General features: G+C 40.7%; 200 protein-coding genes, 1 tRNA gene and 1 pseudogene (1 of these 202 cut by a window edge). 80 read left to right on the plus strand and 122 right to left on the minus strand.

Annotated features, from left to right (window positions below):
* Window positions 1-2: 2 nt before the first annotated feature.
* The 3 genes from AAEY94_RS06100 to dnaQ all read right to left on the minus strand — a co-directional run bounded on the left by AAEY94_RS06100 (window position 3) and on the right by dnaQ (window position 2,280).
* Window positions 3-76 (minus strand) — tRNA-Asp (locus AAEY94_RS06100).
* Window positions 77-203: 127 nt separating this feature from the next.
* Window positions 204-1,541, minus strand: coding sequence for a TIGR03503 family protein (locus AAEY94_RS06105; RefSeq protein WP_182743765.1), 1,338 nt, complete (start codon window positions 1,539-1,541; stop codon window positions 204-206).
* A gap of 10 nt (window positions 1,542-1,551) precedes the next feature.
* Window positions 1,552-2,280, minus strand: a complete 729-nt coding sequence (dnaQ, locus tag AAEY94_RS06110; RefSeq protein WP_101087004.1) for a DNA polymerase III subunit epsilon — start codon at window positions 2,278-2,280, stop codon at window positions 1,552-1,554.
* Window positions 2,281-2,357: 77 nt separating this feature from the next.
* Between dnaQ and rnhA the strand changes: the two genes are divergently transcribed.
* Window positions 2,358-2,831 carry a ribonuclease HI gene (rnhA, locus tag AAEY94_RS06115; RefSeq protein ID WP_101087003.1) on the plus strand — a complete coding sequence of 158 codons (474 nt, stop codon included), beginning with the start codon at window positions 2,358-2,360 and terminating at the stop codon, window positions 2,829-2,831.
* A 212-nt stretch (window positions 2,832-3,043) separates the two neighbouring features.
* Here rnhA and AAEY94_RS06120 read toward each other — a convergent pair whose 3' ends face one another.
* On the minus strand, window positions 3,044-3,823 hold the full coding sequence (locus AAEY94_RS06120; RefSeq protein ID WP_350977987.1) for a class I SAM-dependent methyltransferase: 780 nt from the start codon (window positions 3,821-3,823) through the stop codon (window positions 3,044-3,046).
* Between the two features lie 176 nt (window positions 3,824-3,999).
* Here AAEY94_RS06120 and gloB point away from each other — a divergent pair, with 176 nt between their 5' ends.
* Complete coding sequence (gloB, locus tag AAEY94_RS06125) at window positions 4,000-4,779, plus strand: hydroxyacylglutathione hydrolase (protein ID WP_350977990.1); 780 nt, start codon at window positions 4,000-4,002, stop codon at window positions 4,777-4,779.
* A 150-nt stretch (window positions 4,780-4,929) separates the two neighbouring features.
* Window positions 4,930-6,483: a lytic transglycosylase gene (locus tag AAEY94_RS06130; protein ID WP_350977992.1), complete on the plus strand. Its 1,554-nt coding sequence runs from the start codon at window positions 4,930-4,932 to the stop codon at window positions 6,481-6,483.
* A gap of 524 nt (window positions 6,484-7,007) precedes the next feature.
* Here the strand turns inward: AAEY94_RS06130 and AAEY94_RS06135 are convergent.
* Both AAEY94_RS06135 and AAEY94_RS06140 read right to left on the minus strand, forming a co-directional pair.
* On the minus strand, window positions 7,008-8,828 hold the full coding sequence (locus AAEY94_RS06135) for an AsmA family protein (protein ID WP_350977995.1): 1,821 nt from the start codon (window positions 8,826-8,828) through the stop codon (window positions 7,008-7,010).
* 25 nt (window positions 8,829-8,853) lie between these two features.
* Window positions 8,854-9,348 (minus strand): putative 4-hydroxy-4-methyl-2-oxoglutarate aldolase, encoded by a 495-nt coding sequence (locus tag AAEY94_RS06140; RefSeq protein ID WP_101086998.1) that lies wholly within the window; start codon window positions 9,346-9,348, stop codon window positions 8,854-8,856.
* 193 nt (window positions 9,349-9,541) lie between these two features.
* Between AAEY94_RS06140 and AAEY94_RS06145 the strand changes: the two genes are divergently transcribed.
* The gene (locus AAEY94_RS06145) at window positions 9,542-9,856 is read left to right on the plus strand and encodes a hypothetical protein (RefSeq protein ID WP_101086997.1); all 315 of its coding nucleotides are present in this window, start codon (window positions 9,542-9,544) and stop codon (window positions 9,854-9,856) included.
* A gap of 299 nt (window positions 9,857-10,155) precedes the next feature.
* Here AAEY94_RS06145 and AAEY94_RS06150 read toward each other — a convergent pair whose 3' ends face one another.
* Window positions 10,156-11,805 carry a methyl-accepting chemotaxis protein gene (locus AAEY94_RS06150; protein ID WP_192115034.1) on the minus strand — a complete coding sequence of 550 codons (1,650 nt, stop codon included), beginning with the start codon at window positions 11,803-11,805 and terminating at the stop codon, window positions 10,156-10,158.
* 309 nt (window positions 11,806-12,114) lie between these two features.
* Window positions 12,115-13,041: a LysR family transcriptional regulator gene (locus tag AAEY94_RS06155; RefSeq protein WP_174839640.1), complete on the minus strand. Its 927-nt coding sequence runs from the start codon at window positions 13,039-13,041 to the stop codon at window positions 12,115-12,117.
* 173 nt (window positions 13,042-13,214) lie between these two features.
* Between AAEY94_RS06155 and AAEY94_RS06160 the strand changes: the two genes are divergently transcribed.
* The 5 genes from AAEY94_RS06160 to AAEY94_RS06180 all read left to right on the plus strand — a co-directional run bounded on the left by AAEY94_RS06160 (window position 13,215) and on the right by AAEY94_RS06180 (window position 17,891).
* Window positions 13,215-14,435 carry an acyl-CoA dehydrogenase family protein gene (locus tag AAEY94_RS06160; protein WP_101086994.1) on the plus strand — a complete coding sequence of 407 codons (1,221 nt, stop codon included), beginning with the start codon at window positions 13,215-13,217 and terminating at the stop codon, window positions 14,433-14,435.
* An 11-nt stretch (window positions 14,436-14,446) separates the two neighbouring features.
* The gene (locus AAEY94_RS06165; RefSeq protein ID WP_101086993.1) at window positions 14,447-15,280 is read left to right on the plus strand and encodes an SDR family oxidoreductase; all 834 of its coding nucleotides are present in this window, start codon (window positions 14,447-14,449) and stop codon (window positions 15,278-15,280) included.
* Entirely contained in the window at window positions 15,280-16,347 is a 1,068-nt protein-coding gene (locus AAEY94_RS06170; RefSeq protein WP_350978001.1) for a phosphotransferase family protein, read from the plus strand. The genes AAEY94_RS06165 and AAEY94_RS06170 overlap by 1 nt, the downstream gene beginning before the upstream one ends.
* A gap of 2 nt (window positions 16,348-16,349) precedes the next feature.
* Window positions 16,350-17,057: a histidine phosphatase family protein gene (locus AAEY94_RS06175; protein ID WP_350978004.1), complete on the plus strand. Its 708-nt coding sequence runs from the start codon at window positions 16,350-16,352 to the stop codon at window positions 17,055-17,057.
* 84 nt (window positions 17,058-17,141) lie between these two features.
* On the plus strand, window positions 17,142-17,891 hold the full coding sequence (locus AAEY94_RS06180; RefSeq protein WP_182743771.1) for an SDR family oxidoreductase: 750 nt from the start codon (window positions 17,142-17,144) through the stop codon (window positions 17,889-17,891).
* Window positions 17,892-17,970: 79 nt separating this feature from the next.
* Here AAEY94_RS06180 and AAEY94_RS06185 read toward each other — a convergent pair whose 3' ends face one another.
* The 13 genes from AAEY94_RS06185 to AAEY94_RS06245 form a co-directional block, all read right to left on the minus strand.
* A complete protein-coding gene (locus AAEY94_RS06185; protein ID WP_350978006.1) occupies window positions 17,971-18,504 on the minus strand; it encodes a cell division protein ZapC in 534 nt (177 codons plus the stop codon).
* Between the two features lie 168 nt (window positions 18,505-18,672).
* Window positions 18,673-19,692: a quinone-dependent dihydroorotate dehydrogenase gene (gene pyrD / locus AAEY94_RS06190; RefSeq protein ID WP_350978009.1), complete on the minus strand. Its 1,020-nt coding sequence runs from the start codon at window positions 19,690-19,692 to the stop codon at window positions 18,673-18,675.
* A gap of 61 nt (window positions 19,693-19,753) precedes the next feature.
* On the minus strand, window positions 19,754-24,601 hold the full coding sequence (locus AAEY94_RS06195; RefSeq protein ID WP_350978011.1) for an NAD-glutamate dehydrogenase: 4,848 nt from the start codon (window positions 24,599-24,601) through the stop codon (window positions 19,754-19,756).
* 328 nt (window positions 24,602-24,929) lie between these two features.
* Window positions 24,930-27,236 (minus strand): efflux RND transporter permease subunit, encoded by a 2,307-nt coding sequence (locus tag AAEY94_RS06200; RefSeq protein WP_192115042.1) that lies wholly within the window; start codon window positions 27,234-27,236, stop codon window positions 24,930-24,932.
* Between the two features lie 49 nt (window positions 27,237-27,285).
* The gene (locus AAEY94_RS06205) at window positions 27,286-28,296 is read right to left on the minus strand and encodes a WD40/YVTN/BNR-like repeat-containing protein (protein ID WP_101086986.1); all 1,011 of its coding nucleotides are present in this window, start codon (window positions 28,294-28,296) and stop codon (window positions 27,286-27,288) included.
* Window positions 28,297-28,354: 58 nt separating this feature from the next.
* A complete protein-coding gene (locus tag AAEY94_RS06210) occupies window positions 28,355-29,719 on the minus strand; it encodes a DUF1329 domain-containing protein (RefSeq protein WP_101086985.1) in 1,365 nt (454 codons plus the stop codon).
* A 13-nt stretch (window positions 29,720-29,732) separates the two neighbouring features.
* Complete coding sequence (locus AAEY94_RS06215; protein ID WP_101086984.1) at window positions 29,733-31,781, minus strand: DUF1302 domain-containing protein; 2,049 nt, start codon at window positions 31,779-31,781, stop codon at window positions 29,733-29,735.
* A 315-nt stretch (window positions 31,782-32,096) separates the two neighbouring features.
* The gene (locus AAEY94_RS06220) at window positions 32,097-32,312 is read right to left on the minus strand and encodes a DUF2835 domain-containing protein (RefSeq protein WP_162023284.1); all 216 of its coding nucleotides are present in this window, start codon (window positions 32,310-32,312) and stop codon (window positions 32,097-32,099) included.
* Between the two features lie 89 nt (window positions 32,313-32,401).
* Window positions 32,402-34,963, minus strand: coding sequence for an aminopeptidase N (gene pepN / locus AAEY94_RS06225; protein ID WP_350978017.1), 2,562 nt, complete (start codon window positions 34,961-34,963; stop codon window positions 32,402-32,404).
* Between the two features lie 132 nt (window positions 34,964-35,095).
* Entirely contained in the window at window positions 35,096-37,147 is a 2,052-nt protein-coding gene (gene prc, locus AAEY94_RS06230; protein ID WP_182743775.1) for a carboxy terminal-processing peptidase, read from the minus strand.
* A gap of 21 nt (window positions 37,148-37,168) precedes the next feature.
* Complete coding sequence (proQ, locus tag AAEY94_RS06235) at window positions 37,169-37,780, minus strand: RNA chaperone ProQ (protein ID WP_011637685.1); 612 nt, start codon at window positions 37,778-37,780, stop codon at window positions 37,169-37,171.
* A gap of 277 nt (window positions 37,781-38,057) precedes the next feature.
* Window positions 38,058-38,516, minus strand: coding sequence for a free L-methionine (R)-S-oxide reductase MsrC (gene msrC, locus AAEY94_RS06240; RefSeq protein WP_101086980.1), 459 nt, complete (start codon window positions 38,514-38,516; stop codon window positions 38,058-38,060).
* A 49-nt stretch (window positions 38,517-38,565) separates the two neighbouring features.
* A complete protein-coding gene (locus AAEY94_RS06245; RefSeq protein WP_101086979.1) occupies window positions 38,566-38,859 on the minus strand; it encodes a YebG family protein in 294 nt (97 codons plus the stop codon).
* Between the two features lie 213 nt (window positions 38,860-39,072).
* Between AAEY94_RS06245 and AAEY94_RS06250 the strand changes: the two genes are divergently transcribed.
* From AAEY94_RS06250 to AAEY94_RS06260, 3 genes are all read left to right on the plus strand, one after another.
* Window positions 39,073-39,699, plus strand: coding sequence for a paraquat-inducible protein A (locus AAEY94_RS06250; RefSeq protein WP_011637688.1), 627 nt, complete (start codon window positions 39,073-39,075; stop codon window positions 39,697-39,699).
* 109 nt (window positions 39,700-39,808) lie between these two features.
* The gene (locus AAEY94_RS06255) at window positions 39,809-40,405 is read left to right on the plus strand and encodes a paraquat-inducible protein A (protein ID WP_162024350.1); all 597 of its coding nucleotides are present in this window, start codon (window positions 39,809-39,811) and stop codon (window positions 40,403-40,405) included.
* Window positions 40,392-43,037: a PqiB family protein gene (locus AAEY94_RS06260; RefSeq protein ID WP_350978022.1), complete on the plus strand. Its 2,646-nt coding sequence runs from the start codon at window positions 40,392-40,394 to the stop codon at window positions 43,035-43,037. The genes AAEY94_RS06255 and AAEY94_RS06260 overlap by 14 nt, the downstream gene beginning before the upstream one ends.
* Window positions 43,038-43,141: 104 nt before the next feature.
* Here AAEY94_RS06260 and AAEY94_RS06265 read toward each other — a convergent pair whose 3' ends face one another.
* On the minus strand, window positions 43,142-44,368 hold the full coding sequence (locus AAEY94_RS06265; protein ID WP_182743895.1) for a spore maturation protein: 1,227 nt from the start codon (window positions 44,366-44,368) through the stop codon (window positions 43,142-43,144).
* Window positions 44,369-44,492: 124 nt separating this feature from the next.
* Here AAEY94_RS06265 and rsmF point away from each other — a divergent pair, with 124 nt between their 5' ends.
* Complete coding sequence (rsmF, locus tag AAEY94_RS06270) at window positions 44,493-45,947, plus strand: 16S rRNA (cytosine(1407)-C(5))-methyltransferase RsmF (protein ID WP_350978027.1); 1,455 nt, start codon at window positions 44,493-44,495, stop codon at window positions 45,945-45,947.
* A gap of 500 nt (window positions 45,948-46,447) precedes the next feature.
* On the opposite strand, the gene AAEY94_RS06275 is transcribed toward rsmF, so the two are convergent.
* From AAEY94_RS06275 to apbC, 9 genes are read right to left on the minus strand one after another with little or no spacing between them, the layout of a single operon-like run.
* Entirely contained in the window at window positions 46,448-47,236 is a 789-nt protein-coding gene (locus AAEY94_RS06275; RefSeq protein WP_350978030.1) for a TatD family hydrolase, read from the minus strand.
* A gap of 55 nt (window positions 47,237-47,291) precedes the next feature.
* Window positions 47,292-47,618 carry a PilZ domain-containing protein gene (locus AAEY94_RS06280; RefSeq protein WP_059743855.1) on the minus strand — a complete coding sequence of 109 codons (327 nt, stop codon included), beginning with the start codon at window positions 47,616-47,618 and terminating at the stop codon, window positions 47,292-47,294.
* Window positions 47,619-47,669: 51 nt separating this feature from the next.
* On the minus strand, window positions 47,670-48,653 hold the full coding sequence (gene holB / locus AAEY94_RS06285) for a DNA polymerase III subunit delta' (RefSeq protein WP_059743857.1): 984 nt from the start codon (window positions 48,651-48,653) through the stop codon (window positions 47,670-47,672).
* A gap of 28 nt (window positions 48,654-48,681) precedes the next feature.
* The gene (gene tmk, locus AAEY94_RS06290) at window positions 48,682-49,329 is read right to left on the minus strand and encodes a dTMP kinase (RefSeq protein ID WP_162023291.1); all 648 of its coding nucleotides are present in this window, start codon (window positions 49,327-49,329) and stop codon (window positions 48,682-48,684) included.
* Entirely contained in the window at window positions 49,326-50,336 is a 1,011-nt protein-coding gene (mltG, locus tag AAEY94_RS06295; RefSeq protein ID WP_502959386.1) for an endolytic transglycosylase MltG, read from the minus strand. Before mltG ends, tmk begins: the two co-directional genes overlap by 4 nt.
* Entirely contained in the window at window positions 50,336-51,169 is an 834-nt protein-coding gene (gene pabC / locus AAEY94_RS06300) for an aminodeoxychorismate lyase (RefSeq protein WP_350978036.1), read from the minus strand. Before pabC ends, mltG begins: the two co-directional genes overlap by 1 nt.
* Window positions 51,169-51,753, minus strand: coding sequence for a dCTP deaminase (gene dcd / locus AAEY94_RS06305; RefSeq protein ID WP_101086970.1), 585 nt, complete (start codon window positions 51,751-51,753; stop codon window positions 51,169-51,171). The genes pabC and dcd overlap by 1 nt, the downstream gene beginning before the upstream one ends.
* A 23-nt stretch (window positions 51,754-51,776) precedes the next feature.
* Window positions 51,777-52,415 carry a uridine kinase gene (gene udk / locus AAEY94_RS06310; protein WP_101086969.1) on the minus strand — a complete coding sequence of 213 codons (639 nt, stop codon included), beginning with the start codon at window positions 52,413-52,415 and terminating at the stop codon, window positions 51,777-51,779.
* Between the two features lie 9 nt (window positions 52,416-52,424).
* Window positions 52,425-53,540: an iron-sulfur cluster carrier protein ApbC gene (gene apbC, locus AAEY94_RS06315; RefSeq protein ID WP_101086968.1), complete on the minus strand. Its 1,116-nt coding sequence runs from the start codon at window positions 53,538-53,540 to the stop codon at window positions 52,425-52,427.
* A 156-nt stretch (window positions 53,541-53,696) separates the two neighbouring features.
* On the opposite strand from apbC, the gene metG reads away from it, so the two are divergent.
* A complete protein-coding gene (gene metG / locus AAEY94_RS06320) occupies window positions 53,697-55,748 on the plus strand; it encodes a methionine--tRNA ligase (protein WP_101086967.1) in 2,052 nt (683 codons plus the stop codon).
* A 110-nt stretch (window positions 55,749-55,858) separates the two neighbouring features.
* Here the strand turns inward: metG and AAEY94_RS06325 are convergent, their stop codons facing one another.
* Together AAEY94_RS06325 and AAEY94_RS06330 are read right to left on the minus strand one after the other, a co-directional pair.
* Window positions 55,859-57,784 (minus strand): monovalent cation:proton antiporter-2 (CPA2) family protein, encoded by a 1,926-nt coding sequence (locus AAEY94_RS06325; protein ID WP_162023294.1) that lies wholly within the window; start codon window positions 57,782-57,784, stop codon window positions 55,859-55,861.
* 101 nt (window positions 57,785-57,885) lie between these two features.
* Window positions 57,886-58,638 carry a Nif3-like dinuclear metal center hexameric protein gene (locus tag AAEY94_RS06330; RefSeq protein WP_162024351.1) on the minus strand — a complete coding sequence of 251 codons (753 nt, stop codon included), beginning with the start codon at window positions 58,636-58,638 and terminating at the stop codon, window positions 57,886-57,888.
* A 424-nt stretch (window positions 58,639-59,062) separates the two neighbouring features.
* Between AAEY94_RS06330 and AAEY94_RS06335 the strand changes: the two genes are divergently transcribed.
* Window positions 59,063-59,425: a hypothetical protein gene (locus AAEY94_RS06335; RefSeq protein ID WP_350978042.1), complete on the plus strand. Its 363-nt coding sequence runs from the start codon at window positions 59,063-59,065 to the stop codon at window positions 59,423-59,425.
* Window positions 59,426-59,599: 174 nt separating this feature from the next.
* Here the strand turns inward: AAEY94_RS06335 and AAEY94_RS06340 are convergent, their stop codons facing one another.
* Window positions 59,600-60,088, minus strand: a complete 489-nt coding sequence (locus tag AAEY94_RS06340) for an outer membrane lipoprotein (protein ID WP_502959385.1) — start codon at window positions 60,086-60,088, stop codon at window positions 59,600-59,602.
* Window positions 60,089-60,140: 52 nt separating this feature from the next.
* On the opposite strand from AAEY94_RS06340, the gene aat reads away from it, so the two are divergent.
* The 3 genes from aat (at window position 60,141) to infA (ending at window position 61,855) form a co-directional block, all read left to right on the plus strand.
* Entirely contained in the window at window positions 60,141-60,848 is a 708-nt protein-coding gene (gene aat / locus AAEY94_RS06345; protein ID WP_350978045.1) for a leucyl/phenylalanyl-tRNA--protein transferase, read from the plus strand.
* Complete coding sequence (locus tag AAEY94_RS06350) at window positions 60,838-61,557, plus strand: arginyltransferase (RefSeq protein WP_350978047.1); 720 nt, start codon at window positions 60,838-60,840, stop codon at window positions 61,555-61,557. The genes aat and AAEY94_RS06350 overlap by 11 nt, the downstream gene beginning before the upstream one ends.
* Window positions 61,558-61,636: 79 nt before the next feature.
* Window positions 61,637-61,855 (plus strand): translation initiation factor IF-1, encoded by a 219-nt coding sequence (gene infA / locus AAEY94_RS06355; RefSeq protein ID WP_011496276.1) that lies wholly within the window; start codon window positions 61,637-61,639, stop codon window positions 61,853-61,855.
* Between the two features lie 398 nt (window positions 61,856-62,253).
* On the opposite strand, the gene clpA is transcribed toward infA, so the two are convergent.
* Window positions 62,254-64,512: an ATP-dependent Clp protease ATP-binding subunit ClpA gene (gene clpA, locus AAEY94_RS06360; RefSeq protein ID WP_101086960.1), complete on the minus strand. Its 2,259-nt coding sequence runs from the start codon at window positions 64,510-64,512 to the stop codon at window positions 62,254-62,256.
* A 42-nt stretch (window positions 64,513-64,554) separates the two neighbouring features.
* A complete protein-coding gene (gene clpS / locus AAEY94_RS06365; RefSeq protein ID WP_101086959.1) occupies window positions 64,555-64,863 on the minus strand; it encodes an ATP-dependent Clp protease adapter ClpS in 309 nt (102 codons plus the stop codon).
* A 196-nt stretch (window positions 64,864-65,059) separates the two neighbouring features.
* Between clpS and cspD the strand changes: the two genes are divergently transcribed.
* Complete coding sequence (gene cspD / locus AAEY94_RS06370; RefSeq protein ID WP_011637711.1) at window positions 65,060-65,266, plus strand: cold shock domain-containing protein CspD; 207 nt, start codon at window positions 65,060-65,062, stop codon at window positions 65,264-65,266.
* A gap of 155 nt (window positions 65,267-65,421) precedes the next feature.
* Here the strand turns inward: cspD and AAEY94_RS06375 are convergent, their stop codons facing one another.
* Window positions 65,422-67,647, minus strand: a complete 2,226-nt coding sequence (locus tag AAEY94_RS06375) for an NADP-dependent isocitrate dehydrogenase (protein ID WP_350978053.1) — start codon at window positions 67,645-67,647, stop codon at window positions 65,422-65,424.
* 380 nt (window positions 67,648-68,027) lie between these two features.
* On the opposite strand from AAEY94_RS06375, the gene AAEY94_RS06380 reads away from it, so the two are divergent.
* The 6 genes from AAEY94_RS06380 (at window position 68,028) to AAEY94_RS06405 (ending at window position 73,888) form a co-directional block, all read left to right on the plus strand.
* The gene (locus AAEY94_RS06380; protein WP_101086957.1) at window positions 68,028-68,723 is read left to right on the plus strand and encodes a pseudouridine synthase; all 696 of its coding nucleotides are present in this window, start codon (window positions 68,028-68,030) and stop codon (window positions 68,721-68,723) included.
* A 32-nt stretch (window positions 68,724-68,755) separates the two neighbouring features.
* A complete protein-coding gene (locus tag AAEY94_RS06385; protein WP_350978055.1) occupies window positions 68,756-69,229 on the plus strand; it encodes an NUDIX hydrolase in 474 nt (157 codons plus the stop codon).
* A 258-nt stretch (window positions 69,230-69,487) separates the two neighbouring features.
* Window positions 69,488-70,606: a tRNA 2-thiouridine(34) synthase MnmA gene (gene mnmA, locus AAEY94_RS06390; protein ID WP_101086955.1), complete on the plus strand. Its 1,119-nt coding sequence runs from the start codon at window positions 69,488-69,490 to the stop codon at window positions 70,604-70,606.
* Between the two features lie 3 nt (window positions 70,607-70,609).
* Window positions 70,610-71,242 carry a high frequency lysogenization protein HflD gene (gene hflD, locus AAEY94_RS06395; RefSeq protein ID WP_281047853.1) on the plus strand — a complete coding sequence of 211 codons (633 nt, stop codon included), beginning with the start codon at window positions 70,610-70,612 and terminating at the stop codon, window positions 71,240-71,242.
* A gap of 39 nt (window positions 71,243-71,281) precedes the next feature.
* The gene (gene purB / locus AAEY94_RS06400) at window positions 71,282-72,652 is read left to right on the plus strand and encodes an adenylosuccinate lyase (protein WP_101086954.1); all 1,371 of its coding nucleotides are present in this window, start codon (window positions 71,282-71,284) and stop codon (window positions 72,650-72,652) included.
* 93 nt (window positions 72,653-72,745) lie between these two features.
* A complete protein-coding gene (locus tag AAEY94_RS06405) occupies window positions 72,746-73,888 on the plus strand; it encodes a ribosomal protein uL16 3-hydroxylase (RefSeq protein ID WP_162024353.1) in 1,143 nt (380 codons plus the stop codon).
* A 144-nt stretch (window positions 73,889-74,032) separates the two neighbouring features.
* Here the strand turns inward: AAEY94_RS06405 and AAEY94_RS06410 are convergent, their stop codons facing one another.
* Complete coding sequence (locus tag AAEY94_RS06410; protein WP_101086952.1) at window positions 74,033-74,473, minus strand: DUF4826 family protein; 441 nt, start codon at window positions 74,471-74,473, stop codon at window positions 74,033-74,035.
* 284 nt (window positions 74,474-74,757) lie between these two features.
* On the opposite strand from AAEY94_RS06410, the gene AAEY94_RS06415 reads away from it, so the two are divergent.
* The 5 genes from AAEY94_RS06415 to AAEY94_RS06435 all read left to right on the plus strand — a co-directional run bounded on the left by AAEY94_RS06415 (window position 74,758) and on the right by AAEY94_RS06435 (window position 79,956).
* Window positions 74,758-75,789: a Glu/Leu/Phe/Val dehydrogenase dimerization domain-containing protein gene (locus AAEY94_RS06415; protein WP_101086951.1), complete on the plus strand. Its 1,032-nt coding sequence runs from the start codon at window positions 74,758-74,760 to the stop codon at window positions 75,787-75,789.
* A gap of 260 nt (window positions 75,790-76,049) precedes the next feature.
* Complete coding sequence (locus AAEY94_RS06420) at window positions 76,050-76,952, plus strand: UDP-2,3-diacylglucosamine diphosphatase (protein WP_350978059.1); 903 nt, start codon at window positions 76,050-76,052, stop codon at window positions 76,950-76,952.
* A 13-nt stretch (window positions 76,953-76,965) separates the two neighbouring features.
* The gene (gene olsF / locus AAEY94_RS06425) at window positions 76,966-78,705 is read left to right on the plus strand and encodes a bifunctional ornithine lipid synthase OlsF (RefSeq protein WP_101086949.1); all 1,740 of its coding nucleotides are present in this window, start codon (window positions 76,966-76,968) and stop codon (window positions 78,703-78,705) included.
* A gap of 106 nt (window positions 78,706-78,811) precedes the next feature.
* A complete protein-coding gene (locus AAEY94_RS06430) occupies window positions 78,812-79,270 on the plus strand; it encodes a CBS domain-containing protein (protein ID WP_101086948.1) in 459 nt (152 codons plus the stop codon).
* A gap of 341 nt (window positions 79,271-79,611) precedes the next feature.
* The gene (locus AAEY94_RS06435) at window positions 79,612-79,956 is read left to right on the plus strand and encodes a hypothetical protein (RefSeq protein ID WP_101086947.1); all 345 of its coding nucleotides are present in this window, start codon (window positions 79,612-79,614) and stop codon (window positions 79,954-79,956) included.
* 47 nt (window positions 79,957-80,003) lie between these two features.
* Here the strand turns inward: AAEY94_RS06435 and AAEY94_RS06440 are convergent, their stop codons facing one another.
* Window positions 80,004-81,110, minus strand: coding sequence for an energy transducer TonB (locus AAEY94_RS06440; protein WP_350978062.1), 1,107 nt, complete (start codon window positions 81,108-81,110; stop codon window positions 80,004-80,006).
* A gap of 225 nt (window positions 81,111-81,335) precedes the next feature.
* Here AAEY94_RS06440 and AAEY94_RS06445 point away from each other — a divergent pair, with 225 nt between their 5' ends.
* From AAEY94_RS06445 to AAEY94_RS06460, 4 genes are read left to right on the plus strand one after another with little or no spacing between them, the layout of a single operon-like run.
* Window positions 81,336-82,073: a DUF1538 family protein gene (locus tag AAEY94_RS06445; protein WP_350978064.1), complete on the plus strand. Its 738-nt coding sequence runs from the start codon at window positions 81,336-81,338 to the stop codon at window positions 82,071-82,073.
* A gap of 24 nt (window positions 82,074-82,097) precedes the next feature.
* Complete coding sequence (locus AAEY94_RS06450) at window positions 82,098-82,871, plus strand: DUF1538 domain-containing protein (RefSeq protein ID WP_101086944.1); 774 nt, start codon at window positions 82,098-82,100, stop codon at window positions 82,869-82,871.
* Between the two features lie 3 nt (window positions 82,872-82,874).
* A complete protein-coding gene (locus AAEY94_RS06455; protein ID WP_011637728.1) occupies window positions 82,875-83,225 on the plus strand; it encodes a P-II family nitrogen regulator in 351 nt (116 codons plus the stop codon).
* Window positions 83,222-83,623 carry a CBS domain-containing protein gene (locus tag AAEY94_RS06460; RefSeq protein ID WP_101086943.1) on the plus strand — a complete coding sequence of 134 codons (402 nt, stop codon included), beginning with the start codon at window positions 83,222-83,224 and terminating at the stop codon, window positions 83,621-83,623. Before AAEY94_RS06455 ends, AAEY94_RS06460 begins: the two co-directional genes overlap by 4 nt.
* A gap of 76 nt (window positions 83,624-83,699) precedes the next feature.
* Here AAEY94_RS06460 and AAEY94_RS06465 read toward each other — a convergent pair whose 3' ends face one another.
* Together AAEY94_RS06465 and AAEY94_RS06470 are read right to left on the minus strand one after the other, a co-directional pair.
* Complete coding sequence (locus tag AAEY94_RS06465; protein WP_350978067.1) at window positions 83,700-85,421, minus strand: sensor domain-containing diguanylate cyclase; 1,722 nt, start codon at window positions 85,419-85,421, stop codon at window positions 83,700-83,702.
* A 166-nt stretch (window positions 85,422-85,587) separates the two neighbouring features.
* Window positions 85,588-86,457, minus strand: a complete 870-nt coding sequence (locus AAEY94_RS06470; protein WP_101086941.1) for a LysR family transcriptional regulator — start codon at window positions 86,455-86,457, stop codon at window positions 85,588-85,590.
* A 129-nt stretch (window positions 86,458-86,586) separates the two neighbouring features.
* On the opposite strand from AAEY94_RS06470, the gene AAEY94_RS06475 reads away from it, so the two are divergent.
* Both AAEY94_RS06475 and AAEY94_RS06480 read left to right on the plus strand, forming a co-directional pair.
* Window positions 86,587-86,901 (plus strand): putative quinol monooxygenase, encoded by a 315-nt coding sequence (locus AAEY94_RS06475; RefSeq protein WP_242445139.1) that lies wholly within the window; start codon window positions 86,587-86,589, stop codon window positions 86,899-86,901.
* Window positions 86,902-86,904: 3 nt separating this feature from the next.
* The gene (locus AAEY94_RS06480) at window positions 86,905-87,927 is read left to right on the plus strand and encodes a Gfo/Idh/MocA family protein (protein ID WP_350978069.1); all 1,023 of its coding nucleotides are present in this window, start codon (window positions 86,905-86,907) and stop codon (window positions 87,925-87,927) included.
* Here AAEY94_RS06480 and AAEY94_RS06485 read toward each other — a convergent pair.
* Complete coding sequence (locus tag AAEY94_RS06485; protein ID WP_335692480.1) at window positions 87,889-88,293, minus strand: NUDIX hydrolase; 405 nt, start codon at window positions 88,291-88,293, stop codon at window positions 87,889-87,891. The two genes, AAEY94_RS06480 and AAEY94_RS06485, sit on opposite strands and share 39 nt — an antisense overlap.
* 412 nt (window positions 88,294-88,705) lie before the next feature.
* On the opposite strand from AAEY94_RS06485, the gene AAEY94_RS06490 reads away from it, so the two are divergent.
* Window positions 88,706-89,143, plus strand: coding sequence for a SirB2 family protein (locus tag AAEY94_RS06490; RefSeq protein ID WP_243756170.1), 438 nt, complete (start codon window positions 88,706-88,708; stop codon window positions 89,141-89,143).
* Between the two features lie 689 nt (window positions 89,144-89,832).
* On the opposite strand, the gene AAEY94_RS06495 is transcribed toward AAEY94_RS06490, so the two are convergent.
* The 6 genes from AAEY94_RS06495 to ppsA form a co-directional block, all read right to left on the minus strand.
* Entirely contained in the window at window positions 89,833-90,318 is a 486-nt protein-coding gene (locus AAEY94_RS06495) for a VOC family protein (protein ID WP_101086938.1), read from the minus strand.
* A 375-nt stretch (window positions 90,319-90,693) separates the two neighbouring features.
* On the minus strand, window positions 90,694-91,326 hold the full coding sequence (locus AAEY94_RS06500; protein WP_350978071.1) for a 3'-5' exonuclease: 633 nt from the start codon (window positions 91,324-91,326) through the stop codon (window positions 90,694-90,696).
* A 145-nt stretch (window positions 91,327-91,471) separates the two neighbouring features.
* Window positions 91,472-91,891 (minus strand): MarR family winged helix-turn-helix transcriptional regulator, encoded by a 420-nt coding sequence (locus tag AAEY94_RS06505; RefSeq protein WP_192115060.1) that lies wholly within the window; start codon window positions 91,889-91,891, stop codon window positions 91,472-91,474.
* A 128-nt stretch (window positions 91,892-92,019) separates the two neighbouring features.
* Window positions 92,020-92,475, minus strand: a complete 456-nt coding sequence (locus AAEY94_RS06510) for a DUF1285 domain-containing protein (protein WP_101086935.1) — start codon at window positions 92,473-92,475, stop codon at window positions 92,020-92,022.
* Window positions 92,476-92,484: 9 nt separating this feature from the next.
* Entirely contained in the window at window positions 92,485-95,532 is a 3,048-nt protein-coding gene (gene ydiJ, locus AAEY94_RS06515) for a D-2-hydroxyglutarate dehydrogenase YdiJ (RefSeq protein ID WP_192115176.1), read from the minus strand.
* Between the two features lie 130 nt (window positions 95,533-95,662).
* A complete protein-coding gene (gene ppsA / locus AAEY94_RS06520) occupies window positions 95,663-98,032 on the minus strand; it encodes a phosphoenolpyruvate synthase (protein ID WP_101087220.1) in 2,370 nt (789 codons plus the stop codon).
* A gap of 126 nt (window positions 98,033-98,158) precedes the next feature.
* On the opposite strand from ppsA, the gene ppsR reads away from it, so the two are divergent.
* Together ppsR and AAEY94_RS06530 are read left to right on the plus strand one after the other, a co-directional pair.
* Window positions 98,159-98,971, plus strand: coding sequence for a posphoenolpyruvate synthetase regulatory kinase/phosphorylase PpsR (gene ppsR / locus AAEY94_RS06525; protein ID WP_101086934.1), 813 nt, complete (start codon window positions 98,159-98,161; stop codon window positions 98,969-98,971).
* A gap of 206 nt (window positions 98,972-99,177) precedes the next feature.
* The gene (locus AAEY94_RS06530) at window positions 99,178-100,242 is read left to right on the plus strand and encodes a 3-deoxy-7-phosphoheptulonate synthase (protein WP_192115061.1); all 1,065 of its coding nucleotides are present in this window, start codon (window positions 99,178-99,180) and stop codon (window positions 100,240-100,242) included.
* A gap of 153 nt (window positions 100,243-100,395) precedes the next feature.
* Here AAEY94_RS06530 and AAEY94_RS06535 read toward each other — a convergent pair whose 3' ends face one another.
* Complete coding sequence (locus tag AAEY94_RS06535) at window positions 100,396-101,619, minus strand: HD-GYP domain-containing protein (RefSeq protein ID WP_101086932.1); 1,224 nt, start codon at window positions 101,617-101,619, stop codon at window positions 100,396-100,398.
* 400 nt (window positions 101,620-102,019) lie between these two features.
* Between AAEY94_RS06535 and AAEY94_RS06540 the strand changes: the two genes are divergently transcribed.
* The 7 genes from AAEY94_RS06540 to AAEY94_RS06570 all read left to right on the plus strand — a co-directional run bounded on the left by AAEY94_RS06540 (window position 102,020) and on the right by AAEY94_RS06570 (window position 106,845).
* Window positions 102,020-102,736: an SIMPL domain-containing protein gene (locus AAEY94_RS06540; RefSeq protein WP_162023308.1), complete on the plus strand. Its 717-nt coding sequence runs from the start codon at window positions 102,020-102,022 to the stop codon at window positions 102,734-102,736.
* Window positions 102,737-102,740: 4 nt separating this feature from the next.
* A complete protein-coding gene (locus AAEY94_RS06545) occupies window positions 102,741-103,292 on the plus strand; it encodes a SixA phosphatase family protein (protein WP_192115062.1) in 552 nt (183 codons plus the stop codon).
* Between the two features lie 96 nt (window positions 103,293-103,388).
* Window positions 103,389-103,655, plus strand: a complete 267-nt coding sequence (locus AAEY94_RS06550) for a Rho-binding antiterminator (protein WP_162023310.1) — start codon at window positions 103,389-103,391, stop codon at window positions 103,653-103,655.
* 167 nt (window positions 103,656-103,822) lie between these two features.
* Window positions 103,823-104,260: an acyl-CoA thioesterase gene (locus tag AAEY94_RS06555; protein ID WP_101086928.1), complete on the plus strand. Its 438-nt coding sequence runs from the start codon at window positions 103,823-103,825 to the stop codon at window positions 104,258-104,260.
* Between the two features lie 182 nt (window positions 104,261-104,442).
* Window positions 104,443-105,105 carry a response regulator transcription factor gene (locus AAEY94_RS06560; protein WP_101086927.1) on the plus strand — a complete coding sequence of 221 codons (663 nt, stop codon included), beginning with the start codon at window positions 104,443-104,445 and terminating at the stop codon, window positions 105,103-105,105.
* Window positions 105,105-105,719: a DUF938 domain-containing protein gene (locus AAEY94_RS06565; protein WP_192115063.1), complete on the plus strand. Its 615-nt coding sequence runs from the start codon at window positions 105,105-105,107 to the stop codon at window positions 105,717-105,719. Before AAEY94_RS06560 ends, AAEY94_RS06565 begins: the two co-directional genes overlap by 1 nt.
* A 280-nt stretch (window positions 105,720-105,999) precedes the next feature.
* On the plus strand, window positions 106,000-106,845 hold the full coding sequence (locus AAEY94_RS06570) for a D-hexose-6-phosphate mutarotase (protein ID WP_192115064.1): 846 nt from the start codon (window positions 106,000-106,002) through the stop codon (window positions 106,843-106,845).
* Window positions 106,846-107,027: 182 nt separating this feature from the next.
* Here the strand turns inward: AAEY94_RS06570 and AAEY94_RS06575 are convergent, their stop codons facing one another.
* The 6 genes from AAEY94_RS06575 to AAEY94_RS06600 all read right to left on the minus strand — a co-directional run bounded on the left by AAEY94_RS06575 (window position 107,028) and on the right by AAEY94_RS06600 (window position 112,371).
* Window positions 107,028-107,201: a hypothetical protein gene (locus tag AAEY94_RS06575; protein WP_174839642.1), complete on the minus strand. Its 174-nt coding sequence runs from the start codon at window positions 107,199-107,201 to the stop codon at window positions 107,028-107,030.
* Window positions 107,202-107,399: 198 nt separating this feature from the next.
* Window positions 107,400-109,118 carry a bifunctional UDP-sugar hydrolase/5'-nucleotidase UshA gene (gene ushA, locus AAEY94_RS06580; protein WP_101086924.1) on the minus strand — a complete coding sequence of 573 codons (1,719 nt, stop codon included), beginning with the start codon at window positions 109,116-109,118 and terminating at the stop codon, window positions 107,400-107,402.
* 312 nt (window positions 109,119-109,430) lie between these two features.
* The gene (locus AAEY94_RS06585) at window positions 109,431-110,099 is read right to left on the minus strand and encodes an alpha/beta hydrolase (RefSeq protein ID WP_350978077.1); all 669 of its coding nucleotides are present in this window, start codon (window positions 110,097-110,099) and stop codon (window positions 109,431-109,433) included.
* A gap of 130 nt (window positions 110,100-110,229) precedes the next feature.
* A complete protein-coding gene (locus AAEY94_RS06590) occupies window positions 110,230-110,457 on the minus strand; it encodes a DUF3389 domain-containing protein (RefSeq protein WP_101086922.1) in 228 nt (75 codons plus the stop codon).
* 99 nt (window positions 110,458-110,556) lie between these two features.
* Window positions 110,557-111,039 (minus strand): FKBP-type peptidyl-prolyl cis-trans isomerase, encoded by a 483-nt coding sequence (locus AAEY94_RS06595; protein ID WP_101086921.1) that lies wholly within the window; start codon window positions 111,037-111,039, stop codon window positions 110,557-110,559.
* Window positions 111,040-111,123: 84 nt separating this feature from the next.
* Window positions 111,124-112,371: a lytic murein transglycosylase gene (locus tag AAEY94_RS06600; RefSeq protein ID WP_162023312.1), complete on the minus strand. Its 1,248-nt coding sequence runs from the start codon at window positions 112,369-112,371 to the stop codon at window positions 111,124-111,126.
* Between the two features lie 485 nt (window positions 112,372-112,856).
* Here AAEY94_RS06600 and AAEY94_RS06605 point away from each other — a divergent pair, with 485 nt between their 5' ends.
* A complete protein-coding gene (locus tag AAEY94_RS06605) occupies window positions 112,857-113,216 on the plus strand; it encodes a DUF2750 domain-containing protein (protein ID WP_041413601.1) in 360 nt (119 codons plus the stop codon).
* 64 nt (window positions 113,217-113,280) lie between these two features.
* Window positions 113,281-113,940 carry a hypothetical protein gene (locus tag AAEY94_RS06610; RefSeq protein WP_350978080.1) on the plus strand — a complete coding sequence of 220 codons (660 nt, stop codon included), beginning with the start codon at window positions 113,281-113,283 and terminating at the stop codon, window positions 113,938-113,940.
* Between the two features lie 25 nt (window positions 113,941-113,965).
* Here the strand turns inward: AAEY94_RS06610 and AAEY94_RS06615 are convergent, their stop codons facing one another.
* Entirely contained in the window at window positions 113,966-114,907 is a 942-nt protein-coding gene (locus tag AAEY94_RS06615) for a chemotaxis protein CheV (protein ID WP_162023314.1), read from the minus strand.
* A gap of 516 nt (window positions 114,908-115,423) precedes the next feature.
* On the opposite strand from AAEY94_RS06615, the gene AAEY94_RS06620 reads away from it, so the two are divergent.
* From AAEY94_RS06620 to AAEY94_RS06635, 4 genes are all read left to right on the plus strand, one after another.
* Window positions 115,424-116,014, plus strand: a complete 591-nt coding sequence (locus tag AAEY94_RS06620; protein WP_350978083.1) for an LON peptidase substrate-binding domain-containing protein — start codon at window positions 115,424-115,426, stop codon at window positions 116,012-116,014.
* Between the two features lie 137 nt (window positions 116,015-116,151).
* Window positions 116,152-116,814, plus strand: coding sequence for a sigma-70 family RNA polymerase sigma factor (locus tag AAEY94_RS06625; RefSeq protein ID WP_101087219.1), 663 nt, complete (start codon window positions 116,152-116,154; stop codon window positions 116,812-116,814).
* A complete protein-coding gene (locus AAEY94_RS06630; RefSeq protein WP_350978084.1) occupies window positions 116,807-117,490 on the plus strand; it encodes a ChrR family anti-sigma-E factor in 684 nt (227 codons plus the stop codon). Before AAEY94_RS06625 ends, AAEY94_RS06630 begins: the two co-directional genes overlap by 8 nt.
* Window positions 117,491-118,173: 683 nt before the next feature.
* Window positions 118,174-118,347, plus strand: a complete 174-nt coding sequence (locus AAEY94_RS06635; RefSeq protein WP_011637775.1) for a hypothetical protein — start codon at window positions 118,174-118,176, stop codon at window positions 118,345-118,347.
* Between the two features lie 223 nt (window positions 118,348-118,570).
* On the opposite strand, the gene AAEY94_RS06640 is transcribed toward AAEY94_RS06635, so the two are convergent.
* Window positions 118,571-119,542: a 1-aminocyclopropane-1-carboxylate deaminase/D-cysteine desulfhydrase gene (locus AAEY94_RS06640; protein WP_350978086.1), complete on the minus strand. Its 972-nt coding sequence runs from the start codon at window positions 119,540-119,542 to the stop codon at window positions 118,571-118,573.
* A gap of 195 nt (window positions 119,543-119,737) precedes the next feature.
* Between AAEY94_RS06640 and AAEY94_RS06645 the strand changes: the two genes are divergently transcribed.
* Entirely contained in the window at window positions 119,738-120,151 is a 414-nt protein-coding gene (locus tag AAEY94_RS06645) for a YccF domain-containing protein (protein WP_101086914.1), read from the plus strand.
* A gap of 156 nt (window positions 120,152-120,307) precedes the next feature.
* Window positions 120,308-120,775, plus strand: coding sequence for an EVE domain-containing protein (locus tag AAEY94_RS06650; protein WP_350978087.1), 468 nt, complete (start codon window positions 120,308-120,310; stop codon window positions 120,773-120,775).
* A gap of 187 nt (window positions 120,776-120,962) precedes the next feature.
* Here the strand turns inward: AAEY94_RS06650 and AAEY94_RS06655 are convergent, their stop codons facing one another.
* Both AAEY94_RS06655 and AAEY94_RS06660 read right to left on the minus strand, forming a co-directional pair.
* Window positions 120,963-121,751 carry a TIGR00266 family protein gene (locus tag AAEY94_RS06655; RefSeq protein WP_059743964.1) on the minus strand — a complete coding sequence of 263 codons (789 nt, stop codon included), beginning with the start codon at window positions 121,749-121,751 and terminating at the stop codon, window positions 120,963-120,965.
* 173 nt (window positions 121,752-121,924) lie between these two features.
* Window positions 121,925-122,854, minus strand: coding sequence for a LysR family transcriptional regulator (locus tag AAEY94_RS06660; protein WP_350978089.1), 930 nt, complete (start codon window positions 122,852-122,854; stop codon window positions 121,925-121,927).
* A 219-nt stretch (window positions 122,855-123,073) separates the two neighbouring features.
* On the opposite strand from AAEY94_RS06660, the gene AAEY94_RS06665 reads away from it, so the two are divergent.
* From AAEY94_RS06665 to AAEY94_RS06675, 3 genes are all read left to right on the plus strand, one after another.
* A complete protein-coding gene (locus tag AAEY94_RS06665) occupies window positions 123,074-124,234 on the plus strand; it encodes a homogentisate 1,2-dioxygenase (protein WP_192115070.1) in 1,161 nt (386 codons plus the stop codon).
* Between the two features lie 70 nt (window positions 124,235-124,304).
* A complete protein-coding gene (gene hppD / locus AAEY94_RS06670) occupies window positions 124,305-125,345 on the plus strand; it encodes a 4-hydroxyphenylpyruvate dioxygenase (RefSeq protein ID WP_162023320.1) in 1,041 nt (346 codons plus the stop codon).
* A 103-nt stretch (window positions 125,346-125,448) separates the two neighbouring features.
* Window positions 125,449-126,066 carry a LysE family translocator gene (locus AAEY94_RS06675; RefSeq protein WP_101086908.1) on the plus strand — a complete coding sequence of 206 codons (618 nt, stop codon included), beginning with the start codon at window positions 125,449-125,451 and terminating at the stop codon, window positions 126,064-126,066.
* A 41-nt stretch (window positions 126,067-126,107) separates the two neighbouring features.
* On the opposite strand, the gene AAEY94_RS06680 is transcribed toward AAEY94_RS06675, so the two are convergent.
* The gene (locus AAEY94_RS06680) at window positions 126,108-127,286 is read right to left on the minus strand and encodes a GNAT family N-acetyltransferase (RefSeq protein WP_182743919.1); all 1,179 of its coding nucleotides are present in this window, start codon (window positions 127,284-127,286) and stop codon (window positions 126,108-126,110) included.
* Between the two features lie 112 nt (window positions 127,287-127,398).
* Here AAEY94_RS06680 and ggt point away from each other — a divergent pair, with 112 nt between their 5' ends.
* The 5 genes from ggt to AAEY94_RS06705 all read left to right on the plus strand — a co-directional run bounded on the left by ggt (window position 127,399) and on the right by AAEY94_RS06705 (window position 135,626).
* Window positions 127,399-129,150: a gamma-glutamyltransferase gene (ggt, locus tag AAEY94_RS06685; protein ID WP_182743920.1), complete on the plus strand. Its 1,752-nt coding sequence runs from the start codon at window positions 127,399-127,401 to the stop codon at window positions 129,148-129,150.
* 457 nt (window positions 129,151-129,607) lie between these two features.
* Window positions 129,608-131,224 carry a methyl-accepting chemotaxis protein gene (locus AAEY94_RS06690; protein WP_350978090.1) on the plus strand — a complete coding sequence of 539 codons (1,617 nt, stop codon included), beginning with the start codon at window positions 129,608-129,610 and terminating at the stop codon, window positions 131,222-131,224.
* Window positions 131,225-131,304: 80 nt separating this feature from the next.
* A complete protein-coding gene (locus AAEY94_RS06695) occupies window positions 131,305-132,528 on the plus strand; it encodes a porin family protein (protein ID WP_350978091.1) in 1,224 nt (407 codons plus the stop codon).
* Window positions 132,529-132,539: 11 nt separating this feature from the next.
* On the plus strand, window positions 132,540-132,935 hold the full coding sequence (locus tag AAEY94_RS06700; protein ID WP_192115073.1) for a type 2 periplasmic-binding domain-containing protein: 396 nt from the start codon (window positions 132,540-132,542) through the stop codon (window positions 132,933-132,935).
* A 591-nt stretch (window positions 132,936-133,526) separates the two neighbouring features.
* The gene (locus AAEY94_RS06705) at window positions 133,527-135,626 is read left to right on the plus strand and encodes a bifunctional 2',3'-cyclic-nucleotide 2'-phosphodiesterase/3'-nucleotidase (protein WP_182743923.1); all 2,100 of its coding nucleotides are present in this window, start codon (window positions 133,527-133,529) and stop codon (window positions 135,624-135,626) included.
* A 126-nt stretch (window positions 135,627-135,752) separates the two neighbouring features.
* Here AAEY94_RS06705 and AAEY94_RS06710 read toward each other — a convergent pair whose 3' ends face one another.
* Window positions 135,753-136,199 (minus strand): ATP-binding protein, encoded by a 447-nt coding sequence (locus AAEY94_RS06710; protein ID WP_162024356.1) that lies wholly within the window; start codon window positions 136,197-136,199, stop codon window positions 135,753-135,755.
* Window positions 136,200-136,230: 31 nt separating this feature from the next.
* Window positions 136,231-136,953 carry a Sir2 family NAD+-dependent deacetylase gene (gene cobB, locus AAEY94_RS06715; protein WP_182743924.1) on the minus strand — a complete coding sequence of 241 codons (723 nt, stop codon included), beginning with the start codon at window positions 136,951-136,953 and terminating at the stop codon, window positions 136,231-136,233.
* Window positions 136,954-137,311: 358 nt separating this feature from the next.
* Here cobB and fur point away from each other — a divergent pair, with 358 nt between their 5' ends.
* On the plus strand, window positions 137,312-137,743 hold the full coding sequence (fur, locus tag AAEY94_RS06720; RefSeq protein ID WP_101086900.1) for a ferric iron uptake transcriptional regulator: 432 nt from the start codon (window positions 137,312-137,314) through the stop codon (window positions 137,741-137,743).
* 158 nt (window positions 137,744-137,901) lie between these two features.
* On the opposite strand, the gene AAEY94_RS06725 is transcribed toward fur, so the two are convergent.
* The 9 genes from AAEY94_RS06725 to sdhC form a co-directional block, all read right to left on the minus strand.
* Window positions 137,902-138,828 (minus strand): AEC family transporter, encoded by a 927-nt coding sequence (locus tag AAEY94_RS06725; protein WP_192115074.1) that lies wholly within the window; start codon window positions 138,826-138,828, stop codon window positions 137,902-137,904.
* 137 nt (window positions 138,829-138,965) lie between these two features.
* Window positions 138,966-139,838: a succinate--CoA ligase subunit alpha gene (gene sucD, locus AAEY94_RS06730; protein WP_101086898.1), complete on the minus strand. Its 873-nt coding sequence runs from the start codon at window positions 139,836-139,838 to the stop codon at window positions 138,966-138,968.
* A complete protein-coding gene (gene sucC, locus AAEY94_RS06735) occupies window positions 139,838-141,004 on the minus strand; it encodes an ADP-forming succinate--CoA ligase subunit beta (RefSeq protein ID WP_101086897.1) in 1,167 nt (388 codons plus the stop codon). The genes sucD and sucC overlap by 1 nt, the downstream gene beginning before the upstream one ends.
* A 76-nt stretch (window positions 141,005-141,080) precedes the next feature.
* Window positions 141,081-142,277 carry a 2-oxoglutarate dehydrogenase complex dihydrolipoyllysine-residue succinyltransferase gene (odhB, locus tag AAEY94_RS06740; protein ID WP_182743925.1) on the minus strand — a complete coding sequence of 399 codons (1,197 nt, stop codon included), beginning with the start codon at window positions 142,275-142,277 and terminating at the stop codon, window positions 141,081-141,083.
* A gap of 28 nt (window positions 142,278-142,305) precedes the next feature.
* Window positions 142,306-145,128: a 2-oxoglutarate dehydrogenase E1 component gene (gene sucA / locus AAEY94_RS06745; RefSeq protein WP_101086895.1), complete on the minus strand. Its 2,823-nt coding sequence runs from the start codon at window positions 145,126-145,128 to the stop codon at window positions 142,306-142,308.
* 202 nt (window positions 145,129-145,330) lie between these two features.
* Window positions 145,331-146,038 (minus strand): succinate dehydrogenase iron-sulfur subunit, encoded by a 708-nt coding sequence (locus AAEY94_RS06750; protein WP_101086894.1) that lies wholly within the window; start codon window positions 146,036-146,038, stop codon window positions 145,331-145,333.
* Window positions 146,039-146,054: 16 nt separating this feature from the next.
* Window positions 146,055-147,821: a succinate dehydrogenase flavoprotein subunit gene (gene sdhA / locus AAEY94_RS06755; protein ID WP_101086893.1), complete on the minus strand. Its 1,767-nt coding sequence runs from the start codon at window positions 147,819-147,821 to the stop codon at window positions 146,055-146,057.
* Window positions 147,822-148,169 (minus strand): succinate dehydrogenase, hydrophobic membrane anchor protein, encoded by a 348-nt coding sequence (gene sdhD, locus AAEY94_RS06760; RefSeq protein WP_101086892.1) that lies wholly within the window; start codon window positions 148,167-148,169, stop codon window positions 147,822-147,824. It abuts the gene before it with no gap.
* Window positions 148,163-148,537: a succinate dehydrogenase cytochrome b556 subunit gene (gene sdhC, locus AAEY94_RS06765; protein WP_101086891.1), complete on the minus strand. Its 375-nt coding sequence runs from the start codon at window positions 148,535-148,537 to the stop codon at window positions 148,163-148,165. Before sdhC ends, sdhD begins: the two co-directional genes overlap by 7 nt.
* A gap of 429 nt (window positions 148,538-148,966) precedes the next feature.
* Between sdhC and AAEY94_RS06770 the strand changes: the two genes are divergently transcribed.
* The 4 genes and pseudogenes from AAEY94_RS06770 (at window position 148,967) to tnpC (ending at window position 152,698) form a co-directional block, all read left to right on the plus strand.
* Window positions 148,967-150,253 (plus strand): citrate synthase, encoded by a 1,287-nt coding sequence (locus AAEY94_RS06770; protein ID WP_101086890.1) that lies wholly within the window; start codon window positions 148,967-148,969, stop codon window positions 150,251-150,253.
* A gap of 184 nt (window positions 150,254-150,437) precedes the next feature.
* Entirely contained in the window at window positions 150,438-150,782 is a 345-nt protein-coding gene (locus AAEY94_RS06775) for an IS66 family insertion sequence element accessory protein TnpB (RefSeq protein ID WP_162023329.1), read from the plus strand.
* Window positions 150,779-151,129, plus strand: a complete 351-nt coding sequence (gene tnpB, locus AAEY94_RS06780; protein ID WP_162023330.1) for an IS66 family insertion sequence element accessory protein TnpB — start codon at window positions 150,779-150,781, stop codon at window positions 151,127-151,129. The genes AAEY94_RS06775 and tnpB overlap by 4 nt, the downstream gene beginning before the upstream one ends.
* 91 nt (window positions 151,130-151,220) lie before the next feature.
* Window positions 151,221-152,698 (plus strand): annotated as a pseudogene (gene tnpC / locus AAEY94_RS06785) (IS66 family transposase).
* A gap of 404 nt (window positions 152,699-153,102) precedes the next feature.
* Here the strand turns inward: tnpC and AAEY94_RS06790 are convergent.
* The 28 genes from AAEY94_RS06790 to AAEY94_RS06925 all read right to left on the minus strand — a co-directional run bounded on the left by AAEY94_RS06790 (window position 153,103) and on the right by AAEY94_RS06925 (window position 188,671).
* A complete protein-coding gene (locus AAEY94_RS06790; protein ID WP_162023331.1) occupies window positions 153,103-153,555 on the minus strand; it encodes a hypothetical protein in 453 nt (150 codons plus the stop codon).
* Window positions 153,549-154,340: a glycoside hydrolase family protein gene (locus AAEY94_RS06795; protein WP_217351053.1), complete on the minus strand. Its 792-nt coding sequence runs from the start codon at window positions 154,338-154,340 to the stop codon at window positions 153,549-153,551. The genes AAEY94_RS06790 and AAEY94_RS06795 overlap by 7 nt, the downstream gene beginning before the upstream one ends.
* Before the next feature lie 94 nt (window positions 154,341-154,434).
* Window positions 154,435-154,617, minus strand: a complete 183-nt coding sequence (locus tag AAEY94_RS06800; RefSeq protein WP_162023332.1) for a hypothetical protein — start codon at window positions 154,615-154,617, stop codon at window positions 154,435-154,437.
* A gap of 235 nt (window positions 154,618-154,852) precedes the next feature.
* Window positions 154,853-155,113, minus strand: coding sequence for a hypothetical protein (locus AAEY94_RS06805; RefSeq protein ID WP_162023333.1), 261 nt, complete (start codon window positions 155,111-155,113; stop codon window positions 154,853-154,855).
* Window positions 155,106-159,776 (minus strand): RHS repeat-associated core domain-containing protein, encoded by a 4,671-nt coding sequence (locus AAEY94_RS06810; protein WP_350978097.1) that lies wholly within the window; start codon window positions 159,774-159,776, stop codon window positions 155,106-155,108. The genes AAEY94_RS06805 and AAEY94_RS06810 overlap by 8 nt, the downstream gene beginning before the upstream one ends.
* A gap of 6 nt (window positions 159,777-159,782) precedes the next feature.
* The gene (locus AAEY94_RS06815) at window positions 159,783-160,727 is read right to left on the minus strand and encodes a hypothetical protein (protein ID WP_182744360.1); all 945 of its coding nucleotides are present in this window, start codon (window positions 160,725-160,727) and stop codon (window positions 159,783-159,785) included.
* Window positions 160,724-161,824, minus strand: a complete 1,101-nt coding sequence (locus tag AAEY94_RS06820; protein ID WP_350978099.1) for a hypothetical protein — start codon at window positions 161,822-161,824, stop codon at window positions 160,724-160,726. The genes AAEY94_RS06815 and AAEY94_RS06820 overlap by 4 nt, the downstream gene beginning before the upstream one ends.
* Window positions 161,825-161,845: 21 nt before the next feature.
* The gene (locus AAEY94_RS06825; RefSeq protein ID WP_011637812.1) at window positions 161,846-162,136 is read right to left on the minus strand and encodes a PAAR domain-containing protein; all 291 of its coding nucleotides are present in this window, start codon (window positions 162,134-162,136) and stop codon (window positions 161,846-161,848) included.
* A gap of 42 nt (window positions 162,137-162,178) precedes the next feature.
* Entirely contained in the window at window positions 162,179-162,532 is a 354-nt protein-coding gene (locus tag AAEY94_RS06830; RefSeq protein WP_101086882.1) for a hypothetical protein, read from the minus strand.
* A 2-nt stretch (window positions 162,533-162,534) separates the two neighbouring features.
* Complete coding sequence (gene tssI / locus AAEY94_RS06835) at window positions 162,535-164,391, minus strand: type VI secretion system tip protein TssI/VgrG (RefSeq protein ID WP_335691620.1); 1,857 nt, start codon at window positions 164,389-164,391, stop codon at window positions 162,535-162,537.
* 70 nt (window positions 164,392-164,461) lie between these two features.
* On the minus strand, window positions 164,462-164,941 hold the full coding sequence (locus AAEY94_RS06840) for an Hcp family type VI secretion system effector (RefSeq protein ID WP_101086880.1): 480 nt from the start codon (window positions 164,939-164,941) through the stop codon (window positions 164,462-164,464).
* Window positions 164,942-165,307: 366 nt separating this feature from the next.
* Complete coding sequence (gene tssH, locus AAEY94_RS06845) at window positions 165,308-167,914, minus strand: type VI secretion system ATPase TssH (RefSeq protein WP_350978102.1); 2,607 nt, start codon at window positions 167,912-167,914, stop codon at window positions 165,308-165,310.
* 19 nt (window positions 167,915-167,933) lie between these two features.
* Window positions 167,934-168,941, minus strand: a complete 1,008-nt coding sequence (gene tssG, locus AAEY94_RS06850) for a type VI secretion system baseplate subunit TssG (protein WP_350978104.1) — start codon at window positions 168,939-168,941, stop codon at window positions 167,934-167,936.
* Window positions 168,938-170,767: a type VI secretion system baseplate subunit TssF gene (tssF, locus tag AAEY94_RS06855; RefSeq protein WP_350978106.1), complete on the minus strand. Its 1,830-nt coding sequence runs from the start codon at window positions 170,765-170,767 to the stop codon at window positions 168,938-168,940. Before tssF ends, tssG begins: the two co-directional genes overlap by 4 nt.
* Window positions 170,764-171,252 carry a type VI secretion system baseplate subunit TssE gene (gene tssE / locus AAEY94_RS06860; RefSeq protein WP_242445137.1) on the minus strand — a complete coding sequence of 163 codons (489 nt, stop codon included), beginning with the start codon at window positions 171,250-171,252 and terminating at the stop codon, window positions 170,764-170,766. Before tssE ends, tssF begins: the two co-directional genes overlap by 4 nt.
* Window positions 171,253-171,260: 8 nt before the next feature.
* On the minus strand, window positions 171,261-172,049 hold the full coding sequence (locus tag AAEY94_RS06865; protein ID WP_101086876.1) for a type VI secretion system accessory protein TagJ: 789 nt from the start codon (window positions 172,047-172,049) through the stop codon (window positions 171,261-171,263).
* Between the two features lie 14 nt (window positions 172,050-172,063).
* A complete protein-coding gene (gene tssC, locus AAEY94_RS06870) occupies window positions 172,064-173,599 on the minus strand; it encodes a type VI secretion system contractile sheath large subunit (protein ID WP_350978109.1) in 1,536 nt (511 codons plus the stop codon).
* Window positions 173,600-173,650: 51 nt separating this feature from the next.
* The gene (tssC, locus tag AAEY94_RS06875; RefSeq protein WP_011637822.1) at window positions 173,651-175,144 is read right to left on the minus strand and encodes a type VI secretion system contractile sheath large subunit; all 1,494 of its coding nucleotides are present in this window, start codon (window positions 175,142-175,144) and stop codon (window positions 173,651-173,653) included.
* Complete coding sequence (gene tssB / locus AAEY94_RS06880; RefSeq protein ID WP_101086874.1) at window positions 175,144-175,644, minus strand: type VI secretion system contractile sheath small subunit; 501 nt, start codon at window positions 175,642-175,644, stop codon at window positions 175,144-175,146. The genes tssC (AAEY94_RS06875) and tssB overlap by 1 nt, the downstream gene beginning before the upstream one ends.
* Before the next feature lie 41 nt (window positions 175,645-175,685).
* Complete coding sequence (gene tssA, locus AAEY94_RS06885) at window positions 175,686-176,792, minus strand: type VI secretion system protein TssA (RefSeq protein WP_101086873.1); 1,107 nt, start codon at window positions 176,790-176,792, stop codon at window positions 175,686-175,688.
* Window positions 176,793-177,080: 288 nt separating this feature from the next.
* The gene (locus AAEY94_RS06890; RefSeq protein ID WP_350978111.1) at window positions 177,081-177,848 is read right to left on the minus strand and encodes a PP2C family protein-serine/threonine phosphatase; all 768 of its coding nucleotides are present in this window, start codon (window positions 177,846-177,848) and stop codon (window positions 177,081-177,083) included.
* Complete coding sequence (tagF, locus tag AAEY94_RS06895) at window positions 177,839-178,570, minus strand: type VI secretion system-associated protein TagF (protein WP_182744354.1); 732 nt, start codon at window positions 178,568-178,570, stop codon at window positions 177,839-177,841. The genes AAEY94_RS06890 and tagF overlap by 10 nt, the downstream gene beginning before the upstream one ends.
* Window positions 178,552-182,100, minus strand: a complete 3,549-nt coding sequence (tssM, locus tag AAEY94_RS06900; RefSeq protein ID WP_182744353.1) for a type VI secretion system membrane subunit TssM — start codon at window positions 182,098-182,100, stop codon at window positions 178,552-178,554. The genes tagF and tssM overlap by 19 nt, the downstream gene beginning before the upstream one ends.
* A gap of 23 nt (window positions 182,101-182,123) precedes the next feature.
* A complete protein-coding gene (gene tssL / locus AAEY94_RS06905) occupies window positions 182,124-183,413 on the minus strand; it encodes a type VI secretion system protein TssL, long form (protein ID WP_101086869.1) in 1,290 nt (429 codons plus the stop codon).
* Window positions 183,414-183,437: 24 nt separating this feature from the next.
* Window positions 183,438-184,766 carry a type VI secretion system baseplate subunit TssK gene (tssK, locus tag AAEY94_RS06910; protein WP_101086868.1) on the minus strand — a complete coding sequence of 443 codons (1,329 nt, stop codon included), beginning with the start codon at window positions 184,764-184,766 and terminating at the stop codon, window positions 183,438-183,440.
* Window positions 184,767-184,790: 24 nt separating this feature from the next.
* A complete protein-coding gene (tssJ, locus tag AAEY94_RS06915; RefSeq protein WP_182744352.1) occupies window positions 184,791-185,261 on the minus strand; it encodes a type VI secretion system lipoprotein TssJ in 471 nt (156 codons plus the stop codon).
* 18 nt (window positions 185,262-185,279) lie between these two features.
* Window positions 185,280-186,632 carry a type VI secretion system-associated FHA domain protein TagH gene (gene tagH, locus AAEY94_RS06920; RefSeq protein WP_350978115.1) on the minus strand — a complete coding sequence of 451 codons (1,353 nt, stop codon included), beginning with the start codon at window positions 186,630-186,632 and terminating at the stop codon, window positions 185,280-185,282.
* 53 nt (window positions 186,633-186,685) lie between these two features.
* A complete protein-coding gene (locus AAEY94_RS06925) occupies window positions 186,686-188,671 on the minus strand; it encodes a serine/threonine-protein kinase (RefSeq protein WP_350978117.1) in 1,986 nt (661 codons plus the stop codon).
* Between the two features lie 319 nt (window positions 188,672-188,990).
* Between AAEY94_RS06925 and AAEY94_RS06930 the strand changes: the two genes are divergently transcribed.
* Window positions 188,991-189,482, plus strand: a complete 492-nt coding sequence (locus AAEY94_RS06930; protein WP_011637833.1) for an OmpA family protein — start codon at window positions 188,991-188,993, stop codon at window positions 189,480-189,482.
* A gap of 395 nt (window positions 189,483-189,877) precedes the next feature.
* On the opposite strand, the gene rhlP is transcribed toward AAEY94_RS06930, so the two are convergent.
* The gene (rhlP, locus tag AAEY94_RS06935; protein WP_182744349.1) at window positions 189,878-190,720 is read right to left on the minus strand and encodes a rhombotarget lipoprotein; all 843 of its coding nucleotides are present in this window, start codon (window positions 190,718-190,720) and stop codon (window positions 189,878-189,880) included.
* A gap of 320 nt (window positions 190,721-191,040) precedes the next feature.
* Here rhlP and AAEY94_RS06940 point away from each other — a divergent pair, with 320 nt between their 5' ends.
* From AAEY94_RS06940 to AAEY94_RS06955, 4 genes are all read left to right on the plus strand, one after another.
* Window positions 191,041-192,114: an efflux RND transporter periplasmic adaptor subunit gene (locus tag AAEY94_RS06940; RefSeq protein ID WP_350978119.1), complete on the plus strand. Its 1,074-nt coding sequence runs from the start codon at window positions 191,041-191,043 to the stop codon at window positions 192,112-192,114.
* Between the two features lie 12 nt (window positions 192,115-192,126).
* Window positions 192,127-195,378, plus strand: coding sequence for an efflux RND transporter permease subunit (locus AAEY94_RS06945; protein WP_350978120.1), 3,252 nt, complete (start codon window positions 192,127-192,129; stop codon window positions 195,376-195,378).
* Window positions 195,375-198,440: an efflux RND transporter permease subunit gene (locus tag AAEY94_RS06950; protein ID WP_162023352.1), complete on the plus strand. Its 3,066-nt coding sequence runs from the start codon at window positions 195,375-195,377 to the stop codon at window positions 198,438-198,440. Before AAEY94_RS06945 ends, AAEY94_RS06950 begins: the two co-directional genes overlap by 4 nt.
* A gap of 229 nt (window positions 198,441-198,669) precedes the next feature.
* Window positions 198,670-199,554: an MBL fold metallo-hydrolase gene (locus AAEY94_RS06955; protein WP_101086860.1), complete on the plus strand. Its 885-nt coding sequence runs from the start codon at window positions 198,670-198,672 to the stop codon at window positions 199,552-199,554.
* 116 nt (window positions 199,555-199,670) lie between these two features.
* Here AAEY94_RS06955 and AAEY94_RS06960 read toward each other — a convergent pair whose 3' ends face one another.
* The 5 genes from AAEY94_RS06960 to AAEY94_RS06980 form a co-directional block, all read right to left on the minus strand.
* A complete protein-coding gene (locus AAEY94_RS06960) occupies window positions 199,671-200,402 on the minus strand; it encodes a BUD32 family EKC/KEOPS complex subunit (protein WP_123884430.1) in 732 nt (243 codons plus the stop codon).
* A 394-nt stretch (window positions 200,403-200,796) separates the two neighbouring features.
* A complete protein-coding gene (locus tag AAEY94_RS06965) occupies window positions 200,797-200,973 on the minus strand; it encodes a Trm112 family protein (protein ID WP_011637840.1) in 177 nt (58 codons plus the stop codon).
* Window positions 200,963-201,970, minus strand: coding sequence for a tetraacyldisaccharide 4'-kinase (gene lpxK, locus AAEY94_RS06970; protein WP_192115104.1), 1,008 nt, complete (start codon window positions 201,968-201,970; stop codon window positions 200,963-200,965). The genes AAEY94_RS06965 and lpxK overlap by 11 nt, the downstream gene beginning before the upstream one ends.
* Before the next feature lie 16 nt (window positions 201,971-201,986).
* Window positions 201,987-203,789, minus strand: coding sequence for a lipid A export permease/ATP-binding protein MsbA (msbA, locus tag AAEY94_RS06975; RefSeq protein ID WP_101086856.1), 1,803 nt, complete (start codon window positions 203,787-203,789; stop codon window positions 201,987-201,989).
* Between the two features lie 37 nt (window positions 203,790-203,826).
* Window positions 203,827-206,316 (minus strand): DNA internalization-related competence protein ComEC/Rec2, encoded by a 2,490-nt coding sequence (locus tag AAEY94_RS06980; protein WP_350978124.1) that lies wholly within the window; start codon window positions 206,314-206,316, stop codon window positions 203,827-203,829.
* 31 nt (window positions 206,317-206,347) lie between these two features.
* Here AAEY94_RS06980 and AAEY94_RS06985 point away from each other — a divergent pair, with 31 nt between their 5' ends.
* Entirely contained in the window at window positions 206,348-206,854 is a 507-nt protein-coding gene (locus AAEY94_RS06985) for a DUF2062 domain-containing protein (RefSeq protein WP_101086854.1), read from the plus strand.
* A gap of 72 nt (window positions 206,855-206,926) precedes the next feature.
* On the opposite strand, the gene AAEY94_RS06990 is transcribed toward AAEY94_RS06985, so the two are convergent.
* Entirely contained in the window at window positions 206,927-207,358 is a 432-nt protein-coding gene (locus AAEY94_RS06990) for a MarR family winged helix-turn-helix transcriptional regulator (protein ID WP_101086853.1), read from the minus strand.
* Between the two features lie 199 nt (window positions 207,359-207,557).
* On the opposite strand from AAEY94_RS06990, the gene AAEY94_RS06995 reads away from it, so the two are divergent.
* The gene (locus AAEY94_RS06995) at window positions 207,558-208,352 is read left to right on the plus strand and encodes a siderophore-interacting protein (RefSeq protein ID WP_350978127.1); all 795 of its coding nucleotides are present in this window, start codon (window positions 207,558-207,560) and stop codon (window positions 208,350-208,352) included.
* A 212-nt stretch (window positions 208,353-208,564) separates the two neighbouring features.
* Here the strand turns inward: AAEY94_RS06995 and AAEY94_RS07000 are convergent, their stop codons facing one another.
* From AAEY94_RS07000 to AAEY94_RS07020, 5 genes are read right to left on the minus strand one after another with little or no spacing between them, the layout of a single operon-like run.
* Window positions 208,565-208,807, minus strand: a complete 243-nt coding sequence (locus AAEY94_RS07000; protein WP_350978128.1) for a DUF3624 domain-containing protein — start codon at window positions 208,805-208,807, stop codon at window positions 208,565-208,567.
* A 14-nt stretch (window positions 208,808-208,821) separates the two neighbouring features.
* Window positions 208,822-209,403: a GNAT family N-acetyltransferase gene (locus tag AAEY94_RS07005; protein WP_192115109.1), complete on the minus strand. Its 582-nt coding sequence runs from the start codon at window positions 209,401-209,403 to the stop codon at window positions 208,822-208,824.
* Window positions 209,404-209,427: 24 nt separating this feature from the next.
* A complete protein-coding gene (gene lolE, locus AAEY94_RS07010; protein WP_350978129.1) occupies window positions 209,428-210,669 on the minus strand; it encodes a lipoprotein-releasing ABC transporter permease subunit LolE in 1,242 nt (413 codons plus the stop codon).
* A complete protein-coding gene (gene lolD, locus AAEY94_RS07015; protein WP_350978130.1) occupies window positions 210,666-211,385 on the minus strand; it encodes a lipoprotein-releasing ABC transporter ATP-binding protein LolD in 720 nt (239 codons plus the stop codon). Before lolD ends, lolE begins: the two co-directional genes overlap by 4 nt.
* On the minus strand, window positions 211,385-212,629 hold the full coding sequence (locus tag AAEY94_RS07020) for a lipoprotein-releasing ABC transporter permease subunit (RefSeq protein WP_350978132.1): 1,245 nt from the start codon (window positions 212,627-212,629) through the stop codon (window positions 211,385-211,387). The genes lolD and AAEY94_RS07020 overlap by 1 nt, the downstream gene beginning before the upstream one ends.
* Before the next feature lie 157 nt (window positions 212,630-212,786).
* Here AAEY94_RS07020 and AAEY94_RS07025 point away from each other — a divergent pair, with 157 nt between their 5' ends.
* The 3 genes from AAEY94_RS07025 to AAEY94_RS07035 are packed head-to-tail and all read left to right on the plus strand — an operon-like array spanning window position 212,787 to window position 217,959.
* Window positions 212,787-213,386, plus strand: coding sequence for a hypothetical protein (locus AAEY94_RS07025; protein ID WP_350978133.1), 600 nt, complete (start codon window positions 212,787-212,789; stop codon window positions 213,384-213,386).
* 54 nt (window positions 213,387-213,440) lie between these two features.
* On the plus strand, window positions 213,441-216,977 hold the full coding sequence (gene mfd, locus AAEY94_RS07030) for a transcription-repair coupling factor (protein WP_350978135.1): 3,537 nt from the start codon (window positions 213,441-213,443) through the stop codon (window positions 216,975-216,977).
* Window positions 216,967-217,959: a CsiV family protein gene (locus tag AAEY94_RS07035; RefSeq protein ID WP_192115114.1), complete on the plus strand. Its 993-nt coding sequence runs from the start codon at window positions 216,967-216,969 to the stop codon at window positions 217,957-217,959. Before mfd ends, AAEY94_RS07035 begins: the two co-directional genes overlap by 11 nt.
* Before the next feature lie 138 nt (window positions 217,960-218,097).
* Here the strand turns inward: AAEY94_RS07035 and nagZ are convergent, their stop codons facing one another.
* Entirely contained in the window at window positions 218,098-219,123 is a 1,026-nt protein-coding gene (nagZ, locus tag AAEY94_RS07040; protein ID WP_162023361.1) for a beta-N-acetylhexosaminidase, read from the minus strand.
* A 233-nt stretch (window positions 219,124-219,356) separates the two neighbouring features.
* Here nagZ and AAEY94_RS07045 point away from each other — a divergent pair, with 233 nt between their 5' ends.
* Window positions 219,357-220,733 carry an L-serine ammonia-lyase gene (locus tag AAEY94_RS07045; protein ID WP_101086843.1) on the plus strand — a complete coding sequence of 459 codons (1,377 nt, stop codon included), beginning with the start codon at window positions 219,357-219,359 and terminating at the stop codon, window positions 220,731-220,733.
* Between the two features lie 225 nt (window positions 220,734-220,958).
* On the opposite strand, the gene AAEY94_RS07050 is transcribed toward AAEY94_RS07045, so the two are convergent.
* From AAEY94_RS07050 to trhO, 3 genes are all read right to left on the minus strand, one after another.
* The gene (locus tag AAEY94_RS07050) at window positions 220,959-221,426 is read right to left on the minus strand and encodes a CreA family protein (protein ID WP_101086842.1); all 468 of its coding nucleotides are present in this window, start codon (window positions 221,424-221,426) and stop codon (window positions 220,959-220,961) included.
* Between the two features lie 306 nt (window positions 221,427-221,732).
* On the minus strand, window positions 221,733-223,139 hold the full coding sequence (gene yegD / locus AAEY94_RS07055) for a molecular chaperone (RefSeq protein WP_350978138.1): 1,407 nt from the start codon (window positions 223,137-223,139) through the stop codon (window positions 221,733-221,735).
* Window positions 223,140-223,393: 254 nt separating this feature from the next.
* On the minus strand, window positions 223,394-224,458 hold the full coding sequence (gene trhO, locus AAEY94_RS07060; protein ID WP_194956093.1) for an oxygen-dependent tRNA uridine(34) hydroxylase TrhO: 1,065 nt from the start codon (window positions 224,456-224,458) through the stop codon (window positions 223,394-223,396).
* A 237-nt stretch (window positions 224,459-224,695) separates the two neighbouring features.
* Here trhO and AAEY94_RS07065 point away from each other — a divergent pair, with 237 nt between their 5' ends.
* Entirely contained in the window at window positions 224,696-225,412 is a 717-nt protein-coding gene (locus AAEY94_RS07065) for a glutathione S-transferase (RefSeq protein ID WP_350978140.1), read from the plus strand.
* Window positions 225,413-225,588: 176 nt separating this feature from the next.
* Complete coding sequence (locus AAEY94_RS07070) at window positions 225,589-225,789, plus strand: hypothetical protein (RefSeq protein WP_101086839.1); 201 nt, start codon at window positions 225,589-225,591, stop codon at window positions 225,787-225,789.
* Window positions 225,790-225,994: 205 nt separating this feature from the next.
* On the opposite strand, the gene AAEY94_RS07075 is transcribed toward AAEY94_RS07070, so the two are convergent.
* The 7 genes from AAEY94_RS07075 to AAEY94_RS07105 form a co-directional block, all read right to left on the minus strand.
* Window positions 225,995-226,543, minus strand: coding sequence for an NAD(P)H nitroreductase (locus AAEY94_RS07075; protein ID WP_101086838.1), 549 nt, complete (start codon window positions 226,541-226,543; stop codon window positions 225,995-225,997).
* Window positions 226,544-226,701: 158 nt separating this feature from the next.
* On the minus strand, window positions 226,702-227,295 hold the full coding sequence (locus AAEY94_RS07080) for an HvfX family Cu-binding RiPP maturation protein (protein ID WP_162023365.1): 594 nt from the start codon (window positions 227,293-227,295) through the stop codon (window positions 226,702-226,704).
* Between the two features lie 92 nt (window positions 227,296-227,387).
* A complete protein-coding gene (locus AAEY94_RS07085) occupies window positions 227,388-228,233 on the minus strand; it encodes a DUF6279 family lipoprotein (protein WP_162023366.1) in 846 nt (281 codons plus the stop codon).
* 339 nt (window positions 228,234-228,572) lie between these two features.
* Entirely contained in the window at window positions 228,573-229,571 is a 999-nt protein-coding gene (locus AAEY94_RS07090) for a phosphotransferase (protein WP_350978143.1), read from the minus strand.
* Between the two features lie 36 nt (window positions 229,572-229,607).
* On the minus strand, window positions 229,608-230,318 hold the full coding sequence (gene pnuC, locus AAEY94_RS07095) for a nicotinamide riboside transporter PnuC (RefSeq protein ID WP_350978145.1): 711 nt from the start codon (window positions 230,316-230,318) through the stop codon (window positions 229,608-229,610).
* A gap of 5 nt (window positions 230,319-230,323) precedes the next feature.
* Window positions 230,324-230,584, minus strand: a complete 261-nt coding sequence (locus AAEY94_RS07100) for a hypothetical protein (protein ID WP_101086833.1) — start codon at window positions 230,582-230,584, stop codon at window positions 230,324-230,326.
* 53 nt (window positions 230,585-230,637) lie between these two features.
* Window positions 230,638-230,686, minus strand: partial view of a TonB-dependent receptor gene (locus AAEY94_RS07105; RefSeq protein WP_350978147.1) — the final stretch only. 2,153 nt of this gene lie beyond the right edge of the window; only the last 49 of its 2,202 coding nucleotides appear in the window; the start codon falls outside the window, past its right edge — the gene reads right to left on this strand; it ends in the stop codon at window positions 230,638-230,640.

Below are 230,686 nucleotides of genomic sequence, written 5' to 3' on the forward strand. Positions count from 1 at the left end.
GGCGGAGCGGACGGGACTCGAACCCGCGACCCCCGGCGTGACAGGCCGGTATTCTAACCAACTGAACTACCGCTCCACACAAGTGCGATGAATAATAAAGTTGTGATAATTAATCGTCAACAGTTTTTTAATTGTTTTCGCTCATTTAGTTAAAAAATGTACAATTATCAAGTTTTAGTACAAAAACCACTCACTTCAGTGGCTTAGTTTTTATCATCTGGCATACTCAAATCAATATCATCTAAGTCGACGCTTTCTAGAATACTGTCTTTAGGTTTATCTTCATTTACTGGATTTTGCTTTAACCTTTCTTCCGCCGCAGCCATCGCCTTTGCCAGCGTTTGTTTTTTACGCCATATAACCAAACCAATAATACCAACGAAAAAAAGTATGCCATTAATGGTAATAATCCAGAACATCGCATCGTCTTTAGCGACTTTCTCTTCAATTTCTGCTTGAATGGCCGCTTTTTCAGCAAGTTCTTCAACTGTTGGGACTGGAGCTGGGGGCTCTACTAAATTAAAAAACATTTCAGGTAAATTGAGCACAATTTCTCGGCCATCAACCGTAGTAGAAACCACACTGCCTTTAACACGATAACTGCCAAACTCAGTCACTTTAGGTAAGTATAGAATTTGATCTGCACTGGTCATGGTTTGCAAGGTAATAGGCAGCAACAACCCAGCAGGGCCGACTAAGTCAAACTCAAAATGAGTTTCTGCTAATTTCACCACAGATTCATCAACCGTTAACTGTATCTGCCATATGCCTTTTAATGGATCGCTATTGGGTACCATTTTGACTTTGATTGGTTGTGGCAAGAGCTCAAACGGCATCACATATTCACGCTCAAAGACATTATTTCGTGCAGTGACATTGAGTACATAATGACCGGTAGGTTGTTGTAAATTATGGCTTCCGGTAAAGATGCCATCGTCAGGTGTTTCGTCCAACAATTCACCATTGTCTTTATAAGCACCAACAATAATGGTACCCGTTGCGAAATTGTCGTCAGTTGGAAGATGCGCACTGGTAAAACGTGCAGTCCATTCGACCATATACTCCAAACCCGGCATTCTCATGGTTAAATTATCACCCAAGAGTCTTGCTGTAACTTTTAACCTTTCACCCTGATAAAGTGGTTGCGGTAATGGTTGCACAGCAATGTCTAATGCAGAGATTTTTTGTATTGTCGATCCTTCAACCACACTGCCTAATAACTGCCAAGGCCCTGGCATCGGTTTTTCGATATAAATCATATCGGCAGCAATACCATCTACCCATTTTACCGTTTGAGGATGACGATTTGAGTACCATTTGCTGCCATCAGGTAAAATCACCACGACAGGCGCAGAACCATAGCTTCGTTGGATAACTAACGTTAAATGATCAACCATATAATCGATTCGAAAACGATTTTTAAGTTCTGCTGCTTGCGATGCATTGACCATTGCAGCTTGGGCATTAGGTTGCCAAGCAAAGATAAGACTCAGCAACAATAAACATGAAATAGCAAGATAACCGGCGCGAGTGGCACTCATAAAGGTTGGTTTACCCTCTCCAGAGACATTTACCTGACTTCGCAATGAGATCAAGTCGTTGTTCGTGTAATAGTATTTCATCGGCTGATGCACCAACGACTTTAAGATTAAACGCCGCCGGATCGATATTTTTAATTCCGCCACCTTCTTGACCCGCTTTTTCATTGGACAAATTAAACTTAATTTGTCCACCTGTCATGATTAAGTAAACATCAGCAAGAATTTCCGCATCGAGTAATGCGCCGTGATAAGTACGGCGGCCATTATCGATACCATAACGTCGACACAATGCATCTAGATTGTTTTTTTGGCCTGGATGCAGACGTTTTGCAATGGCTAAACTGTCGAGGATACTGCAAATCTCTTTGGTTTTAGGCCCAATTGGATTGAGTTTTGAAAACTCATGGTCCATAAAGCTCACGTCGAAGTTGGCGTTATGAGCGACAATTTCAGCGCCATCGATAAAATCGATAAAATCTTTGGCTATTTGATGAAAACGCGGTTCGTTGGCAACACGGTCATTGGTAATACCGTGAACTTGAATTGCCTCTTCATCAATCGCTTGACCAGGATTAATATATTGGTGATACGTTCGACCTGTTAAGCGACGATTAATCACTTCAACACAACCAATTTCAATAATGCGATGGCCCACATAAATCGGTCCACCCGCTTGGTTCATACCGGTAGTTTCGGTATCGAGGATCACTTGACGACTTGCACTAGAAATAATGTTCATATTTTTTACTCATTCAGCCCTCGCCTTTGTATAAATTGAGTATACTGGCGCGAATATTTCGCTATGGTAACAACTTGATGGCCGAACTCAAACAGCTGTATATTTTTACTGATGGCTCTTGCTTAGGAAATCCAGGACCTGGCGGTTATGGCGTGGTAATGAAATATAAACATCAGCAACATGAAATCGCCGATGGATTCTCATTAACAACCAATAATCGTATGGAACTTTTAGCCCCAATTATCGCGTTAGAAACCTTATACGAACCCTGTAATATTATTTTAACCAGCGATAGCCAGTATATGCGCCAAGGTATTATGACTTGGATCCATGGTTGGAAGAAAAAGGGCTGGATAACCTCAACTAAACAACCAGTTAAAAATGTCGATTTATGGAAGCGTCTAGATGCGGTAAGTCAATTACACAAGATCGACTGGCACTGGGTAAAAGGCCATGCCGGCCACATTGAAAATGAACGTTGTGATGTATTAGCACGCAAAGCGGCTGAAGCTAAGCCTCGACAAGCTGATACAGGTTATAACCCAGAATAGTGAGGTCATCGCTATTTAACTCTAGCTCGGGATAATCACTGGTTATCAAAAAGTCCTTTGCTACGCTAACGGGGTGCATTGACTTGCAATAAGCTAGATATTACCGCTTCAATCAGCCCTGGTAGCAAAAGTAATATTTTGCTATGAAATAGCTCAACTCTTCTGATTTTGGCTTACGGACCTCATCTCTTAAAACGAGTTGAGGTTACTTTTTATGATTTTGAATTGTTTAATGTCTGGGTCTCAATACTCGGAGTGTGAGTTAACCCGGTACGACCTGCCGATGGCGCCGTTGACCAGTTAGGCGCTTTGACCTTCGACTTATCTTTAATCGGTGTAAGTGGCGTCGTCATTTTTCGAGCCACGATTAAGTAAACACTGCCAGTACTAGGTAGCCAGTTGGCGATACTTTTTTGCCACAATGGTGCTTGTTGAGGTTTGCTCGGTTGATTAGGCGTGTTGACTCCGCGGTGCCCTAATAACGAATGGTACATTAACCGTTCATCTGCTAGTACTTTATATCCCAGTAACCCAAGCCAATCTTTAACTCTTGATGGCATAAAAAACTGCCCGTTCCAAGGTAACTGAGTTTGATATTTAGGCAATATTTTGCCTATAAAAGCCGGACTGATGGGATTAAAACCAACAATAAAAATATAACCACTGCTAATGAGCACTCTGTCGAACTCTCGTAAAATTTGATAAGGGTCTGATTCAAATTCTAAAGGAAAACAACTTAACACCGCATCAATTGCACTTTGCTGTACAGGTAAATGATGCGGATCGGCTTGAATACTCGCATCTGCACCATCATAAACAGAAAAATGCCGTGCTATGCTGCAATGTAAACTGTTTAACTGGCTACTTAACGCCCCTGCTTTAAGTAAATGATAGCCAAATATTCGCGGCCACCATGGGGCTAATTTTGCTTCAATCTCAGCTTGCAATAATTCACCAAAAGGTAAATCTTGCCAAATAAGGGGTTTTAACATGGAGCCCGCCAACGATTACTTTGCAAAAATGTCATATTCTCTCAACCCATCAACTTTACCATAGCTCATTTAATGTTCAGCTAACCATCATTGATACTTTTAGGATAACTTCACTTGAAGTTATTTAACGATATCCGTTACCCTAACAGATAGTCAATCATCACTCGAGTCAGATTATGCTTAACGTTCATACCATTCCAGCTTTTAATGACAACTACCTCTGGTTAATTCATCAAACAAGTAGCCTTGATGCTTATGTAGTTGACCCTGGCTGCGGCCAAAGTGTTATCGATTACCTAGCTACAACAGAACTTAATTTAGTCGGCATACTCATTACTCATCATCACAGCGACCATACCGGCGGTATAAAACAACTGCAACAGCACTTCAACAACCGTCTTATTGTTTATGGTCCGAGTAACGAACCTATCGATGGTTTAACCCATCCTTTAACCGTTTCATCGGATATAAATATTGAGATACCTCATTTAGGGCTTACCCAAGTGATGGCAGTTCCTGGGCATACTTTAGGTCATATTGCCTATTATATTGATGATAAATTATTTTGTGGCGATACCTTATTCAGTAGCGGATGTGGACGTTTATTCGAAGGCACACCGACACAAATGCTGCAATCGTTAACTATGCTGGCAAACTTACCCGACCAAACCCAAGTCTTTTGTGCTCATGAATACACACAATCCAATGTCGATTTCGCCTTACATGTCACACCAAATAATTCACAGTTGATTGATTATGCCCACAAAGTTGGCCAATTACGCTCACAAAACATACCAACGATACCTAGCACAATCGCGACAGAAAAAGCCATAAACCCGTTCCTACGTTGTCATCTAAATGAGACTCAAGTCGCAATATCAACAGAATACAAAATAACAAATATAGATGATATTCAGACATTTACATTGTTAAGGGAATGGAAAAATCAATTTTAGATTAACATGAAAACACTTTAATAAGACATGCCAAATAATTTAATCTACAATGCCAAACTGAACTAAAGCATGACCAAAAGAGTCTCATAGGCATTTGGTATGTTCGCCCTTTTTTTAACGCCCTGAGAACTTGAGGAAGTGTATCTTCAAATGAAAGCAAACTTGATTATTATAGCTGGCAGTATGCTGGCTATAACGGGGTGCCAGACACTCCATACTGCAGAGCCAAGTTCTGATAGTACAACCCACGCTGTTACAGCTAACGCTAAAAACAAAAAATCAGCGACCGTAACCCTTGATCAAATTGAAGAACAAGTTGCTCAAGTTAACGATTTATGGCTCATGATCGGCAATCAAATGCGCTTTCCTGTTGTCGATAATGCTTTAGTGGCTCAATACCGCCAATGGTACATCGAGAATCCTACGCATTTAGAAATCGTGACTCAACGTGCTCAGCCATATCTGTATTACATTGTCGAACAGTTAAAAAAGCGTAATTTACCTTTAGAGCTAGCATTGTTACCTATTGTTGAAAGTGGCTTTGATCCACTCGCCTATTCACCAAGTGATGCCTCGGGATTATGGCAATTAACCGCGCCAACGGCCATGTCGTTCGGTGTAAAGACAAATTGGTGGTATGACGGACGCCGTGATGTTGCCTCATCGACAAAAGCTGCTTTAGATTTAATGGAATACCTCTACGCCAAAATGGATCACAATTGGTTATATACCATTGCCGCTTATAACTCAGGTGAAGGTCGAATATTCAATGCAATAAAACATAACCAGGCCCGTGGAAAATCGACAGATTTCTGGTCACTATCGCTGCCTCGGGAAACAGCTCATTATGTGCCTCAGTTATTAGCATTGGCCGATGTCATTAAACATGCAGACAAGTACGGTATCAATTTAATCCCTATTGATAATTCACCTCAGATAGAGGTAGTCAATATTGAAAGCCAACTCGACATTAACTTAGCTGCTGATTTGGCTCAAATTGACATAAATGATTTAAAAGCGATTAATCCAGGTTTAAAGCGCTGGGCAACAGCCCCACAAGGTCCACATCAATTGATTGTACCTAGTGAAAAAGCGGCTTCCTTTAAACGAGCATTAGCCACTATTGAACCAAACTCCCGTATTAACTGGGTTCGGTATAAAATTAAATCTGGTGACAGCATCAGTGAAATTGCCGACCAATTTGAAACCACTGCAACATTAATAAGAAGCAGTAACGGTATTAAAGGCAATAATATTGTTGCTGGTCGTTTTTTAATTATTCCTGTTGCGGCAAAAGATCCCGATCTCGTCACCATGACCGCAGACCAAGTACTCGCGCGTAGAACCGTGGTTAAATCAAGCTCGAACAAGCAAGCTTATACCATTAAATCTGGTGATTCATTATGGAAGATAGCGCAGTCACAGCAAGTGACCGTCGCACAATTAATGAAGTGGAATAATCTTAAAAAACAATCCACGTTAGCCATCGGTAAATCATTAGTTATTTTTCCTAATGAAGTCGCCACTCTCACTGCAAGCAATGATAAAACGGTTAGCTATCGCGTACAATCAGGTGACTCTTTAGCGCGTATAGCACTTAAATATAAGGTTACCGTTGCAGAGTTAATCGAATGGAACAGTTTACAAAACAGTAAATTGATCCAACCAGGACAGATACTGAAATTGATTATGACCAATAGCTAGTTAGCTTTGCCAATAAGGCACAATTAATGAACAAAAGCTAAAATAGCTATTGGTATGAGTTAAACACTGAGTTAATTTCAATCATAAAAAAACGGACAAGTGAACACTTGTCCGTTTTTTTATGGCATAACATTCGCACTAATAAATCCACTGGTTCACAGTGTTCAATAATTTGATTAGGCTACCCATACTGTTATTACTGCACATTACTATCCACTTTTAGCCTAGATAACCTCGACTCGGGATAATAAACGGTTATCAAACAGTCCTTTGTCTCGCTAACTGTGTTGCATTGACTTGCAATAGGCTAGCTATTGCAAGTCAATGCGCCTTGTTAGCAAAACAAATGACAAGTTTGATATAAAATAAGCTAAATATTGTCATTTCGACTCACATATCCCACTTCTTACACCGAGTTGAGGTTAGTTAACGGCAAACCGTATAGCAGTAACAAAGCCGCTTTGAATAAGGCTGTAGTATTATTCATATAGAAGCACCTACAGCCCTTGTCATTAGTGGATGATTTAAATTCCAAGCTTCTTAAACAATCCTTCTTTTAGCTTTTCTTTAGCTTTATCAGCCTCATCTTTAAATTGGCCTTCCAATAATGCTTTGGTATCAATGCCAAACTTAGGCTCTTGGAATGTACCTTTGATAGTTAACGGAATGTCGATACCTTTCAGTGACTCATCAGCAGCTTCGCCTTGTCCTGATAATGACCCAACGACACTGGTTGTTAAGGTGTAATCCAACGCTTCGGTGGCAATGTTTGCTGTGCCTTTACCATTTAAGCGAATTAACGGTGAAGCCATCGCTAAATCAGGGTTAGTCACAACAGCATCTTTCATCGTGAAACTACCGGTCAAACTGGTAAAATCGGTTTTCAGCTCTTCTTTCTTATCTGCCGATAAATCACCTTTCAATTTTTGCTGCGCGCTACGGATCATCTGTGGAATGTTAACCCCATACAACGAGCCATCTGCTACTTCAAACTGACCCACTGCATTAAGATTGTTTTTTAGATTATCAGCAATCAAACTGGCACCGCTGCCTTTAACTTCAAAACTCGCTGTTCCAGAAAGTAAATCCACTTCAGCAGCATCGATTAATAACGGACGAATTTGCACACCAGTTAACTTTTTATCAAACACATAAGTTGGTACCGCTTTACGACCATCAAGCTTAGCGCTAAGTGCTAGCTTACCTTCATATAAATCGGCAGTCAGCGACGATAACGTTAATACACCTTTATTTATGGCCATTTTCATTTGCCAATTTTGCGTTAACATATTACTGACTTTAATTGATTTAGCGGTTAAGTTTAGAGTTAAATCTATACTCTTTAATGCCGATAAATCAGGTTCTTGAGTTGACGAAGTTTCAGATGTTGCCTCAGTCTCTTTCGCATCGCCTTCTTGCTTTGGCAGTAATGCATCGACATCAATATCGCCAACATCAAGATTCATCGCAATTTTAGGAATGCTATTACCATAATTAATCTTAATATCGCCAGTGGCAGCTAAGTCCATAGCTGACATTTTAGTCAATTGCAGCTCAATGGTTTTGGCATCTAATGCCATCGTCATTTGTGTACTCAGCTCTGCGGTAATCGCTTTGCCTGGCAAGCTATCGCCTTGGGCTTTATGCACCATGTCAAAATCATTAATCGTGACATTCTGCAATGCTTGGTCGACTTTAACGTTGCCTTGCCCAGATGACGCTAACTGCATATCAGGCAGTGTCGCTGAAAACTCGTAAGCAAAATCAGCGAATTGTCCTAGGCTGAACTGTCCTAAAGTAAAACTTTTTAGACTGAAGGTTTGAGTCGTATTGCTGGCCATATCAATAATATTGATATTCGTATTGGTAAGTTCAATGCCGCCAATATCTAAGGTCTGTAAAGACATCGCTTCTGAATTGCTTGAAGTTGATTGTGGTTTTTCTGCCGATGTTTCAGCAGTCAAACCATCAAAACTGGTCTTGCCGTCTTTTTGAGTGACTAAGTTGAGTGTTAAGCCATCAAGCTTTAATAAATCAACTTCAATTTGTTGGCTAAATAATGGCATCAACGCCACATTAGCCACTGCCTCATTAACATCAAGCATCGAAGCTGGGGTAAACCCATTTGGGTTCGATAACGAAATGCCCCCAAGCTTGATGCCTAAAGATGGAAACACGCTCCAACTTAAATCTTGGCTGATTTGTAAATCACGGCCAGTTTGATTTTTTACCGCATCGACAATTTGCGGTTTAAAATTATTTAAATCGAAAAACATTGTGAGGTAGACAGTTACACCTATCACTAACGTTAGCACTATTGCTAACAACCACTTTATTAGTTTCATTTTTGCTTCCTTGTCTGTCGCTATTTTAAGTTAAAATAGCTAAATCCAGTGCCTGCCTACTGACAGCAACACCATTTAAATCTGCGTAGATCATCATTCCAGGAGAAATACTGATGCCAGCAATCTCAATTGTGACATTGACCTCTCCTACGCCTTTTTTGTCAGTTTTAATGGGATTAGCGCCTAAAGCTTGCACACCAATTAACATGGTGTTAATGGTTCCAGCGTCACGAATACAACCATTAATGATAATACCTTCCCAACCATTGTCACATGCACTTAAGGCTATCATGTCGCCAAGCAATGCACGTCTTGTTGAGCCACCTCCGTCAACAACCAATACTTTACCGTGACCCTTTTTAGCTAATTCAGATTTTACTTTTGAATTGTCTTCAAAACATTTAACGGTCACGACTTCACCATAGAATATCGATTTTGCGCCGAATGCTTTCCATGGATTTGACAACAACGTCAATTGTTCAGGGTAGTGATCAAATAAGTCTGGCAATAGATCTAACATGACTCCTCCTTGTAGATCAAAATCTTAGGTTACCGAGAATGAGTATATTCAACAAGTATTGTTAACGATATATTATTACACTCAAAAAGTACCGTTAACTTAGTATATCAACATACCCACAAATCAAGTTAAAGAGTGACTTATTCAATAAAAATGAATATAATTTATAAAAATAACGTAAAAAATCATACTTATGAGTGAAGATTTAAATTTACAGAAAATGATGGATGCGTTTGATGAGTTAGACTTCGAACAACGCACTACCACAAACCTTGAAAATGCCCGTAATAAGCAGCAAATGACAGCGTATATTGACTCGTTGGATTTCAGTTTGCGCCGTTTATTAATCTTGCAAGACACGGTCAATACTATTGTTGAGCAGAAACAAGTAAACCTGCTTAAACAAGAGCATATTCAAACTTATAAAACTAAGATAATTAACCTCTCACGCCAGTACAATATCTCATATCAAGATGTCATCAACATTATGGTGCAAATATCACACTAGTACTGCTGAAATAATTGAATCTATTTCTGAGAGAATAAGTAACCTCAACTTGAGTGAACAGGTGAAATAAATCGCTAAAATGGATTTATTTCAAGTCCGCTATCGCAAACTTGCGATGTATTTAACTCATAATGATTTTTTCATCAGTCAGTTACTATATCAATGACATGGCTATTTCAAGTGAAAACACCATCGATAGTAAGTTATAGAGTCTGTGAGATAAAGAGCTGTTTGGGCATCATTCATTATCTCGAACGGAAGCTAGTCAGGCTAATAGAACCAACCTGACTAACGGCGGGTTATTTTACTTTAAATTGGTCTACAAGCTGATGTAACTGAATAGCACCTTGTTCTATATCCATACTGCCTTTGTTAATGAGCTCATTCTGAGTTCGATTTTCTAACGACATGTCATTGATGCGAGTAATATTCATATTCAGTTCGCCAATAACAGTGCTTTGCTCTTCTGTGGCTGCTGCTATTTGAACATTCATTTGCGATATTTGCTCAATTGAAGACTTAATATTTTCAAGCGCAACTACAACTTGTTGAGTTTCATTGACCGTTTCAGATGATTTGACTTTAGCCCTAGCAACAGAAGCATTAACACTGTCAATGGCACTTCTGATTGCGTCGATGATAAGATTAATTTCACTTGTTGAAGCTTGAGTTCGGCTAGCAAGCGTTCGAACTTCATCAGCAACAACAGCAAAACCTCGACCAGCTTCTCCCGCTCTAGCGGCTTCGATGGCAGCATTCAACGCTAACAAATTAGTTTGATCTGCTATTCCCACAATCACATCCAGAATTTGACCAATCTTACTTGAACTTACTTGTAAGCCTTTAGCAACCTCTTCTGTCGCGGCTAATTCACTGGATAATTCAGATATTTTTTTCATCGCATTATCAACAACGTTAGCAGATTTGTCTGCCTCTTTATCAGCATGGTGGGTACTGTCTGCTGCCAGTTGCGCATTAGAAGCCACTTCTGATGCGGTCATCGACATTTCATTTATCGCGGTTGCCACATTCTCAGTTTCGGCTTGTACGTTAGATGAGATTTGATTGGCCTGCTGTGCAATCGTCGACATATTTTGTGCTAAGCGACTCGACTCATCAACCGAGTGGCTGACAGATATAATGACTTTCTGGATTTTATCAATAAAAGCATTGAAATGATGTGCGATTTGTTTGAGTTCATCATTACCCTCTTCAGACAAACGTAAGGTCAAGTCCCCCTCGCCCTTGGCAATATTTTTAAACGCGCTAATGGTTTCAATCATCGGCCCTGAAATACTGCGAATGATAAAAAACAGCAATAAGATGACAGGCAGCCAAACCAGAGCCAATAACAATAAGTATTGCGTAATAAATTGATTTTTATCATTTTGAATATCATCGACATAGATACCCGTCCCGATAATCCATCCCCAGGGCCTAAAACGCTTGACCACTGACATTTTTGGACTAGGTTGTTCCTGTTGTGGTTTGTTCCACATGTAATCTACTCGTGCTGAATCCTGCTGTTCGGTACGTTGGATCATTTGTTCAAACAGCTTAACGCCATTTGGATCTTGCATTGCTAATACCTTGGTATTGACTAATTGCTTAGCAAAAGCATGTTGGATCATCGTCCCTTGAGTATCAATACTGAAATAATACTCATTGCCTGAATAGCGTAATTTATCAATTGCCGCCAAAGCCATGACTTTGGCCTCATCTTCGCTCAGGCTTCCAGACTGAGCATCTTGATAATATTTATCCGCGATGGTGGTAGCGATGTCTACCAGAGCATTCAGTTTGGCTTCTTTTTCATTAATTAACACGTTTTCAACTCGTGTTAATGAAAACCAAAAAACGATAACAGTAGCAATGATCGCTAAGGCCAACATTCCTAATAAACGGTTTGCAATCGTCGTTTTACGAAAAAGCATATTAATTGGGTTCATACAGGCACCATGACATTATGATTATTATTAAAATGGTTATGAGATGAAAACTGACACGAACTCAGCAATGTTAGTTATAGTATAAAATAGACTCAGTAACAGGACTGTTTTATCACTGCTGTGTTTTGTTGATGAGTTGTTCACGATAGTGCTTCGCAACCGACAAATATAGTAGACTTTATTATAATGGCTAAAAAGGGCCCCTTAATTATTCCATGCTGCATCTATCGTAATAATGCAGCTTGATCTGGTTCGATATGCCAATCGATATTTCTGCTCAATAGCGTTTCTATTCCGCAATAAAGATGATTACTTCGCAACAATAACCATCTCAATTTGTGCTCTTAACCACACAAAAGCGGGATCGGTCTCAGTATTCATGTGCCAATATAAATGGGTATCAATGTCCGGTAGTTCAAATGGCATTGTGCACACATGTAAATCTGGATGTGTAAATTGCTCCGCTAAAGAGCGCGGTAAGGTCAACATAAAAGGCGACCCTATGACAATTTTCGCGGCTGTTTGGTAACTCTGGCATCGGTATTTAATGTGCCGATTAATACCTTGTTGTTGTAACAAAATATCTTCCATTACTCGGCCAGTGGGCCTACTCGATACTGCTACATGCTCAGCATTGGCATAGTCGGTTGGAGTCAGCTTCGTACTAGGCTCTAAATACATTGCATGTTGTCGACGGTCTATCAACACACAAAATGGATCTGACAATAGGGTTTTGTGAGCTAAAGGGGCATTCACCGCTCGCGCAACATCAATGGCTAAATCCACCTCCCCATTGGCTAATTGACGCGCTATATTTTCCCGAGATAATGACATACTGGCTATTTTCGCATGCGGAATTAACTGCGAAACTTGCTTAATCAGCGTCGGCATTATTTGGCTTTCTAGGGCCTCATGAATGGCTATTTTAAAAGTTTGCTCCGTAGTAAGCGGGTCAAACTCCCCACATTGCTGCAGTATTTGCCTTATTCGATTTAGCGCACTTATAAGTTGCGGAGCCATACGTTGACAAGCAGCTGTCGGTTGCATTTGCAGGCCTTGGCGTACAAATAGCGGGTCGTTTAACACTAAACGTAATCGTTTTATCGCATGGCTTACTGCTGATGGCGTTATAAACAACGACTTTGACGCTAAAGTCATGTTTTGTTCAGAATAAAGCGCTTCAAATATTTTCAACAAATTAAGGTCAAGCTGCTGAATTGCTTTAGTATCTGCCATCTTGACCTCTATTGTTAAATGAATTTGCCACACACATCTATGAATAGCATTCATTACAAACTAGCATGTTATTTCATTTCATTCACTCAAAATACTGCGATATGCTGAACTCTTAACAATAGCTTGGTCACATACTGACAATAACTGAGGCTTACGTCACACAGGATGCTTAAATGAATATCTACGCTACAGAAAAATCACAACAATATTTAGCGAAAGTAACGTTGTTTATTAATCAATATATCCTCCCAATTGAAGCTGAATTACTCGCAGAAAATAGACGAATCAATCACAGTTGCGATTGGACACGTTGGCAACTGTTACCGCAAATAGAAGCACTTAAAGCTCAAGCAAAAGCACTAGGATTATGGAATTTATTTCTACCTGATGCCACATTAGGTAAAGGGCTGACTTGTGTTGAATACGCCCCCTTAGCTGAAGCAATGGGGCGATCGCTTCTGGCCCCAGAAATCTTCAATTGTAATGCACCAGATACCGGTAACATGGAAGTGCTTTATCACTTTGGTGATAAGCAACAACAGCAACAATGGTTAACACCTCTACTAGCTGGCGAAATCCGATCAGTATTTGCGATGACAGAACCTGACGTGGCTTCGTCGGATGCCACCAATATGCAAGCCACTATTATTGAAGACGGTGATGATGTTGTCATCAATGGCCGCAAATGGTGGTCAACGGGTTTGGGCCATCCAAATAGTAAGATCATGATCTTTATGGGACTGTCTCATAGCGACGCACCAAAACACCAACGTCATAGCATGGTATTGGTGCCGATGGACACGCCTGGGGTCAGCATCACACGTATGTTAACCGCCTATGGTGATTATGATGCCCCTTATGGCCATGGAGAAATGGAACTCGTTAATGTACGTGTGCCCAAAAGTAATGTCATTATGGGTTTAGGTAAAGGCTTTGAAATAGCTCAAGGTCGATTAGGCCCCGGTCGTATTCATCACTGTATGCGCGCGATTGGCGCAGCAGAACGAGCCTTATCATTAGCGATTGAGCGCGGTAAATCTCGAATAGCCTTTGGTCAGCCTATTATCAAATTAGGCGGTAATCTTGAACGTATAGCCCAAGCGCGCATGGCAATAGAGCAAGCTCGATTATTGACACTTAATGCCGCGTGGAAAATTGATAACTTAGGCGTCAAGCACGCCATGACCGATATTTCTGCAATTAAAGTGGTTGTCCCGAATATGCTGACCCAAGTCGTCGATATGGCGATTCAAATATATGGTGGTGCAGGCATGAACCATGACACACCATTAGCAGGTTTTGCAGCAATGGCCCGCAGTTTACGTTTAGCCGATGGACCGGATGAAGTGCATATGGCCATGGTGTCGCGTCTTGAGTTAGCAAAGTACCAATAATGGTGATAACAATGAAACCAATAGAACAACAACATGTTGTGATCACCGGCGCGGCATCGGGCTTAGGTAAAGCTCTTGCGCTTAAATGGGCGAGTCAGCATGCCGAAGTGTGCGTTGCAGATATTAATCAACCAGCTGGCGAACAGGTGTGCCAAGAAATCGAAGCGTTAGGAGGCAAGGCTTTTTTCGTGCCTTGCGATATCACCAACACAGACAGCATTACAGCCCTCGTAAAAGTACTGAATGAGCGTTGGCAACATATCGATGTATTAATCAATAATGCCGGCGTGGCTTCTGCAGATAAAATAGAAGCTGAACCTATGTTGCAATGGCGTTGGATTATGGAAATCAACTTATTTGGTATCGTTAACATGTGTCAGCAATTTGTACCGCTTTTTAAACAACAAGGTGTTGGCAGTATTGTGAATGTGGCATCACAAGCGGGTTTAACCCCAATCCCATTTATGTCCAGTTATAATGCATCAAAAGCGGCTGTGGTATCGTTGTCAGAAACGTTGCGCTTAGAACTTGCCGATGACAATATTAATGTTAGCGTGTTATGCCCTGGCTTTTTTAAAACAAATCTTGGTACTAGCTTACGCACCCAATTACCAACCATGGAAAAACTCATGGGTAAGCTATTTGATAAGTCACCTATCAATGCAACACAAGTGGCAGACATCGCCTATCAAGGCGAAAAGAACAAACAATTTCTATTACTGACACATCAACAAGGCAAACGGCTTTATCAGTTAAAACGTTTATTGCCTTTACACTGGTATTTTAAACTAGTGTTAAAACAAACACAGCGTCTTAGGCAATTGTTAAGGGAGGAACAAGCTTAATGAACCAACAATATCTTGATAAAGCTAAAACGGTTCGTACCGGCGAGGAGCTTGACGCAGCGGTTATCGACCCGTGGTTAAAACAGCACATTAATGGGCTTGAAGGTGAGTTAACTATAACCCAGTACACTGGCGGTGCATCCAATTGGACTTACTGTTTAAGCTACGCTAATCGCGATCTTATTTTACGCCGTGCACCTAAAGGCACCAAAGCCAAAGGTGCTCACGACATGGGGCGCGAGTATCGATTACAGCAAGCACTTAAACCCGTGTACCCTTATGTGCCTGCAATGCTGGTACATTGCGATGATGACAATGTCTTAGGGACTGAGTTTTATGTCATGGAAAAGCTCAATGGCATTATCCCAAGACAAAATCTTCCTAAAGGCTTAAACGTCGATAAACAACAAGCCAGAACCCTTTGCACCAATGTGATTGATTGTTTAATCGAGTTACACAAAGTGGATATTGATGCCGCTAACCTTAACCACATCGGCAAAGGCGAAGGTTATACTCAGCGTCAGATTGATGGCTGGAGCCAGCGCTACACTCAAGCTAAAACTTGGAATGTGCCCTCTGGTAAAAGTGTGATGACTTGGCTACAACAACATAAACCAGCACAAGAAACCATTTGCCTAACCCACAATGACTTTCGGTTTGATAACGTGGTGTTAGATCCAGATGACATCAGTAAGGTCAATGGAATACTTGACTGGGAACTGGCAACACTCGGTAATCCATTGATGGATTTGGGCAATACCCTCGCCTATTGGGTTGAAGCCGATGATGACTTTTTAGCTCAAATGACTCGCCGCCAACCCACACACCTTGATGGCATGCTCACTCGCGAGCAAGTGGTGAAATATTACTGTGACAAAATGGACATCACTATTGAAGATTTTCGCTTTTATGAAGTATTTGGTTTATTCCGTTTAGCAGGCATAGTGCAGCAAATTTATTATCGCTATCACCATAAACAAACACACAACCCTGCATTCAAACAATTTTGGATTTTTTCACATTATTTATTGTGGCGCTGTAAACGTGCAATGAAGCAAAAAGGATAACCGTGGCGAATATTTATTTAATCCGCCATGGGCAAGCAAGCTTTGGCGCTAATAACTATGACAACTTATCAAGTTTAGGCCATAGCCAAGCAAGGCATTTGGGTGAGTATTTTAACCAACGCTTAATTCAACCTAAGCATGTTATTTGCGGCAACATGACTCGTCATCAACAAACTCGTGATGCTTGTTTATCGACGTTGTCACCACTTTTATTGAATGAGTCATTACAGATAAGTACTCTTTGGAATGAGTTTGACCATGAGAATGTGATTGCGGTTTATCGACCAGACTTAGCCAATCCAGAAGCGATGAAGCATTACCTCCAACAACAAGCTTCACCCACCAGGGCCTTTATCGAATTATTTAGTCAAGCCATTGAGCAATGGCAACAACAATCAAATTACGCTAACGATAACTATAACGAATCTTGGCAACACTTTACTCAACGTGTAAGCCAAGGATTACAACAACTGATCGAGCAGACAAATGACAATGACACTGTGTTTGTATTCACCTCTGGTGGCGTAATTAGTGCCGCGATAATGCAAATATTATCAGTACCAGAAGGTCAATTTTTTAATATCAATAAACAGCTAGTTAATTGCGGTGTGAGCCAATTACAGTTAAAACGACAACGACTGAGTTTAATTACCTTAAATGAGCATAGCTTTTTTGATGGGGAGCAACGCCATTTATGCAGCTTGATTTAAGTTATATTTACTTTGTGAGTATCGTTAAGTGACGATGCTCAACACATTTAGCAAAACAATTAAAACAAAAATAAAGAGCACATTATGAAACGGACAAACATATTAATCACTGGGGCGAGTTCAGGTTTAGGCCGCGGTATGGCAATTGAATTTGCTAAGCAAAACCATAATCTAGCCTTGTGTGCTAGACGAATAGACCGCCTCGAAGAATTAAAGCAAGAATTATTGGTGATTAATCCCAATATACAGGTGTTAATTAAATCACTTGATGTGAACGACCACCCACAAGTATTTGAAGTATTTAGTCAATTTAAACAAGAATTAGGCCAACTAGATCGCGTCATTGTTAATGCTGGAATGGGCAAAGGTGCTGCAATTGGTAGCGGTTTTTTTGAAGCTAACTTACAAACTGCGCAAACTAACTTTATTGCTGCAATAGCCCAGTGTGAAGCTGCGATGGCCATTTTTCGTGAGCAAAACAATGGCCATCTTGTCACTATTTCATCGATTAGTGCAGTGCGTGGATTTAGACGTGCCATGACCGTTTATGCGGCTACAAAAGCAGCCTTAACGTCGTTATCAGAAGGTATCCGTATCGATGTGATGAACACACCAATAAAAGTGACGTGTATACACCCTGGCTTTATTCGCAGTGAGATTAATGAAAAAGTTAAAACGGTTCCGTTTATTGTCGACACCGAGACAGGTTGTAAAGCTATGGTGAAAGCGATTCAAAAAGAGAAAGCTAATGCTTATGTACCGAGTTATCCATGGGCTATTTTGCATTGGGTATTACGTATTGCGCCGCTTAGTGTGCTGCGTAAAATGAGTTAAATTTTTTTAAGAAAATGAGCTAAAAAAAATGCTAAACTCTATGTTTGGCATTATTTTATTACACACATTAACTTCAATATTAAGCTGCCACGACTTGTCTGGCTTTACGCAATGGGTGCAAACGATTATGCATCACTTTAATGGTGTCGAATTGTACTAGCGATTTGCTGTCTGATAACTGACAGTATTGCGATAGAATCATCACTGTTGCGGCTTGTAAGCCATTATCAACCACTAATGCTAATACTTTTGAATAGCCACAATTAAGTTGAAATAACTTACCAACTTCGCAATAAACACACTCATCACTCACATCGAAAAACCAAGACTTGGGCATTTGCGATTGTAATAAAAAATGGGCAGCGGTGGCATTTAAAGCGGTTTGTACAATACCTGCATCAGAGATGTGTAGCACTTTAGGAAGTGTTTCGAGCATTTTAATGTAGAATTTTGCGTGTTCAAGATTAAATTCAGTTGCGGTTAACGCATCTGGAATTAATAGTTTTGTCTTGTATGGGGTTAAGAACTCCATCTCGGAACCCAATGAAATACTTAGCTTCTTGCAAGTTTCATTGTATTCCCAATGCCAGTCCTTGTTTGGCATTAATAACATGGCAATCTGCACCTAAATGTTGAACACTTGTGCATAATAGTTTATTTTTCACCCAATATCAAAATTTAATTATAAATTATAACATAAATTTCATAGTGTTAGCGCGATCGAATGATCTAAAATTCGATCGCGGCATGATTTTTGATCAATAACGTTATATTTTAGTCACTATTTTTTACAATAAGCTCTAGCGATCTGATCAACCAATTTAGGACCTTGATAGATAAAACCAGAGTATATCTGCACCATAGTTGAGCCAGCGTCAAATTTAGCTAAAGCATCTGCTGCACTATTGATCCCACCAACACCAATGATCGGGATCTTACCTTGTAAACAGATCGCTAATTGTTTGATCACTTGTGTTGATAAATCCGTCAACGGTTTGCCACTTAAGCCACCCATTTCTTCAGCATTTTTTAATCCAACCACATTATCGCGGCTTAAGGTGGTGTTGGTAGCGATAACACCATCAAACTGATTACTCATCAATGAATCAGCTATAGCACTAATTTCTTCTGAGCTTAAATCAGGCGCAATTTTTAGCGCCACTGGCACATATTTACCGTGTTTAGCGGCTAATTCAGTTTGTTTGGCTTTAATTGAGCTAAGTAAGTCATCTAATAACTCACCGTATTGCATTGAACGTAAACCAGGAGTGTTAGGAGAGGAAATATTAACTGCAATATAGCTCGCATATTGATAAACCTTTTCCATACAAATTAGGTAGTCATCTTTACCCTGCTCTACTGGAGTGTCTTTATTTTTACCTATGTTCACGCCAACCATAATGTCAGACTTTTTGGCCATTAAATTACGTACCAGATTATCGACACCTTTATTATTAAAACCCATGCGATTAATAATGCCTTTGGCAGGTTTTAATCGAAATAAACGCGGTTGATCGTTACCGGCTTGTGGCCGTGGTGTTACTGTCCCGACTTCAATATGGCCAAAACCCATTGCATGAAAAGCATCAATTGACTCGCCGTCTTTATCTAATCCTGCAGCTAAGCCGACAGGATTTGGGAACGTCAGTCCCATACAGGTTACAGGAGCAGATTTAACCTGTTGACGATAGAAACAATTTAACAGATTGTTTCCGGTCATTTTCAAACTGCCAATCGCGATATTGTGGGCTAACTCAGGGTCCATCTGAAACATTACTTTTTGCGCGAGTTTGTAAAACATGTTTTCTCCTAGACCTAAAAAAAACCCCGGCAATCGCCAGGGCTTATTCACATTATAAAAACTACTTCTGACCTTCGCAATGCAAAATCAGCAAGTTCAGTTCTCTTAAGGCGACTGAGAACTTAGCAAATTCATGGGTTTGAGAAACCTTGAAGTCGGCTAGCATGTGATACCATCTTTCAAGCAATGGTTTGTTTAATGTAATCCATTGATTAATAACACTATCTGCATCACAAGTATCTGTACAAGTACGTAATACTGCAGAACTTAATGCTCGTTGTTGCCAATCAAGTTCTTCTCTGAATGCCGCACGAGCAAGTGCTTGCCAATGGTTTGCTACAGGTTGAGCATTGATTTGTTCTAAGAACCAATGTAATTCAACTTTTGCACCGAGTTTGAAGTAAGTTTCTGATACCAGATCAACTGACTTATTCTCGATTTGAGCAATTTGTGCAATGTCTAACGCAGAGAATAATGTACTCATTTTAGCGACAATTAGTGCAACTGCTTTAGGGACATTTTCTTTTACTAGAGTAGTAATTTCAGCAGAAATCACTTTAACTTCAGCTTCAATCATATACTGGTCAACGTTAGCTTTAAGCTGTTCAAATACAGGCTTAAAGAATGCCACTGTTTGATCAATATCATGAGCACGATTGCGATGACGAATAAACCAACGACATGCTCGACGCATATTACGACGTAACAGATGTAGCATTTCACCCTGCACATGTGCCGGAATAACACCATTTAACTCAGTAATAGAAGCGGTTAACTCATCAAGACCAAAGATCTCTCGGGCCATAGTATAACTAATAGCCGCTTCAGCAACTGTTGCACCGGTCTCATCTTGCATACGTTGTACAAAATTAAAGCCCATATCATTAACTAATTCATTAGCTAATGATGTAGCAATAATTTCACCACGTAGAGGATGTGCGGTCATTTTATCAGCGTATTTTGCTTGTAACTTTTTAGGGAAATAAGCCACTAATAACTTGCTTAAAAATGCATCTTCAGTGATTTCAGGTGTCACGAGCTGTTCTTTAAGTACCATTTTAGCGTAAGCAACTAATACCGATAACTCAGGACGAGTTAAAGCACGGCCATTGGCTAAACGTTCGGCAAGATCGTCATCAGTTGGTAAGAACTCAAGTGCGCGGTCAAGTTTACCGTCTTTTTCAAGATACTGAATAAAACGAATTTGCTCTTTAAGCTGTGACACACCATGTACTTGGGTAACCGAAATCGTACGGGTTTGATCTTTACAATCTTTAATCACAATTTCACTGACTTCGTCAGTCATGTCTTCAAGTAAACGGTTACGCTGTTTAACGGTTAACTCACCTTCTGCCACTAACGTGTTTAAGAAGATTTTGATGTTAACTTCGTTATCTGAACAATCTACACCGCCAACGTTATCGACGAAGTCGGTATTCATACGGCCGCCATTAGCGCAGTATTCAATACGGCCTAATTGAGTGCAACCTAAGTTACCGCCTTCACCGATGATTTTTGCACGTACTTCTTTACCATTAACACGTAAGGTGTCGTTGGCACGGTCGCCTACTTCAGCATGCGATTCTTTGCTCGACTTAACGTAGGTACCAATACCACCATTCCAAATCAAGTCTACTGGCATTTTCAGTAGTTCTTTCATCAGTTCAGTTGGGTTCATGGTGTCTTTGTCAGTGTCCAACATTTTCTTGATTTCTGGTGTCAATTTAATTGACTTAGCAGAGCGTAAGAATATCCCGCCGCCTTTAGAAATCAGTTTAGCGTTATAGTCTTCCCAGCTTGAGCGTGGCAGTACAAATAAACGCTGACGCTCAGCATAGCTTTCTGCAATTTTGGGCGTAGGGTCAATAAAGATGTGCATATGGTTAAATGCAGCGACCAATTGAGTTTGCTCAGATAACAGCATACCGTTACCAAATACGTCACCAGCCATGTCGCCAATCGCAACACAACTAAATGGAGTCGTTTGGCAATCTACACCAATTTCACGGAAATGGCGTTTAACCGACTCCCATGCACCGCGTGCAGTAATTCCCATTTTCTTGTGGTCATAACCGTTACTACCACCAGAAGCAAACGCATCGCCTAACCAGAAGTTATATTCAATCGCAATCGCATTAGCAATATCTGAGAATGTTGCCGTGCCTTTGTCAGCAGCAACAACCAAATATGGATCGTCTTCATCGTGACGTACAACATCTGCGGGTGGAACCACTTCACCATTAACAATGTTGTCTGAAATATCTAATAACGCACGGATAAAGATACGGTAACATTCTTGCCCTTCAGTGAATAATGCTTCGCGGCCACCTTCTGTCGGCAGTTGCTTACACACAAAACCACCTTTTGCGCCTACAGGCACAATCACGGTGTTTTTAACTTGTTGTGCTTTTACTAAACCGAGTACTTCGGTACGGAAGTCTTCACGACGATCAGACCAACGTAAACCACCACGGGCCACTTTACCACCGCGTAAATGCACACCTTCAACACGAGGCGAATACACGAAAATCTCAAACTTAGGCATCGGCTTAGGCATTTCTGGGATTAAGCTCGGTGCAAATTTAAACGAGATATAGTCTTTCGCTTTGCCGCTGACTGCAGTTTGATAGAAGTTAGTTCGTAATGTGGCGTTTATTAAATCTAAGTAACGACGAATAATCCGGTCATCATCTAAGCTTGAAACGTCATCAAGTTGTATGTTCACCTGTTCAAGGAACTTACTTAAGGTGCGCGTTTTTAGTTTAGGGTTAAACTTACGGATGAACATTTTCACCAATAAGTCCGCTAATTTAGGATAACGGCTAAACGTTTCTTCGATGTACGACTGACTGAATGTTGCATCAATTTGACGCATATACTTAGCATAAGCACGCAAAATAGACACTTCACGACCACTGAGGCCTGTTGACAGTACCATGCGGTTAAAGCCGTCATCTTCTAACTTCTTCTGCCACACTTGCAATAAAGCCGTTTGGAAACGGTCTTGACTGTCGGCTAGATTCTCTGTGGCAGCGCCTTGCACTGTCATTAAGAAATCTAAAATCCAGAATGTCGCGCCATCATTGGTTTTCACTTCGTACGGACGTTCATTGATCACGCGTAAGCCAAAGTTTTCTAGCATTGGCAAAACATCAGACAAATGAATTGGCTCGTCTTTATGAAACAGTTTTAAGCGAACTTTATTGTCATTTAACGCCGACTCTTGTGGCTGATAGAACAACATGCCTAATTTATGATCATCATCCAAAGCTTCTAAATGCTGCATATCAACCACAGCAGAACTTGGTAACACATCATCTTTATAGCTAGGTGGGAACGCATTTAAATAACGCTTTGTCAGTCCTGTTCCAGCTTGTTCACCAACGGCATTGTTTAATGCAGTGTGCAGTTTGTCATCCCACGAGCGAGCGGCTTCAATAAGATTTTTTTCAATGGCGGCCACATCAACATCCATATTGTTATTATCAACTTTGATAATATAGTGAGTGCGAGCCAGAGTAGACTCAGAAAAATACGTGGTGAACTCAACATCTTCATTACTTTGGAAATGTTGTGCCAAAATGCGTTGAGTGTCTTGGCGTAACTTAGTGTTGTAGCGGTCTTTAGACACATACACTAAACACGACAAGAAACGACCATAACCGTCTTTACGCACAAACAGCTTTAACTTATCGCGATCTTGCATTTCCAAAACACCATGAGCTATGTTTGATAGCTCAGGATCTTTAGCTTGAATTAGCTCATCACGAGGTAAGTTTTCAAGAATGTTCATCAACGCTTTATAATCATGCGAGCGCGGAGTTAGCCCAGAATTATCAAGAATGCGCTGAACCTTTTCGCCCAATAATGGAATTTCGCGTGGGCTACGGTTATAAAGATTTGAAGCATATAAACCAATGAAGCGATCTTCACCGATTACGTTGCCTTTTTTATCGAAACGTTTAACACCAATATAATCTACATAAGCCGGACGATGTACACGACTTTTAGCAGAGCTCTTGGTGAGAACAAGTAAGCTTTCATCTAATGCCTCTTTACGGGCTGAATCAGATAAACTTGAAAGTAATAAACCACGCTCACTGTGTGAGGTTTTTGAACGGTTCATTAGCCCTAAGCTAGATTCAATATTAGGAACAAGCTCAACATCACCTTCAACACGTTTTAAATCGTAATAACGATAGCCAAGCAAAGTGAAATGATGGTTGTTCAAGTAGTTTAAAAAATCAACTGACTCTTTCAATTCCGTTTTATCACCAGGGAATGGACGTGAAGGTAATTGCTTAATAGTCTCGGTTAATGTATCTGACATTAATTGCCAATCATTGACCGACGCTGAGACATCAGCAAGTACAGATTGAATTTCTTTTTCAATCGCTTTAATGTCAGCATCACTATTTTGTTTATCAATTTCGACCAAGAATACAGCAACATTATTGCTGTTATCAGTTGTGTCATTAACAAATGACACATCTGACACATTGTTGTTATTACCACGTACAACGGCTAATGGCGTATGTAACATCACATGGGCAGTGATGCCCATTCGATTTAACGCCATTGAGAGCGAGTCAACCAAGAAAGGCATATCAAGTTGGATAACCTCAATAATGCTGTGAGTTGACTGCCAGCCATGTTTTGCTTGGCTAGGATTAAATACACGGATGTGGGTTTGATCCTGGGCCGTTTTATTCAGCGCATTCCAAAGGCTCACTACAGCACCATATAAATCACTGTCATTACGAGCATTGAGATCGTCTTTTGACATATGGGCGTAGAGGCAATTGGCAAATTGCTCAACTTGTTTGGCTTGAGAATGAGGGATTTTTGTGTGAATTAAATTGACTACATTTTCCAGTAGTACTGAAGGCATTGCATCTTTCAAGGCCATGTTGCAGATTCCTTAAGCGTCTATGGCAGCGCTCTTATCATTATATGGATGCTTCGGCTTGTTGATTGTGTCGGTCCGAGTCATTTTGTGTGTAGCACGTAAATAACTGTTTTTCGTTTAACAAAAGAAACTCATATTTGAGATCTTGTGCAAAGTTTATTACTAAATTGCTGCTATATCGAGGAAAATTTTAGTGGTACATCCTCTATAAATCCAGTCGGCAGCATAGATTCGCGTTTAAAATGACATTTAAGTCGTTTGCATAGAGTAACTATGCAAAATAAAAAAGGGAGCTAAGCTCCCTTTTTTATTTAATCACATGTTTTAGTTACTTTTTTCGCCAAAACATCGCTGAAAGTGCGGGTAGAATAATAATTGCTCCCAACATATTCACTAAAAACATAAATGTCAGCAAAATTCCCATATCCATTTGGAATTTAAGGTCTGAGAAGAACCAAGTGCTCACTCCAATGGCTAACGTTAGGCCGGTAAAGATAACCGCACTACCACGTTCAACGAGAGCTTCGAAATACGCTTGTTGCACCGGCATGCCATTACTGAGTTTATTGGACATCGTCGACAAGATATAAATCCCGTAATCAACGCCGATACCCACACCTAATGCAATCACCGGTAAGGTACTCACCGCTAACCCAATATCAAGCAAGGTCATTAATGCTTGCGCTAATGTTGATACCACATAAAGTGGAATAATTACCGCTATCGTCGCTTTGAGTGACTTAAAGCTAATTAAACACAGTACAAACACAGCGCCATATACATATAGCATCATTGGTAGCTGAGCTTCGCTCACGGCTTCATTTGTGGCGGCCATGACACCAACAGGACCTGATGCTAGCTTAAATTGCAAAGTGTCAGAGTTAAGTTGTGCGGCAACCGCTTTAACTTTGTCTACAACCACCTCGATGGTTTCAGCTTTGTGATCTTTTAAGAACAAGTACACAGGCATAACCGAGCAATTACTATTGAGCAAACCAGATGTTGTCGGTACTTGGCCAACGGCTTGGACTAAACTCGCGGTGGTACGCGGTAAAATCTCCCACTTAGGGTTACCTTCGTTAAATCCTGCATTCACTTTCTTAGCAATAGATGCCAAGCTTGCCGTTGACTCTACCCCAGGTGTATTTGCCATCATCCATTCGAACTGATCTATCTGAGATAACAATGAATGATAAGTACAGGCTTCTGGTGTAGCTTCTACAATCACAGACATTACATCAGTTGTAATTGAAAAATGTTTAGTGATAAAGAAAGTGTCTTGGTTATAACGAGAGTCTTGATGCAGTGCAGGCGCCCCGCCCTGTAAATCACCAATTTGCATTTTGGATGCTTGTTGAAAACCAACCGCGTAAAGTATCGCAGTCGAAATCAATACGACAATGGCATATTTAGGGGTCGCAAATTTAGACAAACCACGCCAAATATTTTCAATTTTTTGACGTTTTTCAAGACTGTCTTGCTTACTCGGTAATTCAAAATATGAAATCACCAATGGTAGTAAAATGAGATTGGTTAAAATAATAACCGCGACACCTAACGATGCAGAAATAGCCAACTCACGAATAATACCAATATCAATTGACAGTAAGGTTAAAAAACCAACCGTATCAGATAATAATGCAACACCACCGGGCACTAATAAGCTACGAAATGCGGACGCTGCAGCGGCTTTAGTTGTTTGGCCATCAAGCACACGACGACGTACAGCATTGATCATCTGTACCCCGTGACTAACACCAATAGCAAACACTAAAAACGGCACTAAAATCGACATTGGGTCCAAACCAAAGCCAACCACGGTTAATAATCCTAATTGCCAAAATACTGCAACCAAACTACACACTAGTGGCAAGACGGTTAGCACTATCGATTTTGAAAATAGGTATACCATTACAGCAGTAATCGCAATGGCGATTAAAAAGAACAGCAGTACGCCTTTAGCGCCCTCAGCAACATCCCCAGCCATTTTTGCAAAACCGATAATATGAATTTTAATCTTATCGTTTTCAAACTTGCCACGAAGCTCTTGCTCTAATTGATTTGCAAACGCAATAGTATCAATAGCCTCACCCGTTTGAGGGTCAAACTCCATTAACTGCGCAGACACCATGGCAGAGGTGTAATCATTACCGATAAGTCGGCCTACAATGCCAGCTTTTTCAATGTTATCGCGAACGATTTTAAGACCGTAATCATCATTACTAAAATCAGCGGGGATCACCGGACCACCGGCAAACCCGTCTTCTACGACTTCGGTAAAACGAGTTGAAGGTGAGAATAACGACTTAACCTGAGAACGTTCTACACCCGGAATAAAAAATAATTGATCGTGCACATTTTTGAGCGCATCAAAAAATACCGGGTTAAATATATTGCCACTGGTATCTTCTACCGCCACCATAATACTGTTAGCACCACCAAAATCTTTTTGATGTTTGGTATACGTTTGCATGTACGAATGATTGAGTGGGATATTTTTACTAAAAGCAGCATCCATTTTTAATTGGCTGGCTTGATACCCTAAGAAAAAAGTAATAAAAATAAACGAAATGATGACCCATTTTCGATTGCGGAATAAATGAGATTCAAATCCATTGACCAGTTTTTCTAACATCTTTTCGGCCCTATTATTGTTGTTTTAATTGTCCAGTTTAACCAAAAGGTTAATCAAGCTGGAACAGTCCCTTAGAACCGGCAAACCATAACTGGCCTTTACTGTCTTTAGCAATTGCCACTATATTTTCACCTTGGCGTCTGGCAACAATTGTTGCTTTATCATCATCTACTGACAACACAATCCCAGCATTTCCAACCAGGTATAAGTCATTACTAGCGGTAATAAGTGCGCTATTAATTGATGATTGGACAGGTAAATTAACTTCTTGCCATGCGGATAGCGTTAAGTCTGACTTAAACACATGACCACGTAAGCCCATGACATAAACATCTTCGCCAACTTCAATGGCATTAAACATTGAACCATCATAATCAAAGTTAGTTTTCGAAAATGTTTGGCCGTTATCACTCGATACCGCGACCAAGCCAAGCTCACCCACAAGCAACAATCGTTTATCTTTCAGGCGAATTAAACGGTTGAAATGGGGTAATAATGAAGCTCGCTCAGATAAATACAATGCTTCATCTTCTGCTTTAAGTTCATTTAAATAGGCAATATCTTCTTCAAATAATAATTCTTGATGAAATTCTTGTTGCCATGTTTTACCGCCATCAGCGGTGCGATAAAATAATCCATAAGCGCCCACCGCAATACCATCAACGGGACTATAAAAACGAATATCTAGAAAAGGTTTCTCTATTTCAGCAGATTGCATCTGCACCGACCACGTTAATCCACCATCTTGAGTGTGGATGATGGTGGCATCATGGCCGACAGCCCAACCTTGTTTGTCGTCGAAAAAAAACACTTTGGTTAATTGAGACAATACAGGGGTCGCGACTTGGTGCCATTGATTATTGTCCAAAAGCAACACATTACCGCGTTGGCCTACCGCGACAAGTTTGTCACCAGCATTAGCAATATCAAGCAATAAAGAGGATTGAGCTAGGGGTTGAATCTGAACAGAGAGTGGATCGAGTTGAGCATCTACTGAAGTAGTATATAAACATGCACTAATCCCAATCGCCACTGCACTGCGAAGCATGCTAAACGTCATACAAACTTCCTTTACAATTTATAGGGGCGCAACCGCGCCCCATTTTATTTATGGCTTGTTAACGAATACCGGCACGTCTTAGGGCGTCTGGGGTAAAGTTAGCTTCAGAAAGCGATGCATCAAAATTATACATGCGACCTTCGTTGTCTAGACCCATTGCTAAATAACGGCGAGATTGAAGATCGTGGAACACTTCTAAGGTACTCCAAAGCGCAGGCACTTCATAATAGTTGATAAGATGAGCGACACCAACACGATAAAGCTCATCGCGATTATCATATATATCAGTTACTGCAACTTGCCATGAATCTTCATCAATATAAAACACACGAGTTTTATATGTATGACGCATGCCTTCTTTTAACGTCGCTTTGACTTCCCATACGCGATGTTTTTCATAACGTGGATATTCAGGGTTAATATGGCCAGGTTTTAAAATTTGGTCATATTTCAACGCATCTGAATGTAAACGATAATCATTGTATGGAATGTAAATCTCTTTCTTACCAACTAATTCCCAGTTATAACGCATTGGAGAGCCGTTAAACATATCGAAATCATCTGTTGTTCTTAATCCATCAGACACAGTACCAGGTGTATCAAAAGCTACGTTAGGCGCTTTACGAACTCGGCGTTGTCCAGTGTTATAAGTCCAAGCTTGGCGTGGAAGAGCCTCTTGATCCATGGTTTCTTTTACAAGTAATGCTGTACCAGCAAGTCGTGCTGGTTGAGTCACAACTTGTTTAAAGTAAAACAATGTATTTGTTTCTTTAAGTTTCTCTAATGTCACCTCTGGACGAGAATATTCAAAACGAATTTCCTCAGCATTTTCAACCAAAGTGTAAGAACCATTAGACATCGGCGCAGCTTGGCTACGATAGGTTTCTACATCAACACCACGATAACGTAAAATATGATTCCAAATCACTTCTAAACCGTTAGCAGGGATTGGAAATGGCACACCAATGGTCGCCCCAGTAATACCGTTACCTTGTGAAACTAACTCAGCTCTAACGGCATTGGCTTTAGTCGCATCATAAACATATTGAGGTACGGCTGCAGTACGGCGACTTTCATAGACATTCATTTTGTAAGTATCTGGATATACTTCAAATAATTGTTTCTGACCCGGGGTTAAAAACTCAGCATACTGGGCTTTATTTTCATTAGTGATCGTAAATAGCACTTTGTCAGTTGGGAAAGGATCTGGATGATGCATACCCTTAGTGTAACCCGCTATAGGTTTGCTAATACCACCACTCCAAACAGGAATTGAACCATCGGCATTAGCCGCTTTTTCTGCACCCATAGGGGTTAATGTTGTACCCAATTTGTCTGCATCAGCTTGTGATACTTTCGCCAGCGCAGCAGGTGCACTTAGTGCTAGCATCACTGCTGCCGATAATATCGTCAGTTTCTTCATTATAATTATCCTTCTAAATCGAATACTTGACGTTGAAAGAGATGTAATCTCTGTCTGTCATCGCATTTGTTGTTCCTACGCCACCAAAGAAGCTGTTGTAAGAAATATCTGCGCCCCAACGACTTTGATAATCAAAGTTCACACCCAAAGCGACAGATTTTCTGCCTTCGGTGAATAAGAACATTGGATCCGGTGTAATGCCATCAACGTCATGAGAGAAAATCACTCTTGGGTACATGTTCACACCAGCAAACACATTGTTAAAGTCAGCTTTCGCCACTAAACGATAACCCCACGCAAAATCTGTTGGGAATGGATTGGTTTCAGGACCATTATGTAATGCGGCAATAATACCAGTCATTTCTGGGTTACCACCAGAACGAGCTGTTCCTGGACCGTTTAGACGTAATTCGTCAAAACCAGGCATATCATGGATCCACACACCACCGACTTCAGCAAGCATGGTTAGATTATCTAAACCTAATGTCGGGCCGAATAAGTGGGTAAAGGTTACCTGTGCTTGAGTCGTATCGGTAAGTATATACCCCTCAGCGTTTGAGCCAGGCTCCACATTATCCATTTGTGAAATACCATCTAAATCAGGACGAAGACCCGCATTAGCGAGCTGCTGAGGCATCGCTAAGAAAAGTAATTCAACGTCGTCAATTTGCAATGGCTCATCAACACGATGAGAAATTTCACCAGCAACAGAAGTATCGCCTACCAAAGTGTTAAAACTAAAACCATACAACTGGATATCTTCAGGATATACAATTTGCGATTTGGTAAAGGTTTCCATACTTAACAAAAGTTCGCGGTCAATGTTCCCACCACTTTGTGCTAAACGGCCATAATCACGACCAATAGCTTCTGCAGTAAAGTTAGAGGCAGTACCACTAATAATTGGACGACGACTGTGGTAATTCATGTAATAAAAACCAAACTCAGTTTCGCCCAGTTCTGGAGAGTAATAGCCTAATTTAACCCCAAATTGGCCATCATCACTAGGATCTGCAGCATCTTGAACCAAAGCAACCTTAGTTGAATAAGCAGTCATGTAAGCGGCATATGCTGAGTTAAACCCAGTAGCGGCTGCAGCTTCATATAAACGTGAATATTCTGAAATAAGGAAATCTTGGTTGATATCTGGATTGGAGTTGAAACCCAATTGTGCATTTTGGTTATAGCCACCATATCCAGCAAAATCATTGGTTGCAAAGTTTGACCCCGGTGTAGGGATCCAAATTGGCTGCCAATCATACTGATAGAATGCTTCTAGGTTTAAGTTTTCAGATAAACCTAACGATGCCCAAACCATGCCTTGTGGACGGAATGCTTCTTTGAGCTCCGCACCTGGTGCATTAAGAATATTTAAGTCTACAGCATTGATTTCAGCAATACCGTGAGAAATCAAGGTGCTTTCGCCCCATGAAACGACTTGGTTACCGACACGAACACTTAATGGGTTAGCGCCGTCATTTAAATCCCAGTTACCGTAAACAAATGCATCTAGTAAGCGAATATCTTTACATTGCACTTCTGACGCTTTGCTATCTTCACAAGGATCAAATTCTTTTCCGGTTAATGGATCGTTAAAGCCATAATCACCATCATTTAATTTGCGATCGTAAAAATACATACCACGTAAAAAGATACCGTAGTTTTCATACTTTAATGATAATTCGTGGAGACCTTTAACAATCTCAGACGTGGTATCACCTTGTGCATACAACAAATTACTTAAGTCATTGTTGCTTGAATAAGAACCAGGCTGAGTCCAAATTTCTGTTGAGGTATATTTGGTTGATCCAAACGCACCACCAAATGCCGAATAACCAGACCAATCGAATTGTGGTTGGTTTACCTTTCCGATTTGATTATTCCAATCGCGGTCTGACACACGCCAACTCGCACCTGCAGTCCAAGTTGAGTCAAATGTACCTCGTACATCACCCCAATCAAAAGAAACGGCTGAGGCTGAAGTGCTCATCCCCAAACATAATGCCGACACCACCCCCAAAGCGAGAGCCGACTTGTTAAATCTTTTTTTAACAATATTCATTTTAGTTCATCTCCGTAACCTGTTGGATTAGTTGTTATAGGAATTTAACCAACATCTTGTTAGCCCACAGGCAACACCATTGTTACAGCATTTAACTATATTGAGCAAGGTCAAAAAAAAGAAAATGTTTAAGAAAATTAACGATGTCGGGGTAAAAACGACAAAATAAAACCAGCCTATATTTGAATTAACACAGACGATATAATTACAGTCATTTAACCATTAACGAAAAAAGTTTATTTTCATAGACTTATATATATTAACGGGGTGCTACTTCACACACCACTAATCAATCAAACGTTTGAAGTAAATACTCTATAATTTATTAAGTGATTTGAAATTCCCATCTTGGTTAAGGACTAATTTGAACTGTCCTTGAATACCTTGAGGAGTTAAATAAGGTCTAAAATACTTACCATTGATGTGCAACACACGACCGTGGTGATCTCTTACTTGCACTTTCTCTGCAAGTCCTTGGTAATATGGTAGAAATGCTTCATAACTTACGTTAAGAGAAAATAATAACTCCATAATTTACTCCATAAAAAGGAGAGCAAGCTCTCCTTTTTAACATACTAAACAGTCTAACTATTCATACTAGATGAATAGCCGTGACGCTATTATTCGGCCAATGATTTAGTGACTTTTTCATATAAATCTTTTGATAAATCCGGTAAAGCTTTTAACTCTGCTAAACACTGTTTCATTAATTGCTGACGATGTTGATCGAATTTGGCAAACTGAATTAATGGTGTGATCATTCGCGATGCGACTTGTGGATTCGACTTATTCAATTTGACTAAAATTTTAGTCAAATAACGGTAGCCTTCGCCATCAGCACGATGAAATTGATAAGTGTTTGCGGCGGCAAAAGCCCCAATCAATGAACGTACTCGGTTCGGGTTAGAAAAACTAAAACTGCTGTGTTTTGTCAGCGTTTTAATTTGATCTATCACTTCATCGCTATTCACTAACGCTTGTAATGTCAGCCATTTATCCATCACTAATGGCGTTGATTCCCACGTAGACTCAAAGTCACTTAATAACATAGGTAAACAGGCTAGTTTGGCTGTAGCTGCCGCTTTCAAAGCCCCTAAGCTATCAGTCATATTTTTAGCTGAATAATATTGCTTTTCAACTAATGATTCATGAGTATCGGTCACTTGACATAACAATGACAAGGCAATGTTTTTAAATGCACGAGCACCAGCGTTATCTATAAGTATCAGCTCTCGATAACGTACCAATAATTCATCTTCACAAGCTGATGCAAGTTCTTCAACAACAAACTCTCTGGCTTTGGCCAAAGCATCTAAATCAACACTATCTACCTGCTCAATTAATGCAGAAGCAGTAGGAATAGACAAAATCTCAGCCACTAAAGCTTGATCTATTTTCGCATCTAAAATGACGCCTCTAAATGCTTCAACAACACGAGTATCAACCATCATGACTTGCTGCTTTTGCAACTGAGCAACGTTATTCCAAATGGCTTGGCTCACTAACTGCACAGATGCTTCCCAACGCGCCACTTCGCTAGAAGCATGGCGCATAAGATGAACAAGTTGATCAATGCTAAAATCGTAAACCAATTTAACAGGTGCAGAAAAATCTTGTAGTAAAGATGCTATAGGTGCGCTTTCTAGTCCATCAAACACAAAGGTTTGGTTGGCTTTAGTCACATCTAGCACTTTATTGACTATTGATTGCCCTGCACTATCCAACAGCTCAACACTGAACGGAATATGCAAGGTTTGGCCCTTCACACCTTGCGACATCACTTGTTGAGTAACGGTTAAATGGTACTCACCTTTATCCGCATCAAAACGGTCTTTTACCGTCACAACGGGTGTACCAGCTTGGCTATACCAACGACGGAATAAGGTTAAATCTTTACCGCTAGCATCTTGCATAGCATTAACAAAGTCATCGCAGGTTACCGCTTGGCCATCATGACGCTCAAAATAGCACTTCATTCCAGCTTGGAAGCCTTCTTCGCCTAGAATGGTGTGCATCATGCGGATAACTTCAGCGCCTTTATTATATACCGTCACAGTGTAGAAATTGTTCATTTCAATTACACTTTCAGGCCGAATAGGATGTGACATTGGACCGGTATCTTCAGCAAACTGTTGATTTTTCATCACTCGAATAGCATGAATGCGGTTAACTGCGCGCGACCCAACATCGGAACTAAATTCTTGATCACGAAATACCGTTAAGCCTTCTTTTAAACTTAACTGAAACCAATCACGACACGTGACTCGGTTACCAGTCCAGTTATGGAAGTACTCATGGCCTACAACCGACTCAATACCATGATAATCTTCATCTGTTGCACTGGCTTTATCAGCGAGCACGTATTTGGTATTAAAGACATTCAAGCCTTTATTTTCCATCGCACCCATATTGAAAAAATCAACTGCAACAATCATATAAATATCAAGATCATATTCAAGACCGAAACGAGTTTCATCCCATTTCATTGATTTCTTCAATGATGCCATAGCGTGATCAGCTTTATGTAAGTTGCCTTTATCAACAAAAACTTGCAGTTTGACTTCACGACCAGTTTGAGTCGTAAAACTGTCATTAAGTAAATCAAAGTCTCCAGCGACCAAGGCAAATAAGTAACTTGGTTTAGGGAATGGATCATGCCATTTGACAAAATGACGACCAGAACGAGGCATCTCCCCTTTATCAATTAAATTGCCGTTACTTAACAAAAATGGAAATGCCTGTTTATCGGCTTCAACGCGCACGGTATAAATAGCCAGAACATCGGGTCTATCTAAGAAATAGGTGATCCGGCGAAATCCTTCTGCTTCACATTGGGTACAATAAGCACCGTCTGACATGTAAAGCCCTTCAAGACTCGAATTTGCCTCAGGGTCAAGCAAGGTGACCACTTCTAATTCAAACTCATTTTGGTCCGTACTAATTATTAATTGGTTGTCGTGTTGACGATAGTTAGCCGCTACACCATTAAGTTTCACTGTACTTAGCGAAAGTTGTTCGCCATCAAGCACTAAATCATGCTGATGCTCACCATTACGGATCACCTTACTGATGGCTGTCACTTTAGTGTTTTTGCCATCCAGAATAACGTTCAAATCAACATGAGTAATGGTGAATGAAGGCTTGGTATAATCTTTTAGGTGTTTTTCTTGCGCTTGGTTCATACATGTTCCTCTTGAACGGTACTAATGCCAATATGATTAAATGTGCGTGGTCTTTATCGAATTGGTACTATTTTTAGTGATTGTGATTAAGAAAAAACGCGCCTAAGCGCGTTTTTTAACAGTAATAAAAAATTACTTTGAGTTAGTTTTAGCTATTTTTTCTACGTCAGCCATATCGAGGGTGATATAAGCCGTTTCATCTAAAAAGGGATCAGGTAACTTGCTATCATCTGTTTTTTCAATATCGTCTAAAGACTTCACGGCAGCCAAACCTTGATGGACTCGACGTGCGTTTGCTCGGTCTAAAGCACGCTTATCATCGTCTTCACGAGAAGCAATTCGTTCACTCTCAACAAGTGATATTGTTTTGTCTTTATGATGTTTTTTAAACTCAGTAATGTCTTGGTATATATAACTGAACTCTACATCTTTGCTGATACGCTCTTTATGTTTAACATCAAGATTGTTGATCAGCATAGGGTTGATATTCCCTAAAGTAGAGTACTGAGCAACGGGAACCTTATCCCATGGCAGAGCATTCTCTTCCTCTGACTCGCCGTATTCGCCAGCCTCTAAAGCACTTGGAAAACGGACATCAGGCGTAACGCCTTTTAATTGAGTGCTGCCACCATTAATACGGTAAAATTTAGCGATAGTATATTGTACGTGACCAATTGGCTTTTCATACATGTCATAAATACGACCCAAGCTTTTATGTTGCTGAACAGTCCCTTTACCAAAGGTAGACTCACCGACGATAAGTGCGCGGTCATAATCTTGTAAAGCCGCAGCAAAAATCTCTGAAGCCGATGCACTATAACGATCAACCATCACCGCCAATGGGCCATTATATGCACTGGCGCCATCATTATCACGATTTTGATTAATGCCACCATTAGCATCACGGATTTGAACAACTGGGCCCATGTCAATAAACAGGCCTGTGAGTAATGTCGCTTCGGTTAATGCTCCACCGCCATTACCACGAAGGTCAATAATAATCCCTTCAACATTGTCTTTTTCAAGTTTAGTGATTTCTTTAGCCACATCTTGTGACAAATTCATATAAAATCCAGGGATTTGAATCACCCCGACTTTACGATTGGCATACTGGCCTTCTTTAGGCTCAACCACTTTTGAGGTCGCGGCACGGTCTTCTAAACGAATTTTATCTCGGGTAATGACCACTTCAAAAGGTTTAGCATTAGCCCCGCCTTTATTCGGTAAAATCTGTAATACGACTTCGCTTCCTTTTGGCCCTTTGATCAAATCAACAACATCATCTAAACGCCAACCTATGACATCAACAATGTCACCGGTTTTTTGACCAACACCAACAATTTTATCTTCTGGTGATAATTTCTCGCTATTGGCAGCAGGCCCTCCGGCCACTAAACTTTTGATGACGGTGTAGTCATCATCCATTTGCAACACGGCCCCAATACCCTCAAGACTTAAATTCATTTCCATTTGGAAACGTTCTGCATTACGAGGAGATAAATAACTTGTATGAGGTTCAACACTACGAGCAAACGCGTTCATTACTGTTTGAAACACGTCTTCGCTTTGTGTTTGGCTTAAACGCTTAATGGCATTGTTGTAACGCTTCTCGAGCACTTCAACAATTTCAGGCCACTTTTTACCGGTCAATTTAAGATTTAACGCGTCATATTTAACGCGCTGACGCCAAAGTTCATTCACTTCGGCTTCATCTTTTGGCCATTGCGCATCTTTGCGATCAAATTCATACGCATCGCCAGCTTGAGTAAAATCGAACTCTTTATCAAGCAAAGACAACGCATAAGCAAAACGCTCATAACGACGTTTCTGTACTAGGTCGTACATGGTAAATGCAGGGCTAATATCGCCTGATTCAACCATGTTATCAAACTGGTTTTGATATTGACTAAAGCTCGCAATGTCTGCCGCAGTCAGCACATTACGACGATAATCAAGTTGCTCAAGAAAACGGGTATATATTTGCTCAGAGAATGCATCGTCAAGTACAAAACGATGATAATGCGAGCGAGTAAACAAAGTTGTTACTCGCTTGCTAGCCACTTTATGTTGTGGCTCTTGTGCTAGTTTAGGTAACTCGCTGATTTGAATCGTTGGTGAAATTGCCCATGCCGAAAAGCCGACAAATAAACTGGCAATTGACGCGGCCAAGGTAAGTTTTCGCATCAACAAGTACTCCTTAAATTTCTATAATAGTATGTGCTCAGCACGTACTTTGATGGATAAGCCAGAATCTAATTGAACAAGCACATCCTCTTTATTAATATCAGTCACAACACCAGGAACAGGTGTGGCACCTAATTTAACATTAACGCGTTGTTTTTGTTTTAAATCTTCTAGCTTAGCCGGCACAAGTTTAATCACTGGAGCCGCTACCGGTGCAGGACGTTCCTTTTTAACGGCAGGAGCACGTTTAGGTGCCACTTTCTTTGCCGGCTTTTTAGGCGCTAACGCTTGACGTTTTGCTTTAGCTTTATCTTGGCTTTCTTTAAGCGTCAAAATAGCATGGTCAATGTGCTCTTGTTCTAATTCAGCACATTCATTACCGTCAAGATCTATACGTTTAGCACCTGCTTTAACGCCTTTCAAATAGCGCCAGCTGCTTGTGTAACGACGAAGCGCTACACGTAATTGTGTTTTACTGACTTTAGAATCATCAGCTAACCGTTCAGCCAAATCTTGAAACAAACCAATTTTTAATGGCTTCGTTTCACCTTCTGCAATAAAGCATAAAGGAAAGGTTTCATATAAATACGCTAAAATTGCGTTGGTGTCGGTCAACTTGTCTGTTGATTCCATTTTTACTTCCACGTTAATAAAGGGACTGATTATGCGGCATACAATTTGCCTTGCAGTCGTTCATCTTTCGTTAAACCTTACTGTTAAGGCTTAACGTACAAAATATCACTATCCGCCAGTTTGCTAAAGTCATTGAAACAAACCTTAACAATTTAACCAAACTTACTCTCAGCTTAATCATCGCTCATCAGTAAATCCAGCACAAATGCGTATAGCGGCATATTATAAAGCCCGCGACAGCGAATGCGACCATGATTTAATCTAATTTGTTCGCTATTTAACCAAATAGGCAAGTTTCGAAACTTTTTACCATGTTTTCTAAACCAATTTGATCATCTTGATCGAATCGATTCAGTAATGGGCTGTCAATATCTAACACTGCCACAACCTCATTACCCTGCCTAACAGGGATCACGATTTCTGAATTACTGGCAGAATCGCATGCAATGTGGCCATCAAATTGATGAACGTCGGCAACTCGTTGGGTTTTATTTTCTGCTGCGGCAGTGCCACAAACACCTTTGCCGATATTGATACGGGTACAAGCCACTTTACCTTGGAATGGTCCAAGGACTAATTGTTCACCACGCTTAATATAAAAACCTGCCCAATTTAGGTCTTCTAGGTTGTCATTTAGCAACGCTGAAAAATTTGCCATAGCAGCAATCAAATCATCTTCGCCTTCAAGTAAAGCTTGTGCTTGACGATTTAATGTTTGGTAAAATTCGGTTTTCATGTCCATTCCTTAAGCTGACACTCAATCGAAGAATGAGTGATGAATACGACTATTCTGCAGATGTAGTTTTAGCCGTAGTCTTTTTAGTTTTCGCTGTAGGAGCGTTTTTAACCTGTACGATGCCTTTTAGCAAGTTAGAAAGCTCATCTTTATTGTTTGCTAGATAAAATGCCAGCTGTTCGCATTTATTTTCATCAAGTCCGAGGTCTGCCTTAATAAGAAATGGCACTAGGTTATCGGAAATATCGAGCATCTTATCGTAGGCATCAGCCTCTTTCTTCGATATAAATGTCATCTTTTCCACCCCTTCTCTGACCACGACAAATTGGGTTATCACTGCCATGATGTAATCCTCACTGTTTTTATATACAGTGCATAGAATCTCACATAGTTAACTTATGATGCAAGTGTTCTGATTATTCTGATATTATCAAGCACAAGAAAATCGAGATTATTTAACAATTAACTCATTTTTCTGCCAATATAAGGCCAAGCAGAGAGGTTTGACTCTTCGCTACCCAATAATGTGTTTTACTATGGATTAGATTAATTCTTCATGCATGAATTTGATGATCATGATTCTATAATTTTATGCCAATCATGTGATTTGGCAGTGAGAAAACGAGCTTTGCCTTCAAGTGCCCGTGCGCTTTGTCCGCGTTGCCACACGGCGCTCTATGATTCACCTTATTGCTCCATTAATGGCATGCTAGCGTTATGCGTTGCGGCGTTAATTATTTTTATTCCTGCTAATTTATTGCCAGTACTCGAAATCCACTTCCTTGGCAGTGTACGAACCACTACGGTGCTGCAAGCTGCTGTGACGGTTTGGGCCGAAGGATATTGGGTTGTAGGCCTAGCGGTAATGGTTGCTGCAGTTATCGCGCCTGGGTTATTGATTTTGTCAATTATGGCTCAAGTTGTAATTGTAAAATTAAAACTGCACAACTCATTTTGGCAAAGAACCTACACTACATTGTTAAAAAATCATGGTTTGATATCACAAATGACCATGTTAGAAATTTATGTCATCAGTTTTCTCGTGTCGGCCTTTCAGTTATCAGACTTTTCCGATGTGTATTTTGGTATGGGAACATTCAGTTTTACAATGTTGTTTATCATCATCTTATTTTTACAACGTGAATATAACCTAGAACACATGTGGAGTTATGTAGATGCCTAGTACTCCAATTACACCATCCAATGAACATATAGTGGACAGCACTAAGCAAACTGCGAATACCGATAACGAGCCGAAAACTGAGGTTTTACCTCATCTTCAGGGCAAGAAAATGGGCTTATGTTTATGCCCTGTTTGTCGCAAACTTAACGTCACAAGTAACAGTCATTGTCGACGTTGTTTTAGTCAATTAAGTAGCCGTAATTATGCCAGCATCCAACAAAGTTGGGCTTTATTAGTTACCGCGACAATTTTACTTGTTGTCGCCAACATTTACCCTATTACCTTATTAACTAATCGCGGAGTGGTCACCAATGACACCATTTTTAGTGGCATTAGTCATTTAGTCAAAACCGGTATGTTTCCGATTGCTATTATTGTTTTTACTGCCAGTATTTTAGTACCTTGGCTTAAAATTATTGGCTTAGCGACTTACTTGACGGCTATTAGTTTTAACTTACCAATATCAAAAAGAAAATTAATGGTTGGGTTTCACATTATTGAATGGATCGGCCGCTGGTCAATGCTCGATTTATTCGTTATTTCATTAACCGTTGCCTTAGTTAATATGGGGCAATTATTAGACGCAAAACCTGCACCTGCCGCGACAGCATTTGCGTTAGTTATCTTACTAACACAAGTTGCAGCAAAAGTGTTAGATACTCGATTACTTTGGGACCGCTTGGAAAACACTGATGACACAAATTGAATCGCCTAAAATTGTGAAGAAAAAGTTATTCTCGCCAATATGGTTATTACCGGTTGTTGCTTTGATATTAGGTGCCTGGTTAGGGGTCAAAAGCATTAAAGAATCCGGCATTGAAATATTAATACATTTCCCTAGTGCTACGGGTATTGATATCGGCAAAACGTTGGTCAAATACCAAGGATTGACGGTAGGTAAAGTCACTGACATTGGTATTGACGATGATCTAAAAGGGGTAAACGTTAAAGTTATTATGGATTACCGTGCCGACCCTTTCCTCAATAAAAACACCCTTTTTTGGTTAGTAAAACCTAAAGCAAGTATTACCGGAGTTGAAGGGCTCGATACGTTATTTTCTGGTAATTATATTGCCCTTCAACCTGGTGATGGCCGCTCTGCAACCGTATTTGAAGCACAACGTGAAGCGCCTGCGATACTCCCCGGCAGTGAAGGACTGATGATCGAACTAAAATCCCCTAAACTGGGTTCGATTGATGTTGGCTCGCCTGTATTTTACCGTCAAGCACCTGTCGGAAGCATTGTCAGTTATCGCCTCGACGGAAATAAACAAATAATTATCAGCGCATTTGTTCAAGAACAATATGCCCATTTAGTCAATAAAGACTCCCATTTTTGGAATGTATCGGGCTTGAAAATCGATGCTTCTTTAGCGGGGATAAAAGTCAGCACTGAAAGTATCGCGTCTATTTTGGCCGGCGGCATCAGCTTTGATACCGGCAGCTACACTGAAAAGGCCCAAAATGGTGATGTTTACAACCTATATGAGGATGAGCTTACCGCTATTGGAGGTGTTCATTTTGATTTAACTGCATCTAGCAGTGAAGATGTTAATGAAGGCACCGCCATCACCTACCGCGGTATCGTTATTGGTGAAATAGAAAAAGTAACCTTAACCGACACTGGAGTGAAGCTTATTGCTCGGGTTGAACATCATTACAAAGCATTAATTACCAACGATAGCCAATTTTGGATAAGTGGTGCCGAGTTATCATTAAAAGGTGTCAAAAATATCAGTAGACTGGTTACTGGCAGTGTTATTAATGTCTTACCAGGCACTCAAATAACCGAAGAGGCGATGCAATTTGAATTGGCATCACATGCTCCCGATTTGCTCAGTCAAGACAAACTTAAATTGACGGTAGTTGCCACGACCCACACAGGTGTCAGTAATGGCGCGCAAGTGCGATATAAACAATTGCCTATAGGGCAGATAACCAGTATTGGTTTAAGTAAAGACTTTTCAACTGTTGAATATAGCATTGAAATTCAACCAGAATTTAAGAGTTTGCTGACTAAGGGAAGCTTCTTTGTTCCTGAAAGTGCCATAGCCATTAATGCTTCACTAGAGGGCGTTAATGTTAAAACTCGCGACCTCACTACGATGTTGGAAGGCGCTATTAGCTTAATTCCGGGTAACAGCGAAATGCTGCTTTCGGCTAATAGTACTTTAACACTGCACGAATCAATTGAATCGGCCCAAACGCTTTACGCTCAACAACAGCTGACACCCTTTACTTTAACTAGTATTGATGGTGCCGACTTAGCTGAAGGCTCACCAATTTATTACAAAAAAATGCAAATAGGCTCAGTGAATAAAGTCAATTGGTTAGCTAAAACGGATAAATTTAATATCGATATCAATATCGACAATAAATTTGTTCCGTTAATTAAGCCGACTACGGTTTTTTGGCGTAATGACGCTGTAGCCATCAATGCCAGTTTAGCCGGTGTCGATATCAATGTTGCACCATTGAAAGGTGCAATAAATGGCAGTATTACCCTTGGACATATAGACGACAGAGTTGATACTGAAAATAATCAACCTAATCTACGATTATATGACAACAAGTCACTCGCACTCATGCAGGCTAAAGTCATCAACCTCACTCTGCCTGTGAGTACTAAAGTGTCAGAAAAAGCGGCTATTCGCTATCAAGGGCATAAAATTGGTGAAGTGTCACAGGTTAAACTAAATCGAGATTTAAACACTCAGAATGCACAAGCTTATATTTATGGCCATTACGTAAACCATTTTAGTGCCAGTGACACTGAATTTTTTATCGTCGATGCACAAATTTCTTTAGCGGGTATTAATGCCCCAGAAACACTGTTAACGGGTCCTTATATTGGTGTTATCCCAGGTAACAGCACAGAAATTATTGATAATTTTGTTGCCCAACCTCACTCGAGCTTTGAGGCTACCGTACCTAAAGATGCATTAGCATTCCAATTAGTTGACGATCAACTAGGTTCTATTAAGGTCGGTACACCGCTATTTTTCCGCGGAATTAAAGTCGGACAAATTGATGGATACAGGTTGGATGACTCAGGGATTGAAATTACGTTGTTTGCCCATGTAAATGCTGAATATAGTCACTTAATCAACCAGACTAGCCAGTTTTGGGATGCCTCTGGTATTAAATTAGACGTCGGTTTATTTTCGGGTGCACAGTTAGAAACAGGCTCATTAGAAACGATACTCGCCGGTGGTATAGCATTTGCGACCCAAGATACAACATCAGACAGTAACAGTATCAATGCAACCGAACGTTTCCCATTGCATGAGAATATGCAAGATGAATGGGCACAATGGCGACCTACACAAACTAAGTAACCTCAGCTAGAGATAATACAATTAGTACAAAAAAAAGGCCGATATATTTATCGGCCTTTTTATTTATCTTATTGATTTCGATAATTGATTTCGATAATTGATTTTTAACCATAAAACCAATAACACACACCGATGGCGGCACTAATACCTGCAAAATCTGCTGCTAAACCACACCCTAGTGCATGACGACCATTACGGATCCCCACTGAACCAAAGTACACAGCCAACACATAAAATGTCGTTTCGGTACTGCCTTGTAAAATAGCTGCTAGTCGGCCCGCAAAAGAATCAACTCCGTGATGACTCATGGTTTCTAACATCATCGCACGCGCACCAGAACCGCTAAAAGGTTTCATGAACGCGGTTGGCATCGCATCAATAAAGCGCGTATCGGCGCCTAATGCACTCACGCCACTTGCTAACAGCTGTAAGGCATAATCTAACGCCCCTGAAGCCCTAAGAAACCCAATGGCTAATAACATCGCCAGCAAATAAGGGATTAGCTGAATTGCTTGGCTAAAGCCCTGTTTAGCGCCATCAACAAACTCGTCATACACGGCAATTTTGCGATAACCTGCGACTAAAATAAAACTTAAAATCAGCAACAACAGTATACCGTTACCTAACACCATAGACACCTGGCCTATCGCATCGGCGGATAATGTCACCAAATAAGCAATCCCGGCCATGAATACACTCATAATGGTTGCAGCATAAGCCAAAATAACACTATTGATTAACGAGATACGCTGCACTAACGCGACAACCAATAGTCCCACAACGGTGGAAACACTTGTGGCCAATAAAATGGGTAAAAAGATATCAGCAGGATTAGCCGCACCTTGTTGGGCACGATAAAGAAAGACTGTTACAGGGACTAATGTTACTGATGAAGTATTTAATACTAAAAATAAAATTTGGGCGTTGGTTGCTACTGATTTTACAGGGTTAAGAGTTTGCAGATCATGCATCGCTTTTAAGCCTAAAGGCGTTGCTGCATTGTCCAGTCCCAGCATGTTAGCAGTAAGATTCATGCTAATGCTGCCATAGGCGACATGTCCACGAGGAACTTCTGGCATCAACTTAGACAGTAAAGGTTCAAATATGCGGGCAAACAAACCCACCACACCGGCCTTTTCACCGACTTGCATCAAGCCCATCCATAACGCTAACACACCAATTAAGCCAAGCGAGATGTCAGCGGCTAACTTAGCACTGGCAAACAATGCCGTCACCGACTCGCTTAATACATCGACATTGCCATTCACTAATTGAATCGAGATAGACAACGCAGCAATGATAAAAAATAATAACCACACTCTATTTAGCACACACCACTCCATTAGCCAGTCGGTTTTATTAACGTCAATATACAGTAATCATTGCCAAACAGGGTGTACAATTCCGTGATATGATCGCTTCAATTACTGCAACAATAATGTATCATTTCTTATTATGGCCCAATTAAATATAAACTTTATCAATCACATTGAGAAAGAGTTACCCGCTCACTTGGCTTTAGAAGAGTTTATCGCCTATTGTGATAAACCACTTCGTAAATCCATTCGGGTGAATACGCTTAAAATCAGTACTGCACAATTTGTCAGCATCATGACTAAAGCCGGCTGGCAACTGTCTCCAGTACCTTGGTGTGCTGACGGATTTTGGATTGAGGGTAAAGATGATATCCAACTGGGTAATGCCATTGAACATATTCAAGGGCTATTTTATATCCAAGAAGCCAGCTCAATGCTGCCGCCGACCGCATTGTTTTCCAATGAAACCGCCGCCGAAATAATCTTAGATGTCGCTTCTGCACCAGGTTCTAAGACAACGCAAATCGCAGCCTTAATGAATAACAGTGGCTTATTAGTCGCTAATGAATATTCTGCCAGTCGCGTTAAAGTATTACACGCTAATGTGTTACGTATGGGGGCCAGCCACACCGCCCTAACCCATTTTGATGGCCGAGTCTTTGGTGAATATTTATATGAATCGTTTGATGCTATTTTATTGGATGCTCCTTGTGGCGGCGAAGGTACCGTCCGTAAAGATCCCTTGGCATTAAAACACTGGGATATTGAAGATGTTACTGCGATTGCTGAAACCCAAAAAGATCTTATCGAATCAGCATTTTTAGCGTTAAAGCCAGGCGGAGTGTTAGTCTATTCGACTTGTACTCTAAGCCAGTTAGAAAACCAACATATCTGTTATCACTTACAGCAAACTTACCCTGATGCGGTTGAGTTTGTGTCACTGGCTGAGTTATTTGATGGTGCAGATAAAGCATGCACTAAAGAAGGTTTTTTACATGTTTGGCCACAGATTTACGACAGCGAAGGATTTTTTGTCGCCAAAATTCGTAAAACCGCCTCAGTCGAGCGAGTAAAAAAACAGCCTAAATTACAAAAAAACTTTCCTTTTACTCCCGTAAACGAAAAGCAAAAAGTGGAATTAACACAATACTTTCAAAACAACTTCTGTCTCGAGTTACCCAGCGATGACGTGATCATGTTGCGTGACGATGAATATTGGTTGTTTCCAGCCCAATTTATGCCTTTTATAGGCAAGATGCGTTTTCAGCGTATTGGTATTAAGCTCGCTGATGCGATGAAAAAAGGCTACAAAGCTAAACATGAAGCCGTTATTGCTTTATCGGCAGCAGCGCATAATCCAGCAAAAACCATGGAATTAAGTGCGTCGCAAGCACAAGGTTTTTTAATGGGTCGTGATATTGCTACAAGCACTTTTGATCAACCGACACAGCAGCAGTTAGCCATCATGCCACAAGGCGAAATGTTAGTGAGTTATCATAAAGTCGTGCTTGGGGTTGTAAAACATTTAGGCCATAGACTGAAAAACAATTTACCGCGTGATTTGGTCCGCGATAACGTTAACTTGAGCCTATAGCACGCTACACTATTTCGATGAGCAAGAATAAAGAATATAAAACATAATTATCAATGAATTACTATACAACACAGTGATAAAACAGAGTGCTAAACCAACATTATTAATTAAATTTTATGCACAACACAATTTGAGTGCCTATAATTAATTCATGTTCGACTCAGTATTTGGCATTTTAAGCTATCTTAAGATGCCACAACAGTAGCGCAAGGCTCTTAATCGAGCCCTTTCCCTAGGCCCAAAACAATTGGATAGTTTTGGGCCTTTTTTTATTATTTCACCCACCAGCACGCCCTAAAATGTGCTTAAGTCATAGGTTCATGGTGGTATTTGAGTAACGTTAGCGCAATTATTTAAGCAACTGCGCTAACGTTATTTTGTTTGCCTGCACAGCAGGCATATCAGAACTTTATTGCCGCGAAGTAAGCCACAAATTAGATAATTTGCTGTTAGTCTCAGGATTGAATTAGCTTCAATCTTGAACTAGCTGCAGATTTGATTTAGCGGCCAACTAACTGAGCGGCATCTTTAAATAAATTAAAAAAGTTATCCGTGGTGTATTGAGCTAACTCTTCGAATTTTTCACCGCGCAATTCTGCGACAAATTCGGCAACATCTCGAACATAAGCAGGCTGATTTTCTTGGCCACGATGCGGCACCGGAGCTAAATAAGGTGAATCGGTTTCGACCAGTAATCGGTCTTTTGGTACTTGGCGAATAACACTGCGCAATTCACCTGCATTTTTAAACGTTACAATTCCTGAAACAGAAATATAAAAGCCTAAATCAATGGCGGCTTTGGCCATTTCCCAGTTTTCAGTAAAGCAATGCAACACGCCACCCACTTTGTCGGCATGACCTGCTTTTAGCATATTAATGGTATCTTCACGGGCATCGCGAGTATGTACAATTAATGGTTTATTCACCTCAACAGCTAACGCAATTTGTTGTTCAAAGCACTGCTGTTGCAAGGTTTTTGTGTCATTTGAATAGAAATAATCTAAGCCTGTTTCGCCAATGGCAACCACTCTGGGATCTTGTGCAAAACGTTTAATGTCTTCAATATTCAACCCTTCTTGTACATCGAGAGGATGTACGCCAGAAGACAAAAACACATTATTAAAGGCAGACATTTTATCTCGCATGGCTTCAAAGCCTTGCTGACGAACGTTGACGCACAATAGATAGTCAACGCCTTGAGCTTTGGCATTGTCCATAATGAATTGTAAACTGGCTGAGTCTGGGGCCGCTTTTAAGCGGTCAAGGTGGCAATGTGAATCAATTAGCATGGGAATTCTTTCGCAACTACATTAACAAATAAAACAGATGCGCAAGAATACCTAGCTACATAGTGCAGGTCAAATCGCTAGAGGCAAGTTCGCTTGATAATAATTTTTCAATATGATGTTTATGACTTTCAACATCAGTTTTAATTTTAACCCCAATACCCGCTGGGCGCCCACCAGATGCACCTAATGGATTAATCCATACCACTGTGCCTTTAAATTCATTTGTTTGAGTGGCATTAGGCAATCGATAAGCAATGGTAAGCTCTTGGCCTAAAAAATGACTTTCTGTAGTCGCAACGAATAAACCTGCAGGCTTAATAAAAGGCATATAAGCACGATAAAGTTTATGTAATGTATCGTAATTAACAACAAGATCGACCATAAATAATTATTTTCTTTCCATAAGCAGGTTAAAAATCAATATAAAAACGTTTTAATGGGTCAACTGTCTAAATGTGAGCACATATTGTTGACACAAGGCTGGCGCGTTCACACTCGGCATTGTTTCAAGTCTATGACACATGGTCATCACACGCCCAGCAAGTTCAATGACTTTTGATTGAACCAGTGGATTTAATGACTGACGACTCGTGTTTTCAGTTTTTAGCTTATTACTTTTTAACACATATTGACGCAAGTACAAATACAAAACATTAAGTGCATCAACAATTTGTTGTTCAGACACCTTCAATAAACTGTTGCTTAAATGACCCGTTTGTAAACTTTGGGCCCAATCTTGGCGAAATGTCAGCAGTTGTTGATAATGCTGACTGGTTAAACTATTTGCTAACGCAAGAGGACCACCAACAACACTAAGACACCATGTAACATCATGGATTTTGCCATCGGCATTGGCTGGCGGTAACAACTGCTGCGCCGCTAACCACTGATGGATCTCGTTTTTAGTTGGCTCAACAAAATTAAGCGTTTGACAACGACTGGTAATGGTCGCTAGTAACTGGGCTGATGTATTGGTTTGCAAAATGAGTACAACATCATCGCCAGGTTCTTCAAGGGTTTTCAATAATGCATTAGCCGCTGCCAAATTTAAGCGTTCGGCATTAACGATTATAGCTACACGTGCGCCACCTTGCTGAGCCGTTTGGGTTAACGCTTGGCAGAGCTGACGAATTTGATCGACTTTAATTTGGTTGCCATCTGGTTCGATTATATATAAATCAGGATGATTACCTGCTGCCAATAACAAACAACTTTTACACTGGCCACAAGCACCAACCGGAGTGAGTTGCTGGCAAAGCACAGTTTGGGCTGCGGCCTTAGCAAGCTTATCGCCCCCTAATGCTTTATCGATGTTGAACAAATGCGCATGACTGCTTTTGCCTCGATAATGCTGGTCAACAAAACGCTGATGTGGATCGGCTAACCAAGGCAGCTGGTCAATCTGATAATCACTCATGTCGGCACATTATCCCTTTTAATATCAATCACTGCTCACTCATAAGAGTGGATAAATGGCGTTGTAATTGTATACCAATATCATTATGCACTTGTTCCATGGATTGACTGGCATCAATCACCACAATGCTGTCATCTTCATGCGCTAATTGTAAGTAGGTTCGTCTGGCTCGCTCAAAAAAATCAATCGCTTGTTGCTCTATTCTATCAAGCTCGCCACGACTGGCTGCACGGCTTAAGCCTAACGTAGGATCAATATCCAAATATAAAGTGAGATCGGGTTTAAAACCACGTAAGCAAGCATCACTGACCGCTTTCACTAATGGCATTAACCCTCGGCCACCACCTTGATAAGCTAATGATGACAGATTGTGTCTATCGCCAAGTACCCATTGACCCGCAGACAAAGCAGGCTTAATAACATTGGCGATTAATTGTGTTCGCGCTGCATAAATAAGTAAGCATTCTGCTTCATCGCATAATGGATCTGTCTCATCGGCAATTTTAACTAAATCGCGCATTTTTTCTGCCAAAGGAGTCCCGCCCGGCTCACGAGTACACACAGGAGCCTGACCGATATACTGCTTAATAATATCGTTAACAAGGGCTATCGCGCTTGATTTACCCGCGCCTTCTAATCCTTCAATGACAATAAACTTGCCTTGCTGTTGAGTCATTTTCTTTTTCTCTGAAATTCGTTTACGGCATTATTATGGGCTTTCAACGTAGATGAAAACACATGACTGCCATCATTGCGTGAAACAAAGTACAAGTAATTTACTTTGGCTGGATTAGCGGCGGCAAATAATGATGCGCGACTTGGTGCAGCGATAGGCGTTGGCGGTAAACCATCAATCTTGTAGGTATTGAATGCCGTTGCTTCGCGTAAATCTTTACGAGTAATATTACCTTTATAACGTTCACCCATGCCATAAATTACCGTGGGGTCGGTCTGAAGACGCATACCTTTTTTAAGTCTATTATTAAACACTGCAGACACCCAATCACGCTCTTCAGGTTTGCCCGTTTCTTTTTCAATAATAGACGCAATAATTAATAATTCGTAAGGTGATGATAAGGCTAAATCAGGGTCGCGCCCTTCCCATGCTTGCGCTAAGCTTAACTGCATCATGGTGTAGCTGCGGTTTAAAATAGTCTGTAAGTTATCATCTGCATGATAATGGAATGTTTCTGGATAGAACTTACCCTCAGGCAAACCAGAGGTATCGCCATTTTGTAATAGCACTTGGTTAAAGTCGTCGGTATTTTTTGCTAAATGCTCAGTCGTGGTAAGTGCTTGCTGCCACTCGGCAATGGTTTTACCTTCGATTAAGGTGATGCTGAAAACCACTTGTTGGCCTAAGTACAGCCGTTTTAATAACGCTTCTAATGTATCGCCTGGGATCAATTGATACAAACCGGTTTTAATATGGGCAAGCTTAGGTTCAAGTTTGACCAGATATTTAACTTTCCAGCTATCGGTAATAAATGATTGTTGCTCTAGTTGTTGCGCAAGCTTAATCAAACTAGTACCAGGTTCAACCGTTAATGTTTGAATTTCAGTTAACTGTAATGGCTGTTTTTGGTAAGCGATTAAGCCAGATACAAGCCAATATCCTCCAAGACAAAATACTGTAAATAGAGGAATAAGACTGGCTAAAAAAAAGGTTTTTATGGTTTTAATCATGATGATAAATTCACACTCAAAATGTGCCTGAATCGCGGTGTTTGCGTCCAATGGCTAAATTGAAAATCGTCAATGGCAGTTACATCAACAATGCCAAATAAACTGTTCGTTATAAATATATTGTCCGCGGCCTGAATATCACCAAGTGTTAATTGTGTAGCCATAACTGAGAAACCCTGACAGAGCAGAGTATCAATTAATGTCTCACGCATCACACCACTTACGCCCGCATGGGTTATTGCTGGGGTAAACACATGACCATTTTTGACTACAAAAATATTGGCCATGGATGACTCTATCACATTACCGTCACAGTCAAACACTAGCCAATCTTGATGAGTACTCGGTAGAGGTTGTGACTTTATGAGCACCTGTTCCAATCGGTTAAGGTGTTTCATTCCCGCTAGAAGTGGTTGCCTGCCAAGACATATGGGTGATGATGCTAGCGAGATACCACTTTGCTGCCAATCAAGGTAATGCTCAGGAATGGGATGCACTGACACAACTTCTGTAACGTCTGCGCTCAAAGGAGCCTGATAACCACGGCCACCGACTCCACGCGTCAGCAATAGCTTTATACAATTTTGTGGGTATTGTTGGGCGAGTAGGATTAATTGTTGTATTAATAAGTCGCTTGGATGCCACTGAATACTTAGGCGCTCGCAACTTTGCTGCAAACGAGAAATATGCCCGTCAAGGAATAGGATCCCTGCGGGCATATCAGCTGATGCTGTGCGCATGGTTGCGAACACACCATCACCATAAGCAACACCACGATCAAATGGACTTATTAGTCCGTTTTCAACGTGATTAACCCAAACTGGTGCCATTATTTATCTTGGCTGATCCGGCTTGCCACAGCCTCTTGTTGATCTTTGTACTTCGAGCTTTTACGCGTGTTATATGGACGAGCAACCGCAGAGCTTAAGCGCTCGAAATTAAGCGCACCAATCGTCATACCAGGGCGAAGAGCCAACGGCAATTTGCCACTGTTAAAAAACTCAAGTACGATTTTACCTTGCCAACCGGGATCAATACGATGTGCGGTCACATGTACCATCAACCCTAAACGGGCAAGTGATGAGCGACCATCTAACCAACCTACAACATCTGCAGGTAAGGTCACACTTTCATAGGTTACCGCTAATGCTAATTCGCCAGGATGAAGGAAAAAAGCTTGATCATCAGCAATTTCAATTTTATCGCTCATGATCCGATCAAGTGCTATTTGCATTTCTGCACTAGGGCCACTTAAATCGATGTAAGGTGCAGTATGGTCTTTAAATACACGAAATTGGCTGCCTAAACGTACATCCACGCTCACTCCCGAAATGGCTTCAATACCAGGACGAGGATCGATAATAATGGTGCCATTATCTAAACATTGCTCAATCTCTATATCAGTTAAACGCATGCTGCACTCTCTTCTAGATAAGGCTACTTCGCCAATAAATGCTGAATTCTAGCTTTTAAAATATCAGTTGCGATACGGTTTTTACCGCCCCGTGGAACGATAATATCGGCATATTGTTTTGACGGCTCAATAAACTGTAAAAACATCGGGCGTACGGTTCGTTTATATTGTGAAATAACCGATTCCATTGTTCTGCCACGTTCAGCAACATCACGAGTTAACCGACGTAAAAAGCAAATATCTAATGGCGTATCCATAAACACACTGGCATCCATTAAGTCACGTAATTTAGGATTGGTTAATAATAGAATGCCTTCTAAGATAATCACTTTTTTAGGCTGCATGGTCAACGTGTCGCTAATACGAGTATGCTCAGTATAGCTGTAACATGGAATGCTAACTGGCTCACCTTGTTTAAGCTGAGATAAATGAGACGCTAATAACTGATGGTCTAACGCTTTTGGATGGTCGTAATTAGTTTTGACACGATCTTCCATCGTCAAATGGCTTTGATCATGATAATAAGCATCCTCATTGATCACACCAATTTGATTTGTTCCTAAATCACGACACAATTCTTCAAAAATTGTTTTAGCAATTAAACTTTTACCTGAAGCCGACGCACCGGCAATCCCAATAATGACACACTGCTGAGAATTCATCTCTTAACCTTACTCGTCTTCTGATATGCTAATTTTTACGGTTGATTGTACTTGTTGAAGTGCTAATTCTGCCCCTAGTTTGCGGGCAATTTCGCGATATATCCCTGACACTTCACTTTCTGGTTCGCTCATCACGCTCGGCGTACCATTGTCCATTGATTCACGAATATTGATGTGTAATGGCAGTGAGCCTAATAATGGTACGTTATAACGTTCCGCTATTTGACTACCACCATGAGTACCAAATGGGTGTTCTTTATGGCCACATTCAGGACAAAGATGAAAACTCATGTTCTCGATAATCCCAAGTACTGGAATGTTGACCTTGTTGAACATGGTGATGCCTTTCTTGGCATCCGCTAAAGCAATATCTTGCGGCGTTGTCACTATCACCGCACCGCTAACCGGTACTTTTTGCGATAATGTCAGTTGAATATCACCAGTTCCTGGTGGCATATCGACGATTAAATAGTCTAATTCAGGCCACTGCGTTTCGTTAAGTAACTGTGCTAAAGCACCTGCGGCCATAGGACCACGCCAAACTGCAGCTTCATCACCACTTAGCATAAAGCCAATTGATTGTGCAGAAATGCCATGCACCAATGCAGGTGTCATGTGCTTTCCATCTGGCGATTGTGGACGAAAATTAGGAATGCCCAACATCAATGGAATAGACGGGCCATAAATGTCGGCATCTAAAATACCCACTTCGGCGCCTTCAGCTTTTAACGCTAATGCGAGGTTTACTGCGGTGGTTGATTTACCCACACCGCCTTTACCAGAAGCCACAGCAATAACTTGTTTTACATTAGGAATAGGTGCAATGGCTGGCAGCGCGGAATAAACCCGTGGTTGGAAATCAATTTCACATTCCACTTCATCAATGGCGTCAAGAACAGCCAATTTATTGGTTATTGCCATCACGGTGTCACGGTATTGTGTCATACACGGATAAGGATAAACTAAGCCTAATTGTAGGCGTTTTCCTTCTATCGACAATGCGGTAACACATCCTGCACTAACCAAACCTTTATGCAAATAAGGATCTTCAAATGCTTCTAAAATATCTAACACTGGTGACAATAATTCATCACTTAATTGATAATTTGTATGCGTATTGACCAAAACGGCAACTCCGAACCAGAAATTTGCACAAGTGTATCAGAACTTGGTAAAAAAATAGCGACTAATAAGCCTTTTTAAGTCATGTTTTGGTGAAAAAAGTCTGCTAATCAGTTAGTATCAGGCAATATTTTTGGTGTAATTTGATATCGAGACAAAATGACAAAATCACAGCGTAAAATACTGGTCACAAGTGCCCTTCCTTATGCCAATGGCCCAATCCATCTAGGCCACATGCTTGAATATATCCAAACGGATATTTGGTCACGTTTTCAAAAGTTACGTGGACATGAATGCCACTACATTTGTGCCGACGATGCTCACGGCACGCCGATTATGCTTAAAGCGCAGCAAATGGGCATTACGCCAGAAGAAATGATTGCCCAAGTGCAAAAAGAGCACCAGCAAGATTTCGCGGATTTCAATATCCAGTTTGATAACTTTCACAGCACTCATAGCGACGAAAACCGCATTTTGGCCAGTGATATTTATCTAAAGCTCCGTGATCGCGGTTACATCAAAACCAAAACCATTTCACAATTATATGACCCTGAAAAGTTAATGTTCTTGCCTGACCGTTTTGTTAAAGGCACCTGCCCAAAATGTAAGTCTGAAGATCAATACGGTGATAACTGTGACAACTGTGGTGCAACTTATAGTACAACCGATCTGATAAATCCTAAATCGGCAGTCTCTGGTGCTACACCAATAATGAAAGATACCGAACACTTCTTTTTCGACCTGCCAGCATTTGAAGGCATGTTAAAAGAGTGGATTCAATCAGGTTCATTGCAACAAGAAATGGCCAACAAGCTTAACGAATGGTTTGAACAAGGCCTAAAGCAATGGGACATCTCTCGTGATGCACCCTACTTTGGTTTTGAAATCCCTGATGCTCCCGGTAAATTTTTCTATGTTTGGTTAGATGCACCTATCGGTTATATGGGCTCATTTAAAAACCTATGTGACAAGCGTGATGATTTAAACTTTGACGATTTTTGGAGTTTAGACTCTACCGCGGAGGTGTATCACTTCATCGGTAAAGACATTGTTTATTTCCACAGTTTATTCTGGCCAGCAATGCTTGAAGGCGCTGGCATTCGTAAACCGACCAGTGTTTATGCTCACGGCTATGTCACGGTAAACGGTTCAAAAATGTCTAAGTCTAAAGGCACGTTTATTAAAGCGCGTACTTATTTAGATAATTTAGATCCGGAATACCTACGTTATTATTACGCGGCTAAATTAAATAGTCGTATTGATGATTTGGATTTAAATTTAGAAGATTTCGCTCAACGAGTTAACTCAGATTTAGTCGGTAAATTAGTTAACCTTGCTTCACGAACGGCAGGTTTTATCGGCAAACGTTTTGACGGAAAGTTAGCCAAGGTAACCGACAGTAGCTTAACCGACATATTCTTAGCCAAAAGCGAAGTGATTGCCGAATTATATGAAACTCGCGAATTTGGCAAAGCGATGCGTGAAATCATGGCATTAGCTGATATTGCTAACGCCTATGTTGCCGACGCAGCACCTTGGCAATTAGTTAAGCAAGACGATAAACAAGATGAAGCACATCAAGTTTGCAGTAATGCATTAAACTTATTCAGAATCTTGGTCACTTACCTCAAGCCTGTATTACCAAAACTGGCCGGTGATGTTGAAGGTTTTTTACAGTTAACCTTAACGTGGGACAATTTGGGCCAAGATTTATCAGGTCATGAAATAGCGCCATTTAAAGCATTAATGCAGCGTATCGAACCCAAAAGCATTGAAGCTATCATCGATGCCTCTAAAGAGAACTTGCAAGCCAGTAATACGGACGCACCTAAAACCGATGCGCCGACACAAGCCGTTAATCAATTAGAGCAAGATCCTATCAGCCCAGAAATAAGCTTTGAAGATTTCGCAAAAATTGACTTACGGATTGCGCGTATCAGCAAAGCGGAACATATCGAGAAAGCCAATAAATTACTGCGTCTTGAATTAGATTTAGGCGGCGAAACCAAACAAGTATTTGCAGGTATTAAATCTGCTTATGCTCCTGAAGATTTGGTTGGCAAACTCACCGTGATGGTGGCAAACCTTGCCCCACGTACAATGAAGTTTGGTGATTCAGAAGGTATGGTATTAGCTGCAGGTCCTGGCGGTAAAGATCTGTTTATACTAGAACCCCATGAAGGTGCTCAACCTGGCATGCGCGTTAAGTAACTGTTAAATACATAGAAAAAAGACCGCCTCGGCGGTCTTTTCAACAGAAACACATCCAGAAAAACACTACCAGTGATTAAGTGATTAATCTACAAGTATAAAGTAGTGCATTAATGATTAGAATTAACATCAACATCTGATTTTGGCTTTGCATTAACTTCGTTCTGGATATCTACATCTTGTTGGTGAGTGGCATTATCTTCATCCATTGCCTGCTTTAATCGCTCTTCATATAACATAAACAGTTTAATAAAATCGTTACCAAAACGCTCACCCACTGATTCTTTCAACCACATATCGTATAAACGTTTAGAGGCTTCTTTTTCAACCCGCTTATAGGTTGCCTTTCGTCTCAACACATATTCTTCCGAATGACCTAATAACTGTAACGATGACAAGCTGAGTTCAAGAGCTGAATGATGCGTTTCCGACTCGACCGCGTCAGCGCCAGCCTCTTTTAATAAATGCCCATGACCACGGTCAAATGCTCTAGCAACAATCTTAAGTTTAGGGTAGGTATGATGTAAGTATTTAACTAACTCCACACTACTTTCTCTATTATCGATGGCCACCACAAAAAGCGAAGCTTGTTCAATGCCAGCAGTTTTTAATAAATCTGGACGAGTCGCATCACCGAAATAGGCCTTAGTATTAATACGCCTGATAGCGTCGACCTGTGAAACCTGATAATCGAGCACTACGGTTTTAATATTATTCGAAATTAAAAAGCGATTTACCACCTGGCCAAAACGGCCAATACCCGCAATAATCACCGTGCCCTCATCATCAATATTATCCTGTTCACGCTGATTTTTTTTCACTTGAAAGCGTGGATAAATCACTTTATCGAATAATATAAATAACCCTGGGGTTAAAAACATCGATAACGCGACTACGATAGATAAAGTCTGCGCCAGATCAGTTGGAATAACATGCTGTTGAACACTGAAACTCAGTAATACAAAACCAAACTCCCCCGCTTGAGCCAGACATAACGCAAACAACCAACGATCACTGCCCTTAATCCTAAAAATCAACGCTAATAAATACAGCACAAGTGCTTTAATCAGCATAACACTTAAGGTGATTGCAATTATTTCACCAAAATCAGCAAATAGAACCGTAAAGTCGATTCCAGCGCCAACAGTGATAAAAAACAATCCCAATAATAAGCCTTTAAACGGACCAATATTGGCTTCAAGCTCATGCTTAAATTCACTGTTTGCCAGTACAACGCCTGCTAAAAAGGTGCCTAATGCGGGTGATATACCCACTAAACTCATTAATGCCGCAATGCCGATGACCAACATAAGTGCTGCTGCGGTGGAGATTTCACGAGCACCTGATTCGGCGACCATTTTAAATAATGGTCTACTGAGATAGTGACCACCTAACACCACAGCCCCAATAGCTAATACCAGTACAATGGCATATGCCCAACCAGGTAATGAGGCCACTAGGCTTAACTGCTCGTGTTGTTCACTCATACTACTAACTGCAGCTTGGGCTTTCTCAACTAACTCAGGTAAGGCTAATAACGGAATAAAGGCCAACATGGGGATGACCGCGATGTCTTGAAACAACAATACCGAAAATGCGTTCTTTCCGGCGTGGGTTTTATTGAGGCGTTTTTCAGATAAGGTCTGCAACACAATTGCGGTAGAGGATAGTGAAAAAATTAATCCTATCGTTAATGCAATACTCAGTTGGTAGCCCGCATAAATTGCACAAGCCATTACCACCACAACCGAACCCACAACTTGTAAGCCACCAAGACCCAGTAAACGATTACGCATCGCCCACAACATTTTGGGTTCCAGTTCTAAGCCAACCAAAAATAGCATCATCACCACACCAAATTCGGCAAAGTGTTGAATGGTATTGGTTTCACTGCCCACTAAACCAACAATAGGACCAATGACCACACCCGCAATCAAATATCCCAACACGGAACCCAAGCCTAATTTATTCGCTAACGGAACAGCAATGACTGCAGCGGTGAGATAAATAAAAGCCTGTAAAAAGTACTCTGTCATTGGGGGTCCTTATCGGGTAAATAATTAATATCGACTTTTACACTGCAATTACAAGTGCAAGTACAAGTGCGGGCCAATATTCAGCGATGTATTTTAATCCACTACACTGGGTTAACGATATCAATAAAATGATGGGTTAAATCAAACTTACTGGCTAAATGCTGCCCTAATGCCTGAATACCAAATTGTTCAGTAGCATGATGTCCTGCAGCAAAATAATGCAGCCCTTGCTCCATTGCCGCATGATAAGTACGTTCTGACACTTCACCGCTTATAAACGCATCTACCCCCATTTGGGCTGCATAATCAATATAGTCTTGAGCACCACCAGTACACCAAGCCAAGGTTGAAATAGGCTTGCTGTTATCACCAATATGTAATGGTGCACGTTTAAGTACCTTAGTCAGTAATTGACTAAATTCGCTGGCGCTTAAAGGATGCTCTAAATGACCATGCCAGAGTAAGTCTTGTCCTACTGGTTCATATACTCGAGGACTAATAATCCCTAACTGGTAAGCTAGTTGGGCATTATTTCCAATACCGTGATGGGCATCAAGCGGTAAATGGTAGCCGAATAAACTCATATCATGGTCCATTAATGCCTTAATTCGGCGATACTTCATCCCAGTGATAATTTCTGGCTCGTTTTTCCAAAAAAAACCGTGATGAACAAGAATAGCATCAGCATTAACGGCCGCCGCTTGCTCAATTAATGCTTGGCATGCTGTTACGCCTGTCACAATCGTGCGGATATCAGACTTACCTTCAACTTGTAAGCCATTAGGAGCGTAGTCTTTAAAGGCTGACACGTTTAAAAAACTGTCTAAATATGTCCCTAACGTTTGACGAGTAATGGTAGAGGAGCCTTGATGATGTGTTGACATAATATTTTCCTAACAAAATGGATAGAAGCCTCTGAAGTCAACTCAGAAGATAATGGGCCGTTTATCACTTACAATCCGTTGTTGAATTGCAAGCGAATCAGCCACTGAGTTGTACGATTTTTTAGGGATTTAACTAATTAACCTCTGCTCAGAATAATAAACGGTATCGTGCTAATTTTAGCTTATTTATTCAATACCTTCACTAGAGATGAGTTTAATAATTCAATGTAACTCACTGTCGAATATTTCAACAACAGCAGTCATAAACGCTGATAAATCGGACTTTATGAGGGATAAACCGACAATTACAGCCACTAATTGGACTTTTGTAGCCTTCACACATTAAAATTAGTAACAACCTTCATTTAACATGATAACAAATAGGTTATTAACTATGACAACATTGACTAAAGAAGAGGTCATCGGCCAACTACAAATGGCTCTTGAAAAGCAGTCTGGACAAGCAGTTTCTATTGAACAAGCTGGCAGCTGGTACAAAATTGACGGCGGTAAATCAGTGCGCTTTAGCGAACTTGAATCCATGCATGCACAACTAACTGCATCGTCAGTAAAAAAAGCACCTACTGCGCGCCAAGCAGCTATTAAGCCTGCTGCAAGGTTAACGGCAAAAACTGCAGCGAAAAAACAACCGAGTAAAAAAGTGCAATCAAACTCAGGCGGATTAACGCCTAAGCAGTTGTGGCGTAAAAAACTCGAAAACACAACCGGTCATCAAACCTTGCCGCGTGGATTTTAATCTCTATTAGCAACAACAGATCAAACAGTATTGTTAGCAAATATTGACCACAGTGTGTAAACAAAAGGAGCCTAGGCTCCTTTTGTTTTAGTTGCATTTTCACATCGCGAATAATTACATCGAGAATAAATACATCGAGAATAATTACATCGAGAATAAATACATCGAGAATATTTACATCGCTAGGTCGACCCTGACATAACCGGTTAAGTAAACCACCCTAACCTCATCTCCGGCAGTAAAACTCATACCCGGATCCGCATCTTGGATCACCATAACTTGGCTACCATCTTCTTGCTTTATCATTAGTTCAACTAACTTAGTTTCAAGATAATATTGTTGGTTACCGTGCTGACTGCCAATGCCACCGCCAATCAACGCCCCCAAAACAGTGGCAACATCTTTACCTGAACCGCCACCAAATTGATGACCGATGACACCACCGATTAATGCACCGCCAAAGGTTTTCCAACCGCTTCGACTGTCTTCTACTAGCTGTTTCTCTGTCACATGCTTCACAGATTCAATGTGGCCGTATAACACTTTTTCAACTGGAACGGCTTGATTACGTTCGTAAGCAGCTTGGCTTTGACCACAAAACAAACAAATAGTCAGCAATACTGCAAAAAAACTCTTCACACTTACAGTTATGATTTTAAACATGGCCATTTTCCGCTAAGTTAACGATAAGGTATTACAAATAATATACTCAATTGTGAACTCACTGTCTTATTTAAATCAATCCATCGGCTTCCCGCCGCCAGAGCAAGCTCTTACTGATCCGAATGGTCTATTAGCCATCGGAGGAGACTTACGGCCAGACCGCCTAGCACAAGCCTATTACCAAGGTATTTTCCCTTGGTTTAACGCTAATGACCCCATTTTGTGGTGGTCTCCCGATCCTCGAGCGGTATTCACGCCTTGCCATCCTTTTGGCAGTAAAAGCTTAATTAAATTTCTTAAAAAGTCTTCATGGCGCTTTACCATCAATCATGCATTTTTAGATGTTGTTGCCGGTTGTGCTGGGCCCCGTAACACCCAAGATGGCACTTGGATTTCGGCCGAAATACAAATGGCCTACTATGAGCTGCATCTCCAAGGGCGTGCTCATTCTATTGAAGTATGGGATGGCGAACAGCTAGTGGGCGGATTGTATGGTATTCCGGTGGGCGGTATTTTTTGCGGTGAATCGATGTTTCATCGTCAAACAAATGCATCAAAAGCAGCCTTTGCTATACTGAATCAACACTTGGTGAAACACGATTTTCAATTGATTGATGCGCAAGTAATGAATCCTCACTTAGTTAGCCTTGGGGCTAAAGCCTTACCTAGAAGCGAGTTTTTAACGGTGCTTCATCAGTACAGAGATCGTACAACTTCAGCGTCAATGTGGAACAAACAAGAGGTGTTTATTGAATTCTAAATCTGTCAGCGTTGGAATAAGCCAGCCTTTTGATTGCAATTATATTGAAGGTAATAAAGAGCAATTGCTGGTGATCCAAGAACCGCAAATAGACGCAGCGCTGTTTGAACAACTGCTGACGATGGGCTTTCGTCGTAACGGCAATGCTATTTACAAACCTCGTTGTCCCTCCTGCCAAGCTTGTCAGCCTATTAGATTGAATGTTAATGATTTTATATTATCTAAACGCCAAAAAAGAACCTTAAAAAACAACCAAGATTTGCATTGGAAAGTCACTCATACCTCACGGCCAGAGCACTATGATTTGTATCAACGTTATATCAATGAACGTCACAACGATGGGCCAATGTTTCCTGCATCGCCAACCCAATATGATGATTTTTTATTATCAGATTGGTTACCGCCGATGTTTATTGAGGTGTTTGATCAAGAGCGATTAATTGGGGTAGCCGTAACCGATGAAATGATGAGCAGCTTCTCAGCAATTTACAGTTATTTTGATCCTGATTATGCCGACCGTTCATTAGGTTCGCTGATGATTTTAATCCAATGCCAATTAGCAAAATCATTGGGTAAACGTTTTTTATATTTAGGCTATCAAATTGATCAAAATCGGAAAATGAGCTACAAACGTCAATACCGTCCGTATCAAATTTTAACAGCACTCGGTTGGCAAGTTGGTGAAAATCTTACGGCTCTTTCTCGTTAACGCCCTTTACAGTTCAGTGTTTTTGGGGCATGATACGCCCGATTTTTTCATATTTGAAGGCTAATGGGATAACTAATTAATGGCGAAAGAAGACAACATTGAAATGCAGGGCACTATCCTTGAGACCTTGCCAAATACAATGTTCCGCGTAGAGCTTGAAAATGGACATGTGGTGATAGCCCACATCTCTGGCAAAATGCGCAAAAACTACATCCGTATTTTAACGGGTGACAAAGTCACTGTACAGTTGACTCCTTATGACCTATCAAAAGGTCGTATCGTCTTCCGCGCACGTTAATCGCTAGCCTCAACAATGTAAAAACCGACTGCCTGTCGGTTTTTTTGTTGTTATACCAAACTGCATAAATAAAGTGTATTCAACGTAAAGCAACACGCATCAAACAAGACGAATGTTCAACGTAATGGGTATCCCTTTATCAGAGCATTCAACCAGGCATCGCGATGGTTGTAATCCGTTTTGCAGAAGCACCTCATACGATCCACTACTATGTTTATTGATTTAAAAAGGGAATACCCATTTTGCTATCAATACCCATTGAATTGAACAGTAAGAAATGCTTTGAGTTGAAGGCTTATTTATAAGTAACGGTATTGGGCGCAATTAACATACATAAAAAAAGATGACCCATGGGTCATCTTTTTTAATGGCATATTTTCAAGTATATGGATTGATTCCTACGAGACTTTTTCTAACGACTCGCAATCGATATTGATCTCACCTTCTTTAACATCAATATGCGCAATACCACCCCTTTCAAGCACACCAAACAGAATCTCATCTGCTAACGGACGTTTAATCAATTCAGTGACGACACGTGACATTGGGCGTGCGCCCATCGACTTGTCATAACCTTTCTCTGCAAGCAAGGTTCGCGCTTCATCACTAACATCTAGCGTGACACGCTTATCATCTAGCTGTGCCTGAAGCTCAACTAAGAACTTATCAACCACTTTGGCGATAACGGTCATATCCAAATGATTAAACCATACAATTGAATCTAAGCGATTACGGAACTCAGGTGAAAAGACTTTATTGATTTCAGCTAAGGCATCTTGAGTGTGATCTTGCTGTCTAAAACCAATCGATTTACGAATAGTTTCTTGTACGCCAGCGTTGGTGGTCATCACTAAGGTGACATTTCTGAAATCTGCTTTGCGACCATTGTTGTCGGTCAAAGTACCGTGATCCATCACTTGCAGTAACAAGTTGAATACATCAGGATGCGCCTTTTCAATTTCATCAAGTAGCACCACACAATGCGGATTTTTAATCACTGCATCGGTTAACATACCACCTTGGTCATAACCCACATAACCTGGAGGCGCCCCGATTAAACGTGACACGGTATGACGTTCCATGTACTCAGACATATCAAAGCGAATCAGTTTAAGGTTAAGACAATTAGCTAATTGATTAGTGACTTCTGTTTTACCTACCCCAGTCGGGCCTGCAAACATAAAGCTGCCTACTGGCTTTTTCTCAGAACCTAAACCGCTGCGCGATAAGCGTATAGCAGCACTAAGGCTCTCAATCGCTTTGTCTTGACCAAATACTACCATCTTAAGGTTACGTTCAAGGTTACGTAACATATCCTTGTCAGTCGACGATACCGACTTCTCAGGAATACGCGCCAACTTAGCAATAATGGCCTCTATTTCCGCTTGACCAATGGTCTTCTTACGTTTGCTTTGCGGCATCATCACCATGCGCGCACCAGCTTCGTCAATCACATCAATCGCTTTATCAGGTAAATGACGATCGTTTATGTGTTTGGCCGATAAAATAGCCGCACTGCTGATGGCAGCTTGGGTATAACGCACCCCATGGTATTCTTCGTACTTAGATTTAAGTCCCATCAAAATTTTGGTGGTTTCGGCAACTGAAGGCTCATTAATATCAATCTTTTGGAAGCGACGCGCTAAAGCACGGTCTTTCTCGAAAATGCTTTGATATTCTTGGAATGTGGTTGAGCCCATGCAACGTAACTTACCACTCGATAATAATGGTTTAAGTAAGTTAGATGCATCCATCACACCGCCAGAAGCGGCACCAGCACCAATAATGGTATGAATTTCATCAATAAACAAAATGGCATGCTCATCAGCAGCGAGTTCTTTTAATAAGCTTTTAAAACGCTTTTCAAAATCACCACGGTATTTAGTGCCCGCTAATAATGAGCCTAAATCTAACGAATACACCGTTGCATTGGCCATAACATCAGGCACTTGCTTATTGACAATACGATAAGCTAAACCTTCAGCAATAGCCGTTTTCCCCACCCCAGCTTCACCCACTAGTAATGGGTTATTCTTACGGCGACGACACAATGTTTGAATAGCACGTTCAATTTCAGCATCACGACCAATTAATGGATCGATACTGCCGTCTTGGGCTAATTGATTTAAATTAGCAGCAAACTGCGCCAACATGCTGCGATCTTCTGGATTTTCAGATTGTTCGTCAATGCGTTCTTGATCTTGTGGTTCGCCAGAATCATCTTCTTTTGACATGCCATGAGAAATAAAATTAACCACATCTAAACGGGTAATATCACAACGACGCAGTAAATACACTGCTTGCGATTCTTGTTCACTAAAAATAGCGACGAGTACATTGGCACCAGAAACTTCGTTACGACCAGACGATTGCACATGGAATACAGCTCGTTGCAAAACACGTTGAAATCCCAAAGTGGGTTGGGTTTCACGTTCTTCAGTTGATTCTGCAATAATGGGCGTGGTTTGTTGAATGAAATTAGCCACTTCTTCTCGTAAACGATTAACATCCGCCCCACAAGCAATTAATGCTTCGTAGGCAGAAGGATTATCAATCAGCGCTAATAATAAATGTTCTACCGTCATGTATTCATGACGTGAATCTCTAGCTTGCTGAAACGCTAGGTTCAAGGTGACTTCCAGGTCTTTGTTCAGCATAAGCACCCCCTAAATTTAACCACAGACTGTGAGATATCGATTTTATACTTTCTCTAACGTACACAGTAACGGATGTTGGTTTTCTCTTGCAAACTGATTTACTTGAAAAACTTTTGTTTCTGCAATCCCAAATGGAAATACACCACACAATCCTTTGCCTTGGTTATGAATCGCTAACATAATATCTACAGCTTGCTGTTCATTTTTCTCAAAAAAACGTTGTAATACTTCTACCACAAAGTCCATCGGGGTGTAATCATCATTGTTTAGCACCACTTTATACATATGGGGTGGTTGTAGTTCAGATTCAACCTTTCCTTCAATATGTTCTACATTGCCTAATTTAGCCATTGTTTAATTCTAGCCTCTCGTTTGGTTCCCGACCACTTGATATCGTTAAATTAATTAAATGTTGTTTTTTTGTTAATTACTGCTTGACATATTTTCGTACAAATTTCATTCTGTTTGTTAGGCGGCGAATACTAGACCGCTGGATAATAAGTTTTACTATCTTACTGGTAAGTAGACAACAGAAGGAAGTGGAAGTATGGCAAACGGAACTGTTAAATGGTTCAACAACGCCAAAGGATTCGGGTTTATTTGCCCTGATCAGGGTGGCGAAGATGTATTTGCGCACTATTCAACTATCGAAATGGAAGGTTATCGTACCTTAAAAGCAGGTCAACCTGTGTGCTTCGAAGTTGAAGAAGGCCCCAAAGGAATGCATGCTTCAGCCATCTCGCCAACAATCTAATTGGTGAGACTATAAAACAAAAAGACAGGGATTTTAATCCCTGTCTTTTTTATTGCCTAAAAAAACATCAACTCAATCAATTTAATACACCTTCAACTGAAGATGTATTCATTAACAGAATAACTCACACCTAGTTAGGAGAGCTCTTGTGCACATTAACCAATTACAAACTGGTTTAATGTTGCACTAGGGCGCATTGCTTGCTCGGCTTTAGCTGCATCTAAACGGTAATAACCACCTAAATCAACTGCTGGGCCTTGTGCACCGTTCAATTCAGCAAGAATAACCGTTTCATTTGCAGCCAATGACTTAGCTAGAGGTGCAAAGTGTGCAGCAAGCTCTGCATCAGCCGTTTGCTCAGTTAATGCTTGTGCCCAATACATCGCTAGGTAAAAGTGACTACCGCGGTTATCAAGTTCACCTACACGACGTGATGGTGATTTATTGGTATCAAGGAATACACCAATTGCCACATCTAAGGTGTCTGCTAATACTTGTGCCTTAGGATTATTGGTCGTTTGGCTTAAATGCTCTAAAGACGCAGCAAGTGCTAAAAACTCACCTAATGAATCCCAACGTAAGTGACCTTCTTTTTCGACTTGTTGCACGTGCTTAGGCGCTGAACCACCGGCACCTGTTTCAAATAAGCCACCGCCATTCATTAACGGCACGATAGACAACATTTTAGCACTGGTACCCAGTTCAAGAATTGGGAATAAATCGGTTAAGTAGTCACGTAACACGTTACCCGTTACCGAAATAGTGTCTTCACCTTTGATGATGCGCTCTAGCGTAAAGCGAGTTGCATCCTCTGGCGTCATTATTTGAATGTCTAAACCAGCAGTATCTTGCTCAGCTAGATATTGAGCCACTTTCTTAATTAACTCAGCATCGTGAGCACGGTTACTGTCTAACCAAAATACCGCTGGTGTATTACTTAAACGTGCACGCTTGACGGCTAGTTTTACCCAGTCGCGAATTGGCGCATCTTTCACTTGGCACATGCGATAAATGTCGCCAGCTTCAACGTCATGGCTCATTAACACATCACCGGCTTGGTTAATCACATTAACCGTACCAGTAGCTTTAATTTCAAAGGTTTTATCGTGGCTGCCGTATTCTTCTGCTTTTTGAGCCATTAAGCCCACGTTAGGTACGCTGCCCATAGTTGTTGGATCAAATGCACCGTGCTTTTTACAGAACGAAATCGTTTCTTGATAAACACCAGCGTAACAACGATCTGGGATCATTGCTTTGGTGTCTTGTAACTGGCCATCAGGACCCCACATTTTCCCCGAAGAACGGATAGCTGCAGGCATTGATGCATCAATAATGATGTCACTAGGTACGTGTAAGTTAGTGATACCTTTATCAGAATCAACCATCGCAAGTGCTGGACGAGCAGCATAAACAGCAGCAATATCTGCTTCAATTTCGTTACGTTTAGCTTCTGGTAACGTGCTAATTTTGGCATAAACATCACCAAAACCATTGTTTACATCAACGCCTAGCTCAGCAAATAATTTACCGTGCTTATCGAACACATCTTTAAAGAACACTTTAACGGCAAGACCAAATAATATTGGGTCAGACACTTTCATCATGGTCGCTTTAAGGTGTAAAGATAGTAAAACATCTTCAGATTTTGCCGCTTCGATTTCACGAGCATAAAAATCCACTAACGCTTTTTTGCTCATCACTGATGAGTCAATAATTTCGTCCGCTAATAACGCTAAGCCGCTTTTCAATACAACGTCTTTGCCGTCTTGTTGAGTCAACACGATATTGACTTTATCAGCTGCCGCTAGAGTGACAGACTGCTCACTGCCATAGAAGTCGCCTTCGTTCATATGAGCAACGTGAGACTTAGAGTCGCTGGCCCATTTACCCATTGAATGTGGGTTTTTCTTGGCGTAGTTTTTCACTGACGTTGGTGCACGACGATCTGAGTTACCTTCACGTAATACTGGGTTTACCGCGCTACCTTTAATTTTATCATAACGCGATTGAGCTTCAACTTCTGCGTCATTTTTAGGCTCATCAGGATAGTTAGGAATGTCATAACCTTTTGCTTGAAGTTCAGCAATACAGGCTTTTAACTGCGGAATTGATGCACTAACGTTAGGTAATTTAATGATGTTAGCTTCTGGCTTATTAGCCAATTCGCCTAATTCGGTTAGCGCATCAGCAATTTTTTGCTCTGCGGTTAACTTTTCAGGGAAGTTAGCAATAACACGACCTGACAAAGAGATATCGCGCGTTTCAACTTTTACGCCAGCAGCGTTAGTGAAAGTGCGGATAATCGGTAATAAAGACAGCGTGGCAAGTGCCGGTGCTTCGTCGGTTTCTGTGTATATGATCGTTGGAGTGTTATCTTTCATTTTGTTTCCTACATTATTGTAAATTTATAATTTATTAGAATAAATTGCGTAAGCATTTGACGGGCTTTGGTGGATAACACTCGCACAAGTTAACCGTGGTCAGCGACCATGGCACACTTTTTTATAAGCCAAGTATGTGAAATCCCATATCCCTTTATTATTATATTTTGTTCTCAAACCTCTGAGATTTAGCGGTTAAAGCCGATATCTCAGAATGATAAATTAGGTACAGATCACAATTTTTAGGCGGACATCATAGATCATTCTTAGTAATTTTCAAATTCCACTAAGGGCGAATACGCAGTAAACTACCATAAATAGAGTTATATTCGTTCACTTTTCACTCACTTGTATTAGCAAAGGATGTTAACCATACCTTTATGTCAAAAATCGGTAAATTCAGTCAATTTAAAAAAACATCTACTTACAGAACTGGCGCGTCTACAAAACCAGTTAATTCAGAGGCAACAAGTGCGACAGCCAATCGTGGCAGGGCAAAATCGCGACCGCCACAAAAACCACGGCCTGAAAATCCCGTCATCGTATTATTTAACAAGCCATTTGACGTGTTGTGCCAATTTACCGATGAAGCAGGCCGACAAACATTAAAAGACTTTATTCCAGTAGCCGATGTTTACGCAGCAGGACGTTTAGACCGTGATAGTGAAGGTTTGCTATTGCTTACCAACGACGGACAATTGCAGGCAAAGCTTACCCAGCCATCGCAAAAAACCTTTAAAACCTATTGGGTTCAAGTGGAAGGAGAACCATCAGATGAGGCAATCAATGCCTTATGTAATGGGGTTGAATTAAAAGACGGCATGACATTACCGGCTAAAGTTTGCGTAATGACATCTCCTGATATTTGGCCAAGAACCCCGCCGGTGCGAGAGCGAAAAGCCATTCCAACAACCTGGCTGGAGGTGCAAATTTGTGAAGGTCGAAATCGCCAAGTCAGAAGAATGACCGCACATGTAGGTCACCCAACCTTAAGATTAATCCGTTATAAAATAGGCCAATGGTGTCTAGATGATTTACCAAATGGTGAATACAAAGTGATCAGCACGGCAATGTAATCGCTGGCAGACGCTTTATACAAGAGGGAAATATGACTGAACGCTATAAACCTAATACTACTGTAGCTTGCGTGATCCACTGCCAAGGTAAATTTTTATTGGTTGAAGAATGCATCAACGGTGAGGTTAAATTTAACCAACCAGCGGGGCATTTAGAGGCCAATGAATCGATTATTGCAGCATGCGCTCGTGAAATTGTTGAAGAAACGGGACTTGAGCTGACACCACAAGCCTTAGTAGGGATCTATCAATTTCGGGCAGCTACAGATTTAGCCTTTGTTCGTTATACATTTTGTATTGAGCTGGCCGAGCAACAACACGCCACACCCGGTGATAATGCCATTACCGCTACCCATTGGCTTAATCTTGCAGACATCATCGCCCTTGGCAACCAACTTCGTAGCCCATTAGTGCTAAAAAGTATTGAAGATTTTTTACAACAAACGGATAAAAACCATTCCGCACTGCACACGCCGTTATCGTTGCTCAATGTCGATTATTTTTAATGGCTTGTATTAGGCTATTTGTATGTGCCTCAAGATAGCCCATTAAGCGAATGCGTGATAGAATACGCGCCGCACAAATGTCGTATTAATTGACCGTTTACCAATTAATCTCTTCGATATGTGCAACTATAATCTCTGCGATATTCGCAACTAATAGTATTCAAGTTAACGACTAGCAAAAATCTAGCACAATCGCCTTGAAACATCGGCATTGCGGCACAATATATACATTATCTTTCTTCAAGGTTTTTAGGATTTATGACATCACTCAGCCCTACTTCAAACGGAAAAAAAGTCATTGTCGGCATGTCCGGCGGTGTGGACTCTTCAGTATCAGCTTACTTGTTAATGCAGCAAGGCTACGAAGTTGAAGGTCTGTTTATGAAGAACTGGGAAGAAGACGATACTGATGAATATTGCGCTGCAGCAGATGATTTAAAAGATGCTCAAGCGGTTTGCGACAAGCTAGGTATAAAAATGCACACCGTCAATTTTGCTGCCGAATACTGGGATAACGTATTCGAATACTTCTTAGCAGAATACAAAGCAGGCCGCACGCCTAATCCCGATATCATGTGTAATAAAGAAATCAAATTTAAAGCATTTCTTGAATTTGCCGACGACATTTTAGATGCTGATTATATCGCCATGGGCCATTATGTTCGTCGTCGTGACAATAGCGATGGCAGCGTTGAAATGCTCCGTGGGGTTGATGGCAATAAAGATCAAAGTTACTTCTTATACACCTTAAGCCACGAACAAGTTGCCCGTAGCTTGTTCCCTGTCGGTGAACTTGAAAAACATCAAGTACGCGAAATAGCCCAAAAATTGGGACTCATTACTCACGACAAAAAAGACAGCACTGGCATATGCTTTATTGGTGAACGTAAATTTACTGACTTCTTAGCAACGTATTTACCAGCACAACCTGGTGATATCGAAACATCGGAAGGTGAAGTGATTGGTACACATCAAGGGTTGATGTATCACACACTTGGACAACGCAAAGGCCTTGGCATTGGTGGACTGAAAAACAGCAATGAAGACCCATGGTACGTGGTTGAAAAAGATTTAGTCCGTAACGTGCTTATTGTGGCGCAAGGCGGCAATCACCCTCGTTTAATGTCAACAGGTATGACTGTCAATCAGCTCCATTGGGTTGATCGTAAAGGTCCAGCCAATAACAGCACGATTACGGTAAAGACCCGTTATCGTCAACGTGATGTTGGATGTACCCTCACCTATGATGACGCAGACAATATTACCGTGATGTTTGATGAGGCGGTTGCCGCAGTGACCCCTGGGCAATCAGCCGTGTTTTATGATGGTGACATCTGTTTAGGTGGCGGCATAATCGATACTTTAATTCGAGGATAATCCGTGAGCCAAACTCCAGACAACATCTTGTTTGAACGCACTATGGCCTTCGCGGGTATTTTACAAGCGATTGGCCAAGTGCAGTATTTAGCACGCCACGGCGAAAGTGACAAAGACGCCTTAGCTGCTACGCTTAATACTATTTTAGTCACAGAGCCTGAATCGACAGTTGAGGTCTATCAAGATAAAGCCATTTTAGATAATGGCTACCAACTGATTCAAAATCAGCTCGGCGATGGCAGTAACAAAGATGTCGAAACCACTCGTTACTTAGTTGGCGTATTAGCGCTTGAACGTAAGCTTGCCCGCTCGCCCAATGGTTTGGGTATGCTGGCAGAGCGCATCAATCAAGTGCATCGCCAACTGGCACATTTTGCGATTACCGATGAACAAGTACTTGCCAATTTTGCCAGTATTTACAGTGATATCATCAGTGAATTAGGCCCTAAATTACAAATATCAGGTAATCCCGATTGCTTAAAACAGCCTCAGGTGCAAAACAAAATTCGTGCGTTACTGCTTGCTGCAATGCGCAGTGCGGTATTATGGCGCCAATTAGGTGGCAAACGCCGCCATTTAGTGTTTGCCCGTAAAGCCATATTTGATACAGCAAAACAAAGCCAAAATAACAATTAATCGAATCACCCTACAACAAAGTTCATCAAGGAGCTTCAAATGGATCTTTCCGCACTAACTGCTATCTCTCCGGTAGACGGTCGTTATGGTAGTAAAACCGCCTCATTACGAGGGATTTTCAGCGAGTTCGGTCTTACTAAGTACCGTGTTCAAGTTGAAATCAACTGGTTAAAGCTATTATCTAGCTGCCCAGAGATTGAAGAAGTTCCCCCTTTTAGCGAAACCGCCCTTGCCGTGCTAGACAGCATCAAGGACAACTTTAGCGAACAAGACGCCCTGCGCGTTAAAGCGATTGAAAGCACCACCAATCACGACGTTAAAGCGGTTGAGTACTTTATTAAAGAACAAATTGCCAATAATGCCGAGTTAGTCGCCATTGATGAATTTGTCCATTTTGCCTGTACCTCTGAAGACATTAACAACTTATCTCATGGCTTAATGTTAAAAGAAGCGCGTGAACAAGTGCTAGTGCCGCATTGTCAGCAGATTATTGATGCGATCAAAAAATTAGCGCATGACAATAAAAGCGTGCCGTTAATGTCACGCACCCACGGCCAGCCAGCATCGCCATCAACGTTAGGCAAAGAAATGGCTAACGTTGCGGTACGTTTAGATCGCCAATTAAACCAAATCAACGCTGTTGAAATTATGGGTAAAATTAACGGTGCAGTCGGTAACTACAACGCACACATCTCTGCATACCCAGAAGTAAACTGGCATGAGTTGTCACAGCGTTTTGTCACCAGCCTTGGCATTAATTGGAACGCGTATACCACTCAGATTGAGCCACATGATTACATTGCTGAATTGTTCGATGCCATTGCTCGCTTCAACACCATCCTAATCGATTTTGATCGTGATATTTGGGGTTATGTTGCACTAGGCCACTTTAAGCAGCGCACTATCGCAGGCGAAATTGGTTCATCAACGATGCCGCACAAAGTCAACCCAATTGATTTTGAAAACTCTGAAGGCAACTTAGGTATCGCTAACGCGCTAATGCAACATTTAGCCGCTAAATTACCCGTTTCAAGATGGCAACGTGACCTAACTGACTCAACCGTGTTACGTAACTTAGGCGTTGGTATGGCTCACTCGTTAATTGCATATCAAGCAACCTTGAAAGGCATTAGCAAGTTAGAAGTGAATGAAGCACAACTTTTAGCTGAATTAGACAAAAACTGGGAAGTATTGGCAGAGCCAGTACAAACCGTAATGCGTCGTTACGGTATTGAAAAACCGTATGAGAAGTTAAAAGAACTGACGCGTGGCAAACGTATTGATGCTGCACAACTTGCAGTATTCATCGATGGTCTTGAATTACCAGAACACGTAAAAATTGAATTGAAAAAGATGACCCCAGCAAACTACATTGGCCGCGCAGAAGCCTTTGTTGATGAGCTAAAATAGTCTTATAAGCTTATACATAACATTAGCGGTCGCATATGTGGCCGCTTTTTTATTGTATTACCACTCGTTAATTATCTCGACCTGAGGTCAATGATGTACACATTAAATATTGATACCCAAGCCTTTATTAAACAGCATTGGCAGCAAAAACCACTTGTTATCAAACAGGCTTTTATCGACTTTGAAGATCCTATCGCAGCAGATGAACTTGCCGGCCTAGCCTGTGAAGAAGAAATATCATCACGCGTTGTGGTCACAAAAGGTGATGACTGGGACGTAGTCCAAGGTCCATTTGAAGACTATGACCAATTTGGTGAAGACAACTGGCAGCTATTAGTTCAAGCCGTCAACCATTGGTACCCTGACTCACAGGCTTTAGTCGAAGCATTTCGATTTTTACCAGACTGGCGCTTTGATGACCTAATGGCATCATTTGCCACGCCAGGTGGTGGTGTTGGGCCGCATATCGATAACTACGATGTGTTTATCATTCAAGGCGATGGCGAACGTCGTTGGAAAGTGGGCGACAAAGGTCAACATAAGCGTCGCGGCGATAACCCTAACTCACCGCTAGTTGACGACTTTGAACCGATTATCGATGTGGTATTGCAAAAAGGCGACGTGCTCTACATTCCACCAGGATACCCACATTGCGGCGAAACACTATCGCTCGCCTTGTCATATTCGATTGGTTTTAGAGCGCCTAGCCAACAAGAATTATTAACTGAACTCGCGGATAGTTTAATCGACAGCAACCAAGGCCAAAAACGTTTTAATTCTGTGGATGAGCCAGCAACACCAGGGATGATTAGCCAATCACACCAGCAGGGTATTATGGATTTATTGACCCAATTGGCTCAAGATCCAGCCAGCTATCAAACCATGCTAGGTAAGCTACTGAGTCAAAATCGTTTCGAACTTGATATCTGTGAAGGCGAAGAGCCATTAACGGCCGATGAGTTATTGGAAGCGATTGAGCAAGGCGCGATAATTCAACGCATTGGTGGTTTGAAAGTATTGCAGTTAGAAAATGATAATGAGCAGCGTTTGTTTATTAATGGTGAAGTGTACACCTTTACTAATGTTACAAATGACATGTTACAACTATTGGCTAACCAGGTAAGGATCACGCCTGAAGAGGCTGGTTTATTCACAGCCAACCCAGCGGCAATGGATGTTCTAACCGAATTACTCAATCAAGGGTTATTCTATTTAGCCGAAGACGATTGCGAGTAATCATTAGCATATAAGTCACTGAGCTTGATGGCGGCTATCAACAAGAGCTCATCGATATGATCCATCAAGCTCAAGATAATAAAAAAAGGCACTGTGAGTGCCTTTTTTATGTTTATTACGTCAAGTTACTAGTGGCTTAGGGCATTACCCCCACAGTTTCTCATCTTGATTCATTTTATATAAGCTTTCTGCTCGCGACACCAATAATTGTGCAAACTTAAGTTGAGTAGGATCTTTGGTTACACCCGACTTGTGCAAGTTCTCTGCTTTAAGTTGCCACATCATTGAAAAATGTCTAATCGCATCACGAGCTGTTGCCGCGACTTTCACATCAACATAATCCGAAGGTAAATCACCAGACATTACCCAAAATGTTTGTTTTTTAGGTTGCTTCGATTCCATCTTCCAAATGGCTAAATAAGGAGCAAGATAACGGCTTTCGTCAGCAAGTACTTTACTTGGGATCACCCCTTTCTCAGCCAAAAAACGGTTCGCCTTTTGAAATTGAGTACGAACCCACTCTTGTCTTAATGCCTCAGGCTCTGGTGTTGGCTGTGCAACCGGCTCTGCTACTTCTTCAGTCATAATACTTCCTATCTTATTGTTATATTACAGGTTAGAACAAAAATGCAACCTGATATTCAATCTCAAAAACACTGATGCAACATAAGTTACTTTACGTTTACGTAAGGTGGCAAGCTAAATTTCCACATCAATGACAAAAATAACTAAATCATGCTTTGTTGAGAGTATCGCTAAATGCTATCGTGCTGCAATAAATATAACAAGCAGTCGTTTGCGCCTTTTGTACTCAATTAACAGAAGGTGTGAGAACTTTACTTTAACAAGCTAGCAAGCGGAGATGTCACGTGGCAGTTTTTAATCATGTTTCGTTCGATGAACACGAACAAGTGGTCTTTTGTCATGATAAACAAAGTGGTTTAAAAGCCATAATTGCAGTCCATAACACTAACCTAGGCCCTGCCGTAGGTGGTTGTCGTATGTGGAACTATCAATCGGATGATGAAGCCTTAACAGACGTATTACGTCTTTCTCGTGGAATGACTTATAAAAATGCGTTAGCCGGTCTCACCATGGGTGGCGGTAAAGCAGTGATCATCGCCGATCCTAAAACAACCGACCGCGAAGCGTTATTCCTTGCATTTGGGCGCTTTGTGAACAGTTTAGGTGGCAAATATTATTCTGCAGAAGACGTTGGCGTATCGACATCAGACATCATGATAGCCAGTCGTGAAACTGAATTTGTTGCTGGACTTGAAGGTAAATCAGGCGATCCATCGCCACTTACCGCGTTAGGCACGTACCTTGGCATTAAAGCCGCCGTAAAACATCAACGCGGCATTGATAGCCTAAAGGGAATTAAAGTCTCTGTGCAAGGCGTGGGACACGTTGGTTATTACTTGTGTAAGCATTTACATGATGCAGGCGCTGAACTCATTGTTACCGACATTCATCAAGCCTCGCTTGACCGTGTTGCAACCGAATTTGGTGCAACCGTTGTTGCTCCACAAGATATCTATACCCAGGATGTTGATGTCTATGCGCCTTGTGCATTAGGTGCAACACTTAACGACACAACCTTGCCATTACTAAAAGCGACCATTGTTGCCGGTTGTGCCAATAACCAGTTAGCTGAAGTTCGCCACGGTGAAAAACTCAAGCAAATGGGTATTCTGTACGCGCCAGATTATGTGATTAATGCTGGCGGTATTATCAATGTGTCATTTGAGAAAAACTATGACGCTGCAGCCTCTACCGCCAAGGTTGAGCAGATTTACAATACCCTGCTGACTATTTTTGAACGTGCTGATAGCGAGAACCGCACTACCGGTTCTGTAGCCGATGAAATGGCTAAAGCAATTATTGATGCCGCAAGATAGTTAATCAGCTTGATATTAAGGCTTTTGAATCCCTTAATATAACTTTATAAACATGCATTTATAAAAATCAATTTATAAACATAACTTTATAAAAAAAGCTAAAAGGAAATGCCTGTGCATTTCCTTTTTTATTACTCTTCCCTCCAGATATTGCTGGTGACGGGTTCATCAAGTTGCAACAAATCGTTCACCTTAGCGTCAAATAACTGCCCTACTCTACATCAACACTGACGCAATCTGTGTATTAGGGTGAATGACGGATGATCTCACACAGCAAAAAAAGCAATCAACAACGCCAACCTTTATCTCACTTAACGCATAGTGACAAAATTCAGCATTTTCATGCGTTGTGGATATCGGATGTTCATCTAGGCAGCATTGATTGTAAAGCAGACTTTTTATTACATTTCCTCAATCATAGCCAATGCCAATACTTGTATTTAGTCGGTGACATTGTCGATATCTGGGCACTGAAAAAACGTGTTTATTGGCCCGACAGCCACAATGAAGTGATACAAAAAATCCTCGAACTGGCCAGTAGTGGCACCCAAGTTATTTACATACCAGGTAATCATGATGAGGCTTTCAAAGATTATGCCGACAGTCATTTCAGAGGTATTACCCTCGTTAAACAGCATATTCATCAGTCTCTGAGTGGTAAACGTTTTTTAATGCTTCATGGCGATCAATTTGACTCACAAGTATGTGTTAGTCGTACCTACGCAAAATTAGGCGACCATTTATATGATGTGTTGTTGTGGCTAAATCGTCAGTTACACAGAGTAAGAAGCCGCCTAGGATATCCATATTGGTCACTAGCCAGCTACATAAAACTCCGCGTCAACAAAGCTCAGCAAGCCATTAACCAATACCGAGATGCCGTACTGCGCTATGCCATTAAAAAACAAGTCGACATGGTGATATGTGGCCATATTCATCAGCCAGAATTATCACAGCATACGATTAATAACCACATCATCACTTACGCAAATGATGGTGATTGGGTTGAAAATTGTACTCTCATAGCAGAGACAGAATCTGGAGATGTGCAGTTGCTTAAGTGGGATGAACAAACGTTGCAAGCTACAGCAGTAAACACGATTGATTTTGGCAGTTCAGAGGCTACATCAATCATCACGCCCCAAAAACAGCACGTTGCATAAATAAGGCTAAAATATGATATTTACTGTTGATAATATGGTCGAAAAAAACCTGCCAAATGTGCATAACAAGCCTTGGTTAGCCGTGCCGACTAAAGCCATGTTGCGTTACTTGCTTCATGAAAAGCAGTGTAATGACATTGCCAACGAACATGCGCATTTATCCGGGGTCGATTTTGTTGAACAAATTCTTGCCTGTTTGAATTTCAGTTACAGCGTCCCCAATAACGAAATTGAAAATATTCCCATTGAAGGTCGAGTGGTGATCTACGCCAATCACCCTATCGGTTCACTTGATGCGCTGGCATTAATCAAACTGATTAGTCAGGTGAGACCAGACATCAAGGTCGTTGCCAATGAATTACTAATGGCCATTAAACCGCTTCATTCCATTTTATTGCCAGTACGTAACATGACTGGTGGAACACCGAAACAGCACTTAAATGAAATTCATCATCACCTCAAAAATGAAGGTGCGGTATTGATTTTCCCCTCAGGTGAAGTATCGCGTTTACGCCCTACGGGTGTCACTGACTTACATTGGCACAGCGGATTTTTAAAAATGGCTCGCGCCTGTAATGCGCCGCTTTTACCTATGTATGTTGATGCAAAGAACTCCGCTACATTTTATGGTGCTTCAATGATTTACAAACCATTAGCGACGTTATTGCTGGTCAAAGAAATGTTTAAACAAATGGATCATGTGATGCCAGTGCGGATTGGCCAATTAATAGCAAAAGAAGTTGTCAGCACTCAAGACTTTCCGCTTAAAACTAAAGTGAATCTGCTTAAAAATCATTTATATCGCATTGGTAAAAATCGCAGTCCGTTATTCATTACCCAAAATGCCATTGCTCATCCTGAAAAACGCAGTGAGCTACAACAAGCATTACAACAATGCGAATTGCTCGGTAAAACCCAAGACAATAAACAAATCTATTTATACAAGCATACTCACAGCAGTCCTATTATGCGTGAGATTGGCCGGCTTCGTGAAATCGCCTTCAGAGCCGTGGGCGAAGGTACCGGTAAACGTCGCGATACCGATAAATATGATAATCACTATTTTCATTTAGTGTTATGGGATAAAGACGAATTAGAGATTGTGGGTGCCTATCGTTTTGCCAGTGCCAAAATGCTCCACGAATCCATTGGTGAAAATGCGCTGTATAGCCAATCACTATTTGAATACCACGATGCGTTTGCTCCCTATTTTGACCAAGGACTCGAACTTGGCCGCAGCTTTGTGCAACCTAAATATTGGGGCCGCCGTAGTTTAGAATATTTGTGGCAAGGTATTGGTGCATTTTTAATTAAAAACCCACAGTATCGTTACCTCTTTGGGCCTGTGTCGCTAAGCGATAGTCTACCTGTCCCCGCCAAAGAGATGCTGGTGTTTTTTTACCAAAATCATTTTGCCACCAAACACGTTTTAGCGACTTCATTTAATTCATATCAATTCACCGACGAACGTCAGCATCAATTGCATCAGTTATTTAATGGCGATGACTATGCTGAGAACTTTAAAATACTCAAACGGACGCTATCGAATATGGGTGTATCAGTACCGACGTTATTTAAGCAATATGGCGAATTGTGCGACAACAATGGCGTACAGTTTCTCGACTTTGGTATTGATGCAGAGTTTGGTGACTGTATCGATGGTTTAGTGTTAGTCGATATTCATCAGTTAAAGCCGATAAAATATCAAAAATACTTGGCTGGTCATTTACCTGAAAACAAAATTGCATCTTGACCAGATACAAGCTTATAACGTGAGTAAGTCGTTGTCATTGGCCGTTAAATGATTGTTACACTGATATTTATCTGATATAAAAGAATAAATACGTGGAGAATCGCTTATGACAACTGCTACTGAATTGTTGACAGAGACATTACCTGATAACCCGACTAAACATCTCTGTGTCGCGGACATCATGACTACGCGAGTGGTTACCATAGAGATGGATGACCGGCTGACACTGGCCAAAGAAATTTTTGACAATGTCAGCTTTCATCATCTACTCGTGGTTGATAACGAGCAATTGAGTGGCATATTGTCTCATCGGGACTTTCTACGGGCACTCAGTCCTAATATCGGTACCGCTGCTGAATTAATTAGAGACACTGAAACCCTGCATAAAAGGGTTCATCAAGTCATGACTCACAATCCATTCACTATTGCTCCTCATTGCGATATCAACCAAGCAACCAGACTTATTTTAGACCACGATATAGGGTGTTTACCGGTATTAGACAACAACACCATCGTGGGCATTATTACTTGGAAAGATCTATTGAAGGCCTATTACGTGAAGTAAATGGTCTGCTTTTCATCTATTTAATCGTTAACAAAAAATAGTCTGCCTGTTACTACTGTATTTTTGAACTGTCCTTTTGATCGAATACTCATGTATAAGTTCCGTATATTATCCGTATATTCCGACATACAACCCTGCTTCATTTATCATCAACCGCTAATATTTAAATTCCGAAAAATCATATTTTGGCAATAGCTCTTCCAAAAAATAAATATTACTAAGCTTGCCAACTAGATAGCTTCATTTCGTAAATTGTTCATATTTATATGCTGGAAAATGTCACATTACTCTGCTTTTATTAGACACAGGGCTCGTGGCTATCATGTGATAAGGACAGCATTATGATTAAGTTTACATACCACCTCAATCAAGACAACATTGAGTTGCAAGCGAGTAATTGGTGCGGACTAGAACGAGTATTTATTAATGGCAAAGTGGTGTCACGCAAGTTCAACTTTGGTTTACAAAGCATGCATGATGTACTGCTTAATAATGGCAAAAAGTGTCGTTTTCAATTAATAGTCGATCCACAAACAGAATTAGTCTCTTGCCGTATTTACAAACAAAACCAATTGGTGACTATTTTAAATCAAGGTAAAAAACAGCTACAAAAAAGCCAGTTCCTAATCGAAACTAGCTTCGTTGTTGTATGTGTTGGCATGCTCAGCTTGTATTGGTTAACTTAAGTTAAACATAACCAATGAGATTGGTATAACACAAGCTGGCTTAGGTATTAACCTATGGTGAAATCAAGCTGAACGGTAGATTTTGCTTCTGTTGGCTTACCATCAACAAATTTAGGCGCATAACGCCATTGACTAAGCGCTTCTATCGATTCTTTTTCAAACTGGGTGCCACCTTTAGAGTCAATGATCTCAGGTGATTTAACAAAACCATTTTCATCAACTGTAAACTCAACTTGCACCCAACCAGATTTTCTTCTTTGGGCATATGATTGCGGGTATTTTGGTGGTTTTCTAAATAACGGGGTTTGTTCTTGTTGGTCATTCCATGGCGTCATTTTACCAATCGCAATACAATGCTCAGTGGCTTTATCTCCTAGGCCTTTTTGCTCATACAGTTTCACTAACAAGGCATGCGCACGAAGTTCATAAGGATGACTATAAGGTAATGCCTGATATTGTTTGATAACTTCAACTAAATTTGTAATTGCTTGACTTGGCTTACCCATGGAATCATATAACGCAGCAACGAGGTAAGTAGCATCAACTCGTTTAATGGCATCTTCTGGTAACTTACTGGTATAAATATCGTAAGCGTCAAACGCCAAAGTTCTCACTGTGCGGGTATAATACTCGGTATGCGATAAGCGATGAAACGTAATGAGTTTTACTTCGGCAACCGTTAACTCATTGTCAGCTTTTTCTGCAATCTCTATTGCTTCAAATAATAACGTTTTCGCGTATTTATCATCTGTTGTCGATTCAGCTAACCCAATCAAAGGATCGATTAACTCGATACCATTATCGGTCACGTTTTCACGGTATACAGCTAATGCAGAAGTAAATAATTGATGCGCCTTAAGCGTCGCGTCATCTTCAATAACACGGCCTTGATTCTTTTTCTTAGGTTCAACCATTACCGCATTTGCATAATTAATGGCTAACTTAGCGCTATCAAAGCTGTCTTGACCGAATTTAATTTGACCTAACTCATAGGCTTGCTGCGCATATTTCAGCGTATCTTGGTTGTTGTGGTTTTCAACAGAAACATTGTATTGCTGGTAAGCGTGTGAAAAAGCTTCTGTGTTTGCTGGTTCAGCATAAGCAAATTGGCTCATAAAAGCCGCTGCTATCGATAAGCGTAAAAGTGTCTTCATAACGTTCTAAATCCTTTTTGATTTTATCCTTAACCTTTTCTCGCACTTCGAAAAATACTGGTCGAGTAATATTTTAATAAACAGCCCTCCACTTTTACCCATTTTTATGACCTACGTCAACTTACTGCAAATAATTGTAAACAATATGTTGTGAAATATTGTTCCATAGGCACACTAATTTAGTTGCTGGCTATTTATGTCAGCGAAACCATTACAGGAGCTAAGATGTCAGCCATCATCAAATTGCTCCAAGCGATGTTAAGCAGCTTCAAAGACCTTATTCCTATTATCTTAGTGGTCAGTTTTTTTGAAATATTTGTGCTTCATCAAGCGCCTGCACAACTTGGATCTATTCTTGTGGGTGTGGTGTTTATTGTATTGGGACTGACCTTTTTTGTATTTGGTTTGGAAATGGGTTTATTTCCGATTGGCGAATCACTGGCTGAAGCATTAGCACGAAAAGGCAGTGTATTTTGGTTAGTTATTTTCTCATTCTCGTTAGGTTTTGGCACCACATTAGCAGAACCTGCTCTTACGGCTGTTGCAAACGAAGCAGCGCAGGTTGCCGCGAATGCTGGTGCGATAGAGTCAAACAAACAAGCCATGAGTTCCTATGCGATGGGCTTACGATTAACCGTCGCTGTCTCGGTTGGCCTGGCCATTTTACTTGGGGTCATTCGTATTCTTAAGGGATGGCCAATTCATTACCTCATTATTGGCGGTTACGTGTTGGTGATGATCCTCACCAGCTTTGCACCAGCCAACATTATTGGTATCGCTTATGATTCTGGTGGCGTCACCACATCGACCATTACGGTGCCTTTAGTCACTGCACTAGGGGTTGGCCTGGCAAGCGTCATTAAAGGTCGTAATCCGATGGTAGATGGCTTTGGATTAATTGCTTTTGCCAGTCTTAGTCCAATGATTTTTGTATTGCTATACGGCATGGTGTTTTTGCAGTGATCGCTATCGCCAATAAAATGAGGAGTGGTTTTGCTAAATGAACTGATTAGCACTTTATTACTGACTGCTCGTGATGTCATACCTATCGCGATAATTCTATTTGGCTTTCAGCTGGGTGTGCTTAAACGCCCAATAAACCAATGGCGTAAAGTATTGCTCGGATTTGTTTATGTCATTATTGGCCTCACCTTCTTTCTCGTGGGTTTACAATTGGCGCTATTCCCTATCGGTGAGAGCATGGCCAATCAACTGACCACCAGCGAGTTTTTACACCCTGATGGTGGCAATGAGCCGTATATTTGGCAAGACTACTTTTGGGTTTATGTGTTTGCCGCCGCAATCGGTTTTAGCACCACCATCGCAGAACCGTCATTAATTGCAGTGGCCATCAAAGCCAACCAAGTCTCTGGTGGCACCATTGGCATTCAAGGTCTGCGAATGTCAGTGGCATTTGGCGTGGCGATTGGGATTACGTTAGGCTGTTTTCGTATTGTGGTTGGTGATCCCATTCACTATTACATTATGGCCGGCTATGTTGTGGTGGTCATTCAAACCTTTTATGCCCCCAAAATGATTGTCCCTTTAGCTTATGACTCTGGTGGCGTAACCACCTCAACGGTAACGGTTCCATTAGTCGCGGCATTAGGACTTGGACTGGCCACCAATGTTGAAGGCCGTAATCCATTAATTGATGGCTTTGGCTTGATTGCCTTTGCCAGTTTATTTCCGATGATCACTGTAATGGGTTACGCCCAAGCGGTTGACTATTTATCCAAACGAAAAGCCACTAAGGAGTAACCTATGCGCTTTAAATTAATTGTCGCCTTTGTCGACGATGACTGTACCGATAAGGTACTTGATGCAGCACGTGTTGCAGGTGCAACGGGTGCCACGGTAATTAATCATGCTCGCGGTGAAGGCTTAGAAAAAAAGAAAACCTTTATGGGGCTTACCTTAGATGTTCAGCGTGATGTGATTTTATGGTTGGTAGAAGAACACATGAGCCGCAACATTCTCGAAACCATTTCAAATGTAGGTGAATTTGACACTAATTCAGGCAAAGGTATTGCGATACAAATTGATGTTGAGGATGCCGTTGGTGTGGCCCATCAGGTTCAAAAGTTGAGTAAAGACATTGAGGATCAAATATGAGTAGCACAACCCCTATACGTAACCGCGACGTCATGAATAACCAGTACGTCATGGTTGATGGTATGCACACAGTGGCCGAAGCGATCCAAGAAGCCATTAGCAATAACGTGAATATATTAGTGGTAAATAAACGCAATGAGCATGACGAATTCGGCATGGTACTCATGAGCGATATCGCCCGCAAAGTGTTAGCCAAAGACAAGTCACCAGAGCGTACCAACATTTACGAAATCATGATAAAGCCAGTGCTCTCATTGTCTGCTGATATGGACGTACGCTACACGGCTCGACTTTTTGAACGTTTTAATATCAATAAAGCGCCGGTGATTGAAGCGGGTGAGATTTTAGGTTTTGTCACTTATGACAATATTGTACTTAAGGGCATGATTAAAAAATAATATCAATATACTACAGCGGGGCATTTTAGCATGATGAAGCGGAACAGACTTCATGATCAGTGAGCCTAACCGCAACCTAACTGATTGGCTGACTTTGCCCTACAACTCGATCTATGCTTGTTAAATTTTCCGGTATTTCACAGACAATATTACGTCCACTATTTTTAGCTCTGTATAATGCTATATCGGCAATTTTGGTGAGGTCTTCTAATTTTGTCATTTGATTATTACACTCTGCAACACCAAAGCTTGCGGTTATTGATAACGAACAGCCATCATGTAACACAACCATTTTTTCAATTTTTTCACGCATAAAATTAGCCAGTTGAATAGCCGCTAATTTGTCGGTATTAGGTAAAAAAATAATAAACTCTTCTCCACCCCAACGCGCTAACACGTCACTATTTCTAATATGTTGCTTTAGTGTATCAGCAATACTTTTAAGGGTGGCATCACCTACAGCATGACCATAATCATCGTTTATTGTTTTAAACCAATCGATATCTAACAGGATCATTGAAAATGTTTTTTGTTCTCTCATGCCAAGATCCCACAGAGGACTGGCATTGACAATAAAAGCACGACGATTATATAACCCGGTTAAATGATCTACTTGCGCGATGACTTCGGCTGTAATCCGCGCTTTATCAACTTGTTTTAAATTAAACGCTAACGCCAAGGCTAAAATAAACATTTCAATCAGCATGCCTACTTCAATACTGTGAAATAACATCGTGTTATACGGAATAGCACCCCAAGTTGTTGCGGCAGAAAGGGCTGCACCACCCGCACCTAAAAATACCGCAGGGATAAAAAATTTGACCATTGCATGGCCATTTCTTAAGGCTAAAAAACCTAAGCTAATAAAAATAACGACTAATAATGAAGTCAATGCCACACCAACATTAACGGCGAGTAATTGATCTGCGTATATAAACAGCGACACAACTAACAACACCAGACAGGCGTATATCGTTTTATTAAAACGATATACGTTAGGTAAATAGACTTTTAATTTAAGGAACTCAAAGCAAAATGCGATACCGAAAATGATGTAACAATATAAAAAAAGTATCATTGCCCAGCGCTGCACAAACAAATTTTCTGGCCAGATAACTTTAAAACCATGGCCCGTGTAAGCGATATTTAAACTTAAAAATGACAATAAATACAAAGAATAATATATATAGCTACTGTCTTTTAAGCTTACAGAAAGCACAATGTTATAAACGAATAAGATAAAAAAAGCGCCGTATAAAAAACCATAAAAATAATTCGTCACTTCTAAATTACTTTGAATGATTTCTTCGGTCGTTAAATACAGTGGGATCAACAAAGGGTCTTTTGACTCAAACCGCATTAACACCTGAGTTATACCGGGTTTAAATACATGCGGTTGAGCTACCATTCGAGTTTGATTTGTTCGCAGGCTAAAGGGGATGGCGTCACCCGTAAATGCTTTTTCTATTACCTGACTCTGTCGAATAAAATAGAAATCTGCGTGATCTAACCAAGCAGAGTCGAGATAAAAAAACTTTTTTAGTGGTTTTCTTGTTGAATTATTAATCAACGCAGACACCCAAAGTACATCATGAGTAAAACCAAAACTGACTTTTCCGTCAATATTTGGAGCAAACTGTCCTTGCTGGTATTGGATAAACGCATTCTCAAACGAAACATCATCACTCGCAACCTGCAGAATACTGACGTGTTCGTTAATGAATAACTCTTCAACAACATCTGATAATTCAATAGGTTTACTTGTAACGTGAAAACTATAAAAGAATAAAAAGATCATTAAGAAGCGAATAGTAAATACTCAATCGAATTGTTTGATATTAGATTAGCCTCTGATGTACTTTTTGTCTAACAAACAGGCAACATCAAACATATTTTTGTTCGATCTTATAAACAATATTAATACGATTAATAATGCCATTAAAGCAGCCATTAGATACCAACCGTTAGGCTAATTGCTCCACAATAAAATCAATTAATGCTCTGGTTTTAAGCGGCAGGTTTTTGTCTTTATACAGTAAGTGAATTGGCATGGCTTCTGGCGGGATTAAACAATCAATATTCACCAGTAAGCCCGCAGCTATCGCCTCACTCACGACAATAGTCGGTTGTAAAATAACCCCTAAGCCATCAATGGCTGCCCGGGTGAGTACCACACCGCTGTTTGATAATAATCTGAAATGACGTTTACCAAAAATTTGTTGATGTGCAATAGACAATGACCCATTGGTAGAATAGCTGAAGCCCAGACACTGATGGTGGCGTAAATCGTCACGCGATTGTATTACTGGATGTTGTGCTAAGTACTGCGATGACGCACAAAATTGCATTTCATAATTCATAATATGGCGTCCAATTAACGCCGAATCATCCAACGCACCTATTCTCACAACTAAATCCACATTATTGTGAATAGGATCGATGAGATGATTATCAAGGCGTAATTCCACATCAATTTGAGGATATTGCAGTAAAAATTGATTCACTATCGGTGCTAACACGGTATTACCAAAGCTGACAGGCGCATTAATTCTAATACTACCTCGCGGCGTGCCTGTCATCGTCTGTAAGGTATTTTCAGCTTCTGTAATAGACGCTAAAATCGTTTTGCATTCTTGATAATACACTAACCCAGACTCAGTGAGTTCTTGCTGGCGGGTGGTACGGTTAATCAGCTTAATTCCAAGGTAGGCCTCTAACTGATTAATGTGTTTACTGACCATAGTCCGGCTGATATTAAATTTATGCGCAGCTGTGCCATAGTTGCCCTGCTCAGCCACATGACTAAACACCTGCATCGCGGTTAATTTATCCACTGAATATCCCTAATCCTGCATCAAACCAGTGTTAATTATAAACCTATGGTGTTTTCTGTAAACACCATCAAACCATTTTGCCTTGCGCCGAACTGGTTTACGATGACCCATTATTATTAAGGGGTCGATATGGATAACAAACTGGATCAACAAGGCGTGTTCATCACCGCCGAAATTCACATTAAAGACCAAGTGCCATTAGCACAGGGAATCGCAGCTGTCCGTCAATTTTGTGTGGATATGAATAGCGAACCAGGCTGTTCGCTTGCAATGGCGCTGCAAAATAAAACCAACCCTAAACAGTTTGTTTTTTGGGAACGTTATGATGACCAAGCTGCGTTTGATGCCCACTTTGCAGCCGATCATACCCAAGCATTTATCAAATCGGCATTAACCGATCTACAGCAAGCGTTTGACTATCAACTATTAACCACTGAGGGATAATGAATGTCTGGATCAATTAAGTGGGCAATATTAGGCACCAGTTTTATCTCTGGTGTAATGGCCGATGCGATTAAAGCACAAGGTCAAAGTACAATTTATGGCGTTGCAGGGCGCAACACCACAACATTGGCAGAGTTTGCGAATCAGTATCAAATTCCACATCAATTTACTGATTTTGATGCGTTAATCAACAACCCTGAAGTCGATGTTATATACATTGCCCTGCCAAATCACTTACATCATGAATACGTGGTAAAAGCTGCTGATGCTGGCAAAGCGATTTTATGTGAAAAATCACTGTCCGTAGATATGCCAAAAACCATCGAAAGTCTTGCGGCAGTAGCTCAAAACAAGGTGTTTTTCCTTGAAGGCTTAATGTATTTAGCTCACCCATTTATGCAACAGCTAAGCAAAACGCTAGCAAGTGGTGTAATAGGTGAAGTTAAAAGTATCCGCGGCCAATATTGCGCTGCCATTAGCCAGTTTGTTAACCCTGCCAGCCTTGGGGCATTATTTAACCTAGGTTGTTACCCTGCATCATTAATGCAGCTAGTGATGCAGCAACAATTTGGCACCGAGCTGAGCCAGCAATACCACATAGAAGCGACCGGAAGACGTGGTCAAGACGGTAATATTTGCGAATCGACTGCCATCGTCAGTTACAGCAATGGCGTGCAATGTCATCTTCACACCGCTGAAGACTATGGTCTGCACGCAGGCTTTACTATCTTGGGCAGCTTAGGATGTATTGAGTTCACCTCAAACCCTTGGTTACCAGAATCTCAGGGTAATCATTTTACCGTTAGGTTATATGAACAAGATGTTGAAGTAGTAGACGTTGAAGCCAAAGGCAATGGTTTTTACTATCAAGTAGAAGCAGTGCTTAACGCATTAGACACTAAGCAATACACAGTACCAAGACCCTTAGTACAGCTCAGTGACTCTGTGGATGTCATGCAAATGCTAACCACATGGCATAACGCCGCGTTAGAAAGCTGCGCTGCGAACCACACCACTGAACGATAAACACTCGTTCACCCGCTGTTGCTGAATCGTCGATAATTCAGCAACAGCAACGTAAGCATATTCGCTGTGTTCATCACTAAGCTGTATTTGCGCGCATTGCGGTAACTGACAACGAAAGATAAACGCTTGCGACTGATATGCACTGTGAAAATACACTCCAGACAGATATTGCACATCAACCTCACAACCCAACTCCTCTAAACATTCTCGCTGTAATGCCTGATGAATCGTTTCATTAGGGTCAAGTCCACCACCCGGCAAGCCCCAATGTTTGTCAGCATAATTGGCTTTTAACAACAGCACTTGCCCATCGTCATTGGTGATAACAGCGTGGGAACTGAGTCTAAATAAATCATTAAATGCCATGATGATTTTCCATTTTAAATTAGTTGTGATTGCTATGATGATTACTACACTCAAACAATCGCATTAGACTTTTATCTATCGTTCAGAATACGACATCAAATCAACTCTACTCTACTCAATAAGTAATTGAGAACATAGTAATATAGATAAAAACAACTAACATTTATGAAAGAAATTCTATTCTAAACATACACATATTCGATACTCATGGTATGTTGATTAGGACAAGTCAACCTGATTAATCTTAAGTTCAGTATTTTGCGTAATCATATGGCATTAATTTTAATTAAAAAGGTAAAGATGCTTAAAAAGTCGCTACCTTACTAACGCTTGTTTGTTACAAGGTTTGCTTTAAATTAGAGGCGGTATAAGTTTTAAATGAAAATTACTTTTAGGAAACAACAATATGTACATGATAGTTAAGCACACTCATCTAACAATAATTGCGATTACGTTTATATTTTTTATGATTAACTTTGTGTTAACGATGAAAGGGTCTGACAAGGTCAATCATAAATTACTAAAAATCGGGCCGCATGTTTTATATACTCTCTTTATCTGCACCTTTATTTATCTGGTTGTAGCAAATCCACTTAACCTGTACCCCTTTGTGAATGGTTGGGCTTCATCTAAATTAGGTGGTTTCGTACTGTATGTGCTCTCTATTACTTTTGCACTTAAGTGGGCCAAGTCAACACCGTGGCGTATTGTCGGCTTACTGAGCACAATCTTTTGGTTAGCAATGACTGCACGACTTGGTTTTGCCGACCATCTTAAATCAAAAGGAATTGAAGAAGGTGCTAATGTTTTTTATGACTTAGGCCAGTCTATGCTAACTGCTATTTGCTAAGCTGTTTTGATTAAAGTGGTTAATTAATTTTAGCCACTATTAATAAGACAAATGCTTATGCGCTCGGTGTTTATTCATTAGGCCGATTTAAGATGTTTATAATAATTAGTCACTTGTTTTAGGCATGAGTGTGTCACGTCTACGCAAGTATTTAGGACAACTGTGGGCTTCCTCTTAGTCTGGTGTGGGTGAAGCGCCACGGCGATAGTGATAGCAGGCCATAGTCCAAACACGTTTAGGGACATAAATGTGTCAGCCATCAAACTCAGAATTGCACATAAACGAGTTAGTTTGCTTGACTTAGAAATGGACAAATTCAACTGTGAATTTAAGGACGTTGAAGACTCTTTACAATAGAATGCATGAGCCGGACAGGCCTTTCTCGCACATCTGACCTATATGGATATTGGAAATGTCGTTATGATATCGGAAACATCATTGACCCTGTGCTTCAAGGCATCCTGCGTATCAGAGTCAGGCTAGCTTTCGTTGGCCATGTTAGTTTTCGGTTTATATGCGATGAGAAGCTAAGCATTACCTTAATTAAGCTTTACCACTTGTTTGATGGGTTAATGTGAACGGAGTTTCTAATCCTGAAATACTCCAATGTAGCCTAGAAAATTTACCGCCAGACATAAAAAAGCTACCTTTTGGTAACTTTTTCATGTTGCGCAGAGAAGCTTAAAAAATTACTCGTAATCAGTAGAATAAGTTTCTTCATAGGTGTGCGAGTAAAGTTCAAACAAGTTACCAAACGGATCTTCTAAGTACACCATTTGGGTTAGATTGTTGTCGTCTTCTGGGTGGTAGCGCATGATATCCATACGAGCTTTACCGCCATATTGCACAGTACGTGCAATTGCCCCCTCAAAATCATCTGTTTGCAAACAAAAGTGGAAGATACCAAGACGGGTGAAATCAACTTCATGACGTTCTTGACGATCTTTCATTTCAAACATCTCAACACCAATACCGTCAGTCGTGACTAAATGTGCAATGTTAAAGCCTTTGAAGCCTTCACCAAATACTGCCACACACATTCTGCCAATAGCAGTTTCACGTTCTTCTTGAACCTTAGTGTTACCCATTACCACTCTTAGACCCAGCGCTTTAGTATAAAACTCAACCGCTTTATCCATGTCGCCAACCATCAAACCTACGTGATTCATTTTCATAACTTACCCCTAAAAACTATTGATTGATTCGTCATTTGTTTCGATGGAGTAATCTTACAGTGAACTAATAATAAATAAAAATTATCAAATATTATCAAATTAATAACTAAAATTTATGACAATTGGTTGGTCAAAAAAGTAAGTTTTATCAAGTAATGGCTTAGCCAGAGTTAATATGACAGATTCAGCACAGCAAAGAAGCTTGAAAGCAATCAAGTAGAAATCAAATAGCAGGTTTTATAAATGAGTAGGTAAGCGCAGAGCCAAAGCGGACAGTTTATAAGCACCTAACTCATCGCGATCAGCTATATTCACTTGGCCAAATAACTGTATATTGTCTATTGATTGGTGAGAGACTCACATGCTTTAGGGAGATTAATGGCTCTGTCTTTCTATTTCTAGTTCAATTTCTAGTTCTATTAATAGTGCGGTATGAGCATCATTTGCTGCGTATTTTTTTTGATGATCGTGTAGAGGAAATATTGACCAATTTGATTGTTGTGCGCTCTTTGAGAGCCGTTGATTAAAAAATATCGCAACCGCAACTCTAGCGCCAACGCGTTCTTTAATTTGCGTAAAACGCATCACTTTTGAAGATAGTTCTTCTGTATTGACTAATTTAATTCCAAATTTTCTAAAAAGAATTTTTTTATCTTCTTTCAACCCAAAACCTACCTTCCTTATTGTTGGGTCAGATAATATTTCTGCGATTGCAGTAAAGTTTTCATAAAATTTAGTAGGAAATAAGAATACTTTAGATTTTGTGGCTACCTGAATTAGATGAGGTCCATCACTGACCTCACCTTTTATAAAACAAGGTTTACTCTCTGTGTCAAACCCTAAACAAGAGTGTGTTCTTAACTCCGCTATTGCACTTATCGAGTCTGCTTTATTTGTGACAACGATTATATTATCTAGACTAATACCATTATAAATGGGTAAATCACGAATTTGTTCCTTTGTTGGCCTTTCCATTGGATCCTTATTTTCCAGAGAGTCAGTATTCATTGTGCTATTTACAAGGCATAAATCGCTTCTTGGATTTGCCCGATGCCACATCCAAATTATTAGATAAAGGTTTACTTAACCTGCTTACTTTACACGACAAATTGCATGATCTTAGGCCATAAAGAGCGCTAGTCACCGTTAAAGATTATTGACTAAACTGATTCACTTTATTTAACAGCCGCATAAACTCATCTTGCTCGTCATCAGCTAATGCCGCTAAAAAACGTTGATTGACCCACTCAGCTTCATGAATTAAATCTTGTTGAAGCGCTTTACCGTTGTCGGTTAAAAATATTTGGAATGCGCGGCGGTTATCCGCTTCTTGATGACGGGTGATAAATCCCTGGACTTGCAGATGGTCCAGCAGACGAGTCATGGTGTAATTAGCCACATCACAACGTTTAGATAACTCAGTTTGGCTTAAACCTTCCTCTTGCCATAAGGTAAATAATACCGGCCAAAGTTTACTGTCTAAGTCGTAGCGCTTTAAGCGCGTATCAATTTCTTGCTGCAAGGCAATATTAAGATGAGAAATCAGGTAACTTAAACTTTCAAAGCGTTTCAAATGATACCTCCTACATCGTCAGTGAGATAAATTGACTGTGTTAAGACAAATACTAATGCCTACACTGCAGTTCAACCACACTTGAACAGATTTTAGATTACCATCTCTATACGTTAAGAAAAGCTCTTTTAGTCAAAAGATAAGTATTCATTGATATAACGATAATAACAGGCTCGGTTTAATTGCCCCACCAAGCCTCTGATTAATGGCGCGTATATGCCATCATCTGTGACGATAATATCTGCGATATTAATGGCTGAGAGCTGCGTACCTATGCTGCTGGTAAATATCAACTGACTATCATTTACCTGAACTTCCGTTAATGCGGCTTGATGATAGTCCACCAGCAGGAATGGATAGGCTTCAACGGTAACTTTGACTTTTTCGACCGGGGTGATTAATAAATACTCATTGTCGATACAGTGCAAAATACTACTGAACAAAGCCGCAAACTTTGCAGGCAACGGACTATTGAGGTAAAGCCAATCGCCATTAGCTTGAATATGAAACAGCGCTTCATCACTGCAAAGTGCCACACCTTGAGGGTGAGTATACGAACCTAATGCTGCTGTTTCATCTGTCATTATGCTTACCTATCCGAGTAATTTAAGTAGCGCTTCTATAGGGTGTTGCGGTTTAAAACCAGCAAAGCGTTTAACTTGGCTACGACATGAATAACCAGATACTAATACTTGGCTATGCTCAGCAATTTTCTCAATGCTTGGTTGCCAAGACATTTCAAATAACTGCTCTGAGCGTTCAAGGTTTTCCAGTTCATGGCCATAGGTGCCCGCCATACCACAACAACCTAAATTAACGCTGCTTAGTTTGGCACCAAAGTGGCTAAATATCGCTTTCCATTCATTAGCCGTATTAGGTTTGGCTGTCGATTCAGTACAATGACTAAACCAGGTGAATTGCGGTGCATCTGTTGCTAAAGCAGATGCTTCACTTCGGTTTACTACTACATCGGTTAACCACTCATTGGCCAATAGCACCTCAAATGGCCCACGACGCTGACCTAAGACCTCTTTGTATTCGTCGCGATAACATAATACTAATGCAGGATCTAACCCCACCATCGGCATGCCAAGGGCATGTACGCGGTTTAAGAAATCGGCACTGTTTTGCGCTGTTTTAGCAAATTTGTCTAAAAAGCCTTTAATATGAGTCGGTTTGCCATTGGGCTTGAATGGCAGTAATACGGGGTTAAAGCCTAACTTTTCGATTAATTGAATAAACCGATAAACCAAACCTGCATCGTAAAAACTGTTAAATGGATCTTGCACTACTAATACATGTTTACTGCGCTGCGCTTGCGGAATTGCGCACAAGGCTTCTAAATCGTAACCACGGCTAGCATGACCATCTAAACGCTGTTTTAGTGTCGGCACGGATAACTTAGGCGCATCTACATAACCAATGGCTTTTTTAATCACCCACTTGCTCAGCGGATTTTGCGAGGCCAAATTAGTCAATTTAGGCATCGCGGCCATCAGTGGTAAGGAATCTTCGATACCTGCAACTAAATAATCTTTGGCTGGACGTAAATAGCGTTTGTAGTAAATATTAAAGAACTGGGCTCTAAACTTAGGCACATCAACTTTAACCGGACATTGGCCCGAACAGGCTTTACAGGCTAAACAACCTTTAAGCGACTCCATAACTTCGTGCGAGTAATCATAGTCGCGCTGGTTATTGAGGGTATTTTGAGTACGCTGCATCCACCCTAGTGGTTTAGATTTTGCTAACGCGTCAACATCAACACCTTCTGCTTCAAGTAATCGCAACCATTCGCGCATTAATCCAGCACGGCCTTTAGGTGATTGCACTCTATCGCCAGTGACTTTAAATGACGGACACATTGGTGAGTAACTGCTGTAATTAAAACATAAGCCATTACCGTTACAGTTCATCACATCTGGAAAAGCATCACGCACTTGAACGGGGATTTGTCTGTCGAAACTGCCGCGTTTGGCGCTGTCGACGTTAAACATTAATGGGCCAGATTTAGGAGGCGCCACTAATTTACCTGGATTTAAGCGATTATCAGGATCAAACAAGCCTTTGATTTGCTCAAGCACAGCATAAAGCTCATCACCAAACACCGCAGGGCCATATTCACCACGGACACCTTTACCGTGTTCGCCCCACATTAAACCGCCATACTTAAGCGTTAAGGCGGCAACTTGATCAGATATCACTTTCAGCAATTGCTCGTCGGCAACATCACACATATCTAATGCTGGTCGCACGTGCAGTACACCTGCATCCACATGACCAAACATACCGTATTGTAAATTATGGCTATCGAGCAGTGCACGAAACTCCATAATATAGTCGGCTAAGTTTTCAGGTGGTACGGCGGTATCTTCGGCAAACGCTAATGGTTTACGACTGCCTTTTGTTGCACCCAATAAGCCAACGGCCTTTTTGCGCATGGCATAGATACTGTCAATATCCGTTCTGTCGGTAATAACTTGAAAACCCACTAAACCAAATTGTTGTTGGCTGAGCTGCCCACTGAGCATCTCTTCTAGCAAAGCGACTTTCTGTTTCACATCGTCATCTTCGCCAGCAAACTCGACCATATTAAGCCCTTCAATGGTCTTATTAGGTACCGCTTTAATTTGCTCGGCAACTGAATGCCAAATAATGTCTTCGCGGGCAAGGTTTAGTACTTTTGAGTCAACCGTTTCGACTACCGTTGCTTTAGCTTGTACCAATGATGGGGCATGACGCAACGCAGATTCAAATGAATCATATTTGATGTTGACCATCATGCGGGTTTTCGGCAATGGGGTCAGGTTTAGCTTGGTTTCGGTGATCACCGCAAGCGTACCTTCTGAGCCCGTTAAAATACGCGATAAATCAAACTGGCTTAAATCATCGTTCCACACATGCTTTAAATCATAGCCCGTTAGAAAACGATTCAATTTTGGAAAACGTTCAATGATGGTGTCACGCTTTACGCGACAAACTTCTGCGACTTGACTGGCAATGCTATTTCCTAGTTGGTTGTCACTAAAAGGTTGCTCAGCCAGTTTATCTTGGTCGATTGGTGTGGTGGTTAATACGCTGCCATCAATCAGTACACTGGTTATGCCTAACACGTGATCGGAGGTTTTACCGTAAACTAATGAACCTGCACCTGATGCATCGGTATTGACCATGCCACCAACAGTTGCACGGTTTGACGTTGATAAGTCGGGACTGAAAAAGAATCCATGTGGACGTAAGGCGTCATTTAACGCATCTTTCACTACACCGGCTTGTACCCTCGCCCAACCTTCCTCGGCATTAATTTCTAGCACTTGGTTTAAGTGGCGTGACACATCTAAAATTAATCCGTGGGTAAGCGATTGGCCATTTGTTCCCGTTCCGCCGCCACGCGCACTAAAGGTCACTTGTTTATATTGTGGTTGTGCCGCTAACGATAACACCAGCTCGACATCTTGTTGATGTAGAGGATATATCACCGCTTGGGGCAAAAATTGATACACCGAATTATCGGTTGCCTGAATAAGCCGCGCACTGTAACGCTTGTCTATTTCACCTTCAAACTCGCTTTGTTCAAGCGCGTCAAGATACTCAAGATAGATAGGTTCTAATGTTTGTTTATGTGATAGCAAAGGTAACATAGAGGACTTATTATTTATTGGCATATTGTAACCATTATAAACAAAAAAAAGCCGCTAAAAAGCGGCTTTTATTACAACTTGATAAAAATACAGGTTGGAGAATAAATAAACCTGTAATTTTTACTCTTACTTAGCCATGTGCTTCGGCTAAATATAACCAAGTGTCAATGACCGTATCAGGATTAAGTGATACAGAATCAATACCTTGTTCAACTAACCATGCAGCAAAGTCGGAATGATCTGATGGGCCTTGGCCACAAATCCCCACATAAGCACCTTTTGCTTTAGCCGCTTTAATGGCCATTGAAAGCAATGCTTTTACTGCATCATTACGCTCGTCAAACAAGTGACTGATGATTCCTGAGTCACGATCAAGCCCTAATGTTAACTGAGTTAAGTCATTTGAGCCGATAGAGAAACCATCAAAATGCTCAAGGAACTGGTCAGCTAGCAAGGCATTTGAAGGTAGTTCACACATCATGATAACGCGTAAGCCATCTTTACCGCGCTCTAAGCCTTGCTCTTTCAGTAACTCAATGACTTGAGATGCTTCATTGACGGTACGAACAAATGGAATCATCACTTCAACGTTGGTTAAGCCCATTTGGTTACGAACACGTTTAATCGCTTCACATTCAAGCGCGAAACAATCGCGGAATGATTCAGAAATATAACGGCTAGCACCACGGAAGCCCAACATTGGGTTTTCTTCATCTGGCTCGTAACGGTCACCACCAACTAAGTTTGCGTACTCGTTCGACTTAAAGTCAGACATACGTACGATAACTTTCTTCGGATAGAAAGCCGATGCAATAGTGGCAATACCTTCAACTAAACGCGCAACATAAAACTCAACAGGCGAGTCATAACCCGCGATCATTTCGTTGATTTCATTTTGCAGTTCAGCAGTCTGACCGTTGAAATCAAGCAAAGCTTTAGGGTGAATACCAATCATGCGGTTAATGATGAACTCTAAACGCGCTAAACCGACACCTTCGTTAGGCAAACGTGCAAAATCAAATGCACGATCTGGGTTACCCACGTTCATCATAATTTTCATTGGCAAAGGAGGTAATGTATCAACACGGTTAGTGATGATTTCAAAATCTTGCTTACCTGAATAAATTAAACCGGTGTCGCCTTCTGCACAAGATACTGTGACGATGTCGCCCGTTTTGATACGGTCGGTAACATCACCACAACCTACTACAGCGGGTACACCTAATTCACGCGCAATAATTGCAGCATGGCAAGTACGACCACCACGGTTGGTCACAATCGCACTAGCACGTTTCATGATAGGTTCCCAATCTGGGTCTGTCATGTCGGTCACTAACACGTCACCGGGTTCAATTTGGTCCATTTGATCAATCGAGGTTAATACCTTCGCGATACCGGTACCAATTTTATGACCAATTGCACGACCTTCACAGATCACGTCACCCTTCGTTTTTAAGTGATAACGTTCAATTAACTGGACATCTTCACGACTTCGAACCGTTTCTGGACGAGCTTGAACAATATACAACTTACCGTCGTTACCGTCTTTTGCCCATTCAATGTCCATCGCACGGCCATAATGCTTTTCAATAACCATTGCTTGCTTAGCAAGCTCCATGACTTCGTCATCGTTAATAGAGAAAATACGACGCTGTTCAGCAGAAACATCTTCAATTTTAACTTGCTTGCCATGGCCAGCATCATCAGAGTAAACCATCTGAATCAACTTACTGCCGATATTTCGGCGCACAACAGCTTTATGCCCTTGCGCTAAAATCGGTTTGTGCACATAGAATTCGTCTGGGTTAACTGCGCCTTGTACAACCATTTCACCTAAACCAAAAGATGAAGTGATAAAGACAACGTCATTGTTTCCTGACTCAGTGTCCATGGTAAACATCACACCAGAAGCTGCTTTGTCTGAACGTACCATACGTTGTACGCCAGCAGATAAAGCCACACCTTGATGTTCGTAACCTTGATGAACACGATAAGAAATTGCACGGTCGTTAAAGAGTGAGGCATAAACATGCTTAATTGCTAGCATGACCGCATCAAAACCTTTAACGTTTAGGAATGTTTCTTGTTGGCCTGCAAAAGAGGCATCTGGCATGTCTTCAGCGGTAGCTGATGAACGCACTGCAAATGACGCTTCTTGAGTTTCGCTTGACAACTGCTCGTAAGCTTCACGAATAGCGTCTTCTAATGCCGGCTGGAATGGGGTTTCAATAACCCACTGTCTGATCTGCGCACCTACTTTTGCCAGTTTATTGACATCATCAACATCCAATGTCGCCAGAATGTCAAAAATCTTCTGGTTAACTCCACTTTGTTCAAGGAACTCATTGAACGCATGCGAGGTCGTTGCAAAACCGCCAGGAACTTGAACCCCTGCATTAGCCAGATTGCTGATCATCTCTCCAAGGGATGCATTTTTACCGCCAACCTTGTTTACATCGCCCATGCCTAATTCTTGATACCAGAGTACGTATTGCTGCACAGTTTTATCTCCGCAAGTTTTTATTTCAGTGGCCACTTCACACGAGGGCAAGAGCATCTTACACTCCCATACAACAAGCGTAAATCTATAATTTTATTTGTAATTTTATTACTACAAGAGGTCAGAATGACACCAAAAGTATTCTATATTTCAGATGGGACCGCGATCACAGCAGAGGTTTTTGGACATGCCGTACTTTCGCAATTTCCTATAGAATTTGAAGCACTTACGATTCCATTCGTTGAAACAATTCAGCGAGCTCAAAAAGTTAAGCAACAAATAAATGATTGTTTTATTACAACAGGCGAAAGGCCGCTTGTGTTCCACTCAATCATTAATCCTGAGATCCGCAATGTGATTTTTTCGAGTGAATGTGTCGATTATGACTTTTTGAACACCTTTGTTGCGCCACTAGAACAACACTTAGGGGTACAAGCTAAGCCTTTATTACACCGAACTCATGGTAAAAGTAACCATGGTTATGAAACCCGTATCGATGCGATTAACTACACCATGGAGAATGATGACGGCCAAACCATGAAACATATGGATAAAGCTGACATTATTTTATTAGGCGTGTCTCGTTGCGGTAAAACGCCATCAAGCTTATATCTGTCAATGCAGTTTGGTATAAAGGCTGCAAACTACCCGTTTACTGAAGATGACATGGATAACCTCAAGTTACCTGAAGCATTGAAACGCAACAAATCAAAGCTCTTTGGCTTAACCATCGATCCTCATCGTTTGCATGAGATACGTCAAAGCCGCATGGAAAATAGCCGCTACTCTTCATTAAGACAATGTCGACTTGAAGTGAAAGAAGTCGAAATGCTGTATAAAAAAGAACGAATTCCCTTTGTAAATACCACCAACCATTCGGTTGAAGAAATTGCCACCAAAATTCTTGATATCACCGGTTTAGAACGTCATATGTTCTAATTTATAAACAATCATTTTTTGCATGAAATAGAATGAAAAACCACCAAAAGACGAACTTAACCCAGGTTGATTCGTCTTTGCCTTTTACGGCAATCTGTTTTTTAACCGTTAGAATCCGAGGCTAAGCCTCGCATCTTGAACTTCTTTGGGTATATAATCCCGTTCAATATGATGCAGATGCATCTCACGATTTCTCGGTAATATGCATGACAATTAAAACAGATGAACTCAGAACAACCTTATTAAGCAAAGTTATTTCTCCTGCTCAGTTGGCTTCAGAATATCCATTAACGCAAAATGCTGCAGACTACTTGGTTGCGCAACGTCGTGAAGTAGAAGCAATTATTGCCGGAGAAGATCAGCGCTTACTGGTCATCATTGGCCCTTGCTCAATCCATGACACTAAAGCAGCACTCGAATATGCAGAGCGTTTGTCGGCCTTACATCATGAACTAAAAGATGACTTGTGCATTTTAATGCGGGTGTACTTTGAAAAACCTCGTACCATTGTTGGTTGGAAAGGCTTAATTTCAGATCCAGATTTGGACGGCAGCTTTAGCCCGAATAAAGGCTTGCGAATGGCGCGTCAGTTATTACAACAAATCACTGAACTCAAGTTACCTATCGCCACTGAGTTTTTAGACATGGTAAACGGCCAGTACATCGCAGACCTTATTACCTGGGGTGCTATTGGTGCACGTACTACTGAAAGCCAAATTCACCGCGAAATGGCTTCTGCATTGTCTTGCCCTGTTGGCTTTAAAAATGGTACTGACGGTAACATCAATATCGCTGTTGATGCAGTACGTGCCGCACAGGCGCCGCATATTTTTTACTCTCCAGATAAAGACGGCGCTATGGCGGTTTACCGTACCCACGGCAACCCATTTGGACATATTATTTTGCGTGGTGGTAAAACCCCAAATTATTCAGCTGAAGATATTGAAGTTGCACGCGCACAGCTTGAACAAGTGGGCGTAACTCAACGTATGGTGGTTGATTTTAGCCATGGTAACAGTGAGAAACAGCATAAAAATCAGTTAAATGTTGCCGATAGTATTATGTCTCAGCTGCGCAGTGGTAGTACCGCAATTGCAGGTATTATGGCAGAAAGCTTTATGATTGAAGGCAACCAGAAAGTGGTTAAAGACGAACCATTAGTGTATGGCCAAAGTATTACCGATGCGTGTTTGCATTGGGCTGATTCTGAAAAACTTTTACGTGATTTAGCTCAAGCTTCAAAAGAACGTAAAGCCTTGCTAGTACAGTAAGAGCCTCGCTATGGGTTAATGGCTGGCAAAAACAAAGCCAACTAAAATCCTGTTTATATATCGGCTCTATTATTACCGTAACTGTATAATATTGTTTAACAATGCCAGTCCCCCAGGACTGGCATTGTTGTTTATACGTCTCTATCAATAACGTTAATCCTCTTCGAGTAAAGATGCTTTTGACAACACAGAAAATTGTTCACTAATGACCATAAAGCTATCGACCAATTTAGGGTCAAAGTGTTTACCTTTTCCTTCAAGAATCAACGCCATCGCTTCTTCATGACTAAAAGGCCTTTTGTAACATCGTGGTGAGGTTAATGCATCGTACACATCGACTAAGGCTACAATTCTGGCTGACAACGGGATAGATTCGCCTGCTAACCCATTAGGATAACCACTGCCATCCCACTTTTCATGATGGGCGCCGGCAATGTCACGTCCCATTCGTATAAATGTACACTGAGGGGCATACGCTAATAAACTGTTAAGCACTTTTTCTCCAATCACTGGATGAGCCTTAATCTGCTCAAATTCTTCTACCGATAAGCGCCCTGGTTTTAACAAAATATGATCGGCGATACCCACTTTGCCAATATCATGCAAAATGGCTGAGAGGCTAATTTCTTGAATAAAAGCGTCAGTTAACTCTTCTGGAACATGTTCATCGGTTAATCTTTGTTTTGCCAGCATATTGGCATACTGCTGCATTCTAATCAGATGCGCACCGGTTTCATTATCACGATACTCTGCCAATTTAGCTAAGCCCATAACCGTTGCCGTACGAGAGGCTAAAGTGGACTCTAATGAGTGAGTTAACTTACCCAATAAATAAGAGGTCGACTGAGTCACTATTGCATTAGTGACGAGAAAGTTAATCACCACTACGTACCAAATTAAGGTTGAAAACCCGTTTATATCAGGCCATACAACAAGCTCATAATGATAAGCGATACCGATTAATAATAACGATATACCATTAGCCACCTGGGCCCATACCGCCATTTTTTCGCCAAGAAGAATACTGCTCAAAGGAGGGAAAACGAATAACCAGAAAAAACCTGCCCCAGAAGGGCCAATAGCGAGTAAAAAACCGATGCCGATACCAAATGCAAGATAACACCCAATAGTAAATTTTTGTGTATCGCTAATTCGTGGATAAAACAAAATGAATAATAATACCCCGTAAGCCACAGTATCAAATAGTGCCATGCCCCAAAGGTTTTGAACAATACACAGATATACGCTGGTGATGTAAATCGGGATACATAACAAAGCCAACACACTAAACAGTCGCGTGAAAATGATCCGACGCCATATTGGTAAGCCATCATCAAAACCATGTTGAATAAGCGGTGCTGTTAACCGAGATGACATATTAATTCCTTTTAAAACGATGTAAATCTAACACCATTACATTCCATTAATCGCGCAAACAGACTTATTTAGATGACCGAGTCGTATAAATGTCAGATCGATTTAAATAACAACATGAGCCAGTCATACGCCAACCTAAGTATTGTTGCTAGACAAGCATTAAGCAAAACTAGGATTAAAATTAATCCATAAAACCAATATTCAACTCATATTCGATTATGATTGTCATTAATTTGGGTGCTTACCATTGCCAATAATCCATAATATTAGCGAAAATATTGACGTTTCATGACGTTCCATGACGGTGTGATGCGACAATTAACACGCTATAACAAAAAGTAACGTTAGCCACAAAGCCAACGCTACTCCATCACTCCCCACCTATAATAAGGATGTTGTTATGCAAAGTTCGTCTCGTAGTGCTGCTATTTTCGGAATATTAATTGCACTGGGCTTAGGCGCATTAGGCGTATTACTCAAACAAGCCATTGTTGAGTACAAGTTACTCGACCGCAGCGTCACGGTAAAAGGCCTGGCAGAAAATGAATATCCTGCCGACATCGTCATTTGGCCGATACAATTCACCGCAGCCAATAATAATCTCGATGAACTGTACAAACAGCTTGAAACACAAAACAACCAAGTGGTTAACTTTTTAGCCGAACAAAATATCGATCCCAAACAGATCACTCTCGCCGCGCCCACTATTACCGATAAATTGGCGCAACAGTATGGTGGAAATCAACCAATAGAATTGCGCTATACGGCGTCGCAAACCATTACAGTATATTCTAATGACATAGATAAAGTTCGTGGTGCCATGCCTCAATTAACTGAGCTAGGTAAAATGGGAATTGTTTTCTCACAAAATAACTATGATGCCCAAGTCGAATATATTTTCAGCCGATTAAATGACGTTAAACCAAAAATGATCGAAGAGTCGACCACTAATGCACGTTCAGTTGCTGAAAAATTTGCTACCGATTCACAAAGCCGATTAGGTAAGATAAAAAAAGCAACTCAAGGACAATTCAGCATTAACAATAGAGATAAAAACACGCCATATATTAAACAGGTACGGGTCGTATCTACCATCGAATATTATTTAGCGGATTGACACCATGAAACAATTAATCATTAGAGTCGTTTTCGGCTGTATCAGTTTAATCAGCGCATCACTAATGGCACAAACGCCAATCGTTGCTCCGATTGCGCTTGACAATACCGCCGTAGATAGCAATACCAAGAGCAATCAAGTTATTTTTATTGTCAGACATGCCGAAAAACTTGCAGGCAAAGACCCTAGCTTATCCGCACAAGGACAATTAAGAGCGCTACGTTTAGCTAAAGTACTATCTAGTACGCATTTAGATAAAGTGTACACAACGGATTATAATCGCACCCGTGAAACGGCCACCGCCGTAACGCAAGATCAGCAAGTGGATTTAAGTGTTTATGATCCACGTGATATGGCTGCATTTACCCAATATCTATTAACTCAACAGGGTAGTATTTTAGTGGTCGGACACAGTAATACTTCAACAGATTTAGTTGAAGGTCTCGGGGCAGAAAAACAAATACCCATTGCAGATGCAAGTGAGTTTGATCGCCTATATATAGTGACCCTCAATGCGAACAAGCAAATGGTTTCTACTGTGTTGTTACGCTATTAACGGGTCATTGAAAGTGAGTAAATGATAGCTGGTAAATGATTGTTCGTGAGTAATGGTTTTTAGCAAAAGACATAGCAGACAAAATAGGAGACGGACATGAACCCAATTAAATGTGAGATTTACGATTATATTGAGATCATCTGTTTGTATCGCTATAGGGTCAAACTAACATTAACAGATGGAACCCATCTTCAAGGTCAATTTGATCGAACATTGTATGTCAGTCGCAATCAACAAAAACATGAAGCCATTGCGGGCATTAATCAACAACAGCAAGCGATTGAAGTGATATTAACCGATATCACTTCAATTGATGTTCTCAGCAAAAATGCCTCATTTAGCCATATCTCGTTAATCGAATAGTTTACTCTACCCAACTCATCGGAACATTTACCTTAAAGGCCCGCGAAATTTGGCCCTTGGGTGACTAAACAGGCGCTACGACATCGACAGAGATCCACGCAATACAGTATAATACGCGGCTTTTTTCGCTGAATTCTTTGTTGATCTGCATAACATTAGGTAGTTGTATGTCCCTTGCTCAAAACCCTGCTCAAACTCAAAACCATTTCCCTGATGACATTGCTGCACGTATTGCTCAATCAGAAGCGCGCGTTATAAAGGCTATTTTCCCGTCTAATACCAATCACCATAACACCTTATTTGGTGGTGATGCTTTAGCATGGATGGATGAAACAGCCTTTATCGCCGCCACCCGTTTTTGTCGTAAATCATTAGTGACCGTCAGTTCTGACCGTATCGATTTTAAAAAAGCGATACCCGCAGGCAGCTTAGCAGAGCTGATTGCTAATGTGATTCATGTTGGTAATACATCACTCAAAGTTGAAGTGAACATTTATGTCGAAGATATGTACAACGATCATCGAGAACATGCAATACGCGGAGTATTTACTTTTGTTGCGGTAGATGAAAACAGAAACCCAACCCAAGTGTGGCCACACAATTAATACACCCTTGCTAATGTAGTCAGATAGATGGCTGCATTAGCACTTTATTTACTCGACTAAAGTCTATAATTTTACGGTTTTTATTCAAATCAATCACAATGTGACATAAAGCAATAGAATACTCGATTACTTTTCTGTTACATTGAGTTTATCTTCACGTGCAACATAGAATAAAAAACGCCATGAAGCTCGAAAATTTAAACATCATCATTGCAGATGATCATCCATTATTCCGTAATGCCTTAAGGCTAGCGCTGAGTAATGCGTTTGAACAAACTCAATGGTTTGAGGCCGATAGTGCCGAAGCGTTACAAAGGGTTCTTGATCAAAAAGAGACCCCATTTGACTTAATCCTGCTGGACCTACAAATGCCTGGATCGCACGGTTACTCAACCCTGATCCACCTTAGAACTCATTATCCAGATATCCCCGTAGTGGTGATATCTGCCCATGAAGACATCAATACCATCAGCCGAGCGATACATTATGGCAGTAGCGGATTCATTCCTAAATCTGCGTCAATGGAAGCGTTGGCAGAAGCATTAAATGCGGTGTTATACGGTGATATTTGGTTGCCAAAAGGTACTCAAATCGTGCCAGTTTCTGATGACCCAACCGATAAAATGGCCAGCCGATTATCAGACTTAACCCCGCAACAATATCGCGTGTTACAGATGTTTGCAGAAGGGTTACTCAACAAACAAATTGCTTATGATTTTGGGGTATCAGAAGCAACCATCAAAGCGCATGCCACGGCGATATTCCGAAAACTGGGTGTTCGCAATCGCACTCAAGCGGTGATAGCATTGCAGCACTTAGAAATGGACAGAATTGATATCTCGTAATGCCTCAATCATTATCGCTACAACAGCTGCCTTTTTCACAAGCGTGTGAAAATAATAAACAGCCTATCTTAACCCTATTGGCAGAGTGGTTTGCCAATAGGCAACATATACTCGAAATAGGCAGTGGTACAGGCCAACACAGCGTCTATTTCGCTGAACACCTTCCTCATGTCCGCTGGCAACCAAGTGACCAACAACATTATTTACCTACCCTACAAGCTCGACTCAATTTGCAAACACAACCCAACTTACAACAGGCCATCGAGCTTGATGTCACTCAACCATGGCCCCTGCTTGTATCTGATATAGATGCCATATTCAGTGCTAACACCTTGCACATTATGAGTAAGCCAATGGTTGAAGCGTTCTTTGCTGGCGTTGGTAGTGTATTGCTTAATTCAGGCTCATTAGCAGTTTATGGTCCCTTTAATTATCAAGGCCAATTTACCAGTGACAGTAATCAACAATTCAATTTATGGCTGCAACACAACAACCCTGATAGTGGTATCCGTGATATTGAATGGATCTGCCAGTTAGCACAACAACAAGGGCTAATACTTCAAGAAGACATCGCCATGCCAGCCAATAACCGTCTGCTACATTTTAGTAAATAACCTCAACTCTACATTAGAGATGGGTTAAATCGATACAGTGTGATGATTTCAAATCTGTAATATCAAAACGCGTTATTTTGCTCACAAGGCGAGTTGAACTCGTAATCGCTTATCTATGGCAGTGATGCAATGCTTGGTACTGAATCAATAGCGGTTTGATGTTTACTTATTGACTAAAGTTGACCGTTAACACCCGTAAATCATCCAAACGATTAGTGACTTACTTGCCAAAAACCTTGTAAGCTATCGACTAGAGTCAAAATACACAAGGACACACACTATGGGTTCGGTTACCACTAAAAGACATCCCAATGGTCTTGATTATGTTGCTGTTGACACAGCACTTTGCCAAGCACGTATTTTTATGCAAGGTGCACAAATAGATCAATTTATACCTGTAGGTAAAGCACCACTATTATGGGTTTCAAGTGCAGATGATTACCAACCTGGTAATGGTATCAGAGGAGGAATCCCCATTTGTTGGCCTTGGTTTGGTATGAGCGACACTCCAGGGTTTCCGCAGCATGGTTTTGCACGAAACAAAACCTGGTCGCTTGAATCAGTCAAAATGCGTAACCAATTAGTAGATTTAGTTTTCACCCTGCCCGCCAGTGAAATGGATAAACAATATTGGCCCCATAATACCCAAGTAAAGGTGCTATTCACCTTAGGCGAAACCTTATCAGTCAGCTTGGTGAATACTAATAATGGAAATGATAACGTGAAGCTTACCCAAGCATTGCATAGCTACTTCCCTATTGAAGATATTCATCAATTGCAAGCGAGTGGCTTTAGCGGGTCACAATACATTGAATTTGGTGAAGGGCCGTTTAAACAAGTCGATGATGTCGTTAAATTTGAACGAGAAACCGACAGGGTTTATACCCTATTAGGTGATACTCAGAAGTTACATACACAAAATGGCACCATTGTAGTCAGTCGCGAAAACAGTCAATCAGCGGTTCTTTGGAACCCTTGGATAGACAAGTCGATGCGCCTTTCACGCTTTAATGCAGACGATTACTTATCCATGGTGTGCTTAGAAGCCGCTAACGTGTTGGAAGACTGCGTGGTGTTAGCACCTGGACAAAGTCATACATTAACCACTCATATTGGCTGGAAATAACACACCTAATTGAGTGAGATAAACAGCCATTCAGAGAACGTCATAGCTTTATAATAGAAAAGGCAACCTAGGTTGCCTTTGTTACTTTCAAATATCCATTTACGATTTCAATACTCTGCCCAATACCATCATAAGCAATTCAACAAGCAACCTCTGATAACCGATAACTGTTTAAGTTAATATTAACTAATGCTTCTATTTTTAGATTTTTTAAACAAGCCAAACCAAAAGGCTGTTTCAAGCAATCCACCTGCCACAAAAAAAGTCACCGCTCCCGTTTGGCTACCGGCTAGATAACACGTTAGTGCAAGCACAATTAAAGTGACTAACAACAATAATCTGTAGGTACCTGTCATATTAATTTCTCTCAATCCTATACATGCACTGTTCAACAATAGTAACAAAACCTATTGATTACATTACCGCTTTATTAAACCACGAGTCAACTAAACTCTCGCCAATAAAAAAGGCAGCCGAAGCTGCCTTTGTTGCAATCTAACCTTAGCTCGGAATAATAAATGGGTACCCCATCTATTAACCTAAATTGAGTTTAATTAGTTTGCAGTAACTTCACAACCTAATGGGCTGTTTGAGTTTTCATAAACAATGTCACCTATTGGCGCATAGTCAGCGGCAGCAATAGTGCCTTTGTCTTTGAAGAAAGTGTATAACACTTCAGCATCAACATAACCTGTTTGGATTGGGTCTAATGTTGGATAACCGTCACCGCCAGCAGCATTAAAGCTTGGTACAGTGAAGCTATATGAATCAGTGGCACTGTAATCTTTACCATTAATTTCACTGATAGCTACTGTTTGCGCAGTACAATCAACCGTCATTTTCACACCAGTGATTTGTGCATAAGCACCAGAACCACGTTGGAAAGATGCTACAGTATTAAGATACTCAGTCACTTCTGCACCTGTCATAGTGCTCAACGTTACCATGTTGCCAAAAGGCTGCACAGTTAACACGTCACGATAAGAAATATCACCCGCTTGAATAGAAGCTCGTACGCCACCAGAGTTCATCACGCCGATATCTGCACCCACTTTAGTACGCTGTGCTTCAGCAACTAAACGACCTAAGTTAGTTTGCATATTACGTACATTTGCACGCTCACCGTCTAATAATGCATCTGTAGTAGCAATAATCTCATCAAGTTGGCCTTGACCACGTTCTTGGTAATAAGAAAGTAGTGCTTTTAAATCTGCATCGGCTGTGATTTCATCAGCAACTAAAACTTTAGTTTTGTTACCTTCAGCATCTTCAACCGTTTTCTTCAAATTAACCGGAATTAACTTGTAGCTTGCAAGATGAAGCTCACCGTTGAAATATTCAAAATCAGCACGGCCAACATACTTACCCCATTCATGAGCTTGCATAATGTAAGTGCCATTTTGCATGTCAGGAGTACAAGCGTCACCAGGAGCAAACTCTGCATAGTCGTTAGTATCTGGTTCCATACATACAGGGTTTTGTGAGTGACCACCAATAATGGCACTTAAATCACCTGCAGCTAGTGCGCGAGCTAATGTTACATCGCCAGGAGCATTACTACCATTTTGCGCATCAGCATAGTGACCCATATGAGTCGTTGCGAAAATTAAATCAGCGGTATCTGCAGCTTTAATTTCTGCAATCACTTTAGCTGCTTCAGTTGTTGGGTCAGTAAAGGTTAAATCTTTAATAAATTCTGGGTTACCGATTTTAGCCGTGTCTTCGGTGGTTAAACCGATAACAGCAACACGAACACCGTTAACGTCAAACACTTTATAAGCATCAAAATAACGAGTACCGTCTGCTTTATAAATGTTTGCCGCAAGCATTGGGAAGTTTGCTACTGAACGTTGAGAATCTAATACTGCTAATGGGTTATCAAATTCATGATTACCGACAGCCATTGCATCATAGGCAATTTCGTTCATACCGATAAAATCTGGTAATGCATCTTGTAAATCTGATTCTGGAACACCTGTGTTGATGTCACCGCCAGATAGCAATAACGTTTCGCCACCGTTTGAACTGACTTCAGCACGAATTTGGTCGATCAACGTCTTACGCGCTGCCATACCATATTCGCCATCACTGTTAGACCAAAAACGGCCATGGTTATCATTGGTGTGTAATACTGTAAATATTTTACAATCTGCACCTGCTTCGGCACATGTTGTTGGTGCTACGACTGCTGTATTGTCGTCGTCACTGCCACAACCGGTTAACGCTGCTAGTACAGCCGTTGCGACTAATCCTTTAATTAACATATTTGTCATGATTTACCCCGATGTTATAATTTATATTTTTAAATCCGTGAATTATCCTATTCACGGCCAGAATGATAACAAAGATTGACGGATTTTGATGTCACTTTTATGACAGAATGTGATTTTAAATACACTATTTAACAGCAGCTTACCCTTTAACAATTCCCTGAGAAAAACAATAACCATGTTAACGGGCTTGTTAATGCAAAGTAAAAAAATGGCTTATGCATTTTTACTGCTAAGCCATTTAAATAGATTGGTTTTTTAAATACTACGTAACATCATCGATTATCCCAAAACAAGAACAATACTTATTTTGCATTATTTCAAAACTTGTTGTAACCATTGACCAATATCAACAAGTTGATTAGGTAATACGCTGTGAGCCATAGGATAGGTTTTCCAAACACTCTGATAACCTGCTGTTATCAGAGCATCATGTGCCATTTTCCCCGCAAAAATAGGGACTACATCATCTTGCTCACCATGATTTTGGAAAATGGGAGTATGAATATTGGCGTCAGCAAGTTGCTCTGGCAATGCTTCTCCACCAGGTAAATAACAAGATAATGCCATAATACCTGCCAGTTTTTGCTCAAAACGCAGACCGGTAAACAAACTCATGACTCCGCCTTGACTAAAACCCGCTAAGACTATTTTATCTGCTGGTATACCGCTGCTGATTTGATCGACTATTAGCTGACGTATTGCTTGCTCAGACGCCATAACACCTTGGATATCTGCACGGTCATGCAAATCCATGCTTTTGATGTCGTACCATGAACGCATCACAAACCCGCCATTAATCGTCACAGCTTGCTCTGGTGCATGAGGGAAAATAAAACGAATACTATGCTGACTATTTAAGCCTAATACTGGTACTACTGGTGCAAAACCAGCACCAGAATCGCCTAAACCATGTAACCAAATGACACAAGATGTTGCAGGTGATTGCGGTTCAATCACGATTTTATCTAACTGAGCAGTCATATTTATTAATCCTATCAATACAGTCACAATATTAGTGGCTATCTTACGTTAATTGATTTTTAACATCGAACGATTCACGTTTAAACATCATAAATAATCTATTGTATTCAGATAGATTTATGACTAATGGCTATTGTGCGTGGATCCCGGTGTGATCAAGTAACGCCTCTAATTGCGCTGGATTATCGAGTTTGAGACTCCACCGCACCGTCCCCGCATCGGCAACAATCACTAAACCTTGATGAAAACAGCTAATATCATCTACTGACGCAGCAAGCACCAGTTGACTATCATGAAACCGGCATTGAATCTCATGCACAGTGACAATAATTTTACCCAAAGAAAAATCAATAACCATAATAACTCACTGTAAAAACAAAAATCCCAAGTATTCACTTGGGATTCATACAAGAATTAAGTTGCTGTTAAATTAAGAATTAACAGCAAATCAATCTCATTAGTGGTGATGACCACCGGCACCATGGGCGTGGCCATGAGCAATTTCTTCATCTGATGCATCACGAGCACCGACAATTTCGATGTCGAATGTTAATTCACGGCCAGAAAGTGGATGATTAACATCAACCGTTGCCATGAATTTACCCACTTTAATGATGGTAACTTGACGTTGACCTTGTTCAGTGTTCACCACTGCAGCCATGCCAGGTTTCCATACTTTTGCACCGACAAGATGTTTAACTGATACACGCTGCTCTGAATCTTCTTGGCGTTCACCATAAGTGTCAGCGGCTGGCGGAGTAATAGTAAACTTTTCGCCAATTTCTTTACCATTAATAGCAGCTTCGATACCAGGCATCATGTTGTCATGCCCATGCAGATATGCAATCGGCTCACGACCTTCATTTGATTCAAGCACATCGCCTTTTTCATCACGTAGCGTGTAATTAAACTGCACTACCATATCGTCTTTAATGATCATTATCGTTCCTTAACTCTAAAATTTGCCGAAGCTTAGCAAAAGCGTGCTAATGCATCCACAAAAAAGTAGCCTTTTAGGTGGCCATTATAATTTGATGCCTAATGCATTAAATGTTTGTTCGTCAGGAAATCCATCCGCAATTAGCCCTTTTTGCTGCTGAAAAGCTTGCAAACCTAGCACTGAATTACGACCTAAAATGCCATCTGGCTTACCGACATCAAACCCAGCATCATTCAGTTTTTGTTGTAATTGCTTTACCGTTTCTCGGCTTAACCTTGGCTGCTTAGGTACCGCACGTGTTAATTCCGCACCGCCATTAATTCTGTCGGCTAAATGACCGACTGCTATGGCATAAAATTCAGAGCGGTTCCAACGCATAATCACATTAAAGTTGTCATACCCTAAGAAAGCTGGACCCGTATGCCCTGCTGGTAAATATAAAGCGGCTTGCATATCTGGTGTCGATAACGGCTGACCATTAGATTGTTTAATATCAAGCGCTTGCCATTTTACTAATGGTAACGGGTGTTTACCGCCCAAGTAAGCAAACGGGTAATCAACAGGTAATAATACTTCTCGTCCCCATCGCTCATCTGCTTTCCAACCTAGGTGTTGTAGAAAATTAGCTGCAGAAGTTAATGCATCCACTTCACTATTCCATAAATCGGCAATACCATCACCGTCACCATCTACTGCATACTTACGATAGTTAGTTGGCATAAATTGGGTGTGCCCCATCGCCCCAGCCCACGATCCAACCATTTTGTTATCTGCGAAATTATATTGCTGCTTTAACTTCAACGCTTGTAATAACTCGCCAGTGAAATAATCGCTACGCCTTGGATCGCATGCTAGCGTTGCCAATGAATCGAGCACTGGCATGCTACCTTTGTAACTACCAAAGTTGGTTTCTAGGCCCCAAAAAGCAACAATATATTGCCCAGGCACGCCATACTCTTTTGTTAGCTTAGTTAATAATGACTCATGTTTAGCCATCATTTTTCTGCCTTGTTCAACCCGCCATGGTGTGACGCGTTTGTCGAAGTAATCACCAAAGCTTGTGGTAAATTCTGGCTGCTGATTATCTAATTCAATCACCCTAGGGACAAACTTTAAATTTGCCACCGTTGTATCGATAATCTGCTGTGAAATCCCTGCCGTTTTTGCTTTTTGCTGTAAATTAATCACACAGGTAGCAAAATCGGGATGCTCTTGAACTGGAGTAACATCAACAACAGGATCGGGTGATGCCGACACAGCACAGGCACTCAATAAGGTGCTAGATACAAACATTGAAGCAATAAACACAGAAAAACGTCTTTTATGAGCCATGAACAACACTTATTTTACAAAAATGAATATTGAATATCGTGACGCATCGGCTTTCAGTAAACAAGACCTGTTAACATTAAACCCTGTTTATTTATGCCAAATTCAAGTGAAAAATAACAACACCGATGACAAGTGATTAATAATGAAGCCGTCACTCAAAACCACAGACACTCGTCTTAATCGCTGCACTTGATTTGAGTCATACAAACAGCTTGATAAATAAGCGGGTCAATAACGCCAAGACTATCGATTGATTTAAATGACCCAACGAACGACAGCGAATACAGTTACAACATTGACGCATTTAATCGTGTTAGTTTCTAATAAGAGACTAAATGCCCGATTTGCGTCTAGATTCTGGGGCAATTTAGTTTCTAAATGACCACCAAGGATCCTCATAAACAAAATTGTCATTAATTAAGCCTTTTCCTTATTCATTGAGTCCGTATAATGATGTTAATTCTCACTCATTTAAGCGATTTATCATGACAGAACAAACAGCAGCACTAACAGGCTTTATCGAAAGCGTAAAACAACATCAAGTCTTATGGGGCTTACAAGATGAAACAGGTGAAGGTTGGGTTGTATGTGACTCATCAGAATTTGAAGAAACTGATGTTATGCCACTTTGGTCAAGTGAAGCTGCTGCAAAAAGCCATTGCACTGATGAGTGGGCAGACTACAACCCAGTGACTATTACACTGACTGAGTTTTTAGAATACTGGGTAAGTGATTTAAATGATGACGGTGTATTAATAGGTGTTGATTGGGAAGCTGAACAAGAATGCCTAGAAATTGACCCAATCGTATTGGCTAAAGAATTAGTTGATTTTGAAAAAGAATAATCATTAATTGATTTGATCTTACTACCCAAGCTGTTCAGCCATTGAACAGCTTTTTGATATTATTATGCCCATGCCTACACTGATTGATATTCCTTTTGACAAACGCCACACCTGTTGGTTTTGCAACGAACCCAGTAATCATATTTTTGATTACTATAGAATGACTCACACTCCCCACCCCTCTCTAGCCATTCCTGCTTGTAAAGAATGCCATATGTTAGCCAAGAAAAATCTGCTGACCTCTATTTGGGATTGTCGAGATGCGGTTAAAGATAATTTAATGCATATATATAGCAAAGACTTGGCGATTGGCATTAATTGGACTGAGCAAGAACTCGAAGAATCAGATTTTGATTGTATGATTTTTGGTGGATTTAAAAAAAGTGCCTGGATGATGTATCAAATAGCCCAAAGTCGCATGAATGCACGGGGCTGGCCATTAAGTCTGGACGGGGTTTTACTTGAAGGCGAAATAGCGGGTGACAGTAGTCAATATCATACCGGTTTCGAGTTTGACGATATAATGTTTACCTCTCTAACAAAAGCCATTGGCCACTATAGCAAGACCTTATCTTTAGACAGTGGTTTTTTACAGCAACTGGTTACCTTACTTGGTAAAGCTCAATTTGGCCATGCTGTCAAAATAGCGAGACTCAATATTGGTATCACCCCAGGGCATCAACGGCGTATTCTTGACGAGTTAATCGAAGATATGGATCAATAAAACCACTTAATCATTCAATTGTGGCCTAACTAAGAATACTCCGTAAACGATCTTGAACAACGCTGACTAATAAGTCGGGCTGGAATTTAGAGATAAACTCATTACAGCCGACTTTTTTCACCATCGCTTGGTTAAAGCTACCGCTTAAAGAAGTATTGAGAGTAATAAAGAGTGCCGCCATTCGAGGATCGTTACGCACCTCAAAGGTCAACTTATAACCATCCATTTCGGGCATTTCGGCATCGGTAATCATCATTAGCAATTCATCGGCAACCTGTCTGCCTTCATCAGCCCACGATTGTAATAATCGCAAAGCTTGTAATCCATCTGACGCCTCAATAATCTCTATACCAAGTTGATTGAGAGTGTCCCTTACTTGTTTACGCGCCGTTGACGAATCATCCACAATTAATATCTTACGACCAGGCATGTAAGAAACGAGCGCTTCATCTAACACACCGTCAGATAACTTCACATCGTAATCAATAATCTCAGCTAATACCTTCTCAACATCAATAATAGACACTAATCGTAAGTGTCCTTGGTCTTCAATTTTCGTTATTGCGGTTAAGTAATTATGTCCGCCAGTGGTTTTGGGCGGCGGCATAATATCACTCCAGGTCATGTTAACGATATTCTCGACTTTACCGACTAAAAAAGCCTGCACACTGCGGTTATACTCGGTAATAATCAAGTTACAATCGTCATTCACTGGCATCGGCGAGAAACCAATCGCTTGTCGTAAATTAATCACTGGGATCGACATCCCTCTAATGTTGGCTACTCCATAAACATTATGATTACTGCCGGGTAACTTATGTAAGGGTGGCAACTTAACCACTTCTTTGATTTTAAATACATTAATGGCAAACAACTGGGTGGAGTTAATGCGAAACAACAACAATTCTAAACGGTTTTCGCCAACTAACTTAGTTCTTTGATCTACCGTATCGAGCACTTTTCTCATGAACAGGTTCCACCTAAAAACATACAAGCAACATCAAAGACGCGTCATCATTAACAAGGGTAATTATACTTAAAAAATATCATTAAACAGTGTTGAATCAGGATTTATGCCGCAAAAATAAAAAATATATATAAACAAGATCAAAAAACACCCCTAATACGTAAAATGTTTAATTCGAAACTCGAATTATTTCATCTCATAAACGTTCTACTAAAGTTAACACCAATAAAAAGACTCCTGAAACCGCGGCATCAATTCACCCTCGGTTTTGCTTTGTTAAGTCTGTCGGCTGTTATCCTAATAGATAAGCCTGTTACTGTTGTAAAACCATTTAACTCAATTAATACTTAAGACGTTCATATGAATAGCCCGTCTTGATAATGCATTTGAGCATAAATTTTCACACATAACACAATATAATTTGGCATGTTTAAAACACAGATCAAGGTGATCATTAACCTGTTTGTGTACGTACAACAGTGTAGATTATTCGTTAAAAGTCATTCAGGGGCCGTTATGATCATCCCATTATTCCCATTACCGATTTGCTTGTTACCTCAAGGATATACCCAGTTACGTATTTTTGAACCTAGATATAAACGCTTAGTATCAGAATCGCTAAAAAGTGGTGTTGGTTTTGGCTTATGTATGTTGGCTGATGATAAAAAAACCATATTACCCATGGGCACATTAACCCAGATTATCGACTTTGAAACGCTTGAAGATGGCTTATTAGGTATTAGTGTGCAAGGGCAAAAAACGTTCATTATTAACAAAATAAGTGTTGATAGTGACGGTTTAAAGCGCGCCAATGTCAGCTTAATTGATTCTTGGCCGTGCGATATCATTGAACCACAAACTGAACAGAGCCACGATCACACTGATGAGCGTAAAAAAGATAAAGCACTTAGCAATACGTTAAAGCAAATTTTACAGCAATACCCACAGCATCTTGCCCACTATTCTGAAGAAAACTTTAATGATATTGCGTGGGTTTGTCAGCGATGGCTTGAAATTATCCCATTGAGTTCCAAAGAAAAATATCAGTGTATCAATAGCCATGATCATCAATTAGCTAAATCATTCTTAGCCGACATAATAAAATAATACAGAACTGTGATCCGAACCCAATAATGCCACGTACAAGATAATGATACTGCAGCTTGTTTGAGCTCAGGATAGCCACAGCATAATGACGTAATCTCTTATGCTCAATGAGTTATTTATTGGATGCGGGTGAAATAATGGAAAATGTTCAATCACAAAGCACACAAAGTCGTTATGATAAGGGGCATCTTGCACAAAGATCCCTAATTAAACTAAGCGGTGCTATGAAATCAAACGAACCCAATCCAATGGCTGATGAGCTTGCGTCATTAATGATGCAGGTGGCTAATGATCGATGCAAAGCATCTTTTGCAAAACTTTTTTCGCATTTTGGCCCAAAAATTAACTCTTTTGGTGTTCAGCGCTTAAGCCAACAGGGCTTAGCCATGGATTTAGTTCAAGAGACAATGACTCGAGTATGGACAAAAGCCCATCTTTACAATGCAGACAAAGCAGCGGTAAGTACTTGGGTATTTACCATCATGCGTAATCAATGTTTTGACATGCTCCGTAAAGTACAACATAACCGTGAAGATTCTTTCGGTGATGATATTTGGCCTTTATTTGAGTCTGATGAAGCTGAAAACAACGACGATGATTTTTTATTATCGGCAACTTTATTGCTGCATGTAGAAGAATTACCTCCTCTACAACGCCAAGTAGTACAAGGTATTTATATGCAAGAGCTTACTCAACAAGAGTTAGCAGACAAACTTAACATTCCAATTGGAACGGTTAAATCACGACTCAGACTTGGCTTGGAAAAATTAAAAAGCTTTATGGAGAAACACTATGATTAATTACCACCCAGACCAGCATTTGCTGTCTCTCCATGCTAAAGGCGAGTTGCCGCTATCGATGTCGATTGCTATCTCCGCTCATGCTGAATTGTGTCCTCATTGCCAGCAACAACTTGACCAGATGACAATTGCGTTGTCTGAGCAACAGTTTGAGTCAGCCGTAAAAACTCAGTCGGTAGACACTAATAATAATCAATTAGACGCACTACTCGAGCAGCTACTAAATTCAACCTTAGATACTTTAGAGGTTGAACAAGCTAGTACAGTTGATCTGATTGAAGACAATAGCGTTAGTATTAAAGGTCAACATTATCCGCTGCCTAAGGTATTTCGTAAGCAAATTAATGCTTCTTGGCAGGGTATTGGTAAAGTCAGCCGTTTGAGACTCGATACCGGAGAGCCACAAGCAAGAGCAAGCTTGTTGCATATCGCAGCCAACGGTGAAATTCCTGAACATACACACAAAGGTGCAGAGCTAACATTACTGCTCGCAGGTGAGTTCAGCGACTGTTACAACACCTACAAGCCTGGTGACTTTATGTTGCTTGATAAAGAGCACCAACATTCACCAAAAACACTTGAAGGTTGTTTGTGCTATACCATTGTCGATGCCCCGTTATACTTCACTAAAGGGTTCAGCAAACTATTAAACCCAATTGGCGATTTACTTTACTAACCATTACGTTAGTTTCTTAAAATGTTAACTACTAAGGTTTGTGCATCGACAACTTGGCCGCTATTTATCATTAAGTTGTACCAGCAATAAGGGATGATGAGTGAATTTTCGTCATCCCTTTTAACACTATCGACATCCGAGCAAGGTGAGAATTGTCGATGATTAGTCACTAATTGCTATTTTTTAATCGAAAACTGCATTAATTTGATTAAAAATTGAAAAAGACTATTGCCATATGCAAACACTCAGTATATTATCCACACAGATTTAGTTTTCTTGTTAATTTTGGTTACCTACCTGTAAGTCTGCTCAACTTCACTTCGTAAATAAACCCAAGACAAGCTTCTGTACATCGTTTTTGATTTCAATTGATTTCTGTTGATATGATAATTTAAATTATATTCACGTCATCTTGTTGTCATAAAACTATGTTTAACTTACAAAGTTAAGTACTAAATATGTATTAATTTTTTTATGGCTATATGTCATGTGACAACATCAATGTTGCAAGCATAAAATAGACCTTAATCAACTATTTACATATCAACACTTGATTAGTGAGTAAAGGATAGGTTAAGTTAAATCTCGAAACATTAATCTTTTGCAACACTAAAAAATGCCAAGGATATTTTATTGAACAATTTTCTCACCTAATGGTGAATATATAAGAAGGAGTGTGACCTATGTCATACAACATGAATGGACACGAAATTTCAGTTAGCTTTCCGGTTAACTCTATCTCGTCAAACAAGAATTCAATTGCTTTTACCGACAGCCTAGGTAAAAACAAAAAAACCTTTTCAAAACGTATTGAAGCATTAAACTTCATGAAATGGTTAATCTCTGCCAATAAGTAATACCCCCTAACGCTTTGCGTTAATCATTTGCTCTGTTATTTAATAAACTCATTTCTCGGTATTCTCCTCTCACTTACCGATGTTTATTAAAACAGGGCAAAATGAATAACTCACTCGCATCATTTTAAGTTATTCTTCAGCGTTACATCCCAGTTAACCCCTCTAAAATATCTAATTTTATATCAACAACTTATAGAAAAAACATCTTGCATTCACCCTGTAATTAAACAGTGTGCGAAAATTTTCGTTGGTATCTTGGCAACATTGTTTTATTTCCCAAAACTCCCCCCTGATGTATATAGAGAATATCGGTTGCATTGGCAGTTTTACTATTCAAATAATGTTGTAACACTAGAAATCCAACCGGGTCGTACAATAATTCAAATTCAATTCCCGACTGGCATACTGTATTCCACATATCAAAACAACGTCGTGATAGTTTGCCAAAATGATATTTATAACCATCATTAATAATTTTAGGAAAATAAACCTCATCGACTAATTGTGAGAATTGTTGACGTAAATATTCATCCCCTCCCACAGTACTGCAAGTTAACACCTCAATGGTAAAAACTTTCGTTAATGATAAATGAGCCAATTGTTGAGTAAGTTGTTTATTTAAATAGGCCGCAGTGGTCCCCGTACCTGAGGGTAAAAATACCTTTAGCTTATTTTTTTGTTGATCTTGCGCCCATTGAATAATTTCACAGGCAAGTTGTGTTATCCCGGTTTCGGCATACTCACAACGCCCACCTTCAGGAATAAAAAGTAATTGTTTTTTATCTGCGTAGCTTGGATTCGATGAAACAATATATTGCATCGCATCGTCTAAATGCATACTTTGAAGATTTTCAACATCGGTCAAATGACTAACATCAATAATATTGGCGCCATTTTGTATCGCAGCGGCATAATTGCCTTGAGGATGTTGTAATAAAAACTCGCTGATATGGCTTACATAGTAATCAAATTTCCACCCTTGCCGCTTAGCCAATACTGACATGGAATATAATGAGTTGGCTTGGGCCGAACCCGATGCCACTAGTTGGGTAACATGTGAATAATCATGATGTAAAAAATGATAAAATTTACGTGCTTTATTACCACTAAAATCAGCATGTAATAAATCATCTCGTTTAATGTAGATGCTGCGGCCAGCAAAGTTCATCGTTTGCACTGGGCTTATCGAAAACATGAATTGTCTCAATCAACTGTAATATGAGCATTTTAACTAAAAAATGATAAATCTCATCGATTCATTTGCGTGAATCCTCGCACTGTTCTATTTATACAATACCACAGCAACACTTAATCCTTAGTAATCAACAAATTGAAAACCTGGCATGAAAATGGCTTATATTGAGAATATTGACTATTGATAGGAATGAAAATGTCTCTTTTACGCTTAATCTTTAATATTGCTTGGTTTTTAATGGGTGGTTTTGTTATGGGACTAGCTTGGTGGTTTGTTGGAGTACTGTGCTTTATCAGTATCATTGGCATCCCATTTGGTCGTGCTTGTTTTGTTATTGGCGAACTGGCTTTCTGGCCATTTGGACAAGAGACCGTTAACCGGAAACACATTTCAGGCCAAGAAGATATTGGCACTGGCACGTTAGGTTTGGTGGGTAATGTAATATGGTTTTTATGCTTTGGTATTTGGCTCGCGATTGGTCATCTAGTCCATGCTCTGGCTTGTTTTGTAACGATTATAGGTATTCCGTTCGCGTTACAACATCTTAAGTTGGCCTTATTAAGTTTAACCCCTATTGGTCAAACCGTTATTGCCAAACCGACTTATTAACATTCGTTAATAACCGCTGAATGACCACTATTGTAAAAAGCCGATAGCATAATGCTGTCGGCTTTTTATTTGCCTAATCGTATCAGCAACGTGTACATTGCCATTCTTAAGCACTGAAAGGTTATTCAGTCACTTTCAAGACGATAATGGGATCACATGAACTATTGGTTAATGAAGTCTGAACCAGACGACTTTAGTATTGATAATCTACAGATGAGTAAGCAGCAAACTGTTGCTTGGCAAGGTATTCGTAACTATCAAGCACGTAATTATATTCGCGATCAAATTACATTGGGCGATGTAGTGTTGTTTTACCACTCTAGCTGTAAAGTTCCTGCCATTGTGGGTTTAGCAAAAATTAGCAGTGAAGCTCAAATTGATAGCAGTGCTTTTGATAACCGTTCACCGTATTTTGATGCAAAATCTAACGCTAATGCGCCTCGATGGTGGCAAGTCGATATTCAATTTATGGCCAAATTTTCTCAGCCTGTGAGCTTGAAGCAATTGAAAGCCGATCCCGCGCTGCAAGATATGGTATTAGTGGCTAAAGGTGCCCGCCTGAGTATTCAGCCCGTCACACAGTTGCAATACCAACACATTATGCAACTAACAACCTTAGAATAATAACGTTAGATTGATGACCTTGCATCGGTAACCTTGAATTAAAACAGACCAGCTTGTCAGCAGGCCAGTAAACATCTTCTTTAAATCCGCCTCCTAAAGACAGCTCAGACTACGTAAACACTATTAGCTATAAATAGTCTGAGCTCAAATACTAACGGCACAGTGATAAGATCACGCAATGCCCATATTAGTTAATCATTCGCCCTATTCCGCCAAGTACAGAACCTTCACCTTGGTCTTTGCCACCACTTGATGGTGCATGAGCAATAATTCTGTCAGCCATACGAGAAAACGGTAAGCTTTGTAACCACACAGTCCCATGGCCTTTTAAGGTTGCAAGGAACAAACCTTCACCACCAAATACCATCGACTTTAATGAGCCTGCACGTTGTATGTCATAATCAATCCCGGGAGTGAATCCAACTAAACAACCGGTATCGACCCGCAATGTCTCACCGTGTAATTCTTTTTTAATCAGTGTCCCACCAGCATGCACAAACGCCATGCCATCACCTTTAAGGCTTTGTAGAATAAATCCTTCACCACCAAAGAAACCGGTGCCTAATCGCTTATTAAACTTCATGCTTACTTGCGTGCCTAAGGCTGCCGCTAAAAAGCTGTCTTTTTGGCAGATAAGTTCGCCTTGATGTTGAGCTAAGTCTATAGCCAAAATAGTGCCAGGAAATGGCGCAGCAAATGCCACTTTTCGTTTTTGTTGACCTTGATTAGTAAAGTGGGTCATAAAAATACCCTCACCCGAAATGGCGCGTTTACCTGCACCAAGTAGCTTGCCAAAAAAACCGGATTCTGGTTCAGAGCCATCACCCATTCTGGCCTCAAACATAATGTCTTCTTCGAGGTAAGTCATCGCACCCGCTTCAGCAATAACAGACTCATTTGGGTCTAATTCAACTTCAACCAGCTGCATGCTAGAACCTATAATTTCATAATCTACTTCATGACTTTTCATGCTCATTTTCATTCCTTAAAAATTTATTTAATGTTTGCAGTTGCCCAATTCAGTATTAAGGCATTATTCCTTATGGATGATTTAAGGTAACAAAATGATCATCCATTTAACATGACAACATTTCAATAAAATATCCGCGTTCTGTTGCCACTGCATTTGTTTACCAATTGTGTCCATCGTTAACCTAAACCCGCACCACTTAACCCTAATTGTTGCTGTTGCTGATATTGGGCAAATTCTTGCAAAATTAATTCAGTAAATAATTGCCCTGCTCGACCAAGTGGTCGCTCTAAAGTTGATACTAATTGCGGTGTAAAACTAAACCGATTACCACCAATAAAATCAACTTCAATAAGTAGTCCTTGATGTAATTCTTCGGCAATTAAAAAATCCGGCATCCAACCAAAACCCAGGCCTTTAAGTAAAGCATTTTTTTTCATGATAAAGCCTGACAAATAAAAGACTTTATCGCCGCCAAATTGCATTTCATCGCGGTCACGTTTACCAGGAGATGAATCTTCGATGGTTAACTCAACATGTTGTTGCAATTCAGGCAAACTAATGTCTTTAAGATGACTTAATGGATGTTGTGATGACGCGACAAGCACGCTGGTAATAGCAGGTAGCGGTTTAGGATGATAAGAGGGGCCAGTACGATAATCCTTAACCAGCATTAAGTCGGCCTGGTCGCGCTCAAAGCGATGCTGTACCCCGCCTAAAAACTCCATATTAAGCTGCACTTTAGTCGGTATGTTGTGTTCTGACATGCGCTTAAGCGCGGTCATGATCGGTTCCATCGGTAAAGCACCGTCTATTACTAACTCAAGTTTGGGCTCCCAACCCTGACTAAAGCGACTGGCAAGATGTTCAATATTGGCTAAATGCTGTAACAGCCGTTGCCCTTCGGCCAAAATAACCTTACCTTCGGGTGTTAATTCCGCTCGATAATGATCTCGATTAAATAATGTCACGCCTAGATGTTGCTCTAGTTTTTTAATCTGATAGCTTACTGCCGATTGTGCCTTGTGTAATCGCTCTGAAGCTTTTGCAAAACTTCCTTCTTCAACAAGTACTTGCAGTACATTAAAGGCATCGATATCTATTCGCATAAGATTTCCACTGTCCCGTTATCCATACACAAATGTAAAGTTAACATAACAATCTAAAAAATAGATTGTGTTGAGTTATTTATTATTCTTTTTTTTGTTGATCTTTACCACTAAATTGTAAGTTAGATCACATATTGGTTTGCCCAATGCGATTAGGCCATAACAACAAATAACATAAACGCCACGACACTCGCAGTCGATTCACCATAGGACAATCAGATGCCATTCTATGTTAAACAAGGTCAGATCCCGACCAAACGTCACATTGCCTTCGAAAAAGACAATGGCGAGTTGTACCGTGAAGAATTATTTTCAACCCATGGCTTTTCGAATATCTACTCCAATAAATATCATCACAATATGCCAACCAAAGCGATAGACGTTCAACCTTACTCGTTATCTCATGGTGAACAATGGCAAGACTCATTAATTCAAAATTACAAATTAGACTCGCGCCAAGCCGACTGCCAAGGCAACTTTTTTAGCGCCCGAAATAAAATATTTTTCAATAATGATGTCGCCATGTACACCGCGAAAGTGACTGAAGACACCAATGAATTTTATCGAAATGCCTATGCTGACGAAGTGGTGTTTATTCACGAGGGTGAAGGCCAATTATTGAGTGAATACGGTGTCATTGAAACCAATAAATGGGATTACTTAATTATTCCACGCGGGACCACGTACCAACTTAAATTTAACGATTATCAAAATGTACGCTTGTTTGTTATTGAATCATCCTCAATGGTCGAAGTGCCAAAGCATTTCAGAAACGAATACGGCCAAATGCTTGAATCTGCACCTTACTGTGAACGAGACATTCGTACGCCAACCTTGGCTGATGCCGTGGTTGAAAAAGGTGAGTTTCCGTTAATGTGTAAATTTGGTGATCGCTATCAAAAAATGACACTGCAATGGCATCCATTTGACTTAGTAGGCTGGGATGGTTGCGTTTATCCTTGGGCATTTAACATCAGTGAATATGCACCCAAAGTTGGCAAGATTCATTTACCACCGTCTGAGCATTTAGTGTTTACTGCACACAATTTTGTCATTTGTAACTTTGTGCCACGCCCATACGATTTTCATCCGAAATCGATACCAGCACCTTATTACCACAACAACATCGACAGCGATGAAGTCTTGTATTACGTCGATGGTGACTTTATGAGCCGTACAGGCATTGAAGCGGGCTATATGACGTTACACCAAAAAGGTGTGCCGCATGGGCCTCAACCTGGTCGCACAGAAGCCTCTATCGGCAAAACCGAAACATACGAATATGCGGTGATGGTTGATACCTTCGCCCCACTGAATTTAACCGCTCATGTCAAAAATTGCATGAGTGATGATTACAACCGCTCTTGGTTAGAAAACTAAGACCACATTTATAGCTAACCCAAGTCACCAAAGAGTGATTGCGTGTTGACATAAAATAAAGGAAAACAAAATGGCAAGCGAACTAAATCCACTGGGCCTTTTAGGCATTGAATTCACCGAATTTGCTAGCCCAGATACAGAATACATGCACCAAGTATTCATTGATTTTGGTTTTTCGATGTTAAAAAAAACCAAAAATAATGACATTGTTTACTACAAACAAAATGACATTAACTTTCTATTGAATAAAGGCCGTGCAGGCTTTTCTGCAGAATTCGCCAAATCTCATGGTCCGGCTATTTGTTCAATGGGTTGGCGTGTAGAAGATGCACAGTTTGCATTTACAGAAGCCGTTGCCCGTGGTGCAAAACCAGCCGATGATGCCAATAAAGACATGCCCTACCCAGCTATTTACGGTATCGGCGACAGTCTGATTTATTTTATTGACACTTTTGGTGAACAAAACAATATTTATCAAACTGACTTTGTCGATTTAGAACAGCCTATCGTAACGCCTGAGAAAGGCTTTATGGAAGTCGACCATTTAACCAATAATGTCTACAAAGGCACCATGGAAAAATGGGCTAACTTTTATAAAGACATTTTTGGTTTTACCGAAGTGCGTTATTTCGATATCAGCGGCGCTCAAACTGCTTTGGTATCTTATGCGCTACGCTCTCCAGACGGCAGTTTCTGCATCCCGATTAACGAAGGTAAAGGTAATAACAAAAATCAGATTGATGAATACTTAGGTGAATACAATGGCCCAGGTGTTCAACATCTGGCATTCAGAAGTCGTGACATTGTGGCCTCACTCGATGCTATGGAAGGCACCTCAATCAAAACACTGGATATTATTCCTGAATATTACGACACCATTTTCGAGAAGTTGCCACAAGTGACCGAAGATCACGACCGTATCAAGCATCACCAGATTTTGGTTGATGGCGATGATGACGGTTATTTATTGCAAATTTTCACCAAAAATCTATTTGGGCCTATCTTCATTGAAATCATTCAACGTAAAAATAACCTTGGCTTTGGCGAAGGTAACTTTACCGCGTTGTTTGAATCGATTGAACGCGATCAAATGAAACGCGGCGTGCTGTAATTTTATAGACACGAAGTGATACATAAAAACCAGCAAATTGCTGGTTTTTATCATTTTAGGCCTTTACACTCTGCCATCTACATTCTAATCAAAGACCTTTCTAATGCCAGATTACGCCGTACTCGCTGTGTTTATTCCAACGTTCTTTTTTGTGTCTATCACCCCCGGTATGTGCATGACTTTAGCCATGACACTCGGCATGAGTATTGGTGTACGCAGAACCTTATGGATGATGTTAGGTGAATTAGTGGGCGTGGCGTTGGTCGCCATTGCAGCAGTACTTGGGGTTGCTAGCATCATGCTAAATTACCCACAGGTGTTCGATATTCTTAAGTGGGTGGGTGGCGCTTACCTTGGCTACATTGGCATTAATATGTGGCGTGCTAAAGGCAAAATGGCCATCATCACTGGTATTGAAGTTAAAGCCAGTCGCATGAGCTTAATCAGCCAAGGATTTATTACCGCGATTGCCAACCCTAAAGGTTGGGCTTTTATGATTTCGCTATTACCGCCGTTTATTAATGTTGATAATGCCGTTGGGCCACAACTCGCCGTTTTGCTTAGTATTATAATGGTCACCGAAAGTGTGTCGATGCTGGCTTATGCCAGCGGCGGTAAGAGTTTACGATTATTTTTAAGTCGAGGCGATAATATCCGCTGGATGAATCGTATCGCCGGAAGTTTAATGATACTGGTTGGTATTTGGCTAGCGCTAGGCTAACCCAGAAAGCACATTTGATGAGTAATTAACCTCATATTATTTTATGTATTTTCAATCGATTTATACGGCAGTTGTTCGCACATTTGCTGTATATAAATGTCGATATGAGCTTGCTCTTGTTGACAAAAAGCACCGATGGCATCATTAAAACCTTCATGAGCAACAAAATGGCTTGAGGTGGTTTTCACAGGACGAAAACCTCGAGCCACTTTATGTTCGCCTTGTGCTCCTGCATCAAAAACTAATAATTGATTAGCGATAGCGTACTCAATACCTTGGTAATAACATGCTTCAAAATGGACATAGTCGCATTCTGTTAACGCCCCCCAATAACGACCATATAAATGCGTGTCTGACACAAAATATAATGCTGATGCCACTAATTGTGCGTCACTATTTTCAATCAATAATAATCGGATCATTGAGCCCATTGTTGCTGCTATCTGCTCAAAGAATGCTGCCGACAAGTACCCTTTATGACCCGAACGCTTTAAATAAGTATTTTGATAACAACGCACAAAATCCTGCCATTGCTCTGCACTCGCCTTATCGCCATCGATAAATCGGAATTGTAGCTGTTGTCTTGCAGAAATTCGTTCTTTAGTGATGTTTTTGCGTTTACGTGACGTTAATGTACTCAGAAAGTCATTAAAATCAGCATAATTTTGGTTGTGCCAATGAAACTGACAACCAACACGCTCCATTACCCCTGCTTGTGCAAACTGTAGATGTTGCTCGGTATTGGTAAATAAACAATGCCAAGATGACCAACCCTGTTTAATGACAGTTTGTGACAGATAGGTTTGAATACCGTCAATCAAGGGCTGTTGATCGTGTTTTGGTAACCTTGGGTCAATACCAATACGTCGCCCAGTTGTAGGAGTAAAAGGTATACTGCCCACAAGCTTAGGGTAATAGCCTATATTGTGACGCTCATAAGCTTCTGCCCATGCCCAATCAAACACATATTCCCCCCAAGAATGACTTTTAAGGTACAAGGGCATCAATGCAATAATATTATCGCCATCCATCACCATAAGGTGCATCGGCGTCCAACCCGTTTCAGCACTAACACAGCGACTCATTTCCAGAGCGGATAAATATTCATGCCGGGTAAAAGGATGAGATGATCCAAAAAAGATATTCCATACTGAAGAATCTATATTGCTAATACTATTAACAAATTTATATTGATAAACTCGCGTTTGTGTTTGTTCCACCCACACCTACCCTATAATAATTAACACTCAACCGCTAAAACTCATACCAATTATTGCTATCATGTGGCATGTTCTATCACAGTATCTTCTCAATACACACCAAGGATTGATCGTGACACGATTCCCTAAATTAACACCGCTTTTTTTGAGCACCGCATTAACACTCACACTTTGTTATCCTGCGCTTCATATTGCTGACAGCCAAGCAAATGAAGCTTCAATCTTCAGTGAAATGGCAACGGCTCAGCCAATCTATGCTAAGCATGGCATGGTTTCAAGCCAAGAAGCCATAGCTAGCCAAATTGGTGTTGATATTTTAAAACAAGGTGGCAACGCGGTCGATGCGGCCGTAGCAGTGGCATATGCACTTGCAGTAACCTTACCTCGCGCGGGTAATATTGGTGGTGGTGGTTTTATGCTAGTGCATTTAGCCGAGCAAAATAAAACCATTGCTATCGATTACCGTGAAACAGCCCCTGCTAAAGCGCACAAAGATATCTTCCTTGATGAACAAGGCAATGCAGTTGACAAACTCAGTCGTGAGCATGGACTAGCTGTGGGCGTACCTGGAACCGTTATGGGGATGGAACTGGCCTTAAAACAATATGGCACCATGAAAATGGCGCAAGTGATCAAGCCTGCGATTAAGCTCGCCAAAGACGGTATAGTTGTTACTTCAGATCTATCAAACTCATTAGCGGGCCTTAAATCTCGTATTACTCAATGGCCAAGTTCAGCAGCAATTTTCTACCATGCCGACGGCAGTAATTATCAAGTCAATGAATTGCTCAAACAACCTGAGTTAGCACAGTCTTTATCGTTGATAGCCCAGAAAGGTAGTAAAGGGTTTTATCAAGGTGAAACGGCTGAAAAAATTGTCTCTGCGGTCCAAAATGCTGGCGGGGTAATGAGTTTAAATGATTTAGCTAACTACAAAGTTGTTGAGCGCGAACCGGTTCGAGGTAATTATCGAGGCTACGAAGTGGTATCTATGCCGCCGCCATCTTCAGGGGGTATTCATATTATCGAAATGCTCAATGTACTCGAGCAATTCCCCATTGATAAATTAGGCCACAATAGCGCAAACACTTTGCATCTTATGGCCGAAACCATGAAATATGCCTATGCTGATCGTAGTGAGTATTTAGGCGACCCAGATTTTGTTACTGTTCCTGTAAAACAATTGACTAGCAAACAATACGCAAAAGAGATTGCCAGTAAAATCGCCATCAATAAAACCACCCCTAGCAGCGAAATTAAGCCGGGGAAACTAGCACCATATGAGAGCGATCAAACTACCCACTTCTCGGTTATCGATAAATGGGGCAATGCAGTTGCTAACACCTATACCCTTAACTTCAGTTATGGTTCAGGCTTAGTCGCTAAAGGTACTGGGATTTTATTAAACAATGAAATGGATGACTTTTCGGTTAAACCAGGTACCCCTAATGGTTATGGCTTAATTGGTGGGGAAGCAAATGCAGTGCAAGGAAATAAGCGCCCTCTTAGCTCCATGAGTCCAACCATGGTAATGAAAGATGGCAAACCTTTCATTGTTACCGGCAGCCCTGGTGGCTCACGGATTATTAATATTACGCTGCAAATGATCATGAATGTGATTGATCATAACTTAAACATTGCCGAAGCAACCGCTGCTGCACGTATGCATCACCAATGGTTACCTGATTTTATTTGGGTGGAACATACATTGAATCGCGATACTATTTCATTACTTGAAGCCAAAGGTCACAAAGTGAAAGTGCAAGAATCGATTGGCAGTACTCAATCGATAATGATGACAGAGCAAGGTCTTTTTGGCGCTTCAGATCCAAGACGCGCGGGTTCTGCCGCCATCGGCTATTAATACCATTAACCATTACCCTTAAAGCAATAGCGGCTTTACATAATCTAAAGCCGCTATCATTGATAATAAAGTAACAAAAATCATTAACAATATCGTTCTCACGCTAGCGGTACTTACCTAATTCGAAATCATTTCGAATACATAAAAAGTTCATCTTGATGGTTCACAATTAAAATATGTTAAATCAAACATAAACTATATTAACTCACAAAAAATAACATATTCATCGCCTATCAAACTTGTTTATAATCATAGTGTTAAATGGACACCTCATTCAGGGGTGAATAATATTTTATTATATTAAAACAAAATCAATATTGTATTTCCAACGAGTTGAACAATACTAACATCGCAATGTGATTGTTTATTAAGCTTTAGCTTTTGTTAGTGATTTTATCCCATTATTTAAAGTGATATTATTGTAACCATGTTAAATAAATTGATTACATAAAGTTATATGCTGCTGACAAATTTAAAAATTAAGCACAGAATTACCCTACTTACTGTTGTCGCCATTTTGTCGTTTGTGATTTCTTTAATTATTAACAATCAAACTGGTGAAAACAATGCACAACGGTTAAACGGACTTCAAAACCAACTTTATCCCGCACTTAATCTAGCAACCATAAATCAAGGGTTGTTACTGCAATTAGATCAAACTATTCAGTCAGCAATAACCACAGGCGAAGAAGACAGCTTAGACATAGCTAAAACGATGGTGAAGCAAATTACGGATAATTTAAATGAGTTAGCCATTTTACTTCCAGCTGAAGAAATAAATACACAACAATTGATTCGTGACATTACCCTTTATCATGAAAATGCTAGAAGCCTTGCTGCCGAGTTTATAAAGGATGATGTTGACTTTAGTAAAATTCAAACTCAAGCGACAGATAATGCCAAGCGATATCAAACTTTAGTTAAACAATTTGCGGCCAAGAAGAAAGATTATTCAACAGAGTTTGAGCAACGGATCCAATTAACCATAGCCAGTACTGAACGTGCAGAAAATAGTCTAATGCTCATTGGTATTGCGGCTACAGTCGTCATGATTGCAGTAGGAGTCTTAGTTAATAAATCAATTATTAGTACTATCGACAATGTAACCCAGTCACTTCGTAACATATCCCAAGGTGAAGGCGATCTACGATCACGGATTCAGTATGCAGGCAAAGATGAAATAGCACAGCTTGTTTATTGGTTTAATCAATTTGTGTCTAAACTTCAATCGTCTATTGCCGATACAAAGAATACCACTGAAAATTTAACCGAAGTTGCAGCAACGTTACTCAGCGGCAGTCAATACAGTGAACTCAATGTACAGCAACAAAATGAATCCATTGAGCAGATATCACAAGCCATGAAAGAAATGTTTGTCAGTGTCACTCATATTGCTGAATACGCATCAAGCGCAGCGCTTGATGCTGAGAATGCCAACACTGAGGCAAAACAAGGCGTTGTTATTGTTAACGATGCTGTTATTACCATTAATACCTTGGCTGAAGAAGTACAGCAAACTGCGGTTGTCGTTAATCAATTGGACGCATATACCCATAATGTTAATGACATATTAGACACGATAAGAAGTATTGCAGATCAGACTAATTTACTCGCACTTAACGCTGCGATTGAAGCCGCGCGTGCTGGTGAACATGGGCGCGGGTTTGCGGTAGTTGCAGATGAAGTCAGAACATTGGCCTCTAGAACACAAACCTCGACCCAAGAAATCCAACAAGTGCTACAAGAATTACGCTCCACGTCTAAACAAGCCGTTGACGCGATGGATCGCGGTATTCACACTGCAGCAATAGGGGTTAAATCAACCTCTTTAGCCGGTGAAGCCTTACAACGTATAACAGGTAAAGTGAGTGCAATATCAGAGGTTAATGACCAAATTGCGGCTGCCACCGAAGAACAACATACAACTTCGGTGTTGATTCAGCAATATGTAGCTGAAATGGAAGCCGGTTCACAGAAAGTCAGGGTAACGACGGCTGATATGGGAGGGATCAGTGTTGATATTCAAAATATAAGTGAAAGACTACAATCAATTACTAACCAATTTAAGGTGTGAGATTGATTGTAAATGCAGTAGCAGAAAACCAAAAATATAAGCCCTAGAGGCATATTGAGTGATGATCAAGGAGTAACACCATGCAGTTTAATTTAAAAGTATTATCTGTTGCAATATCAATGGCAATGATACCTAACCTAGCAACAGCAGATGAAGCTGCTGATGCAAAAATAGCTAAGTTAGAGCAGCAAGTTCAAACGCTGCAAAAACAACAAAATGCTAGCCTAACTGACAAAGTAAAATTTAACGGCTTTATTAGTGGAGCCTATATCAGCTCTGACAATGATGCTGGTTATAATAATGCAGATTCAAGTGCTGATTTTAACGAAGACAGTAAATTAGGGCTACAAGGTACCTTTAACATTTCTGACAATACTCAAGCAGTATTACAGTTAATGATGCGCGGTAAATACGACTGGGAAGTTGAAGCAGAATGGGCCTATTTATCTCATCGCTTTGAAAACGGCGTCAAGATTCGTGGTGGTAAACTGCGAGTCCCTTTATTCATGTACTCTGATTACTTAGATGTTGGCTACGCACAGCCATTTGCTCGTCCACCACAAGAAGTATACGGCGCTATTCCGTTTTCGTCTTACACAGGCGCTGGCGTGTCATACGATGTTGAATATGATGACTCAACCTTAACAATGCAAGCCTTTGGTGGTGAGTCAGATGTTAAAAATTCAGCGGTTGAACTCAGTAACCTTATGGGTGCTAACCTGAGCTGGACTGACGAAATATGGACTTTACGTGCCGTATACGCTCAAGCACAACTAGACGGACCTATTGTTAATGAAGTTGACGTAACATTAGCGCCTGGAGTGAACACCCAAGCGAACTATACGGTATTAGAACTTGATGATGATAAAGGTTCTTTCGTCGGAGTGGGTGCAAGTTACGACAATGGTGAAGTCATTGCGATAACAGAATGGACTCGTTCAGAAATTGATAACGCTTACCCTGATATTGATTCTGGTTACTTAACATTAGGCTATCGTATTAAGGCATTTACGCCTTACGCTACTGTTGCTTATACGAAAACTCAAGATAATGATGAGCGTCTACCTTTATCTACAGCGGCTGCAATTCAGATGGTCGCCTTTAATGCTGAACGTATGGCTTACAGTATTGGTTTGCGATGGGATGCAATTGATAACGTTGCGATTAAATTTGATGTCACCTACGCCGATGATTTTGGTGACACTTCAGGTGGATTCTTAGGCAACAACTTGGACACGTCAACAGGTAAATTCACTTACGATGACACCTTGATTTACACCGTTAAATTCGACGCAGTATTTTAAGGGGTATGATAATGAAAAAATTATTAACAATTTTAGCACTAAGTTTAACTGCCGTTACCTCAGCTAATGCTGCTGTAGTGATTATTGGCAATCCTGCTGCTGCAGATATTTCAATTAATGATGTAAAAAAAGCTTTTTTAGGTAAAGGGGATTCTTCAGTCGTCGTTTACGAATTAGAAGAAGGTAATCCTATTCGCAGTGAGTTTCATCAAGCTGTTACCGGTAAGTCAGATGCTCAACTGAAAGCATTTTGGTCTAAGCAAGTCTTCACCGGTAAAGGTACTCCACCTCCTGCGGTTTCTGGTGCAAGTGCGATGAAATCAGCAATTGCAAGCAATCCAAATGCCATTGGCTACATTGATGAAGCAGACGTTGATGCCACAGTAAAAATCATACTGAAGCCATAGATTGATTACTACTGTGATTAACTCACCATAAAAACGTGAGCACATAATCACCGATCTTAGTTAATTGGAAGATGAAATATAAACCGAGTAATGATATTTATTGCTCGGTTTTTTTATGACTAACCTAATAAAAAATCAGCACCAAAACTTGTTTGGTTTATAACCATCATTTATAACGTCGAATTAGATGATGACGAGCAAAAGCAATATATCGCACTCTATCCTTAATAGCTTATCGAGTTAAATTTAACAATTCAATATTACGTAAATTCTGGCGAATATAAAATACTCAATTATTCGTTGCGTTATTTCGCCACATTTTTGCCGAAGAAAAATAACACCACTTATTAACATTGACACCGTAACATTAACATTGCGTAGCCTGTTATCATTTCTGATGATGATTAATTGCGCAATCTCACTCACGAATAGATTTTATTTAGCCTTGTATCACAATTTATTCATATCTTATGCTTATAATCAGCGCGGTGTTTTCATTTTATTATCAAAATAGTTAAGGAACGTTAACACTACGTAAGAGGCAAAAACAAAAAATACGCCTCGGGGTCAAATAAATATAGAGAGTAAATTATGTTAAATAAAACACTTCTTGCCGTTGTTATCGCTGGTGCACTGGGACTCGGCGGTTGCGGCTCTGATAATGACGATCAAACAAGTACTGTTACTGCAGATATCAAGTTACGTGTAATGGAAACGACTGATCTTCATACCAATATGATGGATTACAACTATTACTCAGGGAAAGATGATAAGACCATTGGTCTGGTACGTACAGCAAGTTTAATCAATGCAGCACGCGCCGAAGTCACTAACTCAGTTTTATTAGATAACGGTGATTTATTGCAAGGTAGCCCTATGGGAGATTACATTGCCAATAAATTCAAAACTGACAGCAACATGTTAACCGACACACACCCAGTGTACAAAGCAATGAATACACTAGATTATGAAGTAGGTAATATTGGTAACCATGAATTTAATTATGGCTTAACATTTCTTGAGCAATCAATATCGGGTGCAAATTTCCCCTACATTAACTCGAACGTAATTTGTGCTGATAAAGATGGTTGCTGGGGTGATGTGCTATTTAATGAAAACATGTTCACACCGTATATCATTAAAGACAAAGTTGTTATCGATGTTGACGGTAATGAACACACAATCAAAATCGGTTATATCGGTTTTGTACCACCACAGGTTTTACAATGGGATAAAGCTAACTTAGACGGTAAAGTTGAAGTCTTAGGCATTGTTCAAGCGGCTAATAAGTTTATTCCGCAAATGAAAGCTGAAGGTGCTGATATTATTTTAGCCATTCCGCATTCTGGTATTGGTTCAAGTGAAAACCCTGGCGATCCATGGGCAGAAAACGCCACTTATGCACTCACCAATGTTGATGGTATTGATGCTATATTCTTTGGCCACAGCCACTCAGTTTTCCCAGCCGCAAGCTATAGCGATTTACCGAACACTGACGTAGAAAAAGGGCTATTAAACGGCATTCCAGCTGTAATGCCTGGTCGTTGGGGTGATAACTTAGGTGTGGTTGACTTAGTTGTACGCCAAGTAGAAGGGAAATGGACCGTAATTCATGAAGAATCAACGGCTAAAGCACGCCCAATTTACGACAATGCTAATAAAGTAGCATTGGTTGAAGGTGAAGCGAGCTTACGTGATGCAATTGAAATTGAACATAATGGTACTATCGAATATGTTAGCCAACCTATTGGGGTTGCTGCCGCTAACATGTACAGCTTCTTAACGTTAGTTCAAGATGATCCAACGGTTCAGATTGTATCTAATGCTCAAATAGCGCGTGTTAAAACATTAATTACTGATGATTTAAAAGATTTGCCAATCTTGTCAGCTTCGGCACCATTTAAAGCCGGTGGACGTTATGCTGAAGGAGATGCAAGCCAATATGTACAAGTTGATGCTGGCGACCTTTCGTATAAAAACGCAGCTGACTTATACCTTTATCCAAATACTATGGTTGCAGTTAAAGCCACCGGTGCGGAATTAAAAGATTGGTTAGAATGTTCTGCCAACCAGTTTAATCAAATTGATCCAACCATCAGTGCCCCACAAAATTTAATTAATCGCGCAGGCCACCCAACCTATAACTTCGACGTTATTGATGGCCTAACTTACAAAATTGATGTAACTCAACCAACTAAGTTTGACCGTAGCTGTGAAGTTGTTAACGCCGGTGCTAACCGTATTGTTGACTTAGCTTACACTGCTGCCGATGGTACGGTTATTACGGGTGATGATTTAGCCGCTATGTCATTTGTAGTGGCATCAAATAACTACCGTGCATTTGGTGGTTCATTTGCGGGCACCGGTTCTGACCACGTAGTGCTAGAACTGCCAGATACCAACCGTGATGCATTATCAGCTTATATTACTGAGCAATCACAACCAAATGCAACTGGCGGATATGATGCTATGGTCGATCCATCAGCTGATTACAACTGGGATTTTAAAACTATTGATAATGCAACTGTTGCATTAGACATTCGTTTTGAAACTCAAGATAGCGATGTTGCTGACAAGTTTGTTGCTGATAATCAACAACGTAAAATGGTGAAGTTACCTACAACAGCTGATGTTGTCGCAGGCTTTGCGATTTATAGCATCGACCTAACGACACCTGTTGCTGCTAAATAATTATTAGCGGACTCAATACAAAGAAGGCGCTTTATGCGCCTTCTTTATTTTTATAGTTCTGGCCTAAAATATGGCCACACAACTTAAATACAGTCACCATTATTTAAACAATGAGTTTGCAAACTATTACTCTTCAAACAACTGCGCCATTTTTTGAATATGCACTAATGAAACGTGATGTTGATTTCGTTGTGCACAAAGCTGTTGATGTTGGTCATCATCTGGATTCCCTACTAATACCACTTTAACTTGATAGCCTAACGCTTTTGCTGCTGCGTCATAAGCCATAAATTCCCACTTGGCGATATTAGTATTATCACAAATAACTATTGGTTCATTTCGCGCCAACGCCTGAATAAAAGCCGTTAAATTAGCCTGATGATATTGGCCAATTTTTTGCGGATTAAAGCGATATTGTCCCTGTTGATAAAAATAGCGATCTGTAGAGAATAGACCATGCTGTCGGATATGAATCGCCTGCTCAATGCCTTGAGAAATAATAAATTGTTCAACCCAATAAGACTTACCACTGCCAGGTAAACCACGCATTATAATCGCCAGCTTTGACGGCATCACGTCATTTACCGCTCTATCAACTAACGTTTCACTCACTTCCAACCACCTTACCTGCTAAAATATCGTCAACTAACTTAGGTAAAATATCACCCGCTTTTCCGGTAAAATGATATTGAAACTGACTATGACGGTCTGCAGGATCAAGGTTAACCTCCACAGTTTGAGCACCGTGGTGATTCGCACTATCGACAAAGCCTGCCGCGGGATAAACCGTACCAGATGTGCCAATCGCAATAAATAAGTCACAGTGGTCTAAAGCGTCGTGGATTCTGTCCATACCAAAAGGCATTTCCCCAAACCACACAATATGTGGCCGCAAGCGTTTTCCCGGGATACAACAAGTGCAACAGTTTTCAGCACCAAAAGGTTCACGTAATACAAAGGTTTGTAATGATTGTGGGCATCGACCTTTTGCTAATTCGCCGTGCATATGCAGTAATCGTTTAGACCCTGCCCGCTCGTGTAAATCATCAACATTTTGGGTTATCACTAGCAATTCACCCGTAAATTCTGTTTCAAGTTTCGCGAGTGCTAAATGTGCTGCATTTGGAATGACATCATCACTGTGTAATTGTTGCCAGCGGCTATTATAAAAACGCTCCACTAACTCGATATCTCTTGCATAGCCTTCAGGAGTGGCAACATCTTCAATATGATGCTGTTCCCATAAACCATGCTGATCTCTAAACGTGCTCATACCCGACTCAGCTGAAATACCTGCGCCGGTCAGCACTACAATTTGCCGGTACATTGTTTGTCCTTTATTGTGATGATGTAAAATAAAATGTAATGACTTTTAATACAATATCAAAAATACGTACTCAGGTTACAAAATGTTGTCACTACACGGTCTAAAAATTCACATAAAATTCATGTTATAGATTTGATAATAATATCGGATATCCGAATAGGTACAATAATCCCTTAGTATAAGTAAGCTTATTGAGAGATCCTTAACAAATAATATCAGCTTAAGTGACTGTTTTACTAAATATCCTCTATATAGGTTGATAAAGCAGCTTAAGAGGTTTATGTTTTTAGACTCAAGACATATAATGATTAGAATATCCACCGATGAACCGATTGGTTCTGCAATCAAGAGATTAGCAATGACAGATGGAAATCAAGCACTCAAAAAAGCCGGATTAAAAATAACTCTGCCGCGAGTTAAAATTCTAGAACTGATGCAATCCCCAGACAACCAGCATATCAGTGCAGAAGACTTATATAAAAAGTTACTCGAAATAGGCGAGGAAATTGGTCTCGCTACTGTATACAGAGTATTAAACCAGTTCGATGATGCGGGCATTCTAAATCGTCATCATTTTGAAAGTGGTAAAGCGGTGTTTGAAATGTCGACTCAACAACACCATGATCATTTAGTGTGTTTAACCTGTGATAAAGTGATTGAGTTTACTGACGACGTAATTGAACGTCGCCAAGATGAAATCGCCATGCGTCATAACATCAAGCTGACTCACCATAGCTTGTACCTTTATGGCCATTGCACCAATGATACTTGTGATCACGCTGACGAATAGTCAGTATGTGAGCAACAAACAAACCAGCAAATTTGCTGGTTTTTTATTGGTTGAAATTTATCATCTGCATCACTTTTTTGGGGAAAAGTATAAAACCGGGAGTCGTGCATAGCACACAAGTGCGGATGGCATTGTAAAGTCTTATTAAATAAATACGCTTAAATTAACAGTGTTAACCATAGACTGAAACTCAGCACAGATAGCAAGGTCGATAATACCACTGTGCTGCCCAAGGTTGATTCATGCTGTTTAAGCTCTGTAGCAATTAAATAAGCATTAACACCTAATGGCGAGGCGCTAAGTAACACTAACATGGCCGTATTTTGTAATGTTAACTGAAACACAAAATGCGCCATCACATACACTAATGCGGGTAACAAGATAATTTTCAAACTGCTTGCCACTAATGCTAAACGCCAATGATCGCCAATCCGATAGAAACTTAAATTAGCGCCTAGAACAAATAATGCACAGGCTAATGCCGGTTTTGCGAGTAATGCTAGCCCTGCACTAAGCTGATCCCCCAAGTTAATACTTATCGCATTAGCTAAAATGCCCAAGCTAATGCTCATCACCACCGGATTGAGTAGCATAGAGCGAGTAAATCGACGCCACGAAAAGCCTTGCTCTTGCGCGCATGCCGCTAAGATAAATGTCAGTGCAAACAGGGTGGCGCTATGAAAAGTAATGATCATAAATACCTGCCCTATCATTGCTGGGCCTAATGCCGCGATAATAATGGGTAAACCTACCAATACCGTATTGGAATAACTGGCGCCCAACGCGAATACCGCACTGGCATCACACCCCTGCATCGCTATTGGACTAAAGTGTCGATTAATTCGGTAACCTATAGCAAACACTAACAACACTGGTAAATAAAAAGCCAGCAATGCAAATGGATCAATGCTTTGCGCTAATGGTGCTGCCAGCATATTGATAAATAAAAATGCCGGAATACTAACATAAAAAGTAAATTTGCTGATCCCGGCAATGTGTTCTTTATTAAAGAAACCCACTCGGGTTAATACAAAACCTAATACCACCATAAAAATTAACGGAAATATAATACTGATGATGGCCATACTTACCTTACAAATACCGAACTAAATGCCAACTGATTGTCTATTATAATAATATGAAAAATATAACAGTATGAAAAATAGTGTAAAAAAAACCAATAAAAAAGGCGCCTAAGCGCCTTTTTCAAGCCGAGTAAATATTACCAGCCAGTACGAATACGTAGTGCTTTACCAATGTCAGCTAAAGAGCGAACAGTCGTAACGCCTGCAGCTTCAAGAGCAGCAAACTTATCTTCAGCAGTACCTTTACCACCAGCGATAATTGCGCCAGCATGGCCCATGCGCTTACCTTCTGGTGCAGTAACACCAGCAATGTAAGATACAACAGGCTTAGTTACGTGTGCTTTGATATATTCAGCAGCTTCTTCTTCTGCATTACCACCGATTTCACCGATCATTACAATCGCTTCAGTCTGTGGATCGTTTTGGAACATTTCCAATACGTCAATGAAGTTAGTACCAGGAATTGGATCACCACCGATACCTACACAAGTAGATTGGCCGAAACCTTCATCAGTAGTTTGCTTAACTGCTTCGTACGTTAATGTACCAGAGCGTGAAACAATACCAACTTTACCAGGTAAATGGATGTGACCAGGCATGATACCAATCTTACATTCACCAGGCGTGATAACACCTGGGCAGTTAGGACCAATCATGCGAGTGCCAGTTTCTTCAAGCTTCACTTTCACTTGCAGCATATCAAGTGTTGGGATGCCTTCAGTGATACAAACGATTAACTCAAGGCCAGCATCGATTGCTTCAAGGATAGCATCTTTACAAAAAGGTGCTGGTACGTAGATAACAGTTGCAGTTGCACCTGTTGCCGCTACAGCATCTTTAACTGTGTTAAAGACTGGAAGACCTAAGTGAGTTTGACCACCTTTTCCAGGAGAAACACCACCAACCATTTGCGTGCCATAAGCAATCGCCTGTTCAGAGTGAAAAGTACCCTGACCACCAGTGAAACCTTGACAGATCACCTTGGTATCTTTGTTAATTAAAACAGACATTATTTGCCCTCCGCAGCTTTAACAACTTGCTCAGCCGCGTCAGTTAGACTTGTAGCCGCGATGATATCAAGACCAGACTTAGCCAATACTTCACGACCTAATTCGGCGTTAGTACCTTCAAGACGAACAACAACTGGCACTTTAACGCCAACTTCTTTAACCGCACCGATAATACCTTCAGCGATCATATCGCAACGCACGATACCACCGAAGATGTTAACCAATACTGCTTTAACATTGCTGTCAGAAAGAATGATCTTAAAGGCTTCAGCAACACGTTCTTTAGTTGCTCCACCGCCAACGTCTAAAAAGTTAGCTGGCTTGCCACCGTGTAGGTTTACGATGTCCATTGTACCCATTGCTAGGCCGGCACCGTTAACCATACAACCTACATTACCGTCTAAAGCAACATAGTTTAATTCAAATTTTGCAGCATGTGCTTCACGAGCATCATCTTGTGATGGATCGTGCATCGCTTTGATTTTTGGCTGACGGAATAATGCGTTGCCATCAATACCAATTTTGCCATCTAAACAATGAAGGTTGCCTTCAGTGGTGATAACAAGTGGATTGATTTCTAATAACGCAAAATCATGGTCGTTAAACATGTTCGCTAGACCCATAAAGATCTTAGTAAACTGCTTCATTTGTGTTGGGTTTAAACCTAACTTGAAGCCAAGATCGCGAGCTTGGAAAGCCTGAGGACCTGTTAACGGATCAATGATAGCTGTGTGAATAAGCTCTGGCGTATGTTCAGCCACAGTTTCAATATCAACACCACCTTCAGTCGACGCCATGAACACTACACGACGTGTGCTACGGTCAACAACTGCACCTAAGTACAATTCATTGGCGATGTCAGTGCAGCTTTCAACTAGAATTTTAGCAACTGGCTGACCTTTAGCGTCAGTCTGGTACGTTACTAAGTTCTTACCTAACCAGTTTTCAGCGAATGCTCTGATTTCGTCTTTACTTCCGGTAACTTTAACGCCACCTGCTTTACCACGGCCGCCAGCGTGTACTTGACACTTAACAACCCATAGGTTCCCGCCAATGTGGCCAGCTGCTTCAACTGCTTCTTGAGCGGTATCACATGCAAAGCCTTCAGAGACTGGTAAACCATATTCGGCAAATAAAGATTTTGCCTGATACTCATGCAAATTCATGATGATCTATCCATATACTTCTAATCAAATCCAACTGGCTCAATATGAGCCAGCGACGAGGGTTTTATCTAACTACTTATAGATCAAGTAGCAGACGAGTTGGATCTTCTAGGAAGTCTTTAATCGCGACTAAGAAGCCAACTGACTCACGACCATCAACAATACGATGATCGTAAGAGAGTGCTAGGTACATCATAGGCAGGATTTCAACCTGACCATTGACTGCCATTGGGCGATCTTTAATGGCATGCATGCCTAAGATTGCGCTTTGTGGTAGGTTCAAAATGGGTGTAGACATTAGCGAGCCGAAAACACCACCGTTTGTCACAGTGAAGTTACCGCCAGTCATGTCTGCAACAGACAGTTTTCCGTCACGGCCTTTAATGGCTAATTCACGTACCGCTTTCTCAATCTCAGCTAGGTTCATGGTATCAGTGTCACGTAATACTGGTGTCACCAGGCCACGTGGAGTCGATACTGCAATGCTGATATCAAAATAGTTGTGATAAACAATGTCATCACCATCGATAGAGGCGTTAACTTCAGGGAAACGTTTTAGCGCTTCAGTCACCGCTTTGATATAGAAAGACATAAAGCCTAAACGAATACCATGACGTTTTTCGAAAATGTCTTGGTACTGTTTACGAATATCCATGATTGGCTTCATGTTCACTTCGTTAAACGTGGTTAACATTGCCGTTGAATTTTTCGCTTCTAAAAGACGTTTAGCGATAGTCTTACGAAGACGTGACATTGGTACACGCTTCTCACTACGGCCTTCTAATACTGCAACAGGCGCTACCGGCGCTGCGGCTTTAGCTGGAGCAGACTTAAGGAATGCATCAACATCATCCTTAGTCACACGTCCACCAACACCAGAACCTTTAATTTTACTGGCATCAAGATTATGCTCAGCAATAACACGACGAACAGATGGACTTAATGCATCGTTAGATTCATCAGTAGCGACTTCAGTCGTTGCATTAGTAGAAGGCGCTGATGCTTCAGCTTTAGTCACTTCTTGGCCAGACACTGCACCAGCGACGAAATTAGCAATCACTTGCTCACCTAAAACGGTGTCACCTTCTTGGAATAACAATTCAGAGATTGAACCGTCTTCTGGTGCAACCACTTCTAATACAACTTTGTCAGTCTCGATATCAACTAAGTTTTGATCGCGTGTCACCTGTTCACCAGGTTTAACATGCCAAGTAGCAATAGTTGCATCAGCAACAGATTCTGGTAATACGGGTACCTTAATTTCGATACTCATGGAAAGCTTCCCTTATATAAATTATCTATTACGACAGTTTTAATGCGCTATTTACTAATGATTCTTGCTGCTGTACGTGCAACCCAGGATAACCACATGCTGGTGCAGCAGAAGCTTCACGACCGGCATAAGTTAGTTGAGCGCCTGCAGGAATATTAGCCCAGAAATGATGCTGACTACAGTACCATGCACCTTGGTTTTGTGGCTCTTCTTGACACCAAACAAAATCAGTAACATGTTGATATGTTGCTAATGCCTCACGCAATTCCACGTCAGGGAACGGATATAGCTGCTCAACACGCACAATGGCAACGTTGGTAACATTCTCTTTGCGACGTTTTTCAAGTAACTCGAAATACACCTTGCCGCTACAGAATACAACGCGGTCAACTTGGCTTGCATCTAAGGTATCAATCTCACCAATAATATTTTGGAAAGTCCCTTCAGCAAGCTCTTCTAAGGTAGACACCGCTAATGGATGACGTAGCAAAGATTTAGGTGACATGACTACCAGCGGGCGACGCATTGGACGCACAACCTGGCGACGCAACATGTGATAAACCTGCGCCGGAGTTGATGGCACACACACTTGCATGTTGTGGTTAGCACATAATTGCAAGAAGCGCTCTAGACGCGCACTTGAATGCTCAGGACCTTGGCCTTCATAACCATGAGGTAATAGCATCGTTAGACCACATAAACGGCCCCACTTTTGCTCACCAGATGATAAGAATTGGTCAATAACGACTTGGGCACAGTTGACGAAATCACCAAACTGCGCTTCCCAAATGGTCAAGCCACCGGGTTCTGCCGTAGCGTAACCGTATTCAAATGCCAACACAGATGCTTCAGATAATACTGAGTCAATAATATCAATTGGCCCTTGTTCATCAGCCACATTACGCAAAGGTAAATAGGTAGTGCCGTCTTTTTGGCTATGCAATACAGCATGACGATGGAAGAACGTACCACGACCAGAGTCTTGACCAGTAATCCGCACACGCTTGTTATCTTCAAGGATAGAAGCATAGGCCAAGGTTTCAGCGAAGCCCCAGTCTAATAACTTTTCGCCTTTAGCCATCGCAGTACGGTCAGCACAAATTTTGGCAACACGAGATTGAAGCGTATGGTTTTCAGGAATATCAACTAACTTATTGGCTAAGTTTTGTAGACGTTCCATTGACATAGCACCCGCGTAATCTTCATCCCATTCGCGATTAAGATACGGCGTCCAGTCAACAGTATGTAACGTCATAGGACGCCATTCTTTAACCACACAATCACCAGCATCTAATGCATCACGATAATGGTTAATCAAACCAGTCACTTCATCGGCTGGAATACTATTTTCAGCGATTAACTTATCTGCATAGATTTTACGTGGCGTAGGGTGCTTTTTGATTTTAGCGTACATCAGCGGCTGTGTAGCACTAGGCTCGTCAGCTTCGTTATGGCCATGACGGCGATAACACACTAAATCAATAACCACATCACGTTTAAATTCATTACGATAATCCACTGCAAGTTGAGAGATAAACGCAACCGCTTCAGGATCGTCAGAATTAACATGAAAAATTGGCGCCTGAACCATCTTAGCGATGTCAGTACAGTATTCGGTTGAACGTGTGTCAGCCTGATTAGATGTGGTAAAACCAACTTGGTTATTGACCACTATTCGAATGCTACCGCCAACAGTAAAACCACGTGTTTGAGACATGTTAAACGTCTCTTGCACAATGCCTTGGCCAGTTATAGCAGAATCACCATGAATAGTAATTGGCATGACTTGCAGACCGTCTTTACAACCACGACGATCTTGACGAGCACGAACAGAACCAATAACCACTGGATTAACGATCTCTAAGTGAGATGGGTTAAAGGCAAGTGCTAAATGAACGTTTCCACCTGGCGTTTCAAAATCAGATGAGAAACCTTGGTGATATTTTACATCGCCAGAACCGTGAGTGTCGGCATGCTTACCCGCAAACTCATCAAAAAGTTCAGCAGGACGTTTACCTAGCACGTTAATGAGCAAGTTTAAACGACCACGGTGAGCCATACCTACCACGATTTCTTTAGTACCCGCTTCGCCTGCACGGTAAATGATTTCACGCATCATCGGAACGAGCGAATCACCACCTTCTAAAGAGAATCGCTTAGCTCCAGGGAATTTAGCACCAAGGTATTTTTCGATACCTTCTGCAGCATTCAACCCTTCAAGAATACGCTTTTTGACGCTGTTATCGTACTGGGCTTTACCTAATGTGGGTTCAAGACGTTGTTGGATCCAACGCTTTTCATCGGTATCAGTAATATGCATGTATTCAGCACCAATCGAGCCACAATAAGTGCTCTTTAGTGCGTGAATAATATCAGCCAGTTTCATGGTCTCACCACCTAGGGCGAATGAACCAGTATTAAACTGACGCTGCATGTCATCTACGGTTAAGCCGTGATAAGCAGGATCTAACTCCTGAACTTCCTCGCGCTTCCACAATCCTAATGGATCTAAATTGGCATTTTGATGGCCACGGAAACGGTGAGCATTGATCAGTTGCAGAACCTTAACTTGCTTCGCATCTAACTCTGGATCGCCGACGCTGGTAGCGTTTTTTAAACGACCTTGTAGAGCTAAACTGCGGAAATAGTCACGAACTTTAGAGTGAGCAGTTTCGGGTACTTCTACTGAGGCACCGTTAACCGGAGGGAGATTATCAAAAACAAGCTGCCAATCAGGGGTCACTGATTGCGGATCTTCTTGATAGGCTTCATACATCTCTTCTACGTAGGTCGAGTTCGAACCACTTAAATGTGACGACTCGAGCCAGGCTTTCATGATGCCTTGGTGCATTGTTATTCCTTTCAAACTTGATACACGTGCTAGCCATAAACATAACAGTGAGTAACGTAAGTTACATCACACGTAGACTGAAACTATCTTTGCAAGATAGTAGCAGGAGGTCTTACATAAACACGCAAAAGAGCCATCTCCAATAATGAAGATGACTCTTAACAGAGCTAATAAGTCAGACTATTTTGCTCTTCGTCGTGCATTAAACAGCTCGCTTCAGTAACATCGACTTGATATGACCAATCGCTTTAGTTGGGTTTAATCCTTTAGGACAAACATCAACACAGTTCATGATGCCATGACAACGGAACACACTGTAAGCATCATCTAGATCAGATAAACGCTCCTCAGTTGCCGTGTCGCGGCTGTCAATCAAGAAACGATAAGCATGCAATAAACCGGCTGGACCGATAAATTTATCCGGATTCCACCAGAAAGATGGACACGAAGTTGAACAACATGCACACAAAATACATTCGTATAAACCATCTAAATGAGCACGCTCTTCAGGTGATTGTATATGTTCACGAGCTGGCGCCTTTTCATCATTGATCAGATAAGGCTTAATTTTTTCGTATTGCTTGTAGAACTGAGTTAGGTCAACGACCAAATCTCGAACTACTGGCATGCCTGGTAAAGGACGGACTTCAATTTTCTTCCCTTTGAAGGTAGATATTGGCGTAATACACGCTAATCCATTTTTACCATTCATGTTAACACCGTCAGAACCACACACGCCTTCACGGCATGAGCGACGAAACGCAATCGTTGAGTCTTGTTCTTTCAGCTTAATTAACGCATCCAACACCATCATATCAGAACCATCAGGCACTTCTAGGGTGTAATCCTTCATGTAAGGCTTGGTATCTACATCAGGATTATAACGATACAATGCAAATGTTAATTTCATCTTTTGCAACTCCTGCCTAATAGGTACGTTTTACTGGTGGGAATGCATCACGTAATTTAGGTGTCATGTTGACATCACGTTTGCTCATATTCTTAGTCACTGGGTCAAATAAGCTATGACACAACCAATTGTCATCATCACGATCTAAATAATCTTCACGAGAATGCGCACCACGGCTTTCAGTACGGAAGTTAGCTGCATAAGCAGTTGCCAGCGCTGTTGCCATTAAATTATCTAATTCTAAACATTCAATACGCTGAGTATTAAATTCATTTGAGTTATCAGATAACTTAGCATTATCAAGTCGCTTTTGAATAGCTTGTAGCTGCTCTAGACCTTCAGCCATGGCTTCACCACTGCGGAAAACAGAGAAATTTAACTGCATACACAATTGAAGCGCTTTACGAATAACCGCAGGTTCTTCGCCGTCTTTGTTGCTTTCCCAACGATTAAGACGAGCAAGTGATGCACTAATTTCTATGTCTGATGCCGCTTTTGGATCAGGTGTCGCGTCTAACGCTTTACCTAAATGTTGACCCGCAGCACGTCCAAAGACCACTAAATCGAGTAATGAGTTACCGCCTAAGCGGTTTGCACCGTGTACAGATACACAAGCGATTTCACCAACCGCAAATAAACCTAATACATCTTGCTCACTGCCATCTTTATTCTGACGAATAACTTGACCGCTCACTTTAGTCGGTAAACCGCCCATCATGTAGTGGCATGTTGGCAATACAGGAATAGGACCGTCTGCTGGATCGATATGAGCGAAAGTACGTGATAATTCACACACACCAGGAAGACGCGCTTCAAGGGTTTCTTTGCCCAAATGATCAAGCTTTAGTAACAAATGCGGACCTAAAGGACCGTCTAAACCACGACCTTCGCGAATTTCAGTCATCATTGAACGTGCTACCACGTCACGAGAAGCTAAATCCTTCGCATTCGGTGCATAGCGCTCCATGAAGCGTTCGCCATCTTTATTTAATAAGTAACCGCCTTCGCCACGACAACCTTCAGTTACCAAGGTACCTGCACCAGCAATACCCGTTGGGTGGAACTGCCACATTTCCATGTCTTGTAATTGAATGCCAGCACGTGCTGCCATACCTACACCGTCACCGGTGTTAATATGAGCATTAGTGGTCGAAGCATAAATACGCCCTGCACCACCCGTTGCTAATATCGTTGCTTTGGCTTTGAAATAAACAATATCGCCTGTTTCAATTTCAATTGCGGTACAACCCACTACAACGTCATCTTCATTTTTAACCAAATCTAAGGCATACCACTCAGAATAAACGTTAGTTTTATGTTTAACGTTTTGTTGGTATAAACAATGAAGCAATGCATGGCCTGTACGGTCAGCAGCAGCAGCGGTACGAGCAGCTTGCTCGCCACCAAAGTTACGAGACTGGCCACCAAAAGGACGCTGGTAGATTGTGCCATTTTCGAAACGAGAAAAAGGTAAACCCATTTGCTCAAGTTCAATAATCGCTTCCGGACCCGTTTTACACATAAACTCAATAGCTTCTTGGTCGCCGATAAAATCAGAACCTTTAACCGTATCGTACATGTGTTGTTCCCAATGGTCCTCGTGAGCATTACCTAATGCTACGGTGATACCACCTTGAGCAGAAACGGTATGTGAACGAGTTGGGAATACTTTAGATAACAGCGCACAGCTCTTACCTTCTTTAGAAATCTGTAATGCTGCTCGCATACCCGCGCCACCGGCGCCGATTACGATTACATCAAATTCGCGTACTGGAATACTCACTTAAACACCCCACACTATTACAATGCCTGACGCTAAATAACTGATCGCGACCATAACAAAGGTAAACTGTAATACACCACGTAACGCTGTGTGTTTGACATAATCAGTCAACACTTGCCATACACCAATCCACGCATGAATAAGTAAAGCAACTAACGTTATAAGGGTAAAGACTTTCATTGGAAGTGAACTAAATAAGCCACTCCAAATTTCGAAAGTTAACGGGGCACTACACGCGATAAAACCTACTAAGAAAATAGTATAACAAGCGAGGATCACTGCACTTGCGCGTAATAGAATATAGTCATGAACACCACTGCGTCCAAAACTTGCTGCATTTGTTACCATACCCAAATCCCCGCTATGATTGAAAAGACTACTGCTAACACAAAAGTAGCCTTAGCTGATGCAACACCCGAAGTTAATTCTTCCCAGTGTCCGGCATCCATAATCAAATGACGAATGCCACCTAATAAATGATAACCCAACGCAGTTAGAATACCCCAAATGATGAACTTCATCACGAAACCATCGAACAAGGATTGTACGCTAGCAAACCCCTCTGGTGATGTTAAAGTCGAATTTAACAGCCATAGAAGAATACCAATTGCGAATAGCATGATAACACCGGAAATACGGTGTAGGATTGACGCGATAGCTGTCGCAGGAAAGCTTATCGTCTGCAGGTCTAGATGGACAGGTCTTTGCTTTTTCACGTTCTGCTCACTCAGCTCCGTCGAGCATTATTTTTGTTATCTATCTGTTTTTTGTTTAACTATTAACGCTAACACTAGGCATACGTTTTAAAACAAATAACGGACCACTCTGAAACATCTAATCAATTGAGAAACCACTATTTAGTTCGTAAATTCATCATTCCTAAACTGTGATGTTCGTCGCCCTTGGGGGCGCAGGCAAGTATACTCGTGGGAATTGTCAAATACAAACCTCACATTATGCAAAATAAGTTTTTTTAGTATTTTTTTATTCTAATCCAAGCGCAGAGCGGTTTACAGGGCACATATACCATGGTCTAACAAATTTAAACGCTTATTTAAATTGATCTGTGATCCCGATCCACTGTAAAGTAATGACCGCTTAACATGCCGCACTCATATAGAAGAATGAAGTAAGGAGAACGGGGTATGGCTGATAATATAGCCAAATTAGAGTTACCAGGAAACGAATCAATCGACCTACCTATCAAGAAAGGTACTGAAGGTTTTGACGTTATCGACATCAGTACACTTGGAAAAAAAGGGTATTTCACCTTTGATCCAGGCTTTTTAGCTACTGCATCTTGTGAGTCAGCAATTACTTATATCGATGGTGAGCAAGGTATCTTGTTACACCGTGGGTATCCAATTGAACAACTTGCAACTGAATCGACCTACTTAGATTTATGCTACTTGCTATTATATGGTGAATTACCGTCTAAAGCTGATTACGAACAATTTGTTTCCACAGTGAAAGAACACACTATGGTTCATGAACAAATTGCATTCTTTTTCAGAGGTTTCCGCCGTGACGCACACCCAATGGCAATGCTATGTGGTGTAACAGGTGCATTATCTGCTTTCTATCAAGATTCTCTTGATGTTAACAATCCAAAGCATCGTGAAATTGCAGCTTACCGCTTAGTGTCGAAAATGCCGACAATAGCAGCGATGTGCTACAAGTACTCAATGGGGCAACCTTTTGTTTATCCACGTAACGATTTAAGTTATGCGGGTAACTTCTTGTCGATGATGTTTGCTACTCCGTGTGAAGAGTACAAAGTTAATCCTGTTGTAGAAAAAGCAATGGACCGTATTTTTGTATTGCATGCTGATCATGAGCAAAATGCATCTACATCTACTGTTCGTTTAGCTGGCTCTTCAGGTGCTAACCCATTTGCATGTATTGCAGCGGGTATTGCTTCGTTGTGGGGCCCAGCTCATGGTGGTGCTAACGAAGCTTGCTTAGAAATGTTAGAAGAAATCGGCAGCGTTGATCGCATTCCTGAATTTATCGAGAAAGCGAAAGACAAAAACGATCCATTCCGTCTAATGGGCTTTGGCCATCGCGTTTATAAGAACTTCGACCCTCGCGCTAAAGTGATGCGTGAAACTTGTCATGAAGTCCTTAAAGAACTTAAAGTGGTTGATCCATTATTAGACGTGGCAATGGAACTTGAGCGTATCGCTCTTGAAGATGAATACTTCATCTCTAAGAAGCTATACCCGAACGTTGATTTCTACTCTGGTATCATCATGAAAGCCATTGGTATCCCTAACGATATGTTCACAGTGCTATTCGCATTGTCACGTACTGTTGGTTGGATTTCACATTGGAAAGAAATGTTAGATCAACCAGGCCACAAAATCAGCCGTCCACGTCAGTTATACACTGGTGAGTCTGCACGTGAATTTGTGAGCGTTGATAAGCGTTAATCTTTTGATTAACCAAACTAAAAAAGCGCCGAAAGGCGCTTTTTTGTTATTTAAATTTAGATATCAGAGACTATTTAACGTAGTGTATAAATCAGTCCTAAAGTATGCGTCTAGCGAAGTACACCTAGCATCGATGTTCTGATTGTCTAAAAATACCTGCTCAATGATAAATTTAGAGCAGGTGATGAAAACATACAGAACAACTACTCAGTGGCAGATGCTACTTCAACAACGCGGCTCGTTTAGTGGCACTAATATCGAATTTTGCCAACACCATAATGTCTCTATCACCACTTACTATAAACAGCGCGCTTTACTGGCTGAATATCAGCCTAATTCAACCTTGCCAGTGCAAACAACGAACCCCACATCATCACGTTTTATTCAGTTAAAACAAACCACCACTGAAGTCTGCGCGCAAACTCATCAAAATGTGGTGCAGTTTGATATCCGCACAGGCCAGTTAATGTTTCCTGCCAATTTAGCAATGAACGATATCGTTGCCATCATTAAAGGGCTGATGGCATGAAGATGTTTGTTGATGTGCCCACCGTTTATTTATGTGCGGATGTGGTCGATTTTCGTAAATCGATTAATGGATTAGCCGCCTTAGTGGAAGCAGAGCTTGAACTACCGGTGCTCAGTGGTGCGCTATTTGTGTTTTGTAATAAAGGGCGCGACAAACTCAAACTGCTGTACTGGGATAACACCGGCTTTGCACTGTGGTATAAGCGATTAGATAAATATAAGTTCAAATGGCCTAAACTCATGTCACCCACCATGACATTAACCGAGCAACAATTACACTGGTTATTAGCGGGTTATGATGTGATTGGCCACAGCAAAATTGATGTCGCAGGTAAGCAAGTGCTTTAATTATTCAAAAGATATGGCGATCGATTGATGATCATCAAAAGACGTTCAGTTAGCACTGGAAAGCCTTTTGTTATGCCTTAAAATAGGCTTCATGAAAAATGAACTCGCCCTTAAACAGCGTATTGCTGAACTTGAAAAACTGTTAGCGCAGAAGGATGCACAAATCGCAGCCTTGGAAGAGCGCTGGCGTTTAGCTCAACAAAAACAATTCGGCAAAAGTGCTGAAGGCTTTGTAGGGCAAGGCGAGTTATTCAATGAAGTGGAGGAAACTGTTGAAGCCGCTGAGGCTGAGCAACAATCCATTAGCTATACCCGTAAAAAGCCAGTGCGTAAGCCACTGCCAAAAGACTTACCCCGTGAGCAGGTTATCCACGATATCGAAGATAAAACCTGTAATTGTTGTGGCGGTGAGCTACATAAAATGGGTGAGGATAAGTCAGAAAAGCTTGAGTTTATTCCCGCTCAAATCAAAGTGATTGAGCACATTCGGCCTAAGTACGCTTGCCGTTACGGTGATAAAGCCTCGATTCAAACACAGATAAAGCAAGCCTCAATGCCTGCCATGCCCATCAACAAAGGCATTGCAACGAGCAGTTTGCTCAGTCAGCTTATCACCAGTAAATACCAATATGGGTTACCGCTTTATCGCCAGGAAGGAATGTTCAAGCAATACGGTATTGAGCTCAGTCGCCAGACCATGAGCAGCTGGATAGACAAATCCGCCGCACTCTTCGCGCCACTAGTTGAGCGACTTAAAGCCGAGCTGTTAAAGCAGCCCACGCTGTTTGCCGATGAAACGCCATTAAAGGTGGTGAAATCCGATAAAGTGAACAGCTACATGTGTAATGGTCAGGTCGAGATTCACCAGACCCGAATAATCCTATCCCTAATATCGTGCTTTACGACTTCCACAATAGTCGCGCGGCCGCCTGCGTGGTTAATTATCTTGATGGATATCAAGGGTATTTACACGTGGATGGTTATCAGGCCTATGCCAAAACAGAGGCAACCTTAATCGGCTGTTGGGCTCATGCTCGTCGTAAATTTATCGACGCGAAAAAGCTGCAAGGGAAAAATAAAACCGGCAAAGCGGATGTGGTATTGAGCCTTATCCAAAAACTGTACGGCGTTGAGTCACGCGTTAAAGATAAAAGTGCGGATGATAAATACACGACAAGACAACAAGCCAGTGTGCCTATACTGGACAAGCTAAAAAATTGGCTTGAGCAGAACCAGCTAAATTTAGTGGGCAATACCAAACTGATTGAGGCGGCTAATTACCTGGCTAATCAATGGCACAAGCTCATTCGGTATGTCGATGATGGACGACTCAGCATCGATAATAATAGAGCTGAACGCGCGGTAAAACCGTTTGTGATAGGCCGAAAAAATTGGTTATTTAGCCAAACGGCTAACGGTGCACATGCAAGTGCCACCCTTTACAGCATTGTGGAAACCGCCAAAATAAATGGTCTAATCCCATTTGATTACATCATGGTTTGCCTTGATGAACTGTGTAAACCAGCACCTGATATCGACATCCTGTTACCCTGGAATTTTAAACAGTAGGTGTGGTTCGCTAGACGGTTACGACATACCAGAGATAAAGAGTTGCTGAAACCCAGACATGAAATTCAAATTCTGGGACGTCATATTGTTGAGCAAACCATTTAATCAACACAACCAGTAAAAAGGTCCCCACAATCCACCCTAACCACTCCCTGATTGTTTGAGTGTAAAATTCGCGTCTAATTTCGCCAAATATATCGTGCATAGTATTCCTTTACCTTATTGATAATGTTGATCTCATCTAATGTCTTTATGAAGTTAGACGTCAGATATTATTATGTTAAGTTTATTGATTTAATGTTTGTACTAGACCACTAATCACTAAGACTATAAAATAACTCCATTTATGCAGCAAACACTTTAACTGAATTAGGTGTTGAATAAGAATTGAAGGACAGCATAAGTCATAAAGGTGGATAGTTTTTTGCGTAATAATAAAGGGTTATTATTCGCTGTTTCTTGATGCTGGTTAGATAATCTAATCGAGACAACAAGTAAGAAGAACCGAAACTTTCTTTTGTCCAATTAGCTAATATAAACTCGCCTTCTTTTTTAGCATATGCTTCCCAAGAAGCTTGTGACTCATTAAATAACAATTTTCCATCATCTTCTACGAAGTGATTAACGAGACGCTCAGAATGGACTAGCCGTTGGTCTAAAAACTGATTAAACGCTTCATATTCAGCAGTTAATTCAATAGGACTACAGTCACATTGTGACAGCTTACTTTCATAAATAAGTGCATCAGCTATAAAATCGTTGACATAATCTGGAGCATCAGGATTGTCTATAGCGAAGCACTGTGAAATAATGAATAGTTGAAAAGATAAAAAAATAATCTTTGTTAATTTTACCATTCTTTATAGATCCCTTTTGTATAAATGTTCCATTCACAATTTCTGCGATTAACTAAACCCTTATTAACAATCCCTTGAGATTTTTTCCATGCTTTCCAAGCGGACTCCAAATTTGGATAGGATGTAAGTGCTGCCGAGTCATTAATTAACGTTAATACCGAAGATGACTTAAAGTTTGAACCGCCGATATTAAAGGTAAAAATAACAAGTGAATCAAATTGTTGTTGAGTTAACGCTACTTTTACATGTTGCCTCACATCTCGAACATAAGGGGCTAAATCATGTTCAAATAAAATCGATGCGTCAGACATTGTAATCGAAGAACTGTATCTAGCCCAATCACCTTTAGCAATTAAATGACCATATCCAATAGTTGCTCCTTCAACCCATGCTCTTATATCAGAACCAGTTTGATCATCATAAGGTTTGCTTCTAAAATTTTCTATTGCTTTTAATAAGTTAATGCCTTTTACACTTAATGTAAGCCCGATATTTAAGCCAATGCTACCTGCCAATTTTTCATTTATCTTTCGATGAGTTCGACCATTAGCGTCAATTTTGCCGTCTGGACGTACCATATTGAGTACTTTTCTTTGAAATAGCTTTATCGCTGCAACAGTTTTAGCGTTTTCAGGCCTAGAGCCTAAACGGCCATCAACAATTAGTGATTTTGTAGGAGGAATGAGTTTGAGTAATTTATTTAATGCAGTTTGTACTACTTTCACATCATTTAAATTGTTAGCTCCACCCAGCCCGACAGCTTGAGTTATTTTTATTGATGACATCGTATTATCCTTGTCATTGTTGATTTTAATAAGAAATAAAATCTGTAATTCTTTAATTGTTTGGGAATTGATTTTTGACAATTTAGCGATATAATTACATTTCCATCAAGTATTCTCCAAACGCTCTCATTGTCAAAAATTGCTTACCTGCCACTATCTCCTTCATAGCTTCATCAATCTGCTTTGAATTAAGGTTCTTCTGACAACAAAAAATCCAGTGCTTTTTAAGGCCCTGTAAATTGAATGGATCTTTACCTATTAAGGGGCTTCCTTTCATCTAATCTCTTGTTACCATTTATCATGTTCATTCATATCATCACCACTAGTTTTCCCAAAACTCGCCAATAGCTTGCCATATGTCCCCTTTGTTAGCGCTAAGAGTATTAATTACATCGTTCTTGCATCTTCGTGGTAAAGCATTCGTTAATTTTAATATCATCGTCCGTATTTTTTCATGACAGCGCAATAACTGAGATGGGTGACCATGTTATTATATAAGTTTAATTCGACAATTAAACTTCAACACCTTCAACAAGATTTGCAAAGCGACCATAACAATTAAATAAATCCTTATCATTGCTCAAATCACTTTCCAAAAATAAATATACCAATCTAATTCTACCTATAGGGTGATAACTTTTCATACTGTCAATTTTTTCAAAAAAAGGCTGTAGAGCTTCAAAAACATCTTTCGCAGCCTTATTATTTGATTTTGCTAGCAGCATATTTTCTAAATCTTTTCGCTCTTTTTTTATTTGGTCAATTTTATTCATTTATTACCAACATCTTAGGAGAACTAAATTTCTCTCTATTAACTATAAGGGTTTGGACGCCTCCACCTTTCCTACGGTATTTCGCATTATTAACAGAAAATGGGGCGATTGTGCTTTGATAAACATTTACTTTTTCTTGAGCTTCGACCTCGTAAGTATCGAACTCTTCTGGTATTTGCGGTAAACCAAGTAAAGAACCTGTACTTTGTGAATCATTTGGTAGCTTACTGAGCATTTCAAATGTCATAAAGTATGGAGAGTTTTCATTAGGCGCACCTGAATTTTTGGGAACTAATTTATACAGTTTATCTCCGGGTTGTAAAGTGACAACTTGTGGCTCAACACTTCCTGACTCTAACAACTCTCGTGATATAGTCAATGCCAGATCAGCTTCCATTCCCTTTCCTAAAAGGGTTTCATAAATGATTTTACCAACAAAATAATCTCTTGGATCTTTAACTTCAATCCCTTCAGGATTTGACTCATTCCAATTAACTTTAATAGGGTCTACTTTCGATATTTTTGATACTAAGTTTTCTGCTGTTCCGCTTTTAATACTTTCAATCATTTCATCTGCGGTAAAAGGCGTGTTCTCTAATTTAGTAAGCGCTATTAGCTTATCTTTTAACTCATCAGATATTACCAGGTTTGCGTCTAAAGCTGCTTTAACCTTACTTTGACCTTCTTTACACAATAACCCAAACGGATCCACCCAGTTGACATGATTAGGTGCGTATTGATAATGGTTTATCCCGCCTACCAAACCAATAGGGTCTTGGTGTATAAATCGAGCTTGATCGGGGCTGTAGTACCTAAAACGATTGTAGTGTAACCCTGATTCGTCATCAAAGTATTGCCCTTGAAAACGGATTGGGTTAGCAATCTTGTCTTGCAGAGCTGCATAATCAATATAGGCATGCTCATTATCCGCATCTTCAATATCTGTATCTTTAATAGATGTGCTTTTAATTGTCTGACCGAACACATCTTGTTGGCTGCGCCAGACAATTTGGGTGTTTTCATCCGTTAAGCAAATCGGGGTGCCGAGTTGGTCTAGGTGATAATAATAAACCTGCCCGGACTTAATGAGTGCGACGGGTGTGAAAGTGTCAGGTTGATAAATATACCAGGTGTATTCACCTAAGGTGTATTCGCCAATCAGTTGATGATTGTCCCAAATAAAGTCGGTGCGACCAAGTTCGGTGATTTTTGCACTGCGACGGCCTAAGGCATCATATTCGTATTGCGTCAGCTTGCCATTAACGTTGATTTGCACCAGTTGGTTTAAGCCATTAAAGCTGCGTTGTTGTTTGTCACCCCTACCCACTTGGCTGATTTGGTTGCCACTGGCGTCATAACGGTAATCGACCCCAGCCATGCTCATTAAGCGGTCGTTGTTAACCACTACATCATTAAGGTTTTTATTGGGCCTTACTGTTTCAACTGATTGAATGCTAGCCGTTTCATTAGCGCTAACATGATTACTACTTATATCTTGGGTATGGGTATGAATATCACTAGCACTAGCACGAATAGCCTGTAATGGGTTACCAAAAGCATCCCATTGGTATTGCTGACGAGCATTAGATGCATTGTCAGCAATATTTGGGTTTTCGCCAGACACGCCAGTATCACTAATACTGATTAACTGGCTGATTTTGTTATAGCTAAACTGTTTAACCTCTGGCTTATGTTCAATATGCTCAGAAGATTGACCATTCACAGCACTATCGTTTCCAAACTTACTTTCGCAGCGTTGTAATTGATGCTGTTTATCGTATTGATAACGTCTTGATGCAAAGAATCGAGTCTGATTTTGTGCATGTTGCCATGTCTGCTCAATTAACCTTGAATGAGCATCATAGGCATGAGTGAGTTCAAGCTGATTACCCTGGATTGTTTTGTGCAACAAACCCGATGGCAGATAGTGATAATGAGCCAGCGGTATGCGCTGCTTCGATGGGCCATTGACTGTAAATCCATTGTCTGTAACGCTAATGCCACTTAATTGACTGTTTTTATTGTATTGATAATCAATCTGTTGCCCGTCAGGCAAGGTTAAGCCACAGCGGTTGCCTGAATCATCATATTGATATTCAAGTTGCCACTGGCTTTGTAATACCCGATTTATACGCCCTTGAGCGTCAAGGTGTTGCTGCACGGTGCGATGTTGGTTATGGGCTCGAGTAATTTGACCTATCGGATTATATTGATAAAAGTTCTGAGTATTCAGTAATGCAGATGTGGCACTGGGCTCAAGTTTGACATGGCTACTTTGCTGACAAATTCGCCCCATGGCATCACGTTTGAGCTCAACAAACCGAATATCACTGTCGTTCACGGCAACTAATTTGTCATTAGCGTCATATTGATAATGTTGCTCACGCCCATCAAAACCGATTAATGTCTTAGGTTGCTCTGTTGCTGTGTATTCAATGCGGTATTGCGCCCCGTCACTGCGTTCTATGCGATTTAAGTTACGTTCTTTATCATAAAAAAACTTCAGCCAACTACCATCGGCAAACGTTTGCTGACGCGGTTGGGCTAAACCGTCATAGTCGATGATGTTTTCAATGTACTCACTATCGTTACTGAGTTCTTGCTCGCCAGCCACATCAGCCTGTTGGCGCTGGCGAATAATGCGTCCGGCATCATCATATTGATAATAATGACTAATGGCTTCTTCAGAGTTATCTTGTTCATCTTGTTTGTCTTGTGGATAGGATTTACTTTTGACAATTTGGCCTTTGTTGTCGCGAATAAATTCAGTGACCAGACCTTGCGGATTAATAGTGGCATTAACACGCCCCAGTCTGTCATGACTAAAACGGGTTAACGCATCACCGACTTGTGTAGCAAGTAATTCACCGTCGCGGTCCCAATGGTAGCGATGTGTTACACCATTAACATCGATTTTTTGGGTTAACTGCCCAGCATCATTGTATTGATAATGACTTGGACGACCATCGAAACCTGTTTCAGATAGTAATCGCCCAGTGGCATCATAATGTCTTTTAGCTGTTCGGCCGATGGCATCTCGGGTGACAATTCTTTGACCTAAACGATTATATTCAAATCGTGTGGTACCACCGTCCGCTTGAATAACAGCCAGTAACTGCCCTTGCTCGTTATAGTTGTATTGTATTTTATTATCACACGCATCAACGGTAGCCACTTTGCGACCAACAGCATCATATTGATGACGTATCACACTGCCATTAGGCTTGTGATGCTCAGTCAAAAGCCCTTGTGCATTGTGAATAAAAGTCTCGCGATGACCTAAAGAGTCTGTACAACTGCTTTTTATACCGTTAACGAGTGCCGTATATTCAAAGTGATAATGATAAATATCATCATCACCCCATTGCTCAATACATTTAGCGCGCTGGTCTTGTCCGTCCCACGAAAAGTGATGACTAAAGCCTGATGCCCGAGTTCTGCGTTGTAATAGATAGGTGGTACTTTTAGGATTGTATTGATGATCACTGTCAGATGTTATGTCGGCTGACTTGACCTTAACATAACTGTAACGCTCTACTCGCCCATTACTATCTGTGGCGGCTATAAGTGCTTGAGCGTCATCATATTGATAACTGGCTAACAAATTTTGGTGAATTTGTTTGTTGCCTTCGTTATCTAACATGTATGAAGCGACTTTTAACAAATTGCTTTGTGCATTGTAAAATAACAATACGCCACGTTTTGGGCCTGTGGTGATTTGGGTTAAACGCCCTTGCTGATCATAATACAGCTGAAAATATTGGCCTTGATGATTACTAATGGTTTCAAGTTGCCAAACCAGTTTACCAGCGACATTTTTTTGTATAAATGCCCAATGGCTGTCATCGGGCTTTATTAACACATGGCGGCCATCAGCTTGATGTACTAACGACCAACCTGTTGAAAGTTGGATACTGGTTTGCCCTCGTTTAACCGAGTCGAACACATGTACTCGGCCTTCATCGTCGGTTAATTCAAACCAATATTTACCGGGTTTTTTAGGCCCAACTTTCGCTGGCGCTTGATATTTATGATCCAGCTGCACACAAAAGTTATGTCGCCAGCCGTAACCCATACCAACATTGTTAAGAATTTTGCTCGAACGATACAAACGACGCCACGTTAGCGGCATTAAGCCATTAAGCTCAAAATCGACTAACGGTAAAATTTCTTCGCCACTTAACATTGATACGGGATCGCTGCGGCACTCTTGCTGATCAATAGCCACTTCCGTCGGGGAATGATTCGCCACAGTACCGGATTGAACTGACGCAGAAGTTTGTTTACCCTTATTGGTTTTGGGTGCTTTGGTATTGGTTGAACTTGCGCCTAGAGTGCCTGTTTCAGTTGAATGCTGAATTTGTTGTTTGGGTGTTTCACCATACACTCTGAGTAAATTGCGCTCAATAATGTCACTGAGTTTACGAGTGATATCTCTTGGATTTAAGCTAGCATTTACACCCGCATTCATCACTAGACTGCGCGCATAAATTAATGCATTACGATCACGAACTAAATGAGGCGAGATTTCATTAATTATCTCACTAACATTATTGTTTTGCTCAAACGTTAATAACTGGAATCCAGCTGGCGTTGACGCACTGGCAGGCACGATAACGATATAACGGTTATGACCTTTAAAATTGAAATTACTGACCGTCATGTTCGTTTATGCCTTCTCTATCCATGAGTACATTGCCAAACCAAGGTGAAGTTGTTGAGATACTTCCAGTTGTAAGCTTGTTCCAGTAGCATTTTGTTGTTGGTAACGGTTATAGATGTGCAGCAAATTATATAACCCCGCCACACAACCGATATCGCCTGTAAAATAACTAGATTGGGAAATTTGTGTCTCTTGATCGATTCTGCCGGCTAATTGCTCATAAGCATTAAGCCAGTTATCTGTTACAGCGGCATGGTTGCCGGGTAAATACAATTGAGCAAATACATCCAAGTCTTCAATCTGGCAGGCACGATTAAACAAAGCTTTTATTGTTTGGGTTTGTTGAACAGCACTACATGAATCTTGAAATAAATCCACTATTTCCATGCCTTCGTTTGCAACATTGATGCTGGCCATGATGACCGCTTCAGCAGGACAACGTCCTGTCTCTTGTTGTTGAGTAATCAGATCTTGGTCACGGTTAAAATCCACAAGGTCGAAGAACAAGCTGTCTACGGCAATAAATATTGCACTTTGATTGTCGACCGGCATTGCCTTTAATGCGCTCAAAGCAGAAAAAATACCAGCACTGCCCATAGGAAAAAACCGGCTATTGGGATGCACAAAACAATGCGGAAAAAGTGCATGTAAACGAGTGACCCAATCAACAAGTTGTTGTTTTTCTAGGTGAGGTAAAATCCAAAAAATCGCTTGGTGAGAGTACGGTTGCCATTGAGTTTTATTTTGAATAGGTAATTTATGCAACATATCAATTAGGCGGTTTAATTGAGTGTCTGTAGCAAGCTCGTGCGCCATGACCGCTGCCACATGCTGACCATCAGATAATTGATAGCTGAAATCGACCCCTTCGGATAAAGGTAAGTTAATTAACTGCTGTGGGTTTTCGTATGACCCTACGACCATATTAATGGCCTCTGCATGCATAATCATAAGGCCACTTTCACACGTTGTGGGCTGCAACTAACCACATTATTCAGCCGAAGCTTATGTAAAAAGGCAATACGCTGGTGCACGGGGCTTGAATGACTAATGATCTTATCAATACTGGTACCATTAACTTCAACACCATCAATCAATCTGACATCTGGCATTTTAAGCGCCAATAACATCCACCGATGTAATAATTTGGCACTGTAAAACTGTAGGTATTCACAACGTTCGACTTCATCTTCTTCAAACTGCCATTGATAAGGCACCGCTTGATCCAACTCTGGCCCTAAAATAGTTCGAAGTGCTCGAAAAGCCATTAATGTTTGACTAGGTTGCTGCATTGCTCGAGCTAAAAAAGGCACGAATTTACTAAAACCTGAATAACCCATTAACTCAATGACTCTTAGGGTTAAATCTGCATTCTCACTCATTAAATTAAATATTTGGCTCAATATTGCTTCGTCTAACGAAGTAATAAACACTTCAAAAAGCGCACTATGGCAATAGTCTAATTGACAAAATACCCCATAGAGTTTTAACGGTTCGTTAATGTTGATCATCAACATTTCAATATACAAAGACGTCAGTGATGACCGAGAAATGTTGAGGGAGTCAATTCCGTCGGCACGCTTTAAACGTTTACCTCGATAGATGCAGAATAAGATGTATTGCTGGATTTGTTCAGGCGTTTTGTTGCTGGCTGTAAAATTAACTTTATCAAGATTAAGTTGGCTGGCCATTAATGCAAATGCAGGGCTATAGTGGCCAACATCTATAATTGTACTGGCAAACAAAGCTTGAACGATACCTGATTGCTTAACTGGCTGAGCCTTATAGTGCAGTTGCAATAGTAAAGATAAGATCACCATTTTGTCTGTTGGGCAATAAAACACATCTGTTTCAAATGCATCGACAATTTCATCACAGGTGTTGGCATTAAGTAATGGCCATTCAGCATCTTTTTTTTGCTGGATCATCTTTAAAATGACCATTAGCGATTGAGTATTATCTTCAATATTTTTTGGCATACACTGAAACGACGACAACATGACATGTCGTTGTGCCAACAGAAGATTAAAACTATCAATCAAATTCATTTACCACAATCCTTGTTTATACTAGCCGATCATTACTGTTGGATTACCCACAATAATTTTTCCACCATGTGCGGTACCATCACCCATTCTGGCGGCTGGTTTTCCGTTAATCAGTACCGAACTCGACCCTGCATTAATGGTATCAGGCGGGCCGACACAAATTAACTTGTCACCTTTGCGCGCTGCAGGTAACGAACCAATAAGGACATTACCTGAGCCCATCACAATGGGACCACCAACATGTGGAACGGGACCGGGATTCATTTTCGGACAAAGATGCATACACGAAATGGTTGCTGCTGGCATTCCCATCAAATATTCCTTTATTTGTTGTAGCGCATTGATACCGGTGGCTTACTGGCTGTCTAACGGGATGACCAGCAAAGTACGCTGTTCAAACGACATCGCAAGAGTGCATATCATTGCAGCTTCAGCTTGTTGAACGGCTGCGTAAGTATCATTATGTAGATAACAGTAAACTTGGTTTAACAGTTCAGGAGAATTCTTCCAACTATGCCTATTAACCAAAAACTGCTCTCCAAATGTAGCACTGACCCAAAACGTCATATTGGGTGTATTAAGGAGTGGGTCATGTGGCTTATCAACCGGTTTGCAGATTAAATGTCGATAGCCAAATTGACAGACAATTTCATGGCCTCGACAAAATGGCCCTGCTAAACCGACTCCAGGATAACGAGATAATGACATGGCTAGTTCAACTTAATTTGAGCAGCTTTTAAGGCAATACTGGTACCATTAACCTTAACGTTTGTCCCTTTAATAGTAATGTTGGTGCCTTCGATAGATATCGAACCGTCGCTGCTCATTTTGATTGATGCACTGCCGGTTTTAATGACAATTTCATTACCCGCTTCAATATTAAGCACTTTACCGACTTTTAAGCTGTCATTATTGGCTATGTCTTCTAGTCGATCATTACCAATTTTAACGTTATCGTTATTAACGATGTCAGTGAAACGGTCGTTGCCGATAGTGTCTTTTTGATCATGTTTTACATTCAATAGATGATCTTTTTCTGCTTGGAGGAATAATAACTCTTTGCCTTTTTCATCATCAAAACGTAACTCGTTAAAATTGTCGGCTCCACCGTCTTTAGTGCTATGGGTTTTAATCCCAGACTGAGTTTTTTTAGCCGGTAATGCATAAGGAGGCATTAAGTCGGCGTTATAAACAGCACCGCTGATAATCGGTTGATCAGGGTCACCATTGATAAACTCAACTAACACCTCCTGGCCTACGCGAGGGAAGAAGAATGCACCCCACTTGTTGCCAGCCCAGCTTTGAGCGACACGGATCCAACATGAACTTTTACTATTGAACTCGCCTTCACGATCCCAATGAAACTGTACTTTTACACGGCCAAATTTATCAATATGTTGTTCATCACCAGGTTCACCAGTCACTACCGCTGTTTGTACGCCATTAATTAATGGTTTACGTAAATGAAGCTGTGAGCGATAAGGAGTACTTTTAGGCACACATTCAAAATCATTTTGATAAACACTGCCAGACATTGATTGGCTTGTGCCTGACTGGTTAGGCTGAGTAGCCGACGTTCTCAGCGAGCTTAGAACAAAGCTCTTACCTTTATAACTCGCGTTTTCATGATCTTTGAAAGTAAAAAACTTACCCACCATAAAACTACGGCAATCGCCTTGGCCACTGCACTTATTCATGTCTTTTTGCAGGGCTTCAAGTTGATTATTGGCAAACGGTTGAGCACGCTTGTTGAACTCAGACTCGCCTAAATAATCGTACACCTCAAGTGCACTTTGTTCAGGAAGATTTGCGTTAGTATGATTACCTGAAGGGTATAATTTAGGTTGTTCGTAGTCGTAACCTTTTTGAATAAAACCGCCGCTCACCATGCTCATGCCGCCTTGCCAATGAGACACGTGCGACTCGGCTAAATGGCCTGAGAAACAACGAACCTTCTCTTCTGCACAAGGTTTGTAGGCGTTAATATCATCAGCAAGTACTAGGGTATGAGCACCAACACTATGCTCGAAGAAGAAGAAAATCCCTTCTTGCTGTAATAAACGACAAACAAAATCGACATCTGATTCTAAATACTGCACACAGTATTCATACTGAGGGTATGTGTTGGTAGTTTTATTTTGAAATTCAACTTTATGTTGACCAAATAAGTCTTTAACAATATCAATGACTGACTTGTTTTGAAAAATCCGACAATTACTGCGTTTTTTCATCAATGCCATCTGAGGCACTATAACGGCTTGATAATCTATATAATTCTGTGCATCGTCTGACGCTGCGGTCCGCATTCCAGCAGACTCAAGATGACTTACCACCCCATGAAAGTATCGAACTGCACCATTACTTTCGGCATTACGTAAAGTAATACAGACATTTTTACCCACTAAACTGTCGAGACTAATCTGGGTGCCAACAGTGAACATGGAGACGCTGATTGAAAAAAGCTGAGAGATGGCTTCTGTGGCAGTAAAATGCGTTAGGTACAGAGTATCCTTACCTAATGGCGTTGTGATACTGATGATATTATTTTTTTGAGTGGCCTTAAGCATTCCTTGCCTCAGTCTTTAAGAGTAAAGATCTTGGGGAACAAGTTCCCCAAGATATAAGATCACAAACAACTTACATTTGTTGACCTTTAACACCGCTGTAGCCATAACGTAGCGCTGCAGTAATGTTGTTTTTATCATCAGTTGGCGTAACAGCCATCATCATTTCAGTGTAGCTAATAGTGATTGTCTCTACAGGACGGTCACCATGAACTGAAACACTGTAGCTAGAGATCATTGCATCTGTTAATTCGATTTGCATGATTTCTTCGATTTTGTCACCTTGCTTAGTGATGTGGAAAACCGCTTTTTTACCTTTACCGATAGTCGCTTCTTTGAACAAGTCAGTAGAAGAATTATCTTGTAATTTAGTAATGGTCACATCACCTAAACGAGTTGAGCTAGCTTCACGGTCTTTTGCAGTACCAGTGAAAGAAGTGATCTCACGGCTAATATTCCAATCGACTGATAACACAGTAATCAGATCTTTGAATTCTTCAGCAGTGGTTTCGCCTTTAATCCCTTCATAATTTAAATATGTATTCGCTTGCATTATTAATGCTCCTTTTGCGTGGATGTCATCCATTAATGGACAGTTTTATAAGTTCAATAATCAAACTTAATATTTCAATTTATTAAAAATGCACTTACCAACAAATAATACTCAACTGCATTATCCATTTAAATATAGTGAGTCCTCATAATTAAGCCAACGGATTATATCAAAGGTTTTTTGATAATCAACTAATCGTTTATATAAATAAAAAAATACAACCAAGACTAATAATTTATACATTAATAATAACTACAAGACATTACAAAGGGTATATACTTTATTATATACCCCTCAAATATGATGTTATAAATAACCAAACTAATACTTACTAATTAGTTATTAATGTCACGGTTTTATATTCATTTAAATTTTATAAATAAACTCATCGTTTACTACGTTTACTTTTACATTGGTTGTTTTCTTATTGTTAGCCATATTGTGTAATATTTTGATCGAAAGATCAGGCAACATCGTATTTTGTAAAATATTATGCACATTGCGAGCACCTGAACCGGCATCCTGACACATAGACACAATTTGGCTCACCACATCATCACTGTAAGTAAACTTAGCTTGATAATGCTCAGCTAAACGATTAGCAACTCGCTGTAATTGCAATTTAGTGATTTCATTGAGCATAGGTTGGGTCAGTGGAATATAAGGAATGACATTCAAACGGCCTAAAAATGCCGGTTTGAAATAACTCAATAAATCATCTTGAAGTGCTTTACGTAAACCTTTAATTGATGGGGCAATTTGTTCATCTTCAAATAAGCCCATCGTGGTTTCTGTACCAGCATTTGAGGTCATAATGATAATAGTATTTTTGAAATCTATATCGCGCCCCTCACCATCTTTAATGGTGCCTTTATCAAAAACTTGATAAAAAATATCTTGAACGCCTGGATGTGCCTTTTCCATTTCATCCAGCAAAATAACACTATAAGGTTTACGGCGAACGGCTTCAGTCAGCACTCCACCTTCACCATAGCCAACATAACCTGGAGGTGAACCTAAAAGTAATGAGACTTTATGTTCTTCTTTAAATTCGGACATGTTGATGACTGTCACATTGTCTTCACTGCCATAAACTTGCTCAGCCAATGTTAATGCCGTTTCTGTTTTACCGACACCGCTAGGGCCCGTCAGTAAAAACACACCAATGGGACGTTTTTCATCACCCAGCTGTGCACGGGATGTTTGCACTGTTTTGGCGATTAAATCCAAGGCATGATCTTGGCCGATAACGCGCTTGGCCATGGTGTCTTTTAAGTTCAAAATTGTTTTTATTTCATCATCCTGCATTTTACCTGCCGGAATGCCAGTCCAATCAGAAATGACTTCAGCAATCAATTGTTCATCAACTTGCCAATGCACCATAGGCTGTTTATTGGCTGACAATATTGCCTTAAACGCCGTTAACTCCGCTAACAAAGGTGCGGTATCTGTTTCTGATGCTTGAATCTGGCCAACTAATTCAGCAATTTTTTGAACGATAACTAATTCGTCCTGCCATTGTGTTGTCAAAGGAGCGAGTTCTTTTGAAAGCAATTTATGTTTTTTGGTTAACTCTGTAATCGACTTTTTATGATCTGAACCGGTTTTTTGCTCACGAGTAAGAATGCTAATTTGGGTGTCTAGTTGCTGAATTTGTCGTTGTAAGGATTCAACCATTCCAGGGGTAGAAGCTTGACTCATAGCGACACGCGCGCATGCAGTATCTAATAAACTTACCGCTTTATCTGGCAGTTGTCGGCCAGTAATATATCGATGAGATAAGTTAACTGCAGCACATAAAGCTTGGTCGGAAACAAGAATTTTATGATGCCCTTCCATTACAGGTAACAAGCCCCGCATCATTGCAATGGCTTGTTCAGGAGAAGGCTCTTCAATTTTAACCACTTGAAAACGACGAGTTAATGCGGCATCTTTTTCAAAGAACTTTTTATATTCTGCCCATGTTGTTGCCGCAATGGTACGTAACTCACCACGCGCTAATGCAGGTTTTAATAAATTTGCCGCGTCATTTTGTCCAGCTTGTCCGCCGCTGCCAATCATGGTGTGAGCTTCATCTATAAATAAAATAATAGGTTTAACAGACTGTTTTACTTCTTTAATTAAAGCTTTTAACCGATTCTCAAATTCCCCTTTCACTCCGGCTCCAGCTTGTAGTAAGGCTAAATCCAGTACGTGAATACGAACATATTTTAATGCTGTTGGAACTTCTTTTTGGGCAATTTTAAGCGCTAAACCTTCGACAACAGCGGTTTTACCGACACCGGCTTCACCCGTTAAAATAGGATTATTTTGACGGCGACGGGTTAAAATGTCGATCATCTGCCTAATTTCATTATCACGTCCGAGAATGGGATCTATTTTCCCCAGTTCAGCTTGCTCGGTTAAATTTTGGGTAAATTGGTCTAGATTTGGCGTTTTGCTCGGCGCTGATTGCATCGCCTGAGTTTCTTCAATATCGCTACTTGACACTTTATGCTCGGTAGATTGACGAGCAAGCTGAGGCCATGCATGTTTTAGCTGTGCTGGATCTATTTTAAGAAGCTGTTTTGCAGAGCGTGAAACCAAAGAGTTTAATGAATCGTCAGTCAGTAAGGTAAAAATCAGATAGGCAGTTCTTATCTCACTATCGTTGAATTCAATACTGGTATTTAACCAAGTTTGACGAAGCAAACTCACTATATGTGGAGACAAACTTGGCGCTGCACTGTTGCCTGTTTTAAACTTTTCTAATCCCTGACGGATATCACTAATCAGCTGATCTTTTTGTACTGAAAAACTGGCCATGATGATGTCTAAATCACCTGAACCATTTTCTAGCAACGCTAATAACCAATGCTCAATCTCAACGCTGAATTGGCTGCGGCTATGGCATACGCTGGCAGCGGTTTCTAAAGATTGTCGACATACTGGGTTAAGTTTTCCTACCAATTTACTTAAAGTCATCGCTGACATATTCATAGTCCTTTATTAATTAAATCATTAAGCTTTTTATTTGTTGTCCATTCTCTGCACGGCTCATTAGGCCACAACCTAACCCTAGTCCGATTGCGGACTTTGATAATTGAGCTGTAGGTGCATCTTGTTGTTTTATTTCTAGAAATATTTTGTATTTCACTGACTGGCCTAAATAGTTAGAAACCAGTTTTTTAAGTGATTGATAACTGGCTGTTCCAGGCATAAAAGCGTTAACCGATGCACCTTCCTTCGGCTTTATATGAATACTGACACTAGAATTAATATCCCATACCCGGCTGCCTATGCTGGCATCAACACCTAAACGGGCGTATTGCCCTTCTGGCATACTTCTACTCGCCATTCGGGTTTGCTCTGTTTTCGCTAAGGACTGCCAACGCCCTTGAAAAGATAAAATATGTACATTACAGCCAGTAAAATCATTTAACATTTTTCGTAATGACTCAGCACTCGGCGTTTTAGTGTGACAAAAACCTGCGTAATAGCGATTTAATGATTTGTTACCACTAAGCAAACTCAATACATGGGTAAAGCTGTCGGTAACGCCTGTTTCTGGCGATTGATAATTTGCCGAAAAACGATACTTTTCCCATGACCGATAGAATAGTGAGATAAGCCGATGGTTAAATAAATCATAAAAGTCACGCATCCCATTATCTTTAAGTCGCAAGCGCTCTAGTAGCAACTCGGTATAATGTGAAGGCAGTACACCACTCGGTCCGGTTAATCCCATAAATGAAATATGCATATCGGCGGCAACTTTATCAGTTTGACTTGTCGATGTAGACGCTACTTTGCTGATTGCTTGTCCTGGAAAACCAAGATGCTGATCAGACTTAAAACGTAACAACTCTTGACTGGGAATGGCGTCATAACCCACCTTATAACCTTGCTCTCCCCCTTGAGATAATTGTTGTTGAAACTGATAAACGGCTTGATAAAAGTCATATTCAGATGGCGTATCGATTATCGCCTGCAACTGATTATTCATTACTTGCTGGGTCATAGCAGCGGCCTTTGTCCAGCTCGTGCTGGCCAGGTATAAGCTATCGAATAATGATCTTTAAAGCGCATACTCAAGCGGGTAAAACTATTGATTGCAGCAAATTGCGCAAAGAAGTGATCTAAAATAGTGCAAAAGAAAAACACGCCACTGCCAGAGTAATGGTCTTTAATAAAGGTAATTTCAATATGACTGCCACTGCAAAAGCTAATCCGGCCATGTTGGTTGACCCTGGCTGTATCTGGGCTCACTTCAACAGCATGGATATTCTCTATTAAATTTTTATTTTCTGGCGAACACTTAAAATCGTATAATTTAAGGGTTTCTTTTAAGTTAGACAGTGCATCTTTGCCGCTAAAACTATCAATAGATAAATGGGTGACTAACTGCCATCGCGAAGCATCACTCAGCGATGCTCGCACAGGTAGCGTAGGCGCAAGCAAACATTTAACGTGCTTAATAATGTCGGCACGTTCAGGTACGAACATTTTGGGCTCATTAGTACCAAACGGAAGATGTGCCGGCAAATTACGGTTGCTGCATTGAGCGGTAATACTTAATATCCAAGCGCCATAGTCGTCTTCAGACTTAAATCCTTTAAAGTTATGATCGACTAACGATAAAAACGATTCAGTGCCTAATTCAGCATAACCACCAGACCAACTAGCAGATTCACGCCTAACATGCCAAAATAAATTATTATGACCTAAATATTGCGGATGTGATTCACCATAAAATGGGGTAACGTCTACCTTATTGTCCTTAGGATCATACGCAATAACATCTTCAATGCTGATAATTTCAGTCACTTCAGAGTCAGAATAACGGGCAGCCAATTTATATTCATACTGAGACGCATCGATGCTCACCGGTTCTAATTTTTGTTCAAACAAATTAATCACCGGCGTACAACCTAACAGAAAATGATTGGCACTAACTTGCTTCTCTAAATCCTGAGAGCCTTCCTTTAAATAAATATAAAGTGAAAACTTATTGTCGATCCCTTGCCAACTGCCATCTAAATCATCGATGTCAAAAAACAAGAATTTTTCTGGGAAAATAAAGTTTTCCAATAATAATCGATAACCAGAACTGGTACGCTGACTGTAAGGTATCACTTGTTGTTCATCTTCAAAGCCAACCGCTTTTAAATGTCTTTTGGTTAAAAACTTACAAACAGTTTGCTGCTCATTCACTAAAGCAAAACCGAGGCTGTGTTCAAATAACAATTGATAAAGTTGAAACGTTTGATGATCTTGGCCATTCAAGAAAAAGCGTAATTTATCAACACCGAGGCTTGGCATACTGATTTCGTCAAACTCACAGGCGATATCAAGCTTAATAATAGCCTTAGCACGTTCTGGCCATTGCGGTTCAGGGGCATTAAACGGTGCATTTTGAAACTGGGCTTTCTGCACTTCAATTGGCCATAATTTCATGTCATATGACGTTTGAAAATGGCAGGTTTTCATCCCCTCCACCTGAGTGTCTACCTGAGTTGATCTGGGTAATAACACACCAGTCGTCGACAAGTTTTCAGTGGTGACTTTGATAACTGACATAGACGGTATTGGCGCTTGGTAATCGGGATATAACTGGCCTAATAACGCCTCGGTTAATTCAGGAAAACTATCATCAAGTTTTTGCCTAATTTGTGCTGTTAGCAAAGAGAATGCTTCAATTAATCGTGAAACATGAGGGTCTTCAACGTGTTCATCACTTAAGCGTAAACGCCCGGCAACTTTAGGATATTGCTCAGCAAATTCCGCTCCCATATGACGAATGAAAGCAAGCTCACGATTGTAATATTCCAATAATTCCTGATTCACAGAATTCCCTCATTAACTATCATCGCCAAGTGGACTGGCTCAACTTCAGAGTCAAACGAAATATATTCAGGCTCAGGTTCTGCATACAACAATGCATTGATTTTTAATCTTAAAACCCGGTCTAATGGTTGTTCATTATCGACTGTTTCAACCATCACTTCTAAAAATCTCGGTTCGAATCGTTTTATGGTATCGGCAACTTGTTTACATAAAAGCTGACGCCCGTCTAAGCTCGCGACTGGCATAGAAGAAAAGTCACGCAAACCATAATTCATCAAAGAATTATCAAGCTCAGTTAAATGTTCCGGCCACGTTTGCCACTGCAATTTAGCATTGAGTAGGTTTTCTAAATCGCGCCGAACATTAGACCTTAACTGACGTAGATTTAGACCACGATGGCTGTCTTTGACATCTTGCTCGTTTGGCGCATCATCAATCAATCTATCTAGAATTGACGCCATTATCGGTTGTTGGTTTTTGCTCAACACAGGGCCTACTGCAACACTGGAGTGGTAACTTTAGTAATTTGATTTAATGCAATAGCATTATCATCGACAAACCACATTTTTAAGCCCTTGCCAGCAACAACATTAGTTGCGATTTCATGCCAATCGGTTTCTCGTCCCAATTTTTGCGCATCAGTTTCACTGCCACCATAAATCATTGGAATATGCGCTTCTCCACTCGGTCCATTTTTAATGGCTAGATCAACCCGGCGCCAAACCATTTCCAGTAATGAGGTCACAGGTTTAAAGTTGATATAGTCAATTTCAGATAACTGCGCTAAATAGAAATTACCGTCAGTACCAAAAATTTCTATAAAACCACCTAAAGTGTCATCTAAATCACGAATTTCTTGATGAGTGATATCATTTAACACTAAGTTAACTTCGGGACGCAGAGTTTCAAGGCTGCTCGCACACTGAGTCACATCATCTTGAGCATCAACCATTGCTAAGCGTAATTTCATTAATGCTTCAACATGTGCATCAGACTCAGCAAAAAGTTGCGGCACTGCTTTGCCTGCCATAAAATCTTGTCGGGCTTGTTCAGCACGGATCAACTGACGTAAATTTGCTGCGCCAATTAAAAAGTCGGGATGCTTTTGCACTAAAAAGTTTAATTGTTTGTCTGCACGTTCCAGCTCACCATTAATACACAACAACTCAACATGTTGACCTTTTAAGTCAATATTCATCGGGTCGTCTTTTAACTGTGCCTCAACTAACTGAATTGCATCTTGTAGTTGGCCGCTCTGCAGCATTTGTTGAATTTGTTTCATTTGATACCTTTATCTTAATTTCTTGATGTCAGTTCAGTGACCAATTTAATACTGGACACCATCTGATCTAATTGAAAATGTGGTTGTAACTGAATAATCGAATAGAAATGCCCAGGCTTGCCGCGAATTTCTTTTACCTGTACTTGGGCACTTCGCAGTGGGTATTTACTTCTTACATCATCTGAAGACACATCTGAAGCGGTAGTGTATTTATGCAGCCACAGCTGTAGCTCTCGCTGGCAAGCCTCTGCAGAATGAAGTGAGCCTATTTTTTCACGACCTAATACTTTGATGTAATGAGCAAAACGTGAAACACACAAAATGTACTGCAACATCGATGATAACTTTGCATTAATACTGTCTTCCAACAGTTCATATTTAGGTGGTTTCTGAACAGAAGCATTACTGTAAAAAACTAAATGCTCACAACCTAATACCGGAGATAAAGGAATAAAACCTTGGTCAGAAATAGATTTTTCCGCCCTATCACTGATTAATAAGTCCACCGATGGCTTCATGCGTTTCCGATACAAATCAGGCTCATATTGACTCACAGCAAGATCGCAAACTAATCCTTTCTTACGAGCCCCAGGCTCTAGCCCACGGATATGACCAAACCAGCCAGATTCACTAAATGCACGAATTAATACCCCACCGAATGCATAAGCAGCATTGCCCCATAAATGATCTTTTTTAGGGTTTTTAATTGATTCTTTAAACTTAAATCCTTCGCTACGGCTACCATCAATGAGATAAGGAGAACGCATAAGAATATTTGGCATTGTTAAGCCAATAAAGCGAGAATCGTCCATTTTACGTAACGAATTCCACTTAATGTATTCATGTTGTTCAAAAATTTTGGAAATATTCATATGAGCAGATAAATCTGCAAAATCATCAGCACCGAACAATGAAGGACTAGCCGAGGTAATAAAGGGCGCAAAAGCGGCCGCGGCAGTGCGGGAAATTTCTTTTAAAATATCAATATCATTAGTAGATACACCTGGACGGCTTTTATGAGTGATTTGATAATCACCAATTAATGTGCCGAAGGGTTCGCCACCAGACATGTCGTATTCATTGTTATAAATCAGTTTAAAAAAATCGCTTTGATCAAACTCAATGGCCCGATTAATGTCTTTAGACAGGGTTGTCCAACAACAATCGAGCATTTTTACTTTCACTTTCTGGTCTTTATCATGTAAATCTTGCTGTTGAACAAGATAAAGTACTCCGCGCCAGCTGGCTTCTAACGCCTGAAATGCATCATGATGAATAATAGCGTTAAGCTGTTGTTCTAATTGTCTATCAATGCGATCAATGGCTTTAAGAAGGAAAGGTAAAACAGATGTTTTATCGAATTGCTCAAGCGAATGGCTTGAGTTTTCAAGCCAAAGCAATAACGACCTAGTCGAGTCCGACTCTCGCAAGAACCGTTCGACTAGGTGTTTATTTTTTAGTGCCTGTGTCGTCGAAGATACTGGTTTGTTAACACCAGTATCTTCTTTGAAAATTTCACTTGTTACAAATGAAATGGTTTCATGCGGCATCGTTTGTTTCTATCCTTGAAAACAAATGAGGGTCACTGCATTAGCGCGTGATTATCCTACTTTAGGGATCTTCGCGACTAAACGTAAAGAGGCTGTAAGCTCTTCCATTTGTAACCAAGGACGTAACCATGCAACTGCATTGTATGAACCAGGTTGACCAGGGATCTCTTTAACTTCAACTTTTGCGTCTGCTAATGGGTACTTGGCGCGTATCTCTTGCCCACCACCTTCTGAAGCATTAACAAACGATAAAATCCAGCGATTTAACCAAGACTCGACATCTTCAGCTTCCATAAAGCTACCAATTTTGTCTCGAGCCATCACTTTAAGATAATGCGCAAAACGTGATGTTGCCATTAGGTAAGGTAAACGTGCAGAAATGGCCGCATTCGCGGTAGCATCATGGTTAGACATTATTTTAGGTTTTTGGCAAGATTGAGAACCAAAGAACACGGCATAATCAGTATGCTTATAATGACATAGTGGTAAGAAACCCAACTTACTTAATTCAGCTTCGCGGCGATCGGTAATGCCTATCTCTGTTGGACATTTTAAATCTGGATCACCGTCATCACTGGTAAATACATGAGCAGGTAATCCTTCAACCTTACCACCACCCTCGGCGCCACGGATTGCGGTACAGAAACCATATTTGCTAAATGCTTGTCCCATATTAGTTGCCATAACATACGCGGCATTCATCCAGCAATAGTCATCATGATCAGCGACTTTAGCACGGCCACTTTCTAAATCTAATTCGAATTCTTCATAGCAAAACTCTTCAACAGGTTTTGTTGCTTCACCATATGGAAGACGGGCAAGCACTCGTGGCATGGTTAATGTGACAAAACGAGAGTCATCACTGTCACGGAAAGAGCGCCATTGAGTGTATTCTAAAGATTCAAATACTTTTTCAAGATCGCGTGGTTTACTGAGTTCAGTCCACTCATCAAAACCAAATAAAGAAGAACCAGCAGCAGAAACAAATGGGCAGAAGCCAGCGGCTGCAACATTAGATATCAATGATAATGTTTCAACGTCTTCAGGATGATTACTAAACTCATAATCGCCGACTAAACAACCATAAGGCTCTCCGCCCGGGGTGCCAAATTCTGCTTCATAGATTTTTTTGAACATTTGACTCTGATCAAACTCAACTGCTTTACTCAAATCTTTGTGAAGTTCTTTTTTAGACAAACTCATGACACGAATTTTAAGCGTTTCATTTGTTTCAGAATTTTTCACTGTATGATGCAATCCACGCCAACTGCCTTCCAGTTTTTGCAGTTCTTCATTGTGCATGATGGCAGCTAATTGCTTAGAGATAATGTCGTCTAATCGAGTAATCGCCTTGTTAAAAGTCACTGTGAGGTTTTTATCCCACTGTACAGTGCCTTTCAAGGCTTCTTCCGTTAACGAACGAATAAGCTCTTCAGCACGCGAAGAATCGGTTTGCTTGGTTGCAAAAATTGCTTGCTCTAAAATAGAAACACTTTGTGCTTGTTCTTCAGATACAGCATCTAATGACGCGGCTTCCATGCTCATTATTCCGCTCCTTTGAGGTTAAGTTCACCAGCTAATTTATCTAGGCTAGTAGTGTTATTTAACACTTCTTCTAAGATATTTTCGAGATTCTCAGAACGATCAACTTTGGTCATCAAATCACGGAGTTTGTTACGAGTTTCCATTAATTTTTTTAATGGTTCAACCTGATTAACAATGGCAGCAGGCTCAAAGTCTTCGATGCTGCTAAATTGTAATGCAACCTTCATTTCAGTATCGTCACCGGCAAGCGTGTTAGGCACTGAAATGTTTAATTGGGGACTCATACGTTTTAATACATCATTGAAATTTTCACGATCGATTTGCACAAAACGGCGGTCTTTCAATGGTTTTAAATCTGCGGTGTTGTGTCCAGTAAAATCACCTGTAACACCGATAACAAAAGGCAGTTCTTTTTTTACAACTGTACCTTCAGTTTCGACATCATAGGTAATATGGACACGAGGTTTTCTTACTCGCTTTAATTTATCATGTACACTCATATGAACTCCTTTCAATAATATGTTGAGTAATCAACTACAGATTAATCTTCCGTTTTTATTCCAGATAACTTGAAGAAACCATTCCTTGCTTCACCATCTTGGATTAATTCTTGTAACAACTCAGGCAAACTGAGATCACTCCAACGTATAACTTGTTCAATGGCATAAGACATAGGCGAATGTGGTTCGGTACGTCTAAAAAAGTCCGCTATCGTTTCAAGATTATTAATGGCTTGTGCTCTCGAGTTAAGCTGCCCATCAACACCTGATGACGTTGTGCTGTGGTCATTAGGGTCGCTGTGTTGCTCTTTTTCGTTATGTTGTTCTTGTTCAAGGTTTGCTTTGTTTTTTGCAATAATGGGAGCCGTGATAGCGCTGATTTGTAGCGCACATGCTTCTAATGCCTTGCGAATGTAACTGGTAGGCTGTGGCTCACCGCTCATGGCAGCATCCATGGCAGCAGATAGTTTGCTAAAAGCAGCGATGGCATCTTGAACATCACGGTCTAATTCAATAAAGAAACTGTCAGAGGTTTCTCTTATGCTATGTTCGACATCTTCAAGTGACACTGAACCTGAATCAAAACGTTTTTCTTGTTTGTCTTTATCTAAACGACTGGTGTCTAAAGCTTGCTCATATTGCCAAGTAGAATAAATGACGCCACCATCAGTGATCGGAATCGTTCTGATTGGATGAATTAAAGAACCTTCGCTTTCGATACCGTTTAAACCAATAAGCGGCGCAATGCGCTCTGCCAAATCATTTGGTTCAGGTGTTGGGTAAATAGTGTCCCAATAGCGCTCAACGAGCTCTGTAGCTAGAGTGAAACCAAAACAAAGTCCTTTAAAACCATATAACCTGCAAGCTGCCTCTATAAACCAAGCTACATATTCAATATCTTTTGATTGTTGTTTTAAGATACCCGGAACTTGTTCGAAAATCGGTCGCCATTCAGCTGCAACGGACAATACATCTTCTTCGTCAGTTAGTGCTTTACGCTCTCTAGAACGTGCAATATTTCGCACATCTTTAAGTAGATAATAAGTTGATGTCGGACTTATATCTTCACGAGGATCAACTCCTGACTCCGCATCAATGGTAATGGGAAGAATTAATTCATCAATTGTTAAATTCTTTAGCTTACTCAATCTAATTCAATCCCTGAATAAAAACGATTAATTTATAATAATAAAAGTATAGAACTTCAAAAACAATACTTATTGCCCTTTAATAGAAGCAAAATACAATATAATGCCAATAACTAATTACAATGGATAATCACAAAAAAAACAAACACACCCCATGTGATTACACCCAATATAATTACATTTTAAATAATGTTACAGCACATCTAAATACAACATTTATAATTAATGGCTATCGACAATTAAACTCATCAAACAAAAACACTTATATGAGTTTAATTCATCAAAACATTAACCAAATATTGGAATTGTTTTATCACTATCATCAATGATATTTATTTTTTTAGGTGTATTTTTAACAAGAATGCAGGTGACATTATCTCGTGCATTCCTGACTAAAGAGGCATGGAGTAGTGCCATACCGGAATCAATGATGTTGCCAGACTTTATTGTTCGTTCAATTTCAACATCATTTAATTCTTTATTTAAACCATCGCTACAAAGTAAAAAGACATCACCCTCTTTCATATTATCGGTGCGATAATCTATGTCTAATTGTGAGTCAACACCGACAGCCCGAGTGATTACATTCGCTAATGGATGAGATTCAGCCTCTTCAGGTAGAAGTAACCCTTCATCAATCATGTCATTAACTTGACTGTGGTCTTTAGTGACTTGCTTCATTTGTTGATCTCGTAACAAGTAAATTCGACTATCGCCTACCCATAACAAGTGATAGTTATCTTGGTATAACCACAAAACAACGACAGTACTGCCAGCTACCTTCCCATCAAATTCATGCTCACTCATTTGTTGCAAAAAACGATTGCTCGCAATAAGCGACTGTTTTAAAACATCTAATGTAATAGTCTCTGGTTGTAAATGTTCAACGGCCTGCTGGATGCCATCAATCACTAATTGACTTGCGACATCTCCTGCTGCATGTCCACCCATACCATCTGCAACCACCCAAATACCTAAATGTGGTAATTCAAGATATGCATCCTCGTTGATTGCTCTTACGGTGCCTCGATGAGTTAATGCATGACTTAAGTGCATGATGTTTGTTCCTTAATGAGCTCTGCAGTATTCCAACCACGCTGTTGCCATTGGCCATTTAACATAGAAATAAATTGACTGATCTGTGGTAAACCTTCAGTAATAATCGTGCATGGTTCAACATCGTCAGAGCCCTCTGTCCACCAAATGCTGTAACGATCAAAGCGTTTTCTGTATTGCTGGTCCAGTAATAAAAGTACATCAGGAGAATTGTCGCCTTGAAATACCCACGCTTTCTTGTTGCGATCCAACGATTCGCTCTCGAGTAGCTTGTCGTTATTGGCGGCAACCGTTAAAGTCTCTTTTGTAATGGCATCGAACCATTTACTAAGAACAGTATCATCTTCAAGCACTTGTAATATATTCTGTTCAAAAACCTCAACCCACTGATTGTCTTTCCAACCTCTTAAAGCCGATTGATTATGTAATCCGGCTAATGTGAATGGATAATGGCGACCAACATGGTCAACACTTGGTATGACGGTCCCGACAACAGCTTGGTCGCAACACACACCGGCAGATAACGAAAAATGCCATATGGGACTCGTCAGATAATAATCCAACCAATTGTGTTCGGTTTGTTCTTTACTCACCGCAATAACAGCTTGTAACCAGTCATTCCAATTTTTAAGAAAATCAACATTTAAGTTCTGCTGAATAAAATCCCCTTTTGAGGGGACTTTGCCACAGTAACCTACTGATGTTAAAGATTCGCAGGACATCTAAACTTCTCCATATTTGCCATCCAAAATGGATTGTTAACACTGTTTGCGGTCAATTTCAGTACAGCATTGTAGCCTTTGAGATTGATGAGTAACTTGCCATCTTTTTTAGTTTGTGGACGCTTTTTACTTAATTCATCTAATAATTTGAAGAATGACCATTCACCTTCATATTTCTTATTGATAGAGCGCCCGCCGTTAGGAGGTGAAAATGCAATTCGTGTTTCGTTATTTGCCCCAGGGCCAGGCCAGGTAAATAACTCTTTGCGAGTAGGACCGTGTCGATACTTCAGCTGTTGGCTATCTATTTCGAATAAAAACATACTCACACTTCTATCTAATAATTCCGGTTCTAATGAAAAGTTAACAATAGGCTGCTTAGATCCCGGTTCGAAAAATGCTTCTTTAATAATTTCTGCGCGTTGATACATTTCTAAAATGTCATTACGAATGCCGATATTACGCTTAAAACGCCAAGGTTTTTTGCTGGTATCGACATGTGAAGCGAGGTATTGATCCCAAAATTTATCTAAGGTGCCGCCATAACCAAAAAACTTACTGAAGTCTTTTAGTCTGACATCTTCTGACGATTTTCGGTCAAATGGGTAACGCCCTGCGATCGCTCGATTGAATTCAGCCAACACTTGCGAACGCCAAATACCATTGAAACGCTGACTTTGATTGGATTTAGCAAACGAGCGAGTACGATAAGCCACTTCACTTAACCAATTTTTTACTGGATAAGGTAGATCCATCAATTGCTCAGATAAACTAGAACCTAGTTGAGCAAAGCTTTCTTCTGTGGCTTGATTAACAACGTTACCTTGTCCTTCTGACTGCATTGATAATTTATTGTAGTTTCGATTAAGAGCCCGCAACGTCGTTTGAATTTTATCAATGTCAGCAGGATTTATTTTGAGCAATTCTGCAAAAGCAAATTCCACATCTTTGCCCGGCAAATCAATATCTAACTCTATTGCTGTATCGGGTAACAGCCTATTTAATCGTGCTTTTTTAGACCGAAATGCAACATCAGAAATATTACCGGCCACTTCCGCCGCGGCCTTTAAATTATTTGAATCGGCAGGAAGCTTAGTTAAATTCACATTTTTCTGCACTGCGGTAATAATGGTTTTGATCGGTTGATCTGGGCTCGCAAGCGCTGCAGTAACACTCTCAGCTTCCTCACGTGTTGAATATGGTTTGATAGCAAGGTCGCTTAAGAAATCTTCCCAATAGAAAATATAATCACGAATGTATCTGTTTTCTAACTCTTGGGTAATCTGCGCTTTCGCTTGTTCGTCTAAATCAACTAACTCATCACCATAAACCCAACTGTCTGCGGTTAGGTTTTTTATTATCTTATTCTTTTCTATACTAAAAATGCCATGAAAACCATTAAAAGTATAAAGACCAGGAATACCTTGATTAAATTGGCGACCACTGATGAACACCAGACCATCTAAACTGTCTACACTCAGAATATCAACCAGTTTAAAATCTGGGATACTGCTGTTTGAAAAATCACTTTTTAAACGCTGATATGCGCGCTCAACCAGAGGTAACATGGTCAAATTAATCCGGGCACTATCCACTGTCATACTGTCATATTGATGACCTCTAATCCCTAAAGACAGTAATGTATCTATATGCTTATTTAACTCCTTTCTAACCTCACTATTGACATCACCAACCAGATTTCTATCGATATAAGCCGAGAACCAGACTTGCACATCACTTTTGTCAAAATGCTCGGGAAAATACAACATTAAGTATGTTTTCAATGTCTCGTAGAGGTAGTTAAGGTGCCCACCATTAGCGTCCATTTCTGCACTTAGCACACCTTGTAGGTAAGGCATTAAATGTGTTTCTAAAGCACGGTGATAAGCCGCTGTAGCAGGTTGTTTAAGCTTATCTCCTTGATACAAACCAAAGGTATATGCATCCTCAGGCTTGTCAGTACCAAAACCAACAGGGAGATCACGAATTAATGTTAAGCCTTTGGTTAATGTAATGACATCAGACTTAGCATTTAACCCACCACTGGTAACCGTTTTATATGCTGTGACACCTTGATAGGTATCATCAATCAATTGTCTATTCCAATCATAACTTTGCCACCAAACATAACTCGCAAACAAAGTGACACCTGCAGCAATGCCTACTGATATTTTTCGTAAAAGTTTATTATGGTTTGTATGCTTGCGATTGGTCGATGCTAAATTTTTCTCTGGAAAAATAACATCTTCTAATAGGCGTTTAATAAAGTAGCTGCGTTGCTTATTGGCGGCGAAGGTTTTAGTTTTACTCTTAATGCCACTGGATAAGTGACTAGAAAGATGATCAATTGGCGTACCTTCTTGAGTTGCGCTGGTTAAATAAACACCACGCAATAGCGGTGCTTCTTCGTATGCATTAGGCGCGAAGATCTCTTTCAGAAAATCATCGGCTGAGCTCTGTAATAATCGGAGTTGCTTTGGAAACTCATAAATGGCCGCACGACGCTCTAGGTCGCGTTCGTTTTTTAGGCGGCTATTTAATCTTGCATTTAAATTTAATAATAAATCATGAAATTCTTTATTAAATGAACTGACAATATCAGTGTCTTCTGTATCTGCATTGAGCGGGAAGGTAATACCCCAAATTTGTTCACAATCTTCTTTGGTTAAATCATCAAAAAATTCATTAAACCCGGCAACTAAATCTGATTTCGAAAATAAAACATATACCGGAAAAGTCATACCCAGTTGATTTTGCAGTTCTTGTAAACGCTGCTTAATTGCGCGTGCATGTAAATTTCTCTCTGTCTTGGTTTGGTTTAACAAATCAGACATGCCCATGCTGATTATCACCCCATTAATAGGACGAACTGGGCGGTATTTTTTCAATAAACCCAGAAAACCTTGCCATGCCCGAGAGTCTTGTTTTACATGACTATCTTGAGTCGTATAACGACCCGCCGTATCAATTAATACTGCCTTATTGGTAAACCACCAATCACAATGTCTTGTGCCACCAACACCTTCAATCATATCTACACCCATTTTTTCTTTTAATGGGTATTCAAGACCTGAATGCTGAATCGCTGTGGTTTTTCCACTTCCAGGTGGACCAATCATGATGTACCAAGGTAATTCGTAAATACTTTTATTTTTAGTTAACTTGGTATTTTTAAGAATATCTAACGCTTGGGTCATTTTATTTTGTAAAACAGTGATTTCACTTTTTGCTAAGTCATCACTGGCCACAGAGCTACCCTCTTCACCATTTATTAAGCTATCAACCATTTTCTCGCTTTGTTTTTTATTCTTGAGTTGTCGAGAAAAGTGAATGGCACCAAAAATAATAACAATAACCAGTAGTAAGATAATCCGTGTGGCTGCTGATGCTAACGGTTCATACCCCGCTATAGCCACTAAAGGGCCACCAAACCAAATAAGTAAAGCCAAACATAAAAAACCTATTATGGTAATTGTCCATTTAGACTTAAGTGTGTCGACAATTCCTTTGCCAATTGATTTTAAAGACATTGATGCGATTCCTTTGTGTCACACTAAAACAATAAGTCGATTTCGATTCGACGATTTAACGCGCGGTTCTGTTCACTGTCGTTCACCACACGGGGCTCAGACTCACCACGACCTTCGGGCCACAAGCGGCCACTTAGCGATGCGTTATTAGCGAGAACGTTCGCAATCGACGTTGCTCTTGCTAATGAAAGATGCCAATTTGATGGGTATTTAGACGTAAAGATTGGCTCATCATCGGTATGACCGGTGATCAATATTTTGCCATTTGTGCTCTCTAGCGTCAGAGCAATTTTAGCTAAAATAGCTTCAAAATCTGAACGAGGTTGAGTGTTACCAGAAGCAAACAGTTCAGTCGCCCCAATGCGGATCCTCACACGATCACTTAATTGTTCTACTTCGAGTAGATTCTTGCCAATTTCAGTTTGTAAAAGTTGTTGCAGTAATAATGCTTCATCACGACTAATTTGTTGTTGCGCATCAATGGTTTTCTCCCAAGGCACAATCGAGGTCAATTCTTTATAAGCCTCTGATGAGTAATTGTTGATGCTATAACTAAAACCCATATAGATAAATAAAATAACCACCCCAAATAATGCCCCGATAACCCATAAAGGAAATGGCTGCTGGAAGGTTAGATTAGGGACAATATTCTGTCGCCATCCTGGTGATAATTCTCGATGGAAATCGCCTTTGCAAGATTGAATGGCTAAATACGTTTTTTCACGTAATGCTTCTAGTTTTTGATCGCCTTGAGGCTCAACTCTCATTTTGCCAACAAAACCAAGAGTTAAACATAAATACATCAACTCAAGTAAATTACACTTTTCAGAAGGATGACGAAGTGAGGCGTCAAGCAAGGTATAGAAATATTCGCCACCCAAGGTTTCATTGTGAAAAGTAGAAAGTAAACTGTCAGACGCCCAATAGCTTTGCTCTCCCCAAGGCGTATTGAGGACCACCTCATCTATAAAGCAACACAAGCAATATCGAGCAGACTTAATGTCATCTGACGCTAAATTTGCATTACGTAATTGTTGCTCATAATTCTTGATGAGTTCGACACAATGCACCCGTAGAGTATTGACATCATCATGCTCGGTACTATTTCGTAACTGAGTACAAATAGATAAAAGCGTACCCGCAAAATCAACGATTGGGTTTTGCGATAAGCTTAGTTGCGATCGGTTGTCTCGATTATCGGCACGATGATCTTGGATCAAGGTTTTCTGACTATCATCATCGACCTTTGTTTTATTGCCAGCCATACCCGACCCTTTCCCTGGGCGAGGTTTAACGATGGTTTTATCGTTCACAAAATTATCCTTAATGTTTTGGCGTTAAATACTCACGGCCCAAAGTTCAATTTGTAACTCTGGATATGCTCCAGAAATATGCATTGCTACACCGCCACTTGATTTAAGCTTTATCCAATGGCTATTGTTTTTATCTAATTGAAAATAGTGATAACCCGCATGGTATGGCACCTGTCTTGGCGCGACTGGGAGGTTGGATATTCCAATACCGGGTAATTGGTTATTAACCAGTTCACGAATGGTTTCAACTGACCCTATTTTAATTTGTGAAGGTAGGCGTTGACGAAGCTCATCATGCGGAACATTTGCTTTAACAGCGAGAATAAATTCAGCATTATCAAGCATACTTTTGTCTGCAATCGTCGAGAAATACACACCAAATTTGGTCTTCTCTAGGATCAGCTCTGTGGCACTTTGTTCCAATACACTACTTAAGCCATGATTAACAATTACCATAGTGTTACTAAACACATAGGTTAAATTATCATGTTGATAGACAGGAAATTTTGGCGGTCGCTTGTTGGGACTACTGAACGTTGAAAGCTCACCAGAAAAACTAATGAGTGTGCGAAATAGCAATTCTGGATGAATATGACTAACAACCCCATAATGTTCAAAAATAGGTTGATACTTATTCAAAAGTTGTAACATTAAAAAGTCTGCTATCGAACTGGAAGTCCCTTGGGATTGACTTAAGCGACCCGCAATGGCTTCTGCACGCTGATTAATCATGCCAGTGACTTCAGTTGTCATATTCATTAAGGTTTTAATGTGTTCAATGCCTATACATGCCGGAATAAACTTTTTATCTAATCGAATCACGCCCTCTTCAGACACATCAATAACCCGAGCGATCGCAATTGAGACATAGCCTGAGCGATCTTCAGTTTGTAACTTTAACCGACAATCTAATTTGGCAACTTGCAGCACTTCCATAGCATCAGAGCCAACACTTGTGTCAACAATGTTGTGATCTTCATAGCTGTAGCGAGTAATTTGATTTTGTTCAGAAGATGAAATATTCATCCCATTGCTTTTCGCAACGGGAAGAACAAGATAAACAAGCTGATCCAATGTACCTGCTGGGACAGTAATAGCCGTTGGTAACGGACTCTGCTCAGGAAGACAAGCCAAGGTGTTATCAGGAAAAACACAATCGATGCGGTCTAATCCAAATTGCCCCAGTGGAAGTAGGCCATAATTGACTTCATAGCTCACAACCCCCCAAGCAAGTGGATTGTTATTCTTGGCAGTTCGCGCTTGTTGATGTTGCAAAAAACGTTCTTGCTGCTGCATATGTTGTGGACGAAGAAACATGCCCTCTGTCCATGCTATTGGGCTAAAATCGCTCATAATTTCCCTATTTATTCACAACAATTATTTTTCAGAGTTATACACAGCTATTTTTTCGATGTTGATAACGACATCATCATAACCAGTAGGATCGACAGTGACGACTGAACGCCAACGAGATGAATCAATATCTCTGTATGCGACAATAACACCAACAAATCGGGTGTTTTGTCCCAGTGTCATGGCATATTCACGCGTTTCTGATGGCTGTAATTCCAACTCATCTTTACGAATAAGATCTGGACCAAGTACACTTTCAGCTGACTCATCAAGGGTAAAAAAATCTTGAGTATCAAAGATAGTTCTTGATGATAATTCAAATATTTTCACCACCACTGGTGATGGCCGATCGTTAATGTCAGGATTGATGTCTGCACTGGCATTAAAGGTAAGATCTGTCGATGGCGGGACGACAGCATTAATCGTTTTACAGCCAGAATTAAGTAATAAAAAGCTCACTAATACAATTTGATATAGACCTAACTTCAATTTCATTTATTAGCCCTTAATAATTTATAATGTTTTAATTTTATTGTCGTATGCTTTAACAAAATCATCTGATAATGCGGCAGCACTGTCTTGCATAAATTCTGTTTTTAAATTGGAATGTAAGCTTTTATATACTTTCCATTGGCGCATCTGTTTCTGTCCCGGCACTAACATGTCTGTAAGCGACTGGTTTTGGCTTTTGGCTTCAATAAATTCAGGATCTAATTGATTTAGCAATCCACGGATAGCGCCTAATGTGCCTGCAGTTAACGCAGTATCATGCTTTCGACCGTCATTAAAAGCTTCGGTAATCGCTTGTTGAGATGACAAGAAACTCGCACTTTTCCTTAAAAATAAATTTTGAAATACATCATCAATATTGGCCGAAAATTTCAATGGATTATTTTCACGCTGCTGGAATGTTGTTTGATTGATTCTAAACTCAGTTTTCAGCTTTGAACGTTGACGTAGTGATTCCATCAGGCCAGTCAACATAAACTGCATACTTTGGCCCAGTTCAAACATCAACTCTTCAGTTAGCACATTGACATAATCTTGTTCATTGACTCCCATACCCTGAAAAAACGCTTTGCTTAATGCAGATGAAGGGCTTACCTGTGTACTAACGGGTACTTTGGTATTTGGTGCCTCGGGGGCCACTTTTTTCACCTCCGCTTTTACCGTTTCAGGCACTTTTATAGGGTTAACTGGAGCTTTAGCAACCAGAAGCTCGGGCTCTTGTGGAACAACAGATCGGATATCAGTTTTTGCGTGAGCTTGAAAATGTTGTCCAAAAATATCTTTATCCCATTCTTCTGGAATTGCTACTGGTGGTTGAAAATGGTCTTGTAAATCAGCATTCATCTGCGAGAGACCTGCTGATTGTTGTCGAGATTGGTTCAGTAACATAGCAGAATCAAATCCTGCTAAATCAGATTCAAACCCAGTATCAAGCATTGATGAGGAAGAAGCTGGAATGAGTTTATTTTGCTGCAAAGTAGCAACATGTGGGGCGTCATGTATCTCTTGTTGAGGTTGACTATTAGAGGCCACATGTAACATTTGTAACTTCGCACTGATCTCATAATCACCAAAAGTAAACAGATCATCGTGTTCAATTTTATGCTCACGATTGGTGCCTAACGCTTCGACTGCGCGATTGACATATAATCCGTTGGTTGATAAATCCTCAATGAAAAAATCATCACTGCGCTTGGTGATCCGAGCATGAGTACCAGAAACCACTTTTTCTGGATCAGGCATATGCCAATCACATACATCAGAGCGCCCTAACGTTAAGGTTTCTGTGACATCTTTTGTTATGACCTGCTCAGGGGATAACCTGTGATAACTCACAATCTCTAGCAATAATTCCATTTCTATTACATCTTCCTTCATCAACTTGTTGACTAGCCATCATACCCATTGCGTTATAAGCGTTGAACACCATTTAGACGTTCATACATTTCATTCCCTCTGGCAAATAACTCTCTGGCTGTTTTCAGATATTGCTTATCAAGATACACATTTGCTTGGCGTAAAAAAGAGGCGGCTAAACGTTTATCAAGCGTTAGCAGGGGCTCAAAATCATCGGGTAAATTCGTGGCGAGCCCCCTAACTTCTTTATCAAACTCGTGTAGATCTTTTGGGTTATCTATTGCATCTAACCTCACGGTTAATTGATTAAATGTATCTCGATAATAAACTTCAGCAGCTTCGTATGGATAAACGACCGTTTTACCTTTTGCCGTTAAATCGTGATAGTCATTTAAGCCTTTAACAGCCACTTTCAATTCGGCGCCATATGTAATTAATGACTTAGCCTGCGGATAGTTTGAAAATATATTTTCGCCAGTTGTAATGAGTGCACTTATTTGATTAATATCATGTTTCTTTAAGGCGTTATCAAATGAGCTTGCATAGAGGGCATATTCTTCATTAGATGCGGTATAAACATATCCAGGCTCGACAAATGTTAACCCTTCAACAATGGCTTGAATATTATTACTTCCCTGTTCATTGTAACGGGCTTGAGATAATAACAGGCTCAATCGTTCAGACAGTGCATCTACAACTGATTGTTTACTTCTCTCTGCTTGGTTTTTTATTTGTAGCAAACGAACTGAATCAGGATAAAAACGTTCTATTTCATTAATAATTTGTGCTATTTTTTCATAATTTTGATACAGACCATTATCGCTTTTCGGTAAGGAAGCTATACGTTGTTCCACAATATCCAACACTTCAGATTGATGTGTCTTTAACAAACCATTCTTAATCAGCTTTTTATCTTCTGGAATATCTTCTATTTGGGCTAATAATGCTGAAGCAGGAATAAATTCAAAGGCTTGAACTTCGCTTTTGGCCTTATTTGTCAGCGCGACTTTATTTTGTAAGTCGTCTAATTGAATCTGGTAATATTGTTGAATTTGAAACCCACTGATCACAAGTACAGCACCTGCCGCAATAGCGGTGAGTAGTGGCCAACTTTTACTGTGGAACTTATTGATAATTAGCTCGATGGAAGGCGCACGTTGTACTTTTTTAAGCGCGAGACCTTTTTTCAACATAGGCCATAATCGTGAACTGATATTTTTTGGTTTAATCAACTTATTGTTGGTGATATCAACTTCATTTGCAGCTACACGGTTATAAGGATGTTTACTTGTTAGTAGCTCATAGCTAATACACGAAAAAGCAAAAATATCGTCTGCCGCGCAGGCATCTTCTCCAGATAACTGCTCAAAACTAGCATAAGCTGGGGTATAACCCGTTAAAGGAGAGTCTTGGTCGACTTCGGCAAATGCGTATCGGTCCTCTCTTTGCTGTAAGTTTTTCGCAACGCCAAAATCAAAAACTTTAATGTTCCCTTGGCGAGTGAGGAAGATATTCGATGGCTTTAAGTCTGTATGGACAATGCCTTGTTGATGAGCATACGATAATGCTGAAGCAATCTGATCAATGATTCTCATTGATCCTTTGAAGTTGATACCTAATGGTTTTGAACGTTTGATCACTTGGTCTAATGATTCACCATCTAACCACTCCATCACCATAAAGTGAAAGCCATCATCAGTATCTACATCATAAACTCTGATGATATTCGGATGAGATAGTTTTTGAGTTTGTACTGACTCTTTGATAAGGACTTGTTGAGCTTCTGGTATATCTGATATCTGAGATAATAATACTTTAATCGCAACAAAAGGTTCTGTTACGTTTAATGACTCCAAATAGAGATCTTTGGCACGGTATATATCACTCATACCGCCATGACCAATTTTCGACTCAATCAAATAGCGATTTTTGAAACACTTCCCAATCAAGTTAACTTTATTATTATTTCCAGAATGTTCAAATCCTGCCACAACTGTTTTATCTTCAGCAAAGTGATTTGGTGCTTTACTCTTATCCATAAGTACAGGTTAATCCCTTAATATTATCCTAAAGTATGTAAACTATCTTCCTAGTGAATCAAAATTACCCCAATATGTTGCAGCAAGAAAATGTAAAAAACAACATTTAAAAACTTGCTTAATAACTTTTAAATAAATTCATTAAAATAAACCACCCATTAGTATGTATTAAAATCTAAAAACATTAAAAAGTATGTTTTTAATATGAAAATAAACATCTAATTAACTAAAAAACAGTTTTTCTATTGACCCAATAAAACATTATCGGTAATTTACGATTTCTTTTTAATGGACCACATTTTTAAAGGATTAAACAAATATGAAACGCGTCAATCTTTCATTACCTGTTATTGCGTTATTAACACTTGCGGGTTGTCAATCAGCACCTGTCGTTGTATCTGAACCAATCAAAACATTTTCTATTTCTCCAGAGTGTATTGAATATACATTACAAACAGATAATGAAATGATTATTGGGTTCACACCTGTGTATTTCGAAGTTAATAGTGATAAGTCATACAGTAAGCTTGATACTCACATGTCTTGCGTTGCGACTTACCTCGCCAATAATTCTGATAAAGAACTAAATGTTCAGGGCTTTACAGATGACAAAGGCACAGTTAAATACAATAAAGCGTTGGCACAACGTCGTGCTGATGGTTTAGTGGAGTTTTTAATCTCTTTGGGCACATCTAACGACCAATTAATTTCGACTACTAAAGTCATTGAAGATAACGGTGTAAAATTAACCAGTTCTGAGCGTTCTAAGACTCGTCGGGTTAACTTTTCCATTACGAATAAATCTTCATAAAAAATGAATTAAAGTATTAATAAAATACTGTAATTCAAGTGTATTTATTATATTTATCATTGAATCTCAGCTTATTACAAAGCTGAGATTCAATAATTTATCAACAAACCCTCAGTTATATCGCACCTTATTCCATCTAAAAAACCTGCTTACTTATATTATTGTCAATATCTGGACTAAACATGGATTCTCTAAATTTATTTGGAAATTTTAGACACACGACAGAGCCCATACTGAAGATAATTGTGCTGCGTTAACGCGCATCACAGATAAAACGACTTCTAAAAAATGATAGTATAAAAATGATTAACCGAACAACGTGACTCATCGATTAATCACTGCTCATTGAAAATAGATACTTGAGCATAGTCAATTGAACATAGCCCACAGTAAGGTTAGCGTTCAACATCCTTACTGAGTCTTAATCGAATGAATAACATTATCAATAATAGTAAACCAAACTGAATATCAATAGTCCCGCCACTGTAATTATTGCTATGTTCCACCTTGGCAATTTTTTCCTCTTTAACTCTCACTTTAAAACGAGCTAACTCATCGTCTAAGTTTTTAGTCATATCAGTAACTGCCAGGTCAAAACCTTGCATCGATTTTTCAGCTAATGTTTCGTCAATACCAATAGCGGTTGTGCGCTTTTCGAGCTTACTGATCCCTGGTGCTCTAAAGAGCATTTTCCTACTTTTAATGTCAAACACTGCAGTATCGACAAAGGTTTGTACGGTATTTTCATTGCCCGGAATCACATACATACCCACGATGGTCCAATACAATAACGCGGCATTATTCTCTACAGACTGAGTCACTTGATCGTAAGACACCAACGCCATTACATCGACATCATATAAACGCCCAACTTGTTCTAATGTGTTAAAACCATCACCACCAGCAAGATAAGTACTCGGAATGACTTCAATGCGGTCAATATAATCATATTGAACAAAAGCCGCTTTCACTTTTTCAAGTAATTCGTATTGATCTTTACTATGCACAGCCTCTTTTTGAAAGCCTGTTGACGGTACAAAGGCAATACCGACTTTTACCGGTAATGTGAGCAATGGAACTTCGGCGCTATGTACTGCACGGGCTTCTTTATTAGGATACAAAAAGTCCATCAGACTGCTCGAAACAGACTGTTTCCCCGACTGCTGGCTCACCAACATACTGCATGAAGACAATAAAAAAACTGATGCCATCATGCCCAACCATGTTGTTGTTTTCATTTACGCTTCCTTTTAAATTATTTTCCATTTATTGATATCAATGAATCTGTTTATTTCTACAACACGAAAATACATAAATAACCAATCACACCAAATGTTAATTATTTTCACTACATTAACATTGTCAATTTCGCTAACCCTTAACCAAAAATACTATAAACCTTTGTTATTTATACACTATAAAAAGTGGCACAGTTAGTGCTTTGATGTATTTAATTAACATTAGTTACAAATGATAACGTGACGTTAACTCGCTTAAGAATAACAATAAGTACATTAGCGTCATTTAATTCAAAAAATATAACACTAGCAGGTACCCCATGGATAGGTTCATCAGCATGAAGAAAATGGCAATTCCTTTACTTTGTATTGCAGTATTGAGTGGTTGCAGCGGCGAAGAAGAGCAAGCAAAAAAAGATGAAAAATTTGCTATTCCGGTTGAAACAGCACTGGTCACCACAGGCAATGTATCCTCTTTTTACAGCACCACCGCCACACTTGAAGCACCTGAAGAGTCTCATGTGATGAGCCGCATTGCTGGGATAATCGAAAAGATTAACGTTGAAGAAGGCGATCGGGTTACCAAAGGGCAAATACTTGCGGTAATTGATGCCAAGCGTCAACGTTATGATTTCAATCGTTCAGAAGCCGAAGTGCAGATTATTCAGCAAGAGTTAAATCGTTTAAATAAAATGAACAACAAAGAGTTTATTAGCCAGGATCAAATGGCCAAGCTCGAGTTCAACCTACAAGCTGCTAAAGCACAGCGCGACTTAGCAGAGCTACAAGTTAAAGAAAGCCAAATCACCTCACCCATTAATGGTGTCGTTGCTTCACGCTATGTTAAAACAGGCAATATGGCAAAAGAGTTCCAAGAGTTATTTTATGTTGTTAATCAAGACCAACTTCACGGCATATTACACTTACCAGAACAACAACTTGCTAGTTTACGGGTTGGTCAACAAGCCAGTATTATTCAACAACACCAAGGTACAGCGGCCAATATTATCGATGCAAAAGTGCTGCGCATTAGTCCGATAGTGGATGCTCAAAGCGGTACGTTTAAAGTGACGTTAGCCGTGCCAAATCAAGATGCAACATTAAAAGCGGGTATGTTTACTCGGGTTGAACTTAAATACGACACCCACCTTGATGTACTTACCGTGCCTTATAACGCATTAATCAACCAAGACAACACTCAAGCTTTGTATGTGATAAAAGACACCAAGGCACAACGACGTGAAGTCACCTTGGGATATCGTGAAAATAACACGGTTGAAATTTTATCGGGTGTTGAAGATGGCGAACAAATTGTCATCAGGGGCCAACAAAACCTCAAAGATCAATCATTAGTGGAAATTATTACCCCACTTAGCTTCGCAGCTATTCGATAACGGAGCGGGATAATGTCAATAATTAACACTTCGGTTAAACGCCCCGTCACTGTATGGATGTTCATGTTAGCTGTGATGCTTTTTGGCATGGTAGGGTTTTCTCGCCTCGCGGTAAAACTGTTACCCGATTTAAGCTATCCCAGCGTGACCATACGCACAGCCTATGACGGTGCCGCTCCGGTTGAAATTGAGCAGCTGGTATCAAAACCAATTGAAGAAGCTGTTGGGGTGGTAAAAGGACTGCGGAAAATAAGTTCAATTTCACGTTCTGGCATGTCTGATGTTGTGCTCGAGTTTGAATGGGGCACAAATATGGACATGGCTAGCCTTGAAGTGCGTGAAAAAATCGACACTATCGAGCTGCCCTTAGACATTAATAAACCATTATTACTGCGTTTTAACCCCAATCTTGATCCCATCATGCGCTTAGCTTTTTCTGTACCCAATGCCGATGCGGAACAATTAAAGCAAATGCGAACCTTTGCAGATGAGGAGTTAAAACGACGTTTAGAAGCCTTATCCGGTGTTGCCGCCGTAAGGCTATCAGGCGGGTTAGAGCAAGAAGTTCATATTGAATTAAATCAACAAAAACTAAGCCAATTGAACCTTAATGCCGACCAGGTTAAGCGCCGTATAAATGAAGAAAATATCAACCTTTCAGCAGGTAAAGTGATTCAGGGTGATAAAGAATACTTGGTCAGAACCTTAAATCAATTCAATTCATTAGATGAATTAGGTCAAGTGATTATCTACCGCGATGGCCAAACGTTAGTCAGATTATCTGATATTGCGGTGATTAGTGATGCCTACAAAGAACGCAGTGATATTACTCGCATCGGCGAAGTAGAATCGATTGAATTAGCCATATACAAAGAAGGTGACGCCAATACCGTTGCTGTTGCACAAAAGCTACGATCTGAACTTGAAAAAATCAATCAAGCTAATGAACACAATAAGTTAAAAGTAATTTACGACCAATCTGAGTTTATTGAAAGCGCAGTCAATGAAGTGACATCGGCAGCGTTATTTGGCAGCTTACTGGCGATGCTGGTAATTTACCTGTTTTTACGGGACATTATTGCCACATTAATTATTTCTATCTCGATTCCCTTTTCGGTTATTGCTACCTTTAACATGATGTACTTTGCCGATATCAGCTTAAACATTATGTCGTTAGGTGGTATTGCGTTAGCAATTGGTTTATTGGTCGACAATGCAATTGTGGTATTAGAAAACATAGACCGTTATAAATCTCAAGGCATGAGTAAAGTTGAAGCTGCCGTCACAGGATGTAAAGAAGTCTCAGGCGCCATTTTTGCATCAACACTCACCACTCTAGCTGTATTTGTCCCTTTAGTGTTTGTCGACGGCATTGCAGGAGCCTTATTTGCCGACCAAGCGCTCACGGTCACGTTCGCCCTACTCGCCTCATTATTTGTTGCCTTAACAGCCATTCCCATGTTGGCATCACGACAAGGCTTCACCAGCCTGCCGCAACCTATTGAAGTAGCCCAAAAACCGAAACCCACTAGCCGAAAAGGCAAAGTGGCCTACTACTTACTGGCTGTGCTGAGCTTTCCATTTAAACTCTTGTTTAGCTATTTGCCTTCAGGATTATTAACCGCAATTATTGTCATTAGCCGTTTTGTAAGTAGTGTATTTGGGCTATTACTCAAACCCATCTGTGCTGGTTTTAACTACTTATATCGCATCGTCGAATCAATCTATTTCCGGGTGTTACATCACGCTCTACGCTATCAAGTATTGACCATTGTGTTAGCACTTTTGGTAACCCTAGCGTCAAGCAGTTTACTGCCTAAGTTAGGTGTCGAGTTAATCCCGCCGATGAATCAAGGTGAGTTTTATGTCGAAGTATTATTACCGCCAGGCACCGAAGTCAGTGAAACTGATGCTGTATTACAACAACTAGCGCTGTCGATTAAAGACCGTGAAGATGTGAAACACGCCTATAGTCAGGCCGGTAGCGGTGGGTTAATGACATCGGATACAGCAAGAGGTGGTGAAAACTGGGGCCGATTACAAGTGGTACTCGCAGACCCTTTAGCCTTTAATGCGGTTAGTCAGGTATTGCGTAACACAGCAAAAAATATTCCTGAACTAGAAGCGCAAATTGAACACCCTGAATTATTCAGTTTTAAAACCCCGCTTGAAATTGAGCTATCGGGTTATGATTTAGCTCAACTCAAACAAAGTGCAGACCAACTGGTTAAAGCCTTGTCTGATTCTGACCGCTTTAGTGACATCAATACTACCTTGCGCGATGGCCAACCAGAGATCAGTATTCGCTTTGACCATGCCCGTTTAGCCTCGCTGGGAATGGACGCTCCGACAGTCGCTAACCGCATAGCCCAACGTGTCGGTGGCACTATTGCCAGCCAGTTTACGGTACGCGATCGTAAAGTGGATATTTTGGTGCGCAGTGAATTAAGCGAACGCGATCAAATCAGCGACATTGAATCGTTAATTATTAATCCCAATAGTGCCCAACCAATTCCATTAAGTGCTATTGCCACAATCGATTTGCAAATTGGCCCTTCAGCAATTAATCGTATCAGTCAACAACGAGTCGCTATTGTGTCGTCTAATTTGGCTTACGGTGACTTAAGCGAAGCGGTCATTGAAGCCCAGCAGATATTGGCTAAACAGCAGCTACCAAGTTCGATTCAGGCCAGATTTGGCGGCCAAAATGAAGAAATGGAGCACTCATTTGACTCATTGAAAATAGCCCTCGTTTTGGCTATCTTCCTAGTGTATTTAGTGATGGCAAGCCAATTTGAATCATTGTTGCATCCACTGCTAATCTTAATCGCTGTTCCAATGGCCGTTGCCGGCAGTATTGTGGGTTTATTCATTACCGGGACCCATTTGAGTGTAGTGGTATTTATTGGCTTAATTATGCTAGCAGGTATTGTGGTCAACAATGCGATTGTATTGGTTGACCGTATTAATCAATTGCGCCAAGAAGGTATTGATAAACTGACCGCGATTAATGATGCCGCGCAATCTCGTTTACGTCCTATCATGATGACAACCCTAACCACTACCTTAGGTTTATTACCAATGGCAATAGGCATTGGCGATGGCAGTGAAGTTCGTGCGCCAATGGCTATTACAGTCATTTTCGGATTAAGCATGTCAACCTTGCTTACATTGTTAGTTATTCCCGCTTTATATGCGCTATTTGACCGTAAACAATATACCCAAAGCGACGTTGAGTTTAATACAGCGGAGACGCCAGCATGAACATCACTCAACTGGCGATAAAGCGCCCCGTCACCACCTGCATGTTTTTCTTGGCCATTATGTTGTTTGGCATGGCGGCCAGTAGAATGCTGCCATTAGAAATGTTTCCAGGAATTGATATTCCACAAATTGTGGTGCAAGTTCCGTACAAAGGCTCCAGCCCTGCAGAAGTTGAACGCGACATCACTAAAGTGCTGGAAGAGTCACTTGCTACCATGAGCGGCATAGAAGAGGTGCGATCAGATTCAACCCAAGACGGGGCGTTTATTCAGCTCAACATGAAATGGGGTGAAGATGTTGCCACCAAAAGCCTAGAAGCGCGCGAGAAAATTGACTCGGTAAGGCATTTATTACCAAAAGATGTTGAGCGCGTCATGATCCAACAGTTCTCAACCGCCGATATGCCGGTGTTAACCATTCGCATATCAAGCGAGCGCGAACTCTCTAATGCATTTGATTTGTTAGACAAACAGCTTCGTAAGCCACTTGAACGCGTTGATGGCGTATCAAAAGTCACCCTTTATGGTGTTGAACAAAAACAGATTGAAATCCGACTTGATGCCGATAAATTAGTCGCATCAAGCCTTAATAGTCTCGATTTACGATCGCGTTTACTGGCAGAAAACTTTGTCATCAGTGCGGGTACCCTAAGAGAAAATTCACGGGTGTATCAAGTCTCACCAAAAGGTGAATTTACCAGCCTTGATGATATCAATAATCTGGTGATTGTGCCGGGTATCCGCTTGCAAGATATTGCGATGGTAAGCTATGCCCTGCCCGAGAAAATTGAAGGCCGACATTTAGATCAAAAATATGCGGTGGGTATTGATGTATTTAAGGAATCTGGTGCCAATTTAGTAGAGGTGTCTGATCGTGTGCTAAGCGTTATCGAACAGGTTAAGCAAGATCAGCAATTTAATGGCATCAAACTGTTTATCATGGAAGACCAAGCCTATGGGGTTAAGTCCTCACTCAAAGACTTATTACTGTCTGGCTTAATGGGTGCGGTACTGTCATTTGGGGTGCTGTTTCTGTTTTTGCGTAACCTTAAAATGACCTTAGTGGTTATCTCATCGGTACCGATTTCATTATGTATGACATTGGCTGGTATGTATTTTTTAGGCTACAGCTTAAATATTTTATCGATGATGGGATTGTTATTAGCCGTCGGCATGTTGATTGATAATGCGGTGGTGGTCACCGAAAGCGTGCTACAAGAGAAACAAGCTGGGCACATTGACGACACTTGTCAGATAAAAGCCAACCAACAAGCCGTGTTAACTGGCGTTGAAAAAGTCTCTTTGGCGGTTTTAGCAGGTACATTAACCACCGCCATTGTATTTTTACCGAATATTTTTGGCGTAAAAGTGCAACTGACCATCTTTTTAGAACATGTTGCTGTGGCCATTTGTATCTCGCTAGCGGCTTCATTATTGGTAGCGAAAACATTAATCCCACTGATGCTCAACCACTTTCACTTTGAAGTGCAGGCCGCTAATGACAACAATCGCTTAGGGCGTTTTTATCAACGCAGCCTCACGTGGATATTAACCCGACCAAAACGTTCTGGTGTCATCGCAGTGGCATTGTTGGTATCAACAGCATTGCCATTAAGCATGGTGCAACAAGATCAGGGAGATGGTGAAGGTAATGACCGTTTATACATTAATTACCAACTAGAAGGTCGCCATAATCTAGCGGTGACCGAAGCCATGATTAATAGCATGGAAACGTATTTATACAGCAATAAAGACACGTTTTATATTGATGCGGTTTACAGTTACTACGCCCCGCAAGATGCACAATCAACCATTTTATTACAAAAAGACATCCCAATAGACATTGGTGAGTTAAAGAAAATGATCCGCGAAGGATTTCCTAAATTTTCGATTGCTACGCCACAATTTGGTTGGGGCAATGAAAATAACGGCATTCGTGTAACCTTAACGGGACGCTCAACAACCGAACTAATCCGCATCAGTGAACAAGTGATGCCATTGCTCGACAATATAGAGGGCTTAGTCGATGTGCGCTCGGAAGTGAATGGCGCCCAACAAGAAGTGGTGGTGGTGATCAACCGAGAAATGGCTGCCCGTCTGGATTTAACCTTAAGCGATATAGCATCGAACATTGCCATTGCCTTAAGAGGGTCGCAGTTACGTTCGTTTCGCCATGATCCTAGCGGCGAACTACGTATCGAACTGGCCTATGACAAAAGCTGGCAGAACTCTTTAGAAAAACTTAAGCAACTGCCGATCATTCGCCAAGGTGACCGAGTTTATACCCTGGACAGTTTAGCTGAAGCAACCGTAGTTCCTCGATTTGATACTATTCGTCATTTTAATCGCCAAACGGCTTTATCCATTGGTGCAAATCTTGAAGATCTCACAACCGAAGAAGCGCAAACCAAAATTACTCAGGTGATGGACTCAGTGAACTTCCCCTACGGGTACGGCTACTCGTTACGCGGTGGTTTTGAACGCCAAGATGAAGACCAGTCCATCATGGCGGTAAATATGATCTTGGCTATCGCAATGATTTATATCGTCATGGCGGCGTTATTTGAATCACTGCTGCTACCGACAGCTATTATCACTTCGATTATGTTCTCAATTACTGGCGTGTTCTGGGCATTGTGGCTCACAGGTACACCAATGTCGGTAATGTCGATGATTGGCATACTTATTTTGATGGGCATTGTGGTTAATAACGGTATTGTACTGGTAGACCAAATTAATCAGATGACACCCGATTTGGATAAGCTAAGTGATACCATCATTAACGTGTGTATTACTCGTTTACGTCCGGTATTAATGACGGTTGCAACCACAGTGCTGGGATTAGTGCCATTAGCAATGGGAGATACTCAGATAGGCGGTGGTGGACCGCCGTATTCGCCAATGGCCATTGCCATTATTGGTGGGTTAACCTTTTCAACCGTCACCAGTTTGTATTTGGTACCATTATGCTACCAAGCACTATATCTAGTACGACATAAAGCCGCAATTAGACTAGGGCTAGCCAATGCATTTGCTCAAAAACTGCTGCCTTGGACCAAATAGTCCTACACTTCAGTTCTGCTGGTGCATCGTTACTGTTTACAGTAGTCAATGTTTGCTATGGTCAATGTTTGCTACGGTCAATGCTTAATAAGCTACATTGGAGAAGCGTGATTTTATTTAATCAGATGCTAATTCACTGGATGTTGTTGCACGATAAGTGATCAACTTGTTACGCTAGGCAGTATTAATAACAATAAAATAATTGCTATTACAGCAATGAGGGATCGTCATGAAACTAACATTTCAACGTCACATCATCGGACTCAGTGCAGTAGCGATGCTTGCATTAGCTCAAACGTCAGCCATTGCTGATGATAAGTTCAGTGATGTGGTCATTAAATCCAACAAACTAGACAATAATACTTACATGTTTATCGGGGCCGGAGGCAATATTGCGGTTTCTGCTGGAGATGACGGCATATTAATTGTTGATGATCAATTTGCACCTTTAGCCGATAAAATTACCGCCGCACTTAATGATATTCAACCTGGCTTGCCTAAATACATCGTTAATACTCATTACCATGGTGACCATACGGGTGGAAACGCCCACTTTGGTGAAACAGGCTCTATCTTAGCTCATCATAATGTTCTCGAACGTCTCAAAGCGGATAGCAGTACTCCTGCGTCAGCATTGCCCGTTATCACTTATGAAGACAATATCTCAATTCATTTTAATCAAGATACTTTAGAGGTTATTCACCTAGGTCCAGGCCATACCGATGGTGACAGTGTCGTCATGTGGCAAAAAGCCAATATTATTCACATGGGCGATTTATACTTTAAAGACCGCTTTCCGTACATTGATTTAGCGGCGGGAGGCTCTGTAACAGGCTATCGTGAAAACGTCAGTTTGATCCTCGATCGTTTAGACAATAAAACTAAGGTAATACCCGGTCATGGCGAGTTAGCCGATAAAAATGCACTGCTAAAATTCAAGCATATGCTTGATGACAGTATTAATTGGATGCGTGGTGAAATTGAAATGGGCCATGATTTAGCCACCATCAAAAAACAGGGCGTTCCAGCAAAATATGCTAATTGGGCTTGGGAATTTATCTCGGCAGATAAATGGATTGAAACTTTATATCAAGACCTAGCCGCAAAATCTTAACTAGATAATCCATTTCGGTATATCAATCAAGATCACTACCGGTCTACATACAAAAGCTTGCTGTCTAGGCAAGCTTTTTGTATAAAATACCAACGTAGTTAAAGGTATTACAGCCACTATGCCAGTGTTAAAGGCGCTTGCCTGAAATGCCACAACACCCAATACACTGGCTTCAAATCTTTTCCACCAATATCTCGAAAAGGTCTCGCGAAATAATATAACCATTGCCAGGAAGCTAAAAATTGCTTGGCTTTTTGCCATATTGCTTCACCACCCGCTAAACGATAACAAGCAATAGCTTGATTAATCACATTATTATTGGGTCCAATATAGCGATATAAGCTATGGATAAACACCAACACGTCTCGAATTTGTTGTGAGACAACTGATTTATGCTGTTGATTCGCCTCAAAATCGATAAATTTAACCTCACCGGCTTGCCAGCTAATGTCACGTAAGGCTGGACGACCATGAGCAAGCTGCATAGAGTGTAGTTTCGCTAATGCTACGCTGACATCATTTAAAATGGGTTGCCATAAGGTTTGGCTTGTACGCTCGAGCAGATGATTAATGGTACTTCCAGCGTCTTCGACAACCATGTAACCGTCACCAAAATCGACAACCGCAGGCACTGGTGCACCTAAATGACTTAGCGTATTTAATACACCAATTTCTTTATGCAATGCAGCTGTGGAGTTTTGCTTTAATAAACGCATCGCCCCTGCAAGATGCTCTACTTGCTTCAACCAATATCGCTTACCTTGGTATTCGAAAGGCACTACACGTTCGCCACGGTGTTCACGATAAACCTTAGCCACATGTTGTTGAAAACCATCATTCTCAGTCATAAAACAACCTAGTCATCGACTCACTATTACTGATGACTAAATTATCTTACTAACGTTTATAGAACTCAATTAAATCAATGATTTTTAGTGCTTTTTGATAGAATATTAGCTTTATATAAAAACTTCATACATAGCTTGTATACAAACTAAAAACACAAACGATACATTTGGTTACCATTGATATTAATCAGTATAAATATCCGATCAATTCATCATTAAATAGAACACATGATTAATGACTAAGGTAAAAATGATTAGATAAACGGAGCTAAGAGCAAACTGTTGATAGCTGAATAAGAAAAATGTTGCAGCTCAATATAATGGCTTTCCTGAAACAAAAAAAGCGCCCTTTTGGGCGCTTAATCATTCAATCATTTTTCACATCATCGAACCGTTATTCAGTCACTATCGCTGTAGCACGATTTTCTAACAATACCGGAATACCTTCGGTAATTGGATACGCTAATTTATCAAACTTGCAGATCAGTTGTTGCGACTCTTTGTCGTAATCTAGCTTGCCTTTACATACTGGGCAGGCCACAATTTCGAGTAATTTTTTATCAAATGCCATGAGACAATCCTTTTTTAGTTTGAGCCACTTGCTGTAATTGGCTCAACAATGCGTGATCAAATTCTGAGTTAAGCTTCGCATTTACAGGTAAATACCACCAGTTTGATTGTGCAAAATCGCGACATTTAACCGCATCTTTTTCAGTCATTAATAATGAATGCTGTACGGATAAGTCACTTAATTGCTTTTGGTCAAAAGCTTGGTGATCTGCGAACTCAACTGTTTGTACTACTTTATAGCCTAACTGGCTAATACTATTAAAAAAACGTTGCGGGTTACCAATACCCGCCATCGCAACGACACTGTGTTGCTGATTAAACTTATCGTCTAGGTTATTGTCAACCTGACAAAGCGGCGCGGGCTCTAGTGCCATCAGCACTTCACCGGTTTGAGCTGGTCCGCCATTATTTATCACAAAATCAACTGAATTTAACCGCCACAAACCTTCACGTAAAGGGCCTGCGGGTAACAAGCAGTGATTGCCATAACGACGCTCACCATCCACTAAAGCAATTTCGATATCACGGCCTAAGGCATAATGCTGTAAGCCATCATCACTAATAATCACATCAACATCAAAGTCTGCTAATAATGTATGCGCTGCGCTCACTCTCTTGGCACCGACAACCATAGGTACTTGAGTACGAGCCACTATCATTGCAGGCTCATCCCCTACATCATTGGCTTTTGCATTAGGATTGACAGCAACAACACCATCGATATTAACTCCATAGCCTCGGCTTATCACACCTGGCTTGTAACCATGTTGGCGTAACAGTTCAATTAAATAAATTACTGTTGGAGTTTTACCACTGCCTCCCGCGGTGATATTACCCACCACTATTACGGGGACAGGTAATACTTGCGCTTGTTTTAGCCCACAACTAAACAGTAACCGCCTAATAGTGGATATTAACCAAAATACCCCAGATAACGGTAGTAATAACCATTTAGCTTGATGACCTTGATACCAAATGCGATGAATAAGCTGTTGCATCACAACCACCTAATCATTATTGACTGAACTGCATCTGGTAAAGATTAGCGTAAATACCTGCTTGGGCAATTAACTCACTGTGATTACCGCGTTCAACAATTTTCCCTTGATCGATAACCAAAATTTCATCAGCGCTTTCTATGGTTGATAAGCGATGGGCAATCACAATAGAGGTGCGATTATGACGAAGATTATCGAGGCCTTTTTGAATCGCTTTTTCCGACTCAGTATCCAATGCCGATGTTGCTTCATCTAAAATTAACACTGGCGCATCACGTAACATGGCGCGAGCAATGGCAATACGTTGGCGCTGGCCGCCTGAAAGCAACACACCATTTTCGCCGACTTGGGTATCAAGACCTTCAGGTAAAGTATCAATAAATTCCATGGCATAGGCTAATTCTGCTGCATGCACAATTTGTTCGCGAGTCACTTCACCTGGATAAGCATAAGCAATGTTATTGGCGATAGTGTCGTTAAACAAGGTAACTTGTTGCGACACTAGAGCGACTTGATTACGCAGTGATTTTAGTTGGTAATCATAAATACTGGTGTCATCAAGACGGATATCACCAGTTGATAAATTACCATAAAAGCGAGTAATCAAACTGGCAATGGTCGATTTACCAGAGCCTGAACGGCCTACTAATGCAACCGTTTTACCCGGCTTAACTTCAAAATTAATCCCATTAAGTGCTGACTTTTCTTGGCCAGGATATGCAAATGTCACATTATCAAAGGTCAACTTACCTTCAACTCTATCGATACTAAATGCGCCATTATCAGGTTCTGGTGGGGTGTCTAATAATTCAAATACTGTGGTACAAGCGGCAATACCACGCTGAAATTCCGCATTGACACGGGTTAAGTTTTTAATCGGTTGTAGCATGGCTAACATGGCGCCTAAAATAGCAGCAAAAGTACCAGCGGTTAAATCCGTTCTCATGCTATCCCAAGTAGCGGCATACAACACAAACGCCAATGCGAATGAACCAATCACCATAATGAGCGGCTGGCTGATTGACTGCGCAACCGCAAGTTTCATGTTTTGGTAGCGGTTACGATCGTTAACTTGGAAAAAGCGTTCAACCTCAGTTTTTTGTCCACCAAACACTAATACGTTTTTATGGCCCTTAATCATCTGCTCTGTGGTTGCGGTTACGCCGCCCATTGCAGATTGAATTTGCTTAGAAACCTTGCGAAAGCGTTTGCTGACAACACTGATAACCACGCCCATGATGGGGCCTATCACCAAAATGCATAACGACAATTTCCACGAATAGTAGAACATAATGCCTAACATACCGATGGCCGTCATGCTGTCTCGGACGATTGAAATTAACGCACTGCCTGATGCTCGAGCAATTTGTTCGGTATCAAACGTAACGCGCGAAATCAAATTACCGCTATTTTCACGGTCAATATAACTCACAGGTAAACGTAGGTAATGCTCAAACACTTGTTGACGCATATCCATAATGAGCTGAGCACTCATGTATGACACACAATAGGTCGACACAAAGTTAGCCACACCACGTAAACTAAACATTAAAATAACCGCTATTGGGGCCATTAACATAATGTCTTTATTAGCGTTAAAGCCACCGTGCGTTGGTAAGTCGACACCGGCGACTATCGCTGGAGTTTGACTAAAGCCTTCATCAATAAACGGCTTAATAAATGCGATAAACGCTGCATCGACAGCGCCATAAGTAATAAGACCTAGAACAGCCATAATAAACATGGCTTTCATCGGTACGACATAGGCCATCAAACGTTTGAAAACGACCCACATTTCATTTTTAGGTGATGCTGACATTGAATCCAATACTTAACTAGCAAACATGAATAACATTCTACTCTGCTTTAAGTGACTCACCAAATCTAAACAAACGGTTATACCAAAATGGGGCAATTTGCTGACGATAAGTGGTCACTTTGTATCCTTCATCAGTGAAGTTGATGCTTATTTGGCCGACATGGCCAGTTTGTAATATTTTACTGCCTTGTTGTTGATACCGCGCCACAATATCCGGTTTAGGAAAACCATATTGATTAGAGAAACCTGCGGTAAAAATAGCTAATTGGGGGTTAACACTATCAATAAAGGCTTGGGTAGATGAGGTTCGACTACCGTGGTGCGGAACGAATAAAATATCGGCTTGAATATCTGCATTTACCGCCAAAAGTGCTTGCTCTCGTGGAGCTTCAATGTCTCCGGTTAACAACACCGTTGACTGACCGTCAAACAATTTGACCACGCAGGAACGGTTATTATCATTACTATTGGCGCTTAAAATATTTGGGATAAAACTCAATTGTACACCGCGCCACAATAATTCACCGTCACAAGTTTGCACGCTATGTGATGATTCAGTTAACGCTGATGCTGAAAAATCAGCAATTAATGTCGCCTGCGGAAATTGTTCGACTAATACGTTTAATCCACCAGCATGATCATTATCGTCATGACTCACGACAATATAATCAATATAACGAATCCCCTTACTGGCCAAAAAAGGCAATATCGCACGTTGAGCATAACTGAATTCGCCATAAGCAGCGCCAGTGTCGTAAATAACCCCGTGCTGCCCTTGCTGTAAAACCACAGCCATTCCTTGAGCCACATCGATGGCATGAAGCTGCCATGGTGTTGAACCTAACGAAGACGCTGGCGATAACAATATCTCATGGGTCACTAACTTGTTCATGATGACTGGCAGCATAAGCACTGACACTATAACGCGATAACCCCACTTGCGCTGACTCGGCACATAACCGCGTAACATCAACAATATCAGCGCCAAAACAAAAAAGACTCCCGCAGCTAACTCTTGTTCGGTTAACACCAGTTGTTTTAACGGCAAGCGATCACTCAACTGTAATAACCACGCAAAGGGCTCCAAACTAAAATTAGCCCACTGAAATATCATTACGCTTAGGCTTTGCAATGAAACAATATCAATCGCTAACAACCATAGGATGCACAACGCCAGTAACCAAATGCAGAAACTCAGCATGGTTAATGGAATAACCACCAAACTAAACCAAGGTACCAGCAGCATATTCAACCAGATACTATGAGGTGCAATGCCACCAAATAATATCCCTTGCAAAACACCGAGTAACAGCGCTAAACGCCATTGAATAGACCACAATATAATAAGTCCATGTAAAATTTTATCCTTAAGCTGTATAGCTTTTTGAATACATTTGTCCCTCAAAGTGAACTTAGAAACTTCAATGTCTGGGTTAACAAGAGCAGTGCCTAAGCTAGAACGTTGATCTACCGAATCAGGTTTCACCGACAATAAAATAATCACCAATGCACCAAAAGATAACCACAACCCAGCACCTAGTGACGCAAAAGGATCGACCAACAATACAAAAAATAATGCATATACAAGTCGATCCCAATGATGACTAAATTGTTTAATAAAGCTGAATATCATCAATAAAAATAGCATCAGCAATGCGCGTTGAGTGGCAATAGCAAACCCAGATAAGTAGCCATAACCTAAGGTAAATGCTGCCGCAAATACCATTGCCAGTTGGATTTTGGCCAAATGCTGCCAAGAGAAAACATAACGACTTACCCCAATCAAAATGCCATAGAATAAACCGAAAACCACCGCCAGATGTAAACCTGAAATCGCGACTAAATGCCCTGCCCCTGTCTGCCGCAACTGCTGCCAACGTTCAGAGGTTAACGCGCTTTTATCACCAAAAATCAACGCTTGTAAAATATCGCCCTGAGAAAAGTGTGCCAATAAAGGCGATAATGTTTCCATGATCTGTTGACGCATCGATCCACTGTGATTAAGCAACTCAGCTTGCTTAACACGACCTTTGGCGACAATATGTTTACTAATAAAGTATTTTTGCTGGTTAAAACCACCTTGATTTTGGATACTCGAAATCCCTTTAACCTTTGCACTAAATTGCCATATTTGGCCAACAACAATTTTATCTGGCTTTTGCCATGTTAATCGGTAATATCGCTGCACATTATTAAGCGACAACGTCTCTAAAAAAGCGTCTTGATAAGGTTTTTCCATGACGCGCACATCAAAACTAATCCAGTCGCTGTTTTGGCTAACTAGTGATACTATCTGCGCCTTAAACTCGATTTGTTGCGACTTTTCAGCATATTGATGCATATATAGACAATGAAACAACAGGCTCAGCCAAATGACGGCGAATAAACAGCCAGCCATAAGCGGCCCTTTGCGAAGGCAAAGAAGCATAGCCAAGAATAGAATGGGCAAACACCATATTGGTGCCAGCGAAGGCCATAACATCGCTGATAAAGAACAGGCGCAAAAGCCATAGATAAATCGATTCATAATGAATTAGTTAAGACATTAATCGACAAATATGCCAAAAAAATTAATACAAAGATTTATGCCAAAACCAGAAACACTTCGTGAACATAAGTATTTACGGATGTTTGGCACACTATTGCACAAACCTAATTTATGGGTATTAAATCGCAAATCAGCGCCAGGAGCCTTTGCTGTTGGGCTATTTGTGGCTTGGATCCCCATGCCATTTCAAATGGTCGTTGCTGCTGGATTTGCCATTATATTTAACGTCAACCTTCCGGTTGCTGTGGCGCTGGTATGGATAACAAATCCACTGACGATGCCTATAATGTTTTATGGTGCCTACTTGTTAGGCGCTAAAATCCTAGGCCATAAAGCACAAGCATTTCAGTTTGAAGCCAGCTGGGCTTGGATTGAAGCATCAGTATCAACCATCGGCCCACCCTTTCTCGTTGGTTGCTTAGCTCTTGGCATAATCAGTGCGCTAGTTGGGTTTATTGTCATTAAAAGTATGTGGCGCTATTCAGTTTTGTTTAAATGGCAAAAGCGTAAAGGTTAGAAAGTCTTCGATTGATTGGCTACTTTACCCATGTACTCGTATTAAGGTCGCTGTAGCGGCCTTTTCTATGGGCTAAAGGTGTTGATTTAAATTTTGCGCCATCTTCTTTGCTAAACGCGTAAAATCCGTAATTTCTTGGTCTGTTAATCCACTTTTCATTAACTCATTCACACGTAATTCTGCAATAGACAATTTCATAACAACCTTAACTCCCGCAGGGCTTAAACCTAAAAAATAGCTGCGTTTATCGTTAGGATTGTTTGACTTTTCAGCATACTTCAGATTAATTAACTCTTTGATCAACCGCGCCAGTTGCGCCTTATCAATCAATGTTTTCTGCACAATATCATTTGCTGTTACTTTTTTATCTTGATTAGCAATAATTTTTAATACCCGCAAATGTAACGGCGTTAACCCAAATTCAGCACTATCAATAGCATGACGCAATGAACGCTTTACACTGTGTAATAAATTAAACAGCGGCTCTTTTATATTTTCAGACATAAGACATCCTCAAATTCATTTTAATACCCCATAAACAACATCAAATTCAATTATAACAAACAGCAACTAGTTGACTTTATCAACAACTATCGATATAGTTGATATTATCTACTAACGACAAGGGTAATGCAATTATCAGTTACAGCAAACGAATAATTACTCCCAACGTTTTGCTAACCCATACGACAGGCCAGTTAATATGAATAATCCACCAGCCAAAAAATCACCAGCCAGATTAACTTTTATCAGTGACATCATTGAAATCAGCCCTTATTTACGAAGAGTGGTGTTGAGTGGTGAGCAACTGGCCAATTTCCCTGTCGATCAACAAGGGGCCTATGTAAAAGTATTAATCCCGCAACCCGGTGCAACAAGCGTAAATATGACATTAACCGGTCCTAATGCTGCGATTAAGCGCTCATATACCATCAGGGAGTTTGATCATGTGCTTGGCCAACTTAGCTTAGATTTTGTGATAAATAAGCACACGGGGCCAGCAACCGATTGGGCAAAATCAGCTAACGTTGGCGATACTGTGGCAATTGCAGGGCCAGGGCCATTAAAAATGAATCGATTTGATGTTAGTAACTACCTATTATTTGGGGATTCCACGTCTATCAATGCCGTTGATGCATTGATAAAGCGGATCCCCGCTACAGCTAAAGGGCATATCATTATGTTGGTGAATAGCCAGCAAGAGCAAACACTGCTCAGCCAGCACCCATTATTGAAAACCCATTGGTTAGTACTTAATGACGGTATCACTGCTGAACAACAGATAGCTTGGTTGTTAGATAAACTTGAACAGTTTGGTGATTTACCGTCAGACACACACGTTTTTGTCGGCTTAGAAGCTACCCAAGTGAGATTAGTAAAGCAATACTTGCTTGAGCAACAACAATTACCATTAAGTGCAATCAGTGCTAAAGGGTACTGGAAGCGAAATACTGATGCTGACACCTTTGGTAAACAAAAACAGATGCAGCCGCTGTAGTGACTTTTGTTCAGTTAAGCAAAGCACTGATTAAGTGATGGGAAATAACAATCAAAATTTGACGATTTTCATTCAAACTTGTTATTTTTGAGACTGTAAATAATTTGGTTGAACAAGGCGCAGTATCTGATGACTTGCTGCGTCAAAAGTATATCCACTGCCAATAAATGCTACACAATTAGCCGGTAAAAGGACTGTTTTGACGCGGTAGATTACAAGCGGAGGCTCTTTAGACTGCGATAAGTCCACACCACCAAATGCAGTGTAAGTAATCCACTGATACTAAGAGCAAAGAAAAGTAATGCAATGGATTCTACGGTCTTAGGCGTGTCCGCATAGCAATACCACCAAAGTGGCCATGCAATTATGCTCAGTAGGGTTAATTGCCACATGCAACGTTTACAGCGGCCAATTTTTTGTCTAAAAACAGAGTCGGAACATTGGTTACAGGACATTACAATTTTCTTTATCATTTATGCTGAGGATATTGATTATCAAACTCGCTCGCCAACATGGCATATAGATACTCATCACCCCATGCACCTTTAAAAAACACATTGTTAATAAAATGGCCTTCACGACGAAACTGCAACTTTTCTAAAAGCGCTGCACTGGCTAGATTGAGGCAGTCAGTTTGAGCAATAACTCGATGGCGAGATAATTCCACAAACAAATATTGCAATAAACGCGTTAACGCTTGTGCTGCTATTCCCTGCCCTTGAAATGCAGGAGCGATCGTAAAACCGACTTCAACTTGGTTGTCATCAATAAAATGTACTGCCAGATCGCCCATTAACAACTCATGCTGATCACTAATGGCTAATTGATACCATTGCCCTGCTTTAGCAAAATCTTGGTAATGGGTCGAATTGAATAAGTTTAGCGCATCTTGATAGTGATAATCGGTCCAACTCTGATATCGCGCAACACTAGGATCCGCTCTATAGGCGGTAAATGCCGTTAAATCATTAAGACTAAATGGCCTGATGATTAAACTACCCAAGGTTAACGTAGGACACTTTAGTGAATCCAAACTAGCATTACTGTCCATATCAACCTCGTTCGTTTATAGAGTTTACCTGCCCGCTAATGCCGTGGCTGGCGCGATTTTAGTCGCTTTCCACGCAGGGTAAATAGTTGCAATAAGGCTCATGAATAGGCCCATAAACAATACAACTAATACATCTTGATAATGTAATTCAGAAGGAAGAAAATCAATAAAATAAATATCAGATGCTAGTAGTTGAATGCCTAACATCTGCTCAAGACTGCTGGCAATAGCACTTAAATTATACGCTAGAGTAACCCCTAATATGCCACCGATAGTACACCCCATCAGTCCATTTAAAGCACCTTGCAGAATAAATATCGTCATAATGGCACCACGATGAAGCCCCATAGTCATCAAAATCGCAATTTCAGAGGCTTTATCACGCACTGCCATAACAAGTGTCGACACAATATTAAAACACGCCACTGCAATAACCAGCGCTAACACCAAATACATCACTAAACGAACCAGCTGAATATCTTGGTATAAATGCCCTTGCGTGCGAGTCCAATCATTAATGTATAAATACTGCTCTTGGGCAAAACCTAAATCACGAGTAATGCTCGCCGCATTAAACACATTATTGACTTGAATTCGTACCCCAGAAACGGCAGAACCCAGCTCGAGTAAATCGGCTAAATAATCAAGCGACACATAAGCTTGAGTCGATTCAATTTCGCCACCTAGCTCGTACACGCCAGACACCACAAAGCGATGGCTTTGGGCCGACGTTAACTGACTGTTATTGGCATCTGGGGTATACATTGCCAAGGTGTCACCTACCTTCAAGCCCAACTTAGTTAATAAGCTGCGGCCAAGCACGATATGATTTTCATCACTGCTTAATGACTGCCATGCATCGACAGACATATAATCAGCAATGCTGGACACGTCAGATTCATGTTTAATATCAATACCGTTGACGATTAACCCTTGAAACCCGCCAGGTTTTTGCACTAACCCTTGCAAGCGCACAAAAGGGGCAACACCAGTAATTTGCGGCATATTTGAAGCACTTTTGGCTATATCTTGCCAATCGGCAATGGGTTGGTTAACCCCGACGAGTTCGCCGTGAGACACCACGCCTAATAACCGGTCTTGTAATTCTTTTTCAAAACCATTCATGGCAGATAACACCACAATCAGTACACCCACACCTAAAGCAATACCCGCAGTTGATGCAAATGAGATAAAGCCGATAAAGCCATTAGACTGCCTGGCACGGAAGAAACGCCAGCCAATTGTTAACGGTAACCACTTACTCATTCGGCTAGCCCTGCAGGAGATGAAGCAGCAACAACTTGCAAAATGCCGTCTTTCATTGTCAATTGACGATCCATCTTGGCTGCTAATTTATGATCATGAGTGACCACCACGAACGCCGTACCAAATTGCTGTGCTAACTCGCGGATCATCACATAAACGTTATCACCACTGCTGGCATCCAAATTACCTGTAGGCTCATCGGCTAATACTAACTTTGGTTTGTTGATGAGTGCTCTGGCAATCGCCACTCGTTGGCGCTCACCACCCGACAATTGTGCTGGGATATGCTGCAAACGATGACCTAACCCCACTCGTTCAAGTAAATTTTTGGCGTCAACCAAGGCTTGCGTTTTATCTCTACCTTGAATAAATGCTGGCATCGCCACGTTTTCAATCGCGGTAAACTCTGGCAATAAATGATGAAATTGATAGATAAAGCCCAAATCCTGATTACGTATTTGTGCCTGACGCGCACTAGACAATTGATATAAATCTTCGCCGTCTAATAACACGGTTCCAGACGTGGGCGTGTCTAAGGTTCCCATGATATGTAAAAGTGTACTTTTACCCGATCCAGAACTGCCTACAATGGCTAACTGCTCACCCTTATAAACGGTTAAATCAACACCCGATAATACCTGAGTGGTCACTTCACCGTCATGATAATGCTTACTGACGTGTTGAACTTGTAATAACGCTTGTTGTGTCTGGCTCATTATTCGTATCTCAAAGCGGTAGCAGGTTGAACCCTTGCGGCGGACAACGCTGGATAAAGAGTGGCAATTAAAGTAATCAATAACGTGCCTAAGATGATGAAACTCAATTGCGCTAATGACAATTCCACCGGTAGCGTCTGACCGACACCTAATATAGAAATACCAAGAGTGGTTAATATTTCGTTCAAGTTAAGGGTTAACGCAATGCCCGCAATTGCGCCAAGCATTAACCCCAGCATCGCATTAAGCGAGCCTTGCACAATAAAAATATTCATCACCGAAGTGGTCGTTAACCCTTGGGTTTTTAGCACCGCAACATCAGTTGTTTTATCCACCACCATCATCACCAATGCTGACACAATATTAAATGCCGCTACGGCAACAATTAAACTGAGCATGAGTGACATCATATTTTTCTCCATTTTTACGGCGGCAAATAAATGACCAAAATCTTGGCGCCAATCACGGGTTTTAATGTCGATATTTTGCTTAGCAAATCCAGCAACCACTTTGGGTGCTAACGCTGGCGCGGAAAATGGATCGTTCAAATATACCCGTAATTCATTAATGGTATTACTGTCTTGGCGCATCAATTTACGCGCATCATTATAATGCACATAGGCAACACTGGAATCGACTTGCGAGCCCATTTCAAATACACCAGCAACGGTAAATTTACGCTGACTCGGCACCGGGCCCATGGGTGAATAGACCACCCCGTCACCGCTTAACACTCTAACCTTATCACCCGCTTTAACGTCTAATTTGCGAGCTAGATCAGTGCCGAGCACAATTGAATACTTGCCAGCTTGTAACGTTGAAAAAGCATCTGAATAAGTATGAGCCGCAATGCTCGACAATGATTGCTCAAGCTCTGGGTAAACCCCATACATTTGTATCGCTTGAATGTTACTGCTCGATTGGATCATGGCTTGAGTGGTCGCACTAGGCACAATGCCACGAATATTTTGTAGTAAATATTTGTCCGCCAACAGGCTTTGGCTACTTTGTTGCCAATCCCTAAATCCCATATCACTGATCAGGGTCATTTGTGGCACAGCCCCTAAAATGCGATTTTTTAGCTGGCCTTCGAGTCCATTCATCACTGAACTGACCACTATCAATGCTGCAACACCTAAAAAAATACCCGATACCGCAAAGAAGGTAATAAAAGAGGCAAAAGCATTCGCTTTTCGGGCTCGCCAGTAACGGTAGCCAATAAAAAAAGAAAATCCTAAATTCATAAAAAAATACTAATCCTGTGCGCCTATTGGGGCGTATAAGTCAGACAATCAGGCAAAATGTGAATATGAAAACAACAAGCCAGCGTGTATGACTTGCTAAATCATTAAGTTGGGCACGATAATAGGGCTATTAGTGTGATAAATAAAGAGGCAAACCTTGATACCTGACAGCAATTCTTATTTTAGTGTGCCTCACCACTTTAATGTGTACTTAACTTCGTGGGATGCAAACCAAGCTTTACCCACAGATGATGAACTCCGCGACATGCAATCTGTTGGGTTAAAACTATTGACCGAAGTGAAAAGTCTTGAAGCAAATTGTTTACTGCAACTGCGCAATTTAGACAATGATGCTAAAGCCGTAGTGGATTTTTTAAAGCTACAATCGCGTAAAGTCGATTTAGTATTGCAACACGTGTTGGAAAAAGAAGTTCAAGATGGTGAGTTATTTAAAGGTGATCAATTTGGTGGCAGTGGAATTAGTATCCTTTCTTCACGTCCATTAGTTGTAAATGAATACGTTAAGACCCACATCTATTTGCATACAGAATTAGTGGCACTGCTGTGTCTGTGCCAAATACAAAGCTGCACCCCAATATCAACAGATGACGCCATCGAAACCGCATATTGGCGCTGTGAACTTGAATTTAGCCAAATACTTGAAGATGATATTGAGCAATTAGTTAAAGCAAGCTTGAATGTACAACAAAAAATGCTAAAAAAACGTAAACAGAATATCGATAAACAGCGTAGCTGAAGCCTCGCCTCATTCAATACGACTTGATCGCAAACGGAACTGACAAAGATTTCAATGAACCTATTTAGTGTACTCACGCCGCCGAGTGTAAAAAAAGGCCAACAAACGCAAACTTTGGCAACATTGGGTGGCGTGTCGCAAGCCATCACCCTCGCCAACTTAATCAATAACCATCCTGGCACCAGTATTATTGTCACTCACGATACGCCTAGTGCGTTATCGCTTGAGGTCGAACTGAGTTATTTATTAAACCACATCAATGTGAATGTATGTTTGTTCCCCGATCGTGAAACCTTGCCTTACGATAGCTTTTCGCCGCACCAAGACTTAATATCGCAGCGACTTGAAACCTTAGCCAATATTGGTCAAAGCCAGCACAATGTGGTCATCGTACCGGTAAATACCTTAATGGTTCGCCTACCTCCTAAATCATTTATGACTGCCAATGTCATGGTGCTTAATAAAGGCGACACATACAGTTTACAGCAAGCCAGACAACACCTTACTGATACCGGTTATCATATTGTCGATCAAGTATATGAACATGGTGAGTTTGCTATTCGTGGCTCTATTATCGATATTTTTCCTACCGGCTCAAAACAACCATTACGCATAGAATTGTTTGATGATGAAGTTGAATCGATACGTTTTTTTGATGTTGATACTCAGCGTTCAGGCATGGCTCGCGATGCGATTCGCATGCTGCCAGCCAAAGAATTTCCCACCGACAGCAATGCTATTGAAGGTTTTAGACAACGTTATCGTCGTCGCTTTGAAGTCATTTCAAAAGAGGCCGAATCAGTTTATCAACTCGTCAGCCGTAATTTAATGCCCGCAGGCATTGAAAACTACTTACCGTTATTTTTCGATGACACGTCCACATTGTTTGATTATTTGCCGCAAAACAGTCAACTCATCACCTTAGGCAATATTGAAAAAGCCAGCTTAGCGCACTTACATGAAGTCAATGTTCGCTACGAAGACCGACGTGTTGATCCACTAAGGCCGTTATTGGCGCCCAAAGAACTTTACTTGCTTAATGATGAATTATTCGCGGCATTTAAATCTTTTACTCGTACCCAATTATTACAGCAATATATTGCCACCGACACCAATAATGCCGGCGAGCCGCTAGCTGAAGTTGCACTTCCAACGCATACCCTCATCGCTAACGTTGAAACACTGCCCGACATCAATGCTAACCATAAACTCAAACAGCCACTCATTGCGTTACAAGAGTATTGTCAGCAGCATCCAAAATTAGTGTTTAGTGCCGAATCGGAAGGCCGCCGAGAAGCCCTGTTAGACTTGTTTGCCAAAATTGACATTAAACCCAAGCAGTTTGCTCATCTTAACGACTACCTCGCAGCCAAAGACAATATAGGCTTAATCGTGTCGCCTTTAGCGCGAGGTTGTGTGCTAACCGACACCGCAAAAGGTGCAGTAAGCATCATTTGTGAAACCGAACTGTTTGGTCAGCGTATTTCGCAGCAACGTCGCCGCGAAAAACAAAAACAAGTTAGCACCGATGTTTTAGTCAAAAACCTGGCTGAACTTAAAGTCGGTCAACCGATTGTCCACCTAGAGCACGGTGTTGCGTTATACCAAGGATTAGAAACGCTTGATACTGGCGGTTTGGTTGCAGAATATTTAAAACTGGAATATTCAGGTGGCGACAAGTTGTATGTGCCAGTGTCGTCACTGCACCTTATCAGTCGCTATAATGCCAGCGGCGATGGTAATACTCACCTCAATAAGTTAGGTAACGAAACCTGGGCTAAGGCCAAGAAAAAAGCCATCGAACGTATTCGTGATGTGGCCGCTGAGTTGTTGGATGTCTATGCCCGTCGTCAAGCTCGTCCTGGCGATGCTATGAGTATTGATGAAGAAGAATACGCCCAATTCAGTCAAGGTTTCCCCTTTGAAGAGACCGTCGACCAAGAAAGTGCCATTCACGCAGTACTTGAAGACATGCAAGCACCACGCGCAATGGATCGCTTAGTCTGTGGTGACGTAGGTTTTGGCAAAACAGAAGTGGCCATGCGAGCAGCATTTGTCGCCGTGAATGCCGGTAAACAAGTGGTGGTGTTAGTGCCGACTACCCTGCTTGCCCAGCAACACTACGAAAACTTTAAAGACCGTTTCGCTGATTGGCCTATCGTTATTGAAGTAATGTCACGCTTTAGAACCGCTAAAGAACAAAGCAGTGTTGTTGAACAACTGTCTGAAGGTAAAGTCGATATCGTTATCGGCACTCATAAATTACTGTCATCAGAAGCTAACTTCGACAACCTCGGATTATTAGTCATCGACGAAGAACACCGCTTTGGTGTGCGTCAAAAAGAAAAAATTAAAGCATTACGTGCCAATGTCGACATTTTAACCCTCACCGCCACACCGATTCCGCGGACATTGAACATGGCCATGTCGGGTATGCGAGATTTATCGATTATCGCCACCCCACCAGCTAAACGTTTGGCAGTAAAAACCTTTGTGCGTGAATATGACAAAGCCACGGCACGAGAAGCCATCTTGCGTGAAATTTTGCGTGGTGGCCAAGTGTATTATCTGCATAACAATGTTGAGACCATTGAAAAAACCGCGCAAAACATTCGCGATTTACTTCCAGAAGCTCGTGTTATCACAGCCCATGGGCAAATGCGTGAGCGCGATCTTGAAAAAGTCATGACCGACTTTTATCATCAGCGGTTTAACGTGTTGGTATGTACCACCATTATTGAAACGGGTATTGACGTACCCAGTGCTAATACCATCATTATCGACCGAGCTGACATGTTCGGTTTAGCACAGTTGCATCAGCTACGAGGTCGTGTTGGGCGATCGCATCACCAAGCTTATGCTTATATGATGACGCCTCATCCTAAACGTATGACCCCAGATGCCCGTAAACGTCTTGCAGCCATTGAAGCCCTAGAAGATCTTGGCGCAGGATTTTTACTCGCCACCCAAGATTTAGAAATTCGCGGTGCGGGTGAATTGCTCGGCGATGAACAAAGCGGCCATATCTCAAAAATTGGTTTTAGCTTATACATGGAAATGCTGGAATCAGCCGTAAAAGCCCTCAAAGAAGGGAAAGAGCCTTCTTTAGCCTATATGATGAGTGCCAAAGCAGAAATCGATTTACGCATTCCGGCGTTATTACCAGAAGATTACGTCAGTGATGTTAATATGCGCTTATCATTGTATAAACGTATCGCTAACTGCGAAACCGACACCATGCTCGATGAACTTAAAGTCGAATTTATTGACCGATTTGGTATGTTACCTGTGCCAACCCGAAATTTAATGGCGATTACTCTGTATAAACATCAAGCAACCGCGTTAGGTATTGTCAAAATAGAAATGCACGCCAAAGGTGGCAGTGTCGAATTTGGTCAAGAAAATCACGTCGATCCGATGTTTATTATTGGTTTGTTGCAAAACCAACCACAAATCTATCGAATGGACGGGCCAAATAAGTTAAAGTTCAACATTCCTGCTGAGACAAGCAAAGAGCGTCTTGAGTTAATCAACACCCTGCTTGAACAGTTCGCTAAACATCAAATTTTGGAGACAAATAGTGCTTCGTAAACTTGCGATTTCTATCGCCGCTATCACAGCGCTATCCCACAGCTTTTCAGCCCATGCAGAATCATGGTTTGAAGTTGAAGTGTTTGTATTTGAACGCCAACAGCCGTCTGTTGAAAAATGGCTCAATGCCACACCACCAAAGCTCAGTAAAGACACTGTGGATATCATTACGCCAGTGATCAGTACCGACATAACCGGGGTTGCCGTTGGCTTAAATGGCTGTACTTCAACCGACTGGACCAATGGCGCCAGTAACTGTAATGACCCAAAAGTCAGTAACAGTATCGCGGCCCATCCAAGCGAAGTTCCGTTTAATATCGGAGCCAACAAGCCACAAACCGCATATTTAGGTCAAGGCCCATTACTGCTGGCTCAAAGCCAAGGTAAGTTTAATGACTTAATTCGAACGATCAGTCGCGAACCTTATGTTAAAAGCCTAGTGCATTTAACCTGGCAACAAAATATGCAGTCGCGTAGACGCGCTAAACCAGTGCGTATATTTGGTGGTAAGGATTTTTCAAAGAGTTTTGAATATCATGGCTTAGCGGTCAAAAAAACAACTCAAACAGAAGCCATGCCAAGTACAGAATTTGGTGCCTTAGGTAACGCTTATGAAGCGCCAAAAATAGGTCCTGTATGGGAATTAGATGGCTCGATAAACATTTATCTCAGTCATTATCTGTATATTGAAAATAATCTGGCTTTGCGTAAACCGACTCAAAAAATGCTTGAATCAAGTCCTTTAGAGTTTAATGAATATGCCGCTCTAGAAATAGAAGGTAAAAAGCAACTAGCACCTTATTTAGAAAGCATCCCGCTTATCCAGAATCGTCGTGTGCGCAGTGGCGAGATCCACTACTTTGATCACCCGCAATTGGGTGTTGTGATGCAAATTCGAAAAATGTCTCAACCGACTAATGTTAAACCCATTGATTTAACCGAGCGTGCTACCACTAGCCAACCAGCACCTTATACTGGTTAACAGCTCGATAGCTTAAGACTAAAAAACCGGATCAATTGATCCGGTTTTTTTGCTTAATGGCCTGTTCATTTACTCGACAACCTCTGCCCGGGAGAATAAATACGCCCCCTTAACTCGAGCTGTGGTTATTGAGACAATTTACAATGATTGTGCAATACGAGTAATGTCCATCGTCAATTGCTGCGCAGCTTGCCAACGCGATTGTTGCTCAAGCGCCTGCAAGGATTGTGCAGTATTACCCTTTAGCGATAATGCGGTATGTGTAGGTTCTGCAGCAGGCCAATCAAACTCGGTTAATAAAGCATTAACGCCAACAGGATCATTACAGACCAAAATCATATCACAGCCAGCATCTAACGCCGCCTTAGCACGGCCAAGGTAATTACCAGCAAAACTGGCGCCCTTCATGCCTAAGTCGTCAGAAAAAATCACCCCATCAAAACCTAATTGCTGACGTAAGATAGTTTGTAGCCAGTAAGATGAAAAGCCAGCGGGATTAGGATCAATATTTGAATAAACCACATGTGCTGGCATCACACCTTGTAGCTGCTGAGAACCTATCAAGAGCTTAAATGGCTGCATATCAAAAGCTTCCACTTGCTCTTTAGTCCTTGGATCAACTGGCATGGCAATATGTGAATCGGCAGCAACACTGCCATGACCAGGAAAATGTTTTCCTACCGCAGCCATACCAGCCTCATTCATGCCAATGATAAACTGCTGAGCTAATGCACTGACTTCATCAGGATTTGCACTAAAACTGCGCTTCCCAATCACTTCACTTATACCATTTACGTCTAAGACAGGCGCAAAACTTAAATCAATATCACACGCTAACAGCTCAACAGCCATTAAAAAGCCACACTCTTTCGCCCATTGTTTAGCTAATGTTAAATCGCCTTTAGCGGCAGGTAAAATATCACCCATGGCAGGAATTAAACTAAAACCTTCACGAAAACGTTGAACTCGGCCACCTTCATGATCGACCGCAATTAATAATTCAGGGCGAATACTGCGAACACTTTTAACCAATTCAATTAATTGACTTTTATTTTCACAGTTGCGACTAAACAATATAATACCACCCACTTGCGGATGCTGTAATTGCTCAGTTTCTGTTGCAGATACAGTTAAACCTGCAAGATCCATCATTAAATAGCTCAAATCTTTCCCTTATCTATATAGCTGACAATCATGCCAGGTTAATCCAGTCACATTATGCATCAAGTATAAGGCTGGCTAATGTGAGAATAATGCATCAAAAAATCTAATGAACTGTCATTGATTAATGTGTGGGATACTCTACCAAGAATAAGAGATAAACCGCCAACATTACTTTTGACGATTATACTCACTTATAACGAAAACAATAAACGACTCAGCAAGGGTTAAACAACATGATTAGCGTATTTGACATGTTCAAAATTGGTATCGGTCCTTCTAGCTCACATACAGTGGGTCCTATGAAGGCAGGTAAAATTTTTATACAGCATGTCGCTGATAATAATTTATTAGCGAATACCGATGAGTTACAAGCAGAATTATTTGGATCTTTAGGCCAAACAGGTAAAGGTCACGGCACAGGAAAAGCGGTCATTTTAGGCCTGATGGGTGAAGATCCAGAAACCGTAGATACCGATGGGATTGATGCCATTTTAGACATTGTGTCTACGACTCAAAAACTTACCTTAGCAGACGGACGTCAGGTGAAATTTACTCGCGAAGAAGGGGTAACCTACCACAGACGTAAAACCTTACCTGCACATGCTAATGCCATGACCTTATATGCATTGTCTAAAGGCGAATGCATATACCAGCGTACCTATTATTCAGTTGGCGGCGGGTTTATTCTTGATGAAGATGAAATCACTCAACGTAATGCGTCTCCAGCAACGCCAATAGAACAAGCACCTTACGACTTTAATAGTGCATTGCAATTGCTACAATTGTGCTGCGACAACGGCTTAAGTATTTCATCATTAATGATGGCCAATGAACTTAGCATTGCCAGTGAAGATGATATCAAGCAAGGTTTGTGGAAAATTTGGCAAACCATGAAAAACTGCGTTGAACGTGGTTATCACAAAGAAGGCATATTGCCAGGCGGTTTAAAATTACGCCGACGTGCGCCAGCACTCTACCGTCGCTTAAAAGCGGAAGGGCGAAATAACACTGACCCATTGACCGCTATGGACTGGGTCGATTTATTTGCTTTATCGGTTAACGAGCAAAATGCCGCAGGCGACCGCGTTGTTACAGCGCCAACAAACGGCGCAGCAGGGATTATCCCATCAGTATTGTGTTACTACGATATGTTTGTGCAAGAAGTCGATATCGATGTGTGCAGCCGCTATCTGTTAACCGCTGCTGCCATTGGTATTTTGTACAAGAAAAATGCCTCGATTTCTGGCGCTGAAGTGGGTTGCCAAGGTGAAGTGGGCGTAGCCTGTTCAATGGCAGCCGGTGCGTTAACTGAAATCATGGGCGGAACCGTAGAACAGGTTGAGAACGCCGCTGAAATTGGCATGGAACATAACTTAGGTTTAACCTGCGATCCAGTTGGCGGCCTAGTCCAAGTACCTTGTATTGAACGTAATGCTATGGGTGCTGTAAAAGCGATTAATGCTTCACGCATGGCACTTCGCGGTGACGGTAATCACAAAGTGTCACTGGATAAAGTCATTAAAACGATGATGGAAACCGGTAAAGACATGCGCAGTAAATACAAAGAAACAGCAAAAGGCGGTCTTGCGGTGAATATCGTCGAGTGTTAATTCACGTATTCATTTAATCTGCTCAATTCGACATGCCTGTTAGCGAACCTAACAGGCATTTTTGTATGCCTTAAATGGCGAGTTAACCTGTTAATGATTCATTGTGAAATCAATTAACCGAACAACCTATTTTCCCTTGTACCAAAACCAGATAACAAGATAACCAGATAACAAGATGGTAGAAAATGCATACGAATATGCCCGAAGCAAGACAGACCTTTGCCCTTAGTGAGCTGGTGCGAGGTCAACATAAGCTTTGGTTCCCCAAAGTGGAACGGTCGAAAGGCTGTGTTTGAAGCTTCCCGATGTTTCTTTGGTAGAGTAAGAGACATACATTAACGTTTGATTTTCAGCATCGAATATTCTTCTGATTTTCATGGTTTTGAAAAATATACTTTTTGATTTTTTAAACACAACTTCACCAGATTTACTTTTATCTATTTGTGCAATCATATCGGTGGTGATTTCCCCTGTTTGTCTGCAAGAGATAGAGCTATCACTTGGATCTGAAAAACTGAGATTTTCTTCTATTGAGGCGATGTGACAAGTGACACCTGTTACGATGTCATCCTTTAAAATGTTTAATTTTATGTCTTGTGTCGTAAACATCCCAAGTGATACATCACCGACTTCATTGTCAGAACAAGCCGTAAGAAGTGCCGTTAACCCTAGCACTATTAGCATTTTTTTCATCGGTAACACCTTTTAATATTATGAGTTTATATCATCAAAATAGGTTGTTATAAAAAATTGAGATGTTCTGTCATTAAAGGTAAACCATTATGGCTATGCCTTTAATGACAAATAAGTCCACACTGACGCGCGGCCGCCGCAAGCCATAATAATAACTAACATTGTCATCATTTTGGTGATCACTATAATCATATTAATTGACCATATTGATGGCAGACAAAGCATGCTTGTTGATCATTCTACTATTAGCACAATGATCAACCTTTAGCATAACCATCAGCCTTCGCGAGCTAAGTGCAATGAATTTTAGTTAAATGCACTTTGAGCACAACGGGTTAAACCTGCTGTTACCGAACCGAAATGGTCACCCACCACCACTTTGGCATTGGGGTACACACTAGCAATTTTATTGTATATAGCTGGGCTTCGGGCCGTACCGCCTGTTACATATACAATATCAGGACTGGTTGGCATATCGCAATCTTGTTGCTCCGCTTTAGCGATAGCCGTTTGCATCGCTTGTTTCATTAATGCTTCAACTTTCGCTAAGGGATCATTAATGGCTTGCTCAAACTGTGCTGCTGTTAATGGGACTAACAGCCCCTTTTCAATAAAATCTAACGAACATAGAATGGTATCATTGTCTGACAAACTAATTTTCGCCGCTTCAGCTTGGCGTACCACTTGATAACTCATTTGATTCTTTTGTACTTTTTGTAAACGAACTAATAGTTCAGGCTGCTGCGCTTCTTTGATTAGCTGCTCAACTAACTTACGAGAAGGTAAACTAACAAAGTCACGTTGGGCACTAATATCATTGACGGCCACCGCGTTCCAAAAAGGTGTTCTTGGCATAGGTTTACCGTTAATCATTAACGTGTCTGCACCAAAGCTTGGCATCAATCCAGTCATCGCTAATGCGATATCTAAATCGTTACCACCAATCCGTTGACCTGAATGGCCAAAGCAGTCTGGGCTGCGGTCTTGTTGCTTAATGTAGGACGGCCCCATCTTTACCACTGAACAATCTGTCGTACCACCGCCAACATCGACCACTAACACGGTATTGTCATCGCTAAGGTTTGATTCAAAATCCATACCTGCTGCTAAAGGTTCAAATAAAAACCTCACATCAGTAAAGCCTGAACGAGTAGCCGCCAGGCGTAAAATGGTTTCAGCTTGTTGATTACTGTCTTGGCCACCTATGCCTTGAAAATTAACCGGCCGACCTATCACCGCATGGCTCGCTGCGCTAAGCGATTTTGCGTTTAACGCTTTATCGGCTAGTGTTTTAACATGTTGCATCATCAAGGTGACAATGTCTTCAAATAAGGCTATTTGTTCAACACGTAATCCGTTGGCACCTAAAAAAGACTTTGGAGAACGGACATAGAAACCTTCTTCAGGCATGTCTAAATAAGCATCTATCGCAGCTTGGCCAACAAATACGGCTTGTTCATTCGGCGACAGATCAAGCTCATGACGCATTTGTTTTGCACGCATTAACTGAGAACTGCGCAAATGAGAATACTCTGCTTTTAAGTGTTCTGGTAATCCTTGGTATACCGCCTCGGCAATAAGCTCGCGATCCATTGCGTACAACGTTGAAGGCATAAAATCCGAATGAGTTGATAATGGTAATAACGATACCGTATCATCAATCATTACCCCAATCGCACAGTTGGCACTGCCGTAATCAAATCCAACAAACATTGACTTACCTTCTGTCATCTAATCGAAAAAAGCGCTCAAAATAACACACTTATGACACTTGCTAAACCCTTTATCACTGTTTTATCTCCCGCTTGGGTAAAGCGAGTCCCCTATCTTAAAAGGCAACGCTGTATATGGCGTTTAAAATGATAAAAATCTAACTAACCTGAAATAGGGTAACTATTAATACTGTGCCCATAACAAAAAAGCCCAATCTTATGTAGATTAGGCTTTCGTTTTAGCAAAGGTATTCATTAGCCTTTGTTATTCATTTTTTCTTGTGCTTTACGCTGAGCTTCTTTTTGTTGGCGACGAGCATCAATAACTTGCTTTACATCGCTACCAATATGCGCTTCACCGCGTTGCTTGGCTAATTGGACTTGACGTTCACGTTCAATAAACCGCTGACGTTGTTCTTCAGGCACTTTATCAATGCAATGAGGACAGCTGACTCCTTGAACATAGGCTTCAGTTTGTTTTTCTGCTTCAGTAATTGGCATACGACAAGCATTACACTGATCGTATTGACCTTTTTCTAAGCTGTGATTTACCGCTACGCGGTTATCAAACACAAAGCATTCACCTTCCCATAAGCTTTGCTCTTGCTCGACTTCTTCAAGATATTTTAATATGCCGCCTTCAAGATGATATACCTCATCAAAGCCCTGCTCTTTCAAATATGCAGTAGATTTTTCACAGCGAATACCACCGGTACAAAACATCGCCACTTTTTTGTGTTTAGCCGGATCTAAATTTTGCTTCACATATTCAGGAAACTCACGGAAAGTCTCGGTTACTGGATTAACAGCATTTTTAAAAGTACCAATCTTCACTTCGTAATCATTACGGGTATCAACCAACACCACATCTGGATCTGAAATAAGTGCATTCCAGTCTTTAGGTTTCACATAGGTCCCGACGACTTTACGAGGATCAATACCTTCAATACCCATAGTCACAATTTCTTTTTTCAGCTTCACTTTGGTGCGATAAAACGGCATTTCAGCGTCAAAAGATAGCTTAGTCACGATATTATCTAAACCAGGTTGAGTGCCCAACCAGGCCAATAAAATATCAATCGCTGATGAGGTTCCTGCAACAGTGCCATTAATGCCTTCTTGAGCAAGCAACAAAGTGCCTTTAATTTCGTTTTGTTCCATGACACTCAGCAATGGCTGACGAACGGCCTCAAAATGCGGTAATGCCACGAATTTATATAACGCGCACACAGCGACTTGGGCTTGAGATGCAGCTGGTATAGATTTTTGAATAGATTCTTGTTTAGGCTCTTGTTTAGACGCTTGTTTAGGTTGTTGCATAAAAATGAGGTCTCCGCTGGCTGGAACTTAATTTCCAGTGCATATTACTGTGCATATAAATAAGGTCTGCACACTGTGCACAGACTCAAAAAAACGGCCGAAAGTATACCTAAATCACAGTCAAAAAAATACTAAAACCAGCAGATGTACTTTTTTACAATGTTGGTAGCGGTTAATTTTGGGTTTTCAGCCAAGAAACGTTACTCTATTAGCAAGACATCATTTTATAGACACCTAATGAATTCTGCCATTTTGTATACCTTTCGTCGTTGCCCTTATGCTATGCGAGCACGTATTAGTCTTCATTTGAGCCAACTGAATCCGTTAGTGCGTGAAATAGAGCTTAAAAATAAACCCGCAGAGCTGATCACCATTTCGGCCAAAGGCACAGTGCCGGTTTTAGAGTTTACTAACGGCCAAGTGATCAGTGAAAGTCTAGATATTATGCGCTTTGTATTAACTGAACACCCAGCGCCAGAAAACCATTACTTAACCACAGAAGAGTATCAAGTCCTGCAATACTGGTTAGATAAATCAATGACTGAATCGCTCATTAATGCCAATGATAATCAATTTAAACCATGGTTAGATAAATATAAGTATGCCGACAGGTTCCCTGAATACAGTCAACTTTGGTATCGACAACAGGCAGAGCTGTTTATTCAGTTGTTGGAAAGGCAGTTGCTGCAACACAACTATTTGTGTACCGACAGCCCAACACTAGCTGATTTTGCTATTTTTCCGTTTATTCGACAGTTTGCTAATGTTGAACCTTCGTGGTTTGACACCATGCCATACCCTAAAGTTAACGCTTGGTTAACCACATTAATCAATAGCCCGCTATTTAACGTGACCATGTGCAAATATCCATTGTGGTTACCACAAAAAACTTTGATTTACCTCAAACATTCAGTACGTAATGATGGACAAGTAATACCTTTGTGCAAAAATTAAAAAATTATGAATATTTAATGGTTTACGGGCTATTAATCGGATAATTTTTAACGTAAATTAAAGGTGTTAGCAGTGAATAGCCGTTTAAGAACATGGATTTCTATTATTTTTACTGCAGATTTTAATTTTAAGCTTACACTTAGATAAGTCATTGCTGGAACGCAAAGGAACATGACATGAATAATATGGATATTACGTTAGTATTAATGCTCATTGCATTACTGATTTTACATATTCACTTTTGCTATCGAGCCTATACCTCGAAAGCACATATCAAACATGGTCAACGTGTAGTGTGGTCTATGCTGAGTTTGTTAATGGGACCATTAGGCTATTATGTCTATCAAAACATGATCCCACTCGAGTTCTACGAATAGATTTGTTTTAGAGCTTTGCTTTGAAGTTCAGTGAATAAAGTCTGATTGTTTCTTAATATGTTATTGAACAAGAGCTTGTTAACCCTCTTCTCGTCGTCCCGCTAATGCTTTTAAGCCGAGATCTTGGTGTTTGTTTTGCTTTGTACTTATGGCCTGCGGCCACCAACGTCGTGGCCCATTGGTCATAACCCCAACCTTGCAATGCTTACAAATATCGCGCAAATTGCTGGCCACTTTTAAGCGGTTTAGTGGGAGCGAGCACTGCTGGGGTGCCAACATATAAAAAGCCAACAATTTGATCGTCTGCGGCTAATCCTAATGCGTTATTCACATTAGCATCAAAAGCAAAATCGCCTGTACGCCATACCGCACCTAGCCCAATCGCAAATGCCGCCTGCTGCATTGCCATCGTGGCGCAACCCGCTGCTATATGCTGTTCTAAAACGGGTACTTTATCATGCGTTTGTGTTTTGGCGACGACCGTAATCACCATAGGCGCACGATAAGGCATGTTAGCGACTTTAGTCAGAAAAGTATCATCTGCACCACTTTTTTTAGCCGCATCAACAAAAATATCTGCCAACTTAGCTAAGCCATCATCTACCGCAATAATAAATTCCCAAGGCGTTAATGCACCGTGGTCTGGTACTCTTGCTGCTGCATCAAGCAAAAAAGTGAGTTGTTCGGCATTGGGTGCTGGGGCAACTAGGCGAGGCGTCGATTGGCGAGTCAATAACAGTTGTTTGGCGTCCAAGATACAATCCTTTTGAGTAAATTATGCTGCCGATATTAGCAAAAATCCCACGTATTAGGTGGGATTTTTTAGGGTTGTTCTATGTAACCTAAACTCGAAATAACAAACGCCTCTCAAACAGCCCTTTTTTATACTGAGATCAGGTGATGTAAACAAGGTTACTTTAACAACCGGCGTCCTATAAAGTAATCAACGCTGGTGTAACGGCCGCCACCAATCACAAATAATGCCAATAACATAATTAGATACGTCATCGCGAATTCAATACCATTATTTAAAATAACAAAATTACCTGAACTGGTTAGCCATTCATAATTACCGTGCTCTTGTAAAATAGCTTTCGCCGCAGAAAGCTTTTCCGCTGAAGCTAACACTTGCTCATTCGCCAACCACGAACTTGGGTCGGCAATAGCCAACCAACCATTGGGTAAATGCACCGCAAAAACAGCAACTAGCATTGTGACCATCATTGGCAATGCCACGATTCGAGTGGCTAAACCGATCAACAGTAAAAAACCACCGAACAATTCAGTGCCTGCAGCTAACGCAGTCATGACTTCAGGCATAGGTAAACCGAGTCCCCAGTCGGGATTGCCGAACCATGCTGCGGTGTCTTCAAAATGTGACAATTTGTTGTATCCTGCCTGCATTAGCACTGGCGCAAGATAAAGCCTTAGCAGTAAGGCGGCTAAGCCTTCTGTATGTTTAATCACATTTAAAAACTGTTGATAAAATCCACTTAGTGTCTGCATAAATAATCCTAGCTGAAATCGTTGTTGTAATAATAGACCCGCTGAAGATTAAAATTATTTCAGCTTTGGAGACTAACGGATAAAAATAGATATTATTTGTCTAAGTGTAATTCAGTTAAATCTTCTACTAATTCAGCTAATTTTTTATCAAAGTGCTTACGTTGTTTTTGACTAAATGTTTGATTAAGCGTAATCAACATTGAGCCAAACTTACGGGTGTTTTCGGTAACATTATCGCGATAAACCTCTGATTTCAGTTCATCTGGCGAGATCATTAATAATTTCATTTGTTGGGTAAAATAATCAGTTTGCTGACGGCGTTTCAGTGCTTGTTCAAATTGACTTAGCCATTCATGGCGATACTCAAGCCACATGTCTAACGTGGCTAAACGCTGCGTATTAGCTTGATGAATAATGTTTTTTTGTTCATCTGTAGCATCGCCAGTCCATTCAGATAATTGCTCGGCGATTCTTTTATCTGAGTCTTTTATCAATTCAGCTTGATCTTTGCCGGCGTATTCTTCGATTAATTCTTGTTGTTCTTTTTTTAGCTGCGCCAGTATCTGATCAACTTGTCCATCAGATAAGCTCGCCATAATAGGTAACAGATCAGGCATAACAAAATCGAAAATTCGGGACCAATGTGCCTTCGCCATTGACACTTGGTTAAGCCATAGCTCTGGGGTCATTGTTTGTTGATTAGTCAATGTCGATAATAAAGACAGTTGATCACGATAACGCGGTAATTCTTGTTGGCGATGCCAGACTAAAAACGATTCAATAATAATATCAAATTTATCTTGCTGTTCTGAGGTTAACTCTACGTACTCTTCAACTTCCCACTCTATCGCCCAATCCAGAAAGAAATAGCTTACTTTGGTTGAGCAGCCGACAAAAAATAAGCTACTTAACAGTAGGATAATCAATTTTTTAGACACAGATAATTCCTTTATCAAAATTTATATCAAATCCAGTAATGATGTGATCAATCAGAGTCACTCAGATTTTTCAGTTTGAGACGCATTGTTGAAAGAATGGTTGTTCCCTTATGAAACAATGCAACAAAAAATAGAAAGTCTGAATGACTCCCGCAGGACGGGTTTCAGAACCTTCTATGCTGCTTAATATGATTTTGACGTAGAAAAACTATGTCTATAATCTTATTACTTGTCTAGTAGGCGCTGAATGACCAGATATTTATTAGAACTGGTATTACTTCACTTATACTTTATCAGAAGCTTATACTTTATCAGAAGCTTGTACTTTATCAGAGCATATTAGCAAGTGATTAATGTAAAATACTTTGTAAAGTATTGTAAGTATTGTGTAGATTTTTGCGGTTCTTTGGCTGCCATTAATAACGCCCACATTGCCGAGAATAACCAAAAACAATTTATTGCGGCGGGTAATGCCGCTTTGGCCGCAGACACATCGGTGAGGCTAGCAACCTGACAATATTGCATAATCACGTTATCGATTAATTGGTTAGCTTGCATCGTTGATAGTTGATGATTAGCCACGACGCTGGCTAAATCGAACAACGGATGGCTCGCCACAGCATATTCATAGTCTATACAAAGCAGTTGCTGAGGGGCACTGCCGCTAAGCAGTAAATTGTGTGGAGTTAAATCTCGATGACAAAAAGTCGGCAGCAACACACAGGCTTCTAACTGCGATAACCAATGTCGAACAAGCCCATTTAAGCGTAACAATTGCTGCCTCGCATCATGCCATTGTGGATCTGTTTGCGACCCCGTTAATGAATCTAATTGGTATGCATATTGTTGCCATTGCTCACTAACGGTAATGCTTTTCTCCGGCACCGGCAACACACTGAGTTTACAAAATAATGCACTAAGCAAAGGAACGGCATCCACAGCCGCAATGGATTGATTTGTCGATTGCCCAAGCGATAAGTGACTGCGCATTGAGGCAAATATCGACCAGTCTGTCTCTGGTTGATCAATAAACTCACTCAGATACACTTGCTTATCATCACTGACCCAAATCAATGCAGGTGCAATGTTAGCCACAATTGCAGCTTGCCAACATTCAACTTCAAGCGCTCTATCGCACCAATTACTGTGAGGCTGATTTACTCGTAAGACCTTATCGCCATCTTCACAAGATAACTTAATATTAACATTACTGATCCCTGTGTTAAGAAAAGACACCGCAGTACATTGCGTAGCAAGCTGCTGAAATAATGTGGTTGGCATGGCTTTGTTGATTATATTAAGCACATCGATAGGTAGAGATAACAACGGCTGGGACATCAAATATTTACTCTAATAAAATGATATTATGGTTGGTTATGCACCAACCACCTCTTGACTCGTATTGTGTTGCGCTATTATATGATGACGATATTTCTTTCGCCACATCATGTATCCGCCAACGGCCATTGCGACGTATAAAACAAACAAACCCGATGTCAGCATTAAGCCTTTTTGGAAGTAAAGGTAAATAGACACAAAATCAATGACGACCCAATAGAGCCAATTTTCCAGCACTTTTTTCGCTACTAGATAGGTTGTAACGATAGCAAAACAAGTGGTTGCCGCATCGATATAGGGAAACGCGGCCGACGTGTAATGAGCCATTAAATATCCCACCAGCATAGACACTAATGATGTCGCGCCGATAAGCCGAGCGTGAGTACTCCAAGACCAACTGGTAATATTAAGGTGATTGGTTTCTATGTTGTGCTGAGTACCATTATGCAGCTCAGAATTGTGCAAATTGCTTTGCTGAGAAGGTGGCACGTGCAACCACAGCCAATAACCATATACCGCCATCCCCATATAATAAATATTAAGGACTGACTCCATCAATAACGATACATTCCAAAATAGTACAGTGTAAATGGCGGTACTAATAAATGCTGCCGACCAACACCAGATGTTAGTCCGCATAGCAAGAATTAAGTAAGCAAGCGCTAGCATAACGGCAACAGCCTCCCAAAACGTCATTAATGACGCTTCACTAAAGGCTTGTTGTAGCGTTATAAATAGATCATTCATTGTGGTTATTCGCTATGAGCTAGGTTGAGCTCACCACCGATAAATTTACACACAAAAACAGCTTTACCCCACTTTTGATGTGCGGCTTGCATTTCAACGGCTAGCATCGACATTACATCAGCATACTCGCCACAGACTTGGGTTGCCATCGCGTTAGTCACTCGTTGAATATTGTCATAACTATCCACTCTTCCGATAAACCATTGGATAGGATCGAGATAGTTTTCATTGAACGGATACATACTGATTTCTGCAGTTAACTTCATTTCTATTCCTTAATAAAAACCGCTGCAACAAAGGCTACAGCGATTTTGTGTCATTACATAAATTGAACTTCTAATGTCACACCAATTTGGCGCGGATCACCG

Source organism: Shewanella sp. AC34-MNA-CIBAN-0136, assembly GCF_040309945.1.
Taxonomy (GTDB): domain Bacteria; phylum Pseudomonadota; class Gammaproteobacteria; order Enterobacterales; family Shewanellaceae; genus Shewanella.

What these genes read in the sequence shown, in the direction of transcription:
- AAEY94_RS06105 (WP_182743765.1), bottom strand. Translation starts at nt 1,541, where the DNA reads ATGAGTGCCACTCGCGCCGGTTATCTTGCTATTTCATGTTTATTGTTG.
- dnaQ (WP_101087004.1), bottom strand. Translation starts at nt 2,280, where the DNA reads ATGAACATTATTTCTAGTGCAAGTCGTCAAGTGATCCTCGATACCGAA.
- rnhA (WP_101087003.1), top strand. Translation starts at nt 2,358, where the DNA reads ATGGCCGAACTCAAACAGCTGTATATTTTTACTGATGGCTCTTGCTTA.
- AAEY94_RS06120 (WP_350977987.1), bottom strand. Translation starts at nt 3,823, where the DNA reads ATGTTAAAACCCCTTATTTGGCAAGATTTACCTTTTGGTGAATTATTG.
- gloB (WP_350977990.1), top strand. Translation starts at nt 4,000, where the DNA reads ATGCTTAACGTTCATACCATTCCAGCTTTTAATGACAACTACCTCTGG.
- AAEY94_RS06130 (WP_350977992.1), top strand. Translation starts at nt 4,930, where the DNA reads ATGAAAGCAAACTTGATTATTATAGCTGGCAGTATGCTGGCTATAACG.
- AAEY94_RS06135 (WP_350977995.1), bottom strand. Translation starts at nt 8,828, where the DNA reads ATGAAACTAATAAAGTGGTTGTTAGCAATAGTGCTAACGTTAGTGATA.
- AAEY94_RS06140 (WP_101086998.1), bottom strand. Translation starts at nt 9,348, where the DNA reads ATGTTAGATCTATTGCCAGACTTATTTGATCACTACCCTGAACAATTG.
- AAEY94_RS06145 (WP_101086997.1), top strand. Translation starts at nt 9,542, where the DNA reads ATGAGTGAAGATTTAAATTTACAGAAAATGATGGATGCGTTTGATGAG.
- AAEY94_RS06150 (WP_192115034.1), bottom strand. Translation starts at nt 11,805, where the DNA reads ATGAACCCAATTAATATGCTTTTTCGTAAAACGACGATTGCAAACCGT.
- AAEY94_RS06155 (WP_174839640.1), bottom strand. Translation starts at nt 13,041, where the DNA reads ATGGCAGATACTAAAGCAATTCAGCAGCTTGACCTTAATTTGTTGAAA.
- AAEY94_RS06160 (WP_101086994.1), top strand. Translation starts at nt 13,215, where the DNA reads ATGAATATCTACGCTACAGAAAAATCACAACAATATTTAGCGAAAGTA.
- AAEY94_RS06165 (WP_101086993.1), top strand. Translation starts at nt 14,447, where the DNA reads ATGAAACCAATAGAACAACAACATGTTGTGATCACCGGCGCGGCATCG.
- AAEY94_RS06170 (WP_350978001.1), top strand. Translation starts at nt 15,280, where the DNA reads ATGAACCAACAATATCTTGATAAAGCTAAAACGGTTCGTACCGGCGAG.
- AAEY94_RS06180 (WP_182743771.1), top strand. Translation starts at nt 17,142, where the DNA reads ATGAAACGGACAAACATATTAATCACTGGGGCGAGTTCAGGTTTAGGC.
- AAEY94_RS06185 (WP_350978006.1), bottom strand. Translation starts at nt 18,504, where the DNA reads ATGTTATTAATGCCAAACAAGGACTGGCATTGGGAATACAATGAAACT.
- pyrD (WP_350978009.1), bottom strand. Translation starts at nt 19,692, where the DNA reads ATGTTTTACAAACTCGCGCAAAAAGTAATGTTTCAGATGGACCCTGAG.
- AAEY94_RS06195 (WP_350978011.1), bottom strand. Translation starts at nt 24,601, where the DNA reads ATGGCCTTGAAAGATGCAATGCCTTCAGTACTACTGGAAAATGTAGTC.
- AAEY94_RS06200 (WP_192115042.1), bottom strand. Translation starts at nt 27,236, where the DNA reads ATGTTAGAAAAACTGGTCAATGGATTTGAATCTCATTTATTCCGCAAT.
- AAEY94_RS06205 (WP_101086986.1), bottom strand. Translation starts at nt 28,296, where the DNA reads ATGACGTTTAGCATGCTTCGCAGTGCAGTGGCGATTGGGATTAGTGCA.
- AAEY94_RS06210 (WP_101086985.1), bottom strand. Translation starts at nt 29,719, where the DNA reads ATGAAGAAACTGACGATATTATCGGCAGCAGTGATGCTAGCACTAAGT.
- AAEY94_RS06215 (WP_101086984.1), bottom strand. Translation starts at nt 31,781, where the DNA reads ATGAATATTGTTAAAAAAAGATTTAACAAGTCGGCTCTCGCTTTGGGG.
- AAEY94_RS06220 (WP_162023284.1), bottom strand. Translation starts at nt 32,312, where the DNA reads ATGGAGTTATTATTTTCTCTTAACGTAAGTTATGAAGCATTTCTACCA.
- pepN (WP_350978017.1), bottom strand. Translation starts at nt 34,963, where the DNA reads ATGAACCAAGCGCAAGAAAAACACCTAAAAGATTATACCAAGCCTTCA.
- prc (WP_182743775.1), bottom strand. Translation starts at nt 37,147, where the DNA reads ATGCGAAAACTTACCTTGGCCGCGTCAATTGCCAGTTTATTTGTCGGC.
- proQ (WP_011637685.1), bottom strand. Translation starts at nt 37,780, where the DNA reads ATGGAATCAACAGACAAGTTGACCGACACCAACGCAATTTTAGCGTAT.
- msrC (WP_101086980.1), bottom strand. Translation starts at nt 38,516, where the DNA reads ATGAAAACCGAATTTTACCAAACATTAAATCGTCAAGCACAAGCTTTA.
- AAEY94_RS06245 (WP_101086979.1), bottom strand. Translation starts at nt 38,859, where the DNA reads ATGGCAGTGATAACCCAATTTGTCGTGGTCAGAGAAGGGGTGGAAAAG.
- AAEY94_RS06250 (WP_011637688.1), top strand. Translation starts at nt 39,073, where the DNA reads ATGCATGAATTTGATGATCATGATTCTATAATTTTATGCCAATCATGT.
- AAEY94_RS06255 (WP_162024350.1), top strand. Translation starts at nt 39,809, where the DNA reads ATGGGCTTATGTTTATGCCCTGTTTGTCGCAAACTTAACGTCACAAGT.
- AAEY94_RS06260 (WP_350978022.1), top strand. Translation starts at nt 40,392, where the DNA reads ATGACACAAATTGAATCGCCTAAAATTGTGAAGAAAAAGTTATTCTCG.
- rsmF (WP_350978027.1), top strand. Translation starts at nt 44,493, where the DNA reads ATGGCCCAATTAAATATAAACTTTATCAATCACATTGAGAAAGAGTTA.
- AAEY94_RS06275 (WP_350978030.1), bottom strand. Translation starts at nt 47,236, where the DNA reads ATGCTAATTGATTCACATTGCCACCTTGACCGCTTAAAAGCGGCCCCA.
- AAEY94_RS06280 (WP_059743855.1), bottom strand. Translation starts at nt 47,618, where the DNA reads ATGGTCGATCTTGTTGTTAATTACGATACATTACATAAACTTTATCGT.
- holB (WP_059743857.1), bottom strand. Translation starts at nt 48,653, where the DNA reads ATGAGTGATTATCAGATTGACCAGCTGCCTTGGTTAGCCGATCCACAT.
- tmk (WP_162023291.1), bottom strand. Translation starts at nt 49,329, where the DNA reads ATGACTCAACAGCAAGGCAAGTTTATTGTCATTGAAGGATTAGAAGGC.
- pabC (WP_350978036.1), bottom strand. Translation starts at nt 51,169, where the DNA reads ATGGCACCAGTTTGGGTTAATCACGTTGAAAACGGACTAATAAGTCCA.
- dcd (WP_101086970.1), bottom strand. Translation starts at nt 51,753, where the DNA reads ATGCGTTTAACTGATATAGAGATTGAGCAATGTTTAGATAATGGCACC.
- udk (WP_101086969.1), bottom strand. Translation starts at nt 52,415, where the DNA reads ATGAATTCTCAGCAGTGTGTCATTATTGGGATTGCCGGTGCGTCGGCT.
- metG (WP_101086967.1), top strand. Translation starts at nt 53,697, where the DNA reads ATGACAAAATCACAGCGTAAAATACTGGTCACAAGTGCCCTTCCTTAT.
- AAEY94_RS06325 (WP_162023294.1), bottom strand. Translation starts at nt 57,784, where the DNA reads ATGACAGAGTACTTTTTACAGGCTTTTATTTATCTCACCGCTGCAGTC.
- AAEY94_RS06335 (WP_350978042.1), top strand. Translation starts at nt 59,063, where the DNA reads ATGACAACATTGACTAAAGAAGAGGTCATCGGCCAACTACAAATGGCT.
- AAEY94_RS06340 (WP_502959385.1), bottom strand. Translation starts at nt 60,088, where the DNA reads ATGTTTAAAATCATAACTGTAAGTGTGAAGAGTTTTTTTGCAGTATTG.
- infA (WP_011496276.1), top strand. Translation starts at nt 61,637, where the DNA reads ATGGCGAAAGAAGACAACATTGAAATGCAGGGCACTATCCTTGAGACC.
- clpA (WP_101086960.1), bottom strand. Translation starts at nt 64,512, where the DNA reads ATGCTGAACAAAGACCTGGAAGTCACCTTGAACCTAGCGTTTCAGCAA.
- clpS (WP_101086959.1), bottom strand. Translation starts at nt 64,863, where the DNA reads ATGGCTAAATTAGGCAATGTAGAACATATTGAAGGAAAGGTTGAATCT.
- cspD (WP_011637711.1), top strand. Translation starts at nt 65,060, where the DNA reads ATGGCAAACGGAACTGTTAAATGGTTCAACAACGCCAAAGGATTCGGG.
- AAEY94_RS06375 (WP_350978053.1), bottom strand. Translation starts at nt 67,647, where the DNA reads ATGAAAGATAACACTCCAACGATCATATACACAGAAACCGACGAAGCA.
- AAEY94_RS06380 (WP_101086957.1), top strand. Translation starts at nt 68,028, where the DNA reads ATGTCAAAAATCGGTAAATTCAGTCAATTTAAAAAAACATCTACTTAC.
- AAEY94_RS06385 (WP_350978055.1), top strand. Translation starts at nt 68,756, where the DNA reads ATGACTGAACGCTATAAACCTAATACTACTGTAGCTTGCGTGATCCAC.
- mnmA (WP_101086955.1), top strand. Translation starts at nt 69,488, where the DNA reads ATGACATCACTCAGCCCTACTTCAAACGGAAAAAAAGTCATTGTCGGC.
- purB (WP_101086954.1), top strand. Translation starts at nt 71,282, where the DNA reads ATGGATCTTTCCGCACTAACTGCTATCTCTCCGGTAGACGGTCGTTAT.
- AAEY94_RS06405 (WP_162024353.1), top strand. Translation starts at nt 72,746, where the DNA reads ATGTACACATTAAATATTGATACCCAAGCCTTTATTAAACAGCATTGG.
- AAEY94_RS06410 (WP_101086952.1), bottom strand. Translation starts at nt 74,473, where the DNA reads ATGACTGAAGAAGTAGCAGAGCCGGTTGCACAGCCAACACCAGAGCCT.
- AAEY94_RS06420 (WP_350978059.1), top strand. Translation starts at nt 76,050, where the DNA reads ATGATCTCACACAGCAAAAAAAGCAATCAACAACGCCAACCTTTATCT.
- olsF (WP_101086949.1), top strand. Translation starts at nt 76,966, where the DNA reads ATGATATTTACTGTTGATAATATGGTCGAAAAAAACCTGCCAAATGTG.
- AAEY94_RS06430 (WP_101086948.1), top strand. Translation starts at nt 78,812, where the DNA reads ATGACAACTGCTACTGAATTGTTGACAGAGACATTACCTGATAACCCG.
- AAEY94_RS06435 (WP_101086947.1), top strand. Translation starts at nt 79,612, where the DNA reads ATGATTAAGTTTACATACCACCTCAATCAAGACAACATTGAGTTGCAA.
- AAEY94_RS06440 (WP_350978062.1), bottom strand. Translation starts at nt 81,110, where the DNA reads ATGAAGACACTTTTACGCTTATCGATAGCAGCGGCTTTTATGAGCCAA.
- AAEY94_RS06445 (WP_350978064.1), top strand. Translation starts at nt 81,336, where the DNA reads ATGTCAGCCATCATCAAATTGCTCCAAGCGATGTTAAGCAGCTTCAAA.
- AAEY94_RS06455 (WP_011637728.1), top strand. Translation starts at nt 82,875, where the DNA reads ATGCGCTTTAAATTAATTGTCGCCTTTGTCGACGATGACTGTACCGAT.
- AAEY94_RS06460 (WP_101086943.1), top strand. Translation starts at nt 83,222, where the DNA reads ATGAGTAGCACAACCCCTATACGTAACCGCGACGTCATGAATAACCAG.
- AAEY94_RS06465 (WP_350978067.1), bottom strand. Translation starts at nt 85,421, where the DNA reads ATGATCTTTTTATTCTTTTATAGTTTTCACGTTACAAGTAAACCTATT.
- AAEY94_RS06475 (WP_242445139.1), top strand. Translation starts at nt 86,587, where the DNA reads ATGGATAACAAACTGGATCAACAAGGCGTGTTCATCACCGCCGAAATT.
- AAEY94_RS06480 (WP_350978069.1), top strand. Translation starts at nt 86,905, where the DNA reads ATGTCTGGATCAATTAAGTGGGCAATATTAGGCACCAGTTTTATCTCT.
- AAEY94_RS06485 (WP_335692480.1), bottom strand. Translation starts at nt 88,293, where the DNA reads ATGGCATTTAATGATTTATTTAGACTCAGTTCCCACGCTGTTATCACC.
- AAEY94_RS06490 (WP_243756170.1), top strand. Translation starts at nt 88,706, where the DNA reads ATGATAGTTAAGCACACTCATCTAACAATAATTGCGATTACGTTTATA.
- AAEY94_RS06495 (WP_101086938.1), bottom strand. Translation starts at nt 90,318, where the DNA reads ATGAAAATGAATCACGTAGGTTTGATGGTTGGCGACATGGATAAAGCG.
- AAEY94_RS06500 (WP_350978071.1), bottom strand. Translation starts at nt 91,326, where the DNA reads ATGAATACTGACTCTCTGGAAAATAAGGATCCAATGGAAAGGCCAACA.
- AAEY94_RS06510 (WP_101086935.1), bottom strand. Translation starts at nt 92,475, where the DNA reads ATGACAGATGAAACAGCAGCATTAGGTTCGTATACTCACCCTCAAGGT.
- ydiJ (WP_192115176.1), bottom strand. Translation starts at nt 95,532, where the DNA reads ATGTTACCTTTGCTATCACATAAACAAACATTAGAACCTATCTATCTT.
- ppsR (WP_101086934.1), top strand. Translation starts at nt 98,159, where the DNA reads ATGACACCAAAAGTATTCTATATTTCAGATGGGACCGCGATCACAGCA.
- AAEY94_RS06530 (WP_192115061.1), top strand. Translation starts at nt 99,178, where the DNA reads ATGACAATTAAAACAGATGAACTCAGAACAACCTTATTAAGCAAAGTT.
- AAEY94_RS06535 (WP_101086932.1), bottom strand. Translation starts at nt 101,619, where the DNA reads ATGTCATCTCGGTTAACAGCACCGCTTATTCAACATGGTTTTGATGAT.
- AAEY94_RS06540 (WP_162023308.1), top strand. Translation starts at nt 102,020, where the DNA reads ATGCAAAGTTCGTCTCGTAGTGCTGCTATTTTCGGAATATTAATTGCA.
- AAEY94_RS06545 (WP_192115062.1), top strand. Translation starts at nt 102,741, where the DNA reads ATGAAACAATTAATCATTAGAGTCGTTTTCGGCTGTATCAGTTTAATC.
- AAEY94_RS06550 (WP_162023310.1), top strand. Translation starts at nt 103,389, where the DNA reads ATGAACCCAATTAAATGTGAGATTTACGATTATATTGAGATCATCTGT.
- AAEY94_RS06555 (WP_101086928.1), top strand. Translation starts at nt 103,823, where the DNA reads ATGTCCCTTGCTCAAAACCCTGCTCAAACTCAAAACCATTTCCCTGAT.
- AAEY94_RS06560 (WP_101086927.1), top strand. Translation starts at nt 104,443, where the DNA reads ATGAAGCTCGAAAATTTAAACATCATCATTGCAGATGATCATCCATTA.
- AAEY94_RS06565 (WP_192115063.1), top strand. Translation starts at nt 105,105, where the DNA reads ATGCCTCAATCATTATCGCTACAACAGCTGCCTTTTTCACAAGCGTGT.
- AAEY94_RS06570 (WP_192115064.1), top strand. Translation starts at nt 106,000, where the DNA reads ATGGGTTCGGTTACCACTAAAAGACATCCCAATGGTCTTGATTATGTT.
- AAEY94_RS06575 (WP_174839642.1), bottom strand. Translation starts at nt 107,201, where the DNA reads ATGACAGGTACCTACAGATTATTGTTGTTAGTCACTTTAATTGTGCTT.
- ushA (WP_101086924.1), bottom strand. Translation starts at nt 109,118, where the DNA reads ATGACAAATATGTTAATTAAAGGATTAGTCGCAACGGCTGTACTAGCA.
- AAEY94_RS06585 (WP_350978077.1), bottom strand. Translation starts at nt 110,099, where the DNA reads ATGACTGCTCAGTTAGATAAAATCGTGATTGAACCGCAATCACCTGCA.
- AAEY94_RS06590 (WP_101086922.1), bottom strand. Translation starts at nt 110,457, where the DNA reads ATGGTTATTGATTTTTCTTTGGGTAAAATTATTGTCACTGTGCATGAG.
- AAEY94_RS06595 (WP_101086921.1), bottom strand. Translation starts at nt 111,039, where the DNA reads ATGATCATTAAAGACGATATGGTAGTGCAGTTTAATTACACGCTACGT.
- AAEY94_RS06600 (WP_162023312.1), bottom strand. Translation starts at nt 112,371, where the DNA reads ATGGCTCATAAAAGACGTTTTTCTGTGTTTATTGCTTCAATGTTTGTA.
- AAEY94_RS06605 (WP_041413601.1), top strand. Translation starts at nt 112,857, where the DNA reads ATGACAGAACAAACAGCAGCACTAACAGGCTTTATCGAAAGCGTAAAA.
- AAEY94_RS06610 (WP_350978080.1), top strand. Translation starts at nt 113,281, where the DNA reads ATGCCCATGCCTACACTGATTGATATTCCTTTTGACAAACGCCACACC.
- AAEY94_RS06615 (WP_162023314.1), bottom strand. Translation starts at nt 114,907, where the DNA reads ATGAGAAAAGTGCTCGATACGGTAGATCAAAGAACTAAGTTAGTTGGC.
- AAEY94_RS06620 (WP_350978083.1), top strand. Translation starts at nt 115,424, where the DNA reads ATGATCATCCCATTATTCCCATTACCGATTTGCTTGTTACCTCAAGGA.
- AAEY94_RS06625 (WP_101087219.1), top strand. Translation starts at nt 116,152, where the DNA reads ATGGAAAATGTTCAATCACAAAGCACACAAAGTCGTTATGATAAGGGG.
- AAEY94_RS06630 (WP_350978084.1), top strand. Translation starts at nt 116,807, where the DNA reads ATGATTAATTACCACCCAGACCAGCATTTGCTGTCTCTCCATGCTAAA.
- AAEY94_RS06635 (WP_011637775.1), top strand. Translation starts at nt 118,174, where the DNA reads ATGTCATACAACATGAATGGACACGAAATTTCAGTTAGCTTTCCGGTT.
- AAEY94_RS06640 (WP_350978086.1), bottom strand. Translation starts at nt 119,542, where the DNA reads ATGTTTTCGATAAGCCCAGTGCAAACGATGAACTTTGCTGGCCGCAGC.
- AAEY94_RS06645 (WP_101086914.1), top strand. Translation starts at nt 119,738, where the DNA reads ATGTCTCTTTTACGCTTAATCTTTAATATTGCTTGGTTTTTAATGGGT.
- AAEY94_RS06650 (WP_350978087.1), top strand. Translation starts at nt 120,308, where the DNA reads ATGAACTATTGGTTAATGAAGTCTGAACCAGACGACTTTAGTATTGAT.
- AAEY94_RS06655 (WP_059743964.1), bottom strand. Translation starts at nt 121,751, where the DNA reads ATGAGCATGAAAAGTCATGAAGTAGATTATGAAATTATAGGTTCTAGC.
- AAEY94_RS06660 (WP_350978089.1), bottom strand. Translation starts at nt 122,854, where the DNA reads ATGCGAATAGATATCGATGCCTTTAATGTACTGCAAGTACTTGTTGAA.
- AAEY94_RS06665 (WP_192115070.1), top strand. Translation starts at nt 123,074, where the DNA reads ATGCCATTCTATGTTAAACAAGGTCAGATCCCGACCAAACGTCACATT.
- hppD (WP_162023320.1), top strand. Translation starts at nt 124,305, where the DNA reads ATGGCAAGCGAACTAAATCCACTGGGCCTTTTAGGCATTGAATTCACC.
- AAEY94_RS06675 (WP_101086908.1), top strand. Translation starts at nt 125,449, where the DNA reads ATGCCAGATTACGCCGTACTCGCTGTGTTTATTCCAACGTTCTTTTTT.
- AAEY94_RS06690 (WP_350978090.1), top strand. Translation starts at nt 129,608, where the DNA reads ATGCTGCTGACAAATTTAAAAATTAAGCACAGAATTACCCTACTTACT.
- AAEY94_RS06695 (WP_350978091.1), top strand. Translation starts at nt 131,305, where the DNA reads ATGCAGTTTAATTTAAAAGTATTATCTGTTGCAATATCAATGGCAATG.
- AAEY94_RS06700 (WP_192115073.1), top strand. Translation starts at nt 132,540, where the DNA reads ATGAAAAAATTATTAACAATTTTAGCACTAAGTTTAACTGCCGTTACC.
- AAEY94_RS06705 (WP_182743923.1), top strand. Translation starts at nt 133,527, where the DNA reads ATGTTAAATAAAACACTTCTTGCCGTTGTTATCGCTGGTGCACTGGGA.
- AAEY94_RS06710 (WP_162024356.1), bottom strand. Translation starts at nt 136,199, where the DNA reads ATGCCGTCAAAGCTGGCGATTATAATGCGTGGTTTACCTGGCAGTGGT.
- cobB (WP_182743924.1), bottom strand. Translation starts at nt 136,953, where the DNA reads ATGTACCGGCAAATTGTAGTGCTGACCGGCGCAGGTATTTCAGCTGAG.
- fur (WP_101086900.1), top strand. Translation starts at nt 137,312, where the DNA reads ATGACAGATGGAAATCAAGCACTCAAAAAAGCCGGATTAAAAATAACT.
- AAEY94_RS06725 (WP_192115074.1), bottom strand. Translation starts at nt 138,828, where the DNA reads ATGGCCATCATCAGTATTATATTTCCGTTAATTTTTATGGTGGTATTA.
- sucD (WP_101086898.1), bottom strand. Translation starts at nt 139,838, where the DNA reads ATGTCTGTTTTAATTAACAAAGATACCAAGGTGATCTGTCAAGGTTTC.
- sucC (WP_101086897.1), bottom strand. Translation starts at nt 141,004, where the DNA reads ATGAATTTGCATGAGTATCAGGCAAAATCTTTATTTGCCGAATATGGT.
- odhB (WP_182743925.1), bottom strand. Translation starts at nt 142,277, where the DNA reads ATGAGTATCGAAATTAAGGTACCCGTATTACCAGAATCTGTTGCTGAT.
- sucA (WP_101086895.1), bottom strand. Translation starts at nt 145,128, where the DNA reads ATGCACCAAGGCATCATGAAAGCCTGGCTCGAGTCGTCACATTTAAGT.
- AAEY94_RS06750 (WP_101086894.1), bottom strand. Translation starts at nt 146,038, where the DNA reads ATGAAATTAACATTTGCATTGTATCGTTATAATCCTGATGTAGATACC.
- sdhD (WP_101086892.1), bottom strand. Translation starts at nt 148,169, where the DNA reads ATGGTAACAAATGCAGCAAGTTTTGGACGCAGTGGTGTTCATGACTAT.
- AAEY94_RS06770 (WP_101086890.1), top strand. Translation starts at nt 148,967, where the DNA reads ATGGCTGATAATATAGCCAAATTAGAGTTACCAGGAAACGAATCAATC.
- AAEY94_RS06775 (WP_162023329.1), top strand. Translation starts at nt 150,438, where the DNA reads ATGAAAACATACAGAACAACTACTCAGTGGCAGATGCTACTTCAACAA.
- tnpB (WP_162023330.1), top strand. Translation starts at nt 150,779, where the DNA reads ATGAAGATGTTTGTTGATGTGCCCACCGTTTATTTATGTGCGGATGTG.
- AAEY94_RS06790 (WP_162023331.1), bottom strand. Translation starts at nt 153,555, where the DNA reads ATGGTAAAATTAACAAAGATTATTTTTTTATCTTTTCAACTATTCATT.
- AAEY94_RS06795 (WP_217351053.1), bottom strand. Translation starts at nt 154,340, where the DNA reads ATGTCATCAATAAAAATAACTCAAGCTGTCGGGCTGGGTGGAGCTAAC.
- AAEY94_RS06800 (WP_162023332.1), bottom strand. Translation starts at nt 154,617, where the DNA reads ATGAAAGGAAGCCCCTTAATAGGTAAAGATCCATTCAATTTACAGGGC.
- AAEY94_RS06805 (WP_162023333.1), bottom strand. Translation starts at nt 155,113, where the DNA reads ATGAATAAAATTGACCAAATAAAAAAAGAGCGAAAAGATTTAGAAAAT.
- AAEY94_RS06810 (WP_350978097.1), bottom strand. Translation starts at nt 159,776, where the DNA reads ATGACGGTCAGTAATTTCAATTTTAAAGGTCATAACCGTTATATCGTT.
- AAEY94_RS06815 (WP_182744360.1), bottom strand. Translation starts at nt 160,727, where the DNA reads ATGATTATGCATGCAGAGGCCATTAATATGGTCGTAGGGTCATACGAA.
- AAEY94_RS06820 (WP_350978099.1), bottom strand. Translation starts at nt 161,824, where the DNA reads ATGAATTTGATTGATAGTTTTAATCTTCTGTTGGCACAACGACATGTC.
- AAEY94_RS06825 (WP_011637812.1), bottom strand. Translation starts at nt 162,136, where the DNA reads ATGGGAATGCCAGCAGCAACCATTTCGTGTATGCATCTTTGTCCGAAA.
- AAEY94_RS06830 (WP_101086882.1), bottom strand. Translation starts at nt 162,532, where the DNA reads ATGTCATTATCTCGTTATCCTGGAGTCGGTTTAGCAGGGCCATTTTGT.
- tssI (WP_335691620.1), bottom strand. Translation starts at nt 164,391, where the DNA reads ATGCTTAAGGCCACTCAAAAAAATAATATCATCAGTATCACAACGCCA.
- AAEY94_RS06840 (WP_101086880.1), bottom strand. Translation starts at nt 164,941, where the DNA reads ATGCAAGCGAATACATATTTAAATTATGAAGGGATTAAAGGCGAAACC.
- tssH (WP_350978102.1), bottom strand. Translation starts at nt 167,914, where the DNA reads ATGTCAGCGATGACTTTAAGTAAATTGGTAGGAAAACTTAACCCAGTA.
- tssG (WP_350978104.1), bottom strand. Translation starts at nt 168,941, where the DNA reads ATGACCCAGCAAGTAATGAATAATCAGTTGCAGGCGATAATCGATACG.
- AAEY94_RS06865 (WP_101086876.1), bottom strand. Translation starts at nt 172,049, where the DNA reads ATGAAACAAATTCAACAAATGCTGCAGAGCGGCCAACTACAAGATGCA.
- tssC (WP_350978109.1), bottom strand. Translation starts at nt 173,599, where the DNA reads ATGCCGCATGAAACCATTTCATTTGTAACAAGTGAAATTTTCAAAGAA.
- tssC (WP_011637822.1), bottom strand. Translation starts at nt 175,144, where the DNA reads ATGAGCATGGAAGCCGCGTCATTAGATGCTGTATCTGAAGAACAAGCA.
- tssB (WP_101086874.1), bottom strand. Translation starts at nt 175,644, where the DNA reads ATGAGTGTACATGATAAATTAAAGCGAGTAAGAAAACCTCGTGTCCAT.
- AAEY94_RS06890 (WP_350978111.1), bottom strand. Translation starts at nt 177,848, where the DNA reads ATGCACTTAAGTCATGCATTAACTCATCGAGGCACCGTAAGAGCAATC.
- tagF (WP_182744354.1), bottom strand. Translation starts at nt 178,570, where the DNA reads ATGTCCTGCGAATCTTTAACATCAGTAGGTTACTGTGGCAAAGTCCCC.
- tssM (WP_182744353.1), bottom strand. Translation starts at nt 182,100, where the DNA reads ATGTCTTTAAAATCAATTGGCAAAGGAATTGTCGACACACTTAAGTCT.
- tssK (WP_101086868.1), bottom strand. Translation starts at nt 184,766, where the DNA reads ATGAGCGATTTTAGCCCAATAGCATGGACAGAGGGCATGTTTCTTCGT.
- tssJ (WP_182744352.1), bottom strand. Translation starts at nt 185,261, where the DNA reads ATGAAATTGAAGTTAGGTCTATATCAAATTGTATTAGTGAGCTTTTTA.
- tagH (WP_350978115.1), bottom strand. Translation starts at nt 186,632, where the DNA reads ATGGAATTATTGCTAGAGATTGTGAGTTATCACAGGTTATCCCCTGAG.
- AAEY94_RS06925 (WP_350978117.1), bottom strand. Translation starts at nt 188,671, where the DNA reads ATGGATAAGAGTAAAGCACCAAATCACTTTGCTGAAGATAAAACAGTT.
- AAEY94_RS06930 (WP_011637833.1), top strand. Translation starts at nt 188,991, where the DNA reads ATGAAACGCGTCAATCTTTCATTACCTGTTATTGCGTTATTAACACTT.
- rhlP (WP_182744349.1), bottom strand. Translation starts at nt 190,720, where the DNA reads ATGAAAACAACAACATGGTTGGGCATGATGGCATCAGTTTTTTTATTG.
- AAEY94_RS06940 (WP_350978119.1), top strand. Translation starts at nt 191,041, where the DNA reads ATGGATAGGTTCATCAGCATGAAGAAAATGGCAATTCCTTTACTTTGT.
- AAEY94_RS06945 (WP_350978120.1), top strand. Translation starts at nt 192,127, where the DNA reads ATGTCAATAATTAACACTTCGGTTAAACGCCCCGTCACTGTATGGATG.
- AAEY94_RS06950 (WP_162023352.1), top strand. Translation starts at nt 195,375, where the DNA reads ATGAACATCACTCAACTGGCGATAAAGCGCCCCGTCACCACCTGCATG.
- AAEY94_RS06955 (WP_101086860.1), top strand. Translation starts at nt 198,670, where the DNA reads ATGAAACTAACATTTCAACGTCACATCATCGGACTCAGTGCAGTAGCG.
- AAEY94_RS06960 (WP_123884430.1), bottom strand. Translation starts at nt 200,402, where the DNA reads ATGACTGAGAATGATGGTTTTCAACAACATGTGGCTAAGGTTTATCGT.
- AAEY94_RS06965 (WP_011637840.1), bottom strand. Translation starts at nt 200,973, where the DNA reads ATGGCATTTGATAAAAAATTACTCGAAATTGTGGCCTGCCCAGTATGT.
- lpxK (WP_192115104.1), bottom strand. Translation starts at nt 201,970, where the DNA reads ATGCAACAGCTTATTCATCGCATTTGGTATCAAGGTCATCAAGCTAAA.
- msbA (WP_101086856.1), bottom strand. Translation starts at nt 203,789, where the DNA reads ATGTCAGCATCACCTAAAAATGAAATGTGGGTCGTTTTCAAACGTTTG.
- AAEY94_RS06980 (WP_350978124.1), bottom strand. Translation starts at nt 206,316, where the DNA reads ATGAATCGATTTATCTATGGCTTTTGCGCCTGTTCTTTATCAGCGATG.
- AAEY94_RS06985 (WP_101086854.1), top strand. Translation starts at nt 206,348, where the DNA reads ATGCCAAAAAAATTAATACAAAGATTTATGCCAAAACCAGAAACACTT.
- AAEY94_RS06990 (WP_101086853.1), bottom strand. Translation starts at nt 207,358, where the DNA reads ATGTCTGAAAATATAAAAGAGCCGCTGTTTAATTTATTACACAGTGTA.
- AAEY94_RS06995 (WP_350978127.1), top strand. Translation starts at nt 207,558, where the DNA reads ATGAATAATCCACCAGCCAAAAAATCACCAGCCAGATTAACTTTTATC.
- AAEY94_RS07000 (WP_350978128.1), bottom strand. Translation starts at nt 208,807, where the DNA reads ATGTCCTGTAACCAATGTTCCGACTCTGTTTTTAGACAAAAAATTGGC.
- AAEY94_RS07005 (WP_192115109.1), bottom strand. Translation starts at nt 209,403, where the DNA reads ATGGACAGTAATGCTAGTTTGGATTCACTAAAGTGTCCTACGTTAACC.
- lolE (WP_350978129.1), bottom strand. Translation starts at nt 210,669, where the DNA reads ATGAGTAAGTGGTTACCGTTAACAATTGGCTGGCGTTTCTTCCGTGCC.
- lolD (WP_350978130.1), bottom strand. Translation starts at nt 211,385, where the DNA reads ATGAGCCAGACACAACAAGCGTTATTACAAGTTCAACACGTCAGTAAG.
- AAEY94_RS07020 (WP_350978132.1), bottom strand. Translation starts at nt 212,629, where the DNA reads ATGAATTTAGGATTTTCTTTTTTTATTGGCTACCGTTACTGGCGAGCC.
- mfd (WP_350978135.1), top strand. Translation starts at nt 213,441, where the DNA reads ATGAACCTATTTAGTGTACTCACGCCGCCGAGTGTAAAAAAAGGCCAA.
- AAEY94_RS07045 (WP_101086843.1), top strand. Translation starts at nt 219,357, where the DNA reads ATGATTAGCGTATTTGACATGTTCAAAATTGGTATCGGTCCTTCTAGC.
- AAEY94_RS07050 (WP_101086842.1), bottom strand. Translation starts at nt 221,426, where the DNA reads ATGAAAAAAATGCTAATAGTGCTAGGGTTAACGGCACTTCTTACGGCT.
- yegD (WP_350978138.1), bottom strand. Translation starts at nt 223,139, where the DNA reads ATGTTTGTTGGATTTGATTACGGCAGTGCCAACTGTGCGATTGGGGTA.
- trhO (WP_194956093.1), bottom strand. Translation starts at nt 224,458, where the DNA reads ATGCAACAACCTAAACAAGCGTCTAAACAAGAGCCTAAACAAGAATCT.
- AAEY94_RS07065 (WP_350978140.1), top strand. Translation starts at nt 224,696, where the DNA reads ATGAATTCTGCCATTTTGTATACCTTTCGTCGTTGCCCTTATGCTATG.
- AAEY94_RS07070 (WP_101086839.1), top strand. Translation starts at nt 225,589, where the DNA reads ATGAATAATATGGATATTACGTTAGTATTAATGCTCATTGCATTACTG.
- AAEY94_RS07080 (WP_162023365.1), bottom strand. Translation starts at nt 227,295, where the DNA reads ATGCAGACACTAAGTGGATTTTATCAACAGTTTTTAAATGTGATTAAA.
- AAEY94_RS07090 (WP_350978143.1), bottom strand. Translation starts at nt 229,571, where the DNA reads ATGTCCCAGCCGTTGTTATCTCTACCTATCGATGTGCTTAATATAATC.
- pnuC (WP_350978145.1), bottom strand. Translation starts at nt 230,318, where the DNA reads ATGAATGATCTATTTATAACGCTACAACAAGCCTTTAGTGAAGCGTCA.
- AAEY94_RS07100 (WP_101086833.1), bottom strand. Translation starts at nt 230,584, where the DNA reads ATGAAGTTAACTGCAGAAATCAGTATGTATCCGTTCAATGAAAACTAT.